193 protein-coding genes, 9 pseudogenes and 1 riboswitch (2 of these 203 only partly in view) are annotated in these 230686 nt (G+C 72.2%); of the genes and pseudogenes, 98 read left to right on the top strand and 104 right to left on the bottom strand.

Translation table 11 applies throughout. The features are described 5' to 3' along the window. From JEK78_RS02805 to JEK78_RS02815, 3 genes are all read right to left on the bottom strand, one after another. Positions 1-804: the 5' portion of a lycopene cyclase family protein gene (locus tag JEK78_RS02805; RefSeq protein WP_200262511.1), read on the bottom strand. The gene continues 438 nt to the left of window position 1, outside the view; the window shows 804 of its 1242 coding nt (coding positions 1-804); it begins with the start codon at positions 802-804; its stop codon lies off the left edge, out of view. Positions 805-1134: 330 nt separating this feature from the next. Then, complete coding sequence (locus JEK78_RS02810; RefSeq protein WP_200262512.1) at positions 1135-2376, bottom strand: NAD(P)/FAD-dependent oxidoreductase; 1242 nt, start codon at positions 2374-2376, stop codon at positions 1135-1137. A 249-nt stretch (positions 2377-2625) separates the two neighbouring features. After that, the gene (locus JEK78_RS02815) at positions 2626-3603 is read right to left on the bottom strand and encodes a MerR family transcriptional regulator (protein WP_200262513.1); all 978 of its coding nucleotides are present in this window, start codon (positions 3601-3603) and stop codon (positions 2626-2628) included. Positions 3604-3766: 163 nt separating this feature from the next. Between JEK78_RS02815 and JEK78_RS02820 the strand changes: the two genes are divergently transcribed. The 3 genes from JEK78_RS02820 to JEK78_RS02830 all read left to right on the top strand — a co-directional run bounded on the left by JEK78_RS02820 (position 3767) and on the right by JEK78_RS02830 (position 6087). Next, positions 3767-4441: a sigma-70 family RNA polymerase sigma factor gene (locus JEK78_RS02820; protein ID WP_200262514.1), complete on the top strand. Its 675-nt coding sequence runs from the start codon at positions 3767-3769 to the stop codon at positions 4439-4441. A 43-nt stretch (positions 4442-4484) separates the two neighbouring features. Further along, positions 4485-5324, top strand: a complete 840-nt coding sequence (locus JEK78_RS02825; protein ID WP_200262515.1) for a DUF4397 domain-containing protein — start codon at positions 4485-4487, stop codon at positions 5322-5324. Positions 5325-5631: 307 nt separating this feature from the next. Next, entirely contained in the window at positions 5632-6087 is a 456-nt protein-coding gene (locus tag JEK78_RS02830; RefSeq protein WP_200262516.1) for a hypothetical protein, read from the top strand. Here the strand turns inward: JEK78_RS02830 and JEK78_RS02835 are convergent. Further along, positions 6054-7583: an IucA/IucC family protein gene (locus JEK78_RS02835; protein WP_200262517.1), complete on the bottom strand. Its 1530-nt coding sequence runs from the start codon at positions 7581-7583 to the stop codon at positions 6054-6056. The genes JEK78_RS02830 and JEK78_RS02835 overlap by 34 nt on opposite strands. Before the next feature lie 85 nt (positions 7584-7668). Between JEK78_RS02835 and JEK78_RS02840 the strand changes: the two genes are divergently transcribed. The 3 genes from JEK78_RS02840 (at position 7669) to JEK78_RS02850 (ending at position 10698) form a co-directional block, all read left to right on the top strand. Then, positions 7669-9201, top strand: coding sequence for an IucA/IucC family protein (locus JEK78_RS02840; protein WP_200262518.1), 1533 nt, complete (start codon positions 7669-7671; stop codon positions 9199-9201). 152 nt (positions 9202-9353) lie between these two features. Beyond that, positions 9354-9953, top strand: coding sequence for a histidine phosphatase family protein (locus JEK78_RS02845; protein ID WP_200262519.1), 600 nt, complete (start codon positions 9354-9356; stop codon positions 9951-9953). Positions 9954-10008: 55 nt separating this feature from the next. Beyond that, positions 10009-10698 carry a hypothetical protein gene (locus JEK78_RS02850; RefSeq protein WP_200262520.1) on the top strand — a complete coding sequence of 230 codons (690 nt, stop codon included), beginning with the start codon at positions 10009-10011 and terminating at the stop codon, positions 10696-10698. A gap of 263 nt (positions 10699-10961) precedes the next feature. Here JEK78_RS02850 and JEK78_RS23160 read toward each other — a convergent pair whose 3' ends face one another. Then, positions 10962-11222 carry a hypothetical protein gene (locus tag JEK78_RS23160; RefSeq protein WP_242483242.1) on the bottom strand — a complete coding sequence of 87 codons (261 nt, stop codon included), beginning with the start codon at positions 11220-11222 and terminating at the stop codon, positions 10962-10964. 1049 nt (positions 11223-12271) lie between these two features. Here JEK78_RS23160 and JEK78_RS02860 point away from each other — a divergent pair. The 4 genes from JEK78_RS02860 to JEK78_RS02875 all read left to right on the top strand — a co-directional run bounded on the left by JEK78_RS02860 (position 12272) and on the right by JEK78_RS02875 (position 19028). After that, the gene (locus tag JEK78_RS02860; protein WP_200262522.1) at positions 12272-15076 is read left to right on the top strand and encodes an AAA family ATPase; all 2805 of its coding nucleotides are present in this window, start codon (positions 12272-12274) and stop codon (positions 15074-15076) included. Between the two features lie 390 nt (positions 15077-15466). Beyond that, the gene (locus tag JEK78_RS02865; protein ID WP_200262523.1) at positions 15467-15907 is read left to right on the top strand and encodes an SRPBCC family protein; all 441 of its coding nucleotides are present in this window, start codon (positions 15467-15469) and stop codon (positions 15905-15907) included. A gap of 393 nt (positions 15908-16300) precedes the next feature. After that, positions 16301-17965, top strand: a complete 1665-nt coding sequence (locus tag JEK78_RS02870; RefSeq protein ID WP_200262524.1) for a PucR family transcriptional regulator — start codon at positions 16301-16303, stop codon at positions 17963-17965. 280 nt (positions 17966-18245) lie between these two features. After that, entirely contained in the window at positions 18246-19028 is a 783-nt protein-coding gene (locus JEK78_RS02875; RefSeq protein WP_200262525.1) for a hypothetical protein, read from the top strand. Between the two features lie 60 nt (positions 19029-19088). Here JEK78_RS02875 and JEK78_RS02880 read toward each other — a convergent pair whose 3' ends face one another. Further along, positions 19089-19886: a GntR family transcriptional regulator gene (locus tag JEK78_RS02880; RefSeq protein WP_242483243.1), complete on the bottom strand. Its 798-nt coding sequence runs from the start codon at positions 19884-19886 to the stop codon at positions 19089-19091. A gap of 1058 nt (positions 19887-20944) precedes the next feature. On the opposite strand from JEK78_RS02880, the gene JEK78_RS02885 reads away from it, so the two are divergent. Continuing rightward, positions 20945-22003, top strand: coding sequence for a DUF2637 domain-containing protein (locus JEK78_RS02885; RefSeq protein WP_200262527.1), 1059 nt, complete (start codon positions 20945-20947; stop codon positions 22001-22003). A gap of 181 nt (positions 22004-22184) precedes the next feature. On the opposite strand, the gene JEK78_RS02890 is transcribed toward JEK78_RS02885, so the two are convergent. Then, positions 22185-22610 (bottom strand): ATP-binding protein, encoded by a 426-nt coding sequence (locus tag JEK78_RS02890; RefSeq protein WP_242483354.1) that lies wholly within the window; start codon positions 22608-22610, stop codon positions 22185-22187. Between the two features lie 371 nt (positions 22611-22981). Here JEK78_RS02890 and JEK78_RS02895 point away from each other — a divergent pair, with 371 nt between their 5' ends. Both JEK78_RS02895 and JEK78_RS02900 read left to right on the top strand, forming a co-directional pair. Next, complete coding sequence (locus JEK78_RS02895) at positions 22982-24052, top strand: helix-turn-helix domain-containing protein (RefSeq protein ID WP_200262529.1); 1071 nt, start codon at positions 22982-22984, stop codon at positions 24050-24052. Positions 24053-24079: 27 nt separating this feature from the next. Continuing rightward, the gene (locus JEK78_RS02900; RefSeq protein ID WP_200262530.1) at positions 24080-24562 is read left to right on the top strand and encodes a DUF456 domain-containing protein; all 483 of its coding nucleotides are present in this window, start codon (positions 24080-24082) and stop codon (positions 24560-24562) included. 105 nt (positions 24563-24667) lie between these two features. Here JEK78_RS02900 and rsgA read toward each other — a convergent pair whose 3' ends face one another. From rsgA to JEK78_RS02915, 3 genes and pseudogenes are all read right to left on the bottom strand, one after another. After that, positions 24668-25828: a ribosome small subunit-dependent GTPase A gene (rsgA, locus tag JEK78_RS02905; protein ID WP_242483244.1), complete on the bottom strand. Its 1161-nt coding sequence runs from the start codon at positions 25826-25828 to the stop codon at positions 24668-24670. A gap of 301 nt (positions 25829-26129) precedes the next feature. Continuing rightward, positions 26130-27449: a radical SAM protein gene (locus tag JEK78_RS02910; RefSeq protein ID WP_200262531.1), complete on the bottom strand. Its 1320-nt coding sequence runs from the start codon at positions 27447-27449 to the stop codon at positions 26130-26132. Between the two features lie 312 nt (positions 27450-27761). Next, a pseudogene (locus tag JEK78_RS02915) lies at positions 27762-28094 on the bottom strand (zinc ribbon domain-containing protein); the annotation flags it as partial. A 19-nt stretch (positions 28095-28113) separates the two neighbouring features. Here JEK78_RS02915 and mmuM point away from each other — a divergent pair. Next, positions 28114-29040 carry a homocysteine S-methyltransferase gene (gene mmuM / locus JEK78_RS02920; protein WP_200262532.1) on the top strand — a complete coding sequence of 309 codons (927 nt, stop codon included), beginning with the start codon at positions 28114-28116 and terminating at the stop codon, positions 29038-29040. Between the two features lie 146 nt (positions 29041-29186). Here the strand turns inward: mmuM and JEK78_RS02925 are convergent, their stop codons facing one another. Both JEK78_RS02925 and JEK78_RS02930 read right to left on the bottom strand, forming a co-directional pair. Further along, positions 29187-29801, bottom strand: a complete 615-nt coding sequence (locus JEK78_RS02925; RefSeq protein ID WP_200262533.1) for a DinB family protein — start codon at positions 29799-29801, stop codon at positions 29187-29189. 126 nt (positions 29802-29927) lie between these two features. After that, positions 29928-30602 (bottom strand): hypothetical protein, encoded by a 675-nt coding sequence (locus JEK78_RS02930; RefSeq protein ID WP_242483245.1) that lies wholly within the window; start codon positions 30600-30602, stop codon positions 29928-29930. 90 nt (positions 30603-30692) lie between these two features. On the opposite strand from JEK78_RS02930, the gene JEK78_RS02935 reads away from it, so the two are divergent. Then, a complete protein-coding gene (locus JEK78_RS02935) occupies positions 30693-31091 on the top strand; it encodes a VOC family protein (RefSeq protein WP_200262534.1) in 399 nt (132 codons plus the stop codon). 43 nt (positions 31092-31134) lie between these two features. Here the strand turns inward: JEK78_RS02935 and JEK78_RS02940 are convergent, their stop codons facing one another. Continuing rightward, the gene (locus JEK78_RS02940; RefSeq protein ID WP_242483246.1) at positions 31135-32307 is read right to left on the bottom strand and encodes a YihY/virulence factor BrkB family protein; all 1173 of its coding nucleotides are present in this window, start codon (positions 32305-32307) and stop codon (positions 31135-31137) included. 353 nt (positions 32308-32660) lie between these two features. Between JEK78_RS02940 and JEK78_RS02945 the strand changes: the two genes are divergently transcribed. From JEK78_RS02945 to JEK78_RS03025, 17 genes and pseudogenes are all read left to right on the top strand, one after another. Continuing rightward, complete coding sequence (locus tag JEK78_RS02945; protein WP_200262535.1) at positions 32661-33992, top strand: hypothetical protein; 1332 nt, start codon at positions 32661-32663, stop codon at positions 33990-33992. 360 nt (positions 33993-34352) lie between these two features. Further along, positions 34353-34928 carry a GNAT family N-acetyltransferase gene (locus JEK78_RS02950; protein WP_200262536.1) on the top strand — a complete coding sequence of 192 codons (576 nt, stop codon included), beginning with the start codon at positions 34353-34355 and terminating at the stop codon, positions 34926-34928. 422 nt (positions 34929-35350) lie between these two features. Continuing rightward, positions 35351-37042: a nitrite/sulfite reductase gene (locus JEK78_RS02955; RefSeq protein ID WP_200262537.1), complete on the top strand. Its 1692-nt coding sequence runs from the start codon at positions 35351-35353 to the stop codon at positions 37040-37042. Next, on the top strand, positions 37039-37218 hold the full coding sequence (locus tag JEK78_RS02960; protein WP_200262538.1) for a hypothetical protein: 180 nt from the start codon (positions 37039-37041) through the stop codon (positions 37216-37218). Before JEK78_RS02955 ends, JEK78_RS02960 begins: the two co-directional genes overlap by 4 nt. Continuing rightward, positions 37215-37925: a phosphoadenylyl-sulfate reductase gene (locus JEK78_RS02965; RefSeq protein WP_200262539.1), complete on the top strand. Its 711-nt coding sequence runs from the start codon at positions 37215-37217 to the stop codon at positions 37923-37925. Before JEK78_RS02960 ends, JEK78_RS02965 begins: the two co-directional genes overlap by 4 nt. Further along, positions 37922-38497 (top strand): adenylyl-sulfate kinase, encoded by a 576-nt coding sequence (gene cysC / locus JEK78_RS02970; RefSeq protein WP_200262540.1) that lies wholly within the window; start codon positions 37922-37924, stop codon positions 38495-38497. The genes JEK78_RS02965 and cysC overlap by 4 nt, the downstream gene beginning before the upstream one ends. Next, positions 38494-39429, top strand: a complete 936-nt coding sequence (cysD, locus tag JEK78_RS02975) for a sulfate adenylyltransferase subunit CysD (RefSeq protein WP_200262541.1) — start codon at positions 38494-38496, stop codon at positions 39427-39429. Before cysC ends, cysD begins: the two co-directional genes overlap by 4 nt. Before the next feature lies 1 nt (position 39430). Beyond that, a complete protein-coding gene (locus JEK78_RS02980) occupies positions 39431-40885 on the top strand; it encodes a GTP-binding protein (protein WP_200262542.1) in 1455 nt (484 codons plus the stop codon). A 130-nt stretch (positions 40886-41015) separates the two neighbouring features. Next, the gene (locus JEK78_RS02985; protein ID WP_200262543.1) at positions 41016-42119 is read left to right on the top strand and encodes an ABC transporter substrate-binding protein; all 1104 of its coding nucleotides are present in this window, start codon (positions 41016-41018) and stop codon (positions 42117-42119) included. A gap of 29 nt (positions 42120-42148) precedes the next feature. Next, positions 42149-42946: an ABC transporter ATP-binding protein gene (locus JEK78_RS02990; protein ID WP_200262544.1), complete on the top strand. Its 798-nt coding sequence runs from the start codon at positions 42149-42151 to the stop codon at positions 42944-42946. Then, entirely contained in the window at positions 42933-43823 is an 891-nt protein-coding gene (locus JEK78_RS02995) for an ABC transporter permease (protein WP_200262545.1), read from the top strand. The genes JEK78_RS02990 and JEK78_RS02995 overlap by 14 nt, the downstream gene beginning before the upstream one ends. Positions 43824-43827: 4 nt before the next feature. After that, positions 43828-44565, top strand: coding sequence for a sirohydrochlorin chelatase (locus JEK78_RS03000; RefSeq protein WP_200262546.1), 738 nt, complete (start codon positions 43828-43830; stop codon positions 44563-44565). A gap of 134 nt (positions 44566-44699) precedes the next feature. Further along, positions 44700-45484, top strand: a pseudogene (locus JEK78_RS03005) (transposase family protein). Between the two features lie 159 nt (positions 45485-45643). After that, positions 45644-46294: a CatB-related O-acetyltransferase gene (locus tag JEK78_RS03010; RefSeq protein ID WP_200262547.1), complete on the top strand. Its 651-nt coding sequence runs from the start codon at positions 45644-45646 to the stop codon at positions 46292-46294. Between the two features lie 270 nt (positions 46295-46564). Next, on the top strand, positions 46565-47749 hold the full coding sequence (locus tag JEK78_RS03015; RefSeq protein ID WP_200262548.1) for a macrolide family glycosyltransferase: 1185 nt from the start codon (positions 46565-46567) through the stop codon (positions 47747-47749). A gap of 422 nt (positions 47750-48171) precedes the next feature. Continuing rightward, on the top strand, positions 48172-48630 hold the full coding sequence (locus JEK78_RS03020; RefSeq protein WP_200263964.1) for an NUDIX domain-containing protein: 459 nt from the start codon (positions 48172-48174) through the stop codon (positions 48628-48630). 155 nt (positions 48631-48785) lie between these two features. Further along, positions 48786-49649 carry an aminoglycoside phosphotransferase family protein gene (locus JEK78_RS03025; RefSeq protein WP_200262549.1) on the top strand — a complete coding sequence of 288 codons (864 nt, stop codon included), beginning with the start codon at positions 48786-48788 and terminating at the stop codon, positions 49647-49649. 142 nt (positions 49650-49791) lie between these two features. Here JEK78_RS03025 and JEK78_RS03030 read toward each other — a convergent pair whose 3' ends face one another. Further along, positions 49792-50574, bottom strand: coding sequence for a 3'-5' exonuclease (locus tag JEK78_RS03030; RefSeq protein WP_200262550.1), 783 nt, complete (start codon positions 50572-50574; stop codon positions 49792-49794). Between the two features lie 117 nt (positions 50575-50691). Then, complete coding sequence (locus tag JEK78_RS03035) at positions 50692-51939, bottom strand: SAV2148 family HEPN domain-containing protein (protein ID WP_200263965.1); 1248 nt, start codon at positions 51937-51939, stop codon at positions 50692-50694. A gap of 338 nt (positions 51940-52277) precedes the next feature. Between JEK78_RS03035 and treY the strand changes: the two genes are divergently transcribed. Beyond that, positions 52278-54740, top strand: a complete 2463-nt coding sequence (gene treY, locus JEK78_RS03040) for a malto-oligosyltrehalose synthase (RefSeq protein ID WP_200262551.1) — start codon at positions 52278-52280, stop codon at positions 54738-54740. 156 nt (positions 54741-54896) lie between these two features. Next, on the top strand, positions 54897-56645 hold the full coding sequence (gene treZ, locus JEK78_RS03045) for a malto-oligosyltrehalose trehalohydrolase (RefSeq protein WP_242483247.1): 1749 nt from the start codon (positions 54897-54899) through the stop codon (positions 56643-56645). Positions 56646-56666: 21 nt separating this feature from the next. Here treZ and cyc2 read toward each other — a convergent pair whose 3' ends face one another. The 6 genes from cyc2 to JEK78_RS03075 all read right to left on the bottom strand — a co-directional run bounded on the left by cyc2 (position 56667) and on the right by JEK78_RS03075 (position 63258). Beyond that, a complete protein-coding gene (gene cyc2, locus JEK78_RS03050) occupies positions 56667-58850 on the bottom strand; it encodes a germacradienol/geosmin synthase Cyc2 (protein WP_200262552.1) in 2184 nt (727 codons plus the stop codon). A 129-nt stretch (positions 58851-58979) separates the two neighbouring features. Then, entirely contained in the window at positions 58980-59627 is a 648-nt protein-coding gene (locus JEK78_RS03055) for a ScbR family autoregulator-binding transcription factor (RefSeq protein ID WP_200262553.1), read from the bottom strand. Positions 59628-59729: 102 nt separating this feature from the next. Further along, positions 59730-60686 (bottom strand): ABC transporter substrate-binding protein, encoded by a 957-nt coding sequence (locus JEK78_RS03060; RefSeq protein WP_200262554.1) that lies wholly within the window; start codon positions 60684-60686, stop codon positions 59730-59732. A gap of 87 nt (positions 60687-60773) precedes the next feature. Next, the gene (locus JEK78_RS03065; protein WP_200262555.1) at positions 60774-61439 is read right to left on the bottom strand and encodes an ABC transporter permease; all 666 of its coding nucleotides are present in this window, start codon (positions 61437-61439) and stop codon (positions 60774-60776) included. Beyond that, positions 61436-62137 (bottom strand): ABC transporter permease subunit, encoded by a 702-nt coding sequence (locus JEK78_RS03070; protein ID WP_200262556.1) that lies wholly within the window; start codon positions 62135-62137, stop codon positions 61436-61438. Before JEK78_RS03070 ends, JEK78_RS03065 begins: the two co-directional genes overlap by 4 nt. Continuing rightward, a complete protein-coding gene (locus tag JEK78_RS03075; protein WP_200262557.1) occupies positions 62134-63258 on the bottom strand; it encodes an ABC transporter ATP-binding protein in 1125 nt (374 codons plus the stop codon). The genes JEK78_RS03070 and JEK78_RS03075 overlap by 4 nt, the downstream gene beginning before the upstream one ends. A gap of 304 nt (positions 63259-63562) precedes the next feature. Between JEK78_RS03075 and JEK78_RS03080 the strand changes: the two genes are divergently transcribed. Continuing rightward, the gene (locus tag JEK78_RS03080; RefSeq protein ID WP_200262558.1) at positions 63563-64549 is read left to right on the top strand and encodes an NAD-dependent epimerase/dehydratase family protein; all 987 of its coding nucleotides are present in this window, start codon (positions 63563-63565) and stop codon (positions 64547-64549) included. Positions 64550-64778: 229 nt separating this feature from the next. Then, positions 64779-66068, top strand: coding sequence for an IS4 family transposase (locus JEK78_RS03085; RefSeq protein WP_242483248.1), 1290 nt, complete (start codon positions 64779-64781; stop codon positions 66066-66068). A 15-nt stretch (positions 66069-66083) separates the two neighbouring features. On the opposite strand, the pseudogene JEK78_RS03090 reads toward JEK78_RS03085, so the two are convergent. Further along, positions 66084-67260, bottom strand: a pseudogene (locus JEK78_RS03090) (transposase). Positions 67261-67274: 14 nt separating this feature from the next. Here JEK78_RS03090 and JEK78_RS03095 point away from each other — a divergent pair. Next, on the top strand, positions 67275-67433 hold the full coding sequence (locus JEK78_RS03095) for an Arc family DNA-binding protein (protein WP_200262560.1): 159 nt from the start codon (positions 67275-67277) through the stop codon (positions 67431-67433). 131 nt (positions 67434-67564) lie between these two features. On the opposite strand, the gene JEK78_RS03100 is transcribed toward JEK78_RS03095, so the two are convergent. Together JEK78_RS03100 and JEK78_RS03105 are read right to left on the bottom strand one after the other, a co-directional pair. Then, on the bottom strand, positions 67565-68677 hold the full coding sequence (locus JEK78_RS03100; protein WP_200262561.1) for a HAMP domain-containing sensor histidine kinase: 1113 nt from the start codon (positions 68675-68677) through the stop codon (positions 67565-67567). Between the two features lie 3 nt (positions 68678-68680). Continuing rightward, on the bottom strand, positions 68681-69394 hold the full coding sequence (locus tag JEK78_RS03105; RefSeq protein ID WP_200262562.1) for a response regulator transcription factor: 714 nt from the start codon (positions 69392-69394) through the stop codon (positions 68681-68683). A gap of 272 nt (positions 69395-69666) precedes the next feature. Between JEK78_RS03105 and JEK78_RS03110 the strand changes: the two genes are divergently transcribed. The 3 genes from JEK78_RS03110 to JEK78_RS03115 are packed head-to-tail and all read left to right on the top strand — an operon-like array spanning position 69667 to position 71833. Then, a complete protein-coding gene (locus JEK78_RS03110; protein ID WP_200263967.1) occupies positions 69667-70344 on the top strand; it encodes a glycosyltransferase family 2 protein in 678 nt (225 codons plus the stop codon). Then, positions 70341-70967, top strand: coding sequence for a DUF2064 domain-containing protein (locus tag JEK78_RS23165; protein WP_242483249.1), 627 nt, complete (start codon positions 70341-70343; stop codon positions 70965-70967). The genes JEK78_RS03110 and JEK78_RS23165 overlap by 4 nt, the downstream gene beginning before the upstream one ends. A 29-nt stretch (positions 70968-70996) precedes the next feature. Beyond that, positions 70997-71833: a class I SAM-dependent methyltransferase gene (locus JEK78_RS03115; RefSeq protein ID WP_242483355.1), complete on the top strand. Its 837-nt coding sequence runs from the start codon at positions 70997-70999 to the stop codon at positions 71831-71833. 361 nt (positions 71834-72194) lie between these two features. Here the strand turns inward: JEK78_RS03115 and JEK78_RS03120 are convergent, their stop codons facing one another. Further along, the gene (locus JEK78_RS03120; RefSeq protein ID WP_200262563.1) at positions 72195-73436 is read right to left on the bottom strand and encodes a molybdopterin-dependent oxidoreductase; all 1242 of its coding nucleotides are present in this window, start codon (positions 73434-73436) and stop codon (positions 72195-72197) included. A gap of 112 nt (positions 73437-73548) precedes the next feature. On the opposite strand from JEK78_RS03120, the gene JEK78_RS03125 reads away from it, so the two are divergent. Further along, positions 73549-74922, top strand: coding sequence for a hypothetical protein (locus JEK78_RS03125; RefSeq protein WP_200262564.1), 1374 nt, complete (start codon positions 73549-73551; stop codon positions 74920-74922). Positions 74923-75057: 135 nt separating this feature from the next. Here the strand turns inward: JEK78_RS03125 and msrB are convergent, their stop codons facing one another. The 4 genes from msrB to JEK78_RS03145 form a co-directional block, all read right to left on the bottom strand. Then, positions 75058-75465, bottom strand: coding sequence for a peptide-methionine (R)-S-oxide reductase MsrB (msrB, locus tag JEK78_RS03130; protein WP_200262565.1), 408 nt, complete (start codon positions 75463-75465; stop codon positions 75058-75060). Positions 75466-75478: 13 nt separating this feature from the next. Further along, a complete protein-coding gene (gene murC / locus JEK78_RS03135; protein WP_200262566.1) occupies positions 75479-76870 on the bottom strand; it encodes a UDP-N-acetylmuramate--L-alanine ligase in 1392 nt (463 codons plus the stop codon). A gap of 57 nt (positions 76871-76927) precedes the next feature. Continuing rightward, complete coding sequence (locus tag JEK78_RS03140; protein ID WP_200262567.1) at positions 76928-77401, bottom strand: indole-3-glycerol phosphate synthase; 474 nt, start codon at positions 77399-77401, stop codon at positions 76928-76930. A 268-nt stretch (positions 77402-77669) separates the two neighbouring features. Next, entirely contained in the window at positions 77670-78455 is a 786-nt protein-coding gene (locus JEK78_RS03145; protein WP_200262568.1) for a pyrimidine reductase family protein, read from the bottom strand. A 189-nt stretch (positions 78456-78644) separates the two neighbouring features. On the opposite strand from JEK78_RS03145, the gene zapE reads away from it, so the two are divergent. After that, positions 78645-79724, top strand: a complete 1080-nt coding sequence (gene zapE / locus JEK78_RS03150) for a cell division protein ZapE (protein WP_242483356.1) — start codon at positions 78645-78647, stop codon at positions 79722-79724. Positions 79725-79835: 111 nt separating this feature from the next. Then, positions 79836-80696 (top strand): polysaccharide deacetylase family protein, encoded by an 861-nt coding sequence (locus tag JEK78_RS03155; protein WP_200262570.1) that lies wholly within the window; start codon positions 79836-79838, stop codon positions 80694-80696. A gap of 19 nt (positions 80697-80715) precedes the next feature. On the opposite strand, the gene hemQ is transcribed toward JEK78_RS03155, so the two are convergent. Both hemQ and hemG read right to left on the bottom strand, forming a co-directional pair. Beyond that, positions 80716-81447: a hydrogen peroxide-dependent heme synthase gene (gene hemQ / locus JEK78_RS03160; protein WP_200262571.1), complete on the bottom strand. Its 732-nt coding sequence runs from the start codon at positions 81445-81447 to the stop codon at positions 80716-80718. Positions 81448-81451: 4 nt separating this feature from the next. Beyond that, entirely contained in the window at positions 81452-82915 is a 1464-nt protein-coding gene (gene hemG, locus JEK78_RS03165) for a protoporphyrinogen oxidase (protein WP_200262572.1), read from the bottom strand. 265 nt (positions 82916-83180) lie between these two features. Between hemG and JEK78_RS03170 the strand changes: the two genes are divergently transcribed. Next, positions 83181-84512, top strand: a complete 1332-nt coding sequence (locus tag JEK78_RS03170) for an FAD-dependent oxidoreductase (RefSeq protein ID WP_277953071.1) — start codon at positions 83181-83183, stop codon at positions 84510-84512. Between the two features lie 62 nt (positions 84513-84574). Here the strand turns inward: JEK78_RS03170 and hemE are convergent, their stop codons facing one another. Further along, complete coding sequence (gene hemE / locus JEK78_RS03175) at positions 84575-85642, bottom strand: uroporphyrinogen decarboxylase (RefSeq protein ID WP_200262573.1); 1068 nt, start codon at positions 85640-85642, stop codon at positions 84575-84577. Between the two features lie 204 nt (positions 85643-85846). On the opposite strand from hemE, the gene JEK78_RS03180 reads away from it, so the two are divergent. The 7 genes and pseudogenes from JEK78_RS03180 (at position 85847) to JEK78_RS03210 (ending at position 93737) form a co-directional block, all read left to right on the top strand. Continuing rightward, the gene (locus JEK78_RS03180) at positions 85847-86539 is read left to right on the top strand and encodes a DUF3000 domain-containing protein (protein WP_200262574.1); all 693 of its coding nucleotides are present in this window, start codon (positions 85847-85849) and stop codon (positions 86537-86539) included. 486 nt (positions 86540-87025) lie between these two features. Further along, positions 87026-87688, top strand: coding sequence for a response regulator transcription factor (locus JEK78_RS03185; protein ID WP_200262575.1), 663 nt, complete (start codon positions 87026-87028; stop codon positions 87686-87688). Between the two features lie 190 nt (positions 87689-87878). Next, complete coding sequence (locus JEK78_RS03190) at positions 87879-89153, top strand: ribonuclease D (protein ID WP_200262576.1); 1275 nt, start codon at positions 87879-87881, stop codon at positions 89151-89153. 237 nt (positions 89154-89390) lie between these two features. Further along, a complete protein-coding gene (locus tag JEK78_RS03195) occupies positions 89391-90608 on the top strand; it encodes an acetyl-CoA C-acyltransferase (protein ID WP_200262577.1) in 1218 nt (405 codons plus the stop codon). After that, complete coding sequence (locus tag JEK78_RS03200; RefSeq protein ID WP_200262578.1) at positions 90605-92734, top strand: 3-hydroxyacyl-CoA dehydrogenase NAD-binding domain-containing protein; 2130 nt, start codon at positions 90605-90607, stop codon at positions 92732-92734. The genes JEK78_RS03195 and JEK78_RS03200 overlap by 4 nt, the downstream gene beginning before the upstream one ends. A gap of 170 nt (positions 92735-92904) precedes the next feature. Next, positions 92905-93210: pseudogene (locus tag JEK78_RS03205) on the top strand (LytR family transcriptional regulator); the annotation flags it as partial. Positions 93211-93362: 152 nt separating this feature from the next. Continuing rightward, on the top strand, positions 93363-93737 hold the full coding sequence (locus JEK78_RS03210; RefSeq protein ID WP_200262580.1) for an NTP pyrophosphohydrolase: 375 nt from the start codon (positions 93363-93365) through the stop codon (positions 93735-93737). 169 nt (positions 93738-93906) lie between these two features. On the opposite strand, the gene dxs is transcribed toward JEK78_RS03210, so the two are convergent. From dxs to JEK78_RS03235, 5 genes are all read right to left on the bottom strand, one after another. Continuing rightward, on the bottom strand, positions 93907-95871 hold the full coding sequence (dxs, locus tag JEK78_RS03215) for a 1-deoxy-D-xylulose-5-phosphate synthase (RefSeq protein ID WP_200262581.1): 1965 nt from the start codon (positions 95869-95871) through the stop codon (positions 93907-93909). A 277-nt stretch (positions 95872-96148) separates the two neighbouring features. Continuing rightward, positions 96149-97369 carry a sugar ABC transporter permease gene (locus tag JEK78_RS03220; protein ID WP_242483357.1) on the bottom strand — a complete coding sequence of 407 codons (1221 nt, stop codon included), beginning with the start codon at positions 97367-97369 and terminating at the stop codon, positions 96149-96151. Between the two features lie 83 nt (positions 97370-97452). Further along, positions 97453-98250 carry an ATP-binding cassette domain-containing protein gene (locus JEK78_RS03225; protein ID WP_200262583.1) on the bottom strand — a complete coding sequence of 266 codons (798 nt, stop codon included), beginning with the start codon at positions 98248-98250 and terminating at the stop codon, positions 97453-97455. Between the two features lie 89 nt (positions 98251-98339). Next, complete coding sequence (locus JEK78_RS03230) at positions 98340-99461, bottom strand: substrate-binding domain-containing protein (RefSeq protein ID WP_200262584.1); 1122 nt, start codon at positions 99459-99461, stop codon at positions 98340-98342. Positions 99462-99576: 115 nt separating this feature from the next. Beyond that, the gene (locus JEK78_RS03235; protein WP_200262585.1) at positions 99577-100785 is read right to left on the bottom strand and encodes an ROK family transcriptional regulator; all 1209 of its coding nucleotides are present in this window, start codon (positions 100783-100785) and stop codon (positions 99577-99579) included. A gap of 267 nt (positions 100786-101052) precedes the next feature. Between JEK78_RS03235 and JEK78_RS03240 the strand changes: the two genes are divergently transcribed. Continuing rightward, a complete protein-coding gene (locus JEK78_RS03240; RefSeq protein ID WP_200262586.1) occupies positions 101053-104856 on the top strand; it encodes a GH92 family glycosyl hydrolase in 3804 nt (1267 codons plus the stop codon). A 312-nt stretch (positions 104857-105168) separates the two neighbouring features. On the opposite strand, the gene JEK78_RS03245 is transcribed toward JEK78_RS03240, so the two are convergent. The 8 genes from JEK78_RS03245 to JEK78_RS03280 form a co-directional block, all read right to left on the bottom strand. Beyond that, positions 105169-105867, bottom strand: coding sequence for a hypothetical protein (locus tag JEK78_RS03245; protein WP_200262587.1), 699 nt, complete (start codon positions 105865-105867; stop codon positions 105169-105171). A 195-nt stretch (positions 105868-106062) separates the two neighbouring features. Continuing rightward, on the bottom strand, positions 106063-106776 hold the full coding sequence (locus tag JEK78_RS03250) for a hypothetical protein (RefSeq protein ID WP_200262588.1): 714 nt from the start codon (positions 106774-106776) through the stop codon (positions 106063-106065). Positions 106777-107772: 996 nt separating this feature from the next. Beyond that, complete coding sequence (gene acnA / locus JEK78_RS03255) at positions 107773-110490, bottom strand: aconitate hydratase AcnA (RefSeq protein ID WP_200262589.1); 2718 nt, start codon at positions 110488-110490, stop codon at positions 107773-107775. Between the two features lie 382 nt (positions 110491-110872). Continuing rightward, on the bottom strand, positions 110873-111334 hold the full coding sequence (locus JEK78_RS03260) for a DUF5946 family protein (protein WP_200262590.1): 462 nt from the start codon (positions 111332-111334) through the stop codon (positions 110873-110875). A 187-nt stretch (positions 111335-111521) separates the two neighbouring features. After that, positions 111522-112166 carry an SUMF1/EgtB/PvdO family nonheme iron enzyme gene (locus JEK78_RS03265; protein WP_200262591.1) on the bottom strand — a complete coding sequence of 215 codons (645 nt, stop codon included), beginning with the start codon at positions 112164-112166 and terminating at the stop codon, positions 111522-111524. An 11-nt stretch (positions 112167-112177) separates the two neighbouring features. Then, positions 112178-112699: an NUDIX domain-containing protein gene (locus tag JEK78_RS03270; RefSeq protein ID WP_200262592.1), complete on the bottom strand. Its 522-nt coding sequence runs from the start codon at positions 112697-112699 to the stop codon at positions 112178-112180. Beyond that, the gene (locus JEK78_RS03275; RefSeq protein ID WP_200262593.1) at positions 112696-113112 is read right to left on the bottom strand and encodes a hypothetical protein; all 417 of its coding nucleotides are present in this window, start codon (positions 113110-113112) and stop codon (positions 112696-112698) included. The genes JEK78_RS03270 and JEK78_RS03275 overlap by 4 nt, the downstream gene beginning before the upstream one ends. A 162-nt stretch (positions 113113-113274) precedes the next feature. Next, positions 113275-114222 (bottom strand): NAD-dependent epimerase/dehydratase family protein, encoded by a 948-nt coding sequence (locus JEK78_RS03280; protein ID WP_200262594.1) that lies wholly within the window; start codon positions 114220-114222, stop codon positions 113275-113277. Between the two features lie 325 nt (positions 114223-114547). Here JEK78_RS03280 and JEK78_RS03285 point away from each other — a divergent pair, with 325 nt between their 5' ends. Together JEK78_RS03285 and JEK78_RS03290 are read left to right on the top strand one after the other, a co-directional pair. Beyond that, the gene (locus JEK78_RS03285; RefSeq protein ID WP_200262595.1) at positions 114548-115123 is read left to right on the top strand and encodes a methyltransferase domain-containing protein; all 576 of its coding nucleotides are present in this window, start codon (positions 114548-114550) and stop codon (positions 115121-115123) included. A 190-nt stretch (positions 115124-115313) separates the two neighbouring features. Beyond that, positions 115314-116843 carry a UDP-N-acetylglucosamine 1-carboxyvinyltransferase gene (locus JEK78_RS03290; protein WP_200262596.1) on the top strand — a complete coding sequence of 510 codons (1530 nt, stop codon included), beginning with the start codon at positions 115314-115316 and terminating at the stop codon, positions 116841-116843. A 474-nt stretch (positions 116844-117317) separates the two neighbouring features. Here the strand turns inward: JEK78_RS03290 and JEK78_RS03295 are convergent, their stop codons facing one another. After that, the gene (locus tag JEK78_RS03295) at positions 117318-118298 is read right to left on the bottom strand and encodes a WYL domain-containing protein (protein ID WP_200262597.1); all 981 of its coding nucleotides are present in this window, start codon (positions 118296-118298) and stop codon (positions 117318-117320) included. 117 nt (positions 118299-118415) lie between these two features. Between JEK78_RS03295 and JEK78_RS03300 the strand changes: the two genes are divergently transcribed. Beyond that, the gene (locus JEK78_RS03300) at positions 118416-119360 is read left to right on the top strand and encodes an alpha/beta hydrolase (RefSeq protein ID WP_200262598.1); all 945 of its coding nucleotides are present in this window, start codon (positions 118416-118418) and stop codon (positions 119358-119360) included. A 463-nt stretch (positions 119361-119823) separates the two neighbouring features. On the opposite strand, the gene JEK78_RS03305 is transcribed toward JEK78_RS03300, so the two are convergent. From JEK78_RS03305 to JEK78_RS03325, 5 genes are all read right to left on the bottom strand, one after another. Next, positions 119824-120051 (bottom strand): phosphopantetheine-binding protein, encoded by a 228-nt coding sequence (locus JEK78_RS03305; protein WP_200262599.1) that lies wholly within the window; start codon positions 120049-120051, stop codon positions 119824-119826. Positions 120052-120056: 5 nt separating this feature from the next. Further along, entirely contained in the window at positions 120057-120689 is a 633-nt protein-coding gene (locus tag JEK78_RS03310; protein ID WP_200262600.1) for an isochorismatase family protein, read from the bottom strand. A 15-nt stretch (positions 120690-120704) separates the two neighbouring features. Continuing rightward, positions 120705-122360, bottom strand: coding sequence for a (2,3-dihydroxybenzoyl)adenylate synthase (locus JEK78_RS03315; RefSeq protein ID WP_200262601.1), 1656 nt, complete (start codon positions 122358-122360; stop codon positions 120705-120707). Next, on the bottom strand, positions 122357-123562 hold the full coding sequence (gene dhbC, locus JEK78_RS03320) for an isochorismate synthase DhbC (protein WP_200262602.1): 1206 nt from the start codon (positions 123560-123562) through the stop codon (positions 122357-122359). The genes JEK78_RS03315 and dhbC overlap by 4 nt, the downstream gene beginning before the upstream one ends. A gap of 87 nt (positions 123563-123649) precedes the next feature. After that, entirely contained in the window at positions 123650-124519 is an 870-nt protein-coding gene (locus JEK78_RS03325) for a 2,3-dihydro-2,3-dihydroxybenzoate dehydrogenase (RefSeq protein ID WP_200262603.1), read from the bottom strand. Between the two features lie 272 nt (positions 124520-124791). On the opposite strand from JEK78_RS03325, the gene fhuB reads away from it, so the two are divergent. Further along, the gene (gene fhuB, locus JEK78_RS03330) at positions 124792-126975 is read left to right on the top strand and encodes a Fe(3+)-hydroxamate ABC transporter permease FhuB (protein WP_242483358.1); all 2184 of its coding nucleotides are present in this window, start codon (positions 124792-124794) and stop codon (positions 126973-126975) included. A gap of 164 nt (positions 126976-127139) precedes the next feature. After that, positions 127140-128312 (top strand): enterochelin esterase, encoded by a 1173-nt coding sequence (gene fes / locus JEK78_RS03335; protein WP_242483359.1) that lies wholly within the window; start codon positions 127140-127142, stop codon positions 128310-128312. Between the two features lie 74 nt (positions 128313-128386). On the opposite strand, the gene JEK78_RS03340 is transcribed toward fes, so the two are convergent. From JEK78_RS03340 to JEK78_RS03350, 3 genes are read right to left on the bottom strand one after another with little or no spacing between them, the layout of a single operon-like run. Next, positions 128387-129934, bottom strand: a complete 1548-nt coding sequence (locus JEK78_RS03340) for a DHA2 family efflux MFS transporter permease subunit (protein WP_242483251.1) — start codon at positions 129932-129934, stop codon at positions 128387-128389. A gap of 32 nt (positions 129935-129966) precedes the next feature. Further along, positions 129967-130176, bottom strand: coding sequence for an MbtH family protein (locus JEK78_RS03345; protein WP_200262607.1), 210 nt, complete (start codon positions 130174-130176; stop codon positions 129967-129969). Between the two features lie 4 nt (positions 130177-130180). Further along, positions 130181-137368 (bottom strand): non-ribosomal peptide synthetase, encoded by a 7188-nt coding sequence (locus JEK78_RS03350; protein ID WP_200262608.1) that lies wholly within the window; start codon positions 137366-137368, stop codon positions 130181-130183. 153 nt (positions 137369-137521) lie between these two features. On the opposite strand from JEK78_RS03350, the gene JEK78_RS03355 reads away from it, so the two are divergent. Further along, positions 137522-138715 carry a M20 family metallopeptidase gene (locus tag JEK78_RS03355; RefSeq protein WP_200262609.1) on the top strand — a complete coding sequence of 398 codons (1194 nt, stop codon included), beginning with the start codon at positions 137522-137524 and terminating at the stop codon, positions 138713-138715. 70 nt (positions 138716-138785) lie between these two features. Here JEK78_RS03355 and JEK78_RS03360 read toward each other — a convergent pair whose 3' ends face one another. After that, positions 138786-139790, bottom strand: coding sequence for an ABC transporter substrate-binding protein (locus tag JEK78_RS03360; protein WP_200262610.1), 1005 nt, complete (start codon positions 139788-139790; stop codon positions 138786-138788). Positions 139791-139937: 147 nt separating this feature from the next. On the opposite strand from JEK78_RS03360, the gene JEK78_RS03365 reads away from it, so the two are divergent. After that, positions 139938-140762 (top strand): ABC transporter ATP-binding protein, encoded by an 825-nt coding sequence (locus JEK78_RS03365; protein ID WP_200263970.1) that lies wholly within the window; start codon positions 139938-139940, stop codon positions 140760-140762. 190 nt (positions 140763-140952) lie between these two features. Here the strand turns inward: JEK78_RS03365 and JEK78_RS03370 are convergent, their stop codons facing one another. Beyond that, on the bottom strand, positions 140953-141156 hold the full coding sequence (locus JEK78_RS03370) for a hypothetical protein (protein ID WP_200262611.1): 204 nt from the start codon (positions 141154-141156) through the stop codon (positions 140953-140955). A gap of 626 nt (positions 141157-141782) precedes the next feature. Between JEK78_RS03370 and JEK78_RS03375 the strand changes: the two genes are divergently transcribed. Next, on the top strand, positions 141783-141959 hold the full coding sequence (locus tag JEK78_RS03375) for a hypothetical protein (protein ID WP_200262612.1): 177 nt from the start codon (positions 141783-141785) through the stop codon (positions 141957-141959). Positions 141960-142452: 493 nt separating this feature from the next. After that, a complete protein-coding gene (locus JEK78_RS23170) occupies positions 142453-142569 on the top strand; it encodes a DUF397 domain-containing protein (protein WP_242483252.1) in 117 nt (38 codons plus the stop codon). 147 nt (positions 142570-142716) lie between these two features. On the opposite strand, the gene JEK78_RS03385 is transcribed toward JEK78_RS23170, so the two are convergent. Further along, a complete protein-coding gene (locus JEK78_RS03385; RefSeq protein ID WP_200262613.1) occupies positions 142717-143163 on the bottom strand; it encodes a VOC family protein in 447 nt (148 codons plus the stop codon). 235 nt (positions 143164-143398) lie between these two features. Here JEK78_RS03385 and JEK78_RS03390 point away from each other — a divergent pair, with 235 nt between their 5' ends. Beyond that, entirely contained in the window at positions 143399-144649 is a 1251-nt protein-coding gene (locus tag JEK78_RS03390) for a low temperature requirement protein A (protein WP_200262614.1), read from the top strand. A 166-nt stretch (positions 144650-144815) separates the two neighbouring features. On the opposite strand, the gene soxR is transcribed toward JEK78_RS03390, so the two are convergent. Further along, the gene (soxR, locus tag JEK78_RS03395) at positions 144816-145280 is read right to left on the bottom strand and encodes a redox-sensitive transcriptional activator SoxR (RefSeq protein ID WP_200262615.1); all 465 of its coding nucleotides are present in this window, start codon (positions 145278-145280) and stop codon (positions 144816-144818) included. 177 nt (positions 145281-145457) lie between these two features. Beyond that, positions 145458-146474 (bottom strand): polyphosphate kinase 2, encoded by a 1017-nt coding sequence (gene ppk2 / locus JEK78_RS03400; protein ID WP_200262616.1) that lies wholly within the window; start codon positions 146472-146474, stop codon positions 145458-145460. 638 nt (positions 146475-147112) lie between these two features. Between ppk2 and JEK78_RS03405 the strand changes: the two genes are divergently transcribed. The 3 genes from JEK78_RS03405 (at position 147113) to JEK78_RS03415 (ending at position 149967) form a co-directional block, all read left to right on the top strand. Then, positions 147113-148213 carry a PP2C family protein-serine/threonine phosphatase gene (locus JEK78_RS03405; RefSeq protein ID WP_200262617.1) on the top strand — a complete coding sequence of 367 codons (1101 nt, stop codon included), beginning with the start codon at positions 147113-147115 and terminating at the stop codon, positions 148211-148213. A gap of 231 nt (positions 148214-148444) precedes the next feature. Then, positions 148445-149338 (top strand): sulfotransferase, encoded by an 894-nt coding sequence (locus tag JEK78_RS03410; protein WP_200262618.1) that lies wholly within the window; start codon positions 148445-148447, stop codon positions 149336-149338. A 191-nt stretch (positions 149339-149529) separates the two neighbouring features. Next, entirely contained in the window at positions 149530-149967 is a 438-nt protein-coding gene (locus JEK78_RS03415) for an ATP-binding protein (RefSeq protein WP_200262619.1), read from the top strand. A 43-nt stretch (positions 149968-150010) separates the two neighbouring features. On the opposite strand, the gene argF is transcribed toward JEK78_RS03415, so the two are convergent. From argF to JEK78_RS03440, 5 genes are all read right to left on the bottom strand, one after another. Further along, positions 150011-151018, bottom strand: coding sequence for an ornithine carbamoyltransferase (gene argF / locus JEK78_RS03420; RefSeq protein WP_200262620.1), 1008 nt, complete (start codon positions 151016-151018; stop codon positions 150011-150013). Positions 151019-151101: 83 nt separating this feature from the next. Beyond that, positions 151102-152325 (bottom strand): arginine deiminase, encoded by a 1224-nt coding sequence (locus tag JEK78_RS03425; RefSeq protein WP_200262621.1) that lies wholly within the window; start codon positions 152323-152325, stop codon positions 151102-151104. 84 nt (positions 152326-152409) lie between these two features. After that, on the bottom strand, positions 152410-152880 hold the full coding sequence (locus tag JEK78_RS03430) for a DUF6099 family protein (protein WP_200262622.1): 471 nt from the start codon (positions 152878-152880) through the stop codon (positions 152410-152412). Between the two features lie 309 nt (positions 152881-153189). Continuing rightward, the gene (locus JEK78_RS03435) at positions 153190-153579 is read right to left on the bottom strand and encodes a cell division protein SepF (protein ID WP_200262623.1); all 390 of its coding nucleotides are present in this window, start codon (positions 153577-153579) and stop codon (positions 153190-153192) included. A gap of 128 nt (positions 153580-153707) precedes the next feature. Further along, on the bottom strand, positions 153708-154187 hold the full coding sequence (locus JEK78_RS03440; RefSeq protein WP_200262624.1) for a hypothetical protein: 480 nt from the start codon (positions 154185-154187) through the stop codon (positions 153708-153710). Between the two features lie 170 nt (positions 154188-154357). Here JEK78_RS03440 and JEK78_RS03445 point away from each other — a divergent pair, with 170 nt between their 5' ends. The 9 genes from JEK78_RS03445 to JEK78_RS03485 all read left to right on the top strand — a co-directional run bounded on the left by JEK78_RS03445 (position 154358) and on the right by JEK78_RS03485 (position 163074). Continuing rightward, positions 154358-155788 carry a chloride channel protein gene (locus JEK78_RS03445; RefSeq protein WP_200263972.1) on the top strand — a complete coding sequence of 477 codons (1431 nt, stop codon included), beginning with the start codon at positions 154358-154360 and terminating at the stop codon, positions 155786-155788. A gap of 83 nt (positions 155789-155871) precedes the next feature. Continuing rightward, on the top strand, positions 155872-156369 hold the full coding sequence (locus tag JEK78_RS03450; protein WP_242483360.1) for a potassium channel family protein: 498 nt from the start codon (positions 155872-155874) through the stop codon (positions 156367-156369). 68 nt (positions 156370-156437) lie between these two features. Beyond that, positions 156438-156620: riboswitch (cobalamin riboswitch) on the top strand. Between the two features lie 29 nt (positions 156621-156649). Beyond that, positions 156650-157348, top strand: coding sequence for an energy-coupling factor ABC transporter permease (locus tag JEK78_RS03455; protein WP_200263974.1), 699 nt, complete (start codon positions 156650-156652; stop codon positions 157346-157348). Then, positions 157345-157680, top strand: a complete 336-nt coding sequence (locus JEK78_RS03460; RefSeq protein WP_200262625.1) for an energy-coupling factor ABC transporter substrate-binding protein — start codon at positions 157345-157347, stop codon at positions 157678-157680. The genes JEK78_RS03455 and JEK78_RS03460 overlap by 4 nt, the downstream gene beginning before the upstream one ends. Further along, positions 157681-158430 (top strand): cobalt ECF transporter T component CbiQ, encoded by a 750-nt coding sequence (cbiQ, locus tag JEK78_RS03465; protein WP_200262626.1) that lies wholly within the window; start codon positions 157681-157683, stop codon positions 158428-158430. Beyond that, positions 158427-159287: an ATP-binding cassette domain-containing protein gene (locus JEK78_RS03470; protein ID WP_200262627.1), complete on the top strand. Its 861-nt coding sequence runs from the start codon at positions 158427-158429 to the stop codon at positions 159285-159287. The genes cbiQ and JEK78_RS03470 overlap by 4 nt, the downstream gene beginning before the upstream one ends. Before the next feature lie 169 nt (positions 159288-159456). Beyond that, the gene (locus JEK78_RS03475) at positions 159457-159843 is read left to right on the top strand and encodes a VOC family protein (RefSeq protein ID WP_200262628.1); all 387 of its coding nucleotides are present in this window, start codon (positions 159457-159459) and stop codon (positions 159841-159843) included. 419 nt (positions 159844-160262) lie between these two features. Beyond that, positions 160263-161798 (top strand): alanine/glycine:cation symporter family protein, encoded by a 1536-nt coding sequence (locus JEK78_RS03480; RefSeq protein WP_200262629.1) that lies wholly within the window; start codon positions 160263-160265, stop codon positions 161796-161798. Between the two features lie 220 nt (positions 161799-162018). Further along, positions 162019-163074 (top strand): helix-turn-helix domain-containing protein, encoded by a 1056-nt coding sequence (locus JEK78_RS03485; RefSeq protein ID WP_200262630.1) that lies wholly within the window; start codon positions 162019-162021, stop codon positions 163072-163074. Positions 163075-163086: 12 nt separating this feature from the next. Here the strand turns inward: JEK78_RS03485 and JEK78_RS03490 are convergent, their stop codons facing one another. Further along, positions 163087-163674 carry a DM13 domain-containing protein gene (locus JEK78_RS03490; protein ID WP_200263975.1) on the bottom strand — a complete coding sequence of 196 codons (588 nt, stop codon included), beginning with the start codon at positions 163672-163674 and terminating at the stop codon, positions 163087-163089. Positions 163675-163856: 182 nt separating this feature from the next. Here JEK78_RS03490 and JEK78_RS03495 point away from each other — a divergent pair, with 182 nt between their 5' ends. Further along, the gene (locus JEK78_RS03495) at positions 163857-165320 is read left to right on the top strand and encodes a catalase (protein ID WP_200262631.1); all 1464 of its coding nucleotides are present in this window, start codon (positions 163857-163859) and stop codon (positions 165318-165320) included. A 66-nt stretch (positions 165321-165386) separates the two neighbouring features. Here the strand turns inward: JEK78_RS03495 and JEK78_RS03500 are convergent, their stop codons facing one another. Further along, a complete protein-coding gene (locus tag JEK78_RS03500; RefSeq protein ID WP_200262632.1) occupies positions 165387-165779 on the bottom strand; it encodes a nuclear transport factor 2 family protein in 393 nt (130 codons plus the stop codon). 144 nt (positions 165780-165923) lie between these two features. Here JEK78_RS03500 and JEK78_RS03505 point away from each other — a divergent pair, with 144 nt between their 5' ends. Then, positions 165924-166484 carry a PadR family transcriptional regulator gene (locus tag JEK78_RS03505; protein WP_200262633.1) on the top strand — a complete coding sequence of 187 codons (561 nt, stop codon included), beginning with the start codon at positions 165924-165926 and terminating at the stop codon, positions 166482-166484. A gap of 87 nt (positions 166485-166571) precedes the next feature. Beyond that, positions 166572-167015, top strand: coding sequence for a GNAT family N-acetyltransferase (locus JEK78_RS03510; RefSeq protein WP_200262634.1), 444 nt, complete (start codon positions 166572-166574; stop codon positions 167013-167015). 88 nt (positions 167016-167103) lie between these two features. Here the strand turns inward: JEK78_RS03510 and JEK78_RS03515 are convergent, their stop codons facing one another. The 18 genes from JEK78_RS03515 to rpmB form a co-directional block, all read right to left on the bottom strand. Continuing rightward, entirely contained in the window at positions 167104-168300 is a 1197-nt protein-coding gene (locus tag JEK78_RS03515; protein ID WP_200262635.1) for a globin domain-containing protein, read from the bottom strand. Positions 168301-168377: 77 nt separating this feature from the next. Then, positions 168378-168821, bottom strand: a complete 444-nt coding sequence (locus tag JEK78_RS03520; RefSeq protein WP_200262636.1) for an Rrf2 family transcriptional regulator — start codon at positions 168819-168821, stop codon at positions 168378-168380. 169 nt (positions 168822-168990) lie between these two features. Continuing rightward, positions 168991-169431 (bottom strand): nitroreductase family deazaflavin-dependent oxidoreductase, encoded by a 441-nt coding sequence (locus tag JEK78_RS03525; RefSeq protein WP_200262637.1) that lies wholly within the window; start codon positions 169429-169431, stop codon positions 168991-168993. 124 nt (positions 169432-169555) lie between these two features. Beyond that, positions 169556-170404 (bottom strand): ABC transporter ATP-binding protein, encoded by an 849-nt coding sequence (locus JEK78_RS03530; protein ID WP_200262638.1) that lies wholly within the window; start codon positions 170402-170404, stop codon positions 169556-169558. A gap of 3 nt (positions 170405-170407) precedes the next feature. Next, entirely contained in the window at positions 170408-171373 is a 966-nt protein-coding gene (locus tag JEK78_RS03535; protein WP_200262639.1) for an iron ABC transporter permease, read from the bottom strand. Between the two features lie 56 nt (positions 171374-171429). Next, on the bottom strand, positions 171430-172476 hold the full coding sequence (locus JEK78_RS03540) for an ABC transporter substrate-binding protein (RefSeq protein WP_200262640.1): 1047 nt from the start codon (positions 172474-172476) through the stop codon (positions 171430-171432). A 102-nt stretch (positions 172477-172578) separates the two neighbouring features. After that, positions 172579-177003, bottom strand: coding sequence for a non-ribosomal peptide synthetase (locus tag JEK78_RS03545; RefSeq protein ID WP_200262641.1), 4425 nt, complete (start codon positions 177001-177003; stop codon positions 172579-172581). Further along, complete coding sequence (locus tag JEK78_RS03550) at positions 176990-177307, bottom strand: phosphopantetheine attachment domain protein (protein ID WP_242483253.1); 318 nt, start codon at positions 177305-177307, stop codon at positions 176990-176992. Before JEK78_RS03550 ends, JEK78_RS03545 begins: the two co-directional genes overlap by 14 nt. A gap of 53 nt (positions 177308-177360) precedes the next feature. After that, positions 177361-178944 carry a long-chain-fatty-acid--CoA ligase gene (locus JEK78_RS03555; RefSeq protein WP_200262642.1) on the bottom strand — a complete coding sequence of 528 codons (1584 nt, stop codon included), beginning with the start codon at positions 178942-178944 and terminating at the stop codon, positions 177361-177363. 41 nt (positions 178945-178985) lie between these two features. Next, positions 178986-179540, bottom strand: a complete 555-nt coding sequence (locus JEK78_RS03560; protein WP_200262643.1) for an FcoT family thioesterase — start codon at positions 179538-179540, stop codon at positions 178986-178988. Then, positions 179537-180427 (bottom strand): TauD/TfdA family dioxygenase, encoded by an 891-nt coding sequence (locus tag JEK78_RS03565; protein WP_200262644.1) that lies wholly within the window; start codon positions 180425-180427, stop codon positions 179537-179539. Before JEK78_RS03565 ends, JEK78_RS03560 begins: the two co-directional genes overlap by 4 nt. Positions 180428-180558: 131 nt before the next feature. Beyond that, positions 180559-181938, bottom strand: coding sequence for an MFS transporter (locus JEK78_RS03570; protein WP_200262645.1), 1380 nt, complete (start codon positions 181936-181938; stop codon positions 180559-180561). A gap of 217 nt (positions 181939-182155) precedes the next feature. Beyond that, a complete protein-coding gene (locus tag JEK78_RS03575) occupies positions 182156-182911 on the bottom strand; it encodes an aspartyl/asparaginyl beta-hydroxylase domain-containing protein (RefSeq protein ID WP_200262646.1) in 756 nt (251 codons plus the stop codon). 204 nt (positions 182912-183115) lie between these two features. Beyond that, entirely contained in the window at positions 183116-183658 is a 543-nt protein-coding gene (locus JEK78_RS03580; RefSeq protein WP_200262647.1) for a copper chaperone PCu(A)C, read from the bottom strand. Continuing rightward, the gene (locus tag JEK78_RS03585) at positions 183655-185955 is read right to left on the bottom strand and encodes a heavy metal translocating P-type ATPase (RefSeq protein WP_200262648.1); all 2301 of its coding nucleotides are present in this window, start codon (positions 185953-185955) and stop codon (positions 183655-183657) included. The genes JEK78_RS03580 and JEK78_RS03585 overlap by 4 nt, the downstream gene beginning before the upstream one ends. Beyond that, positions 185955-186188 carry a hypothetical protein gene (locus JEK78_RS03590; protein WP_200262649.1) on the bottom strand — a complete coding sequence of 78 codons (234 nt, stop codon included), beginning with the start codon at positions 186186-186188 and terminating at the stop codon, positions 185955-185957. The genes JEK78_RS03585 and JEK78_RS03590 overlap by 1 nt, the downstream gene beginning before the upstream one ends. A gap of 256 nt (positions 186189-186444) precedes the next feature. Beyond that, positions 186445-186750, bottom strand: coding sequence for a 30S ribosomal protein S14 (gene rpsN, locus JEK78_RS03595; protein WP_200262650.1), 306 nt, complete (start codon positions 186748-186750; stop codon positions 186445-186447). Continuing rightward, positions 186750-186986 carry a 50S ribosomal protein L28 gene (gene rpmB, locus JEK78_RS03600; protein ID WP_200262651.1) on the bottom strand — a complete coding sequence of 79 codons (237 nt, stop codon included), beginning with the start codon at positions 186984-186986 and terminating at the stop codon, positions 186750-186752. Before rpmB ends, rpsN begins: the two co-directional genes overlap by 1 nt. Positions 186987-187055: 69 nt before the next feature. On the opposite strand from rpmB, the gene rpmG reads away from it, so the two are divergent. The 5 genes and pseudogenes from rpmG to JEK78_RS23175 form a co-directional block, all read left to right on the top strand. Further along, the gene (rpmG, locus tag JEK78_RS03605) at positions 187056-187220 is read left to right on the top strand and encodes a 50S ribosomal protein L33 (protein WP_200262652.1); all 165 of its coding nucleotides are present in this window, start codon (positions 187056-187058) and stop codon (positions 187218-187220) included. Positions 187221-187274: 54 nt separating this feature from the next. After that, positions 187275-187532 (top strand): type B 50S ribosomal protein L31, encoded by a 258-nt coding sequence (locus JEK78_RS03610; protein WP_200262653.1) that lies wholly within the window; start codon positions 187275-187277, stop codon positions 187530-187532. Further along, entirely contained in the window at positions 187529-188683 is a 1155-nt protein-coding gene (locus JEK78_RS03615) for a GTP-binding protein (protein WP_200262654.1), read from the top strand. The genes JEK78_RS03610 and JEK78_RS03615 overlap by 4 nt, the downstream gene beginning before the upstream one ends. A 45-nt stretch (positions 188684-188728) precedes the next feature. Then, complete coding sequence (rpsR, locus tag JEK78_RS03620) at positions 188729-188968, top strand: 30S ribosomal protein S18 (protein ID WP_200262655.1); 240 nt, start codon at positions 188729-188731, stop codon at positions 188966-188968. Positions 188969-189174: 206 nt separating this feature from the next. Next, a pseudogene (locus JEK78_RS23175) lies at positions 189175-189546 on the top strand (protein kinase); the annotation flags it as partial. A gap of 63 nt (positions 189547-189609) precedes the next feature. Here JEK78_RS23175 and JEK78_RS23180 read toward each other — a convergent pair. From JEK78_RS23180 to JEK78_RS03660, 6 genes and pseudogenes are all read right to left on the bottom strand, one after another. Then, a pseudogene (locus tag JEK78_RS23180) lies at positions 189610-190072 on the bottom strand (DUF5753 domain-containing protein); the annotation flags it as partial. Between the two features lie 268 nt (positions 190073-190340). Beyond that, positions 190341-190778, bottom strand: coding sequence for a hypothetical protein (locus JEK78_RS03630; RefSeq protein ID WP_200262657.1), 438 nt, complete (start codon positions 190776-190778; stop codon positions 190341-190343). Between the two features lie 96 nt (positions 190779-190874). Then, entirely contained in the window at positions 190875-191774 is a 900-nt protein-coding gene (locus JEK78_RS03635; protein WP_200262658.1) for a GNAT family N-acetyltransferase, read from the bottom strand. A 1405-nt stretch (positions 191775-193179) separates the two neighbouring features. Next, the gene (locus JEK78_RS03650) at positions 193180-194592 is read right to left on the bottom strand and encodes a VanZ family protein (RefSeq protein ID WP_200262660.1); all 1413 of its coding nucleotides are present in this window, start codon (positions 194590-194592) and stop codon (positions 193180-193182) included. A gap of 244 nt (positions 194593-194836) precedes the next feature. Beyond that, a pseudogene (locus tag JEK78_RS23185) lies at positions 194837-195281 on the bottom strand (ISAzo13 family transposase); the annotation flags it as partial. Positions 195282-195359: 78 nt separating this feature from the next. Beyond that, entirely contained in the window at positions 195360-195626 is a 267-nt protein-coding gene (locus JEK78_RS03660) for a hypothetical protein (RefSeq protein WP_200262661.1), read from the bottom strand. A gap of 470 nt (positions 195627-196096) precedes the next feature. Between JEK78_RS03660 and JEK78_RS03665 the strand changes: the two genes are divergently transcribed. From JEK78_RS03665 to JEK78_RS03705, 9 genes and pseudogenes are all read left to right on the top strand, one after another. Continuing rightward, a complete protein-coding gene (locus tag JEK78_RS03665; RefSeq protein WP_200262662.1) occupies positions 196097-196555 on the top strand; it encodes a hypothetical protein in 459 nt (152 codons plus the stop codon). A gap of 671 nt (positions 196556-197226) precedes the next feature. Further along, positions 197227-198123, top strand: a complete 897-nt coding sequence (locus tag JEK78_RS03670) for an IS982 family transposase (protein WP_200262663.1) — start codon at positions 197227-197229, stop codon at positions 198121-198123. A 195-nt stretch (positions 198124-198318) separates the two neighbouring features. Beyond that, entirely contained in the window at positions 198319-198681 is a 363-nt protein-coding gene (locus JEK78_RS03675) for a hypothetical protein (protein ID WP_200262664.1), read from the top strand. Continuing rightward, positions 198656-198862, top strand: coding sequence for a hypothetical protein (locus tag JEK78_RS03680; protein WP_200262665.1), 207 nt, complete (start codon positions 198656-198658; stop codon positions 198860-198862). The genes JEK78_RS03675 and JEK78_RS03680 overlap by 26 nt, the downstream gene beginning before the upstream one ends. Before the next feature lie 217 nt (positions 198863-199079). Continuing rightward, positions 199080-199631 carry a hypothetical protein gene (locus JEK78_RS03685; RefSeq protein ID WP_200262666.1) on the top strand — a complete coding sequence of 184 codons (552 nt, stop codon included), beginning with the start codon at positions 199080-199082 and terminating at the stop codon, positions 199629-199631. Between the two features lie 124 nt (positions 199632-199755). Beyond that, positions 199756-201234: a HAMP domain-containing sensor histidine kinase gene (locus tag JEK78_RS03690; RefSeq protein WP_200262667.1), complete on the top strand. Its 1479-nt coding sequence runs from the start codon at positions 199756-199758 to the stop codon at positions 201232-201234. Beyond that, positions 201137-201793 (top strand): annotated as a pseudogene (locus tag JEK78_RS03695) (response regulator transcription factor); the annotation flags it as partial. The gene JEK78_RS03690 and the pseudogene JEK78_RS03695, both read left to right, overlap by 98 nt. 256 nt (positions 201794-202049) lie before the next feature. Continuing rightward, entirely contained in the window at positions 202050-202652 is a 603-nt protein-coding gene (locus JEK78_RS03700) for a carbonic anhydrase (RefSeq protein ID WP_200262668.1), read from the top strand. 146 nt (positions 202653-202798) lie between these two features. After that, complete coding sequence (locus tag JEK78_RS03705; protein WP_242483361.1) at positions 202799-204301, top strand: SulP family inorganic anion transporter; 1503 nt, start codon at positions 202799-202801, stop codon at positions 204299-204301. 992 nt (positions 204302-205293) lie between these two features. Here the strand turns inward: JEK78_RS03705 and JEK78_RS03710 are convergent. Together JEK78_RS03710 and JEK78_RS03715 are read right to left on the bottom strand one after the other, a co-directional pair. After that, positions 205294-205479, bottom strand: a complete 186-nt coding sequence (locus JEK78_RS03710) for a DUF397 domain-containing protein (RefSeq protein WP_200262669.1) — start codon at positions 205477-205479, stop codon at positions 205294-205296. Then, a complete protein-coding gene (locus tag JEK78_RS03715) occupies positions 205476-206336 on the bottom strand; it encodes a helix-turn-helix transcriptional regulator (RefSeq protein WP_242483254.1) in 861 nt (286 codons plus the stop codon). Before JEK78_RS03715 ends, JEK78_RS03710 begins: the two co-directional genes overlap by 4 nt. A gap of 163 nt (positions 206337-206499) precedes the next feature. Here JEK78_RS03715 and JEK78_RS03720 point away from each other — a divergent pair, with 163 nt between their 5' ends. The 4 genes and pseudogenes from JEK78_RS03720 to JEK78_RS03735 all read left to right on the top strand — a co-directional run. Beyond that, positions 206500-206973 carry an ATP-binding protein gene (locus JEK78_RS03720; protein ID WP_200262670.1) on the top strand — a complete coding sequence of 158 codons (474 nt, stop codon included), beginning with the start codon at positions 206500-206502 and terminating at the stop codon, positions 206971-206973. A 203-nt stretch (positions 206974-207176) separates the two neighbouring features. Then, entirely contained in the window at positions 207177-207338 is a 162-nt protein-coding gene (locus JEK78_RS03725; RefSeq protein ID WP_200262671.1) for a hypothetical protein, read from the top strand. Between the two features lie 104 nt (positions 207339-207442). Then, positions 207443-208069 (top strand): DsbA family oxidoreductase, encoded by a 627-nt coding sequence (locus tag JEK78_RS03730; RefSeq protein ID WP_200262672.1) that lies wholly within the window; start codon positions 207443-207445, stop codon positions 208067-208069. Positions 208070-208081: 12 nt separating this feature from the next. After that, positions 208082-208261 (top strand): annotated as a pseudogene (locus tag JEK78_RS03735) (2-oxoacid:ferredoxin oxidoreductase subunit beta); the annotation flags it as partial. Between the two features lie 318 nt (positions 208262-208579). Here the strand turns inward: JEK78_RS03735 and JEK78_RS03740 are convergent. From JEK78_RS03740 to JEK78_RS03780, 9 genes are all read right to left on the bottom strand, one after another. Beyond that, the gene (locus JEK78_RS03740; protein WP_200262673.1) at positions 208580-209023 is read right to left on the bottom strand and encodes a PIN domain-containing protein; all 444 of its coding nucleotides are present in this window, start codon (positions 209021-209023) and stop codon (positions 208580-208582) included. Further along, positions 209020-209280: a CopG family transcriptional regulator gene (locus JEK78_RS03745; protein ID WP_109296451.1), complete on the bottom strand. Its 261-nt coding sequence runs from the start codon at positions 209278-209280 to the stop codon at positions 209020-209022. The genes JEK78_RS03740 and JEK78_RS03745 overlap by 4 nt, the downstream gene beginning before the upstream one ends. Positions 209281-209526: 246 nt before the next feature. Then, positions 209527-210735 carry an RNA-guided endonuclease TnpB family protein gene (locus JEK78_RS03750; RefSeq protein WP_200262297.1) on the bottom strand — a complete coding sequence of 403 codons (1209 nt, stop codon included), beginning with the start codon at positions 210733-210735 and terminating at the stop codon, positions 209527-209529. Continuing rightward, a complete protein-coding gene (locus tag JEK78_RS03755) occupies positions 210732-212171 on the bottom strand; it encodes a TIGR02679 family protein (RefSeq protein ID WP_242483255.1) in 1440 nt (479 codons plus the stop codon). The genes JEK78_RS03750 and JEK78_RS03755 overlap by 4 nt, the downstream gene beginning before the upstream one ends. Next, positions 212168-216310 (bottom strand): TIGR02680 family protein, encoded by a 4143-nt coding sequence (locus tag JEK78_RS03760; RefSeq protein ID WP_200262674.1) that lies wholly within the window; start codon positions 216308-216310, stop codon positions 212168-212170. The genes JEK78_RS03755 and JEK78_RS03760 overlap by 4 nt, the downstream gene beginning before the upstream one ends. Continuing rightward, positions 216307-217653 carry a TIGR02678 family protein gene (locus tag JEK78_RS03765; protein WP_200262675.1) on the bottom strand — a complete coding sequence of 449 codons (1347 nt, stop codon included), beginning with the start codon at positions 217651-217653 and terminating at the stop codon, positions 216307-216309. Before JEK78_RS03765 ends, JEK78_RS03760 begins: the two co-directional genes overlap by 4 nt. Beyond that, on the bottom strand, positions 217650-219182 hold the full coding sequence (locus tag JEK78_RS03770) for a TIGR02677 family protein (protein ID WP_200263979.1): 1533 nt from the start codon (positions 219180-219182) through the stop codon (positions 217650-217652). The genes JEK78_RS03765 and JEK78_RS03770 overlap by 4 nt, the downstream gene beginning before the upstream one ends. Positions 219183-219549: 367 nt before the next feature. Then, a complete protein-coding gene (locus tag JEK78_RS03775; RefSeq protein WP_200263980.1) occupies positions 219550-219735 on the bottom strand; it encodes a DUF397 domain-containing protein in 186 nt (61 codons plus the stop codon). 14 nt (positions 219736-219749) lie between these two features. Then, positions 219750-220628: a helix-turn-helix transcriptional regulator gene (locus tag JEK78_RS03780; protein ID WP_200262676.1), complete on the bottom strand. Its 879-nt coding sequence runs from the start codon at positions 220626-220628 to the stop codon at positions 219750-219752. A 147-nt stretch (positions 220629-220775) separates the two neighbouring features. Between JEK78_RS03780 and JEK78_RS03785 the strand changes: the two genes are divergently transcribed. From JEK78_RS03785 to JEK78_RS03795, 3 genes are all read left to right on the top strand, one after another. Further along, the gene (locus tag JEK78_RS03785) at positions 220776-221246 is read left to right on the top strand and encodes an ATP-binding protein (RefSeq protein ID WP_200262677.1); all 471 of its coding nucleotides are present in this window, start codon (positions 220776-220778) and stop codon (positions 221244-221246) included. A gap of 144 nt (positions 221247-221390) precedes the next feature. Further along, positions 221391-221774, top strand: coding sequence for a hypothetical protein (locus JEK78_RS03790; protein WP_200262678.1), 384 nt, complete (start codon positions 221391-221393; stop codon positions 221772-221774). Between the two features lie 6 nt (positions 221775-221780). Then, entirely contained in the window at positions 221781-225683 is a 3903-nt protein-coding gene (locus JEK78_RS03795) for an AAA domain-containing protein (RefSeq protein WP_200262679.1), read from the top strand. Positions 225684-225732: 49 nt separating this feature from the next. Here the strand turns inward: JEK78_RS03795 and JEK78_RS03800 are convergent, their stop codons facing one another. The 3 genes from JEK78_RS03800 to JEK78_RS03810 all read right to left on the bottom strand — a co-directional run. Further along, entirely contained in the window at positions 225733-226788 is a 1056-nt protein-coding gene (locus JEK78_RS03800) for a beta family protein (protein ID WP_200262680.1), read from the bottom strand. Between the two features lie 601 nt (positions 226789-227389). Continuing rightward, positions 227390-228730: a class I SAM-dependent RNA methyltransferase gene (locus tag JEK78_RS03805; protein WP_200263981.1), complete on the bottom strand. Its 1341-nt coding sequence runs from the start codon at positions 228728-228730 to the stop codon at positions 227390-227392. 48 nt (positions 228731-228778) lie between these two features. Then, positions 228779-230686, bottom strand: partial view of an APC family permease gene (locus tag JEK78_RS03810; RefSeq protein ID WP_200262681.1) — the 3' portion only. Its footprint extends 141 nt past the window's final position; only the last 1908 of its 2049 coding nucleotides appear in the window; the start codon falls outside the window, past its right edge; its stop codon occupies positions 228779-228781.

Here is a 230686-nt window from a genome sequence, read left to right on the forward strand (position 1 = left end):
GCGCGCGTCGGTCATCGGGATGACGCCCTGCTCGACGGAGTCGACGGTGTAGGCGCCGAGGCCCAGGACCGCCTCGCAGTAGTGGCGCAGCTCCCGGTCGTAGGCCTCGGTGGTCAACGGGGCGCGGGAGAAGCGCGTGTACTCCACGAGAGCCCGGTCCGGCGCGAGCGGCAGAACGTACCCGAAGGCCAGCCCATGGCGGGGTTGGGGCACCCGGAAGTCCATGAGGTCGGCGACGGAGGGGTCGAAGCGGTCGGCGCCGGTGCGCAGGAACCACCCCCGGAAGTGCTGGAGCAGCACGGTCCGGGCCGGGGGGAGGGCCGGAAGCGGGCGCGAGTCGAAGACGTGGCGGGCGCGCAGGACGACCTCCCGGCCGTCACCGGTGACGCAGGGGACCTCGACGCCGCCGCGCCGGGTCGCGTGGACCGGACCGGCGACCGCCCGCATCAGGCCGGCTCCGGGCGATCGGTCCAGTCGGGAGTGCACCCAGCGTTCGAAGCGGTCGGAGCGGAGCATGTGGTAACGCGTCGGCGCCGGGTCGACGGTGATCTCGTCGCCGTCCGCGTCGTGGACGCGAAGGCGGGACCAGGACGCGGAGACCAGGTCCGCGAACTCCCCTCTCCCCCGCTCCCAGTAGCACCAGGTCCGCTCGGGCGGCCGTTCCGGGCCGTCCGGTCGCTCGACCACCCTCAGCGTGGGCGCTCCGGGTCGGGCCAGCCGGTGGGCGAGGCTGAGACCGGCGGCTCCGCCGCCCAGGATGAGGACGTCGGAGGTCGACTCGGCCACCCGGTCTCCGCTGATCATCCCCGGCTCCTGGCGTGGACGGCCCGACGGACCGAGGTGGCCGTCGGGGTCGCCGCCCGGGCGACGGGCGGACCCGCCGGGGGATCCGCTCGGGGTGTCCGTTCGGCGGCCCGCGGGGGCATTCCGGGGCTCCCGGTCGTCGGCGGTCGCATGGCGTCGCTTTCCCTCCTCGCTCTGGTCATCGATGTGGTCCGCGCGTCGGCCGCGCGCGCCGCCGGGGGTACCCGGCGAGCGCCGGAACGGACGCCGCCGGCCACCCGCTCCTGGTTCGGCCGTCCCGACCCGGTCGGATGCGGGCCGCGCCACCGGGAGGTGGGGGCGGGCCTCCCCTCACCGCACGACCTGGTCGGCGAGCACCTCCCGGGCGGCCCGCGCCCCGGAGGCCAGCGCGCCCTGCACCGACCCGGTGGCCCGGTGGTCGCCGCAGACATACCTGCCCGGCGCGAACCGGGTGGTCCTGCTCGGCGGCCACGGCGGGCGCATGACGGGCAGCGCGTTCTCGACGGTGTAGGAGGCGAGCTGCCGCCACCCGTCGGTGTCGGTGCCGTGGAGCTCGGCGAGGCGAGCGCGCACGATCCGGGCGAGCCCGGGTCGGTCGGGGCCCAGGACCGAGCTGGAGACCAAAGCGGTGCCGGGCGGCGCGTAGGTGGGGGCGACCTCGGACAGCACGCAGGTGTTGAGCAGGGGCCCGTCCGCGTCCACGAAGAGGGTGGGTTCGGGCGACGGCGTTCGCTCGGCGGCGTGGTAGTAGGTGGTCACGGTCCGGCCGTCGGGGATCGCAAGGCCCGGGAGCAGGCGGGCCGCCGTCACGGCGTCCGTGGCCACCACCACGCGAGGGGCGGGCAGTTCGCGTCCGTCGGTCAGGAGCACACCCACGTCGGTGATCTCGCGTACCGGGGCTCCCAGGAGCAACGTGCCCGGCGGGAGGCCGCGGGCCAGCCGTTCGGGGACGGCGCCGATGCCCTCGGCGGGCAGGCCGAGAGAGCCGCGCGCCATGCTCCGCCACACCAGGTGGAAGAAGCGCGCGGAGGTCTCCAGCCTGTCCTCCAGGAACACCCCGGAGAGGAAGGGCCGCAAGATCCGGTCGACCGTCGCGGCGGACAGTCCCGCGCGGGCCAGGGCCACGGCCGTGGTGGTGTCCGGACGGCGCTTGATCGCTCCCGGGGAGAGCAGGGCGTCGCGCGTGGTGATCCCGGCGAGCGCGGCGAGGTCGCGCAGCGGCGGTGTCCGGCCCCGGACCAGGGAGCCCATCCAACCGGGTCTGCGCAGCGGGTCGGCGATCCGGACCTCCCCCGTCCCCGCGCGGACGACGAACCCCGGGGTGAAGAGCCCCAGGCGCAGACGACGGACGTCCAGGCGCGCCGTGACCTGGGGGTAGCCGGTGTTGAACACCTGGAAGCCTCGGTCCAGCAGAAAGCCGTCCCGGCGGTCGGTGCGCATTCGACCGCCCACCCGGTCGGCGGCCTCCACCAGCAGCACGCGCCGCCCGGCCCGGCCGAGGTCGAGGGCACAGGCCAGGCCCGCCGGACCGGCACCCACCACGACCACGTCCGGCCGGTGATCTCCGGTCATCGCACTCCCTCGCTCCGTCACGGCCGACCCGTACGAGGACCACCTGTACACCGGCGGACCGCCTCGGGGGTCGTGGCTCGCCGGGCGCGGCATCGGCGCCTCCCCGACGTCTGCCCGTCGCCCCGCCCCGGGAGCCGGCGCCCACGAGAGCGCCCAAGAAGGCCCCGCCTGGGGGTGCGACGCCAGGGACGATAATGTCGGCTTCGCGACCGTCCGGGCGCGGGTACCCCCGCGACGCCGGCCCACGCGTCAGCACGCCACGATCGCCCGCACCTCGGCCACCGCCTCCGCGAGGCCCGGGGGGCGGAGCAGACCGGCCGACGTCCGCCCCGACCAGCCGGGCCCGAGGGTCATCACCATCGGCCTCCTCCGGGCACCGCGCACGCCCCACTCCATCGTCGCCACGTGATCCGCCAGGGGGCGACTCGCCGTGGCCCTCGACTGGGCCCACAGAGCGACCACGGCCGGCCCGGTCCGGCGCACCGCCGCCGTGAGCGACTCCACGGGCACGGCGGCACCGAACATCCGCACCGGGACGCCGTGCTCGGCCAGGGCCGCGGCCAAGGCCTCCAAGGGCAGGGTGTGGTTCTCCCCGGGGACGCAGGCCAGCAGGGCGGCGGCGCTCCGGTCGGCGACGGCGGCGGGCGTCCGGCGCCTCAGCGCCCCGGACACGTGCCAGGACAGGAAGTGCTCGACCTCCACGTACCGTTCGCCGGAACGCTCCCACTTGCGGCCGACGGCCCTCAGGGTGGGCGAGATCACCTCGCCCCACGCTTCCACCAGGCCGTGTCGGTCGATGGCGCTCTCCAGCAGCTCGTCCAGCGCGGCGGCGTCCAGGCGCAGCGCGGCGCGGGCCACCGCTCGGGAATCCCGGCGCGCCTCGGCGATCGGCGGGCCACCGGCCTGCGGCACCTCGCTCCTCGACCGGGACGGCGGCCGGCTCGTGCGGCGTGCGTCCCCCGCCACCGGCGCGGTAGTGACCCGCGCCAGGCGCGCGGCCTCGGCGGCGGGCACCCCGCGCCCCGTCAGCACGCACATGCGCTCCAGCCTGGCCACGTCCACCTCGGTCCAGCGGCGGTGCCGGCCCCCCGCGTGCGTGTCCGGTCCCAGACCGTAGCGGTGGTGCCACGACCGGATCGTGGTGGGCGCCACCCCCAGACGCCTGGCGACCTCGCCGGTCGTCAGGCCGGGAGCGCCGGTCCCGTCCGCCTCCTGGCTCACCTTCATGGGCGTCAAGTCTAGAAGCGGAAACGACGCACAAGCGACGCGTGTTGCGGCACGTCGTTCCTGCGTCGAACACTGGGTGGTGGGGATCCGCTCACCACGGCGGCGAGACGGTCGGACTCGCTCCCGGCCGTCGCCTCTCGTCGACCTCTGGAGGAATCACGGCATGACGATCACCACGCCGGCGCAGGTCACCGCCGCGTCTCCCGAGCGGGCACCCTCGGAGGTCCCGGTCGAGGACACCCTGGCGCGGGGGCTGCTCGCGTCGGACGAGGACGCCTTCGCCGCGATATTCCGACGCTGGGGGCCTCTGGTGCACACGTTGGCGGTGCGCTCCCTGGGAGACACCCACGAAGCCGAGGACGTGACGCAGCAGGTCTTCATCGGCGCGTGGCGGGGCCGGGCGGGGTTCCGCCCGGAGAGAGGGCCGCTCGGCGCCTGGCTCGTCGGGATCACCCGACGGAAGATCGTCGACGCCCTCGCGGCCCGAACCCGACGGTTGGACCTGCTGGAGTCGGCCTGCGTCACCCCGATCGCGCGCAGGCCGGGCACGGCCGCCGCCGACGAGGTGCTGGACCGGGTCCACCTGGTGGACGAACTGTCCCGACTGCCTCGGCAGCAACGGGTGGTGCTCTGCATGGCCTTCTACGAGGATCTCCCGCAGGCCCAGATCGCCGAGCGGACCGGCATGCCGCTGGGCACGGTCAAGAGCCACGCCAGGCGCGGTCTGCACCGGCTGCGCGGGGCCTTGGAGCAAGGTCGCGCGGAGGCCCGGATCGAGACTCGCCCGCTTCCGGGGCGACCGCATCCGTACGGGACCCCGAAACGGAAATACCCGTAGAAGCCAGGCATAGCGAGCACTCTCCTCCAAGGAGATGATCATCATGACCCGAAGGACCTCCGTAGCCGTCGCCGCGGCGGCGGGTGCCGGCGCGCTGGCACTGGGCGTCGCCGCGCCCGCCGCCGCGGCCCCCGCCGAGCAGGACGGTCAGGCGACGGTCTCCGTCTTCCACGGGGTACCCGGCCTCACCGCCGACGTCTACGCCAACGGCGAGGAGTTGGTCAGCGACCTCGAACCCGGTTCCGTCACCGATCCGCAGACCCTGGACGCCGGCACGTACGACATCAAGGTCGTCGCCGCCGGGGACGGGCCGGACGGCACGGCCGCGGTGGAGAAGGAGGTCAAGGTCTCGGAAGGCTCCAACGCCACGGTCGCCGCGCACCTCACCGAGGACGGCGACCCGGAGCTGACCGCCTACGCCAACGACGTCTCCCAGGTGGACGACGGCAAGTCCCGACTGACGGTCCGCCACGTCGCGGCGGCTCCCGCGGTCGACGTGCGGGCGGGCGGGGACTCGCTCTTCACCGACCTGCAGAACCCGGACGAGGACACCACGGTCGTGGACGCCGGCACCGTGTCCGCGGAGGTCGTGCTGGCGGGCACCGACACGGTCGCCATCGGCCCGGCCGATCTGGACCTCGAGGCGGGCACGACCAACATCGTCTACGCCTGGGGCAGCGCCGACGAGGACAACCTCGCCCTCGCGACGCAGACCCTCGACGACACCGGCTCGTCCTCGCACGGGTCCGTGCCCACCGACACCCGGCTTGCGTCGGTCGCCCCCAACTCCGCCGAGCAGTGGCTGGCCTGGACCGCGGCCGTCGGCGCGGTGTCGTTGACCGGCGTCCTGCTGTCGCGCCGCTTCGCGAACGGACGCGACTGACGACGCGACCGACCGATCGGGTCCTCGCTTCCCCGAGCAGCGCCCGCGGGCCGAGTCCAACGTGGCTCCGGCGGCGCGGGGGTCCGGCCCGCTTGACGAAGTCGCCGAGGAAGGGCCTGTCGGGCCATCGCCCGACGGGCCCCCGGGGCCCTCACGGGCTCCGCGACACCCACGGACGCTCGCCCGCCGGCCTCGCCTCCGCGGGTGAGGGCGGCACGCCCGCCCGCGTCCGGCGCGGCGGGACCTGCGCGGTGCCCAGGACGGCGTCCGCGCAGGCGCGGACGCGGACCCCAGACGGAGGAACCCGGTGCCCCACCTCGACCAGGCGCACCTGCTCGACCTGGCGCTCGGCAGGCCGCCGGACGGTTCGGAGGCGATGGGTGTCCTCGGCCACCTGTACGGCTGCGTTCGGTGTCGGGGGGAACTCGCCCGGGTGCGCGCCCTGGTGGCCACCGCGCGTGCCGCGCGGCCCTCCGTACCGGCCGTCGCCCCGCCCGCCCGGGTGTGGGACCGTATCGCCCGCGAGTTGTCGCCGCCCTCCGGGGCACCACGTCCCAGGCCCGGGAAGGCGGCGAGGGCCGCCGCCTCGGTGGCGCCGGCCCTCCTGTGCTGTGTCGCCCTGGCGTGGTGGGCCCGGGGGCGCGCCCGAAGGCCGCCGGCGCGGCGGACCGGCGCCGCGCGGCGCGCTCGCGGACCGGGCGTGTTCGGCCGGAGGCGGTTCGCCCGCGCTCAGCGGCACAGCGGGTTGGGAACCGGCCGGTAGCGCGCGTCGGCCCCGTCCGCCCTCGTCCAGCGCAGCAGGAGATTGGCCTTGCCCGGCAGGGTGGGGGCGCTGAGCAGGCCGGGGATCTCCGGCAGGTCGTGGCGGGCCAGGGCGCGTCGGGCGGCGGGCCAGGGATCGAGGCCGGGGTGATGTTCGACCAGGGCGGCGGCGATCTCGTGCAGGTGATTGACCAACAGGCAGTAGACGAGCCGTTCCCATCCGGCGGCGCGGTCCACCTCGGGCACGAGCTTGACGCCCTCGGCGTCCCGGAAGACGGCCCCCGTCGGCATGCCCCGGCGGTCCACCGCGATCAGGGTGTTCTGCGCGTGGGCCTCCACCACGACGCCGTGATCGGCGAAGACGGCCAGCACCGGGGGCACCACCGCGTCCAGGTAGGCCTCCCACCAGGCCGCCGGGTCGTCCGTGTCGGCCAGCGGACTGCCGGGGTAGCCCTCCGCCAGGGCGGCGGCGAGCAGGGGTGTGGAGCCGACCGGCACCCGGCCGCTTAGGCCGTCGCGGACCAGGACGGCCGATTCCTCGAAGGCGAAATCGGCGGTGCGGTAGCCGCGGTCGCCCAGCCACGCGGCGCCGGTCGCCTCCGGGAGCGCCGCGAAGGCGGCGGTCGCCGCCGTGTCCAACCGTCGCAGTCTTCGCAGGTCGTGGCGCCAGAGTCGCCGGATGTCGTTGGTGATCCGCACGTCCAGGCTGAATTTGAGGAACAGATCGGCGTGCGGGGCGTACACGGTGCGGACGGCCGCCGTCGGGCGGACCGCGAAGGGGGTGGTGCCCAAGCGCAGGAGCCGGCCGTCGGCCAGGGCGGGCGCGAGTGCCCGCCCTGTCAGGGCGAGTTGCCAGGGGTGAGCCGGCAGCAGTCGGTAGCCGCGCGGTGCGGGCGGGCCCAGCGTGTCCAGGATCGTGGTCTCCCCCTCCTCGACGAGGGAGTCCTCTCGAACCCCGAGCAGTTCCAGGGGGAAGGAGGCGTGCGCCTCGGGCGCGTAGGGCAGCCACCGGTGGTGAGGTCCGCCTCCCCGGGCCTTGGGGGCGGGATGGCTGGGGTGTCCGGTGATCAGTGCCTGCTCCGAGCGCAGGTAGGCGTCGTCCGGTGGTGTGGCGAGGGACCTCGCGGTGAGCAGGGTGGCGACGACGTCCCGACTGTCCAGCATCTCGGCCGGCAGCTCGCCGTTGCGCAGCCCGGTGTGCCGCCGGAGCGCGTCCGCCACGAGCCGGACGAGTCGATCGTGGTCGAGCGCCTGCCAGCCTCCGCCGACGTGAAGCGAGGGGGCGGCCGGTCGCCGCCCGGCCCGCACCCTGAGCAGCGCCCCTCCGGGCAGCCGGTGGGCGGGCCGACCGTCCGGTCCGTCGACGACCTCGGCCACTTCCCGCAACAGGCAGTTGAGCAGCGGCGCCATGGCGTGGGCGTCGGCCCTGGCCGCCACGTCGGGGGCGACGTCGAGGTCGCTGGGGGGCTGGCGGTCCACTCGGTCCCCTCGTTCCATACCGTCGTGCGAAGGCGGAGACGACCAGTATGCCGGGGGGGCTGGCCGTACCGTGCCCACCCGTGCCGACCCGAGGAGCCCGACCGTGCACCCTGCCGCCACACCCGACTCCGAGGTGGCCGCCGAGTTGGCCGCCCTTCGCCCGGGGCTCCTCTCCGGGTACGCGGCCGAACTGTCCGGCGCCCGAGCGGCCGTGCTGACCCGGCTGTGGCGGGCGCTCGTCCACGAGCCACTGCCCTGGGTGGAGCGCCGGGAGCACGGCAGGGGGGAGGCCGCTCTGCTGTTGCGGGACGGACGCCGGCTGACGGGCCCCGAACGCGACCCCTACCGCACCGACGACGCGGTCGCCTCGGTGGCACTGGACGGGTCGGAGCACACCGACCCGGCGCGGCTGCTCCGCGACCTCGCGGTACCCGGGTCGGCCGGTCTCGCCGACGAACTCGCCCACAGTGTGGCCTCCCTGGCACTGTCCCGGGCGGCGGGCCGGGCCCGTGCCGCGGCGACCCCCGACCTCCGGCGGCCGGACGCCTGGCCGAGCAGCGACTGGGAGTGGGAACGCCGAGTGGTGGACGGGCACCCGTTCCACCCCAACTGCCGTTTCCGTCCGGGCTTCTCGGTGGCCGAGGAACTCGCCTACGGGCCCGAGCACGGCCCGGTGGTACCGCTGGGGCTGGTCCCGGTCCCGGCCGACGACTGCCTGGTGGTCGGCGACTGGCCGGAGCGGCTGCGGGAGTCCGGCCGCCTGCTGCTGCCGGTGCACCCCTGGCAGGACGCGCACGTGCTGCCGAGGCCGGGCGTCGCGAAGGCCCTGCCAGGGCCGGCGGCCCACCCGCTGATGTCCCTGCGCACGTTGGCGGTGCCCGACGGACCGCATGTGAAGACGGCGCTCAGCACGCGACTGACCTCGGCCGTGCGGGACATCTCCGTGGAGTCCGTCGCCGCCTCGTCCGTTCTGTCGTCCTTCGGCGAGCGTCTGGCCGCACGCGCGGACGGCCTGTTGCACACCAGTCGCACGCTCGCCGCCGCCACCGCGCACTCCCCCGACCTCGCCGCGGTGCTGCGGGACTCCCCCCGATCGCACGCGGCGCCCGGGGAGCACGTCGTGCCGGTGGCGGTCCTGCGCGGCACCGGCCTGCCCGACTCGCCACAGTGGTTGGCGGAGTTCGTCCGTCTCGCCGTCACCGTCGGGCTGCGACTGCTGGAGACCGGAGTGGCCCTGGAGGCACACGGCCAGAACCTCCTCGTCGTCCTCTCCCCCGACGGCCGCCCGCGCCGCCTGGTCTACCGCGATCTCGCGGACATGAGGATCAGCCCGGAGCGGCTGGCCCGCCACGGGATCGCCGTCCCCGACCTGCCGGCCCGGATGCTCACGGACGACCCGGCGGTATTGCGCAGGAAGCTCTTCGGATCGCTGGTGGGAGGGGCGCTGGCGCAGACGGCGGGATCGGTCGAGGCGCTGCGGGCGGCTCTCGCACCGGCCGTGGGCGATCTGCCGAGGACGCCGGACCTCGCGGCCCTGTGCGGCGACCCCCTGCCGGTGAAGGCGCTCACCCTGATGCGGCTCTCCGGCCGCCCCGGCGACCGGTGGGCCCGACTGCCCAACCCCCTGCGGGCGTGACCGATCGAGCGGATCGCGCACGCCCGACCGGGCCTCGGGTTCCCTCCTCCGCGCGACCGGCGAGGGGAACGGCGGACCGGACGGGCCCAGTGGATCCGACCGGCCGACACCGAGCCGCGCACCGGCGGCCTTCGGCTCGTACTCTGGACGGCATGGGCGATCTCTTCCTGGTGCGGCACGGCGAGACCGACTGGTCCCGCTCGGGGCGGCACACCGGTCGGAGCGACATCCCGCTCACCGACCACGGTCGCGACGAGGCCCGCAGGCTGGAGCCGCTGATCCGCGCCCACCGCTTCGGGGCCGTGTTCGTCAGCCCTCTCCAGCGGGCCCGGGAGACGGCCGAGCTGATCGGACTGCGAGGGGCACGAGTCGACGCGGATTTGCGGGAGTGGGACTACGGCGGCTACGAGGGGATCACCACGGCCGAGATCCATCGCACCCGACCCGACTGGTTCCTCTTCCGTGACGGGGTCGCCCCCGGACCGCCGGACCACCCCGGGGAGAGCCCCGAACAGGTCGGTCGACGAGCCGATCGGGTCTTGGCCAGGGTGGACGTCGCAGGAGCCGAGGGCGACGGGCCTGTCGTCCTGGTGGCACACGGGCACTTCCTGCGGGTGCTGACGGCCCGTCGGCTCGGACTCCCGGCGTCCGACGGGGCGCTCTTCCGCCTCGCGACGGGCGCGCTGTGCCACCTGGGCAGCGAGCACGGCCGTCCGGTGATCGCGGCCTGGAACGTCGGACCCCCCGGGTAGGCTCCGAGGACGCTCGTGCGCGGGCCGGACCGAAGCGTCGACGGGGAGGAAGGCGATGACGCGACCGCTGTCGGCCGCGCAACTGAGGATCATCGAGTCCGCCGACCCCGTCACGGGCCGAATCCGCGGCACCCCCGCGCAACTGGCGGCGTTGGAGCGTCGGGGGCTCGCCTTCCGCCACCCCCGCCCCCCGCACGGCCACTACCTCACCCCGGCGGGGCGCGGCCCGCGAGAGTCCGGCGGGGCGGACGCGCACGGTCTCCTCCGCGAGTCGGAGGATGCCCCGGACCCGGAAGGACCTGCCCGGCGCGACCCGTCCCCCGCTCGGGTGGAGAGGGAGGTCTTCACCGTCCGCGCCGGCGGGGAGCCCGACCTCCCCGCCGAGGTGACGCCGTCCCGACTCGACGAGGTGCGCGACGCCTGGCGGGGGCTGTTGGAGATGCGCCGGTTGAGCCGTGCGGACGGCTCGTCGGCACTGCCGTGTCCATGGGAGCGCGCCCACCTGGTGGAGGCCGCCGCGCTGGCGCTGGAAGCGGCCGGGCACGCCCCGGCGCCCGCCGAGGAGGGTACGGGCTACCGGGTCCGGCGAACTCCGCAGCCGGAGGCAGTCGCCGTACACGTCGCACCGGTGACGGAGCTGAACCGCTGTGCGGTCACCCTGGAACGGGCCGGATGGCAGGTGGGCGAGCACGGCGACCCAAGAACGCGGCGGCGGTACCTGCTCGCCTCGCCTCGGCGCGCCTGAGAGCGGCGAGCCGGGGTCGGGCGACCGCCCGCGCCACGCCGGGCAGGGCACCCGCGACACGGGTGGACGCCTCTGTGGCGGGGTGGCGAGCGGGCCGACAGGACACCGTTCCACGAAGGAACCCGACCGTGATCACCGCGGCGGGCAGGCCGCCGTCGAGGGTCCGTGGCTCCTCCCGTGGCCCGGCCCGGACAGACGGGCTGTCCGGGCCGGGCCGGGGGTTCCGCTCGGAGGCCCACCCGGAGGCGGGCCTCATGTCACCGTCAGATCGTGCAGACCGCGTACGCCGTGATGGTGCCGGTCAGCAGTCCGGTGAGGCCGATGCCACTCACGTTCCACTGGCTGGGGTTCAGGTCGTCACGCTTGGACTCGATGATCTGGATGAGTCCGGGCAGGGGCTCACCCGAGGTGGTGTAGCCGCCGCTCAGCAGGGTTGTCCCGGCCGGACAGACCGCCGTCGCGTTCACGACACCGATGAGGGCGTCCACGAAGACCGGCTCTCCCGACACCTGCTGGTTCGACACCGGTCCGGGAGGTCCTTCCGGACCGGTCGGGCCGACCGGGCCCGCAGGGCCGGTGTCACCCGTCGGACCGGCCGGGCCCGTCGGACCCTCCGGACCCACGGGACCGGTGTCACCGGTCGGACCCGCAGGACCCTCGGGGCCCGCAGGACCCGTGTCACCCGTCGGACCGACCGGCCCCTCGGGGCCCACGGGACCCGTGTCACCCGTCGGACCCGCAGGACCCTCTGGACCCGCAGGACCCGTGTCACCCGTCGGACCCACAGGACCCTCCGGACCCGCAGGACCCGTCGCGCCCGTCGGACCCACAGGACCCTCCGGACCCACGGGACCCGTCGCCCCCGTCGGACCCACAGGACCCTCCGGACCCGCAGGACCCGTGTCACCCGTCGGACCCACAGGACCCTCCGGACCCGCAGGACCCGTCGCGCCCGTCGGACCCACAGGACCCTCCGGACCCGCAGGACCCGTGTCACCCGTCGGACCCACAGGGCCGGCAGGACCTTCCGGGCCCGTCGGACCCGTGGGGCCGGTCGGTCCGGTCGGGCCGGTCGGGCCCGGCTCCCCCTTGGATCCCTTCGAGTCCTTGGAACCCTTGGACCCCTTCGAGCCGTGTCCGTCGCCCCGGTCGCAGTCGGAGTGATGCCGACAGGTTTCCTGGGAGATCGGCTGTCGAGCCGGCGCGTTGGTGCCGGCCTGCGCGGTACCCACCGCGGCGGTGCCCAGCAGGACGGAGCAAGCCAGCGTCACGCCACCAGTCACGCCCCAGAGCCGCCGACGGCGGACCCGGGTGACTGAGGCGAGCATGGATCGGTCAGTCATGGATCTTCCTTGCTTGAGGGGAAAGCGCCTCGGTGGGGGCGCTCCTCCACCGTCACCGGGTGCACCCGGACGCGCACGCTGGGGTCACCCGGAAGGGTAGGCTCGCCGACCGGAGGCGGCACGGTCCCCTCATTTCCGATCGCCTCCTGTTATGTCCCTCACCCCACTGTCCGTCCGATATCCAGAGGCCGTTGCCTAACATGGCCAGGACACGACACGCGGAGGGAGCGGTGACCGTGCCACGGGACTTCGAGGAGCCTGCCCCGAGCCGCCCCGACCTGGTCGTCGGCAGGGAGGAGGAGCTGCGCGCGGCACGCGGACGGCTCGCCGGCGGTGGAAGCGTCCTGCTGCACGGCCCCGCCGGCATCGGCAAGTCGACCGTGCTGGGCGCCCTCGCCGCCGAGTTCGCGCCCACGGCCCGTACCGTGCTCCGCTGTTCGGCGACGGAGTCGGAGTCGCATGTGCCCTTCCTCGCCCTCGCCGACCTGTTGGGCCTGGTCCTGGAGGACGTGGTGACCGATCTGCCCGTCGCCCAGCGCACCGCCCTGGAATCGGCACTGACGGGGCGCGAGTCCACGCTTCGACGAGAGGGGCTCGCGCTCCGCCTGGCCGTCCTCTCCGCCTTCCGCGCACTCGCGGCGAACGGGCCCGTGTTGGTGGTCGCCGACGATCTGCAGTGGCTGGATCCGGCGAGCGCCGAGATCCTCGGTTTCGCGGCTCGCCGACTGGACGGCGCGCCGGTGCGGATGCTCTGCGCCCTGCGCACCGAGGGTCCCGAGTACGACCGGGCACTGAGGGCCGTGCCGTCGGAAAGCGAGGCCGTGAGGATCGGCCCGCTTACCCGTGTCCAGACGGCCACGATGCTCGACCGTCGCGGCCACGGCGACCTCTCGCGCGCCACGGTCCGCGAGATCCACCGGACCAGCGGCGGCAACCCGCTCTTCGCCCTGGAGCTCGGGCGCGCCCTCGCCGAGAGTCCGACGCCGCCCCGGCCGGGGGAACCCCTTCCCGTCCCCACATCGCTCCGCGACCTGGTCCTGAACCGGCTGGAAGTGCTGTCCGAGGAGGCGCGCCGGACCCTGCTGGTCGCCTGTGTCGGGGCCCGCCCGACGCAGGCGCTGCTCCGCGCGGCGGGCCGCGTCGACGCCGAGGCGGAGACGGCGCGCGCCGCCGAGCTGGGTCTGTTGACCGGCGACCCTCAGGCGTCCGCCGTGCGGTTCGCGCATCCGCTGGTCTCGGCGGCGCTGTACGCGGGGGCTTCGGCGAGCGAGCGACGGGCCGCCCACGAGGCGCTCTCCCGGGCCGCGTCGGATCCCATCGAGCGCGCCCGGCACCTGGCTCTGGCGACCACGGGCACCGATCCTCGCGTGGCACGGCGGTTGGCGGACGCGGCCTCCGTGGCCCGGGATCGCGGCGCGCCGTCGGTGGCCGCCTCGCTGGGGTTGCTCGCCGCCCGACACACCCCGGTGGACGGGGTGCCGGGGCCGGACGACAGCCGGCTTCGCGCGGCCGAGGACGCGATCACCGCGGGGGAGGCCGATCTCGCCCGCGACATCGCCCACGACGTTCTGGCGCGGGCCGTCCTGCCGGCGCATCGGGTGCGCGCCTGGATGGTGGTGATCGAAGCCGCCGGGCAGGCCATCGGCGAGGTGGATGCCGCCTTTCCTCAGGCTCTGGCCGACGCGGGGGAAGACCCCGGGTTGTTGGCGCTCGTCCACTACCAGTTGGCCTGGCGTGATCTCGTCGTGCAGGGCGACTTCGGCCGGGGGCGGGAGGAGGCCGCGCACGCCGCGACCCTCGCCGGTCGGGCCGGGGACCGCAGGACCGAGGTACTCGCCCTGGCCCTCCAGGCACAGGCCGAGACTCTGGCGGGACACCCGGACGCCCCGTCGACGATCAGGCGGGCCCTGCGTGAGCCGCAGGACCCCCGGGTGGCGTGCCATCACAACGGCGCCGGCGCGGTCCGTTTCCGGTGGTTGCTGATGAGCGACCGGCTGGCGGAGGCCCGGTCGGCGGTCACGACCCTGCTGCGGGAGGTGCGTCGTCGTGGCATGGCCGAGAGCGAGGTGCACTATCTGCGGTTTCTGGCCGAGACGGAGTTGCGGTCCGGCCACTGCGGACGTGCCCTCACGCTGGCCGGAGAGAGTCTGACGCTCGCCCGCGACGCGGGCATCGGGGAGGGGGCCGGCGCGATGCAGGCGTCCCTCGCGGAGGCGGCGGGCGGCGACGTGGAGCGGGCGCGGGAACTGGCCCGGGAGGCCGTGGACCGGGCGGAGGAGGACGGAGACGCCGTCTATCTGTCCCGTGCTCTGGCGGCTCTCGGTCACGCGGAGTTGATGGCGGGCGAGGCCCGGGCGGCGGCGGAGACCCTGCGCCGGGTGGGACGGCTGGAGGCGGGCGCAGGCATCACCGATCCGGCTCGCGGTCGGTGGCAGGGCGACCTGGCGGAGGCCTTGGTGCGGAGTGGGGAGCCGGAGGAGGCTCGGCGAGTGGTGGACTCCGCTCGCGCGAACGCGCTGCGTCTCGGGCGGGAGGGCGTGCTGGCCGATCTCGACCGGGCGGAGGCCCTGGTGTCGGCGGCCCGGGGGGACCACGACGGCGCGGTGGCCCTGCTGACGTCGGCGCGGGAGCGTCAGGCGCGGCTGGGCCACGCACTGGAGGAGGCCCGCACGGTCTTCGCGATGGCTTGTCTCGGCACCGCCCGGTCGGGCACGTCGTACGAGGAGGCTGCCCAGTTGTTCCGGCGTTGTCGGGCGACCGTCTGGCTGCGCCGGGTCGAGGAGGCGAGCAGGGCCTCGCGCGCCCCCGAGCCCGGCCCCGCGGTGCCGCCGGTGGCCTATCTGGAGGCCCTCGCCTCGATGGAACGTCAGGTCGCCGGGTTGGTGATGGAGGGGGCCACCAACAGGGAGATCGCCGGGAGGTTGTTCGTCAGCGTCAAGACCGTGGAGGCCACGCTCACCCGGGTCTATCGGAAGCTGGCGATCCGCTCGCGGGTGGACCTGGTGCGGTTGGCGGCGGGTCAGGGGCGGCGCTGAGGGCAGGGCGGCGGACAGGGGGATCCCCCTGGCGGCCCTTCGTAGGGAATACCCTCATTGGGTACGAGGCCGACCGACCCTAGCCTGGTGGGGTGCCGCTCACCGGGTGCGCGGGACCGTCCGACGGGCCCGTGCACACCCCCCACCCCCCGCACCCACCGGCGAGCGCCCCGAGGAGATGCGCCCGACCCGACAGCGTGAGACCGGGCACCACCGGCCCCGATCGCCCGCGCGGGCGGCCTGTGGGCCCGGTCCTCCTCGGGATCGAGCCGGGGGGCGTTGCGGGTCACCACGAGCGGCCCGCAGCGCCCCCTTTCCAAGTCGCCGAGTGGCGGCGCCCTCCCCCCGTGGCGCGTCGCCCGGGTGCCGTGCGCTGCCTACGATCGCTAGGTGGTCACTTTCTTCCTTGAGCGCACGGCACCGCTGCCTCCGCGCGAGGCTTGGCGCAGGATCACCCGATGGCATCACCACGGAGCGACGGTGCCCTTGACGCGGGTCACCGTGGTGACTCCCCCGCCGTCCGGCCCGGGCACCCGGATCGTGGCGCGCACGGGCCTGGGTCCGATCGGTTTCGACGATCCGATGGACGTCACGACGTGGCGACCCCCCGACGGCGACCGGCCCGGGCTCTGCCGACTGGAGAAGAGGGGGCGGCTCGTCACCGGCTGGGCGGAGCTGGAGGTCCGGCCCGCGCCCGGCGACCGGAGCCGGGTGGGGTGGCGCGAGGAGGTGGAGGTGCGAGGGTTTCCCTCGGCGCTCGACGGGCTTGTCGCGCGATCGGGACGCGCGCTCTTCGGCAGGGAGGTCGACCGTCTCCTCCGACTGCCGTGACGCGCGGGCGGCGGGGCCCGTGACGGAGGAGGGCCTCGATCGGACGAACACCGGAGGGATGGGGCGTCCGCCTCCTCTCGGGGGGCGGACGCGGAGGGACCGCGCAGTGGGTCGGGCCGAGCGGACGGCATGGCACCGGGAGCGCGTCCGAACGGCGGCGAGGGTCGGCGTTCGTGCGCGGAACCGCCGAAGCCGTTCGCCGGGAAGCATGGTCATCTTGTAGATTCGTATGAACGGACAGCCCCGGCCCACCACCCGCTTCCGGCGGCGCGGGACGGCCGTGCCGAGCGCCTCCGAGCGCGTGGGCCGCAGGGCACCGGAACCGGGTCGCGTTCCTCCGAGGGCTGCCCGCGACCATCGGACCGACCACGACAGAGAACGGCGGCGACGAGGATGCGGCTGCGCGCCCTGCTGGACACCGACGTGCTGGGCCTCAGGCTGATCGGCGGCGAGGACGAACTGGACCGGCCCGTCCGCGGCGTGATGACCACCGACCTGCGGGATCCGGGCCGCTATCTCTCCGGCGGGGAGCTGGTCCTCACCGGACTCGCCTGGCGCCGCGACGCCGAGGACTCCGAGTCCTTCGTCGGGGTCCTGACCCGGGCCGGCGTCGCCGCCCTCGCCGTCGGCGAGGCCGAACTCGGCAGTGTGCCGCAGGACTTGGTGGAGGCCTGCGCACGTCATCGCCTGCCGCTCCTCTCGGTGGACGTCTCGGTGGCGTTCGCCACGATCACCGAACACGTCGTGCGCAAGGTGTCAGGCGAGCGCGCCGGGGACCTCGCCGCCGTGGTGGAACGGCACCGGCGAATGTTGACTCCCGGCGGCGCCGGCGGCCCGGGCGGTGTCCTGGACCTCCTGGGCTCCGACCTGGACCTGCGGGCCTGGGTTCTGTCGCCGACCGGCCGGCCCCTGGCCCACTCCCACGCCTCGGGTCCGGGGCTCGCGGCGGACGTGCGCGCACGCTTGGCGGCCGAGCACCTCGGGGCCGGACGAGGGGAGCGGAGGAGGCCCCACCGGATCGCCCTGGGGCGGACGTGGTACAGCCTCTTCCCGGTGCGCGGCGCGGACGAGGCCCCCGGCTCTCCCGCGCGGGAGACACCCCTGTCCCAATGGCTGCTGGTCGTCGAGGGGGACGCGGGAGAGTGGGACGCCCGGCGCCTGGACCTGCTGGAGGGGGTCACGCAGCTGATCTCCGCGGAACGGGACCGCGGGGAGGCCTCCCGGAAGATGCGCAGGCGCCTGGCCCAGGAGATCCTCGACCTGCTGCTGGGCGGCGCACCGCCCGCCGAGGTCGCCGCCCGGCTCAGGGTCGCGGGCCCGGTGCTTCTCCCCGGTCTGGGGGCGGCCCCCCACTGGCGGGTCGTGGTGGCCCGGGCGGACTGGGACGACGGCGGGACCGACGGCGGCCGCGTGGCCCGGACCCTGCTGGAGGAGATCCTCGGCGGCCACGGCGAAGCCGGGCCGGAGGTCGTGGACCGCGTCGCCGTGGCCCACGACGGAGAGGAGGCCGTCGCCCTGGTGCCACTGCCCGCGTCGCCGGAGGAGCCGGAGGGCGCCGGGGCCGGTCTCCTCACGGAGACTCTGCCGGACTCCGTCCGGGAGGCGTTGGCCACCGGGCTGGACGGCGCGGGACGGATCACCCTGGGCGTGTCCGCCCCGGTCCCGTCGGCGGAGGGGCTGCGAGGGGCGCTGGAGGAGGCCCGCCACGCCCGACGGGTCGCCGGGGCCCGGCCGGGTCGGGTGGCGGCGGCCGGTCACCAGGAACTGGCCTCCCACGTACTGCTGCTGCCGTTCGTCCCCGACGACGTCCGTCGGGCCTTCACCGCCAGACTCCTGGACCCCCTGCGGGACTACGACAGCCGCCACCGCTCCGAACTCGTGCCGACGTTGGAGGCCTTCCTGGACGCCGACGGCTCCTGGACCCGGTGCGCCGCCCGCCTCCATCTGCACGTCAACACCTTGCGCTACCGGGTCGGCAGGATCGAGCAGTTGACCGGACGGGACCTCTCCCGGCTGGAGGACAAGCTCGACTTCTGCCTGGCGCTCCGGATGAGCTGAACCCGCCGCCGAGCGGCGGCGCGACCGGCGGCTTTGTGAAAAGTTTCACCCACCCTCTTGGCCCCACCGGTCGTTCCGTGCTGAGATGCCGCCAACACCCGACGGTACGGCGCCGCGACAGGGCCCGGCCGGCTCGGCGGCGGCTTCCTCGGCGCGCCGCGGCCGGGGCCGCGCGCGTGCGTCGGCGGGGCCCGGAGGCGACGCGGCCCCCGCCGCACGGCGCGCGCCAGGCCCCGCCACCCCGGGTTGACCGGCACGACTCGGCCTAGGGGAGGGCAACGTGGCGCATCCCGCCATGTCCGGTTCGGGCACGGGAACGACCCCGGTCGACGACCGGCTCCAGGCCGCGGTGTGGCGTCTGCGCTCACGCGGGTGCTGGTCCGAGGCGGCGGCGCTGCTGGAGCCGACCACGGCGACCGCGGCGCTGCGACGGGCCGGGCTCCTGGTGGAGCGGTGCCTCTACACCGAGTGGGGGTGGTCGGAGGCGGAGGAGGCGCTGCGCGCCGCCGAGGCACTGGCGGGGGACGACGAGGAACGGGGAGCCGCGGCCTGCGAGCGGGGCGGGCTCGCGTACGCGGCCACCTGGCACGGCGTACGCGACCGCGCGGACGAGGCACGGGCGGCTCTCGGGCGGGCCGCGGCGCTGATCCCGCCAGACTCGCCCGTACGGGCACGCCTCGACTTCGGGCGTGGGCTCCTGGCACAGAACCTGACCGCCTCGCCCCAGGCGGCCCGCGCGGCCTATCGCCGCGCGCACGCGTCCGCCATCGCCCACGGCGACCCGCTGCTCCTCTCCTCCACCTGGCGCCACCTGGCCCAGCTCGATCTGGCGGAGGGAAAGTTACCGGAGGCGCGGCACGGGTTCGCCGAGTCCCTGCGTCTGCGCGAGGACCAGGGCCACCTCGTCGGCGCGGTCGCCGCCCTGATGTCGCTGGCGGACACGGTGCCGGAACCGGACACGTCCCGGCTGCGCGAGGAGGCCCGGCGCCTGCACCGACTGCTGGGCGGTGTCCCCACCTGGCTGACCCGAGCGCCCGTCCCGCCGGGGCCGGAACCACGCTGAGGGGCCGTCGTCCCGTGAGGACATCGGCGAGGCGTGGCCCGGGACGTCGACGGACCCGGCTCAGTCCGACGCGGCGAAGTGCTCCGCGGCCAGGGCCGCCACGGCCTCCACGTCGCCCACCGCCAACGCGTCCAGCAGGACGGTGTGCTGCTGGGCGTCGACCACCAGGCCCGCTCCGCGGACGGGAGCGACGCCGACCCACGGCCCCTGGGCCCGCCGGTGCAGCTCGTCCGCGACGCGCAGCAGCTGCCGATTTCCCGAGAGCGCCAGGAGCGAACGGTGGAAGGCCCGGTCCGCCTCTCCGTAGGTGGCCGGACAACCGGTGGAGGCCGCACGGACCGCGGCGTCCGCCCGGGGACGCAGCTCCGCCCAGCGTTCGGCGGGAACGGTGCGGGCCAGTCTCAAGATCACCGGTATCTCCAGCAACGCCCGGACCTCCGCCAGCTCGGCCAGCTCGCGCGCGCCGCGCGCGACCACGCGGAACCCCCGGTTGGGCAGGACCTCCACGGCCCCCTCGACGGCGAGCTGCTGCATCGCCTCCCGGACGGGGGTGGCGGAGGCTCCGAAACGCTCCCCCAGGGCCGGGGCCGAATAGATCTCCCCCGGGGACAGCTCGCCGGTGGACAGCGCGGCGCGCAGGGCGGAGAGGATCTGTCCCCGCACCGAGACGCGCCGCATCGGAGGTCGGGAACGGGGGGCGGGAGGGGGCGTGAGGTCGCGCGTGTGCTCGCCGCGCACGGATCCCGCCCGGTCCGCCGACTCGACCACGCCCCGTCCCGGAGAGGGGTCCCACGGGGCCTGGGCGGCGCGGGGGCGGGTCGCCTCCACCTCGGCGAGGCGCTGAGCGGTCTGCTTCACGACTCCTCCAGAGGCGTGTAGGTGGGCGTTTCGGTGTGTTCGCTCCAGGGCGGCCGATACCGCCCGGAAAGCACGATAGGCGCCACGGCCGCCGGTGCACATCCCCCCGAGCCCATGCGCTCCTCGTCGACACCCGCGCAGCATCGATCAATATCTATCTCATTTCAGTCAGATGTGATCGCAACGCCCCAGCAGTTGATCGATTTTCGGCCAATCTACGAAGTCCGCCGTGGCTCGCGTGAAGCGCGGACTTCCCCGCCCGAGAGGAGGCGCCCCTTCCCGGCCGGCGAAACCCGCCGCCCACGCCCTCCCGCCGTCCCCTCGGAGGCCGGCGCCCTCCTCCGAGACGCCGCCCCGGCCTCCGGGCGATCGGGGGAGGAGTAGGCGAGGCCTCGGGCACGAGGGGAGGTCCGGATCGCCGTGTACCCCTCGTCTCGGACGACGCCGCACCGGACGCGCCCACCGCCGGGAGAACGCCCGGGCGCACGGAGGACGGGCGGGTTCCGACGTGATCGCCGAGGTCGGCCATCACCCATGCACGTGGCCTGCCTGCCCGACGCCACCCTTGCGCCCCACCGCCACGCCCCGGAAACCGGCTCCCTCGTCGCGTACGGCCCGGCCACCCCGACGTCGTCCCCGGGGCCGGCCGGTCACCCGCCCGACGACTCGGAACATGGCCCCGCGCGGGGAGGGGCCCGGTGGGGCGACCGACCTCGCGGACGCGGCGGCGCGCCCGGCGGGCGGGCCGGCCGATGCGTGTGCCGTCGGAAGCGGCCGGCCGAGGCTCATGTCACCCGTGCGGGCGCCGGCGACGCGGAGCGGATCGCCGGACTCCTCGGCGACGGGCCGACCTGCGGCCGGAGAGGCACGGGCCCCTCCGGGGAGTCGGCGTGTTCGAGCACGCTGCCGCACGTCGCGATCACGTTCGGGCGTGAAGTCGCCCCAGAGGGATCGCCCGTCACCAGTTGGCGGCCTGTTGCCCGAAAACCCCTGACGGTCACGGACGTTGGGCCACTATGGCGGGCGTTACGTCCTTCCCAAGCCACAGGGGACCCCATATGAGACTGACCGACATATCGCTGAGCTGGCTGCTCCCGGGCGCCGTACTGCTCCTGGGCATGTTGGCGGCGGTGGCGGTGCTGGCGCGCGGCAAGCGCGCGGCGGGGAAGGACGCGAGCGCCGACGACTCCTGGGAACGCTCCGAGGAACGCAGACGCCGCAAGGAAGCCCTGTACGCCACCGTCTCCTACGTCCTGCTGTTCTGCTGCGCCGCCGTCGCCGCCGCGCTCTCCTTCCACGGACTGGTCGGCTTCGGCGAGCAGAACCTCGGTCTGAGCGGGGGGTGGCAGTACCTCGTCCCGTTCGGCCTGGACGGCGCGGCGATGTTCTGCTCGGTGCTCGCGGTCCGTGAAGCCAGCCACGGCGACGCCGCGCTGGGCTCCCGGATCCTGGTGTGGACCTTCGCCTTCGCCGCCGCGTGGTTCAACTGGGTACACGCCCCGCGGGGCGCGGGACACGCGGGTGCCCCGCACTTCTTCGCGGGCATGTCCCTCTCGGCGGCGGTGCTCTTCGACCGGGCGCTCAAGCAGACCCGCAGAGCAGCGCTCCGGGAACAGGGGCTGGTACCGCGTCCGCTGCCCCAGATCCGGATCGTGCGCTGGCTTCGAGCACCCCGTGAGACCTATCGCGCCTGGTCGCTGATGCTGCTCGAAGGGGTGCGCAGCCTCGACGAAGCCGTCGAGGAGGTCCGCGAGGACCAGCGCCGCAAGGAGGAGGAGCGACTGCGCCGACGCGACCAGGAGCGTCTGGAACGCGCCCGGCTGAAGGCCATCAGCCGCGGACAACGAGGCCTGATCGGGCGCGGCGGGCGACAGGTGGACGTGGCGGTGCAGGCCGTGGAGCGAGGTACGGAACGGGCGGCGACGGAGCCGGCCATACCGCCTCAGCCCGCGCCCGAACAGCTCCCTGCCCCGCCCCGACGCCCCTCCCTCCAGCCGGTGCGCGACAAGGGTGACGCCGTCACGGTGGATCTGACCGCCGAGGACGACACGCAGGCTCTGCCCCGGTTGGACTCACTGGAGCGCAAACTGAAGGATCTGGAGCAACAGTTCGGCTGAGCCGGGCACCCCGTGCCCCGACCGACGGTGCCGACGGTCGGGGCACGGCCTCCGTCGCGCCCCTTCGAACACCCGGTGAGGGGGCGCGACACGGGGCCCGGCGAGGCACTCTCGCCCGGTGCGACGCGAGTGCCTCGCCGGGCCTCACGGTTCGACGCCCCCCCGCGAGGCGTCGATCGTCTCACGCGGCCTCCGCCGCCTCCGGTGAACCGGCCCGCGCCTCCAGCTCGAACCAGACGGCCTTGCCCACCCCGTGCGCCCGCACTCCCCAGGCGTCGGCGAGCGACCGCACCAACATCAGACCCCGGCCGTGTGTGTCGGCGTCCGGCGCGGGCCGGCACGCCCTGGGGAACAGCCCGACGAAGTCCCGGACCTCCACCCGCAGCACGCGCGGCCCCACCGTGGCCTTGAGTACCGCGTCCAGGTCCGTGTGGACCAAGGCGTTGGTGACCAGCTCCCCGGCGAGCAGCTCGGCGACGTCCGACTGCCCGGGCGTGCCCCAGTGCCGCAGCAGCGCGCGCAACGCCTGGCGGGTCGCGGGCACGGCCCGCAGGTCGGCCCGACCGAGACGGCGGCTGATCGACCACGGCTGCGGCCCTCGACCCAGGCCCGCCGCCGTCGCGCCCCCGGCCCCCGGGGAGACTCCGCGGCCCGCCGGTGTGGTCCCGATCGGCGTGAAACCGCCGACTGCCGTCCTTCTCACGCTGTCCCCCCTCCCGCCTCGGGCCGAGGCGTCCGCCCCCACCCGCTCGTACACGTTCCCATCAGATCCTTGCCCCCCTCGACGCGCGCCAGTCCTCCCCGAGGCGACGACCTGACGTCTGGACCGGCCGAGGGCGCGCGGGAAACCCAGGTGGAGGGCTTGGCAAGGAGACCGCGCCTGGCACGATGATGATCTGCGACAGGTTCACGTCGTGGCCGGTTTCCATCGGGCCCGCGGGTGACCGCGGGCCCGCGACTCGGGAGGGGTGGCGCCTGGTGTTGGGAGTGCTGGGTCTGGAAGAGCGGCAGGAGTCGGTCTACCGGGCGCTGGTGGCCATCGGCGCGGGCGACGTGCCGGATCTCGCGCGGGGCCTGGCCCTCGACGAGCGGGACACCGAGCGGGCGCTGCGTCGGTTGGAACAGCGCGGGCTGGCGACCCGGTCGTCGTCCGGGCCCGGCCGGTGGGTGGCGGCGCCGCCGGGTGTCGCACTAGGCGCGCTCCTGTCCCGCCGACGGCACGAGCTGGAGAAGGCCGAACTGGCCGCCGCCTTGCTGGCGGAGGAGCATCGTGTGGCGACGGCGGAGCCGGCCGTGCGGGACCTGGTGGAGGTGGTGATCGGCGCCACGGCGATGGCCCAGCGGGTGCTCCAGCTGCGCCTCGGCGCGACGGAGGAGGTCTGCGCGCTGGTCGTCGGGGGCCTTCCGACCGCCGACGGCCGACACCACGGAAGCGGGGCACGGAAGGGTGTCGGTGAGGTCCGACACCGGGTGGTGCTGGAGCGCTCGGTCCTGGATCGGGGGCAGAGCGTCGCCGAGCTGACCGCCGGGGTGGGGTGGGGCGAGGAGATCAGGATCGCGGACCGGCTACCGACCGGACTGATGATCGCCGACGGGTCGTGCGCGCTGGTGCCACTGGCGGCTCCCTCGGCGGAGCCCTCGGCGCTGATCGTGCGCGCCGGCGGCCTTCTGCGGCTGTTGTCGGCTCTGTTCGAATCGGTCTGGCGGGACGCGCTCCCCCTTCGGCTGGGCGCGTCCGAGGGGCTCGAAGGTTCCGAGGAGAGTCACCTCGGACCCGACCCCACCGACCTGGAGATCCTCTCCCTGCTGTTGGCGGGCCTGACCGACGCCAGCGTCGCCAAACACCTGGAGCTGGGGCTGCGCACCGTCCAACGTCGGGTGAGACGGCTCATGGAAATGGCGGGTGTGACGACTCGCCTCCAGTTGGGCTGGCACGCGTACGAGCGCGGGTGGGTGGCGCGCGAGCACCGGACCCGCTCGGCGCCGGGCCGGACCGCCCGCGACGCCCTCCGGGGCGCGGGTCCGACTGGTCCGCGTGGAACTGCGTGAACCCGCGCGCTCCGGCACTCTGGGCGGATGGGAGTGCTGGACCTCCTGCTGGTCGGCCTGGTCGTCCTGCTGGGGCTGTGCGGTGTACCGGTACCCGGCGTGCCCGGGTCCTTGCTCGTCTGGGCGGCCGTGCTCTGGTGGGCGCTCAAGGATCCTCAGCCGCTCTCGTGGGCCGTCCTGATGGGCTCCACGGCGGTCCTCCTCGTCTCCAGGGCGGTGCGCTGGGCACTGCCGCCACGACGGCTCGGGGCCAAGGGCGCCGACGGGCGACTCTTGGCCTACGGCTGCGCGGGCGCGTTCCTCGGCTTCGTGCTCGTGCCCGTCGTCGGCGCGGTGCCCGGCTTCATGGGCGGCGTCTACCTGGCCGAACGGACGCGTCTGGGCCGACACGCGGAGGCGATGGCCTCCCTGCGCACGACCATGCGCAGGGGCGGCTCCGGCGTGCTGACCGAACTGCTGGCCTGCCTCGTGATCACGGCCGCCTGGCTCGGCGCGGTCCTGGCCGGGTAGGTCCGTCTCTCCTCGGGCGCGTCGCCGGCGGTCCACGGTCCGCGGGACGGCCGGGTGTCTTCAGGGCGCGAAGACACCCGGCCGGAGCCGGAGGGCGGCCGCGGTTCAGCGACCCTGACGAGCGCGCTTGGCCGCCATGGCGGCCCTTCCCTCGGCGCCGCGCCTCTTGTGTTCCTTCCTCAGCTCCGCCCGGGCCCGGGCGTCGCTCTTCGCCACGATGTGCCGGTTCTCCCGCGACAACTTGCGGTAGCTCTCCAGCCTCCGCACCGGCAGATCACCGACCTCGACCGCCGCCAGCACGGCGCATCCGGGCTCGCTTGCGTGGGCGCAGTCGTCGAACCGACACCGTGCGGCGAGATCCTCGATGTCCGCGAAGGTCCGCGAGACACCCACGGAGGCGTCCCACAGGCCGACACCGCGCAACCCGGGAGTGTCGATCAACGCGCCCCCACCGGGCATGACGAACAGGTCGCGGGTGGTCGTGGTGTGCCTGCCCTTGCCATCGCCCTCCCGGACCGGCCCCGTCTCCACGCGATCCCGGCCCAGAATCGCGTTGACCAGTGTGGACTTTCCGGCCCCCGACTGTCCGAGCATCACGGTGGTGCCGCCTGCGACCGTCGCCGCGAGCACGTCCAGACCCTCTCCGGTCGGCGCGCTGACGGTCAGCACCGGGACTCCCGGCGCGCACGCCTCGACATCCCGCGCCAGGTACGCCCTGGTCCCCGGGTCGGGCACGAGGTCGGCCTTGGTCAGGACGACGATCGGACGCGCGCCGGTGGCGGGCGCCGCGGACGCCGGCGCCGCGCGCCCCGCGCTGGACAGGGCCAGCGCCAGGAACCTCTCGATGCGCGCCGGATCGAGATCGAGGGCGAGCGAGACACAGACGGCGACGTGATCGATGTTGGCGGCCAGCACCTGCCCCTCCGCGCGCTTGGAAGACGTCGAACGCACGAAGGCCGTCCGGCGAGGCAGGAGCGTCCGGACGTACCGGGGGTCGACGCCCGTCGGGTCGACGGCGACCCAGTCGCCGGTGCAGACGATCTCCATCGGGTCGCGCGGGACGACGAACCCGGTGTCGGCCCGGACCGTGCCGGCCGGCGTGACGACGTCGCACCGGCCGCGATCGACGCGCACCACCCGGCCGGGTACCAGGCCGCGCTCGGCGTACGGGGCGAAAGCCGCGGTCCAGCCATCGTCCCAGCCGTAGGCGGCCAGCGGCTGCCCGCCACCGGGGCCGTGGAAGGTGTCGAGGGAGGTATCGGACAAGGGAGAACCCTTCGAAGGGTGATCCCCGCGGCGCGCTCGACGGTGAAGAGCGCGCGAGACGTCAGTCGGGGACCACGAGAGCGGAAGAGGGGATGGACTCCGAAACGCGGGCAGCGCCCGCCGCGATGACCGTCGTCACTGTCCTCACCTCCTGCTACTCCGAGACGCCTTCGTCCTCTCCCCGAAACGCCGATACGCCGGTGCGCCACGCTGCGGCCCACCCGGGGACGAGAACGACCCTATCCCCCGCCCGGAGGCGGCCACCACCGCTTTTCCCCGGCCCGGCCGCCCCGGGGCGCCCTCACACCTCGACGGTGTCGTCCGCCGGCAGGCTGTCCATGAAAGAGCTGACCGAGAACACCGCCCGGCCGGCGCCCGGCGACCCGTATCCCGGAGGGGACGACAGCCCGAAGTCCTCCATCGTCTCGCGGTAGGCCTGGAGCAGCCGGATGTGATACTCCAGCGGCGCGCCCTGCGGATTGGCCTTGCCCAACGGCGTGGTGGGCTCGGGGCACCACGTGGTGAACCGGGGGGTGATGCCCCGCGACATGAAGAAGCGCAGGCCCTCGGTGGTGGAGGCGATGGCCTCGTCGACCGAGGTGAAGCCGAACGGCTCGGCCATCTCGATTCCCGCCACGAAGTTCGGGATGACGTTGCGCGCGCCGAACACCTCGGCGGAGTCCAGGACCCGCCGGTGCCACTCGTCGCGGCCCACGTACCGCTCCTTGCCAGGGCAGTACATCTTGAACAGGTACTCGTCCCACACCTCGTAGTTGGGGTGGTAGATCTGCACGCCGTAGTCCTTGAACCGCTGCACGTCGTCGCGCGGCAGCGCCTGTGCCACCACCTTGCCGATCCAGCGGCCGGGGAATCGCTCCTCGATGGCCTTGGCGTAGCGGCCGTAGAAATCGGCCTCGTCCCTCCCGCCGACCGTCTTGGTGATGGCTCCGCCCGTGAGCGTGTAGGCGGTGGAGGTCCCGGCCGTGTCGTACCGGTCGATGATCTCCAGTGCCTCCAGCACCTCCTCGACGTCCTTCACCCCGGTGTAGGGCCGGCCGGCCGCCTTGTGCTGACGCCAGTTGTGGTTGATGTCGCAGTACTGGCACTCCTCCTTGGCACCGAAGTACTGGCAGACCCGGAAGACGGTCAGGTAGATCAGATAGCCCCACTGGATGGTCGGGGCCACCTCCATCACCGACTTCCCGTTGGACAGGGTGTGCCGGTAGTACTCGGGCATCGGCGGGACCCCGACGTCGGCGATGCGCGCGCCGTCGAGATACAGGCCGAGCATGCCGCCGTCGTCGGCGGCCACGCGATACGGCGAGGACGGGTTCACCCGGACCGACACCACGGTGCGCCGCAGGTCGTAGGGGCCACCGGTGAGGATGATCTCCTCGGGGGGCCGGCGCAGAGCGGCCTCGCCCAGCTCCGGCAGGGTCCCGTGGTCGAAGGAGAAGATGAAGTACGACTTCGGCTTCACCTCGCCCCCCTCGTTGTCGCTGAGGGCGGAAGCGTCGAAGGCCACCCCGCCGCGGAGCAGATCCTCCTTGAAGACCGCTTCGCGCGGTACGTGCGGGAAGCGGTCCATCAGATCCTCGACCAGCGCGGTACGGCTGCCCATCCCGTGTCTCCTCCCGACCTCAGGCACTCGACCTCTCACCGTATGCCCCCGCCCCCGCCCCCGTCCCGGCGGGTCCCCCTCGGTCGGTGTCCGGGGACCGGCGGCGGCCGTCCCCCTCCGGGCCGGCGCGCCTCCGGTCGCCCCGGGGACCCACCCGCGGCCGCTCCGAGCCACCGACACCCGTCCGAGGAGGGAGCGCGCGGAGGCCATCGACTCCCGCACCCCCGGAAGGGGGACGTAACCTCGGGGCTTGGCTTCCTCCCCCTCCTGCCGGAGGGGGATTCCCAGGGCTCGCGCCGTGGGTTCACCGCTTCACCGCCGACCGCCCGGAGTGCTCCGTTGAGGTCTCACACCGGCTCCACAGACAGACGCCGTCGGCCCGACGGCCAGAATGTTCTTCGCCGCGTTCACGTCCCGGTCGTGGGTCGTCCCGCAGTCGCACGCTCGGGTGCGGACGTTCAACGGCATCTCGCCCCGCGAGGTGCCGCGGGTCGAGCACAGCCTGGAGGCGGGGAACCACCGGTCGACCGCGATCACCTCACGGCCGTACCACCGAGCCTTGTACTCCAGCGTGCTCCGGAACTCCGACGACGCCGCGTCACCGATGACGCGCGCCAGGCTCAGGTTCCTCACCATGTCGCGGACGGCACAAAGGGGAGTCCCGATGACCGGTGACCTCGTCGACGCGCTGCGCTCGGGCGGTCTCGTCCTGGACGGCGGCCTCTCCACTCAGCTGGAGGCGGCCGGTCACGACCTGACGGACGCGCTGTGGTCCGCCCGTCTGCTGACGGACCGCCCCGAGGCCGTCGCCGCGGCGCACCACGCCTACTACTGCGCCGGAGCGGACGTGGTGATCACGGCGAGCTACCAGGCGACGTTCGAGGGGTTCGCGGCCCGCGGCGTGGACCGGGACAGGGCGGCGGAGTCGCTCCGGCTCAGCGTGGACCTGGCGCGCCGCGCGGCCCGCCGGGCGGGCACCGACCGCCGGCGGTGGGTCGCGGCGTCGGCGGGCCCCTACGGCGCGATGCTCGCCGACGGCTCCGAGTACCGGGGGCGGTACGGGCTCACCGTCGGGGAGCTGGAGCGCTTCCACCGCCCGCGTCTGGAGGTGCTCGCCTCGGCTCGCCCGGACGCGCTGGCCCTGGAGACGGTGCCGGACACCGAGGAGGCCGAGGCCCTGGTGCGGGCGGTGCGCGGGCTGGACGTCCCGGTCTGGCTCAGCTACACGGCGGCCGGGGACCGCACGCGGGCCGGGCAGCCCCTCGAGGAGGCGTTCGCCTTGGCCGACGCCTGCGACGAGGTGGTCGCGATCGGTGTGAACTGCTGCGCCCCCGAGGACGTCGCGAGCGCTCTCGCCACCGCGTCCCGGGTGTCGGGGAAGCCGCTCGTCGCCTACCCCAACAGTGGCGAGACCTGGGACGCCCGGTCCGGCACCTGGCGCGGACGTCCCACCCTCGCCCCGGGCCTGGTCCGATCGTGGAGGGCGGCCGGTGCCCGACTGATCGGCGGGTGTTGCCGGGTGGGTCCCGAGACCGTACGGGACATCGCCCGGACCCTGGCCGAACCCGACCCCGGTGGACGCCTCCCCTGATCCTCGCGGGGCGGGCGGCCCGAGCTACGCGAAGGTGGGACCGGGACTCGTCCCGGCACCGCGAGGCGAAGCGGGAATCCATCCGAGACCGAGGCCTTCAACGGCGAGGTAGGCGGGAATCGCCGTGCTTCAGAGCGGCGAGGATGTCAACGACGCGCCTGCGACGCGCCGGCCCTGGCGGCCTCGGCCTCCCTCGCCGAGGCCTCCACACGGGCCCGATACTCCCGGTACCAGTCGGCGTCGCCGCCGTCCACGTTCGTCTTGCCCTCCCGCATGCCCACCCTGCCGTCGATCGACTCCCGGAGGATGTCGGCGTGGCCGGCGTGGCGGTGGGTCTCGGCGACCAGATGCAGCATCACGCGGCGGAGCGTGACGGTCTCGCCCTCGCCCCACCAGGCGACGTGGCCCACGGCGTCGAGGGGAAGCGCGGCGATCGTCTCGTCGGAGTGTGCCCAGGCGCGCCGGTAGAGGTCCAGGACCTCCTCCCGGGACTCCTCGGCCGTCGCCCACATGTCCGCGTTGGGCTCACAGTCCGCCTCGTGCCGGGGCAACGACTCGCCGTGCGGGCGGTCGAAGACAAGACCCAGGTAGCCGAACTCGACGGAGGCCAGATGCTTGACCAGACCCAGGAGGTTGGTGCCGGTCGGGGTCATGGGGCGTCGGGAGTCGTACTCGGACAACCCCTCCAACTTCCAGACGATCCCCTCGCGCGCGGCCTTCAGGTACCCGTGCAGGTCGTTCTTGTGTTCGTCTACCGTCATGGCCCGAGTATCGCCCCGACCACCGACGTCCCACTCGACGGGCATCGAGGTCCCGATCGGCGCGGGGTGGGGCGAGGACGGGAACACCGAGTCGTCGCCAGAGGTCGGCTCGCCGGACCGTCGGGGTCAACCGCCCTCGCCCACGCCGTTGTAGGGGGCCCCGTCTCCGTGCGGGGGCAGGTCGCCGCGTTCCGCCGGGGGGCGTGTGGCGGCGGGATCGGCGGGTGGCGGAACCGGCCCGGCCTCCGCGCGTCGGACGGCGTCGATCGCGGCGCGCAGGTGGTCGAGCGGGACCTCCTCCCGGTCCGCCGTGACGCCGACGACGTAGCCCGACTCGGGGCGGGCGTACCCGTGCGCCCGCCCGGTCTCCAGACGCCAGAGCCCGCCGTCCTGTTCGCAGGTGTTCCACCGCTCTTCGCAGGAATCGGCGTCGAGGTCGCCGCGTTCGACGCGGAGGGTGAACGAGCCAGGACCCTCGTGGGGGACGTAGACGGCGGAGAAGCCGTCGTCGCCGTGGACGCCGACGGATCGCTCGGCGAGACGATAGCCGGGTACCTCGGTGAGGTGCACGAGTTCCGGCGCCGCTCCGCCGGAGCCGGCGCGTCTCACGATCTCGGCGTCGGAGACGGTGGCGTCGGACGCCGCGGCCTCGCCGGCGCGTTCGGAGGGGGATGCCGCGTCCCGCTCGGCACCGCAGGCCGTCAGAACCAGGGTCAGCAGGAGCGGCGTCAGGGAACCGAAGCCGCGCGGGGTCCGGGCGTCGACCGCGGGACGGGCGAGGGGGCGCGAGAGACTGGGCACGGCCTCATCCTGTCAGGCACACGCCATACGCGTTCTCGAAACGTCGGAAGCCCCGGCGTGGCGCGCGCCGCCCGTCGCTAGGGTGGCGACATGAACACACGCTTCGACGCCATCGGCGTGATCGTCTCCGACATGACCGCGTCCGTCTCCTTCTACCGTCGTCTCGGTTTCGCCTTTCCCGAGGGGTCCGAACGGCAGCCGCACGCCGAGGCCGAACTCCCCGGTGGTCTGCGGCTGATGTTGGACACCGAGGAGACGGTGCGTTCCTTCAACCCGGACTGGCGTCCGCCGACCGGCTCCGGTCGGACGTCGTTGGCCCTGCGGTGCGACGGGCCCGGCGAGGTGGACGCGGTGTACCGCGAGTTGGTCGCGGCGGGTTGCCGCGGGGAGTCGGAGCCGTGGGACGCCTTCTGGGGGCAGCGGTACGCCATCGTCGCGGACCCGGACGGCAACGCCGTCGACCTCTTCGCTCCTCTTCCGGCGAGCTAGCCCGCCCGGCGAGGCCGGCCGCGGCGGGACCGCCGCTCGCCCGTCACTCCGGAGCCTCGCCCCTCCGAGGCTCCCCACCCTCCGACTCCCCCTCCTCCGACCTCCGCCGGTCGCGGGGAGTGTGCCGGGCGTGGGTGCGCAGTCGGGCCGTGAAGTCCTCGGGGGGCAGGAAGCGGGACCAGCGTTCCGGGAACTCCGCCGGCATGTCGGGATCTGCCTCGCCGCTCCCCGCCGCGCGCGACACGTACTCGGCGACCTGCGCCTGCCGCTGGCGCTCGTTGGCCTCGCGAGCGGCGGCGGTGGCCGCGGCGGGCCAGACCCGGTCGATGGCGGCGTTCACCGCCGCGCCGACCAACACGGCGAAGGCGGAGACCCCGATCCACAGCAGGACGGCGACCGGAGCCGCGAGGGAGCCGTAGATGGTCGGTCCCTCGACGGTGTTGGTGAGGTAGATCCGCAGCAGGAAGCTGCCCAACACCCACATCCCCAGGGCCACCAGCGCTCCCGGCACGTCCTCGATCCACGGCGAGCGGACGGGCACGGACACGTGGTAAAGGGTGGTCAGGAAGGCCACGGACAAGACGATGACCACAGGCCAATACAACACCTGAACGAGCGTCGTGGACCACGGCACGAGCCCCACCACGGCGTCCGGGCCCGCCACCATCAGCGGCAGCGCGACCGAACCGATCAACAGTGCGACGAGGAACAGCAGGAAGGCCAACAGCCGGGTCCGGACGATGCCGCGTACCCCGTCGAGCCCGTACATCACGGTGATGGTGTCGATGAAGACGTTCACCGCGCGGGAGCCCGACCAGAGGGCGAAGAGGAAGCCAAGGGAGATGACGTCGGGTCTGCCGCCCCGCATCACGTCGTCCAGGATGGGGCGCGCGATCTGCTCCACACCGCGTTCGGACAGCACCGTCCGGGAGGCGTCGAGGATGTTGGCGCGCACGCTCTCCGTGGTGTCGGCGCCGGTCCACAGGTCGACGTAGCCGAGCAGGCCGATCACGCTGAGCAGCAGCGGCGGGACCGAGAGCAGGGTGAAGAAGGCGGCCTCGGCCGCCAGACCGAGGATCCGGTACTCCATGCACGAGTTGACGGTGTCCTTCAGCAGCAGCCAGGCCATCCTGCGCTTGGAGACGTTCCGGTAGAGGACACGGGCCCGGTGAAGGCGGCCGGAGGGCCGCTCGGGAGACTCGCTTGCTGGCTGCACGCCCCCAAGGTATATCCGCGACGGACCGGGCCCCCCACCCCCGCGCACCCCTGGTGGGTCGACATCGCCGCAGGCAACGGCGGTGTCGGCGAGCCCCCACGGGCCGCGCCGCGAGCCTCGGCGACGGCGATGCCCGCGCGTGCGTGCGCACGATCCGACGCCGCGCCGGGGTGCCGGGGCGACGGGTCCCCCGGGCCGGGGAGAGAGACGACCGCGCGGCCGTATCGCCTCGGCGCGCTCTCCCGTCCACACCCCGGCGGCCGTTCACCTGTCGTACCATCACACCCCGGGACACCCCGCCCTCGGTCGACACGCGGACCGACGCGGTCGGCTCAGGTCCCCGTGGAGGTGGGATGGGACATCGCGGCAGACACCGCCGGCGCAGGCGAGGCAGAGCGCTCCGGGCGGGCCTGGCCGGCACCGGACTCGCCCTGACCGCCGCCGCCACGCTGATCAGCGCCTCGCAGGCCACGGTCACGGACGACCCCGGGCGACTGGAGTCCCTGGGCCGGGCCGAGCGGGCGTCGTTGCGTCTGGTCGAGGACCGGGTGCCGGAGCACCGGCTGGACCGCCTCGCCGCGACGTTGGGCGCGCCCGAGGACGTGGCCGCGGTCCTCGGTTCCGCCGACGGGACGCTGGCCACGGGCGACGACTGCGCCTCCACCGTCCGCCCGGACCTTCCGATCGCACCGAGGGCCGCACGGTCGTTCTGTTGGGACGAGCGGGAGACGCGCGGCTGGCTCCCCGGCGGGGTGGCCGCCTCGGGGGACACCGACGGCCCGTCCGGGCCGGACGGGGTCGTGGTGGCCGGGTGGTCCCGTGACACGGGCGCTTCCGCGGGGGGTGGGCTCGCCCGCGTCGACCTCGTCGCAGCGGACGACACGGTCCGGGGCGGAGGGACGTCGGACCGGGAGGGGCCGCGTCGGGCCTCCGCCCTGCTGGTCGTGCCGGTGGAGGGAGGCGACGACTACCGGGGGCTGGCCTCGCCGGTGGAGGGGATCGTGCGGCACCGGGACAAGCTGCTGGTGACCGCCGGTCCCGGCGACCGTAACGCGTTGTACGTGTTCGATCTCGACCGGTTCCACCGGGCGAACGTGGAGTCCGCCGCCGTCGGCCGGGTTCCCGGTGGCTGGGCGGCGCTCGGCCACCGCCACGTCCTGCCGGCCGTCGCCGCTTACCGGATGCCCGGTGGGCCGGGGGTGCCTCGGCCCTCCGTTCTCTCCCTGGATCGTGGCACCAGCCCGCCCGGACTGGTCGCCGGCGAGTGGGTGGACCCGGACACCGACGGCCCGACACGGCTGTGGCGCTACGCCTTCAGCTCGGAACCGGGGCGGGCGGGACTGCCCGCCGCGGACTCGGCCGGCCGGGTGGAGGCACGGGAGGCGTACCGGACGGGGGCGAACGGCGTGGCGGGGGTGTTGACCCACCGGCCGGCGGGCCGGGAGCGGGCCGGATGGTACCTGGGTCGTGTCGCCGGTGACGGGGACACCGGGCGGGCGTCGTTGGTACGCCAGGATTCCGAGGGAACCCGGGCGGTGGTGTGCGGAGCCGACCGTTCACAGCGCTGCTGGAGTCTCGACGCGGGCGCCCTGTCCTACCGCGCGGGGACGGACGAGGTCTGGTCGCGCTCCGGTCGCGTGCTCTTCGCGGTTCCGCTGGCCGCGATCGACGACGTCCTCGATTGAGGCCCGTTTCGAGGGTCGCGTCGTGGGCACCGCGCACCCCGGGGACCGGGCGCGTCCGTGGTGTCCGCCGCGTCCTCCCGGTCGGTCGGGTGCCGTTGGGCCGTCGTCGCGCACCGCCCGGCGACGGCGCCGGTCGACAGCGGGGCGGGGATGATTCTTGTGTGGCGAGGTTGAAAGCCCGCTTCACGTGGGTGGTCTTCACGGTTCACATACCATCCCATCAGCTTGTGACGGAGTGTGGGCGGTCGGGGGCGGACGCCGGTTCGCCCCGGCGGCGAACCGGCTTTCCCCGCCCCGTTCCGCGGGAGCTTCGTTTCCTCCCCCGGCCGAAGCCGGGGGAATCCACGAAGGAGAGCCCCGATGAACACCATCGCCGTGACCACCTGGTCCCTGGAGCAGACCGCGCCGACCGATCTTCGACCGGCGGCCCACCCAAAGGAGGACGTACGGGTGCTGCGGGCCGAGGTCCCCTCCCCCGAGTTCAGCCGGTTCCTCTACTGCTCGGTGGGCGGGGACGTCCGCTGGACGGACCGGCTCGGCTGGACGTACGCCCGGTGGCGGGAGTACCTCCGGCGTCCCGGGGTGGAGACCTGGGTGGCCTGGGAGCGGGGAACGCCGGCCGGCTACCTGGAGTTGTCCCCGGACAGGGACGCGGACGTGGAGATCGTCTATTTCGGCTTGATTCCGTCCTTCCGCGGCAGGGGGATCGGGGGGCACCTGCTCTCCGTCGGGGCGGCGCGTGCCTGGGATCTCGCCGACCGGCGGCCCGGCTTGCCGGCGACTCGGCGAGTGTGGCTGCACACCTGCAGCGAGGACGGCCCGTACGCGATGGAGAACTACCGGCGCCGCGGCTTCCGACTGTTCGACACCCGGGTCGAGCGGGTGCCGCCGGCTCCGATGCCGGGGCCGTGGCCCGGCGCCCTTCCCGCCGGCTGAGGCCAGGAGCGGACCGCTTGGGGGACGACTGGTCGGGCGTGTCGGCGGGGCGACGCCGGGAGGGACCGTCGGCCCGTGCGCGGGCGGCCCCCGGCCGAGACGACACCCCTTCCATCTCACCAAGCGAGACAATATCGTCCATATAACGGACGATGCTGGACGGTCTCCGGAGCGCCGTGCCACGCTTCCGCCATGCCTGGAACGGGAACCGCCTTGGTGAGTCGACGCCACGTCGACCTCGGCCGCATGTCCAGCGCCATGTGTCCGGTGCGCTGACCTTCCCCGGAAGCCCCGCCCCCTTCGTCGCCTCACGTCACCGCGCGCTCCTCGGCGCGCAGGTCAGGACGTGCCACGCGGCGATGCCTCCCGACGGCGCCCCGCGCCGACTCCCGTACCCCGCTGCCCCGAAGGACGTGTCACGCATGGCCGCCACCCCGAACGACGCCGCGACAACCCCCCGCAAGGCCGGTCGCCACCGCGGCGAGGGCCAGTGGGCGGCGGGGCACTTCACTCCGCTCAACGGCAACGAGCAGTTCAAGCGGGACGACGACGGTCTCAATGTGCGGACACGTATTGAGACGATCTACGCCAAGCGCGGTTTCGACTCGATCGACCCGCAGGACCTGCGCGGCCGGATGCGGTGGTGGGGCCTCTACACCCAGCGCAAGGCCGGGATCGACGGCGGCAGGACGGCGGTTCTGGAACCGGAGGAGCTGGAGGACCGTTATTTCATGCTCCGCGTCCGTGTCGACGGCGGGCGGCTGACCACCCGTCAACTGCGGGTCGTCGGCGAGATCTCCCAGGAGTTCGCGCGGGGCACGGCCGATCTCACCGACCGACAGAACGTGCAGTACCACTGGATCCGCATCGAGGACGTGCCCGAGATCTGGAACCGTCTGGAGGCCGTCGGCCTCTCCACGACGGAGGCGTGCGGTGACACCCCTCGGGTGATCCTCGGCTCGCCCGTCGCCGGCATCGCCGCCGACGAGATCATCGACGGCACCCCCGCCATCGAGGAGATCCAGCGCCGCGTGGTCGGGAACCCGGCGTTCTCCAACCTCCCGCGCAAGTTCAAGTCGGCGATCTCCGGATCGCCCTCGCTCGACGTGGCGCACGAGATCAACGACATCGCCTTCGTCGGCGTCGAGCACCCGGAGCACGGACCGGGCTTCGATCTGTGGGTGGGCGGAGGCCTCTCGACCAACCCGAAGATCGGCGTCCGCCTCGGCGCCTGGGTCCCCCTGGAGGAGGTGGCGGACGTCCACGAGGCCGTCGTCTCGGTCTTCCGGGACCACGGCTACCGGCGCCTTCGCACCAGGGCCCGACTGAAGTTCCTGGTCGCCGACTGGGGCGCGGAGAAGTTCCGTCGCGTGCTGGAGGAGGACTACCTGGGGCGGGCGCTGCGGGACGGTCCGGCGCCGGCCGAGCCCTCCGCGCGATGGCGCGACCACGTGGGCGTCCACCGGCAGCGGGACGGCCTCCACTACGTGGGGTTCGCCCCGCGCGTCGGCCGGGTGGACGGTGCCACCCTGACGAAGATCGCCGATCTGGCGGAGGCCCACGGGTCGGGCCGGGTGCGGACCACCGCCGAACAGAAGATGATCATCCTGGACGTCCCCCGAGACCGGGTCGACTCCTTGGTCGAGTCCCTCCAGGCGCTCGACCTCACCGCGTCGCCCTCTCCCTTCCGGCGAGGGACCATGGCGTGCACCGGCATCGAGTACTGCAAGCTGGCCATCGTCGAGACCAAGGCGCGGGGCGCCTCGCTGATCGACGAACTGGAGCGCCGCCTGCCGGACTTCGAGGAACCGATCACCATCAACCTCAACGGCTGCCCGAACGCCTGTGCGCGGATCCAGGTCGCGGACATCGGCCTGAAGGGACAGCTCGTCATGAACGACCGCGGCGAGCAGGTCGAGGGCTACCAGGTGCACCTCGGCGGCGCGCTGGGGCTCCAGCCGGGGTTCGGCCGCAAGGTGCGGGGGCTCAAGGTGACCTCCGAGGAGCTGCCCGACTACGTCGAACGGCTGCTGCGCCGCTTCCGGGAGGAACGCCTGCCCGACGAGCGGTTCGCGACCTGGGCCGCGCGTGCCGGCGAGGAGTCGCTGTCGTGAGCGAGCGCGCGGCCCCCTTCTACTGCCCCTATTGCGGCGACGAGGACCTGCGCCCCGGGGAACAGGGCCACGGCGCCTGGGAGTGCGCGGCGTGCAACCGGGGCTTCCGACTGGCGTTCCTCGGACTCCTCGCCCGGGGAACGAGGATCGCCCCGACGGGAGGGGACGACCGATGACCGCGGTCCCCCGGGAGCGCACGCCGGAGGAACTCCGGGCGCTCGCGAAACGCGCAGGACGGGAGTTGGAGGAGGCCACCGCGGACGAGATCCTCCGCTGGGCCGCCGACGCCTTCGGCCCCGGCCTCTGTGTGACCTCCTCGATGGAGGACGCGGTCGTCGCCCACCTCGCCTCGAAGGCACGACCCGGCGTCGCCGTGCTCTTCCTCGACACCGGCTACCACTTCCCCGAGACCCTGGGAACCCGTGACGCGGTCGCCGCCGTCATGGACGTCGACGTCCACACCCTCACCCCTGCCCGGACGGTCGCCGAGCAGGACGCCGCGTACGGCCCCCGGCTCCACGACCGTGACCCGGACCTGTGCTGCGCGTTGCGCAAGGTACGACCCCTCGACGAGGGGCTGCGGCACTACGTCGCCTGGGCGACCGGGCTGCGCCGCGACGAGTCCCCGACCCGGGCCGGTACGCCGGTCGTCGGATGGGACGACAAGCGACAGAAAGTGAAGATATCCCCGATCGCCCGATGGACAGAGGAAGACGTGGCAGTGTACGTCGCCGAACACGGCGTCCTCACCAATCCGTTGCTGGCGGACGGCTACGCCTCGGTCGGCTGCGCTCCGTGCACCCGACGAGTGGCCGAGGGCGAGGACGCCCGTGCGGGCCGCTGGTCGGGCCTGGCCAAGACCGAATGCGGACTGCACGGATGACGACGACCAACCGGAACCGGACACAGGAGAACCACGTGACGAGCGGAGCCACCGTGTGGCTGACCGGGCTGCCGAGCGCGGGGAAGACCACGATCGCCGGGGCGTTGGCCGAGCGACTGGGTGCGGAGGGACGACGTGTGGAGGTCCTCGACGGCGACGAGGTCCGCGCGTTCCTCTCCGCCGGCCTCGGGTTCACGCGCGAGGACCGCAGGACGCATGTGGAGCGCGTGGGGTTCGTGGCGGAGTTGCTCGCCCGCAACGGCGTCCTCGCGCTCGTCCCGGTGATCGCGCCGTACGCGGACAGCCGGGAGGCGGTGCGCGAGAGGCACCGGGCGAACGGCACCCCCTACCTGGAGGTGCACGTCGCGACGCCGTTGGAAGTGTGCTCGGACCGCGATGTCAAGGGCCTGTACGCCAGGCAGGCGGCCGGCGAGATGAGCGGTCTGACCGGTGTCGACGACCCGTACGAGGTGCCGGAGCGACCCGACGCGCGCATCGCGTCGCAGGACCAGACCGTCGAGGAGTCGGCCGCGGTGGTGCACGCGCTGCTGAGCGAGAGGAGCCTGGCGTGACGACGACCCTCGGCACCGACGGGCCACCGCACACCCCGCCCCCGCTCTCGCACCTGGACGCCCTGGAGTCGGAGGCGGTGCACGTCCTGCGCGAGGTGGCCGGGGAGTTCGAGCGCCCGGTGATCCTCTTCTCCGGCGGCAAGGACTCCATCGTCATGCTGCACCTCGCCCTCAAGGCCTTCGCCCCGGCGCCCGTCCCCTTCGCCCTGTTGCACGTGGACACCGGACACAACTTCCCGGAGGTCCTGGCCCACCGCGACCGGACCGTCGCCCGACACGACCTGCGCCTGCACGTGGCCTCCGTCCAGGACTACCTCGACCGAGGACTCCTCCACGAACGGCCCGACGGCACCCGCAACCCGCTCCAGACCCTCCCACTGACCGACGCGATCCGCGAGGGGCGCTTCGACGCGGTCTTCGGCGGCGGCCGGCGCGACGAGGAGAAGGCCCGTGCCAAGGAACGTGTGTTCTCGCTCCGCGACGAGTTCTCCCAGTGGGATCCGCGCCGCCAACGCCCGGAACTGTGGAACCTCTACAACGGCCGGCACCGCCCCGGTGAACACGTCCGCGTCTTCCCCCTGTCCAACTGGACCGAGTTGGACGTCTGGCAGTACATCGCCCGCGAGACGATCGAACTGCCCTCTCTCTACTACGCGCACGAGCGGGAGGTCTTCGTCCGGGACGGGATGTGGCTCACCGCCGGTGACTGGGGCGGCCCCGCCGAAGACGAGCCCGTCGTGAAACGGCGCGTGCGCTACCGCACCGTCGGCGACATGTCCTGCACCGGCGCCGTGGACTCGGACGCCGACACCATCGACAAGGTCATCGACGAGATCGCCGCCTCCTCCCTGACGGAGCGCGGCGCGACCCGGGCCGACGACCGTCTCTCCGAGGCCTCGATGGAAGACCGCAAGCGCGAGGGGTACTTCTGACATGAACCACACCACTCCGTCCACGCCCCGGTCCGCTCGAACGCCCGGCCTCTCGTCCGGCGCGACCGGCCCCGTGCCCACCCCCCGGACCTCCCCCGTCCCGGGAGCGTCGCCGAGGCCAGGCGACCCGCCGGAGCCGGAGGTCACGGCCGGGCCCTCACTGCTGCGGCTCGCCACCGCCGGGTCGGTGGACGACGGCAAGTCGACCTTGGTCGGACGGCTCCTCCACGACTCGCGCTCGGTCCTGACCGACCAACTCCAGGCCGTCGAACGCGCCTCCAGCGCGCGCGGTCGCAGCGCGCCCGACCTCGCCCTGCTCACCGACGGCCTGCGCGCCGAGCGGGAGCAGGGGATCACCATCGACGTCGCCTACCGCTACTTCGCCACCCCCCGGCGCCGGTTCATCCTCGCCGACACCCCCGGCCACGTGCAGTACACCCGCAACATGGTCACCGGCGCCTCCACCGCCGAGCTCGCGGTGATCCTGGTCGACGCCCGCCACGGCGTCGTCGAGCAGACCCGGCGCCACGCCGCCATCGCCGCGCTCCTCCGTGTCCCCCACGTCACCCTGGCCGTCAACAAGATGGATCTCGTCGGCTTCGACGAGGACACCTTCACCCGCGTCTCCCGGGAGTTCACCACCTACGCGCGCGACCTCGGCGTCCCCGAGGTCACCGCGGTTCCCATCTCGGCCCTGCACGGCGACAACGTCGTCGCCCCCTCCTCTCACACGCCCTGGTACACCGGGCCCACCGTCCTGCACCACCTGGAGACCGTCCCCTCCGCCCACGACGCCGCCCTGCACCACGCGCGGCTCCCCGTCCAGTACGTCATCCGCCCGCAGACCGCGGAACACCCCGACTACCGCGGATACGCGGGCCGGATCACCTCGGGAACGCTCCGTGTCGGCGAGGCCGTCACCATCCTGCCCTCGGGTCGGACCAGCACCATCGGCGCCATCGACCTCCTGGGGCGGTCCGTCCCCGCCGCCCGGGCCCCGCAGTCCGTCACCGTCCTCCTCGAAGACGACCTCGACGTCTCCCGAGGCGACCTGATCGCCCCTCGGGGTAGCGCCCCCACCCCCACCCAGGACATCGAGGCCACCGCCTGCCACCTGACCGACCGTCCCCTGACGGCCGGCCACCGCGTGCTCCTCAAGCACGGCACCCGCACCGTGAAGGCGATCGTCAAGGACATCTCCTCCCGTCTCACCCTCCACGACCTCTCCCTCCACCCCCGACCCGGACAGCTCACCACCAACGACATCGGCGACATCACCCTGCGCGCCGCGGAGCCCCTTCCCCTCGACCCCTACAGCCACTCCCGACACACCGGATCCTTCATCCTCATCGACCCACACGACGGCACCACGCTCACCGCCTGCATGGCCGGTCCGCCCTTCGCCCGGGGCGGGAGCGCCACCGACACCGCGGACGACGGTTCCTGGGACTTCTGACCCACGCCCCCCACGCCGCCCCGACCCACCCCCGCCCTCCTCGCCCGCTCCGCGCCCCCGGCCGAACACCACCCCCGCGCTCACCCCCGACCGAGCCTCCACCGCCGGGCCAACGAGAGGAACTCCTCCCGTGCCTGCCACCACCACCGCACTCCGCCGGGCCACCGCCCTGCTCACCGTCCTGCTGATGGCCCTGGCCGGTTGCGGATACGGCTCTCTCGCCCCGGACGACACCGGCCCCAGCGTGCCACCGGGCACGCCCAAGACCGACGGCCTCGACTCGGTCCGCATCGGCTACCTTCCCAACATCACCCACGCCACCGCCCTGGTCGGCCACGAACAGGGCCTCTTCCAGAAGGAGCTGGGCGGCACCCGTGCCGTCTACGCCGTCCTCAACGCCGGCCCTTCCGTCATCGAGGCGCTCAATTCCGGTTCCCTGGACATCGCCTGGATCGGACCCTCGCCCGCTGTCAACGGCTACCTCCGCTCCGAGGGGCACGCCCTTCGGATCGTGAGCGGCTCCGCCTCGGGCGGGGTCCGGTTCGTCGTCCGTCCCGACGCGATCACCACCGCCGCCGACGTGGCGGGCAAGCGCGTCGCCACCCCTCAACTCGGCAACACCCAGGACGTCGCCTTTCTCACCTGGGCCTCGGAACAGGGGTGGACCGTCGACCCCCTCACCGGCGAAGGCGACGTCACGGTGGTCCGCAGCGACAACAAGGTCATCCCCGACGCGTTCGCCAACGGGTCCCTCGACGGTGCCTGGGTCCCCGAGCCCACCGCCTCACGCCTGGTGGCCGAGGGAGGTCGGACGCTCCTCGACGAGACCTCGCTCTGGCCCGACGGCGGCTTCGTCACCACCAACGTGATCGTCCGCCAGGACTTCCTCCGCGACCACCCCGCCGCCGTGGAGGCAGTGCTCCGCGCCTCGGTCACCACCAACGCGTGGATCGACGCCCACCCGGACGAGGCCAAGGCCGCCGCCGACCGACAGATCGCCCACGACACGGGGCGCCCCCTCCCCACCCACATCCTCGACCCCGCCTGGGAGTCCGTCCGCGTCACCGACGACCCCCTGGCGACCACCCTGGCCACCCAGGCCGAACACGCCGCCGCCACGGGGCTGCTCCCCCGCGCGGACCTCCGGGGCGTCTACGACCTCACCCTGCTCAACCGGATCCGCGCCGACCAGGGCAAGCCGACCTTCGACGACGCCGGACTCGGTGTCTCGTGACCCCGCCACGCCGGCCCCAGGAGTTGACCATGGCCACGACCCTCGCCGAACCCACCACCGACGCCCCGGGGGCCTCCACGACACCACCGGCGGCCCGGATCGCCCGCGTCTCCAAGACCTTCGCCGGCCCCACGGGACCCCAAGCCGTGCTCGACGACATCGACCTGACCATCGAACGCGGCGAGTTCGTCACGATCCTCGGAGCCTCCGGCTGCGGCAAGTCCACCCTCCTCAACCTCGTCGCCGGACTCGACCAGCCCACCACCGGCACCGTCCACACCCCCCGGCGCCCCGCGCTCATGTTCCAGGAACACGCCCTCTTCCCCTGGCTCACCGCCGGAAAGAACATCGAACTCGCGCTGCGCCTCCGAGGAGTCCCCCGCGCCGAACGACGCCACCAGGCCGACGACCTCCTCCGACTGGTGCGCCTCGAAGGCGCCCACCGCAAGCGCCTCCACCAACTCAGCGGCGGCATGCGCCAACGCGTCGCCATGGCCCGCGCGCTGGCACAGCGCAGCGAGCTGCTCCTGATGGACGAGCCCTTCGCCGCGCTCGACGCCATCACCCGCGACATCCTCCACGACGAACTGACCCGCATCCACCAGAAGACCGGACTCACCACACTCTTCGTCACCCACAACGTACGCGAGGCCGTCCGCCTGTCCCACCGCGTCGTCCTGCTGTCCTCCCGCCCGGGACGCGTGATCCGGGAATGGCACATCGACATCCCGCACCCTCGGCGCATCGAGGACCCGGCCGTCGCGGAGCTCTCCCTCCACATCACCGAAGAACTACGCAAGGAAATCCGACGCCATGGCCGGTCCTGACACCACCGCCGACCGCACCGGCCACGCTCACGACCTCCACGCCGGACTCGACGCCCTCGACACCACGCCCACCCACCGCACCCCCCTGCGCACCACCCTCACGCGCAAGGTCCTCCCGCCCCTGGTCGCCCTCGTCCTCCTGCTCACGGCCTGGCAGGCCCTGGTCTCCCTGCGCGTCGTCGACGACCCGAGCCGACTGCCCGCCCCCTCCGCCGTCGCCGACGCGCTGACCCGGTCCTGGCTCGAAGGACGCCTCCTCGACTACATCTGGACCAGCCTGTCCCGCGGCCTCCTCGGTTTCGCCCTCGCCCTCCTGATCGCCACCCCCCTCGGCCTCCTCCTCGCCCACGTCCCCCTGCTCCGCTCCGCCCTCCAGCCCCTGCTCACCGGGCTCCAGTCCCTGCCCTCCGTCGCCTGGGTGCCACCCGCCGTCATCTGGCTCGGCCTGAACGACCGGATGATGTTCGCCGTCATCCTCCTCGGCGCCGTCCCCTCCATCGCCAACGGGCTCGTCTCCGGCATCGACCACGTCCCGCCCCAACTGCACCGCGCCGGACGCACCCTGGGCGCCGGACGCCTCCAGACCATCCGACACGTCACCCTCCCCGCCGCCCTCCCCGGCTACATCGCCGGACTCAAGCAGGGATGGGCCTTCTCCTGGCGTTCCCTCATGGCCGCCGAGATCATCGCGTCCTTCCCGGACCTGGGCACCGGTCTCGGCCAGCTCCTGGAGAACGGCCGCACCGCGGGCGACATGGCCATGGTCTTCGAGGCCATCCTCCTCATCCTGGCCGTGGGCATCACCATCGACCTGCTCGTCTTCGGCCCCCTGGAACGCCACGTCCTCCGCACCCGCGGCCTTCACACCGGGAACTGAGACCATGCCGAACCCCACACTGCTCGTCATAGCCCACGGAAGCCGCGACCCCCGGCACGCCGCCACCGTGCACGCCCTCGTGCGGGAGGTACGGCGGCGACGTCCGGACCTCCGGGTGGCGACCGGCTTCCTCGACTTCAACCTGCCCTCCGTGCCGGCGGTGTTGGAGTCCCTGGCCGCCGATGGAGTGCGCGACGTCGTGGCCCAGCCGCTGCTGCTGTCACGGGCCTTCCACGCCAAGGCGGACATCCCCGCGGTCCTGTCCCGGGCGCCCTCCCGACTCCGCGTCCGCCAGGCCGACGTGCTGGGCCCCTCCCCGCTGCTGTCCGCGGCGCTGCGACGACGCCTGTACGAGGCGGGTCTCACCCCCGCCGACAAGCCCACGACCGGGGTCGTCCTGGCCTCGGCGGGCTCCACCGACCCGGAGGCGATCGCGGTGATCGCAGACATCGCGCGGGAGTGGCGGCACACCGGTTGGTGCGCCGTGCGACCCGCGTTCGCCTCCGCCCGCACACCTCGCACGGAAGACGCGGTACGAGAACTGCGGGAACTGGGCTGCCGGCGGGTGGCCGTCGCCCGGTACGTCCTGGCCCCCGGCTTCCTGCCGGACCGCATCGCCCGGGGCTCGGCCGAGGCCGACGTCCTGGCGGACGTGCTGGGCCCCGCCCCCGAGGTGGCCCGACTCCTGTCGGAACGCTACGAGACGGCCCGACGACCGGTGAGCGCGGCGCTGGGGGCATGAGCCCGCCCGCGAGATGTGCCGGCGCGAAGGCGGTGACGCCGTGGAGACCGGCTGCCGACGTCCGGGACCTGTCACAGCCTCGGCACTGGTGAGCTCGCTTATTCGACTGTCGCCGGTTCCTCTGGGGGTTCGTCCTGCCGATCACGACCGTCGAGCACCTCGCCAAGCTGCTGCGTGGACACCGCGAGCACCTCGGGACCCGCAAGGGCACCCGCGCGCTGGGCGTCTTCCGGCAGGCAGTGCTCGTGCTGCGCTGGTTCGTCGACGGTACCCGGCTGGTCCGGCTCGCCCGGGACAACGGCATCTCGGTACCGACCGCCTATCTCTACCCGCACGAAGGACCGACGGTGCTCGCCGACCACGCGCCCGATCCGTCCACCGCGCTGTGGCGGCGGCCTGGTACACCCACCTCAACCCGGACGGCACGGTCATCCGCACCGACCGCGTGGCCGCCGCCGGCCCCAACGGCGCGGACCTGTGGTGGTTCGGCAATCACAAGCACCACGGTGGAAACGTACAGGTCATCGCCGCCCCGGACGGCCGGCCCCTGTGGGTTTCCCCGGTCCGCCCGGGCCGCGAGCACGACATCACCCGCGCACGGGCCCACGGCCTGGTCGATGCCCTGAACCGGCTCGCCGCCACCCTGGGCATCCCCACCCTGACCGACCTTGGCTACGAGAACGCCGGGCCCGGCTTCCGTCACCCGGTCAAGAAGCCCAAGGGCCGTGAACTCCGCGAGCCCGAGCAGGCGTTCAACTCCGTGATCCGGGACGTCCACGCCGTCGCCGAACGCGCCAACGCCCTGCTCAAGGTCACTTTCACAGCCCTGCGCAGGGTCAGCCTCGACCCCGCGGCCATCACCCGGATCGCCCGAGCCGCCCTCGTCCGGCTCCAGGTCGAGCGCGGCCGCACAGCCTGAACGACGATCACAAACCATCACGAGGCGTTACCGAGAAGAGTTCACTGCCGACGGGTCGTAGGTGCGCGTTGGTGCGGGTGGTAAATGGGTGTCCTGGGTCGGCGCGGTGCAACGATCATGGACCGGACACGGACCGCAACCGAGGAGGAACCGCCCCCCATGCCTGTGCCCGCCGACCCGACAATCCTCCATCCGATGCCCGAGCAGCCGAGGGTCGTGCTACTCAGACCGCTGCTGAAGTCCCCGCTGATCGAGGTCGGGGAGTACTCCTATTACGACGACCCGGACGACCCGACCGCGTTCGAGACACGCAACGTGCTGTACCACTACGGACCGGAGAAACTGATCATCGGTAAGTTCTGCGCGCTGGGTACGGGGACGCGGTTCATCATGAACGGTGCCAATCACCGTATGGACGGCCCCTCGACCTTCCCCTTCCCCACCATGGGCGGCTCGTGGTCGGAACACTTCGATCTGCTCACCGGCCTGCCCGGCCGAGGGGACACCGTCGTCGGCAACGACGTCTGGTTCGGCCACGGCACGATGGTGATGCCCGGTGTGCGGATCGGACACGGCGCGATTATCGGCACCGGCGCCGTGGTCACCACGGATGTACCCGACTACGGGATCGTCGGCGGTAACCCGGCACGGCTCATCCGTACCCGGTACAGCGAAGAGGACGTCGCTCGGCTGCTTGCCGTGGCCTGGTGGGACTGGCCCGCGGAGCACCTCACCGACCACGTGCGGACGATCATGTCGGGCAGCATCGCCGATCTGGAGGCCGCCGCCCCGGACACCCCGGATACGTGACGCTTCTGCGGGGGCTCCCCGCTGGCTCATCGACACCCGCCGGGAGCTTCCAGACGGCGGTCGACGGCAATTGAGGTGCCCTGAACCCAAGGGAGGGGTTAGGGTCGCGGGCATGTTCTTCCTCCTTCAGATCTACGGCTGACACGGGCGGGCAGCGCCCCGTCTCCCTCCGCATCCCCTATGCGTTCCTACTCCGAGGTCTCTCGGAGTAGACCGGCGCACGGGCTTGCCGTGTCCCTTTCGCCGTAGATCTGAAGTGAGTGATCATCCATGTCTTCCGTGTCCCGTCGCCGTGCCCACATCGCGATGGTCGGCATCCCCGCCGTCAGCCACGTCCTGCCCAGCCTTGAGATCATCCGCGAGCTGGTGGCCCGCGGCCACCACGTGACCTACGCCAACGACCCGGCGGTTGCCGACCTGATCACGGCCACCGGCGCCGAGCTGGTCACCTGCACCTCCGTACTACCGGTCGCCGACAACAACTGGCCCGACGACCCCATCGCCGCGATGGGCCTCTTCCTCGACAACGCCGTCCAGGCACTGCCCCAGTTGCGCGCCGCCTACCACCGCGACCCGGCGGACCTGTACCTGTACGACATCGGCGCGTACGCCGCGCGCACCCTCGCCGAGACGCAGGACCGGCCCCTCATGCAGCTGTCCCCGACTTTCGTGGCCTGGGACGGCTATGACCGGGACGTCGCGGCCCACCTGTGGCAACTGCCGGGTGCCGACTCCTACCGAGCGAAGTTCGCACGGTGGCTCGCCGACTGCGGGGCGTCCACCACCGACGTGGACGCCTTCTCCGGCCGACCATCGCGGGCCCTCGCCCTGATCACCCGGGCGATGCAGCCGCGGGCCGACCGGGTCGACACCGACACGGTCACCTTCGTCGGGCCTTGCTTCGACGCGACGGCGGGCGCTGACGGTTGGACCCGTCCGGCGGATGCGGAGAACGTGTTGCTGATCTCCCTGGGCTCGGCGTACACCCGTCAACCGGAGTTCTACCGCCAGTGCCTGGCGGCCTACGGCGATCTGCCCGGCTGGCACGTCGTCGTCCAGATCGGCCAGTACACCGACTCGCGAGAGCTCGGCGCCGTCCCGCCCAACGTCGAGGTGCACTCCTGGGTCCCGCAGCGGGCGATCCTGGAGCAGGCGGATGCCTTCGTCACCCACGCCGGTATGGGCAGCTGCGGAGAAGGACTGCTGGCCGGGGTCCCGATGATCGCCGTGCCGCAGGCCGCCGAACAGTTCATGAACGCCGACCGACTCGTGGAACTGGGCGTGGCCCGTCGCATCGACACCGCGGAAGCCACCGCCGAGACCCTGCGGTCGGCGCTGAACGACCTGGTCACCGACGTGGAGGTCGCCCGCCGCTCGGCACTCTTGCGCGCCGGGGCGCGGGCCGAGGGCGGTACCCCGCACGCCGTCGACCTCATCGAGAACATGCTGGCCTGACCCTTGCCCGTCACAGCCGGGGCTGGTCATCTGCGTGACCTGCTGACGGACAGCGGCGACCTGCCGCGCGTCGACCGCTCATGGGGTTCTCGTTGAGGACGTAGCGGACGTGCGGGCCACCGAAGTAGCCGCGGACGATGTGTGGCCGACGTTGCCGACGGCCGAAGAAGCGACGGGTTTCGGCAGCTAGTTCGTCCTGGTTCCGGGCTCGGTGCCGCCGGGGCAGGCCGTGTTTGAGATCGGCGTTGACCAGCTACCTCCGCGATCCGCCAACTTGTCCTCCAAGCCCCGGCCCCCGTCATCGCGAAGGCGCTCGGTTAGCACGACAAGACAGCCACACGGCTGGTCACCGAAGCAGGTGGAACCTGGAGCCGATACGCCCCTGGCGACCATGAAAGGCGCAGGTGACTGACGATGCCGGGATGACCCGACCCAGAATCCGTGTCGCCGCATACGTAGTCCGGAACCGCACCGTCCCCGAAGTTCTGGTGTTCGACCACATCGGGATGCCTGAGGCCGGCACCCAAGTCCCCGCGGGAGGAGCTAAACCAGGCGAACGACTGGAAGAAGCGGTCCTTCGAGAGGTCGCCGAGGAGACCGGTCTACTGACAGCTACGGTCGTCCGACAGATCGCCACAGAGAACAAGCCCCATCCCGACACCGGTCAGCCACGACGAACCAGCTTCTTCTTCCTCCAGGCATCAGCAGAAACCCCCGATGCGTGGGACCACCACGTCAACGGCGACGGAGACGACGCTGGCCTCACCTTCACCTGCCGATTCCTCCCCCTTCCCCTAGAGCAACCACTGGCCGACCAACAAGATGCATGGCTGGGCCGCATCGATCCGCGCTGGACCACCGTGACCAGCGACATTCAGTAATCGGAAACCGGCCCCATCCGCTGACTACGCGACACCTCAACATGCGGGCTTACCAGTCCCGAGGTCGTGTGACGCGCTCCCGCACCCGCCCGGCGGAGCCGTCCACCGGCCCGGGTGGGACGATGCGGCGACGGCACGAGACCCGGGAGGGGCCGATGGACGAGAGGGACGCGCGGGCCACGCTGGAGGCGGCCGGGGTGTTCGACCGAACGGCCGAGCCACCCAGGCTCCTCGCCCTCGGCGAGAACGCCGTCTTCGCCTCGGGCGGCCTGGTGGCCAAGGTCGCCCGCCACGCGGAACCGCGCGGTCGGGCGCGGCGGGAACTGGCCGTGGCCGAGTGGCTGGCCGAGGCCGGGTTCCCGGCGGTGCGCGCGGCACGATCGGAACCGCGGCTCGTCCACGGGCGCCCGGTCACCCTGTGGCACCGACTCCCCGATGCCGTCAGGCCCGCCGGCCCGGACGACCTCGCCGCACTCCTCCGGCGGGTCCACGCCCTTCCGCCACCGCCCTTCCCGTTGCCGCCCCGCGACCTTCTCGGCGGAGTGGACCGCCGGCTGCGTGCGGCGGGCGACGCGATCGACCCCGAGGACGCCGCCTGGCTGCTTCGGCGAAGGGACCGACTGCGCGACGCCGTCGACGCGCTGACGCCACACCTGCCCCGGGGACCGATCCACGGCGACGCGCTTCCCCGCAACGTGCACGTCGGGCCGGACGGTCCCGTCCTGGTGGACCTGGAGACCTTCTCCACCGATCTGAGGGAACACGATCTGGTGGTGATGGCGCTCGCCCGGGATCGCTACGGACTGCCGGACCGTGAGTACGCCGGCTTCGCCCGCGGCTACGGCTGGGACGTGACGGAGTGGGAGGGGTACGAGGTGATGCGGAGCGCCCGCGAGATCGCCGCCTGCGCCTGGAGCGCCCGACACGCCACCACCGACGCCGGCGCACGGGCGGAGTTCGAACACCGAGTGGCGTCGTTGCGCGACGGCGACCCCACCGCTCGCTGGCACGCCCGCTGACGGACGGAGAGACGGGTGCCGGCCCGCCGACGGCCCCTGAGCGCGGTCCCGCGACTCAGAGGGCCCCACCCCCGGCGACGCCGGCGCCCGCCGGGCCCCGGGACGTCCGGCGCGGGACGCGCCGTCCGCAGGGGCGGTCCCGTCAGGGCGTTACGGGTGCGACGGGCGTGGTGCCGCCCGTCGGACGGGAGGCCGGTGGGTCGGCCGGCGCGCCCGGGACACCGCCGCGCAGTGGCCAGGAGCCGTCGACCACGGCGCCCTCCCGGCCCTTGCGACGAAGGAAGGCCTGAAGGTCGGCGGCCTGGTCGGCGCTCCAGCGCACCTGACGGTCGTGCAGTTCGGCGGGGCCGAGCGCGGCGACCTTGGGGTGCCGCTCGGCTATCGCGCGAGCCAGTCGGGCGGCGGCGAGGGCGTCGGCGGACGCCTCGTGGGCCGTCTCCAGCGGGACACCGTACTCCGCGCAGACCGCTTCCAGGTTGCGTTTGCCGCGCCGGTACGGATCGACGAATCGGTCGATGACGTAGGGGTCGACGACCGGGGCGGGGGGTCCGCCGCCCAGGCGGTCGCGGAGCGAGTCGAGCCCGTGCCGGCTCAGCTCGGCGGAGAGCAGGGTGAGGTCGAAGGCCGCGTTGTACGCGACGACCGGGACTCCCGCCTGCCAGTACGCCACCAGTACCTCGGCTATGGCGTCGACCACCTCGTGGGCCGGGCGGCCCTCGGTGGTGGCGCGTTCGGTGGTGACGCCGTGGACGGCCGCGGCGTCCTCCGGGATGGGAACGCCGGGGTCGGCGAGCCAGGTGCGCCGGCCTGTCGGCTCGTCTCCCGCGAGCTCGATCACGGCTCCCGTGACGATCCGCGCCCGGAGCGGATCGGTGCCCGTGGTCTCCAGGTCGAATCCGATCAGCGATTCCCGGTGCCGGCCCATGAGCGGCCCCCCTTCTCGGTGGTGCTTTCCCCCGGTGGCCTCCACACTCGCACGCGGCACCGACAGCCGTCGATCGTGCCTCCGCCCGCGCGCGGGCGGAGGCACGGGGATCCCCGGTCAGGACACCGGGCGGGAGTCCGTCCACATCAGCTCGAACTCCTCGCGGTAGGTGGTGAAGAGTCCCGCCTCGTCGACGCCGCCGGCGGTGACGACCCGCTGTGAGTTCCGTCCGTTGCGCAGGACGAGGACCGGTGCCTCCATGCCCCGGGTCCGACGCAGGTAGGACTGCACCACGCCCACGCCTTCGGGGCCGTCGCCGTCGACCAGGTAGGCGGTGAAGCGGGGGGTCTCGTCGAAGACCTGGATCTCGAAGGCCCCGGGGTCCCGCAGCCGGGACCGCACCCGACGCATGTGCAGGATGTTCGTCTCCACCGCCCGACTCAGCTCACCGCGCCTGAGCCCCAGCTCCCGCTCCCGCCGCTTGGCCGCGCCGGACGCCGGGTTGAGGAAGAGCAGCCGCACCCGCGTGCCCGCGTCGGCCAGGCGGACCAGCCGTCGGCCGGAGAAGTTCTGCACCAGCAGGTTGAGTCCTATCCCGATGGCGTCGAGGCGGCGGGCGCCGCCGAAGATGTCCTCGGCCGGGAACTGCCTGAGGAGTCGCACCCGGTCGGGGTGGACCGCGACGACGTCCGCGTAGCGGTCGCCGACCAGGTCCTCGACCGCGTCGACGGGCATCCGGCCCGCGGCGGAGACCTCGCTCCCGGCGCCCAGGGCCGCGAGGAGTCGCGCCGAGGCGCGTTCGGCCTGGTTGAGGACGGCCGCGGACAGGGCGCGGTTGCGGGAGACGACGTTCCGGGTGACCTCCAGCTCGTCCAGCGCCAGCTCGACGTCCCGGCGTTCGTCGACCCACGGCTCGAAGCAGGGCCAGTGCTGCGCCATCAGCTCCCGGAGCTGAGGCAGGGTGAGGAAGCTCAGGACGTTGTCGTCGGCCGGGTCCAGCAGGTAGCCCTTGCGACGGCTCACCTCCCGCACGGCGACGGCGCGCTGCACCCACTCCTGTCCGGCGGGGCCCGCGGCGGCGACCACCCAGTCGTCGCCGTGCACCGGTTCGTACACCGGTCGCAGGACGGCGGCCACGACGGCGCGCAGCCGCTGCTCGACCAGGTTCAGCCAGACGTAGGCCCGGCCGGCGCGCTGGGCTCGGACGCGCACCTCGCCCCAGACGGCCGGGTCCCACGCCAGCTCCGGCCCTATCGTGCCCTCGTCGATTGGTCGCGCCAAGGAGACCGTACCGGGCCCGACGTCCACGGGGTCCCCCTCGTGACCGTCGTCACCAGGGGGCAGCTCCAGCCCACCCGAGCCCACCCGCGCACCGCCTTCCACTCGCCCGGGCACTTCCCGGCTCAACGATCAAGGAAGACTACTCCGGGGGAGGTCCACGACGCAGCCTGATGCCCAGGCTCGCGGAACGCGAGGTCGGCGCCGCGCGCTCGCTCGGCCCGCCTTCGACCGCGGGCGAGGGGGGCGGTCGGGCGCCCGCGGACCGGTCGCGGGCGAGGGTGAACGGTTCGTCGGCAGGATCGGACGGTGGATCGAGGCGGCCCGGCGAGAACGCGGCGGGGGCGCCACCGTCGACGGCTCTCACCCGAAAGAGTCGGCGTCGGTGTGGTCGCGGGCCGCGCCGACCGGTACACAGGGGCCTTATGACATCTGCGCGAGCGGCCTCGGAAGCTCACTCGGGGTTCCCGCCCACCGAGGGCCCCCGGGCGACCTACCGGCTTCAGCTGCGGCCCTCCTTCCCGTTCGGCGCGGCGGCGGCGGCCGTGCCGTACCTGGCATCCCTCGGCGTGTCGCATCTGCACCTCTCGCCGATCCTGGAGGCGGTGCCAGGTTCCCTCCACGGGTACGACGTCGTGGACCACACCCGGGTGCGCGCCGAACTCGGCGGCGAGGAAGGGCTGCGCTCACTGGCCGCCGCGGCCGGTCGGCGCGGGATGGGAATCGTCGTCGACATCGTGCCGAACCACATGGCCATGGCTCCCCGGCACAACGCCGCGTTGTGGGAGGTCCTGCGGGACGGGCCGGAGTCGCGGCGGGCGAGATGGTTCGACATCGACTGGGAGGCGCAGGGCGGGCGGGTGCTGCTGCCGGTGCTCGGGGGTCCGCTCGGCGAGGTGGCCGGGGACCTGCGGGTCGAGGGGGACGTACTGCGCTACCACGGGCATGCCTTCCCGCTGCGCGAGGGCACCGGCACGCTGCCCCTGCCCCGGTTGTTGGACGCCCAGTGGTATCGCCCGGTCTGGTGGCGGCTGGCCCGCACGGAGCTCAACTATCGTCGTTTCTTCAGTGTTTCGGAGTTGATCGGAGTCCGGGTGGAGGACCCCGAGGTGTTCGACGCCACGCACGCGACGATCTTGCGGCTGGTACGCGAGGAGGTCGTCGACGGACTGCGCGTGGACCACCCGGACGGTCTGGCCGACCCCGGGGCCTATCTCGCCCGGCTGAACGAGGCGACGGGCGGCCGGTGGACGGTGGTGGAGAAGATCCTGGCCGACGGCGAGCGCCTGCCCGCCACGTGGCCGGTCGCCGGGACCACCGGGTACGACGCCCTCCGTCACGTCGACGGGCTGTTCGTCGACCCGGTCGGACACACCAGACTTCTGTCCTCCTATCGGCGGTTCGCGAAGCCCCCAGACGACGAGGGCGGGGAGTGGGCGGGGACCGTGCGGCGGGCCGCTTATGGGGTGCTGGACCACGAGTTGGCCACCGAACACGCCCGGCTCACTCGGGCGGCGCACCGGCTGTGCGTGTCCTCCCCGGATCTCGCCCTGCGGGACCACGCCCCCTGGGCGTTGAGTTCTGCGTTGCGGGAGTTGCTGGTGAGGTTGGAGGTGTATCGCCCGTACCCGGAGGAGGACGCGGCGTCGGTGGTCACCGCCGGGGCCGCGGACGAGGCGCGGAGGGCGTTCGCGGTGCCGGCGGAGGCGGACGCGGTGGACGCGGTCCGCGGGTTGCTGCTGGGGGGCCGAACGGAGGAGGGGCCGGAGCACGCCGCCTTCCGGGCGCGGTTCGCCCAGACGTCGTCGGCGTTGCGTGCCAAGTCCGTCGAGGACACGGCCTTCTACCGGTTCGTGCCACTGGCGTCCGCCAACGAGGTCGGAGGGGACCCCGGCACCCCCGCGCTGTCACCCGAGCGCTTCCACGCCCACTGCGCGCGGACGCAGCGCGAGTGGCCGTCGTCCGGCACGGTGTTGTCGACCCACGACACCAAACGCAGCGCGGACGTCCGCGCGGCGGTCGCGGTCCTCAGCGAGTGCCCAGACCGTTGGGAGGGCACCCTGGCCGAGGTGGTCCGGGCGGGTGGAGGAGGGCCCGACGCCACGTTGACGTGGACGGCCTGGCAGACGGTGTTCGGCCTGGGCTCCGCCGACGGCGACCGTCTCCTGGCCGCCCTGACCAAACACGCCCGCGAGGCGGGGACCCACACGGGATGGACGGAGCCGGATCCGGTCTACGAGGCGGCCGTGGAGCGGTTCGTCGCGAACGGTCCGTGCGGGCCGGGCGGAGCGAGGGTGGCCGCCCTGCGCACGGCCCTGGAGCCGCACGTGCGCGCCAACGTCCTGGGCGCGGCGTTGCTGCACCTGACCATGCCGGGCGTCCCGGACCTGTACCAGGGCACGGAGCGCGAATACCGCGCGCTGGTGGACCCGGACAACCGTCGCCCGGTCGATCCGCCGTTCTCGCGGGGGGACGACGGGGCGGAGCCGGGCGCGTGGTCCGACGCCGATGTCAAGGCGGAGGTGACCCGCGCCGCGCTGGCCCTGAGGGCCCGTCGTCCGGAGCTCTTCGGTGGCGCCGCGACATACACGCCGACGCGCGCCGAGGGGCCCGCCTCGGCCCACTGTGTGGCCTTCACCCGGTCCGGCGGGGCGCTGACGGCGGTCACCCGGCTGTCGCTGCGCCTGGCGGAGGCCGGCGGATGGCGGGGGACCCTGCTGGCGTTGCCGCCGGGCTCGTGGACGGACACGCTCGCCCCCGGGCGGGTCCTCACCGGACGGGTCGGGGTGGCGGACCTCTTCACGCCGCTCCCCGTGGCACTGCTGGAGCGGACGGGGCCGGGCGCCGACGGTCAGGACCGGGACGACCGGGCACCGGACCGGGGGTGAGCGACGGTGCGTCGGGCACGGGGGTGTGCGGCCGACGGTGGGGTCCACGCCGCCGAGGGTGCGAAACCCGCCGGTTCGACCGCGATCGGCGACGAATCGGGCCGTCCTGCTGGAGCATGGTCTCCGTCACCGTGGGCCGAGGAAGGGGAATCGTCCGTGCGGTTCGATGTGTGGGCACCGGAGGCCGAGCGAGTGACGCTGCACTGCGACGGTTCGTCCGTCGCGATGCGACGCGACCCGGGGCGGGCGGGCTGGTGGTCGGGGACGGCCGAGGCCGCAGACGGTTCACGCTACGGGTTCGCGGTGGACGGGGGGCCGATCCGCCCGGATCCCCGGTCGCGCCGCCAGCCCGAAGGACCGGACGGGCCGAGCGCGGTGGTGGACCACGCCCGGTATGCCTGGCGCAGCCGGTGGGGCGGGCGCGGACTGCACGGCGCCGTGCTCTACGAGCTGCACGTGGGGACCTTCACCGCGGCGGGGACGCTGGACGCCGCGGCGGAGCGGCTGGCACACGTGGCCGGGCTGGGGGTGACCCACGTGGAGCTGATGCCGCTGTGTCCCTTCCCGGGCCGGCACGGCTGGGGGTACGACGGGGTGTCGCCCTGGGCGGTGCACGAGCCGTACGGCGGGCCCGAGGCGCTGAAGCGCTTCGTCGACCGGGCCCACGACCTCGGACTCGGCGTGGTCCTCGACGTGGTGCACAACCACCTCGGTCCCTCCGGCAACCATCTGCCCGCCTTCGGGCCGTACTTCACGGAGGCCCACCGCACCCCGTGGGGCCAGGCCGTCAACCTGGACGCGCCCGGCTCCGACGAGGTCCGCTCCTTCCTGATCGGCAGCGCCCTGGCCTGGTTGCGCGACTACCGGATCGACGGGCTGCGGTTGGACGCCGTGCACGCGCTGGTGGACACCCGGGCACGACACTTCCTGGAGGAGTTGTCGACGGCGGTCGACGCGTTGGCCGTCGAGACCGGCCGCCCCCTGTTCCTGATCGCCGAGTCCGACCTCAACGACCCTCGGCTCATCACCCCGCGCGGACAGGGTGGGCTGGGCGTCCACGCCCAGTGGAACGACGACTTCCACCACGCCCTGCACACCGCCCTGACCGGGGAGTCGACCGGCTACTACGCCGACTTCGCCCCCGACCCGCTGGGCGCCCTGGCCAAGACCCTGCGCCGCGGCTGGTTCCACGAGGGCGACCACTCGGTCTTCCGGGGGCGGGGCCACGGGCGCCCGCTGGACCGCGCCCGGCTGTCCGGCCACCGGTTGTTGGGCTACGCGCAGACGCACGATCAGGTCGGCAACCGGGCCCGGGGCGAGCGGCTCTCGGCACTGGTCTCCCCCGGGCTGTCGGCCTGCGCGGCGACGCTCGTGCTGACCGCGCCGTTCACTCCCATGCTGTTCATGGGCGAGGAGTGGGCGGCGGCCACGCCCTGGCAGTACTTCGCCGACCACACCGACCCCGAGCTGGCCGACGCGGTCCGGCACGGCAGACGGCGGGAGTTCGCCGCACACGGCTGGTGCGAGGACGAGGTGCCCGACCCGCAGGACCCGGCCACCAGGGAGCGTTCCTGCCTCGACTGGTCGGAATCCGAACGCCCGCCGCACTCCCGCGTGCTCGCCTGGTACCGCACCCTGATCGCCCTCCGGCACGCGTGGCCCGACCTCACCGACCCCGACCTCGGCGACACCAGGGTCGCCTGGGACCACGACGACCACCGCTGGGTTGCGTTCCGCCGCGGCTCGCTGAAGGTGGCCGTCAACCTCGGCCCGTCGCCCGCCGACATCCCGGTCGGGGCTCGCCCGGCCCGGGTCCTCGCCGCGTGGGAACCGGTCCGGGCACCCGGCGCGGACGGCGCGCTGCGAGTGCCCGGAGAGACCGGTGTGGTTCTCCTTCAGGACTGAGGGAGCCCGGAGGACGAGCGCTCAGCCGGGCAGGGAGAGCGCCGCCGACCGGGGAACGGGCACGGCGGGAGCACGGTCCGGGAGGAAGCCGTGCGTCCGCCTGGCCAGGTAGTCCGCCTTGTACCGGGGCACCTGGCGATGCCAGTTGAGGATGGCCGCCATCCAGTTCCGCAGATCCTCGACGTAGCCCCGCATGACGTCCCTCGCCTCGTCGGAGAGAGCGTAGTCGTCGTACAGGACCGGCAGTTCGTGGGCCACGACGTGCTGGAACTGACGCATCCGCTGTGTCATCAGGTCGTGCACGACGGTGAGGGCCCTCGGGTAGTCGACGCCGAAGAAGTTCTGCACGACCAGGACGGCGTTGTGGACCTCGCCCTCGTACTCGATCTCCTTCTGGTAGGAGAACACGTCGTTGAGCAGGCAGGCGTAGTCGATGGCGGCGTTCTCCAAGGAGCGCACGGGCCCGCTGCGATAGATGTCGGGCGGAACGGCCGGACCGTGTCCGGCACGGCAGAGCCCGAGGGTCAGATCGGACCCGAAGGTGGCACGCCGCATCTCCAGGTAGTCCACCGGGTCGGGGACACGGTTCTGGAGCTGGTTGGAGACCTCCCAGACCCAGGATTCGGTCATCACGTCGACGGCCGCCCGGAGCGGACGGCGCTGCTCGGGTGTCATGTGGGCGGTGGTGCGGGTCCACAGGTCGATCAGCGAGCGTTCCATGGCGTTGACGGGCGGTGGCACCGGCTCCCCGTCCAGGGGCATGCAGGCCGACAGGCGGGCCGTGGTCAGCCGGGCCGCGGCGAGGTCCCTGCGGTGGCCGAAGACGAGCGGGTAGTAGTCGTCGCCGTAGGTACCGAAGGCCAGCCAGTCCGATGCGAGGTCGAGTTGGCCCTGGGTGGCATCGGGGGCCAGGCCGGCCGCGCAGAGCGCGAGGTCGCAGCCGGCGAGCTTGTCCTCGTCCCAGACCCCCTCGCCGAGGATGCCCATGCGCTCCGCCCACTCGGCTAGGTGCCGGCGTGAGCCGTCGAGGGCCGGGCTGAGCCTCAGCGGGAAGGGCATGAGGATGTCCGGGATGATCGAGGGGCCGACCTTTTGGAAGGGGACGTTGGTGTAAGAGCGCAGTCGTTCCGCGCCGGCGGCGGCCAGCAGGGCGCGGACGTCGCCGGCTGAGCCGACGGAGATGGGCGCCCGCCACGGGGTGTCGGGGCCGGACGTGCCGGCGTTCATGTAGCGGCTGGAGCTGAGGTGCCAGGCGTGGCCTCCGGCCTGCCAGTCCTGGAGCCCCTTGGCGTAGGCGGCGACGGCGGCGACCTCCTCCGGGGTGAGCCCTCGCTCCACCGCCAGAGCGGGCACCTCGGTGCAGGCGGTGTGCTCGAACTGGTGCAGCCGGGAGGTGAGGACGTCGTTGACGGCGTCGGCGGCCTCCTGGGTGCCGCAGTCGAAGAAGGTCTCCAGGACCAGCACCCCGTTGCTCAGTTCCCCCTCGTCCTGTACCTCCCGCTGGTAGGAGAACAGGTCGTTGCGCAGGTGCACGCCGTCGGAGAAGGTCTCCATCAGCACCCGCAGGGGTCGGGAAGCCGCGACGGAGGCCGGCACCTCGGCCGTGGCGTATTCGACGAGCCCGGCCGACCAGGGGGCCCCTCCCACCTTGCGTCGCATCTCGATGTACTCGACGGGGTTGGCGACCCGCCCCTCGTTGATGTTGGACAGTTCCCACAGGGACTCGTTGAGCAGGTGCTCGGTGGACACGGCGAAACGGCGGCGCCAGTCCACCGACATGGCGGGCACCGTGCGGGCCCACAGGTCGGCCAGTCCCGCCTCCACCGGGTTCGCCGGCTCCGGGATCTCCTGTGCGAGGTCGAGCGGCATGAACGACGGCAGGCGGTCCAGGTGGGCCTTGCCGGCGGCGCGGTCCTGGGTGCGCTTGTACCTCTCCAGGAAGTGGTCGTCGAAGAAGAAGACCCACACGTACCAGTCCGTGATCAGCGACAGGGCCGGTCCGTCGCAGTCGGGGTGGGTGTGGGCGCAGAGCAGGCCGTAATCGTGGGCGTCCAGGTCGGCCTGCTCCCAGACCCCCGACCCCTCCAGCATCCCCATGTCGCGGGCCCAGGCCGCGGAGTGGGCACGGGCCTCGTCGAGGTGGGGGTTGAGCCGCGCGGGATACGGCATGTAGAAGTGCGGGAGTTCGAAGGGCTGCTGCGTCATGGCCCGGCACTACCCAGGCCCTTTCGACACCATCCACCGGGCGACACATGATCACACCATCGCGTGAATCCGGGTCGAACGCCGGAATCGCCCCACGCCGGCGTCACCCACCGCGCCCGGCACGGGGGTTCAGGATCGACCGACCTCGCGCTCCAAGCCCGCGGCGAGCGCGACGTAGCGGGCGCGTCGGGTGACCGGCACCAGGGACCGGATCATCAGTCGCCACATCTCGGCGACCCGGCGGGGCCGAAGGTCCAGGGCGTCCAGCGTGCGCCCCACGACATCGGTGCCGACGAAGGAGGCGACGAGGGCGTGACTGACCGCGTCGACGTCGACGTCGGGGTGCAGGTCCGCGGTGTCCAGCGCCCGGGAGAGCCGGGTGGAGGCCAGTTCCATCCACTCGGTGTAGGGATGCGTCAGGGGCGGCCGGACCTCGTGGCCTTCGTTGGCGAGCCGGAGTCCGGCCCGGAGTATCGGCCCCTCGACGGAGAGCCGGGCGATGCCGAACGTCAGTCGCATCAGGGACTCCAACGGGGAGTACCCCCTCGTGTCCAGATCCGCCGCGAGACGACGCGAGGTACGCGACTGCAACTCCATGATGGCGTGGGCCAGATCCTCCTTCGCGGCGAAGTGGAAGTAGAGGGCTCCCTTGGTGACGTGCGCGTGCGCCACGATGTCGCTGAGACTGGTGTTCTCATAGCCCTGCCGGTCGAACAGGTCGGCGGTGGCCGTGATGATCGTCGCGCGCGTCTGCTCGGCGCGTAGCTGTCTCGCCATCGGCGGAACACTCCTGCGCTGGAAGGGACGGGGCAGGCCCCCCGTGTCACCCCCCTGGCAACACCGGACACACGATAACTCACCAGGCCGAAGCGTCGCCCCTCAGCCCAGGCCCGCCGATCGGAGCCAGTCCTCGGCGACGTCCATCGGGTCCTCCTTGTCCAGTTGGACGCGGGCGTCCAGTTCCATCAGGGTCGCGGTGTCGAGGGCGGCGGACACCGCGTCGAGCGCCAGGACGGCCTCCGCCGGCATGTCGTCCTCCCGCACCAGTGGTTGCACGTTCTGGAAGCCGAAGAGATTCTCCGGATCGCGCAGCACGACGAAGCCCTCCCGGTCGATGGCCGGGTCGGTGGTGAACAGGTCGGCGGCCTGCACGGTGTCGTCCTTCAACGCCGTCCGGGTCAGCGGACCGCCTGCGTCGAGCGCCTTGAAGGACGCGAACTCCACCCCGTAGACCGATTCCAACCCGGCCAGGCCCTGGTGGCGGGTCTGGAACTCCGGCGATCCGCCGATCACCAGCTCGCCCGCGACGTCGGCCAGGTCGGCGATGGAGGACTCGGAGGTCAGCCCGTACTCGCGCGCGGTCTCGGCGTTGACGCTCACCGAGTCCTTGTTCTCCGCGCGCGACGGCCGGAGCAGGGCGAGTCCTTCGTCGAGGCGTTCCTCGATCGCGGCGGTGGTCTCCTCGACCGTCTCCGGCGCGGCCTCCGGGTCGAAGTAGGAGAGCAGGGCACCGTTGTACTCGGGAAGGACGGTGACGGAGCCGTTCCGCATGAGACCGTACGTCGTCTCCCGGCTGCCGATGTTGTGCTTGTACGCCACCCGGACGCCCTTGGCCCGCATGGCCTCGCCGTAGATGTCGGCCAACAGCGTGCTCTCCGCGAAGTTGTTCGAGCCGACGACGACCGTGCCCTCCTCCGCCCGCCCGCCCGAGAGCGGGTCGGTCCCGCCGCCGGAGGCGCACCCCACCAGCAGCGTCGCGGCGGCCAACACGGCCATGAACGCCCCGGCACCCGGGTGTCTCGTCCTGAACCTGCCGTAGCGTCTGGTGGAAGCCATTGGTCGATCCAATCCAGCGAGGTGGCGGCCCGTCAACAACGGGCCGGTCACGGTTTGCTCACCTCGGGACACCGGGTCTCGGCCCGATCACCCGCGGCGCGTTCCCGGGGACACCAGCAGCCTGCCGGCGGCCCAGAAGATCGCGAGCGTGACCAGGGCCAGTGCGGCGACGAGCGTCGCCCCTCCGACCACCTTGCCGTAGTCCCGCTGGTAGAGGCCGTCGACGATGTACCGGCCGACGCCCCCCAGTCCCACGTAGGCGGCGATCGTGGCGGTGGAGACGATCTGCACGGCCGCCGACCGCAGGCCGCTCAGGACGAGGGGCAGCGCGACGGGCAGTTCCACGTGGAACAGCACGCCCGACTCGGTCATGCCCGACCCGCGCGCGGCGTCCACCGCGGCGGGGTCGACGGAGCGCACCGCTTCGTAGGTGGTGACCAGGATCGGCGGCACCGCCAGGACCACGAGCGGGATCATCGCCGGCAGCAGTCCGATGCCGAGCAGTACCGCCATCAGGACGAGCAGGCCGAAGCTGGGCAGCGCGCGGGCGGCGGTGGCGACGAACGCCAGCGCGTCGCCACCTCGTCCGGTGTGTCCGGTGAGCAGGCCGGCGGGAAGTCCGATCAGCGCGGCGAGGGCCAGGGCGAGCAAGGAGTATCGGGCGTGCTCCAGCAGTCGGTGCGGGATCCCGTCGTACCCCTGCCACTGCGTCGCGTCGCCGAAGAACGCGACGGCGAAGTTCCACACGTTCACCGCGATCGCCCCTCCCCGGCGCTCGACGTGCGAGCACCGCTCCGGCCGCCTCGACGTTCGGGGCGCGGCATCCACGGTGTCATCAGGGCGCGGGCTCCGACCAACAGGGCGTCGCAGACCACCGCGAGCGCCGCGATGGTGAGCACCGCGGTCACCGCCAACTCCGGTCGGTCGTACTTCTGCGCGGCGGCGAGCAGGTTGCCGAGCGCGCCCTGATTGCCGATCAGGGCACCCACGCTGACCAGGGAGATCCCGGACACCGTCGCCACACGCAGGCCGGCGACGATGGCGGGGGCCGCGATCGGCAACTGCACCCGCGTGTAGCGGCGTACGGGGCCGAAGCCCATGGCGGTGGCCGCGGCCAGGGTCTCCTCGGGCACCGACCGGACGCCGTCGACGATGGCCGGCACCAGCACCACCAGGCTGTAGACGGCGAGAGGGATCATCACCGTCAGCTCGGTCTGTCCGGTGTAGTCGATCAGCACGACGAAGAAGGCCAGCGACGGGATGGCGTAGAGCACGGTCGTCGCCCCCAGCACCGGTGGGTAGATCCGGGGCACCCGCACGCACAGTTGGGCGATCGGCAGCGCCAGCAGCAGCCCCACGAGGACGGGGACAAGCGCCTCCCGCAGGTGCAGGCCGATCAGGCCGGCGTAGGTGTTCTGCAGGTCGCTCGGGATGTCGAGAAAGCCGTTCACCGCTCCGCCCCCGCTTCCTCGGTCTCCCGCGCGCGCGATTCGCGTATCGCCTCGCCGATGGCGGCCTGGGAGACCACGCCGACGACCCGGCCGTCGGCGTCGACGGCGACCGCCCACCCCGTCGGCGAGAGCACGGCGCGGTCCAACGCGACGCGGAGGGAGTCGACCCCGGGGGTGAAAGGGCGTCCGTACGGCACCAGTCGGCGACCGTCCGGATCACCGGCGGCCCGAGGACCCGGCTCCCCCCAGCCGAGTGGGCGTCCCTCGGCGTCGGTCATCAGCAGGCGGGGGACGCCCTCGGCGGCGGCCATCCGCTCGGCGGTCGCGTCGATCCGCACCACGGGAGTGGTCGTCAACCGCACGGCGGAGGACGGGAAGAAGGACAGGCGCCGGATGCCGCGGTCGGCGCCGAGGAAGTCCTCGACGAACTCGTCCGCGGGGTCGGCCAGCAGGTCGGCGGGCGGCGCGACCTGGGCGAGCCCGCCGCCCTTCCGCAGTACGGCGACCCGGGTGCCCAGTCTCACCGCCTCGTCGATGTCGTGCGTGACGAAGACGACGGTCTTGCCCAGGTCGTCCTGGAGACGCAGCAGTTCGCCCTGGAGGTCCTTGCGGACCACCGGGTCGACCGCGGAGAAGGGCTCGTCCATCAGCAGCACCGGGGGGTCGGCGGCGAGGGCCCGTGCGACGCCGACGCGCTGTCGCTGACCACCGGAGAGCTGGTACGGGTACCGGCGGCCGAGGGCAGCGTCGAGTCCGACCCGGTCCATGAGCTCGCCGGCGCGGACCCGGCACTCCCGTCTTCCGACGCCGAGCAGCCGGGGCACCGTCGCGATGTTGTCGAGGACCGTGCGGTGGGGGAACAGCCCGGCGTTCTGGATGACGTAGCCCATGGACCTGCGCAGAGCGGTGACGGGGCGTTCGCGGATGTCGACGCCATCGAGGAACACCGCGCCCTCGGTGGGCTCCACCATCCTGTTGATCATCCGCAGCGTCGTGGTCTTGCCGCAGCCTGAGGGGCCGACCAGGACGGTGATCGACCGCTCGGGTATCTCCAGGGAGAGTCGATCGACCGCCACGGTGCCGTCCGGGTACCGCTTGGTCACTGATTCCATCCGTATCAAGGCGCCGATCACCCTCCCGGTTGGCGGACGCTTGCCGGCGCGACGGCCGCTCCGGCCGGGACCGGCGGGCGGGCCCCCCGGGGACGGAGGGCGGCCGTGTCGCCGAGCGAGTCTAATCCGGCGTCAGGCAATCCTCGTCCGCGGGGGAGGCGGCGAGACGCGCGCTCGCCGCGGGTTTCCTCGCCGCCCACGTCCCCGGTGTCCCGACCGGCGGCGACGACCGCGATCCGGTCGACCTTACGAGGCGGTGACGCCCCGGGCGCGGCCCACGGCCGGCGGACCTCACCGGGCCTAGCGTGAGCGCATGCGTGTACTGGTCACCGGCGGTGCCGGTTTCATCGGGTCCCATGTCGTCGAAGCCCTGCGGGCGCGCGGCCACCACCCCGTGGTGTACGACGTCCGCGTCGATCCCGCGTCGGACGTGCGGGACCCGGAGGCGGTGCGTCGCGCGCTGTCCGGGGTGGACGCGGTGAGTCACCAGGCCGCGATGGTCGGACTCGGCACGGGCTTCGCGGACGCGGCGGACTACGTCTCCCACAACGACCTCGGCACGGCCGTGCTGCTGGCCGAGATGGCGCGGGCCGATGTGCGGCGCCTGGTGCTGGCGGGGTCCATGGTCGTGTACGGGGAGGGCCGCTACGTATGCGCCCGACACGGCGCGGTCCGCCCTGGTCCCCGCGCCGTGGTGGACCTGGCCGCGGGGAGGTTCGATCCGCCCTGTCCCGACTGCGGCGCGGAGTTGTCGCCCGAGCGGGTGGTCGAGAGCGCTCCGCCGGACCCACGGAACGTGTACGCGACGACCAAGCTCGCCCAGGAGCACCTGGCCGCCGCCTGGGCCCGCTCCACCGGCGGGGCGGCCGTCAGCCTGCGATACCACAACGTGTACGGCCCGCGCATGCCCCGGGACACCCCCTACGCGGGGGTCGCCTCCTTCTTCCGCTCCGCGCTGGCGCGGGGCGAGCCTCCGAGGGTCTTCGAGGACGGGCGCCAGCAACGGGACTTCGTCCACGTCCGGGACGTCGCCGCCGCCAACGTCGCCGCTCTGGAGGCGGGTTCCCCGGCGGGCACGCTGGAGGCCTACAACACGGGCAGCGGCGAGCCGCACACCGTCGGCGAGATGGCACGGGCGCTGGCCGCCGCCCACGGCGGGCCGGAGCCCGTGGTGACGGGCGACTACCGACTGGGGGACGTGCGGCACATCACCGCCGACTCCGCTCGGCTCCGGAAGGAGTTGGGCTGGCGGCCCGAGGTGGAGTTCACAAAGGGCGTGGCGGAGTTCGCCCTGTCTTGACATCCTCCCCGCCCTAAAGGACAAGGCCGTGAAGTTACGGTCCGGGCTGGGTTGTCGATAGGGCTGTGATCTGCGGGTTCGGGAGACGCAAGAAGCGGAGCCCCGGTAGAACTGGCAGTCGACCAAGACAACCGTTCACTCACCGGAGGCTCCGCTGTCCGGACAGTCTGCCATCACGCGTGTCGTCAAGGTGGCCGAAGGACTCTATGCCCCGGGTCACTTAGGTGAGTTGACCCGGATCGTTCCGTTCGAGCTGGTCGATGCCGTGCTTGTCGAGTGCGGAACGGTCCAGCAACGGCTGCGGAAACTGCCCGCGCGGGTCATTGTCTACCTGCTGCTGGCCGCAGCCCTGTTCGAGGACTGCGGCTATCGCGAGGTATGGCGCAAGCTCACCGGCGCCCTGGTGGGGCTGCCCCTGGTGAAAGTGACCGCGACCGCGCTGTGGCACGCCCGCTGCCGGCTCGGCGTGCGCCCGATGCGAGCCCTGTTCGACGTCCTGCGCGGACCCGTCTCCGCGATCCGTACGACCGGAGCACGCTGGAAGGGCCTGCTCGTCGTCGCGATCGACGGTACCCACCTGGACGTCGCCGACGACGAAGCGGTCCGCGCCAAGCTGGGCAAGGGGTCCAACCAGTACACCGCCGCCTCGGGATACCCGCAGGTCATGCTGGTGGCCCTGGTCGCCTGCGGCACCCGCGCGGTCATCGACGCGGTCTTCGGGCCCCGCAAGCCCGGCGAGTCCGTCCTGGGCCGCCGCCTGGCACGCTCCCTGACCAACGACATGATCGTCCTGCTGGACCGGGGATTCTCCTCCAATCCGTTCCTGACGACCGTCGCCGGCGCCGGAGCGGACTTCCTCGCCCGTCTCTCCTCGGGACGCAAGCCGCCCGTCCTGGCCGTCTTTGCGGACGGCTCGTTCCTGTCCAGGATCGGTGACATCGAGGTCCGCGTCATCATCTGCGAGATCACCATCGCCACCAGCGCGGGCCGCCGCACCGGCGCCTACCGGCTGGCCACCACGCTCCTTGACCATCGCACCCACCCGGCATTCGACCTGGTCAGGCTCTATCACGAGCGCTGGGAAGTGGAATCGGCCTACTTCGAGATCAAGAAATCGATGCTCGGCCGACGCGTCCTGCGCTCTCGGACCTGGCCCGGCATCGCCCAGGAGATCTACGCTCTCCTGACCGCCTACCAGGTGATCCGGATCGCCATAGCCGACGCTGCCCAGGCATCCGGCGCCGATCCCGACCGATGCAGCTTCTCCATCGCCCTGAACACCGCCCGTGACCAGATCGTCCAGGCTCAAGGCGTGATCGCCGACACCGTCATCGACCTCGTCGGCGCGATCGGGCACGCGGTCCTGGGCACTCTCATGCCCGCCCGGCGAATCCGCCTCGGCCCCCGCGCGGTCAAACGGCCCTTGTCCCGATACGCCTACAAGAGCATCAAAGTCGACCGCCACACGTACAAGGCCACCATCAGCATCGACATCTTGACGTCGGCTCCCGAACCCTAACTTCACGGCCTTGCCCTAAAGGACGGGGATTCCTGGCTCACGTTGGCTGGGGACCAGCGGTCCGCCGGCTCTTACACGATCGACACCAGCCGGGTTGAGACCAGCCCGGACCAGCATCACGCGGGCGGAGTTCTTGTCCCTGGGGGATACGACTGCGCACGCGGTGCAGGTGTAGGTACGTTCGGAAAGATGGATGTCCCGTGCGTGTTTGCGGCCCATCTCGATCAGGGCCGTCTTGGTGACGCCGATCGCCGCGTCGGCGGCTTTGCGGGCCATGGTGGTCTTGGCGAGGAACTTCGGGCGGAAGTCCTCGACGGCGATCGCGTCGTGGTCGCGGACCACGGACTTGGCCCACTTACGGGCGGTGTCCTGGCGTTGCCGGGCGACCTTCTTGTGCACCTTCACGGTCTGCCGCCGCGCCTGCCGGTAGCCGTTGGAGGCCGCCTGCCGGCGCGCGGGGCGGCGGCGGGCCGTCATCCGCTGGTAGTGGGCGAGGCGCTGCGCGGCTTTCTTGCCGTGCTTCGGCGTGGGGGAGGTCGTGGGCCTCGGACGTGGTGGTGGCGGTCTCCCTGACGCCCCAGTCCACGCCGAGCACCCGGCCCGTTGCCGGGAGCGGCCGCAGCTCGGTCGCGACGACGAACGACGCGTACCAGTGCCCCAAGGAGTCCTGGTAGACACGCACCGAGGTGGGTGCGGCCGGGAGATCGCGGGACCAGACGACCGTCAGGACAATGCCGCCCGCGACGTGCAGACGGCCGTCCCTCAGCCGGAAGCCCCGGGTGGTGTAGTTCAGCGTCGGCAGCGCGTCCCGCTTGCGCTTGATGCGGGGCATCCCGGCGCGCTGCTGGAGCGGCAGCTTCGCCTTGATGTCCTTGAGTGCCTTGGCGCGGGACTTGGCGAAGTCGCGGATGGTCTGCTGCCGCGGCACCGAGGCACCCTCACGCAGCCACGACATCGTGGTGCGGGCCTCGGTCAGCATCTTGTCCAGCTGGGCCGGACCGCACGTCGTCTTCTCGGCCGCGTCCCGGTTCGCGGCGTGGATCTTGCGGGACATGGCCACGCACTCGTTCCACACCCAGCGGCAGCGCGCCCACTCGGCCGTCAGGCCCGCGCGGGCGGTCGACGACACACGAAGCCGGAAGGTGTACCGAGCATGCCCAGCATCCCTCTGCCGCACCCCTGGCGTCGTCATGGCATCATCGTAGCATGGAACCTGAGAAGCGGATCTCTCTCCGCCTGCCCGCTGACCCGCATGAACGCCTCGTCGAGAAGGCCCGGACCGACCGACGGTCCCTCAACTCCGAGATCGTCCACCTACTTGAGGCCGCCCTCGGCCCGGTGGGTGGAGACAACCAATCGCCCTGACGGCGATTGCTCTATTCCGTGCCCCGCTACGCGGGAGCTTCGATTCCTCCCCGGCCTGAAGACCGGGGCATCCTCGAAGGAGAACTGGTGAAACGACCCGGGCGCGCTCGGGTGCCCGGGCGCGCCGCCGCTCAGCCCGGGGCCGTGGGCAGGGTGACCTCGAAGCGGCAGCCGCCGGAGACGTTGCGGACGGAGGCGCTGCCCCGGTGGGCCTCGACGATGCCCCGCACGATGGCCAGGCCGAGCCCGGCGCCGGCGGGCGGGGTCCTGGCGTGGGTGCCACGCCAGCCGGTGTCGAACACGCGGGGCAGGTCCTCCTCGGGGATGCCGCCGCAGCCGTCGGTGACGGAGACCACCACGCCCTCGCAGGACCGCTCGGCCGCGACGGCGACGGTGCCGTCCTCGGGAGTCCGACGTATGGCGTTCACCAGGAGGTTGCCCAGGACCCGACTCATCTCCACGCCGTCGACCTCGACCGGCACGGCCGCGACGCGGTCGCCGACCAGGCGCACGCCTTGTTCCCGGGCGAGGGGGTCGGCGCCGGCGAGGGCGTCACCGACCAGGTCGTAGAGCGACATGCGAGTCGGGGACAGGCTGAGGGCTCCGGCGTGGATGCGGGAGAGCTCGAACAGATCTCCCACCATGCCGTCGAGTCGCTCCACCTCCGCGCGGATCTGCCGCAGATAGCGGTCCGGGTCGGTCGCGACTCCGTCCTCCAGCGCCTCCGCCATGGCGCGCAGCCCGGCAAGCGGGGTCCGCAGGTCGTGCGAGATCCAGGCGACCAGTTCGCGCCGGGAGGCCTCCAGGGCTCTCTCCCGTTCCCGGGATTCGGCCAATCGGGCGCTGGTCGCTTCCAACTCCACGCTAAGCGCCGTGAGTTCTGCGGTGGCGGGCCCTTCGGGAGGGGCGAATGCCCCGGCGTCGCCGAAGGACCGCGCGGCCCGCGCCAGAGCGCGGCTGCGCGCCACCACCCAGCGCCCCAGCAGCAGCGCGGTGACCAGGGAGACGACCGCCGCCATGGCGACGACGGTGGTGACCACCGTCAGGTCGTGCGGCGAGAGGAACATGGCCCGCGCGACCGCGAGGGTGCCGGCCAGCATCGCGGTGACGGCGACGGCCGCCACGACGGCGAGGTGGGCGGTGAGCGAGCGCCGGCGGATCAGCAACAGCACCCCGGCGCCCACGAGGCCGGCGGCACCGGCGCCCAGGAAGGCGAAGAGAGCGATGAGCAGGACGTCGCGCACGGGTCACTCCCCGCCGTCGACGTCGAAACGGTATCCGACGCCCCACACGGTCTGGATCATCCGGGGCCGGGCCGGGTCGTCCTCGACCTTGCCGCGCAGTCTGCGGACGTGCACGGTCACGGTGGACAGGTCACCGAAGTCCCAGCCCCACACCTCGCGCATGAGTTCCTCCCGGGAGAACGCCCTGCCGGGGTGCCGCAGCAGGAAGGCGAGCAAGTCGAACTCTCGTACGGTGAGAGCGAGTTCGACTCCATCTCGGGTGGCCCGGCGGGCCGCCGGGTCCAGGCTGAGCCCGGCGGCCCGCAGCGTTGCGGCCTGCGGCGGCGGGCCGACCCGGCGCAGCACCGACTCGACCCGAAGAACCAGTTCGCGGGGGCTGAAGGGCTTGGTGACGTAGTCGTCGGCCCCCACCTCCAGACCGAGGACGCGGTCCTCCTCGTCCCCGCGAGCGGTCAACATGATCACCGGCACAGGCCCCCCGCCCCGCATCCTCCGACACACCTCCAGGCCGTCCATACCGGGCAGCATCAGGTCGAGGACGACGAGATCCGGACGGCGGGCGGCGGCGCGGGCGAGCGCGGCCGGTCCGTCCGGCGCCCGGTCCACGACGAATCCGGCCCGGGCCAGATAGCCGCTGACGACCTCCGCCACGGTGGGGTCGTCGTCGACGACCAGCACCCGGGCCCCGCCCCGCGACGGCGTGCGCTGCTGTTCCATGACGCAAGCCTCGCATCCGCGCGCGCGGTTCCCGCCACGCCGGATCGCGACGTCCGCGTTTCGTAAGGAGCCGATGCCCGAGATGTCCGCTTCATCTTCGTAGGGTGAGCCCCGTGAGCACCTCATCCACCGAATGGGACGGGCCCGGGCGGCCCGGCGCGGCCGACGGCCCGGCCGCCGTCCCGAGATCCACGGCCGCCGACCGCACTCAGCGGGCCGCCTGGACGGAGCACGCGCCGCCCGCGACCTCGGAATCCCCCCATTGGCCTTCCGTGGACGTAGTCCTGCCCTGTCTCGACGAAGTCGAGGCACTGCCCTGGGTCCTGGAGCGGATCCCGACCGGTTGGCGCGCGCTCGTGGTGGACAACGGCTCCACCGACGGATCGGGCGACCGCGCCCGCGCCCTCGGCGCCGCCGTGGTGCGCGAGGAGCGCCGCGGCTTCGGCGCGGCATGTCAGGCGGGGTTGGAGGCCGCCACCGCCGACGTGGTCTGCTTCTGCGACTGCGACGCCTCCCTGGACCCGGGCGGCCTGGTGCCGTTCGTCGACGAGGTCCGCTCCGGCCGGGCCGACCTGGTGTTGGGTCGGCGCAGGCCGAGCGCCCCGGGGGCCTGGCCCGGGCACGCGCGGGCGGCAAACCTGGTGCTGGCCCGGATGGTCAGGCACCGTACCGGGCTCGCGCTGCGGGACCTCGGACCGCTTCGCGCCGCCCGGCGTACGGCGCTGCTGTCGCTGCGGCTGACCGACCGACGCGGCGGTTACCCCCTGCAGATGGTGGTGCGCGCCGCGGACGCCGGGTGGCGTGTCGCCGAACACGACGTCCCGTACTTGCCCCGGACCGGGTCGTCCAAGGTGACCGGGACCTGGCGCGGCACCTGGCAGACCGTCCGGGACATGCGTCGGGTCCTGGCCGAACCACCGCTCGCCACGACGGAAGGGGCGCCTCGGTGAGCGTCAGCCCGGCGGAGCCCACGCTCCTCGTCATCGCGAAGGAACCGCGGCCCGGGCGGGTGAAGACCCGGCTCACCCCGACGTTCACCCCGAGGGAGGCGGCGGCCCTCGCCGAGGCGGCCCTCGCCGACACCCTGGACGTCGTGGCCCGCTCGCCCGCCCGACGCCGCGTGCTCGTGCTGGACGGCTCCCCCGGACCGTGGCTTCCCCCGGGCTTCGAGGTCGTCCCGCAGTGCGCGGGAGGTCTGGACCGCCGGCTGGCCGCCGCCTTCGCCGGGTGCGAGGGCCCCTCGCTGCTCGTCGGCATGGACACGCCGCAGGTCACGCCGGCGTTGCTGACGGTGGACTTCACCGAGCACGACGCGTGGCTCGGCGCGGCGCGCGACGGCGGGTTCTGGGCACTGGGCCTGGCCCGGCCGGACCCGTCCCGACTCCTCGGAGTGCCGATGTCCACACCGACCACCGGGGCGGCCCAGCGCTCCCGGCTCGCCGGACTGCGGATCGGCGACCTGCCCGTGCTCCGGGACGTGGACACGCCCGCCGACGCCCGAAGCGTCGCGGCCGAGGCGCCCGGCGGGCGCTTCGCGGCCCGGCTCGCCGACATCACCGCGGTGCGCCGGTGAGCGCCGCCCGGAAGGGGACGGCCGCGCCCATACGGCGCGAGTCCGCGAAGGCGGCACCCTCCCGACGGACGGCCGCTCCACTCGGACGGGCGCCCGAGCCCGGTCGGCCCTCCGACGCCGGGGAGTCCGCGGACCGCTGCTGGTCCGCCGGGCCCTACGACCGCGCCGTACGAGCCGGTCGGGGTCCGCTCTTCCTGCGGCCGTCGGACGGTCGACTGTTGCCCTTGGACGTCGAGCGCTGGTGCGCGGAGGCCGACCCGGCCGACCTGACGGTCCTGCGCCGCTGCGAGGGGGCCGTCCTGGATGTGGGATGCGGGCCGGGACGGCTGTTGGCGGCCCTCGACGCGCGGGGGCGGCGGGCCATGGGCATCGACGTCAGCCAGGCCGCCGTCGACCGGGCCGTCGGGCTCGGGGGACACGCCCTGCGCCGCTCGGTGTTCGACAGGCTTCCCGGGGAGGGCGGGTGGGGGACCGCCCTCCTGATGGACGGCAACATCGGGATCGGCGGCGACCCCCGAGCACTGTTCGCGCGGCTCGCCCGACTGCTGACCCCCGGAGGGCTGTTGATCGCGGAACCCGTTCCCCAACCCGAGGTCGACGAGCGGTTGCTGGCGCACCTCACCGACGCGCGCGGTGCCATCGACGGCCCCTTCCCATGGGCGCGGTTGGGGGCGCCGGCCCTGGTGCGGCACGCCATCGGGACGGGTTGGCGGCCGGAGGGTCAGTGGTCGGCGGGCGGGCGCTGTTTCGTCTCCCTGCGCAGCCGCGCGACCAGCAGCAGCGCGGAGCAACCGAACAGGGCGGCCGTCAGCAGCAGCCATCGACCCGCGAACCCGGTCGCGGGCAGTCCGGTGAACCGCTCGTAGCGCTCGGACACCCGCCCCCCGATCAACGGGAACCACACGAGGAGCAGCAGGCCGGAGAACACCGCCGGGGCCCGGACGTACACCACCAGGTCCCGGCGGCGGCCACAGCCGTGGACCACGGCCCGGTCCACCGCGCCGTACAGCGGCACCAACACGAGGTCGTGGACGAGGGCGGCACCGACGAACCACAGCAGCACGCCGAGCCAGTCGTCGGCGAGCAACCGGATCCCGGCGTACCCGGCGAGTGCGAACGAACACGCCAGCAGGACGAGATGCAGGGGCGAACCGAGCCTCGGCCTCGGTCGCGCCCACCGGCGGTCTCGGCTCGCCCGGCCCGGGCGACGGGGAGCGGGGCGCCTCATCACAGGTCTCCGAATTCCATCCGGGCCACCCACTTGGTGTTCAACACGCCGGGGGCGGCGGGCACGATGATCCTCGCGGGGTATCCGTGGTCCAGGGTCAGCTCCTCGCCGTTGACGGAGAGGGCCAGGAGCGAACGGGGGTCGGCGACCTGGTTGGCGCGCAGCGCGGCGCGGCGGAAGGAGCCCCGGCGTTGCAGCGATTCCACGAGGACGTCGGGAGGGTCGTCGTGACCCGCGAGGCGCGCCAGGTCGCGCAGCCGCACGCCGCGCCACCACTGGTCGGAGGTCGACCAGCCCTCCACGCACGCGATGGGCAACGCCGCGCTGTACAGGGGCATCTCGTACAGCCGTTCCCGGTCGACCCGGAGCGTCCCGGCGGGGCCGGTGAGCACCAACTCCCAGACGTCCGGCGCCGTCTCCTCGCGGTCGATCCCGGCGTAGGCCGCCGTCTTGTTGATCTGGAACCCGCCCGGGCCGTCGCCCGGGCCGGTCCAGCCGTGCGGAGCCAGGAGGGCGGTGCGACGTGGCAGGCCGTCGAAGCTGCGCCCCACCGTGGTGCCGAAGAGGATCAGGGACGCGCCCCCCACCAACCCGAAGGCCCCGCGGCGCGAGACGGTGGGGGCGTGGGGGGCCCGGGCTACGAGATCGTCGGCGGCGGGCCGCCCGGTCTCCTCTCCCGCTCTCATCCGGCGCAGGTTGCGCAGTGCCACCGGTGTCCTCAGCGCCGCGTGCAGCAGGAACGCCGCGAAGAACACCCAGGCGCCGTAGAAGTGCAGGGGGTAGAAGGATCCGGGGAAGACGTAGTCCAGCTGGATGTTGAGGATGCCGGTGAGGAACTGGAAGAGCGCGCCGCCGACGAGGAGGAGCAGTGACAGTCGCTCCAGGGCGTGGGCGAGGGAGCGGACCGGCGGCAGTGCGAAGAGCCGCGGTACCACCGACCACAGCTTGGCCAGGAGCACCGGGACGAGGGCGATGCCGAGTGTCACGTGGACGCCCTGGGTGAACCGGTACAACCAGTGGGGGTTCGTCGGCCAGGAGAACAGATAGAGGCCGAGCAGCCCCTTGTCCGGGGTCTTGTCGTTGACGCCCGCCAGATCCGGGTTGTAGGCCGCGTACGACAGCAGGCCCGTCACGAACAGCACCGGCATGCCGACGAGCAGCACCACACCGAGGGCGGCGGTGAGACGGGGGCCACGCAGGGGGCTGCGCCAGAAGCCCGGCGAGAAGGGAGACCGTGACATGCTCCGAAGGTAGGGGCCCCACGGCCCGGATCGGCGCAGCGAACGATGACGAATCGCTGACGTCCGTGCACGTCGGAGCCCGGGGCGTGGATTCGCGCCCTAGCGTGCCGATGTGAACCGCGCTCTCCTCCGTGATCTGTACGCCGTAGCCGGCGCCGCCCTGCTCGTGCTGGCCGCGGTGGTCGTCGGCATCGACATCCAACGCCGGGACGGAACGCTCCGGGTCGACGCGCCTCCCCTCGTGGGGCACTGGATCCCCCACGTCGGCCCCGGCACCCCGGCCGCGATCCTGGTCGCCGTCGCCGTGGTGGCCTACGGACCAATGGTCGCGGCGAGGATGCGCTGGCGACCCCTGCTGCTGACGAGTTGGGGGGTGGGGATGGCGTGGACCTGGTCGTTGGCGCTGGTCGACGGCTGGCAGCGCGGGGTGGCGGGGCGACTGACCACCCGGCACGAGTACCTCCAGGTGATCGACCGTTTCACGGACATCCCGGCCGCCCTCGCCGGGTTCACCGGACACATCCTGTTGGAGTCGCCCGACAACTGGCCGGCCCACGTGGCGGGTCACCCGCCCGCGGCGACGCTCACCTTCGTGCTTCTGGACCGGGTCGGTCTGGGCGGCGGCGGCTGGGCGGGGGCGTTCTGCGTCGTCGTCGGGACGACGACGGCCGCCGGGGTGCTGGTCGCCGTCCGCGCGCTCGCCGACGAGCGACTGGCCCGGAGGGCGGCCCCGTTCCTGGTCCTCGTCCCCGGAGCGGTGTGGGTGGGCGCCTCGGCGGACGGCTATTTCGCGGCGGTCACCGCCTGGGCCGTGGCCTTCCTGGCCCTGGCGGTGACGGGATGTCGGCCGCGCTCGACGGGACTGGCCTCGGGTCTGCTGTTCGGCCTCACGCTCTACCTGTCGTACGGGCTGACGTTGTTCGCGGTGATCGCGGCGACCGTGCTCTTCCTCGGACCTCGACGCCCCGGGGACTCGCCCCGGCTGCGCGCCCTGCCGTGGCTGGTCGCCGGCTTCGCGGTGGCGCCGGTGGTCTTCACCCTCCTCGGCTTCGACTGGTGGGAGGCGTACCGCACCCTGGTCACCCGCTACTACCAGGGCGCGGGCGGCTATCGCCCCTACGCGTACTGGGTGTGGGCCAACCTGGCCTGCACGGTGCTGATCGTGGGTCCGGCGACGGTGGCGGGGCTGCGTCGTTGTGTTCTCCGGCTGCGCGTGCTTGTGGGCCGGTCGGGCGGGGCCGGCCGGTGGATCGCTCCGCCCCGCGCGGCCGACGCCCGACTGGCGCTGCTGGTGGTCTCCGCGCTCGTCGCCTTGCTCGTCGCCGACCTGTCGGGGATGAGCAAGGCGGAGACGGAGCGGATCTGGCTGCCGTTCGCGCTCTGGTTGCCGGCGGCCTGTGCCTGGCTGCCCGCGGCGCGCGCCTGGCTGGGCGCGCAGGGCGCGCTCGCGCTGCTGGTCAACCATCTGGTGGTCACCGGCTGGTGACCCGACCCGAAGCCGAGCCGGCGTCGCACGTGCCCGGCCGCGGACAGGGCGGCGCGGCGGGTGCCGGGGGCCGCGCTCGCCCGCCCGGCCCCAACCCGCCTCCCTTCGCGTCGGCGACGGCTCACCCGACCGTCCCTACTCCTCCTCGGGGACCAGCCGCAGGGAGATGGAGTTGATGCAGTAGCGCTGGTTCGTCGGCGTCGGGTAGCCCTCGCCCTCGAAGACATGACCCAGGTGCGAACCGCACCTGGCGCACCGCACCTCCGTGCGCACCATGCCCAGCGAGCGGTCCTCGAACAGCTCCACGGCCTCGGAGTCACGCGGGTCGTAGAAGCTCGGCCAGCCGCAGTGCGACGCGAACTTCGTCTCCGACCTGAACAACTCGGCGTCGCAGGCGCGGCAGGAGTAGACGCCGCTGGTCGTGGTGTGGGTGTACTCGCCGGTGAAGGCCGGCTCGGTACCGGCCTCACGCAGGACGGCGTACTCGGCCGGTGTCAGCTCCGCGCGCCACTGCTCGTCCGGCTTCTCGACGTCGTACGGCATGGGACTCGACCCCTCACTTCGACAGACTCTCCAGGATGCGCGGTGCGAGGTCGGTGACGTCGCCCGCGCCCATGGTGAGAACGAGATCACCGGGCTTCGACATTCCCGCGACCGTCTCGGGCACGGCGTCGCGGTCGTGCAGCGGGGTGACGTCGGCGCCGGCCGCTCGGGCCGATGTCACGATCAGCTCGCTGGTGACGCCGGGAATGGGGTCCTCGCGGGCCGGGTAGATGTCGAGCACCGCGGCGGCGTCCGCGAGGGCGAGCGCCCGCCCCATCTCCGTGCCGAGTTCGAGGGTGCGGGAGAACAGGTGCGGCTGGAAGACGACGAGGACGCGGGCGTCGCCGGCGGCGGAGCGCATCGCCTCCAGGTCGGCCGCCATCTCGGTCGGGTGGTGGGCGTAGGAGTCGATCACCCGGACGCCGCCCGCCTCGCCGATGGCCTGGAGGCGTCGCTTGACGCCGGTGTAGGCCCCCAGGGCGTCGGCCAGGTCCCGGGCGGGCACTCCCAGGGCCGCGCCCGCCGCCAGCGCGGCCACGGCGTTGTGCGCGTAGTGGCGGCCGGGGACGGAGACGCCGAAGGTCAGGCGCTCGCCGTCCGGCAGGGCCACCGTGACCTGACTGCGCAGACCCCGGGGCAGCACGGAGAGGATCCGGACGTCGGCGTCCTCGGCCTCGCCGTAGGTCACGGTCCGCACCGTGCCTGCGATCCGGCGGGTCAACTCGCGCGCTCCGGGGTCGTCGGCGGACACGACCAGTGTGCCGCCGGGTCGGATCCGCGACACGAAGATCCGGAAAGACTCGTGGATCTCCTCGATGGAGGCGTAGTTGGCGTGGTGGTCCAGCTCGACGTTGAGGACGACGGCGACCTCGGGGGCGTACTTGTGGAAGCTGCGGTCGCTCTCGTCGGCCTCCGCGACGAAGATCTCCCCGGCGCCGTGGAGCGCGTTGGAACCGGGGGCGTCCAGGTCGCCGCCGATCGCGTAGGAGGGTTCCAGACCCAGCTCGGCCAGCGCCACGGCGAGCATGGAGGTCGTGGTGGTCTTGCCGTGGGTGCCTGCCACGGCGAGCGGCCGGAGCCCGGCCATGAGGGCGGCCAAGGCATCCGCGCGGTGGACGACGGGCACGCCGCGCTCGCCGGCGCGCACCAGTTCGGGGTTGTCGTCGCGGATCGCCGAGGAGACCACCACGCAGCTGGTGTCGGCCGCGAGGTGCTCGGCGTCGTGTCCGATGTGCACGGTCGCGCCCAGGGCGCGCAAGGCCGTGACGGTCGCGGAATCCCTGGCGTCGCTCCCGGCCACGGTGGCTCCGCGCCGCGCGAGGATCCCGGCGATGCCCGACATCCCGGCGCCGCCGATGCCGATGAAGTGCGGTCGGTCCATGCCGGGGGGAAGGCCGGATGTCATGCTGGTGTCTCCCTGGGGTGAAGGCCGCTCGACGCGGCGGTCGATCCGCCGGCCACCCTATGCCGTGCTGTGGGAGAACAGCTTCAGGACCGGGACGCCGACCTTGTTCCGGGCTCGGGAGGCCCAGTCCCGGTGGAAGAACTCCTCCACGTAGTGGGGGTCGGTCAGGACGATCACCTCGTCCGCGCGGTTCTCCTCGACCAGGGCCTGCAGCTCGTCCAGCGGCCGGTCCCGGACGAGCAGACCGGTGGCCTCGGCGCCGGCCGCGCGCAGGGCGGCGAGGGACACCTCCAGGGCCCGCTGCCCCACGTCCAGCGCCTCCTCGCCCTCGGGGGTCTCGCCCTCGCGGACCGCGTCGTCCAGTTCGCCAAGCGCCACGTCGTCGACGGCCCGCAGCAGGCGGTCCGCCTGGTCGCCGCGCGGTTGGAGGAGTACGCGGAAGGTGATCTCCTCCTCGCCGTGCAGGGTCGTCACGAACTCGACGTCGGCGGACGTCAGTGCCTTCTCGATCATCAAAACGCTTGTGAACACCAGGCGCCCCTTCTGCGTCGAGGGCCCCCCGTGGGCCCACCTGCCGCGGGCCGAAACCGTTCCGCGGAGCCATGCTGCCCCGTACCGGCACGGGCGGTGCGGGCACGGGTGCAGCCGACACCAGTGTGCCCCGCACGGGGAAATCGGAACGAAAGACTCCGCCGATCCCCTGATCAGCGTCCTGCTCGCACACCCGCCCGAGCCCTCGGACCCCGGCTCGGGGGCTCCCGGCCGACCCGGCACCGCGGTGGGCCGGGGCGCGGGCGCCTCAGCGGCGGCGATAGCGCCCGAAGAGGAAGCCGTCCTCCTCCAGCAAGGACACCAGGTCCAGTCGCCGGGGCGCGGCGATCGGCGGGCCCGAGGTGATCCGTCGGGCGTCACCCCCGGTCAGCGTCGGGGACATGGTCAGGCACAGCTCGTCCAGCACCCCGTCGGCGACGAACCGGCCGAGCAGCCGAGGGCCGCCCTCGGTCAGCAACCGCGTGTGGCCCAGTTCCACCAGCGCCGCGACGGCACGGGCCGGGTCCACGCCGGTCCCGTCGCCCGCGACCACCACCCGGGCCCCGGCCCGCTCCACGGCCGCGATCCGCTCGACCGGGGCGGCGGCGCCCGTCAGAACCAGTGTGGGCACCAGTGGGGAGCCGAACAACGGCGTCGCGAGGTCCAGCTCCAGCCCCGCGCTGACCACCGCGATCGCCGGGGCGGGGGCCTGCCCGGCCGCCCGTCGCGCCTCGGCGAACTCGGCTCGGGCGCGCGCGGGCCGGTATCCCTCGCGCCGGACGGTCTCCGCCCCCACCAGCACCACGTCCGCGAGGGCGCGCAGCGTGCCGAAGATCCGCATGTCGGCGGGGCAGGAGAGCGGCTGCGAGCGGCCCTCGTGCTCGGCGGCTCCGTCGAGGCTGGTCACCATGTTGGCGCGCAGCCACACCCCACCCGTGTCCCGCGGGTCGGGGTAGGCGTAGACGGCCGCGAGGTCGGCCAGCGTCCACTCCCCGCCGTCGGGGCCTCCGGTCCGCTCGTCCGGCGAGCCCGCCGCGGGAAAGAGTCGTCGCATGGCGGAAGTCTCGCATCCCCGCCGTCACCCGTCGCCTCCCGGCCCGTCCCCGACCTGGACGTTCGGGCGTGGGTCGCGGCGGGAGCGACGCCCCCGGAGGCGGCTTGTCGCGCACCCGGCCGGACCCGGCCCGGCGGGCGGCCCGTACCATGGGTAGGCGTGTCGTCCTCCCTCAGCTTCGGTCCCGACGTGTCCGACCCCGACGCGGCAGCAGCCGACGGGCCCCTTTCCCTGTGTGCCCGCGAGCCGCGCGTCGCCGCGGACCGGCTGGTGGCGGCGATGGTCCCACCACCCAGGTTCGACGCCGTCCGCTTCGCCACCTACGCCCCGGCGCCGGACCGGCCGAGCCAGAGCGAGGCCGTGCGCGTGTTGGAGGGCTTCGCCGCCGGGTTGACCGACCCCCCGGCGACGGGCGGGCGTCGCGGTCTCCTCGGGTGGCGGCGGCGCGCGACGAAGGCCCCGGCGACCGCGCGGGGCGTCTACCTGGACGGCGGGTACGGCGTCGGCAAGACGCATCTGCTGGCGTCCCTTTGGCACGCGACCCCCGCGGAGCCGGAACGCAAGGCGTTCGGCACCTTCGTGGAGCTGACCCACCTGGTGGGGGCGCTCGGCTTTCAGGAGACCGTGCGAACCCTCTCCGGTCACCGACTGCTGTGCATCGACGAGTTCGAGCTCGACGATCCCGGCGACACCGTCCTGGTGTCGACCCTCCTGGGGCGTCTGGTCGACTCGGGCGTGGCACTGGCCGCCACCTCGAACACCCTGCCCGGCCGGCTCGGCGAGGGGCGTTTCGCCGCGGCCGACTTCCTGCGGGAGATCCAGACGCTCTCCGCTCGCTTTCGCACCCTGCGCATCGACGGCGAGGACTACCGACACCGCGGTCTGCCCGCGGCACCGGTCCCGCACCCTGAGGAGCGCGTCACCCGCGCCGCGCACGCGCGGGCCGGCGCCTCCCTGGACGCCTTTCCGGATCTGCTGGACCACCTCGCCCGGGTCCACCCGAGTCGGTACGGCGCGCTCACCGACGGAGTGCGGGCGGTCTGCCTCACCGGGGTGCGGCCGGTCCGGGACCAGTCGACGGCCCTGCGCCTGGTCGTCCTGGCGGACCGGTTGTACGACCGCGAGGTCCCCGTCCTCGCGTCCGGGGTGCCGTTCGACCGGCTGTTCGGCGAGGAGATGTTGAAGGGCGGCTACCGCAAGAAGTACTTCCGGGCGATCTCCCGGCTGACCGCCCTGGCACGAGACGCGGGACGCCTCGTCGAGCCCTGAGGCGGATCGACGCGGGGGCTCGGCGGCGTGGGGGACGCCGGACGGGTGAGTGGCGAGGGGTGTCGGCCGTGCGTGCGGCCGGGGTACACCCCTCGCCCCTAATTTCGTCAGATGATCCCACTTATTTGGCGTTCACTCGTCGCGGCCTGCGTTCTGGCGGCCCTTCCCGCCTGTGGCACGGCCCGATCTCCCCAGGACGCCCCCGGCCCGGCCGGCCGGTCACCCACCTCCGCCTCCTCGCCGTCCACTTCCTCGCCACCGCCCACGCTGGCGCCGGGTCCGGCCGGGCTGACGCCCGTCTTCACGCACGGCGAGCGCGACGGCGAACCGACCGTCGCCCTCACCTTCGACGCCGACATGACCGCCGACCAGGGCCCCCGCGCGGCCCGGGGCGAACGCTTCGACCATCCGGAGCTGATCGCCGCGCTGCGCGAGCTGGAGGTGCCCTCGACGGTGTTCATGACGGGCCGGTGGGCCGAGGAGTACCCCGATCAGGCCCGCGCCCTCGGTCGGGACCCGCTCTTCGAGGTCGCCAACCACTCCTACAGTCACCACGCCTTCACCCCGGACTGCTACGGTCTGCCGACCCTGCCCCGCGAACGGATGCGAGGCGACGTCGAGCGCGCCTACGAGTCCTTCCGTCGGGCCGGCGTCCCCGATCCGATGCCGTACTTCCGCTTCCCCGGAGGTTGCCACGACCGTACGGCGCTGCGGGAGTTGTCGGCGACCGGCGTCACCGCCGTCCAGTGGGACGTGGTGAGCGGAGACGCCTTCGCGACGGACGCGGAGGCGGTGGCCCGGCAGGTCCTCGACGGCGTGCGCCCCGGATCCGTCGTGGTGCTGCACTGCACCCGCAGCGCCGCGCCCACGACGGAGGCGGCGATCCGCCGGATCGTCCCCGAGCTGCGACGCCGGGGCTACCGCATGGTCAAGGTGTCGCAGCTGATGGCGCCCGTCGGCGAACGCGCCTGACCCGTGCGGCCCGGACCACTCAGGCCAGGTCGGCGACCAGGTCGGCGACGCTCTTGCGACGCCCCGTGAAGAACGGGACCTCCTCGCGCACGTGCCGCCGTGCCTCGGAAGCCCGCAGGTGGCGCATGAGATCCACGATGCGGTGGAGTTCGTCGGCCTCGAAGGCGAGGAGCCACTCGTAGTCGCCGAGCGAGAAGGAGGCGACCGTGTTGGCGCGCACGTCCGGGTAGCCCCGGGCCATCCGACCGTGGTCCGCCAGCATGCGGCGCCGGTCCTCCTCCGGCAACAGGTACCAGTCGTAGGAACGGACGAACGGGTAGACGCTGACGTAGTCGCGCGGCGTCTCGTCGGCGAGGAACGCGGGAATGTGCGAGCGGTTGAACTCGGCGGGCCTGTGGAGCGCCATGTTGGACCACACGGGAACGAGGGAGCGGCCCAGCCTCGTGCGGCGGAAGAGGTTGTACGCGTTCTGGAGACGGTCGCTGGACTCCGCGTGCCACCAGATCATCAGGTCGGCGTCGGCGCGCAGGCCGGACAGGTCGTAGGTGCCGCGGACGACGACGTCCTCGGCGGCCAGCCGGTCGAACAGCTCCTGGACCTCCCGCGCGTGGCCCGCGCGGTCCTCCGGCAGCGCGTGTTCCAGACGGAAGACGGACCAGAGGGTGTAGCGGATGACCTCGTTGAGGTCCTTGGCCAGCTTGCCCTTGTTGGGGATCCGCTCGGCGGCGGGGGTGGTGGCGTCGTCACTCATGGCCCTATTCTCCCGCGCCGCCTCGCGCCCCCCGCACCGGGTGGGTTCCCGGCCCCGTGCCCACCCCCGGAGCCTCCCCCAGCGTCTCGACGGCCGCGTAGGCGCTCGCGATGGTGGCCGGGATGCCGACCCCGTCGAAGGCCGCACCGCACACCGCGAGCCCGGGCAGGCGCGCCACGTGGGCCCGGATCCGGGCCACCCGGGCGTGGTGACCGACGGGGTACTGGGGCAGTCCGTCGTCCCACCGGGTGACCCGGGTGGCGACGGGCGACGCCGCGAGGCCCGTGGCCTCGCGCAGGTCGTGACGGGAGACCTCGACGAGCGCGGCGTCGTCGCGACCGAGGATTTCCGTCTCGCCGTGACGTCCGACCGAGGTCCGCACCACGACCAGATCGGGATTCTCCTCGGCGATCCAACCCCACTTCTGTGAGGCGAACGTGGAGGCCTTGATGGTGCGTCCGTCGACCGGGGGGACCAGGAAGCCGCTGCCCTCGGGAAGGGCGGTGGCGTCCGTCCGGCGGTAGACGAGGGTGATCAACGCCATGGAGGCGTACTCGACGGCCGCCAGTTCGGCGGCGGCGCCCGGGGCCTCCTGCCGCAACAACGCGGCGGCGGCGGGCGCCGGGACGGCCAGGACGACGGAGTCGGCCCGCAGTTCCCCTCCCCCGGCGATCACACTCCAGCCACCACCCGCCCTCCGACGCAGCGCGGTGACCGCCGTGCCGGTGCGGACCCGTCCGCCACGGGCCCGGACGGCTTCGGCCACCGCCGCGGGAAGGGTTCCGACCCCGCCCGCGAGGCCCATGAACACCGGGCCCCCCGCGGGGCCGGCCGCCGCCCGCGTCCGGATCCGCGAAACGGCCTCGGTGAGGGAACCCCCCGCCCGCGCGGCCTCGTAGAGCGCGGGAATCGCCGAGCGGAGCGATAGACGGTAGGCGTCGCCCGCGTAGACACCCCCCAACAGCGGCTCGACAAGGCGGTCGACGACCTCGCGGCCCAGCCGGGCCGCGACGTACGTGCCGACCGCCACGTCCTCGCCCACCTCGGTGCCGGGCAGTTCCGGCTCGCGCCCGGCGCGGGCGACCCCTTCCGCCGACAGCACGCCGGCGAGAGCGGACCCCCTGCCGGGCACTCCCATGACGTGCCCCTGAGGCAGCGGACGCAGGGCGCCTCGGGTCCACAGGGCGGCCGTCGAGGCGGCGGGTGGCCCGAGGCGGTCGGCGAGGCCCGCCTCGCGCGCCAGGTCGACGGCCTCCGGCCGGCGGGCCAGCATGGACTCGGCGCCGAGGTCGACACGGGCCCCGGCCACCTCTCCCGGCCACAGCTTGCCCCCGACCCGGTCCGAGGCCTCCAGCACCGTCACCCCGAACCCCCGGCCCAGCAGCCGGTGCGCGGCGGCCAACCCGGCGATGCCGGCCCCGACGACGACGACCTGCCCCGCGCCCGCGCGGGCCTCGCTTGCACACATGCCCCAAGCCTCTCAGACGGTCCGACACCCGCCGGACGACCCCCGCCCCGAGGACCCGTCACCGCGACGAACCCCGCGCGCCCTCGCACCCGGGGCCGGAGGGCGAGGGACCGGGCCCGTAGCATGACCCACGCCGGGCCTCCCGCGCGGACGGGCGGGAGTCACCGCCCGGAGCGACCGACAGGAGAGGGGACCCTCGGTGGACGTGAACGGCGCGCGCGGCGGCCGACGACGACTGGTGGTGATCGGCGGCGACGCCGCGGGGATGTCCGCGGCGTCGCGAGCACGTCGCCTGCGGAGCGCCGAGGAACTGGAGATCGTGGCGTTCGAGCGGGGGCACTTCGCCTCGTACTCCGCCTGCGGCATCCCCTACTGGGTCGCCGGCGACGTGCCCGAGCGCGACCGGTTGATCGCCCGAACCCCCGAGGAGCACCGGGCACGGGACATCGACCTGCGGACGCGCACCGAGGTCGTCGAGATCGACGTGTCCGGCCGTCGGGTCCGCGCCCGCGAGGTCGACACCGGCACCGAGTACTGGACCGCCTACGACGGCCTGGTGGTGGCCACCGGCGCCCGCCCCGTCCGGCCCGACCTGCCGGGGATCGACGCCCCCGGCGTCCACGGGGTGCAGACGCTCGACGACGGTCAGGCCCTGCTGGACAGTCTGGCGCGATCCGAGGGGCGACGTGCCGTGGTCGTGGGCGCCGGGTACATCGGCGTGGAGATGGCCGAAGCCCTCCTCCGCCGCGGCCACCGGGTGACGGTCCTGGACCGGGGTGAGGAGCCGATGTCCACCCTCGACCCCGACATGGGTCGGCTGGTGGGCGAGGCGATGCGGGGGATGGGCATCACCGTCGTCGGCGGTGCCGAGGTCACCCGGGTCCTGACCGGCGAGGACGGCCGGGTCCGCGCAGTCGCCACACCCGACGCCGAGTATCCCGCGGACGTGGTGGTGTTGGGGATCGGGGTGCGTCCGGAGACCGAGCTGGCCGCCGCGGCGGGGTTGCCGCTCGGCGACCACGGCGGACTGCTCACCGACCGGGCCATGCGGGTCCGGGGACACGAGGACGTCTGGGCGGGCGGCGACTGCGTCGAGGTGCTCGACCTGGTCTCCGGTCAGTCGCGGCACGTGCCGCTCGGCACCCACGCGAACAAGCACGGACAGATCATCGGCACCAACGTCGGCGGCGGCTACGCCACCTTCCCCGGCGTGGTCGGCACGGCCGTCAGCAAGGTCTGCGACCTGGAGATCGCCCGCACCGGGCTTCGGGAGAAGGACGCCCACCGCGCCGGTCTCCGGTTCGTCGCCGTCACGGTCGCGTCGACCAGCCGCGCGGGGTACTACCCCGGCGCTTCCCCGATGACGGTGAAGATGCTCGCCGAGCACCGCACGGGCCGGCTGCTCGGGGTGCAGATCGTCGGCCGGGAAGGCGCCGCGAAGCGGGTCGACATCGCCGCGGTGGCGCTGACCGCGGGCCTGACGGTGGAGCGGATGACGGGACTGGACCTGGGCTACGCGCCGCCGTTCTCCCCCACGTGGGATCCGGTGTTGGTGGCCGCGCGAAAGGCGGCGGAGGCCGTCGAACGGGAACGCTGAGCCCGAACGGGCCGCCCGCCCCGGCCCGGGGGCGTCGACGGGCGGGGGCGCGGCGACGGCAGCTAGCGGGCGGTGCGCTCGTGCACGTCGGCGACGAGGCGGGTGAGCGCGTCCGGGTCGGTGTCGGGGAGTACGCCGTGGCCGAGGTTGAAGATGTGTCCCTCCAGCCCGGCCGCCGCGTCCAGGACCTCGCCGGTCTTGGCCCGGACCGCCTCCGGGGTCGAGAACAGCACGGCCGGGTCGAGGTTGCCCTGAAGGGCCTTGCCGGGGCCGACCCGACGGGCGGCCTCGTCCAGCGGAACCCTCCAGTCGACACCCACCACGTCGGCGCCGGCCTCGCCCAGCGCCCCGAGCAGCTCGCCCGTCCCGACACCGAAGTGGATACGGGGAACCCCGTATCCGGCGACGGCGCGGAAGACCTTGGCCGAGGCGGGCATCACCCGGCGCCGGTAGTCCGCCGGCGACAGCGCGCCGACCCAGGAGTCGAAGAGCTGGACCGCGGCGGCACCCGCCTCGATCTGCACCGAGAGGAAGGCCGCCGTGATCCGCGCCAACCGGTCGAGCAGGTCGGACCAGAGCCCCGGGTCGCCGTACATCATCGCCTTGGTGTGCTCGTGGTTGCGCGAGGGCCCTCCCTCCACGAGGTAGCTCGCCAGGGTGAACGGCGCGCCCGCGAAACCGATCAGCGGTGTGGCCCCCAGCTCCCGGGTGAGCATGCCGATCGCCTCGGAGACGTACGCGACGTCCTCGGGGGTCAGGTCGCGCAACCGCTCCAGGTCGGCCCGGCGGCGGAAGGGACGCTCGACGACGGGGCCCACCCCCGGCCGGATGTCGAGGTCGACTCCGATGGCCTTGAGGGGGACGACGATGTCGCTGAAGTAGATCGCGGCGTCGACGCCGTGCCGACGCACCGGTTGCAGGGTGATCTCGGTGACCAGGTCCGGACGCATGCAGGAATCGAGCATCGTGATCCCCTCGCGCACCTTGCGGTACTCGGGCAGGGAGCGCCCGGCCTGCCGCATGAACCACACCGGGGTGTGCGGCACCGGCTCCCGCCGGCACGCCCGGAGGAAGGCGGAGTCGTACGCTGCGGTCGGCTGCTTGCCCGCGGGGCTCTGGTTGGCGCTCACGCCGGCCAGTCTCGCATGTCCCCGCGACGCTCTCGGACGTCGGTCGGCGGCACCGGCTCGCCCGACGCGGCACCGTTCGACCCGGTGGCGGAGCCGACGCGCGGCCGTGACCTCGTGGTGGCGGGTTCGGGCCATCCGGGGATCGCCTCGGCAGCCGGGTGTCCCTCCCTGCGCGGAAGCCGGGTTCCGCCTAACCTTCCCCGCATGGCTGCGGCTCAGGGACGACTGTCGGACGGCACCGGGGAAATGGACGAAGCGAACGGCACGGGGAGTGCGGGGGGACGGGGCGACGCGGGAAGCCGGGAGGACGGAACGCCGGGGCCGTTCCGCGCGGCGGTGGAGGCTCTGCGGGGGGCGCGGATCCGACCGCAGATCGCGGTGGAGCGGACGCGGGCGCCGCAACGGCTGGCGCCGTACGCCCACGCACTGGAGGCGACGGTGACCGAGGGCGAGGAGGAACTCGCCGACGGGCGGTTGGTGTTGTTGCACGATCCGGCGGGGCACGAGGCGTGGCGGGGCACGTTTCGACTGGTGACCCTGGTGCGGGCGGACCTGGAGGCGGAGATGGCGGCGGATCCGTTGCTGCCGGAGGTGTGCTGGAGCTGGCTGACCGGAGCGTTGGAGGCCCGCGGGCTGTCGTACGGCGAGCCGGGAGGCACCGTGACGCGGGTGAGTTCGCAGTACTTCGGCGAGTTGGCGGCGCGCCCGGGGACGACGCAGATCGAGATCCGGGCCTCCTGGACCCCCCGGGAGCAGGCGGGCGGGGTGCCGGACACCGCCGCGCACCTGGCCGGCTGGTGCGACCTGCTGGCGCAGGTGGCGGGGCTGCCGCCCTCGGGGCAGGGGGACGCGTCGGTCGTGACGCTCCCCCAGCGCCGGGGTCCGCGACCGGCCTGACGGCCCCGAGGGGCGTGCCGTGCCCGCGGGCCGCGTCCCGCGGCCGGTGTCCGCCGGTCTCCGCCCGCTCCCGCCTGCCGGGGTGCGCGGGGCAGTGGGGCGTCCGTTCCCCGTCTCTCGCCTCCGGTGCCCCCCGCCGCTTCGCCTCGGGATCGAGCACGCCTTGCCAGCGCCTCTCCTCCTCCCCGCCGCGACTTCCGCGTGACCCGATCTCCTCGATCGACGCCCCGGGGCATCTTTCCGGTCACTTTGTCGATACGGCCACTTTCGGAATCTTTGCGACATCGCGCCGCCGCAGGTCGTAACCGTTCGAGCTTCGAATGATCGACAGCCTGTCCGAATTGTTCTGATTGTTACTCACCGGATAGTGATCACTCTCTAAAGGCCGACCGGCACGCTGCCGAAGACGACTGTGACCTTGCAAGCACGGTTCGTCCCGGCTTCTTCCCCACGAGCCGACCCCGTCCCCGCACTCCAGGAGGCCTGGTGTCCGTTCTTCTCGAGCAGCCCGCAAGCCTGGTCGCCTACCGCCCGAACAAGCCCACCGCCATGGTGGTCGTCGCCGACCCCCGCGTCCGCTCCACCGTCACCCGCCACTTGTGGGCGCTCGGCGTGCGCGACGTGATCGAGGCCTCGTCCATCGCGGAGGCTCGTCCCCGCGTCGGCAACCCCCGTGACATCTGTGTGGCCGACGTCCATCTCCCCGACGGTTCCGGCCTGACGCTCCTGTCGGAGACCCGAGCCGCGGGCTGGCCGAACGGTCTCGCCCTGTCCGCCGCGGACGACATCGGCGCCGTTCGCAACGCCCTGGCGGGCGGGGTGAAGGGCTACGTCGTCACCGGCACGCGGACCAACCTCGGCCTGCCCGGCCGCCCCGGCGCCGCCCCCATCGGCGCCGCCGCGGCCCGCCTTCACCGCCGCCCCCCGGGTGCCCCGAGCCACCCGGGTGGCTACCGCGAACTGTCCGGCCGTGAGGTGGAGGTGCTGCGACTGGTCGCCGAAGGCCAGTCGAACAAGGCGATCGGGGTCTCCATGGGACTGTCCGCGCTGACCGTCAAGAGCCACCTCGCCAGGATCGCCCGCAAGCTCGGCACCGGGGACCGCGCCGGAATGGTGGCCGTGGCCCTGCGGACCGGCATCATCCACTGAGCACGCCCCCGCGGGGCCTCGCGCCGTGCTCCCCCTCCCCGTCTCCCTCCCTCGCCCCGACCCGCCCTCCGGTCGGCTCCCGCCTCTCCCCCCCGGCAGCCGCCCGCCATGGCCGGTTCCCCTCCCTCCCGGGCCCGTCGACGGAACGTTCCGTCGACGGGCCCGGCCCGCGCACGGATACCCTTGACAGGTGACCGACGCCCACGAAACCGCAGCAGACCGTCCCCTGCGCACCACCGGAGGCGCCCCTCCGGACGAGCCCGGATCTCCTGCCCAGGCGCCGACCCCCTTGCTGGAACCCGGGGAGGGCGTCCCACCGGTCGTGGCCGACCCGGCCGCGCTGGCCGAGACGATCGAGGCGTTCGCGGCGGGCTCGGGCCCGGTCGCCGTGGACGCGGAGCGCGCCTCCGGCTACCGCTACGGCCAACGCGCCTACTTGGTCCAGATTCGCCGGCAGGGGGCCGGCACCGCCCTGATCGACCCCGTGGCCTGCCCCGACCTGACCGCGCTGGGCGGGGTCCTGGCGGACGCGGAGTGGGTGCTGCACGCCGCCACCCAGGACCTGCCGTGTCTGCGGGAGATAGGAATGGCACCCGCCACTCTGTTCGACACCGAGCTGGCCGGTCGACTGGCCGGCTTCCCCCGGGTCGGCCTCGGCGCCATGGTGGAGGGGGTTCTCGGCTACACGTTGGAAAAGGGCCACTCCGCCGTCGACTGGTCCACCCGCCCCTTGCCCGAGCCCTGGCTGCGCTACGCCGCCCTGGACGTGGAACTCCTGGTGGACCTGCGCGACGCGCTGGAGAAGGATCTGGAGCGGCAGGGCAAGCTGGAATGGGCCCGACAGGAGTTCCACGCCATCGCCTCCGCGCCACCACCCGAACCGCGGCGCGACCCCTGGCGCCGCACCTCGGGCATGCACAAGGTACGGCGACGCAGGCAGTTGGCGGTCGTCCGCGAGCTGTGGCAGGCGCGGGACCTCGTCGCCAGGCGCCGGGACGTGTCGCCCGGGAAGGTGCTGTCGGACGCGGCGATCGTGGAGGCCGCCCTCGCGCTGCCGACCGACGCCCGGACCCTCGCCGCGCTGAACGGCTTCGGCCGGGTCAACCGTCGCCAGTTGGAGCAGTGGCAGTCCGCCGTGGACCGGGCCAGGTCTCTGCCCGAGTCCCGTTTGCCGCACCCCGGACAGGCCGTGCCCGGACCTCCGCCGCCACGGGCCTGGGCCGACAAGGACCCGGTCGCCGCCGCCCGCCTGACCGCCGCGCGCGGTGCCGTGACGGCCCTGGCGGAGCGACTGGACCTGCCGCCGGAGAACCTCGTCACCCCCGACACGGTCCGCCGGGTGTGCTGGGAGCCACCGGCCGTCGTGTCCGCCGAGACCGTGGCCGACGCGCTGAGCGCGCACGGGGCCCGCCCATGGCAGGTCCGACTGGTGACACCCCTTCTCACGGCCGCGCTGGCGACCTGACCCGGCGTGGTCGTGCCCCGTCGGCGGGCACGACGCTCGGGGCCGCTCGCCGTCCGCCGCCTCGGCGGGCTTCGCCGGCCGCGACACCCGGGCCGGCCGGTTCGGCCGGCAGGGGTGTGACGTTCACCGCTCCAGGCGAGGGGGCTGTGCAGCTACGTTACCCATAAGTAGCATGTGCCTGAGCGGACGCTCAGCGTGCCGCGGCAGTGCCACCCAGCACCCTGGAGGAGAGCCATCGTGCCTCGTACCGTCAGGGACGTCGTCTTCGTCGACGGCGTCCGTACCCCGTTCGGCAAGGCGGGCCCGAAGGGCGTCTACCACGAGACCCGCGCCGACGACCTCGTCGTGAAGGCGATCCGGGAGCTGCTGCGACGCAACCCCGGTCTCGACCCCAAGAAGATCGACGAGGTCGCCATCGCCGCGACCACGCAGATCGGCGACCAGGGACTGACCATCGGCCGCACCGCCGGCATCCTCGCCGGCCTGCCCCAGTCCGTCCCCGGCTACTCCATCGACCGGATGTGCGCGGGCGCCATGACCGCGGTGACCACCACCGCCGGTTCCATCGCCTTCGGCGCCTACGACGCCGTCATCGCCGGTGGTGTCGAGCACATGGGCCGCCACCCGATGGGCGAGGGCGTGGACCCGAACCCGCGGTTCGTCAGCGAGAAGCTCGTGGACGAGTCCGCCATGTTCATGGGGATGACCGCGGAGAACCTCCACGACCGCTACCCCCACATCACCAAGCGCCGGGCCGACGAGTACGCCGTGCGCTCCCAGGAGAAGGCCGCCAAGGCGTACGCGGACGGCAAGATCCAGCAGGACCTGGTCCCGATCTCGGTGCGCCGCACCAACCCCGAGGGCGGCGAGACCGGCTGGGGCCTGGTCACGACCGACGAACCGATGCGTCCCGGGACCACGCTGGAGAACCTCGAAGGCCTCAAGACCCCCTTCCGCGTGCACGGTCGGGTCACCGCGGGCAACGCGGCCGGCCTGAACGACGGCGCCACCGCCTCGGTCATCGCCTCCGAGGACTTCGCGCGCGAACACGGCCTGCCGGTCAAGATGCGTCTGGTCTCCTACTCCTTCGCCGGCGTAGAGCCCGAGGTGATGGGCTACGGCCCGATCCCCGCCACGGAGAAGGCGCTGGCCCAGGCCGGACTGTCCATCTCCGACATCGGCCTGTTCGAGATCAACGAGGCCTTCGCCGTGCAGGTGCTGGCCTTCCTCGACCACTACGGCATCGCCGACGACGACCCGCGCGTCAACCAATACGGCGGCGCGATCGCCTTCGGCCACCCCCTGGCCTCCTCCGGCGTGCGGCTGATGACCCAGCTCGCCGCCCAGTTCGAGGAGCGGCCCGAGGTCCGCTACGGCCTCACCACCATGTGCGTCGGCTTCGGCATGGGCGCGACCGTCATCTGGGAGAACCCGCACTTCGAGGGGGACAAGTGAGCACCACCGCAGAGCTGCTGAAGGGTGCCGCCGAGTTGTTTCCCGGCGAGGTCGTCACCCAGGCGCACGTACGCCACCTCGACCTCCCCCTGGGGGCCGGGCGCTTCGCGCTGATCACGCTGGACAACGGCCACGACCACACCAAGCCGACGACGTTCGGCCCCCAGTCGCTGGGGAACCTGGACGCCGCGCTGGACCAGGTGGAGCGCGAGGCCGCCGCCGGCGAGATCGTCGGCGTGGGCGTCACCGGAAAGCCGTTCATCTTCGCCGTCGGCGCCGACCTCAAGGGCGTCGAACTTCTCAAGGAGCACCAGGACGCGCTCGCCATGGGCAAGGGCGGCCACGACGTCTTCAAACGCCTGGCCTCGCTCGGGGTGCCGACCTTCGCCTACTACAACGGCGCGGCCATGGGCGGGGGCGTCGAGGTGGGCCTGCACTGCACCTACCGGACGGTCTCCTCGGCGGTGCCCGCCTTCTCGCTGCCCGAGGTCTTCCTCGGCTTGGTCCCCGGCTGGGGTGGCTGCGTGCTGCTGCCGAACCTGATCGGCCCGGAGAAGGCCGTCTCGGTGATCATCGAGAACAGCCTGAACCAGAACAAGCAGCTCAAGGGCGCGCAGGTCCACGAGCTCGGGATCGCGGACGCCATCTTCGAGGGCGCCGACTTCCTGGAGCAGTCGCTGATCTGGACAGCGGCCGTCCTCAAGGGCGAGATCCGCGTCGAGCGCCCGGCGATCGACCGCGGCGAGGCCTGGGACCAGGCCGTGGCCCGCGGGCGGGCCATCGCCGACGCCAAGGTGCACGGCGCCGCACCGGCCGCCTACCGCGCCCTGGACATCATCGCCGCGGCCAAGGACGGCGACACGCAGCGAGGCTTCGACGCCGAGGACCAGGCGCTCGCCGACCTGATCATGGGCGGTGAGCTGCGGGCCGGCATCTACGCCTTCAACCTGGTGCAGAAGCGCGGCAAGCGGCCCGTCGGCGCGCCCGACAAGAGCCTGGCGCGCCCGGTCACCAAGGTGGGTGTCGTCGGGGCCGGGCTGATGGCCTCACAGCTGGCGCTGCTCTTCCTGCGCCGCCTGGAGGTGCCGGTCGTGCTGACCGACATCGACCAGGAGCGCGTCGACAAGGGCGTCGGCTACGTCCACGCCGAGATCGACAAGCTGCTCGGCAAGGGACGCATCGGCCAGGACAAGGCCAACCGGCTGAAGGCACTGGTCAGCGGGGTCCTGGACAAGGCCGAGGGCTTCGCGGACGCGGACTTCGTCATCGAGGCCGTCTTCGAGGAGATGGGCGTCAAGCAGCAGGTGTTCGCGGAGGTCGAGGCGGTCGCCCCGGCGCACGCCATCCTGGCCACCAACACCTCCTCCCTGTCGGTCTCCGAGATGGCCGCGAAACTGAAGCACCCCGAGCGGGTGGTCGGCTTCCACTTCTTCAACCCGGTCGCCGTGCTGCCGCTGCTGGAGATCGTCCGGGGCGACGAGACGGACGACGCCTCCCTGGCGACGGCCTTCTCCGTCGCCAAGAAGCTGAAGAAGACCGCCGTGCTGGTCAAGGACGCGCCGGCGTTCGTCGTCAACCGGATCCTGACCCGCTTCATGGGAGAGATCCAGAACGTCATCGACGAAGGCACACCGGTTCCCGTCGCCGAGCGGGCCGTCGAGCCGCTCGGCCTGCCGATGTCGCCGCTGGTCCTGCTGGAGTTGGTCGGCCCGGCAATCGGCCTGCACGTCTCGGAGACCCTCAACAGGGCCTTCCCGGACCGCTTCACCGTCTCGCCCAGCCTCAAGGCGGTCGTCGAGGCCGGCAAGCGGGGGTTCTACGTCCACGACAGCGGCAAGCCGGAGCTGGACCCGGAGGTGACGGCGCTGCTGAAGCAGGGCGACACCGTCCTGACCGAGGAGCAGGTGCGGACCCGTGTCCTGGACGCGGTCGCCCGCGAGATCGGCCTGATGCTGGAAGAGGGCGTCGTCGCCGAGGCGCAGGATGTCGACCTGTGCCTGATCACCGGCGCCGGTTGGCCCTTCCACCTGGGTGGCATCACGCCGTACCTGGACCGCGAGGGTGTCGGCGAGCGGGTGAACGGCAAGCGGTTCCTGCCCGTCGGAGTCGCCGACGTTCCCGCCTAGTAGGGCTCGGGTGGGCGGGGTGCCGAGGAGGAGACGTCGTCCCTCCCCGGCGCCCCTCCCCGTTCTCGGGTCCCCGGCGTCCCCTTCTCGGTGAGGCGGCCGGGAAGAGGCAACCCCCCAGGGGGGTGAGGGACCTGCCCGGGCCCACAGCGGTCGCGACGGGGAGCGTCTTCCTCGTCGCCATGCTGAGCGAGATCAAGCGTCAGGACCTGCTCGGCAGCCCCACCACGGCCTACCGGATCGCCGACACCCTCACCTCCGCGCTCACCACGGACTCCGACCTCGCCTCGCTCGGCGACCTCGCGGAACTCGCGAGCGGCATGGACGGGATCGACCCCGCGACGATGGAGACGATCACTCTGCCGGTCGCCTACGACGTGCGGGACCCCAATCGCGTGGTGCCCTCGGAGCCCGACGCCGGCCTCTTGTGGGCGGCGATCCGCGAGGGCGGGGAGATCCCGGACTCCGTGGGGTAGCCGGCGACGTGGGCGACCGCGATCATGGGGGAGAGCGGGCGCGATCCGGTGCCCACACACCCCGCGCCCGCGGAGTGACCGGTCCGGAGGGTCCCATGTCCGCTCGACGCGTGACGCGTCACGCGTCGAGCGGACATGGGACGCTGCCGACCATGACGGACAACACTCCGCTCCTGGTGGTCGTCGACGCGGCGAACGTGATCGGCTCGGTGCCCGACGGCTGGTGGCGGGATCGGCGGGGCGCGGCGGAACGCCTGCGGGATCGCCTGGCAACGGACGGGGTGCCCGGGCGGGCGATGGACGTGGAGATCGTCCTGGTCGTCGAGGGGGCGGCTCGCGGAGTCGGTTCGGTCGCCGGGGTCCGGGTGGAGTCGGCGTCCGACAGCGGCGACGATCACATCGTCGATCTCGTCGAGAACGCCGCGGACGGCCCGGTCCTGGTCGTCACGGCGGACCGGGAACTCCGACGGCGGGTCGGCGCCTTGGGCGCAGAGGTGGCGGGCCCCCGCGCGGTGCGCCCTCGTTGACGTCCGCTCGACCCGGACGACGGGGCGAGCGGGCGCCGCCCCTCGCGGTCCGCGACGGGTTCGCCAGGCCGCGCGCCGGTGCGGGCGCGGACCGCCCGCGATCGCCGGACGAGTGGAACGGCGCGGCTCGGGACCGGCCCCCGGGAAGACCCCGAGGGCCGGGTGCGGTTCAGTCGCCGACGGGCTCCACCGCGTCGACACTGGACACGGCGCGCTGGGAGCGCGGCCCGCCGTTCGTCCGGACGGCGCGGTGCGGAAGCCCGTCGAGCTTGGCGACCAGGCCGGTGACCTGACGCGCGATGTCCGGCGCGGTGAGACCGATCTCGGCGAGTACCTCGGCCCGCGAGGCGTGGTCGAGGAAACGGGGCGGAATGCCGAAGTCCCGCAACGGCACGTCGACCCCCGCGTCCCGCAGCGCCTGGGCGACGGCGGAACCGACCCCTCCGACGCGGGAGTTGTCCTCCACGGTGACCACGACCCGGTGACGCTCGGCGAGCGGGGCCATCGCCTCGTCGACGGGCTTGACCCAGCGCGGGTCGACGACGGTGGTCGAGATGCCCTGCTTGTCGAGCAGGTCGGCGACCTCCAGACACATCGGAGCCAGGGCGCCGACGGAGACGAGCAGCACGTCGGGCGTGTCGGTGCCCGGTCGGCGCAGCACGTCCATGCCGCCGACGCGACCGACGGCGGGAACAGCGGGGCCCACGGCACCCTTGGAGAAGCGCACGACCGTCGGGGCGTCGTCCACCCCGACGGCCTCGCGCAGCTGCGCCCTGACCTGGTCGGCGTCGCGAGGGGCGGCGAGTCGCAGACCGGGGACGACCTGGAGGATGGACATGTCCCACATGCCGTTGTGCGAAGCGCCGTCGGTGCCGGTGACGCCGGCCCGGTCCAGCACGAAGGTGACGCCGCAGCGGTGCAGGGCGACGTCCATCAACACCTGGTCGAAGGCCCGGTTGAGGAAGGTCGCGTAGACGGCGAAGACCGGGTGTACCCCTCCGTGGGCGAGGCCCGCCGCGGAGACGGCACCGTGCTGCTCGGCGATGCCGACGTCGTAGACGCGGTCGGGGAAGCGCTTGGCGAACCGGTCCAGTCCGACCGGCTGCAGCATCGCCGCCGTGATGGCGACGACGTCTTCGCGCTCCTCCCCGAGCTTGACCATCTCCTCCCCGAAGACGCTGGTCCAGTCGGCGCCCGAGGTGGCGATGGGTAGACCGGTGTCGGGGTGGATCTTGCCGACGGCGTGGAAGCGGTCCGCCTCGTCGGCGAGGGCCGGCTGGTATCCGCGCCCCTTCTCGGTGAGGCAGTGCACGATGACCGGCCCGCCGAAGCGCTTGGCGCGGGTGAGGGCGGACTCCAGCGCCTCGATGTCGTGACCGTCGATGGGTCCGACGTACTTCAGACCGAGGTCCTCGAACATGCCCTGCGGGGCGATGAAGTCCTTCAGCCCCTTCTTCGCGCCGTGCAGGGTGTCGTACAGCGGACGGCCCACGACCGGTGTGCGCTCCAGCACCTCCCGGGTCCGGGCCAGGAACCGCTCGTAGCCGTCGGTGGTGCGCAGCGTCGCGAGGTGGTTGGCGAGTCCGCCGATGGTGGGCGCGTAGGAACGCTCGTTGTCGTTGACGACGATGACCAGGGGCCGGTCCTTGGCGTCGGCGATGTTGTTGAGCGCCTCCCAGGCCATGCCGCCGGTGAGGGCGCCGTCGCCGATGACGGCCACCACGTGGTCGTCGCGGCGGCGGATCTCGTTGGCCTTGGCGATCCCGTCGGCCCACCCGAGGACGGCGGAGGCGTGGCTGTTCTCGATCACGTCGTGCTCGGACTCGGACCGCGCCGGGTAGCCGGAGAGCCCGCCCTTCATCTTCAGGCGGGAGAAGTCCTGTCGTCCGGTGAGCAGTTTGTGCACGTAGGACTGGTGTCCCGTGTCCCACAGCACCTTGTCCCTGGGCGACTCGAAGACCCGGTGCAGGGCGAGGGTGAGCTCCACCACTCCGAGGTTGGGGCCGAGGTGGCCGCCGGTCTTGGAGACCGCGTCGACCAGGAAGGTCCGGATCTCCTGGGCCAGCTCCCCAAGCTGCTCCAAGCTGAGCCGGTCCAGATCGCGCGGTCCCGTGATGCGGGTCAGCAGCGGCACCCGTGCCTCCTTGCAGTTGAGCTGTTCGAGCTGTTGCCGGGCTCGACGAGTCTAATGTTCCGGCGCGGCCGGGCGGCGCCGGGCGGTGCGTCGTACGTCACGCATTCGGCCGTACCCAACTCCGGCCGCTTCTACGACCGGGCCACGGGCACCGTACAGGTGTGCCCACCGGCGCCACGCGCCTTCCATGCCCGGCTCGGCGGGCGCGCCGGCCCCGACACGAGCGAACCGGCCCGGCCTTCGCGGCAGGCCCGCGGTGCGGACGGCGAGCCTCCGGTCAGCCTCGACCGGCGGTCCGCCGCGACCGTCGAGTCGCGGAGTCGAGGACCACGGTCGCCAGCAACACCCCGCCAGTGATCATGTATTGGACGGGCGCCCCGACCCCCTGGAGGGCCAGACCGTACTGGATGGAAGTGATCACCATCACGCCGAGCAGGGCGTTCCAGACTCGGCCACGCCCACCGAAGAGGCTGGTACCCCCGATGACGGCCGCCGCGATGACGTTCATCAGAAGATCCCCGGAGCCGGCGCTCTGGTTGGCGGCGGCGATCTTGGAGGCCCAGAACAGGCCGCCGACGGCCGCGAAGAACCCCGAGAGAGCGAAGACGGAGACGCGCACGGCGGCGACGTCGACTCCCGCGCGACGGGACGCCTCGACTCCACCGCCCAGCGCCGTCACCTTCCGCCCATAGGCGGTGCGACGCAGCAGGAAGTCCATCGTGACCAGGACGGCCAGGAAGAGCGCCGTCGCCAGCGGCAGGCCCTTGTACTGGTTGAGCACCGTCGCGGCGGCGTAGGCGACGCAGGCGAGCAGCCCGGTCCGCAGCGCGATCTCGCCCGGCGATCGGGCAGGGATCCCGGCCGCGATCCGGCGCCGGGTGTCGCGGAGGGCCGCCGCGCCGTACCCGACGACGGCCAGGGTGGCCAGGCCGTGGGCCGCGGCGACATCGGAGAAGTAGTGGGTGGTCAGAGCACCGACCACACCCTCGCTGTCGATGTTGATCGTGCCGTTGGAGCCCAGGAGGCGCAGCATGAGGCCGTTCCAGAAGAGCAGCCCGGCCAGGGTGACGGCGAAGGCCGGAGCGCCCAACCGGGCGAAGACCACGCCGTGCACGGCCCCGATGATCGCTCCGGTCGCGACCGCGCACACCAGGGCCACCCACTCGTCGACCCCGTGGGTCACGGCCAAGAGAGCGAAGAGCGCTCCGCCGACACCGCTGACCGAGCCGACCGAGAGGTCGATCTCGCCGAGCAACAGCACGAACGTGACGCCGACGGACATCATCCCGGTCGCCACCATGGCGACGGCGATGTTGCTGAGGTTCTGCGCGGACAGGAACGCCGGGTTCAGGGTCTGGAAGACACCCCAGATGGCCGCGAGGCCGACGACGACCGGCACGGCGCCCAGGTCGCCACCGCCAAGCCGGCGCCGGAACGCGTCGAGGTGACCGGCGGATCCGGGCCTTCGCACCAGGAGCCGGGGGTCGGCGGTCACCACGGGAGGGCGGGCACCCTCCGAAGGGCTCGCGCTCGCGTTCGGACGGTCCGGGTGGTCGTTGGGGGTGGTGGTCTCGTCGACGCTCACGCCCTCGTCCTCCTCTCGGTGTCGACTCGGGCGGCCCTGCGAGTCACCGCGTTGTCCGCGGCCCCGGTGATGGCCGAGACGATCTCCTCCTGCGACGTCGACCGGACGTCGAAGACGCCGTTGTCACGCCCCAGTCTGAGGACGACGACCCGGTCCGCCACCGCCTTCACGTCCGCCATGTTGTGGCTGACCAGGAGGACGGCGTGGCGGCGCTCGCGCAGCCGCTCGACCAGGTCCAGAACCTGAGCCGTCTGCTCGACGCCGAGGGCGGCGGTGGGTTCGTCGAGGACGACCAGCCGGGGCTCTCCGAGCAGGGACCGGGCGATCGCCACGCTCTGCCGCTGGCCCCCGGAGAGGGCCGCGACCGGCACACGGAGGCTGGGAACCCGGATCGATAGGGTGTCGAGCAACTCCCGGGCGCGCCGCTCCATCTCGACCTCGTCCAGGACGCCCCGGCGGCTCACCTCCCGACCCAGGAACAGGTTGCCGACGACGTCGATGTTGTCGCACAGGGCCAGGTCCTGGTAGACGGTCGCGATGCCCAGCGACCGGGCGTCCTGCGGCCGGCCGATGGACACGGCCCGCCCCTCCCATTCGACCAGGCCCTCGTCGACGGGATGGACCCCGGCGATCGTCTTGACCAGAGTGGACTTGCCGGCGCCGTTGTCGCCCACCAAGGCGACGACCTCTCCGGCGCACACCTCCAGGTCCACGCCGGCGAGCGCCTGAACGGCGCCGAAGCGTTTGGAGACCCCGCGCAGGGCCAACACGGGTGTGACGGGCACACCGATCAACTCCTTCGTCCCCCGAGCCGCGCCGGACCTCGGAGGCGGCGCGGGAGAGGGCGGCATCGTGGGTACGGACCCCGGGGGCCGGGCCGTTGTTACCGGAGCCCGAGCTCCTCACAGGCCGCCCGGTACCGTTCGGTGCAGATCTGGGCGACGGTGTAGACCCCGTCGGCGATCACGGTCTCCTGGATGTTGTCCCGGGTCAGCGGGACGACCGGGATCAGCACGGCGGGGATGTCCGGGGTGCCGGCGCTGTCCACCGTGTCCTCGGCGATGGTGTCGAGCGGCTCTCCCCGGGCCAGCGCGACGGCCATCGCGGCGGCGGCCTCGGCCTCGGGACCGTAGGGCTTGTAGACGCTCATGAACTGTTCGCCGGCGACGATGCGCTGGACGCCGGAGAGTTCGGCGTCCTGGCCGGTGACGGGCGGCAGGGTGGAGAAACCGCCGGCCTTCAGCGCGGTGATGACCCCGCCGGCCATGCTGTCGTTGGCGGAGTAGACACCGACGATCTCGTCCTTGCCGAGGGCGGAGATGGCGCCCTCCATGTTCTTGTTGGCGTGTTCCGCCTTCCACTCGGTGGTGTCGTACTCCTTGCCCACGGTCACCTTGCCGTCGAGGACCTGGTGGGCGCCTCGTTTGAACTGGGCCGCGTTCGGGTCGGTGAAGGAGCCGTTCATCATGACGATCTGACCTTTGTCGGCGTCGTCGCCGAGGGCCTCCAGGAGCGCCTGTGCCTGCACCCTGCCGATCTGCTCGTTGTCGAAGGAGGTGTAGGCGTCGACCGGCCCCTCGGCCAGCCGATCGAAGGCGACGACCGGAATCCCGGCCTCCTTGGCCTCGCGCACCGAACCGGCGACGGCCCGGGCGTCCACGGCGTCCAGGATCAGCACGTCGACCTTGTTCGTGATCATGGTGTCGATCTGCTGGCTCTGGAGGGTGGCGTCCTGCTTGGCGTTGGCGTAGACGACCTCACCGCGATTGTCGGTCAACTCCTTGACATGGCGCTCGATCAACGGGCGGTCGAACCGCTCGTAGCGGGCCGTCTGGTTCTCCGGGAGCAGCAGGCCGACACGGATGTCGTCGCCCTTCCCCGAGGGTGCGTTCGCCGACGCCTCGCCGTCCCCTTCGGCCTGCTCGGCGCTGCCGCACGCCGAGAGCGAGACGGCCAGAGCGACTGTGCACGCGGCAACGGCGGCACGACCCGTACGCGATGTCACTTCGGGCACCTCCCTGACGGGGTCGCGACATCGCGACCGACGTGACTCGCAGTCAAGTACCCCTCACCGTGCGCCGTCAAGAAGTAGATCTCCGGTGGGTCGGTTTCCGGAACGATCAGCCCTCGGAGCCGGCCGGCGCCACGGAACCGGCGGCCCCGCCGTCGAGCAGCGCGGAGTCCCCCGTCTCCCTCAGGGCGAGAGCCAGCGCGCCGAGCACCTCGGCACGCCCGCCGAGCGCGCCCGGCACGACGGCGAGCGTTTCCGTGACGCCCGGGAGGGCGTAGCGACCCAAGGACTCGCGCACCGGCCCCAGGAACAGCTCTCCCGCCTCCGCCAGGTCGCCGCCCACGATCACCCGGTCCGGGTCGAGCAGGTTGCACAGGCCCGCCACGCCACCGCCGACGTGTCGCCCGACGTCGGCGATCACCCGGCGACAGCCCGGGTCGCCCTCCCGGGCCCGGCGGACGAGCTCCGAAAGCGTGGGCTCGACACCGCGGCTGAGTCGCAGCAACGGAAGCACGTATCCGGCGGCGGCGAAGGTCTCCAGGCAGCCCCGGTTGCCGCACCGGCACACCGGTCCCGACTCGTCCAGGGTGATGTGCCCGATCTCGCCCGCCGTGCCACCCCGGCCCCGGTGAAGCCCACCGTCGATCACCACCCCGGCACCGACGCCGTGGGCGACCTTGACGTAGGCCAGGTTCCGCACGCCGCGCCCACTGCCCCAGACCAGCTCCCCCAGGGCGCCCAGATTGGCGTCGTTGTCCGCGTACACGGGGACGCCGAGCCGGCCGGCCAGCCCCTCCCCCGGCCGGACACCGACCCAACCGGGGAAGAGGGTCGTCGGACCCAGCTCTCCCGAGGTCGTGTCGACGGGGCCCGGGACGGCGACACCCACGCCGACGATCTTGGAACGGTCCACCCCGGCCGCCTCCATCAGCCGGGAGACCGACAGCGCGGCGTGGTCCAGTGCGAGAGCGGGGGCGGCGTCCGTGTCCCACGACTCGGACTCCTCGGCCAGCACCCGGTGGGCCAGGTTGCCGACCGCGACGCGCAGCCGGGCATGCCCGAAGTCGACACCGACGACGACACCGGCGTCGCCCCGCAGGGAGACGCTGCGTGCCCGCCGCCCGCCCACCGAGGTGGGGGTGACCTGGACGGTGCCGCCCTCGGTGAGCTCGCGAACGATGTTGGAGACGGTCGCCGCGGACAGGCCCGTACGCCTGGCGATCTCCGCCTGCGTCAGCGAGCCGGCCAGCCGCACGGCACGCACCACCCGCTCCAGGTTGGCTCGGTGCAGCGACGACTGCGATCCCGGAGTATCCACGACCGACCTCCCGCACGCGGGCCCGGGCCGGCCCCGCTCGTGCAACTAGTGAACCCCCAGCTGAGCGGGTGGGATCGAGGCGCGTCAAGAGGTCGAGCCGGACCGAGACCGACCCCACGCGACCCAGGCCGCCGGTCTCGCACGCGTTCCCCGCGACGAACCGGCCGGGTGGCCGTTTCGACTCCCTTGACACCACTGGCCGCTTCGACGACTACTGGTCTCCGCGAGACGCACTTGACAACGTTGTCTCACCAGGAGGCCGAACGGATGCGGGGCAGAACTCGGCACGGACGGGGTCCGGCGGTCTCGGTGGCCGTCCTGCTGGCGCTGGTGGTGGGCACTCCCGGCGCGGCGGTCGCCCTGCCGCGAGACCCCGACCCGCCTGAGCGGGCGTTCGCCTCCTCCTTCGAGCCGGACGACCCGGCTCCGGACTGGCAGGACACCGTCGACACCGACGCCGACGGCCGCCCCGCTTCGTCGGGGGTCGACGGCGGCTACCGTTCCGGCATCCCGGGCAGCGTCGCGGACCGGATCGTCGAGGTCCGGGCCGGCGGCGAGAACACCGGCGCCGGAGAGGTGAAGGAGAACCTCGTCGACGGTGACCCAGGCACCAAGTGGCTGACCCTCGAACCGACGGGATGGGTCGAGTTCGAGCTGGACGCGCCCCTCGAACTGACCCGCTACGCGCTGACATCGGCCAACGACCACGCCGAACGTGACCCCGCGGACTGGACGTTGAAGGGTTCCACCGACGGCGACACGTGGACCACGCTGGACGGTCGCTCCGACGAGACCTTCGCCACACGCTTCGACACCAACGTGTACGAGTTGGACAGGCCTGCCACGTACCGTCATCTCAGGTTGGAGATCACCGCCAACCGGGGAGGCGATTTCCTGCAACTCGCCGACGTGCAGCCCGCCACGGACGACACCCCGGGTCCCGTGCCCAGGGACATGCTCTCCCGCGTCGACGCCGGCCCGACCTCGTCCCCCACCGCCAAGGCCCGCGCCGGCTTCACCGGCCGGCACGCGCTGTCCTACGCGGGACGACACACCACCGAGGGGCCGGCCTGGTCGGCCAACAAGATCTTCGATGTCGACGTCAGGGTGGAACGGGACACCCTCCTCTCCTATCGAGTGTTCCCCTCGATGGCCAACGGCTCCCCGGACTACGACGCCACCCACGTCTCCGTCGACCTCGCCTTCACCGACGGCACCCGCCTCAGCACCCTCGGACCCACCGACCAGCACGGGTTCGCGCTGACCCCGCGCGGGCAGGGTGAGGCGAAGGTGCTGTACGTCGACCAGTGGAACCACGTGACGTCGCGGATCGGGGCCGTCGCCGCCGGACGGACCGTCGACCGGATCCTGGTGGCGTACGACTCGCCGACCGGGCCGACACAGTTCCGTGGCTGGCTGGACGACGTGTCACTGCGGCCGGCGCCGCCCGAGCCCCCCAAGGCCCATCTCTCCGACCATGTGCTCACCACGCGCGGCACCCACTCCGGCCCCGCCTACTCTCGCGGCAACACCTTCCCCGCGACGGCGGTGCCGCACGGATTCAACTTCTGGACACCGGTGACCGACGCCCGATCGCTGAGCTGGCTGTACCAGTACGCGCGCGACAACAACGCCGACAACCTCCCGACCCTCCAGGCGTTCCGCGCCGCCCACCAACCCAGCCCCTGGATGGGCGACAGGCAGACCTTCCAGGTGATGCCGTCGGCCGCCTCCGACACGCCCGACACCGCCCCCGAGGCCCGCGAGTTGGCCTTCCGACACGAGAACGAGACGGCGCGCCCGTACTACTACGGGGTGACCTTCGAGAACGGTATCCGGGCCGAGCTCGCCCCGACCGACCACGCGGCCATGTTCCGCTTCACCTATCCGGGCGACGACGCGAGCGTGATCTTCGACAACGTCACCGACGACGCCGGCCTCACCCTGGATCGTGAGCGGGGGATCGTCACCGGCTACTCGGACGTCGGGTCCGGCCTGTCCACCGGCGCCACCCGGCTCTTCGTCCACGGCGAGTTCGACCAGGAACCGACCGGCGGCGTCTCCGAGGGTGCCACCGGACACCTCCGCTTCGAGACCGGGCCGGACCGCGTGGTGACGCTCCGACTGGCGACCTCGCTCATCGGTGTCGATCAGGCCCGGGAGAACCTGCGTCGGGAGATCCCCCGAGGGACCACCCTCGCCGAGGTCTCGCGCGAGGCCCGAGGACAGTGGGAACGGATCCTGGGGAAGGTCCGGGTCGAGGGCGCCACACCGGAGCAGCTCACGACGCTCTACTCCGGCCTCTACCGCCTCTACCTCTACCCGAACTCGGGCTTCGAGCAGGTCGACGGGGAGAGCCGGTACGCCTCCCCCTTCTCCGAGCGGGAACGGCCCGACACGCCCACCCGCACCGGCGCGAAGATCGTCGACGGCGAGGTGTACGTCAACAACGGCTTCTGGGACACCTACCGGACGACATGGCCCGCCTACACGCTGCTCACCCCGTCGAAGGCCGGCGAGTTGGCGGACGGTTTCGTACAGCACTACCGGGACGGCGGCTGGACCTCCCGATGGTCCTCACCCGGTTACGCCGACCTGATGACCGGCACCTCCTCGGACGTGGCGTTCGCCGACGCGTACGTCAAGGGCGTCGACTTCGACGCCGAGAGCGCGTACGAGGCCGCCCTGAAGAACGCCACCGCGGTGCCCCCGTCCTCCGGAGTGGGCCGCAAGGGCATGGCCCGCTCGCCCTTCGTCGGCTACACCGACACCTCGACCCACGAAGGCCTGTCCTGGGCCATGGAGGGCTACCTGAACGACTACGGCATCGCCCGGATGGGCCAAGCCCTGTACGAACGGACCGGCGAGCGCCGATACAGGGAGGAGGCGGCGTACTTCCTCGACCGGGCCTTGGGCTACGTCCACCTCTTCGACAAGGAGGCGGGCTTCTTCCAGGGGCGGGACGCCGCCGGCCACCCGAGGGTGCCCTCCGACGAGTACGACCCGCGTGTCTGGGGCCACGACTACACCGAGACCAACGGCTGGGGCTACGCCTTCGCCGCCCCCCAGGACAGCCGGGGACTGGCCAACCTCTACGGCGGGCGCTCGGCGTTGGCCGAGAAGCTCGACGCCTACCTGGCCACACCGGAGACCGCCGACCCGGAGCTGGCCGGTTCCTACGGAGGCGTCATCCACGAGATGACCGAGGCCCGGGACGTCCGCATGGGCATGTACGGACACTCCAACCAGGTGGCCCACCACGCACTGTACATGTACGACGCCGCCGGGCAGCCCTGGAAGACCCAGGCGAGGGTGCGGGAGGTCCTGTCCCGCCTCTACACGGGGAGCGAGATCGGCCAGGGCTACCACGGGGACGAGGACAACGGGGAGCAGTCGGCCTGGTTCCTGTTCTCCGCGCTCGGCTTCTACCCCCTGGTGATGGGCAGCGGCGAGTACGCCATCGGCTCCCCCCTGTTCACCAAGGCGACCCTGACACTGGAGAACGGTCGGACCCTCGTGGTGAGGGCGCCCCGGAACAGCGCGCGGAACGTCTACGTACAGGGGGTGCGGATCGACGGGAAGCGGTGGGAGTCGACCTCGCTTCCCCACTCGCTGCTCGCTCGGGGCGGGGTGCTGGAGTTCGACATGGGACCCCGCCCCTCGCGGTGGGGCACCGGGGAGGACGCGGCGCCGGTGTCGATCACCACCGACGACCGGGTCCCGACGCCGACGCGGGACGCGGTGGAGGGGGATGGTCCCCTCTTCGACGACACCTCGGCGACCGACACGACGGTGACCACGGTGAACCTGCCGGTCACGAGGGAGGTGCGCGCCCTCCGGTACACGCTGACTTCGTCGGACCGGTCGCGGGCACCGACGGGGTGGCGGCTCCAGGGTTCCTCGGACGGCTCCACCTGGCGGACGCTGGACGCCCGCTCCGAGGAGTCCTTCTCGTGGGATCGGCAGACCAGGGTGTTCTCCGTGCGGGCGCCGGCCACCTACCCGAAATACCGCCTCGCCCTCGACTCCGAAAGTGCCTTGGCCGAGGTGGAGTTGGTGGCGTCGCCCTGACCGCCGGGCACCCGCGCCACACGCGCGGGCCACGCCCCGAAGGAGACCGGGAGCGCGGCTCCGCGTGACGGCCGTGCCGGCCTCGGCATGAGGAAACCGACGCCGACCCGGGCCGTCACGCGGGCAGACCGGCACGACTCCGCCGGAGCGGACGCCGCTCCCGGCTCACCGGTCGAGAAGCCCGTGGACGGCGAACTCGACGACGAGCAGTGGGCGTTCGGCTGGGCGTCCGAGGCGTCCATGCGGTTCCGCGCGGGCCAACGCCCTGGAATCGGATGTCACGAACCGTCACGAGACGCTACCGAGATGGTTTCAGTACCTCTGAATGTATCCTCTGTCGCCCGAGAACTCCACGGCGAACGACACGTCGTACTCACAGTAGTGAAGGAAGGTGTCGTCCCGAACGAGGAAGACAACGAAGCTCGATTTCAACGCGAGGTGCTGCGACTTGAAAGGCGCGAAGTACCATCCAGGCGAGTCCTGATTGTAGTTCTGCTTGTCCTTGAATTGATCATTGGGACCATCCCAGGACCAGTTCGCGGCTCCGTAGGCCTGCTCGGTCTTGTCCGTGACGTACTGCCTCAGACTGCCCGCCGCGGCAAGCTCCTGTCCGTCCACCTTCTCTTCGGCAGTGATGCTTCGCAGATAGCCACAAGAGGCGGATTGCTTGTACATCTGACTCTTGTAGTTGGTCACCTGCATTCGCGCCGATTTCACCAGCCTTATGATCTTGTAGTCAGCCGTGTCGGCCGCGGCTATCTGATTCCAAGATACACGGACTCGCTGATCGACCCTCTCGATGCTCTTGTCGCCGACGACGGGCAGGGGGTTGCCGGGATCGTACTGCACGTTCGGGGTGAAGTTGTTCTGCGTGTTGCCGCTCGCTATGTCCTGCTTCAACTCGTCTACCTGCCGAGCGGACCAGGTCAGATCCCTGAGATGAACCTGCGGCAGTGGATGGTTCTGGCGAATTTCCAGGAGCAGTTCTTTGAGCTCTCGAACGTTGTTCACTACCCTGACCATGAGCAGAATTCCTCCGATTTGAAAGTGACGACAATTATTTCGGTCACATGCCCCCGGTGGGGCATGCGCGCGGGCCACGACCAGCAGACCGCGAACGCGTGGGGGCGCCGCGACCCGCCCTCGACTCACCGCTTCCCGCCACTCCACGGCGAGAGCGGCAGGGCCTTCACGGCCGTGATGGGCCTACACGAGCTGCGCCCTCAGCTTCTCGTCATCCCTTTCCGCCAGGACGAACTTTCCGTCGGCGTCCTCGACCCATGGAACGACGCCGTGTGCGCGAGCCCATGCGGTCAGGTTTACGATCTTTTGAATGTCGGTGTCCGGCTTGTACCGCTGCCCTCGGTAGATGAAGGAATGCGCCTGCTTTCCGTGAGAGGATGCGACAGCTCCGAGCATCTTGAAGATGCCGATGGTTTGATCCTTCTTGTCGGCTTTGGTCGGCGGCCCGACCACTCCGATACCGTCGTCGGACAACACATCGGCCTTGACGGTGCTACTTTCGTCCTTCTTGCCGCTGCTGCTCTTCGCATAGATGTCGGGGTCCAGGTCCTCGAAGGTCTTGCTGAACTCCTTGGTCACCCAAGCAGGCAGGTTGTTGCTGCTCGCAACCACCCCGTTGATCGCGCCGGCTGCCTCCTGTTCCCGAGCCGCCCCCGAGGCCGCCGCCTTCGCACCATTGCCGAGTTCATCCAGGAGCCTCTCGGCGAACGCCTTCCACGTATCGAACGTCACATCCTCGTTCCTGTGCACTCCGAAGTACTTGCCCACCTTGGCTTTGGCGTTCTCGCTGTGCTCGACCGCCTCGTCCTTCTGCCACTTCTTTTCCGTCTCCATGCCGAGCACGGCTTGTTTTACGAGATCGGCCGCCTTCCCGACGTTGGAGCCCTGCAGTTCCATACCCTGGACTATGATCGGCATCCTTGCCTTCCTCCATTCGATCGCACACCCCTGCGGAGAAGCGAAGCCCATGCAAGAAACCCGAATCCCGGAGATGTTCGCATAGCTCGTACGCCCCTCCGTCCGTCGGGGAGAATTCAGGCGAGCATTCCGCACCTGCGCACAGCACATGCGAAGCGGGCCGGGAGCGCGTGATTCCGGGCAATGCCCTCGATCTCCGGAGCTTCTTCGCTTCCGTCACCAGAGACAACAGCATCCACATGCCCTTGGTCAAGCAGATCGCGAACCCCGGGGGCAGGCGTTCTTTCTTGGTAACACCTGGTGGCCGAAAAGCATCGGTCCCATACGGCCCGCCGCTCAAGGATGACGGGGCGGGCTGCCGATGGTCGTTCACAGCGAATTGCCAGGATGTGGGTTCGGCGACGAGGGCCGCACGACCGAAGCGAAAAGCTACCGCTTGGTAATCTCAGATGTCACTCAAGTTCACACCCGGAAGGACCCGATCGCGGCGGGTTGCTGTAGCTTTCCGAACACCTTCAACCGGCCTGCGGCAATACCGAGCATGTCGGGCAGGCCACTGCGGGAAGTCGACAGGTCCGGCGCTCCGCGGTTCTCGCGGCCGTATACGCGTTGAGCCGACGTCATGGAGAGGAACCATGCTCAGGTCTTCGAGAAGAGTCTGCTGCGCTTTCGTGGGGGAGTTTCCTTGACGCTGGCCGCCGAGTCCCCCGCGTCCGCGGCGACCCTTCCCAACCCGGACGCCGTATCGCCGGCCCGGTACAGGCACCTCGACAGGAGCGCCTACCGCCTCGTTCCCGCCGATGTCGGCGAGGGGGCACAGGTCACCGGGGGTCGGCGCGCCCGACGTCTCGGACGTCGGCCTGCTGTTCGTGGGCACGGCGTCGCTGGACAACCGCACATCCCTCCAACAGAGCGAGCGCCCCTCCCCTGCGGGTCGCAGGGGAGGGGCGCTCGCTCACGTCAGGTCAGGTCAGGTCAGGAAGCGACAAGCTGGCGCAGCACGTACTGCATGATGCCGCCGTTGCGGTAGTAGTCCGCCTCACCGGGGGTGTCAATGCGGACCACCGCGTCGAACTCCACCCCGGTGTCGGTGGCCACCTTCACCGTGCGCGGCGTGGTGCCGTCGTTCAGCTCGGTGACGCCGGTGACGGAGAACGTCTCCTCACCGGTCAGCCCCAGGGACTCGGCCGAGGCCCCCTCCGGGAACTGCAGCGGCAGGACGCCCATGCCGATGAGATTGGATCGGTGGATGCGCTCGTAGGACTCGGCGATCACCGCGCGGACGCCGAGGAGCGCGGTGCCCTTGGCCGCCCAGTCACGGGAGGAACCGGAACCGTACTCCTTGCCGGCCAGGACGACCAGCGGAACGCCGGCGGCCTGGTAGTTCCGGGAGGCGTCGTAGATGAAGGAGACCGGACCGTCCTCACGGGTGAAGTCGCGGGTGTAGCCGCCCTCGGTGCCCGGCGCGATCTGGTTGCGCAACCGGATGTTGGCGAAGGTGCCGCGGATCATGACCTCGTGGTTGCCGCGACGGGAGCCGTAGCTGTTGAAGTCGCGGCGCTCCACCCCGTGCTCGGTGAGGTACTGACCGGCCGGGGTGTCGGCCTTGATCGCACCGGCCGGCGAGATGTGGTCGGTGGTGACCGAGTCGCCCAGCTTGGCGAGCACGCGCGCGCCCGAGATGTCCTCCACCGGCTCCGGGTCCATGCGCATGCCCTCGAAGTACGGGGGCTTGCGGACGTAGGTCGACTCGGTGTCCCACTCGAAGGTGTTCCCGGTCGGCACCGGCAGCGCCTGCCACTGCGCGTCGCCCGCGAAGACGTCGCTGTAGGACTTGGAGAACATGTCCTCGCCGATGGCGTTGGCGACGACGTCGTTCACCTCGGCCTCGGTGGGCCAGATGTCCTTGAGGTAGACGGGGTTGCCCTCGGTGTCGGTCCCGAGAGCCTCGCGGGTGATGTCCGTCTTCATGGAGCCCGCGAGCGCGTAGGCGACGACGAGCGGCGGGGACGCCAGGTAGTTCATCTTGACGTCGGGGTTGATCCGGCCCTCGAAGTTCCGGTTGCCGGACAGCACCGAGGTGACGGCGAGGTCGTGCTCGTTGACGGCCCGGGACACCTCCTCCGGGAGCGGACCGGAGTTGCCGATGCAGGTGGTGCAACCGTAGCCGACCAGGTTGAAGCCGACCTTGTCGAGGTAGGGCGTCAGACCCGCCTTCTCGAAGTAGTCGGTGACGACCTTGGAGCCGGGGGCGAGAGTGGTCTTCACCCACGGCTTGCGGGTCAGGCCCTTCTCGACCGCCTTCTTGGCCACCAGGGCGGCGGCGACCATGACGTACGGGTTGGAGGTGTTGGTGCAGGAGGTGATGGCCGCGACGGTCACCGCGCCGTGGTCCAGCTCGTACTCGGTCCCGTCGGGGGCGGTCACGGTGACCCGGTTGGAGGGGGTGCCGTTCGGCGCGACGGCGGGCGCGTCGGACGCGGGGAAGGACTCCACACCGGCCTCGTCGACCGCGTCGACGTAGTTGCGGACGTCCAGCTTGAACTGCTCGGCCGCGTTGGCCAGAACGATGCGGTCCTGCGGGCGCTTGGGGCCGGCGATGGACGGCACGACGCTGGAGAGGTCCAGTTCGAGCTTCTCGGAGAAGTCCGGCTCGGCGGCCGGATCGAGCCAGAGCCCCTGCTCCTTGGCGTACGCCTCGACAAGCGCGAGCTGCTGCTCGTCGCGGCCGGTGAGTCGCATGTACTTGATGGTCTCGTCGTCGATCGGGAAGATCGCGGCGGTCGACCCGAACTCCGGGGACATGTTGCCGATGGTGGCGCGGTTGGCCAGGCTGGTCGCGGCCACGCCCTCGCCGTAGAACTCGACGAACTTGCCGACCACCCCGTGCTTGCGCAGCATCTCCGTGATCGTGAGGACCAGGTCGGTCGCCGTCGTGCCCGGCCGCAGCTCACCGGTGAGCTTGAAACCGACGACGCGCGGAATGAGCATCGAGACGGGCTGTCCGAGCATGGCGGCCTCGGCCTCGATGCCGCCTACGCCCCAGCCCAGCACACCGAGGCCGTTGACCATCGTGGTGTGGGAGTCGGTGCCGACCAGGGTGTCGGGGTAGGCCTTGCCCTCGCGGACCATGACCACGCGGGCCAGATGCTCGATGTTCACCTGGTGCACGATGCCGGTGCCGGGCGGGACGACCTTGAACTCGTCGAACGCGGTCTGACCCCAGCGCAGGAACTGGTAGCGCTCCTTGTTGCGCCCGTACTCCAGGTCCACGTTGACCTTGAAGGCGTCCTGGGTGCCGAACTTGTCGGCGATGACGGAGTGGTCGATCACCAGCTCGGCCGGCGCCAACGGGTTGATCTTCGCCGGGTCGCCGCCGAGTGCCTTGACGGCTTCGCGCATGGTCGCCAGGTCGACGACGCAGGGCACGCCCGTGAAGTCCTGCATGATCACACGGGCGGGGCTGAACTGGATCTCCTGCGACGGCTGGGCCTGCGAGTCCCAGGAACCGAGGGCGCGAATGTGGTCCGCGGTGATGTTCGCGCCGTCCTCGGTGCGGAGCAGGTTCTCCAGCAGCACCTTCAGGCTGTAGGGGAGGCGCTCGGAGCCCTCGACCTTGTCCAGCCGGAAGATCTCGTACGACTCGTCGCCCACCTGCAGCGTGCTACGGGCGTCGAAGCTGTTCGCCGACACGACAGTCTCCTTCATTTATGTGCGCGTACCACCGCATCCTGCCGCCACACCACCCCGACCCATCGACTAAGGTAAGGCTTAGTTAGGCAACCCTTACCTGGAACCGGTGCACGGTGGGCGACCGCGGTACGCCCTCGGCAGTTATCTCGATGTCGAGATAACTCTAGTACATGAGGGCGAACAGGTCATGCCCGGACTCGTGATCCCTCCCAGCGAAGGTTCAGGGTTCTGAGCGAAGGCTGGCGGCAGCTCGGCGTTCTCAGCGAGGGCTGAGTGGCCGTTGCGGTCGGCCGCCCGAGGAGACGGTGGGGAGGCGTTGCACGCGTACGGCGATTGAACCGCCTCGTGCCCAGGTGGAGACTCGATGGCAGCGGCCCGTCCGTCAACTGAGGGAGGCGTCGACCCATGCCCGCACCTGGGCGTGGTGCTCCCGCCAGGCGTCCCACACATCCCCAGCCCAGGCCCGCAGTCGCTTGCCGCACTCCGAGGCGTCCGCCGCGGCGACATCGGCGGCGGTGAGCCTGTTGTGCAGGTCCTGGGCCGAAGGGTGCGGATCGAGCCGGGTGAACCGCGCCCAGTGCACCATGCGACGGTGCAACCGCGGCCCGTGCCGAGGATCGGCGCCACGTTCCAGAAAGAGGTACAGGGTCATCAGGCAGATGGACAGCCGCTGCGTGGCGAAGGGGTCCGCCCCCGGGTGTTGCACGCTGTAGCTGTCCACCAGCAGCTGGTGATGCGGCTGCCGCTCAGGATCGTTGTACGACAGCGCGAGCAGCTCCAGGTAGGCGAGGCCGCAGCGGGCACAACCCCCGGTGACAGCATCAGCGTCGCTCTGGCCCGTCATCCACTTTCCTTGCCCACTTGTCCTCTCGTTCTTCGTGTGCGTCTGTTCGTCTGTTCGTCAGGCCAACGCCGGTCGGCGCTCAGCGTGCTCGGGGAGGAGTTCCCGCTCGCGCTTGCCCGCCTCCGCGTCGACGCGACCGACGGGGGAGCCGACGGCTGGGCCTCCCGCGTGCCTGAGGCGCGGTGGCTCAGGCTCCGGAGCGCGCGACACGGAACCCCACGTCATCCACCCGAAACGTGGGGTGGCTGCGCCGGCGCGCGGACGCTCGGCAGCTCCAATGCTCGTCGAACCACCCTCCACCGCGAAGTACCCGGTAGGTGCCGTAGACCTCCGGGTCGTAGACGTCCCAGCACCAGTCCCAGACGTTCCCGAGGGTGTCGTGCAGTCCCCACGCGTTCGGGGCCTTGCCGCCGACGACACGGACGCGCCCGTCCGAGTTGGCGCGGTACCAGGCGATGTCGTCGAGGGCCGCGTAGCGGGGTCCGCTCGTGCCCGCGCGGCAAGCGTGCTCCCATTCGGCCTCGGTCGGCAGACGAAACCCGTCGGCGGACTGGTCCCACTCCACGCGCTCGTCGGAGCGGAGTCGGTAGGCGGGCGTCAGGCCGCGGTCTCGGGACACGGCGTTGCAGAACCGCACGGCCTCCCACCACGAGACGGATTCGACAGGCAACCGCTTCCCCTCGGCCTCGCCGGGGTGCGCCCCCGTGACCTCCGAATACCACGCCCGGGTGACCGGGACGGCGGCGAGCCGGTAGGGCGCCAGGTCGACCGCCCAACTGTGCCGCGTCCGCCGGTCCGACAGCGTCACCCGCCCCGACGGGATCGTGATCATCTCGTCCCCCCTCAAGTGATCTGCCCTCTCTCTCGGTTCGCGGCGGCCAGGTAACGCCGCAGCACTTCCGGGGAGTCGGGGGTGAAGAGCCCCGCCCCCAGGAAGCACAGGAGTTCGTCCTTCGTCGACCAGCCGTGCCAGGCTACTTCCTCTCCTGAGGGGCGGGGTCTCTCCGACAGGACCGCCTCGTGCACGGCCAGCCAGTGCGGGCTGAGCCCGGTCCGATTCAGGAACGTGACGACGGGACGAACCACCGGCCGAACGCCCAACTCCTCGACGAGTTCACGTGCGGCGGCCTCGCGATAGGTCTCTCCCGCAGCGACGGCACCACCGAAGCCCACCTCATGGTGCCCCGGGTAGCGGGCCGCCCGCTCCGAGCGCCGATGCACCAGGAACCGTCCCTCCCGATCCCGGCAGACCGTGACGGACACCCGGTGCAGCCACCCCTCGCGCACCGCCTCCCCTCGGCCGACCACGGCGAGAAACCGGTCCCGCGCGTCCACACGGTCGACCGGCTCGTCCGCTTCCGTCATCTCCGGAGCCCACGAGTGTCGCCGGAAGCTCGCCTCCCGGAGTCGGCCATGACCCGGTCGCGCAGCAACTCGTCCTCCTCCCCCAACCGCCCATTCGTCCACGGGGGACGAGGTACCACCACGCCGCCCGCGACGACCTCCCGCGGTTCGAACTGCCCTCGTTTCAGGTCGATCTCCACGCCCATTCCCAGCCGGTTCCACCAAGGGAAGTCGACCCGTACCCCGTCGACGCGCACCTCCCCGCGTATCGGCTCCTCTCCCAGCGGGTCGTTCAGAACCATCGCGGTCACCCCGCACTGATCTTGAGACGGGTTGTCCCGAGCCCGGACCGCGCGGAACTCGGACGTGCGCGTCTCGGGGCCACGACTCGCGAGGACGGCCCTTTCGACGTCGGACGACATCGGAACAGTCATGGGACCGGATCGTGCCGGCGAGCACCGACAACGGTGGCCCGACGGCATGCCCGCCGCGAGGTCGGGGCGCCTGCCCGGTCCGCCTCGGGGCCCACCCGCGACCGGGAGGTTCCGTGTGTCCAGTTCTTCGCTTCGGTCCTGGGTTCACGACATTCGGCGGCGTCAGCGCACTACGGGCGATCTCTGCCCGGCGAACCAGTCCACGGTGCGCGCCAGCCCTTCCTCCGCGCCGATCGCCGGGGACCAACCGAGGAGGGCGCGGGCAGCCGTGATGTCCGGACTCCTTCGCACGGGGTCGTCGACCGGCAGGGGGAGGTGTTCGACGGGTGAGGCCGAACCGGTGATCCGCAGGATCGTCCGGGCGAGTTCGTCTATGGTCGTTTCCTCCGGGTTTCCGAGGTTGACGGGCCCCCGCTCCGCGCTCCGAAGCATCAGGCGCACGCCTCGGACGAGGTCGTCGACGAAGCAGAAGCTGCGCGTGTGGTCGCCCCGCCCGTAGACCGTCAGGGGTGCGCCGGACAGGGCCTGGCCGACGAGGTTGGGAATGACCCGCCCGTCGTCTCGACGCATGCGGGGTCCGTAGGTGTTGAAGATGCGGACGATTCCGGTGTTCACGCCGAGTTCACGCGCGTAGCTGGCGGTGAGCGCCTCGGAGAATCGCTTCGCCTCGTCGTAGACGCTGCGCGGGCCGACCGGGTTGACGTTTCCCCAGTAGTCCTCGCTCTGCGGGTGCGTCGTCGGGTCGCCGTACACCTCGCTGGTGGAGCCCAGGAGGAACCGCGCGCCGTGACGGAGGGCCAGTCGAAGGCCGTTCTCGGTCCCCCGGCTGCCGGCGGCGAGGGTCTTGAGGGGGAACCTCAGGTAGTCAGGCGGAGAGGCCGGGCTGGCGAGATGGACCACGGCGTCGACGGGGCCCGGAAGTTCGGGCAGTTCCGCACTGACGTCGGCTTGGACGAAGGTGAACCCGGGGTGATCGGCCAGGCGGCGGACATTGTCCTCGCGACCCGTCGTCAGGTCGTCCAGGCAGACGATCCGGTCCCCCTGCCCGAGCAGCAGGGCGCACAGGTGTGACCCGAGGAAGCCGGCGCCTCCGAACACCACCACGCGCATGGTCTCTCACCTCCGATGGGAGGCCGCCGACCGAGGGAGCGCCGCGTCGGGCGGACCACCGGGCGCGGCCCTGGGGCGGCCATCCCAGTATCGGACCGGGCGTCCGCTTCCGCACGCGGGTCGGCTCGGGGCTCGTGGCCGGGCACCGGACTCCGGCCCCATCGGGCGAGGGTCCCCTACGAGGGGCCGGGGCGACGTCCTGAGTCGGGGGCGGCACCGGGTGGCGACGACGGGACCGGCGGCGCACCCTGGCGGGGTGACGCCAGAACCCTTCGCGCACGCGAACACGTCTCCTTCGCGCTCCGTACCGGCCGAGCGGCACAGGATGGCCTCGCGACAGGAGATCGACAGGATCGAGCAGGACGTCCTGTACCGACGCAGTGTCGAGCGCTACCTGCTGGCCCGCCAGTACGCGCACGGTACGGTCCTGGACTGTGCGTGCGGGTCGGGGTACGGCTCGTACCTGATGGCGAAGAACCCCGACGTCGGCCACGTGCACGGCTACGACCGGGATCCTGACGTCATCGAGCCGGCCCGCCTCCATCTGGGCAGCGAGCGGGTCTCCTTCTGGCAGGCGGACTTGGAGGAGGTGGACCGCCCGGCGGACCTCCTCGTGTGCCTGGAGACCATCGAGCACCTGGACGACCCGATGGCGGTGTCCCGACTCGCGGACCGATGCGGAGTCCACGAGATCGTGGTGTCCTTCCCGACCAAGAAGACGACCCACTACAACCCCCACCACCGCTGGGATCTCGTCGAGCAGGACGTCCGGGACATCCTCTCCGGCTTCCACGTCCACCACTCGCACCACCTCTTCCAGGACACCCGGATGATGTGGCTCGCGCGGGGACGGGGCCGCGCCGAGTCGCCTCCCACGCGCTGGGGCCCTCCCTTCTCCTGAACCCGCCGGCCCGATGCCGCGGCATGCGGGTGGCGACCGCCGGCACGTCGCCACCGCCCGACGGCGCGCCACCGGGAGCGACCGCCACCGGCCGACGAGCCCACCACCACCCCTTCCCGAACGAACGCCGGCGTCACTCGATCGGACCACCCGGAAGGCGGCATCTCACACCTGAGATAGCCTCAGCCCCATGGCAGACGACTACCTCGTACGCATCGGCAAGCTCATGCGTGACGCCCGGCAGCACCGTGGCTGGTCACAGGCGCAGCTCGCCGAGGCACTCCATACCAGCCAGAGCGCCGTCCACCGCATCGAGCGTGGCAACCAGAACATCAGTCTTGAGATGATCGCCCGCATCGGCGAGGCACTCGACAGCGAGATCGTCTCCCTCGGCTACCCGGGACCGATGCATCTGCGCGTCGTCGGCGGCCGACGCCTCTCCGGCGCCATCGACGTCAAGACCAGCAAGAACGCCTGCGTCGCCCTGCTGTGCGCCTCGCTGCTCAACAGGGGGCGGACGGTACTACGGAAGGTGGCCCGCATCGAGGAGGTCTACCGCCTGCTCGAAGTGCTGAACTCCGTCGGCGTGCGCACCCGTTGGATCGGCGAGGGGAACGACCTGGAGATCGTGCCGCCCGACACGTTCGACATGGACGCCATCGACGCCGAGGCCGCGGTGCGGACCCGCTCGATCATCATGTTCCTCGGCCCGCTCCTCCACCTCATGGATCACTTCAAGATCCCCTACGCGGGCGGGTGCGACCTGGGAACGCGCTCCATCGAGCCACACATGATCGCGCTACGCCGGTTCGGCCTGGACGTCGCCGCCACCGAGGGCCAGTACCACGCCGTCGTCGACCGCTCGATCCGGCCCACCCGCCCCATCGTGCTGACCGAGCGAGGCGACACCGTCACCGAGAACGCCCTCCTCGCCGCCGCGCGCCACGACGGGGTCACCGTCATCCGGAACGCCTCGTCCAACTACATGGTTCAAGACCTGTGCTTCTTCCTGGAAGCGCTCGGCGTGCGGGTGGCCGGTATCGGCACCACCACCCTCACCGTCCACGGCGTCGCGGACATCGACAGGGATGTGGACTACTCCCCCTCGGAGGACCCGGTGGAGGCCATGAGTCTCCTGACCGCCGCGGTGGTGACCGAGTCCGAACTCACGGTCCGGCGCGTCCCGATCGAGTTCCTGGAGATCGAACTGGCGGTCCTGGAGGAGATGGGGCTCGATCACGACCGCTCCCCCGAGTACGACGCGGACAACGGTCGGACCCGGTTGGTGGACCTGACCGTCCGGCCGTCCAAGCTGGAGGCGCCCATCGACAAGATCCACCCCATGCCCTTCCCGGGGCTCAACATCGACAACGTGCCGTTCTTCGCGGCCATCGCGGCCTCGGCGCAGGGTCAGACCCTGATCCACGACTGGGTCTACGACAATCGCGCCATCTACCTGACCGACCTCAACCGCCTGGGCGGGCGCCTGCAACTGCTGGACCCCCACCGCGTCCTGGTGGAGGGCCCGACCCGCTGGCGCGCCGCCGAGACGATGTGCCCGCCGGCGCTCCGTCCCGCCGTCGTCGTCCTGTTGGCGATGCTCGCGGCGGAGGGCACGTCCGTCCTCCGCAACGTCTACGTCATCAACCGCGGCTACGAGGAACTGGCCGAACGCCTGAACACGGTCGGGGCTCAGATCGAGATCTTCCGGGACATTTGATACGCGGATGCCGCCGCACCCCGTCTGACCTGCTCTTTAGCGGGTCAGGGAGGGGCACGGCGGCATCCGTGGGACTTCTCTGGGACTTTGGGCCCCGCAGCGACCCTGTTGCCCATTGTCAAAAGGGTTGGTCAGAGCTTGATCCACTAGCCTCAACGGTCGCATGTAATGCGACTTCGATCACCTATCGACCTAAAATCAATCCTAAACGTTCGATACATGGCACTTGTACGGAACCACTTCTCACAAGGCCGACGCGACGTGAACCCGGGTCGGAGTGCCGCGGCCGGCGTGCCGGGGAGACGACCGATTGCCTTGACCCTGTCGGCGATCTCGAAGTTCGCGGTACGGCAGCACGCCCGGCCTGCACGCCAAGATCGTCGAGTGCGTGTCCAGCGCGGACGGAGCCACCTCCGCAGCCCGCGCCCTGGATGCCATGGAGCGGGACCGTTCTCAAACCCTGCCTCGTCCGCTTCAGGACGGGTGAAGGTCCCCGCTGGTGCCCGGCCGGCCGTAGCGTTCGACGAGGGCGTCGCCGATCGAGGCCAGGTGTTCTCGGACCCCCTCAGGGCCGGTCACCTCGACCCATTCGACCAGCCCGGAGAGCTCGCCGGCGAGGATGTACTCGTCGGGGCCGCGGATCACGACCTCGACGCGGCCGTCGGCCGTGGAACCTCCCACGTCGAGCCGGTCCCCAAGCGCCATCCGGAGTATGCCCGTCCCTTCGGGTGTACACACCGCGTGAACCTCCAGCGGCGTTCGTTTGCGATCAATCTCTTCGGCGATCTCGTCCCAGCTCTCGGCAAGGTCGAAGTCCTCGGGGCGGTGCGCAGGGTCGCCGGTCGGGTCGGCGGCCGACACACGGTCGATCCGGAAGACCCGTCGGCCGGTCTCGGTGTCGGAGACGAGATACCACACAGGACCTTTGACGACGATGCCCAGCGGATGGACGGTTCTCCGGGTTTCGACGCCTTTGCCGTCGACGTAGCCGAGCGACACCTGGACGCCGCGGATCGCCGCGTCCTGGAGTTCGTCGACGAAACGAGGCGGCCGGTGCTCTTTCCGACTCGCCCCCCATCGCTGCGGGTCTACGACCAACGACGACGCCGCTGCCTCGGCCTGTACCCGAAAGGGCTCCGGCAGAGCATGGACGAGCTTGCGCAGAGCTGCTCTCATCGCCGGCGTCGCGTCCGAGGCCGGGCCGACAGCCAGGAACAGGGCGCGTGCCTCACCGGCGGTCAACCCGGACAGGTCGGTACGAGCGCCGCCCACCAGGCGCCAGCCACCGCCTCGGCCCCGCACTGAGTACACGGGCACCCCGGCCATGGCCAGGGCGTCGAGGTCACGGCGGGCGGTGCGCTCGGAGACGTCCAGTTCTCGGGAGACCTCCGCGGCTGTCACCAGCTCGCGCCGTTGGAGCAAGAGCAGGGTGGCCACCAGCCGATCGGATCGCATACTGCCAAAACTCTCACAAAAACCGGTCATGAGGTGGCCGGTTTGGGTGGCAGGGTCGCAGCATGACCTCATCGAGGAGGTCGACCACCGGCGAACACTCCCAGAGAGGAAAATACGGTGTTCAACCAAGCAGAATTTCCCGAGCCCACCCTCATCCAGGTCAACGGTGTGGAGCTCGAAGTCTTCGAGGCAGGCCGGGAAAACAGGAGCAAGCCCATCGTGCTCTGCCACGGCTGGCCGGAGCACGCCTTCTCCTGGCGTCACCAGATGCCCGTCCTCGCAGCGGCCGGCTACCACGTCATCGCACCGAATCAGCGAGGCTATGGCAACTCATCCCGCCCGACCGAGGTGACGGACTACGACATCGAGCACCTGACGGGTGACCTCGTCGCGCTCCTGGACCACTATGGCTACGAAGACGCCACCTTCGTCGGCCACGACTGGGGTGCGTTCGTCGTCTGGGGACTGACCCTGTTGCACCCCGACCGGGTGAACAAGCTGATCAACCTGAGCCTGCCTTACCAGGAGCGCGGAGAGACGCCATGGATCGAGTTCATGGAAACCCTCTTCGGTGGCGATTTCTACTTCGTCCACTTCAACCGGCAGCCGGGCGTCGCCGACGCCGTATTCGATGCCAACACCTCCCGGTTCCTCCGCAACCTCTACCGGAAGAACATGCCCCCGGCACCCCCTGAGCCGGGCATGGCTTTCATCAACCTCGCCGAGGCCGAAACACCACTCGGTGAGCCCGTCATGAGCGACGGCGACCTGGCCGTCTACGTCTCCGCGTTCGAGACGTCGGGATTCACGGGCGGCATCAACTGGTACAGGAACCTCGACCGCGACTGGCACCAGCTGGCGGACGCGGACCCGATCATCCGGCAGCCCGCCCTCATGATCTACGGCGACCGGGATTTCGCGATCCCGAGGTTCGAAAGACTGGCAGAGTTCGTGCCCAACGTGGAAGTGGTCGGCCTGGACTGCGGTCACTGGGTCCAGGCGGAGATGCCAGAGGAAACGAACCAGGTGATGTCGGAATGGCTGGAACGGCAGAGCCGTTGACCCGTGACTTCTTGTGTTGTCATCGGGCGGGCGAGACCTACGACGTGGCCTGTCGCAGGACGAACTTCCCGGAGTCACGCGCTGGTTCCCGCTGCACGAGAGGTGACACGCGTGCGACGACCTGGTGCCGGCGTCCGCGCCGCTCGGTGGAGCGGACGGAGTCGACCGGGGCCGGAGGTGACGCCGGCGAACTTCCAGACCGAGCACGAGACCGTCTCCCCTTCCCCAGGGCCTCGCGGCGATTTCGCGGGGCGCCCGAGGGACGGTAGTGACAGGAGGCGGCGTGGGGAAGGCGCCATGGAGCCAAGCCGGCCCGACCGGGGCGGGAGATTCACTTCCGGCCGTCGACCGCCGACGGTCGGTGGCCGGGGCGGCGGCCCGGCCACCGCGACGACGGCACGTCCTCTCGGCCGCCCGACCCAGAGCGGTCGTGATCGGGCCTGGAAGCCGCCGCGCGCGACGCTCAGGGGGTGGTCAGCAGTTTCTCCCATTCCTCGATCGCGGGCCGTTCGGCGAGGTCCGCGACGGAGACGTCGATTCCGTGCGCGTCGCGCCAGCGCCCGACCAGGGCCATCAGGCGGACGGAGTCGAGTCCGTAGTCGACGAGGTTCTCGTCGTCGGGAAGGTCGTCGACGGACTCGCCGAGCACTTCGGCTATGTCCTCGCGCATCTGCTGCACGGTGAGCGCCATGGTCGTCAGTTCCCCTCGAAGACGGATTCGGCCGTGGTCACCACGGCGCACCGGCCCGCCGCCCAACGCAGCGCCATGGCGTGCTCCTCGGCGGAGAAGTCGGCCACGGCGTCGGCGACGACGAAGGCCGGGATGTCCCGCATCCAGGCGTCGCAGGCGGTCATCAGCACCCCGATGTGGGCGTAGACGCCGGTGACGACGAGCTGGTCGCGCCCGAGAGCGGACAGCCGGTCGGCGAGGTCGGTGCGGGCGAAGCCACTGTACTTCCACTTGGTGAGGACGGTGTCGTCGGGTCCGGGTGCGACGGCGTCCGCGATGGCCTGTGCCTCGGGGTCCGCCGGCAGTCCCGGGCCCCAGAAGTCCTGTTGCAGTCCCCGCTGCTGCGGGGTCTGGCCACCGGGCTGGGCGGTGTAGAGGACGGGGACGCCGAGTGCGGCGGCGCGGGCCTTCAACGCGGCCACGTTGCGCAGCAGCTCCGGGATCGGGGACCGGTCCCGGTCGTAGGCGGAGAGGAAGTAGTTCTGGAGGTCGTGCACCAGCAGGACGGCGCGGTCCGGGTCGACGCTCCAGTCGACCCGGTTGGGGGGCAGTTCGCCGGTCGTCGGCATCGGGTACGGGGTGATCTTGGGGAGTGCCATGTCGGTGGTTCTCGCTCAGTTCTGTGCGGTGGCTCGCGGGGTGCCGTCGGCGGCGCCCCGCAGGGCCTTCTTGGAGATCTTGCCGACCCCGGTCTGCGGGAACTCGGCGACGAACTCGACGCGGTCGGGCACCTTGTAGGCGGCCAGGCCGCGTTCGCGCACGAAGCGCTTGACGGCGATCGGTCTCGGCGGTTCGGCGTCCGGCCGGAGGATGACGTAGGCGCAGGTGCGTTCGCCGAGGTAGGGGTCCGGTTCGGCCACGACGTTGGCGTCGTGGATCGCTGGGTGCGCCAGGAGGTGGTTCTCGATCTCCTCGGCGGCGATCTTCTCGCCGCCGCGGTTGATCTGGTCCTTGGCCCGTCCTTCGACGACCAGGTGGCCGGTCTCGGTCAGACGCACGATGTCGCCGGTGCGATAGAAGCCGTCCGAGGTGAAGGCGCGGGCGTTGTGGTCCGGCGCGTTCCAGTAGCCGCGGATGGTGTAGGGGCCTCGGGTGAGGAGGTGTCCGGGGCTCCCGGCGGGCACGTCCTGGTCGGCGTCGTCGACGACCCGGATCTCGTCGTCCGGGGAGATCGGCCGGCCCTGGGTGGTGACGACGGTCTCCTGCGGGTCGTCGAGGCGGGTGTAGCAGACCAGCCCCTCCGCCATCCCGAAGACCTGCTGGAGGGCGCAGCCGATGGCGGGGCGCACCCGCCGGGCGGCCTGCTCGCTGAACTTGGCCCCGCCCACCTGGAGGAGTCGGAGGCCGCTCAGATCGTGCTCGGTCCTCGCGGCGGCCTCGGTCCACACCAGGGCGAGGGGCGGCACGAGACCGGTGAGGGTCACCCCCTCACGCGCGATGAGCGGGAAGGCGACGTCGGGATCGGGTCGCGGGCACAGCACCACCCGGGCGCCGGCGTGGAGGGCGCCGAGGGTACCGGGCGAGGAGAGCGGGAAGTTGTGCGCCGCGGGCAGGACGCACAGGTAGACGCTGTCCTCGTCGACGCCGCAGATCTCGTTGGAGCCGCGCAGGGAGTAGAGGTAGTCGTCGTGGGTCCGGGGGATGAGCTTGGGTGTGCCGGTGCTGCCACCGGAGAGTTGCAGGAAGGCCAGGTCGTCGGCTCGGGGTCCGTCGATCGGCACAGGTTCGGCGGCGACGGCGGCGAGGGCCTCGAAGTCGCCCGAGTCGGGGCCGACGACGAAGACGTGCCGCAGGGTTGGGACGTCGGCGCGGACGGCGGCGGCGAGCTCGCGGTAGTCGTAGCCGCCGTGTTCCCCCGCGATGACGTAGGCGACGGCCTCGGTGAAGGCGCAGAAGTAGCGGATCTCGGTCTCGCGGTGTGCGGGGAGGGCGAATACCGGCAGGGCGCCGATCCGGAAGAGGGCGAAGACGACCTCGAAGAACTCGGCGATGTTGGGGAGTTGGACGACGACACGATCTCCGGCGCCGATGCCGCGGGCACGCAGCCCGGCGGCGAGGCGGTCGGCGCGCGTGTCCAGCTCGGCGTAGGTCCAACGGCGCTCGGGGGTGTCGCCGCCGGGGTCGACGATGGCGACCCGGTCGGGGTGGGCGGCGGCGCGGTCGCGCAGCATGGTGCCGAAGGTCTCGCCGCGCCAGTGGCCGGCGGCACGGTAGCGTTCGGCGAACTCGGCGGGCCAGGTCGGCGGCGTCGTCGTCGAGGGGCCGCTCACAGTTCGGCTCCCACGGCGGAGAGGAAGGTGCGGAACTTGGCGGCGGTCTCGGCGGTCTCGGCCTGCGGGTCGGAGGCGGAGACGACACCGGCGCCGGCATAGAGGCGCAAGGAGTTCGCCTCGGCCTCGGCGCAGCGGAGGGTGACGACCCATTCGCCGTCGCCGTCGGCGTCGGACCAGCCCACCATGCCGGTGAAGAAGCCCCGGTCGAAGGGCTCGCTCTCGCGGATGACCCGACGGGCGACGTCGGTGGGGGTGCCGCAGACGGCGGGGGTGGGGTGCAGCGCGGAGGCGATGTCGAGAGAGCTCGTGTCCGGGGAGCGCAGGGTGCCGGTGACGGTGGAGGACAGATGCCACATGGTGGCGGTGCGGACCAGGGTCGGGCGGACGGGGACGGTCAGGTCGGCGCAGAACCCGGCCAGGGCCTCCTCGACGGCGTTCACCACGACCGCGTGTTCGTGCAGGTCCTTGGCGGAGTCCAGGAGGGCCGCCGCCCGTCTGACGTCCTCGGCGAGGTCGTCGCTGCGGGGGACGGAGCCGGCGAGGGGATTGGAGATCACCCGGGAGCCGCGCCGGGAGACCAGGAGTTCCGGACTGGCGCCGAGCAGCGTGCGGCCGTTGCCCGTGGGGAGGGCGAAGGTGTATCCGGAGGGGTCGCGGCGGGCCAGGCGCTGGAGCATCGCGGGGAGGTCGAGGGGGTCCTGGGACTCCACGCGGAGGGTGCGGGCCAGGACGACCTTGCTCAGTTCGCCGCGCCACATCCCGTCCACGGCCCCGGCGACGGCCGCCGCGTACTCCTCGGGGGCCGGTTCCTGGTGGACGGTCAGGCCGGTGCGGGCCGGGGCGTCGGCGGGCAGGGCGACGAGCGGGTCGGCGGTGAGCGGCGGCGCGGTGTGCAACGTGGCGGGCATCGCGAGGGAGGCCGGGGCGGTCTGGTCGAAGGGGATGGCGCCCATCACCACCGGGGCGGGCCCCCCGGCGGAGCGTGCCGCGGCGAGGGCGTCGGCCACACGCCGGGCGGGGGGGCGCTCGTCGTGGGGGATCTCGGCGCGCACTCCCTCGCCGAGGAGGGTACGGGTGGGCGTGCCGAAGAACCGCGCGCCCGGGACGTAGGAGTTGAGCAGTCCGGTCGCCACCCCGACGGCGGGGTGGGTGGGCTGGGCGAGCGTGCTGGCTGCGGCGACCTGGGGTGCCGTCGACACGGTGGCTCCGTTTCTCGCGCGCCCGCCGGGGCGGGGCGCGGATGTGGGGATGTGCGAGGAGGGGCGCGTGGTGCGCGAGGGCGACGGTCAGCGAAGAGCGGCGCCGCCGTCGACGTAGAGCTCCTGGAGGGTGACGTGGCGGGCCAGGTCCGACACGAGGAAGACGACCGTGTCGGCTATGTCGGCGGGGTCGGCGATGCGACCCAGCGGTATGCCGGTGCGGTAGGCGGCGAGGTCGCCCTCGACGACCCGGCGGGACGCGTCGGGGTCGCGCCACAGCGACCGCTGCATCGCGGTGTCGGTGGATCCGGGGGCGACGACGTTGCAGCGGACGCCGCTGGGCGCCAGTTCCAGACCGAGGCACTTGGTGTACATCGCCGCCGCCGCCTTGGAGGCGGCGTAGGCCCCCATGTGGACGCGGGGGACGCCCGCGGCGTTGGAGCCGACGGTGACGATGCTGCCGCCGCCGCGCGCCGCCATCGCGGGGGCGACGGCGCGGGTGGTGTGGAAGACGCCGGTGGTGTTGACCGCGAAGGTGTCCGCCCAGTCCCGGTCGGACAGTTCCACGGCGGGCCCCGGGCGCAGTATGCCTGCGACGTTGACCAGGATGTCGAGCGGGCCGTGCCGGGTGACGACCTCGTCCACGACGGCACGGACGGCTTCGGCGTCGGTGACGTCCATGGCATAGGGGGTCAGGGAGCCGTGGCGTTTGGCTCCGTGCTCGGCGTCGACCAGGCCCGTCTCCTCGGCGAGCGCCTCGACGCCCGCGAGGTCCCGGTCGGTCGCGGCGACGTGGGCGCCTTGGGTGGCCAACGCGCGGGCGACGGCCGCGCCGATACCCTGACCGGCGCCGGTGACCAGGGCACGGCGCTCCGCCAGGAGTCCGGCGCTCGCTTCGGGGGCGCGGCCGTGGACTCGTCGAGCGGGCACGGGCGCGCCGGTGTTCTCTGCGGACATGATTGACCCCCACTCCATAAGGCAAGCCTAACCTTACCCGCCCCTCCTCGGAAGTCCCCGCCCGGCACCCTCCGGACGGCGCCCCTCTCCCGCCCTCGTGGTTAGGCTAGCCTCACTTCATGCAGACGCGGCAACCCGATGCCCCGATACCCGATGGTCAAACGGGTCGGACCACGGCGACGTTGACGACCGACCCTCCCGGCCGGGACGTCGACCGATCGCCGAACGAGGGATCGGCGCGACCCCTCCCCGGGTCCCGCCGGCGACGAACCCTGCCGCTGATCGTCGGTTGCGCGGTCCTCGTCGTCCTCCTCGCCGCGGTCTCGCTGTCCGTGGGGGCCGGCGAGGTCGGGCCCGGCGGCGCGCTCGACTACCTACTGAACCGCCAGGGGGCCCGCGCCGACAGCCGGCTCGCCCTGGTCGTCGGCGACCTGCGACTGCCGCGCACCCTGACCGCCCTCCTGGTCGGCGCGGCCCTCGGGGTCGCCGGCTGTCTCCTCCAGGCGGTCACCCGCAACCCGCTGGCCGAGACCGGCCTGTTGGGTGTGAACGCCGGGGCCTCGCTGGGCGTGGTTGCCGGCATCGCCCTGCTGGGCCTCGACTCCGGCTACGCGTACCTGGTCTGCGCCTTCGTCGGAGCAGTGATCGCCAGTGGCCTGGTCCTGATGATCGCGGGACGGGGCGGCTCGCCCATGCGGCTCGTGCTCGCCGGCTCCGCGCTGGGCGCCACCTTCGGTGGGCTCACCAGCGTCATCGTCGTCAATTCCGCCGAGACCTACGACCGTTTCCGCTTCTGGGTGCTCGGCTCCCTCGCGGGGGTCGAGGGGTACGGGGAGTTGGGCCCCCTGCTCCCGGTGCTCGCCACCGGCTTCGTGGTGGCACTGGCCGTGACCCGCCCGCTCTCGGCGCTGGCACTCGGCGACGACGCCGCCCGAAGCCTCGGGCACCGGCCCGGCGTGGTCCGCACCGCGGTGGCCGTGGCCGTGACCTTGCTCACCGCCGCGGCCGTGGCGCTCGCCGGCCCCATCTCGTTCCTCGGACTGGTCGCCGGCTTCCTCGCCAACGCCATGGCCGGCACCCGACTGCCCGCGCGGATCACGCTGGCCGGGCTGGTCGGCGCCGGCGTGCTCACCGCGGCCGACGTGGCCGCCCGCGTGGTCTCCCGCCCGTTCGAGGCCCCCGTGTCCGTCATCGTGGCCCTGATCGGCGCGCCGGTGCTGATCGCGATCGTACGCTCGCGCCGGCTCTCGGCGATGGGCCTGGCCGAACCCGCCGCCGAAGGAGGCGAATCCGGGTCCGGTCGCGCTCCCGGGCCCCTGGTCCGGCCGTTCCGGGCGATCGGCACCGCCGCCCGGAACGCCGTCCGGACCGCCGTCCGGGTCGTCCCCGGCGGACGGGCGACGCGGCCCCCCGAGGCACCCGGGGGTGGGACGACCGTGGTGCGCCGCGGCCCTGTCTCCTTCCTCGTGCACCGGCGACCGGCCCTGGCCGCGCTGCTTCTGACGGCGCTGCTCGTGGCCGCGGTGACGCTCTCGGCCTATGCGGGACAAGGCGATCTGGGTGTCGGGCGCACCTTCCGGGCCGTGTTCGGCCAGGGAGACCACTTCGACGTGCTCCTGGTGCGGGAGTTCCGGCTCGGTCGGATCGTGGCGGGGCTGACGGCGGGCGCCGCCCTGGGCCTGGCCGGCTGTCTGACGCAGACCCTGGCCCGCAACCGGCTCGCCACCCCCGAACTCCTCGGGGTCAACGACGGTGCCACGGCCGCGGTGCTGCTGTCCGTCAGCCTGAGCGCGACCGGCACCTTCGGCGCCTGGTGGGCGGGGCCGCTCGGCGCGCTGGCGGCGGTCGTCGTGGTCACCACCGTCTCCGGTGGTCTCGGGCAACGCGGATACCGTGTGCTCGTGGTGGGACTCGCGATGTCGGCGCTGGCGTCCGCGGTGACCCAGGTCGTCCTCTCCCGCAGATCGCTGAGTTCGGCCGGTTCCCTCTTCGTGTGGACGTCCGGGAGCCTCAACGGACGTGGCTACTCGGTGGCGGTGCCGGTCCTGATCGGCCTGTGCCTGCTGGTCCCGGCCGCGCTCTTCCTGGCCCGACACCTCGGGGTGCTCCGCTTCGACGATGCCACCGCCGCGTCGGTGGGGGTCGCTCCCGGCCGGGTGCGCGTGCTGTGCGTGCTGCTCGCCGTGGCCCTCGCCGGCCTCGCCGTCGGCATCTGCGGTCCGGTGGCCTTCGTGGCGCTGGCCTCGCCGGTGATGGCGAGCAGGCTGGCGGGGCCCGCCCGGGTGCCGCTGGTGGGGTCCATGCTCACCGGAGCCGTCCTCGTCGTCGTCGCCGACACCGTGGGTCGGATCGTCTTCCCCGGTTCGGAGCTTCCGGTGGGCGTGGTGACCACCGTTCTGGGCGGGCCGTTCCTGCTGTGGGTGCTGCTCGGCCGCTCGGCCGCCACGCGGGTGTAGACCCTCCCGGCGCGTGGGGGCCGCCGCCCACGCGAGCGCCCTCCCCGCTCCCCTACCGAGTTCCCCCGGCCCAGTGACGAAAGGCGACCCCCGTGACGACCTCACCGACCCCACCCCAGCCCGGCCCGGCCCTGCGCGCCCTGCGCGACGCGGTCCGCTCCGGGGTGGCCGGAGCCGAGGCGGAGTTCTGGCTGCGCGCCGAGCGGGAGGGCACCCCTCTGGTGGAGCCCGACGAGGAAGGCGACCCGGCCTACCGCCTGGTCACCTTCGTGTGGCGGGACGTGCCCGAGCGGCCGGTCGGTGACGTCCTGCTTCTGGTGCACACGGTCACCGACCGCGATCGGCACGCCGGCGACCTGACCCCGCACCTGATGCGAAGGGTCGAGGGGACGGACGTGTGGGCACTCTCCCACCGTCTCCGTGCCGACCATCGGGCCTCGTACCAGTTCCTCCCCGGCCGCGGCGGCCGTGCCGAGCTTCTGCGCACGGACCGGGCGTCCTGGCGCGCCGCCCTGGACCGGGCGGTGCCCGATCCGCTGAGCCGGACACCGGCCCTGCCCTCGTCGGGGGCGCGCCGACCGGCGTCGGTGCTGTCGTTGCCTTCGGCGCCCCCGCAGCCGTACGTCGACGGCCCCCGCGAGGCGCGCGGCGGCTCCGTGGAGCGGCACTTGTCGGGCAGGCGGGTCGTGGCGCACCTCCCGGCGGGGCGACCGCCCACCGCCGTCGCGGTGCTGCTCGACGGGGAGATGTGGGGGCCCGTCCTCGACGTGGGGTCGACGCTGGACCGGATGCACGAGGCGGGCGCGCTGCCCTCCACGGCGGCTCTGTTGGTGGACACCATGGAGCGTCGGATGGCGGACCTCTCCTGTAGCGAGGCGTTCGTCGACTGGCTCGCCGACGACCTGCTGCCCTGGGCGGCGGCGGAGTTCGGCACGCCGCTGCGGGCGGCGCGGACCGTCGTCGCCGGGCAGAGCGCCGGAGGACTGACGGCCGCCTTCGCGGCCTACCGTCGTCCCGATCGGTTCGGGCTGGCGGCGTCGCAGTCCGGGTCCTTCTGGTGGCCCGAGGACGACCCGGAGCGCGGGGCGGAATGGCTCACCCGGCAGTATGCCCGGGGCGAGCGGCGGCAGGTGCGGCTGTGGATGGAGGTCGGTCTCCAGGAGTGGCTGCTTCTCGCCGAGAACCGTCGTCTGCGGAACGTGCTGCGGGCCCGCGGATACGAGGTGGAGTACCGGGAGTTCAACGGGGGTCACGACTACGCGTGCTGGCGGGGCGGTCTGGCGGACGCCCTGGCGTCCCTCCTGGGCGGACCGCCCGCCGGGGCCTCCGGGGCGTGATCCCGCGAGGGCGCGCGCCGGCGTCCCCGGGGTGGTGGACGCCGGCGCGTGGGCGGCCCCGTGGGACCACCGTGTCAGGGAGCGAGGGGGCGTTTCGCCGGTCGCTCGTCCGCCCTCCCCACTTCCCCGTCCGGGCCGGGGTCACGCTCGGCGTCCTCACCCGGCGGCCCCTCCGGGACTCGGTCCGGGCCCGCGGAGGGACGGGTGTCCTTCGGGCTCTCCTGGTCCTGGGGGTCCTCGTCGGCGTCCGGGGGCGGGCCCGGGGCGGTGGAGGGCAGCCGTAGCGCGAGCGACGCCGACAGGGCGACGAGCGCCGCGGTGGCCCAGACGGCGGCGCGGAACGGCCCGGCGTCCGACGTCGTCCCGGCGGCGTGGCCGCCGCCGACCAGGGCGGCGCACCCGGCGATGCCGAGCGCCCCGCCGAGGGTGCGGACGATTTGGAAGAGGCCCATGGCCCGGCCCATGTCGCGGGGGGCGATGGTCTCGAAGCCGGCCAGTTGGACGGTGAGCACGGCCGTGCCGAGCACCAGGCCGATCAGGAACATCAGTGCGCGCACGGCCCAGGTGTTCTCGGCGACGCCCGGCACCGCGAGCGCGGCGAAGACCCCCGCTGCCGGCAGCAGCGCGGCCACGGCAAGGCGGCGGGGGCCGAGCCGTGGCAGCAAGCGGTCGACCACCTGGGACGCCAGCATCAGGCCGATCGCCTCGGGGAAGACGACCAGTCCGGCGTCCAGGGCGGAGGCGCCGAGCGCGGCCTGGAACAGCAGGGGGACGACGAAGAGCACGCCCATCAGGCCGGCGGCGGTGAGGGCGGCCAACGCGGCGGCGGGCCCGTAGTACCGGTCGCCGAAGAGGCGGATGCCGAGCAGTGGGTCGGCCGAGCGCAGTTGGTGGGCGACGGTGGCCGCAAGGAGGGCGGCGCCGAGGACGAAGCCGGTCGCCACGGTCGGGTCGGACCAACCGCGCGAGGGTCCGAAGCCCAGCGCGTAGGTGAGCAGGCCGAGCGCGGGGGTGGCCAGCCAGAAGCCGACCCGGTCGAAGGGCCCCTCGACGCCCTCGACGTGTTCGCGCAGCCCGATGACGCCCAGCAGGATCGCCACGACGCCGACCGGCACGTTGACGAAGAACAACCAGTGCCAGGAGAGGTGTTCGGTGAGCAGGCCGCCCAGGGGCGGGCCTAGGGCCGGCATCAGTGCCGTCGGGACGATCAGGACCTTGGCGAGCCGGGATCGCTCGCGGGGCTCGAACGCCCGGAACAGCAGCGTCATGCCGACCGGTGTGAGCAGTCCGCCGGCGAGCCCCTGCACCGCCCTGGCCACCACGAGCACCGGCAGGTCCCAGGCCAGACCGCAGAGGGCGGACGCGGCGGTGAAGACGGCGAGCGAGCCGAGGAAGACCCGCTTGGTGCCGAAGCGGTCGCCCAGCCACCCCGCCACCGGCAGGGCGAGCGCCAGCGCGACGAGGAAGGCGGTCTCCACGGTGTTGGCGGCCGAGACCGGCCGGCCGAAGTCCCCCGCGATGGTGTAGAGCGCGGGGTTGACGATGGTGGAGTCCAGGCCGTTCATGCACATCGCGGCCACGTAGACCAGGACGACCGCGACGCGGGGTCGGAGCCGCGGCACCGGGAACCAGCCGGTGGGAGAGGGGGCGGCCCTCACCGGTCCGCCGGACCGGTCTCGTGCGCCGAGACCCAGTCGAGCGCCTCTCGGCGCGGGCTCGGGCCGTGCGCCGTCGACCAGCCCTCGGGTATCGCGGCGAAGGACGGCCACAGCGAGTGCTGTCGTCGTTCGTTCACCAGGACAAGGAACTGTCCGTCGGCGTCGAAGGGGTTGACGGGGGTGTCGGTGTCGGTGTCGGCGGCCACGGTGTCATTTCTCCAGGTCGGTCAGGCGGGCGGCGACCACGCCGGCGATGTGCGCGATCGGTTCGGGCAGGGTCATGTCCTTGTGGGAGCAGGCCACGTCGGTGTTGTCGACACGCCCGCCGACGTACGGGGCCCAGGTGTCGGGCGTGAGGTCGTCGTCGATGGTGTCGACGGTGGCACGGAAGAACAGCACGTCTCCGTCGAAGCGCCGGTGGTCGTAGCGGCGCACCAGGTGGTTGGTGTTCAGGTAGATGTCCGCCAGCGCCTCCAGGGTGTCCGCGCCGAGCGCGGCCAGCGGGCTGCCCTCGCGCTGGAGCACCTCGACGACGCCCTCGGTGGTGAGTTGGCCGTCGCCCAGGACGTCCGGTCCGTACCCGCCCATGGCGAGCAGGGACTCCATCGCCTCGGCGTGGTCGGGCACGGGGAGTTCCCGGAACCCCTCGGCCGGGTAGGCGTCGAGGACGGCGAGAAGCTCGACCCGCTCGCCCGCCTCCTGGAGGTGGGTGGCCATGGCGTGGGCGATGATCCCGCCGGTCGACCAGCCCAGGAGGCGGTAGGGGCCGGCGGGCTGGATCTCGCGCATCCGTGACACGTAGTGCGCGGCCAGATCCTCCAGGGTGGCCGGCAGCGGGTCGCCGCTCGTGGCGGGGCCGACGCCTTGCGCCTGAAGGCCGTAGAGCGGCACGTTCGGCGGCAGCTGCCTGATGAGCCCGGCGTAGCACCAGCTCAGACCGCCGGCCGGGTGCACGCAGTACAGGGGTGCCCGGTCGCCCGGCCGCGCGGGTCGCAGCGGCAGCAGGACGTCGAGCGGGTCGGCGCCGCGCGCGCCGTCTCCGGCGGCGTCCAACGCGGCTTCCAGGGCCTCGACGGTCGGGGCCTGGAACACCGTGCCGATGGAGACCTCGGTGCCCAGGGCGGCCTTGACCCGGGCGGCGAGGCGGACGGCGAGCAGGGAGTGTCCGCCGAGGTCGAAGAAGTTGTCGTCGATCGTGACACGGTCGACGCCCAACACCTCGGCGAAGATCGCGCACAGCTGTTGCTGTCGGGGTCCGCGCGGGGCCCGACCGCGCGCGGCCACCGGCCGGCCGGGGGCGGGCAGCGCGCGCCGGTCGAGCTTGCCGTTGCCGGTCAGCGGCAGCCGCTCGACCTCGACGACGGCGGACGGCACCATGTGGACGGGCAGCGCCAGGGCGGCGTGCTCGCGGAGTTCCCGGGAGAGGTCCGGCACTTCCCGGCCGGGCACGGCGTAGGCGACGAGGCGCAGGTCCCCGGGCGTGTCCTCGCGGACGACCACGGCCACGTCGGCGACGGCGTCGTGGGAGGCGAGGACGGCCTCGATCTCCCCCGGCTCGATACGGAACCCCCGGATCTTGACCTGCTGGTCGGCGCGGCCGAAGTACTCCAGCGTGCCGTCCGCCCGGCGTCGCGCGAGGTCGCCCGAGCGGTACATCCGAACGCCGCTCTCGCCGAAGAGGTGCGCGTGGGGGTCGGCGACGAACCGTGTCGCCGTCAGGTCGGGGCGGCCCAGGTAGCCGGCGGCCACGCCGCGCCCGGCCACGTACATCTCCCCCGTCACTCCGGGCGGCACCGGCTGGAGCCGCTCGTCGAGCACGTAGACCCGCAGGTCGGGGATGTTGACGCCGATGGTGGAGGACGTGGCGGCGGCGGCCGTGGCACGGTCCAGCGGGAAGTGGGTGACGTGCACGGTGGTCTCGGTGATGCCGTACATGTTCACCAGAACCGGGGCGTCGTCGGCGTGCCGGTCGTACCAGTCGTCCAGACGGCCCAGTTCGAGCGCCTCCCCGCCGAAGACGACGTAGCGGAGCGCCAGTTCGCCGGGCGGGTGCTCGCGGTCGGCCGCCGCGAGCTGGTAGAAGGCCGAGGGGGTCTGGTTGAGGACCGTGACGCCCTCCTCGGCCAGCAGCCGCCGGAAGGCGTGGGGGTCTCGGCTGGTGAGGTGGGGGACGACGACGAGCCTGCCGCCGTGGAGCAGCGCTCCCCACAGCTCCCACACGGAGAAGTCGAAGGCGTAGGAGTGGAACAGGGTCCACACGTCGTCCGGGCCGAAACCGAACCAGTGGTCGGTGGCGGCGAACAGCCGGGTGACGTTCTCGTGAGTGACGACGACGCCCTTGGGCCGGCCGGTGGAGCCGGAGGTGTAGATGACGTACGCGGCGTCGTCGGGGCTGAGCGGCCTGGTCCGTTCCTCCTGGCGGAGCGGACCGGCGGACAGATCCGCCGCGGTGGCGGCGTCGATGGTGATGCGGGGCAGGTCGTGCTCGGGCAGTCGGGCCGCGGTGGCGGCGTCGGTGAGGACGGCCGCGGGGCGGGCGTCGGCCATCATGTAGGCCAGCCGGTCGGCCGGGTAGTCCGGGTCGAGAGGCAGGTAGGCGGCGCCCGCGAGGGAGACCGCGAGGAGCCCGGTGACCAGTTCGGGCGAGCGGGGCAGGGCCAGGGCGACGATGGAGCCGGGGCCGATGCCGCGGGCGGCGAGGAGGCGGGCCAGGCGTCGGGCGCGCGCCGAGAGGTCGGCGTAGGCGAGGCCGGTGCCGTCGTGGGCGACGGCGGTCCGGTCCGGGTGCCTCAGGGCGGCCGTCTCGTAGCGCTCGGCGAGGGTGGTCGGCGCGGGGAGCGGGGCGGGTGGACGGACGTTGCCGTCGACCAGGGCGCGCCACCGCTCGTCCGCGCCGAGCAGCGGGAGCGCGGCCAACGGGGTGTCGGGGGCTTCGGCGGCGGCGGTCAGCAGCCGGGTCAGGCGGTCGGCGAGGGCCTGACCCGTGGCCCGGTCGAACAGGTCGGTGCGGAATTCCAGGAAACCGCCGATGCCGCCGCCCGCTTGTTCGCCCGCGTTGAGGGTGAGGTCGAACTTGGCGGTGCCGGAGGTGGTCGTGGACAGTCGGGCGGTGGTCCCGGGGGCCAGGGCGAAGGTGTCGTCGGGTACCGACTGCCAGGCCAGCATCGTCTGGAAGAGCGGGTGCCGGGACAGGGAGCGCGGTGGGTTGAGCGCCTCCACGAGGTGGTCGAAGGGCAGCGCGTCGTGCTCGAAGGCGGCGAGCGCGCCGGTGCGGACCCGCTTCAGCAGTTCCCGGAAGGTGGGGTCGCCCGAGGTGTCGGTACGCAGCACGAGGGTGTTGGTGAAGAAGCCGACGAGGGCGGCCGTGGTGTCGTCGTCGCGACCGGCCACGGGGGTGCCCAGCGGGATGTCGGTGCCGCACCCGTGCCGGGTGAGCAGTGCGGCCAGGCCCGCCTGGACGGTCATGAAGACGCTGGCGCCGGTCGCGCGGGCCAGCCGGACCAGACCGGCGTGGGCGTCGGCGTCGAGGGCGAAGGGGACGGTGTCGCCTCGGCTGGAGGCGACCGCAGGCCGGGGCCGGTCCGTGGGCAGGTCCAATTGGTCGGGGAGGCCGGCCAACGCCTCCTTCCAGTACGCGAGGAGGTCGAGGGCCCGGGGGGTGGGGGCGGCCGGGGTGCCCAGTGTGGCCCGCTGCCAGGCGGCGTGGTCGGCGTACTGGACGGTAGGCGGGGGCAGGTCAGGCGCGTGCCCGGCGAGCCTGGCCCGGTAGGCGGTCGCCAGGTCGTGGGCGAGGGGGGTGGTGGAGGCGCCGTCGCCCGCGATGTGGTGCAGGACGAGCAACAGGGTGTGGCGGGTGGGCGAGTCGGTGAGGAGCGTGGCGCGCAGCGGGATCTCGGTGGCCAGGTCGAAGGTCCGTCGGGCCAGGTCCGTGAGGTCCTCGCCGGCGGCCGCGCGGTGCAGCGGCGGCGCGGCGGCGGGGTCGGTCGGTGCCAGGACGACCTGTCGGGGCAGGCTGTCGTCGCTGTCGGCGGGCAGCGGGTACACCGTGCGCAGGGTCTCGTGGCGGGCCGTCAGGTCGGCGAGGGCGGCGGCGAGGGCGTCCTCGTCCAGTTCCCCATCGATGGTGAGGACGAGGGGGATGTTGTAGGTCGGGCTGGGGCCCTCCAGCCGGTGCAGGAACCACAGCCGCTGCTGAGCGGACGACAGCGGCAGGTCGCCGTCCCGGGGGACCGGTGTGAGCGGGGGGCCGTCCGGAGCAAGGCCGTGGCGCCTGCGGACGAGGGAGGCCAGGGCCGCGGGGCATGCCTCGCGGAAGACGTCCGCCGGCGAGACCGGCACGTCGAAGACGTCGCGGAGCCGGGCGGCGAGGCGGGCCGCGAGCAGCGAGTGGCCCCCGAGGTCGAAGAAGGAGACGTCGGGCGCGGGCGCGGTGTCCAGACCGAGGAGGTCGGCGAAGAGACCGACGACGATCTCCGTGTGGGCGTCCGTCGGGGCGGCGGAGGCGGAGGCCCCGGCGGGAGAGGCCGGCTCCGGCAGGGCACGCTGGTCCAGCTTGTCGTTGGCGGTGCGCGGAAGCGACTCCAGCGGGACGACCGCGTCGGGAACCATGGGGGCGGGCAGCACGTCCGCGAGGTGGCCGCGCAGGGCGTCCGGGTCCACCGGGACCCCCGTTCGGGGGACCACGTAGGCCAGCAGGCGCTTGCCGGCCGCCCCGTCGCGTGCGATGACCGCCGCCTGGGCGACGGCGGGATGGGCGGCCAGGACCGCCCGCGTCTCGCCGAGTTCGACGCGGAAGCCGCGGATCTTGACCTGGTCGTCGGTGCGGCCGATGAACTCCAGACCGCCGTCCTCGGTGCGGCGCACCAGATCGCCGGTCCGGTACATGCGGCCCCCGGGGTCGCCGTTCGCCGCGCCGAACGGGTCGGCGACGAACCGCTCCGCCGTGAGGTCCGGGCGGCCGAGGTAGCCGCGGGCCAGGGCCGCGCCCGCCACGTACAGCTCGCCCGGGAAGCCGTCGGGGGTCGGCCTGAGGGCACTGTCCAGGACGTAGAGGCGGGTGCCTCGGACCGGGCTGCCGGCGGCGCGCGGCCCGGTCCAGTGGTAGGCGTCCACGGTGGTCTCGGTGGGGCCGTAGAGGTTGACGGGGTGGACGCCCTCGGTCTCGGACAGGCGTCGCCAGAGCTGCGCGGGGACCGCCTCTCCGCCGACGACGAGCACGGCCGGCCGGTGGTGGCCGTCGCCGAGCAGGCCCTCGGCGAGGAGGGCCTCCGCGTAGGAGGGGGTGACGTCGAGGTAGTCGACCCGGTGCCGGTCGACGTAGGCGGTGAGGGCCGCCGGGTCGCGGTAGGTGGCGTCGTCGAGCAGGTGGAGTTCGTGGCCGTGCGCCATCCACAGCACCGGGTCCCAGGAGGCGTCGAAGGCGAAGGAGGCACTGTGGGCGATCTTCAGGCGGGTGCGTCCGGTGCGCGCGACGGCCGGCGCGATGTGGTCGGTTCCGTGGCCGGCGTGGAGGTTGGCGAGGGAGGCGTGCGTGACGACGACGCCCTTGGGGCGACCGGTGGAGCCGGAGGTGTGGATGACGTACGCGGCGTCGTCGGGTGTCGGCTCGGCGGCGGGCCGGTCGGCGGGCGAGCGGCGAAGCGCCTCGGTGGTCTCCGGGGCGTCGAGGGCGACGGTGGGGCGTCCGTGCTCCGGGAGCCGGGCGAGCGTGTCGGTCGTGCCCAGCACGACACCCGGGCGGGCGTCCCGCAGGACGTCGAGGGTGCGGGCGTGAGGATGGTGAAGGTCCAGGGGCTGGCAGACGCCGCCCGCCTTCATCACCGCGAGCAGCGCCGTGACCATGGCCGGAGAGCGGGGCAGGGCGAGCGCGACGGGGATCTCGGGGCCGATGCCCCGCGCGGCGAGGTGGTGGGCCAGCCGGTTCGCCGCGGCGTCGAGTTCACCGAAGGTGAGGGTCTCGGCACCGGAGCGGACGGCGGTCTCGTCGGGGGTGCGGGCGGCCCGCGCGGCGAAGGCGGCGGGGAGGGTGGTGGCGGCGGCCGGCTCGCTCCGGCCGGCCGTGGCCCGGCGTATCCCGTCCGGCGAGATCAGGTCCACGCCGGCCGTCGAGCGGTGCGGGTCGTCGAGCAGCAGCGCGGTCAGGCTGTCGAGGCAGCGCCGGAAGGCGGCGCGGTGCCGTTCGAGTTCGGCGGGTGTGTGGCGGTCGGGGTCGGCCTCCAACACCAGGGCGAGGGAGTCGTCGGGGCCGGGCCAGGCGCCGAAGGCGAGGTCCTCCACCGGTCCGGCGGCCAGGTTGCGGACGGTGCCCGTCGGGCCGCCGAAGTCCAGGGAGCCCCCGTCGTGGGGCTTGATGTTGACCATCGGGCCGGTGAGCGGGGCGGTCGGGTCGGTGAGACCCAGATCACGGCGGAGGTCGGCCTGCGGGTAGCGCTGACGCCGCCGCACCTGACGGATCTCCAGCACCACGCGGCGCAGCAGCTCGGCGGCGGTGTCCTCGGGCCGCAGGGCGATCCTCAGCGGCAGGACGTTGACGCACATCGCGGGGGTGCGCAGGGCGGCGGGGCCGCGGCGGTTGGTGACGGGCAGGCCCAGCACGACGTCCCGACTCCCGGTGAGCCGGTGCGTGTACACGACGGTGGCGGCGACGACGAGTTCGGCCCACGTGGCCTTGGCGGCCTGGGCTGCCAGACCGAGACGGGTGAGGGAGCCCGGCGGCAGATCCGCCACGGCCCGCAGCGGCGGCGCGCCGGAGGGCGGGCCGGAGGACGTCGACAGGGCCGTGGGGGCGGCGCCCGCCATCCGGTCCGCCCAGAACTCGCGGTCCGCGGCGTAGGCCTCACCCTCCAGGTAGGCCCGCTCCTCGGCGACCAGATCGGCGAGCGGGGCGAAGCGGGCCCCGGGCACGTCCGCGTCACCGGCGGCGTACACCTCGGCGACGCGCCGGGATATCAGGGTCAGCGCGTAGGCGTCGACGGCGATGTGGTGCACCCTCTGGTACCACAACCAGCGGGTGTCGCCGATCCGCAGGAGTGCCTGCGTCATCAGAGCGTCCGGGGCGGCGAGGTCGGCGGGACGGGAGAGGTCGGCGCGGATCCAGCGCTCGGCGGCCTCGGCGGGGGACGGGGCGTCCCGGAGGTCGAGTCGGCTCAGGCGCACCCCGCCCTCGGGGTCCGGGTACTGCGCGGGTGTGCCGTCGACGTCGGCGAACCGCAGCCGCAGGGTGTCCGCCTCGGCGACGGTCCGCCGCAGTGCGCGCTCGAACAGGGCCCCGTCGAGGTCCCCGTCGATCTCCACGACGTCGGCCGTGTGGTACTCGGTCCCGCCCGGGGTGAGCCGGTGGGCGTAGAGGATGCCACTCTGTGCGGTGAGCAGGGGGAACGAATCCGGACGCTCGTTCATCTGGGGGTACAACTCCTCGGTTGTGAGAGCCTTGCCGCGCCCACTGGCCGCCAATTTCTTAGGTAAGCCTAAGCTAATGGTTCATGGCCCGCGTAACCCCACCGGCGTCCGCGGGAGAGGGAAGCACGCCATCGTCCACCGGAAGAGGAACAGATGACCCACCCACACGACGGCGCGGCGGGCGCGCCCACCGGCCCCGACGACCCGACGGACGTCAAGTCCCGGATACGGAGGGCGGTCGAGGAGCACCGCGCGACACTGCTCGACCTCAGTCGCCGCCTCCACGACCACCCCGAGACGGCCTTCGTCGAGCACCGCGCCGCCGCGTGGTGCTCCGAGGTGCTGGGCGACGGGGGCTTCACCGTGACCGCCCCGGCGTACGGCCTGGAGACCGCCTTCGAGGCCACGCTCGGCGAGGGCCCGTTGACCGTGGCCTTGGTCTGCGAGTACGACGCCCTGCCGGACCTGGGGCACGCCTGCGGACACAACCTGATCGCCGCGGCGGGTATCGGCGCCGCACTGGCCCTGGCGTCCGTCGCGGACGAACTCGGCCTCCGGGTGCGCGTACTGGGCACGCCGGCCGAGGAACGAGGGGCGGGCAAGGCGCTCATGCTGGACGCCGGCGCCTTCGAGGGCGTGGACGCCGCGATGATGGTGCATCCCTGCCCCTTCGACATGTCCGACTTCCGATCCTTCGCGCTGGGCACCCTCTCCGTGACCTACACCGGCCGCGCCGCGCACCCGAGCCTCAACCCCCACGAGGGCCGCAACGCCGCCGACGCCCTGACCGTCGCCCAGGTCGCCATCGGGTTGCTGCGACAGCACCTGCCGCCCCAGTGGCGGGTGCACGGGGTGACCACGGAGGCGGGCAGTGCCCCGAACGCGATTCCCCATCGGGCCCGCGCCGAGTACGAGTTGCGGGCGCTCGCCGCCGAGGACCTCGCCGAGCTTCGGGAGCGGGTGGAGGCGTGCTTCCGCGCCGGTGCCCTGGCCACCGGGTGCGAGGTCCGGCTGGAACGTCCGGAGCCGGACTACCTCGACTTCCGCGGCGACCGGGAACTCATCCGACTGTGGGAGGCCAACGCGCGTGCGCTGGGCCGGCCGGAGCCCGTCGAGCGCCCGCCGTTCGCCTGCACCGACATGGGCAACGTCTCGCACGTGGTGCCCTCCATCCACCCGGTACTCGACATCAGCGGCGGCACCTGCGGTCCGCACGAGGCCGCGTTCGCCGAGGCCGCCGCGTCCCCGACGGGCGAACGGGCGATGCTGGACGGCGCGACGGCGATGGCCTGGACCGCCGCCGACCTCGCCGGGGAGCGACTCACCGCGCGAAGCGGCGCGGTGTGACGGCCGAGCCGCGGCCCGGTGCCGGGCGGCGTGCCGCCCGGCACCGGGCCGGTCCCGGGCTGGTGCCGGGTCAGGAACCCAGCGCCTCGGTGACGTCATCCAGGACCACACCGGCCGCGATCGGCCCGCCGCGAGTGGACCACACGGAACCGTCGACCGTGACGACGTGGTCGTTCTTGACCGCGTTCAGTTCCTTGTACGCGGCCTTGGACTGCACTTCCTCCAAGGCCTTCTCGCCGTCGGAGGTGAGGGTCGACAGGAACAGCCAGTCGCCGTCGATCTCGTCGATCTTCTCCAGGCTCAGCGACGGCGTGTGCGCGTTGCCCTCCTTGTCCTGCGCCGCCGGACGCTTCAGGCCCATCTCCAGCACCACACCGCTGGCGAACTGCTGACTTTCCATCCAGCTCGGACCGTCCGGGTTCCACCGCACGATGGAGACCTCGGCGCCCTTGTCGTCGCCCAGCTTCTCGCCCGCCGCCTTGGCCGCCGCCTCCTGCTCGGAGATGACCTCGTTGGCCTCGTCGAGCTTGTTCAGCGCGTTGCCCACCCCGCGGAAGGACAGTTTCCAGTCGTCGGTGGGCGCCATGGTGACGAGCGTGGCCGGCGTGATCTCGCGCAGCTGGTTCAGCACCTGCTCGTCCTGCATGTCACCGGCGAGGATGAGGTCCGGCTTGGCCTCGACCACCTTGTCCATCACCGGCTGGAGGAGGTTGCCGACGACCTCGATGCCCTCGACCCGGTCGGCGAGGTAGGCCGGGGGCTCGTCCAGGCCCTGACCGTTGGTGATGCCGACGGGCTCCAGACCGAGCGCGAGGACCATGTCGAGGTCTTCCTGGGTCAGCGTCACGATCCGCTGCGGCTCGGCCGGCACCTCCACCGCGGTCCCGGTGGCGTCCTTCACCGTCCTGGTCGCCGCGTCTCCGGAACCCGAGGACGAGGCGGAGGCATCCTTGGAGTCCGTCCCCCCGGAGCCCGAACCACAGGCCGTCAGAAGCAGCGCCGAGGCCCCGAGCACGGTGACCGCCCGCGCCGCGCGGAAGGGAAGGGACGGGGAAGGACGTCTGGGCAGCGTCATGGGAACTCCATGCTTCATGGGATGGTACGTACCGGCGGGGCGGGCCGAACCTCACGGCCGACACCCTCCCCCTCCGCCGATGGATAAGGTTAGCCTTACCTCATGCCGGATGTGCAAGGGGGTCGTCATTTCGAAGGGGCAGGCCAGGTGGAACTGCGCACCGAGCAGCTGATCGCCGGATACGCCGACCGGACGGTGGTCGACCGGGTCGACGTGACCGTCGCGCCCGGCGAGGTGGTCGCCGTCGTCGGACCGAACGGATGCGGCAAGTCGACACTGCTGCGATCGATGGCCCGACTGCACGAGCCCCGAGGCGGCCGTGTCCTGGTGGGCGACGAGGACGTCTGGCGCATGCGACAACGCAGGGCCGCGCACCACATCGCCCTGCTGCCCCAGTCCCCCCAGGCCCCAGAGGCGGTCACCGTCGCCGGTCTGGTGCGATACGGCCGCCACCCGCACCAGGGGCTGTTCCGCCAGTGGTCCCGCGAGGACGAGCGGGCCGTCGAACACGCCTTGGAGGCGACCGGGACCACCGAACTGGCCGACCGACGACTCGACGAACTCTCCGGCGGCCAACGGCAGCGCTGCTGGCTGGCGATGGCCCTCGCCCAGGAGACACCCGTCCTCCTCCTCGACGAACCGACCAGCGCGCTGGACATCGGCCACGCGGTGGAGGTCCTCGACCTGGTGCGCCGGATCGCGGCGGACGGCCGGAGCGTCGCCATGGTCCTCCACGACCTGGCCGCCGCCGCTCGCTACGCCGACGTCGTCGTCGCCATGCGGGACGGCCGGGTCGTCGCCCGGGGCGCCCCCCGCGAGACCATCGACGCCGCCCTGGTACGCGAGCTGTACGGCGTGGAGGCCGAGATCCTGACCGCGCCCTCCGACGGTTCACCGGTGGTCGTGCCGGTGTCCGGCGGGCCGACCTCCGCTCCGGCACGACGTGGAGGAGACGAGCCGGCCCGCCGGTGAGACACCGACCACACGCCGACCCAGGACGTGTCGATGCGGTCGGTGGGGCTTCCGGAGGCCCCGGAGCAGACCGTGATGGTGGCCCGGGCTGCGTTCCCGAAGGGGAGCCCGGCGATACGGGTGTTCGCCGATGAAACCCGGCCGGGCCGTCGCGTCTCGCTCCACCACGCGCTGATCACCTCACATCCCATCAGCCTTCGGCCACGACCATGGAGAAGGCCACGGTGAGCGTCACGACGGCGATCCCTCCGGTGACCGTCGCGCCCAAGAGGGCGACAAAGGGTTCGTCGGCCGCTCGCCCCTCGCATTCTTCACGCAACTCGCCGAGGTATTCGGTGAGGTCTCCGACCTTCTCTTCGATCCTCTCCATTTCCGCACCCATCTCCGTTCTCACGCCGTCCACTCTTCCTCGGCGAGAGTGCGATCACGCCTCCCTACGGTCATCCGTCTCAGGTGATCGTGTGCGTGACGACGCTTCCCGTGTCACCGCGACAAACCCGACAACGTACCCGGGAGCGGCCGCGACGACGCGTCGAGTCGGCGACATCTCACCCTTGTCGTTCTCGTCCAGTTCGGCGAACCTCGGATTTTCCAGATCGATTTGCGCGACGTCCGTCGTCGCCTCTGGTCATGATCTCGCCGTCGATTTCGAGGCTAGACACTCGTCGAGCGGGTGCCGATCCCCCGAGTGTGCGTCCGAGAGGGGGACACCGCGTGGCCCCCTGAGAGGAGGGCAGCCTCACCCAACTGGCCGACAGGCCGCGGGCGAGACACCGAGGGCGGAAAGCGGAGGCGGCGAGCACGGGGCGGGCGAGGCCCACGACGACATCGCGAACGAGGGGAGCAGGGGCCTCTCTTGGGTCTCCGCCGCGCCCGTCCACGCGAGCGGCCCCCTTCGGGGGAAGGATGCTCACCCCTCGCGAGGACCGTTCGGTGGACCCCGAAAACCTGCGACGCGGAGGAAGAATGCGCCGGACGAGGCCCATCGAGGCGCGAGAGCCAGGAAGGACCACCGAGACCATGGACGTCACGACCACTGCCGAGGCCTGGGCGGCCGGGACCGACCAGGAACGACTGGACGAGGCCGCGACCGGCTTCGCCGGATCTCCCGTTCCGCCGGTCACCATCACACCCACCGTCGTGGGGCTGTGCACGATCGGAATCACCGTCGGGGTGACGCTGCTGGTCGCCGGCTGACCACCGAGCCTGCCCTCACGCCCCCGCGCGCCGACCCTCAGCACACCATGCGCGTGAACGGGCCGGCCCGGGTCGCGTCATGGGCCGCGGATCCGTGCCGAGCGGGCGCGAACACGCTGTCGGCGACCGATGCCCTCGTCCCGGCACCGACACGGACGGGTCTGTCATGCGGCGAGGGCGGGGCGTGCCGGGCACCCACGCCACGACCGATCCGCGTACGCTCCGTCGACGTACGCGCACGTTCAGTGGACAACTCATGTCACCGTCCGTGACGATGAAGGAGTTCGGAAGCGGTACGACGGGCGGTTGCCGCACAGGAGGATTCCGACGGTGGCCTAGGGAAAGCCGGACGACGGCACTGGCCGCGAGCGGCGGAGGGGAGCCGGGGACGTCCGACAGTGTGCGCACCTTCGGCGCGGTCGTGCTCGCGTCGGATAGTCCAAGCACACGGTGGCTTCCGTGGGGCAGGGCAGAAGGATGGCGCTGTGTCGAGGTGACGGTGGAGGCGCGGGCCGTCCACGTCCGGGACTCCAAGGACCGCCCCGGTCCCGAACCGGCCCTCTCCCCCACCGTCTGGACCGACTTCGTCGGCCACACCGCGCGGCACTGATCGACTCGCCCCGTGCCGGACCGTCGGCGTGGGGCGCCCCGCACATCCCGAGATCACCTCGCCCGACCCGGTAACCGAACCCTCGGGGAGGCGGTACCGCTCCGCCGTCGGCGGATCGGCTCGCCGAGGTCCACCTAACGGTCGTGGTCAGCCCTCCGCGTTCAGGCCCTCGACAGCCGCCAGGGTCACGGTGCCGTCGTCCGCGACCGACCAGCCGGGGTTGTGGCACACCTCCCAGCGGTGGCCGTCGGGGTCGGCGAAGTAGCCGTGATAGCCACCGAACGCCGCGCGTCGCGGGTCCTTGAGGACGGCCGCGCCCGCCACGCGGGCCCGACGCATGGCCTCGTCCACTTCGGCGGGCGAGCCGAGGTTCTGCGCGAGGGTGAACGGCGTCCCGGCCGTCGCCGGGTGTCCGATGTCGACGCCCAACTCGGACAGGGGGAACAACCCCAGGGCCAGGCCCTTGCCGACCTGGTAGAAGACGACCTCGTCCAGATCGAGGAGTGGCGTCCAGCCCAGGCCGAGGCTGTAGAACCGGCGACTGACCTCCAAGTCCTCGACGCCCAGTGTGACCAGGTTCAATTGCTCGTTCACCCATCGCCCCGCACGCCGTAGGAGATCACCGTCCGACGGCAACGCTACCCGCGCGGCGGGTGGAACGCGGCCTCACGCGGCACCGGTGACCGGTCTCGGCCGTCGAGCGTCTCGCGAGCGGCGTCCAGGTGGCTCGCCCTGGCCCGCGGTTGGCCGCGAGGGAGTTGGCGAACACGTCGGCGCGTGTGTACGGTGCCCGGCTGGTCGAGGAACAGTACGACATAGGAGCATATTCATGACACACGTGGAAGAGCCGGGCGCGGCGGGAGGGGGCCGTGGGCATCGGATTCCCGTCGGCGTCGGCGTACGGCGGTGGTTCCTGCGCCCGCCCCGGCGCCATGGCGAGATCGAGGTCGATCGCCGAGTCAGCTTCCTGGAGCTGTTCTACGACCTGGTCTACGTCGTACTGATCGGCCAGGCGGCACACTCGCTGGCCGGGGACGTTTCCTGGCGCGGCGGCGCCACCTTCGTCGTGGTCTTCGGAATGATCTGGATCGCCTGGCTCAACGGCACTCTCTTCTACGAGTTGCACGGCCGGGAGGACGGCCGGACCCGGTCTCTGGTATTCCTCCAGATGTTGGTCCTGTCGCTGATGGCGGTGTACGTGGGGCACGCCGACGGCGACGACGGACGGGCTCTGGCCTCGCTGTACGCCGTACTCCTCCTGATCCTGAGCTGGCAGTGGTACTCCGTGTACCGCCACGATCCCCCCGAGCACCGCAGGACCCCCCGGCGGTATCTCCTGGCGATGCTGGGCGGCGTCGTCGTGATCGCCGCCTCCGTTCCGCTGTCGCAGGACGGCAGGTTGGCGGTCTGGGCGGCCTACGTGGCGGCCTGGTGCGCCGTGCAGTTCGTCGTCGTGGCGGCCTGGCGGGCCAGACCGTCGTACGACGTGGTGACCGACTCGATGGTCGAGCGGTTCGGTCTGTTCATCATCATCGTGCTCGGCGAGGTCGTCGTCGGCGTCGTCGACGGCCTGTCCGAGGCCGAACGCAACCCCCTCGTCGTGACCACCGGGCTGATCTCGCTGTGCATCGGGTTCGGGTTCTGGTGGACATACGCCGACCTCGTCGCGCGCCGGCTCCCCGGCAACGCGCGCTCCAGTCTGGCCGTCTGGATCTTCGCGCACCTGCCGATGACGATGGCGGTCGCCGCCGCCGGCGCGGGCATGGTCGGGCTGATCGAGCACGCCGAGGACAGCCGTACCCCCTCGGGCGTGAGTTGGCTTCTGAGCACCTCCGTCAGCGTCATCCTCCTGACGATCGGCACCGTCCTCACCACGCTGGACGAGGACCGTCCTCGGCATCCGGTGCATTTCCCGGTGAGGGTGGCTCTGGCGGGCGCGGCGATGGTCTCGCTGCTCCTCGGATGGGCGCGGCCGGCACCATGGTCGCTCGCCCTGACCCTGTTGGCACTGTTCGCCCTCACCTGGGGCTACGCCTTCACCCGGCGGCTGCGAACGGGACTGCTCGTCAACGAGCGCTGACCGAACGGCGGGCACGGGCGCGGCGGACCGGAGCGGTCGTGCGCGGGTGGGGTGGGCACGCGGCCGGGTCGAGGCGGGCCGCCGCGCGAGGGAACGCCTCCGGGCCGCTTCTCCGGGCCCTGCCGCGAGCCACTTCCGCCTCCGTGGGCCCGCCGGCGGTCGACCGTCAGACCGCCCGGTGCCGGCCCAGCCGTCGCGCCCCCGGGCCACGCGCCCCGAGCGCGTCGTCGGGGTTGACCAGCCCGCATCTCTCCAAGGACATGCAGCCGCAGCCGATGCAGTCCGTCAGTCGGTCACGCAGGTCCTCCAGCCGCCGGATACGCGTGTCGAGGTCCTGGTTCCAGCACTGGGAGATCCGGGCCCAGTCCTCCCGGGTGGGGGTGCGGTCGTCGGGCAGGAGACCCAAGACGTCCCGGACGGTGGCGAGCGGGATCCCGACCGTCTGCGAGAGGCGGATGAAGGCGACGCGGCGCAGGGTGTCTCGGCTGTACCGGCGTTGGTTGCCGGATGTGCGCGTACTGCTGATCAGCCCTTCGCGCTCGTAGTAGTGCAAGGCGGAGGCGGCCACCCCGCTGCGGGCCGACAATTCCCCGACGGCGAGTTCCCTGGGGCTCGTTGGTGTCTCTGACATGTCCGGAGGCTACCGGGCCGCGCTTGGTGGGCGGAGGCGGCGCCGAGGCGCGGGCGACCGCCGACGACCGTCCGGAACCGGGGCGCCATGCCGGAAGGGAGGTCCGACCTCGTCGCCCCCTCCGCTCGTGCCCTCGTCCGCTCGGAGCGGGACGCTCGATCGATCCTCGCCGTCACCTCACCGCTCCATCCCGGAGCCCGACCGCTCCGGGTGGGAGCCCGGGCCGTCGTGATGGCCGATCAGCGGGGTGGGTGAGAGGTCGGTGGGCTCCTCGCCGGGCTCCAGCAAGGTGTCGGCGGCGCCCACGATCAGTGGGTCGGGTTTCCCGGCGGCGGCGTGGTCCTTGGCCGGGTAGTCGCACCGGTCGAGCAGGCTGCGCATCGCCTCCAGCCGTCCGCGTCGCTTGTCGTTGTTCTTCACGACGGTCCACGGCGCGTGCGTGGTGTCGGTGGCCCGGAACATCTCGACCTTGGCCGTCGTGTAGGCGTCCCAGCGGTCCAGCGAGGCGAGGTCGGTGGGCGACAGCTTCCAGCGGCGCACCGGATCGACCTGGCGAATCGCGAAGCGGGTGCGTTGCTCCGCGCGGGAGACGGAGAACCAGAACTTCACCAGGAGGATGCCGTCCTCGGTGAGCAGGCGCTCGAACAGGGGTGCCTGGTCGAGGAACTCGCGGTACTCGTCGTCCGTGCAGAAGCCCATCACGCGTTCCACCCCGGCGCGGTTGTACCAGGAGCGGTCGAAGAAGACGATCTCCCCCCGGGCCGGCAGGTGGGCGACGTACCGCTGGAAGTACCACTGGCCCGCCTCGCGTTCGGTCGGCTTCTCCAGGGCCACCACGCGGGCGCCGCGCGGGTTGAGGCGCTCGGTGAAGCGCTGGATGGTGCCGCCCTTGCCGGCGGCGTCCCGCCCTTCGCAGAGCACGACGACGCGCTGGCCGGTGTCCTTCACCCAACGCTGCATCTTGAGCAGCTCGATCTGGAGCACGCGCTTCCGACGTTCGTAGTCGGCCCGGCGGACCTTGCGGTCGTAGGGGTGGTTCTCGCGCCAGGTCTCGATGGCGTTCCCCTCGGCGTCGAGCAGGACCGGCTTCTCCGGGCGGGTCCGGTCCACGCGGAGTCCGTCGAGGAGTTCCCTCTCGTCCGGTTCCGGGTCGGCGCCCCTCGCCGACGACGCCTCGTCTCTCGCGTACGCCATGCCGCCTCCCGTTCGTACCCGGTCGCGACCCGTGCGTCGCGACGCAGGACCCCTTCCCCCGGTCGGGCCCGCCACACTCGGTGTCCGAGCGGCGGTGCCGCCTCTCGGGGCGAGCGTCGGGCCGGTGGGCGTCCGAGGCGCGCCGCCGATGCGGGGACCCGCTGGGTCTTTCCCCCGGGTGCCGCCCGCGTGGTCCACGAGGGACCAAAGCCTCTATCGAACGATATGCCCCTTTTTGTAGAGTCCCTTCCCACAGCATGCCTCGCAGCGGCGGTCGGAGCCGGCGCCGGAGAGTGTCCGCCTCGTACGGAGAACCGATCGATCATGCGTCGCGACCGAACCGTCCACCGACCCTCCCGACCCTACGGGGGCGGTGTGCCGTACCCCTGCCGAGGACGCCGTTCCGGGGTTCGGGGGCGCCCGGGAGCGCCGGGGGGTGGTGCCCCGGGAGCGCCGCCGCGTCCGCCCCTGACCTGCCACGCGGGGCGCTCGGCGTCCTTCGCGTCGACATGTGCGCGGCGTGCGCGCTTCGTAGGCTGGTGGTGGCGACGCGGCGAAACGGTCGGACCGCGGGGATCCGCTCTCCGGGGACGCGGGTCGGGCGCGGATGTCCGTACCGGGACCAGGAAGGCGGCCCGATGGGCCTGAGGGCACTGCGCAGACCCGGACGTCCGGGGTTGGTGAGCGCGCTTCCGGTGGCGGTGATGGCCGTCGTGGCGGTCGTGGACACCGTCGTCGGCCCGGGTCTCGGTCTGCTGCCGGTGTACGCGGTGGGTCCTGCCCTCGCCGCCGCGCACGGCACCGTGCGGCAGGTCGTCGCCACGGGCGCGGTCGCCGCCGTGCTCTCCCTGGCGACGTCCGTGCCGGCGGGGCTCTTCGGCGAGACGCGGATGTACGTGGCGCTCGCCGCCATCGCCTACGTGACGCTGGCCGCGGGGTACGCGGCGGCCATGCGGACGCGCGCGGAGCAGCGACTGGTGGACGTCCGCACGGTCGCCGAGACCCTGGAGGACGCGCTGTTCGCCCCGGTGCCGCCGGTGATCGGCGCCGCGCGGATCGCGGCCTCGTACACCTCCACCAGCAGGGACTCCCGGATCGGTGGCGATCTCTACGAGGCGGTGCCGTCCCCGTACGGCGTCAGGATGATCATCGCGGACGTTCAGGGCAAGGGCCTGAGCACCGTGCAGGGAGCGGCGGCGGTGCTGGCGGCCTTCCGTGAGGCCGCCGCGGAGCGGGAGCGACTGGAGGACGTGTGCGAACGGGTCGACAACGCGCTGACCCGCCGGACCGCCGACGACCGTTTCGTCACCGGGGTGCTGGCCCAGTTGTACCGCTCGGGGGACGTCCTGCTGATGAACTACGGACACCCGGCGCCGGTGCTGCGTCGAGCCGACGGAACGCTGGAGGTCGTCGAGCCCGGATCCCCCGCTCCGCCGCTGGGCCTGCGCGAATTCACCGACGCCCGGCCCACGGGGAGGACCGTCCGGATGCGCGAGGGCGACCGGTTGTTCTTCTACACCGACGGGCTGAGCGAGGCCAGGGACGCCGAGGGGCACTTCTACCCCGTGGCCGATCGGGTGGCGGACGCGCTCGCCGCGCCGGGCCTGGACGCCGCGTTGCGCCTGGTGCGGGCCGATGTCCTCGCCTTCAGTCGGCGGGCGGGCGCGGACGACTCCGCTCTGTTGCTGGTCGAGTTCGCGCCAGAGGTCGAGGCGAGGCGCCCGGAGGGCATGCCCTGACACGGGCGGGTTCCCGACAGCCGCCCCGGCGGGGGCGCCTCACGGGCGGATGTGCGCACCTCGCGGGAGGGGCGCGGAAGGCCCTCGGCGGATCGTGGACGGCGGGGTCACGGAGCGACGTCACCCGACCGGAACGCCACGGGGTGACGTTGCTCACATTCTCCACGGGAGGGGCAACCCGGCGGGCTCTTCCGACCTCTGCCCGGAAGGCATCCCCTACGGTCGTGACGCATGAGTCTCCTGCGTAGCTTGAACCGGGCGCTGACCGCCACCACCGGATTCCAGGTGCGAAGAGCTCCCCTCCCGGCGCCGCGCGGGTCCTCTGCGCCGAGCACGCCGGAGCCGCCCGACTACCGGTGCCCGACCCCCGAGAGACTGCCCGTCGACCGGTTGTCACGGCGCCCCGTGTTCGTCATCTCCTCGGTGCGCTCGGGATCCACCCTGCTGCGCATGATGCTGGGCGCCCATTCCCGATTGCACGCGCCGCACGAGTTGCACCTGTCGAAGGTGACCGTGACGTGCGGCGGCGGCGTGCCCGAGGCCGCGATGTCCGCGCTGGGGCACGGGAAGGGCGATCTGGAGCACCTGCTGTGGGACCGGATCATGCATCGCGAGCTGGTCGCCTCGGGCAAGGAGTTCATCGTCGAGAAGACTCCGGGCAACGCCTTCGTCTTCGGCCGGCTGCGCGATGCCTGGCCGGACGCCCGCTTCGTCTTCCTGCTCCGCCATCCCGAGTCGTGCGCGCGGTCCTGGCACGAGAGCGACCCGGTCAAACGGCCCTACGACAAGGCGGTCGCCGAGGTCCTGCCCTACCTGCGCGCGGTGGAGGAGGCTCGGGGCGCCGGCGCCGAGGGGTGCACGGTCCGCTACGAGGACATCACCGAGGACCCGGCGCGCGAGATGCGCCGGGTCTGCGCCTTCCTCGGCGTCGACTACGAACCGGGGATGCTGGAGTACGGCGCCCGCCGGCGCAGCGATCTGGTCCGGGGGCTCGGGGATTGGCGCGAGAACATCAGAACCGGCACCGTGCAGCCGGGGCGCGCGCTGCCCGCGGCCGACCGGATCGCCCCCGACCTGCTTCCGATCTGCCGTTCCTGGGGCTATTTGACATCCTCCCCCTCTTGAGAGAGGGGGATTCCATCCCATTCGGGCCGAGGTTCACGGACGCTCGACCCGCGGAACGACTCGGAGCCGGACGCGAGCCCACGGCCGGGCGGCTCGGGGCCGCCCGCCGAGCGGACCCGCCGGCGAGCACGTACGATGCGTGAGGTTGTCGACGGGACCGGTGTGTCCCCGCGCCACGAACGGACAGACCCGTGCACGATCACATCTCCGCATCCGCATCCTGGTGCCTGGCACTGCCGCACTCCGTCGCGGCCGTGCCGGTCGCCCGTGCGCTGGTGCGCACGGCGCTGGCCCAGCTGGAGCACCCGGCGGACCACGACACGGCGGAACTGCTCACGGCGGAACTGGTCGCCAACGCGGTGGAGCACACCCCGGGCCACGGGCCGATCGAGCTGGTGGTGGAACTGCTGCCGAACGGCTGCCGCGTCGAGGTGCACGACCCCGATCCGGAGCCGCCCCACGACCTGACCCGCCCGGTCGACACCCCACCGGACCCCTGGCAGGAGCACGGGCGCGGACTGCTGCTGATCCGGACGCTCAGTTCGTCCTGTGGCCATCGGGCGACCGAACGAGGCAAGGCGGTCTGGTTCAGGCTTCCCGTCGTGCCCTCGCCGCGTCGGCCGGGGTGACGCGAGAGGCCCGCCGCTCGGTTCGAGGGTCCCGGACGCGGGCTCAGGCCAGCGTGGCGACCAGGACGGCCTTGATGGTGTGCAGCCGGTTCTCCGCCTCGTCGAAGACCACCGAGTGTTCCGACTCGAACACCTCGTCCGTCACCTCCAGGGACTCCAAGCCGTGCGACGCGTGGATCTCGCGACCGATCCCGGTGCCCAGGTCGTGGAAGGCCGGGAGGCAGTGCAGGAACCGCACGTCGGGGTTGCCCGTGGCACGCAGCACGTCCATGGTGACCGCGTAGGGGGCGAGGGCGGTGACGCGCTCGGCCCAGACCTCGCGGGACTCCCCCATGGACACCCACACGTCGGTGGCGACGAAGTCGACCCCGCGCACTCCCTCCTCGACGTCCTCGGTGAGGGTGATCCGGGCGCCGCGGGCCGCCGCCAGGGCGCGTGCGCGGTCCACGACCTCGCGGGCGGGCCAGTAGGAGCGGGGCGCGACGATCCGCACGTCCATGCCCAGCAGCGCGCCGGTGACGAGGTAGGAGTTGCCCATGTTCATCCGGGCGTCTCCGAGGTAGGCGAAGGAGGTGCGCTCCAGTGGGCGGGAGCCGTACTCGGTCATGGTGAGCAGATCGGCCAGCATCTGCGTGGGGTGCCACTCGTCACTGAGCCCGTTGTAGACCGGCACTCCGGCGTGGGCGGCGAGTTCCTCCACGACGGCCTGTCCGTGGCCGCGGTACTCGATCGCGTCGTACATGCGCCCGAGGACCCGCGCGGTGTCCTTGACCGACTCCTTGTGCCCGATCTGCGAGCCCGCGGGCTCCAGGTAGGTGGTACGGGCCCCCTGGTCGGCGGCGGCGACCTCGAAGGCGCAGCGGGTGCGAGTCGAGGTCTTCTCGAAGATCAACGCGATGTTCCGACCCCGCAGGTACGGCGTCTCCGTACCGGCCCGCTTGGCCGCCTTCAACTCGGCCGCCAGGTCGACCAGGGCGAGGAACTCCTCGGCCGCGAAATCCAGCTCCTTGAGGAAGTGACGGCCGGCGAGGGGGGTCGGGACAGTCGCCATGGCGGGTGCTCCAGGGGTTCGGGGCGGCGGGAGGGCGGGACGAGTCGTGGCCTGAGCGGAATACTATACAGCCCCCGACATCTTTATGCGCTCATCCGTTCGACCGGACAACTCATGCAGCGCGGCCCGCCCCGCCCCCGCCCCAGCTCGCTCCCCGGGATCTCGATGACTTCGATGCCCTGCCTGCGCAGATGCGTGTTGGTGGTGGCGTTGCGCTCGTAGGCGACGACCACCCCCGGCTCCACCGCGAGGACGTTGCACCCGTCGTCCCACTGCTCCCGCTCGGCCGCGTGCACGTCCTGCGTGGCGGTCAGCACCCGGATCTCGCTCAGGCCCAGCGCGGCCGCGACGGCCCGGTGCATGTGCTCCGGCGGGTGGTCGGTGACCTTGAGATCACGATCCCCCACTCCCGGTTCGATCGTGTAGGAACGGAGCATCCCCAGACCGGCGTACTGGGTGAAGGTGTCGGCGTCGACCATCGTCATCACCGTGTCCAGATGCATGAAGGCGCGCCGCTTGGGCATGTCCAGGGCGACGATGGCGCGCGCCGACCCCGCCGCGAACAACTTGTGCGCCAGCATCTCGACCGCCTGCGGCGTGGTGCGCTCGCTCATCCCGATGAGCACCGCGCCGTTGCCGATGACCAGCACGTCGCCGCCCTCGATGGTCGAGGGGTAGTCAGCCTGCCCCTCGGACCACAGCGGGAAGGACTCCTCCGCGAAGAGCGGGTGATGGCGGTAGATCGCCTCGAAGTGGACGGTCTCGCGCCGACGGGCGGGCCATCGCATCGCGTTGATGGCGACTCCGTCGTAGATCCAGGCCGAGGTGTCGCGGGTGAAGAGGTGGTTGGGCAGCGGATCGAGCAGGAAGTCGTCCAACTCCATCGCGTGGAAGCGCACGGACGTCGGTTCGGCGTGCGACTCCAGGAACTCCCTCTTGGTCATGCCACCGACCAGCACCTCCGACAAACCACGACCCGGCAGGGCGTCGAAGGCGGCCCGCAGGTGATCGGTGGCGAGTACCCCGTACTCCTTCTCGTCGAAGACACGGTCCAGGACCAGCTCTCGTGCCGCCGGCAGGGCCAGCGTCTCGGCCAGCAGGTCGCCGAAGAGGTGGACGGCGACGCCTCGGTCACGGAGCACGTCCGCGAAGCCGTCGTGCTCGGCACGGGCCCGACGCACCCACAGCACGTCGTCGAAGAGGAGCGCGTCCTTGTTGCTCGGGGTGAGCCGCTTCAGCTCCAGGTCCGGGCGGTGCAGGATGACACGGCCGAGCCGCCCGACCTCGGAGTCGACATGGAATCCCATGGGTCCATCCTCACCCGCCGGGAGGGTCTTCATCCCCTCCGCGCGAAACGGACCGCCGCCACCGGAACCTCCCGGGGGCCCGTGTCAGCCGGCCTCGCGCTCCGCGAGCGCCGCGTCGCGTTCGTCGAGCCTGCGCAGCATCCCCCGGACCCGGTCCCGACATTCGTCGGCGGCGTCGATGGCCTCCACGCACTGCCAGTACGTGGCCTCGTCGTCCGCCGAGCAGGCGATCCCGACGAGAGCGATGCCGATCTCGCCGAGCAGGGCACCCAGGCGCATCAACGCCTGGCGGGCATCGCCCATGTCGGTGAGCTGGGCGGCCCGCAGCTCGCCCGGCCCCAACGTCGGCGCGCGCAGCACCCCGCACCCACGACCGGCCAACTCCGTGAGCCCCAGCGCCTCACCTCGCAACTCCGGCGGCCCGGACACCGCCAGTCGACTGCCGATGGCCTGCGCCAAGGCCTGCGCCTGCCAGACCTCGGCCAGGATCTCCGGTGCGTCACCGCCGACGGTCAGGGCACGCCTGCTCGTCAGGATGAGCCGCACAGCGTCCATGCGATGCCCCCGTCCGTCCTCGGCCGTCCTTCGACACGCGACTCCACGCATCCACCCGAACCCCGTTCTCACTACCCAGAGTGAGGGTGAAGGGGGCCAAAAGCCAGAGCAAGACGGAAATCTATGGACAACAAATCGGTTTCAAGCAGATTGACAGCTACCAAGAGTAATCGGCAGGTTCTCCGAGGCGCGGCCGGCACGCCCCCACCCCGTCCGGTCGGGCCCCGAACGTCCCGCTCCGGGCGAGCACTCCCTCGGCCCGGGGAGCGCCGACGCGCGAGACTCGACCACCCGGCGCCCGGGGCGCCCTCACACCCCGGGCACTCCGGCCTGGCCCATCAGCCCGGTCACCTCGGTCCCGGCGGGCGTCAGCAAGAACACGCTGCGGTCGACCCGGTGCATGGCACTCGCCAGGCCGAACACGACACCGGTGCTGAAGTCGAGAACGCGCTTGGCGACGTCCGACTCCGCGCCGGTCAGGTCCAGGAGAACCGGAACACCGGCCATCAGGGTCTCCGCGACCTCACGGGCGTCGGCGAAGACGTTGACCCGGAGGACCACCAACCGCCGCCGCTCCTCCGTCTCGGAGTCGGGCAGGGAACGGTGCCCCGCCGACGACGGCCACGAATCCCGCCCGCGCAACGGAACGACCTGGGCGAGCCCCTCCCACTGCCGATCGGTGACGTCATGGATGTTCACCGGACTCCCCCACTCCGACTCAACTTCACTTCACGCACCGGGCAATTCTTACGCCAAGTCACCTGTTCGGCCCAACAGCGACACGGCGACGGCCCGATCGGGGGCGCGTGTTCCGATGGACGCGCCGGTCAGGTCGCCCGGTCGTCCAGGCTCTGGCGGCCGGCCAGGGCCCAGATCACGAACACGTCGATCGCCATCACGACAACCGCCCAGACCGGCGCGTACGGCAGGAAGAGGAACTGTGAGACGAGGCTCAAGGACGCCAGGACGATACCCGCGAAGCGCGCCCACTCCATGTCCTTCAACAGACCGTACCCGGTGGCCAGGAGCAGGGCGCCCAAGACCACGTGCACGATGCCCCAGCCGGTCAGGTTCATCTCGTACACGTAGGTGCCGACCCTCGCGTAGACGTCGTCCTCGGCGATGGCCGCGATGCCCTGGAGCACCGCGAAGGCGCCGTTGCACAGCAACAGCACCCCCGCGAAGACGACGCCCCCGGTGATCCATCCGTTGTCGCCGTTCCGCCGGCGTGGCGGCGCGCCTCCCGCGGAGGGGGCGGCGCCGGCCGACGAACCGGGACCGGGAGGGGGTGCGTCGTGCTGGCTCATGAGCTGCGTCCTTTCACGCGAGTCCCTCGATCCTGCGAGCGTGGTTCTCGCGCGGCCAGACGAAGCGGTCCGAACGGGCGAGCGCCGTCGGCCTCGGACGTGCGGCGCCACACGGTGTCGCGTTGACTGACCGCACCGGCCGCCGGGGCCGGGCGAACGCGGAGGTCACCATGAGCACGCCGGCCAACGCTGCCGTGCCGCGGGCCGAGCGGTCCTTGCGCGAGATGCTGCTCAGCCGCGGCTACCCGGCGCTGCTGCTGCTGTCCGTTCTGCTGGGCGTGCCGGTCGCCGCGGCGTGCTTCTTCTTCGTGGGCTTCCAACACCAACTCCAGCACTGGGTCTGGGTGTCGGCTCCCGGCGCGCTCGGCCACGACCGACCGCCCTGGTGGTGGGCGCTGCCCACGCTCACCCTGGCCGGTCTCGTCCTCGCCCCGCTCGTCACCCGCGTGCCGGGTTCCGGGGGCCACCTGCCGGTCGACGGCCTGGGCGGGGCGCCGGTCGGTCCCCGGGAACTGCCCGGAACCATGCTCGCCGCGCTGGCTACGCTGCCGCTGGGCGTGGTCCTGGGCCCCGAGGCACCGCTGATGGCCATCGGAAGCGGACTGGCCCTGCTGGCGATGCGCCGATTCCGGGACGCCGATCGGCGGGCTCGGGCCATGGTCGCGACGGCGGGTTCGACCGCGGCCATCTCCACCATCCTCGGCGGCCCGATCGCGGCGGCGGTCCTGCTCATCGAGGGGGCGGCGCTCGGCGGTGCCCGGATGACGGCCCTGCTGCTGCCGTGCCTCCTGGCCAGCGCGACCGGCGCGCTGGTCTTCACCTGGCTCGGCGACTGGACCGGCCTCAGCAGCGGCGCCCTGGCCCTTGACGGCGTGCCGCCTCCGGCGGGCCCCGACGTCGGCGACTTCCTGTGGGGCGTGCCGGTGGCGGCGGTCATCGCGGTGTCGGTCACCCTGGGGCGGGAACTGGGTCGGTCGACCGCCCTCTGGACGCGCCGGGGCGGCACGGCTCGCCGCACCGTGGCCTGCGCCGTCGCGGTCGGCGTGAGCGTCACGGCCTACGCGCTGATCACCGGCCGTTCTCCGGCGGAGGCCGCCCTGTCCGGCCAGGCCACGCTCGCCGAGCTCGCCGCCGACCCGCACGCCTGGTCGGTCGGGGCGCTCCTCGTCCTCGTCGCCTGCAAGGGACTGGCCTGGGCGGTCGCCCTGGGCAGCCTGCGCGGGGGGCCGATCTTTCCCGCCGTCCTGCTCGGCACGGCCACGGCCATGGCGTGCTCCGGACTGCCGGGGTTCGGCACGACACCCGCGCTCGGCCTGGGCATCGCCGCCGCGGCATCGGCGATCACCGGTCTACCGCTGGCCAGCGCGGTGCTCGCGGCGCTGCTGATGGGCAAGGACGCCATGGAGCAGATGCCGCTGATCGTCGTCGCTTCGGTGGTCGCCTTCGTCGTCGGCCAACTGGTGCGCCGTGACGGGTCCGACGGGGCGCCGGCCGGTGGTGTCGCCGGCGGCCGGGAACCGTCCGGGGCACCGGAGGGCGCCCGGACGACCGGGTCGGCGGAGGGGGCCGCGAGCACCGGGGCGACGGGGGCGGGCCGGTGAGGCCGCCGCCTCCGAGCGGGCCGCGCCGGCGGGCGGCCCGGCGCGCGCGATGGACGGCGGACTGCCGGGCCGCCCGCCCGTGGCTGCTGCGGGCCCTCGTCGCGGCGGCCGTGGTGGTGGCCTACTTCCTGTTGCCCCTGGACCTCCTCGGGCCGCAACGGCCCGCGCTGAGCTGGTCCGTGTTCTGCCTGGTGCTCGCGGTCGTCGCGGTGTCCCTGCTCCGACAGGTCCGCCACGTGTTGACCGACCGGGCCGGCACGCGCCCCGGCATGACCATCGCCCTGCTGACCGTGCTGGTGATGCACGTCTTCGCCGCCGCCGACTACTCCCTGGCCAAGCAGCCCGGCGAGTTCACCGGCCTGGAAACCCGGTTGGACGCCCTCTACTTCACGGTGGTGACCCTGGCCACCGTCGGCTACGGGGACATCACCCCCTCCGGGCAGACGGCGCGCGTGGTGGTGATCGTCCAGATCCTCTACACGCTGGTCTTCCTCACCGCCGGCGCCACCGCCCTGGGGCAGCGGCTGCGCGCGATCGCCGTCCGCCGCGCGGGGCCCCGCGAGGGCGAGAGGGCCGACTGACCGCCTGCGGGCACCGCCCGCCCCCGTCCGTGCCCCGGCGCGCCCTTGTCACCGGGGTGTGGCCGCGACTAGTGTCACCTCGCTTCGGTGAACGGGAAATCGGTGCGATACCGGTGCGGCCCTCGCCACTGTGATCGGGAAGTCCGGCTCCTGCCCTCCGGGGCGGCCACTGGGTCCGCGGACCCGGGAAGGCGGAGTCAGGGCGGTGTCACCCGTCAGCCAGGAGACCGGCCGGGGCGTGTCAACCATCCACGAGGTGCTGGAGAGGGTCCGCCAAGCCATGCACATTGCCGAGGGCTTCCTGCCCCCGGCGCACGCGATCGCCTGGGGCGTCGCGTCCGCGCCGTTCGTCGTCCACGGAGTCAGGACACTCACCCGCGAGGTCAGGGAGCATCCGGAGAGCACACTGCTCCTCGGCGCCTCCGGGGCCTTCACGTTCGTCCTGTCCGCTCTGAAGCTCCCCTCGGTGACGGGGAGTTGTTCGCACCCGACCGGCACCGGTCTGGGTGCGATCCTGTTCCGGCCGCCGATCATGGCGGTCCTGGGCACCATCACCCTGCTGTTCCAGGCGCTTCTCCTGGCCCACGGCGGGTTGACCACGCTCGGTGCCAACGTCTTCTCCCTCGCGATCGTCGGTCCCTGGGCCGGCTACGCCGTCTATCGAGCGTTGCGCCGCCTCGACGTGCCGCTCATGGTGACCGTGTTCTGCGGCGCCTTCGTCGCCGACCTGTCGACGTACTGCGTCACCTCGGCGCAACTGGCCCTCGCCTTCCCCGACCCGGGCAGCGGCTTCCTCGGCGCGCTCGGCAAGTTCGGGTCGATCTTCGCCGTCACCCAGCTCCCGCTGGCGGTCAGCGAGGGGCTCCTCACCGTGTTGGTCGTGCGCCTGCTCGTCCGCTCCAGCGCGGGAGAGCTGACGCGACTCGGCGTCCTGGTGAGCCGCGCGAACGGACGCGAGCGGGAGGCGGTTGCCCGATGAGGCGTGACACGAGGATCAACGCCCTGCTGCTGCTCGCGGTCGCCGCGCTCGCGGTGATCCCCTTGGTGTTCGGGCTCGGCGACCACAAGGAGGAGCCGTTCGCCGGCGCCGACGGCGAGGCGGAGACGGCGATCACCGAGATCGACCCGGGCTATGAGCCCTGGTTCTCCCCGCTGTACGAACCGCCCTCGGGCGAGATCGAGTCCGCGCTGTTCGCCCTGCAGGCGGCGCTGGGCGCGGGTGTCCTGGCCTACTACTTCGGGCTGCGCCGAGGAAGGCGGCAGGGGGCGGAGAGCGCGCTCCCGGGTCGGGGCTCGGCCGCGGGGGACTGAGTGCTGCCGATCGACGCGGCGGCGCACGCCAGTCGCTGGCGTCACCGCCACCCCCTCGACAAGGCGATCCTGGGGCTGGGTCTGACCGCGTTGGCGATCTCGCTGCCGCCCTGGCCCGGTGCGGCCCTGGTGCTGGTGACGGCCGTGGTCGTGTTGCTCGGCCCGGCGGGCGTGCCGGCCCGGGCGCTGTGGCGGGCCTGGCGGGTGCCGCTGGGCTTCTGCCTGACCGGCGCGCTGCCGCTGCTGGTCCGGGTGGGCGGGGCGGACGGGTTCGTCTCCTGGGCCGACGGCGGACCGGCGCGCGCCGGGGGCCTGCTGCTGCGCTCGTCGGCGGCGTCCCTCGGGGTGTTGCTGGTGGCGTTCACCACGCCGATGTCGGATCTGCTGCCGCGGCTGGTGCGGGCGGGGGTGCCGGCCCCCGTGGTGGATGTGGCCTTGGTGACGTATCGGATGAGCTTCCTGCTGTGGGACGCGGTACGCCGGGTGCGGCAGGCCCAGGCCGCTCGGCTGGGTCACACCTCGCGGGCGGCGGTCTGGCGTTCGTTGGGCGGGCTGGGGGCCACGGCGTTCGTGCGGTCGTTCGACCGGGCGGCGCGGCTCCAGGCCGGTCTCGCCGGGCGGGGGTACGACGGCACGCTGCGTGTGCTGGTTCCGCGGGCCCGCGTGTCCGTCCGGTTCGCCGCCGCCAGCGGTCTGCTGCTCGCCGGGCTCACCGTGCTCACCCTGGTACTGGAAGGAAGTTCTTCTTGAACGGCTCCGCCCTGATCGCCCTTCGGGGCGTCTCCTTCGCCTACGAGGACGGGCCGAAGGTCCTGAGCGACCTGGACTTCGAGGTGGTCCAGGGGCGGGCCCTGGCTCTGCTGGGCCGCAACGGCAGCGGCAAGACCACCCTGATGCGGCTGCTCAGCGGCGGTCTGCGACCTCGCTCCGGTCGGCTGAGCGTGGCCGGCGAGACCGTGCGGTACGACCGAGCCGGGTTGACCCGGTTGCGCACGGCCGTGCAGCTGGTCGTCCAGGATCCGGACGACCAGCTGTTCGCCGCCTCCGTGGCGCAGGACGTGTCGTTCGGCCCGCTCAACCTCGGCCTGCCGGACGCCGAGGTGCGGTCGCGGGTGTCCGACGCTCTGGCGGCTCTGGACATCGCGACGCTGGCGGACCGGCCCACGCACCTGCTCTCCTACGGGCAGCGCAAGCGGGCCGCCATCGCCGGCGCCGTCGCGATGCGCCCCCGGGTGCTCATCCTGGACGAGCCCACCGCCGGGCTCGACCCGGACGGCCAGGAGCGGTTGCTGGCGACCCTGGACGCGCTGCGCGCCGGCGGCGCCACCGTCGTGCTGGCCACCCACGATGTCGATCTCGCCCTGCGTTGGGCCGAGGAAGCCGCCGTGCTCACCCCGTCCGGCGTCCGCTCCGGCCCGACCGACGCCCTCCTGGGCGACCCCGACCTGTTGCGTCGGGCCGGACTGCGTCTGCCCTGGGGGGTCGCGGTGGCCCGGCTGCTCCGAGCGCGGGCCGCGCCGGGCGACCCACCGTCGGCGCCGCGCACGGCGGAGGAACTGGCCGACTTCGTCGACGGGCACCGCCGGGCGGAAGGCCGCCCGGCCTGATCCGCCCGCCGGGTCCCGTCGGGCGCGCGGCGGACCCGGCGCCGGAGCGACGAGTCCCACGACCGGGAAGGCCACGTCGGGTCCCGTCGGGGGAGAACTCCGCATGAGGCCCCGCGCGGTGGCGCGATCCGGACACCAGGTGTCCTCTTTCCCGCCTAGCGTCCGTCACATGAACAACGACGCGTCATCCCGCCCCTCCCTCCGCTACGCGGCCGTCACGTTCGACTGCCCGGACCCCGTCGAGCTGTCCCGCTTCTACGCCGAGGTCCTCAAACTGCCCGTTCTGTACTCCACCGACGACTTCGTCCTGCTGGGCGAAGAGGGTTCGGCCGGTCTCGGCTTCAACCGGCTGGCCGACTACCGGCGCCCGACCTGGCCCGACCCGTCCCAGGAGAAGCAGGCCCATCTCGAACTGGGGGTCGACGACCTGGACGAGGCCCAGACCTGGCTGCTGGATCGCGGGGCGGTGGCGCCCGCGACCCAGCCCGAACCCGACCGGTGGCGGGTGCTGCTGGACCCCGCCGGCCACCCCTTCTGCGTCACCACGCTGGCCTGAGCACGACCGAGCGACACCGGTCCACCCGGCCACCTCACCGGGACGGCCGCGTGGACCGGCGGCAATTGAGGTTGAATCTGCAACAAATGTCCGATGAACGGACCCCCCACCCCGGATAACGGTCCGATTGCGATCCCGGGTGTTCTCGCAGTTCACGGACCGTGATGTGATCCGCATCACTAAAACATTCGTGAACCCCGTGGTAGAACTGCGCAACTCCGCAGGTGGCACACCCCTCGCCACTTCGCGGAGTGTCGGCACACCAGTCGACTGCACGACCAGGGTGATCACGGTCCGAGTCCGCGGACCAGACCGCCCGGGGTCGCCGAACGGACGACGGCGTTCGCTCTCAGACCGCATACACCGCCGACGCAGACGCCCCCCCCCCGGCGTCGGTCCCGCGCATCGAGGTTGCCACTGTGTCACTCGACTCCTTCACCAACTCCGTGGACGAAGCCGTCAGCGGATTCTTCGAGCCCATCGCCACCTGGCTCGTCGAAAAGGTCTTCTACGCCGTGCCCGTCGGAGGCACGGAGTTTCCGCTCATCGTCGGCTGGCTGGTGATCGCGGGGCTCGTCTTCACCGGCTGGTTCGGCTTCCTCCAGTTGCGCAAGTTCCGGCTCGCCGTCGACGTGGTGCGCGGCAAGTACGACGAGAAGGGCGCGTCCGGGGAGGTCAACCACTTCCAGGCGCTCACGGCGGCCGTCTCCGGCACGGTCGGGCTCGGCAACATCGCCGGTGTCGCCGTCGCCGTCTCGATCGGTGGCGCGGGCGCCACGTTCTGGATGATCCTCTGCGGCCTGCTCGGCATGGCCACCAAGTTCGTCGAGGTGACCCTCGGTGTGAAGTACCGCGAGGTCCACGCCGACGGCACCGTCTCCGGCGGCCCCATGCACTACCTGCCCAAGGGCCTGACGGAACGCTTCGGCAAGAACGGCAAGACCCTGGGCAAGATCCTCGCCGTGCTCGCGGCGGCGATGGTCCTCTTCTTCGGTCTCTTCGGCGGCAACCTCTTCCAGGTCAACCAGTCCTACGCCCAGCTGGTCTCCGTCACCGGCGGCACGGACGGGGCCTTGGGCTCCTCGGCGGGCGCGCTCTTCTTCGGCATCCTCGTCGCCGCCCTGGTCGGCATCGTGCTCCTCGGCGGAATCCGCTCGATCGCCACCGTCACCAGCAGGCTGATTCCGAGCATGGCCGCGATCTACATCGCCGCCTGCCTGGTCGTGATCCTGGTCAACGTCACCGCGGTCCCCAGCGCCATCTCCACGATCATCGAGGGGGCCTTCAACCCGCAGGGCGTCGCCGGCGGTGTGCTCGGCGCCCTGATCATCGGTTTCAAGCGGGCCGCCTTCTCCAACGAGGCGGGGCTCGGCTCCGCGCCGATCGCTCACTCCGCGGTCAAGACCAAGCACCCCGCCAGCGAGGGTCTCGTGGCCCTGCTGGAGCCGTTCATCGACACGGTCGTCATCTGCACCATGACGGCGCTGACCATCGTCATCGCCAACCCGGCGAGCTGGGGCGAGGCGCGTGCCGGCGAGGCCATCGGCGGTGTCACGATCACCTCCGACGCCTTCGCGACGGTCATGCCGTGGTTCCCGTACATCCTCACCCTCGCGGTGCTGCTCTTCGCCATCTCCACCGTGCTGACCTGGGGCTACTACGGGCTGAAGGCCTGGACGTACCTGTTCGGCCGCAGCAAGGCCAGCGAGATCACCTACAAGGTCGTGTACACCCTGTTCGCGGTCGCCGGCTCCCTGCTCACCCTCCAGACGCTGATCGACCTCGCCGACGCGGTGCTGTTCATGCTCGCGGTCATCAACATCATCGGCCTCTACCTGCTGGCGCCGGTGGTCAAGCGCGAGCTGAACACGTTCCTTGAGTACATCCGCACCCGCCAGGCCGGCGGAAGCGGCGACCAGGGAGAGGAAGAGGAACCCACCAAGACCACGGTCTGACCGGCCCCCCTCCCCCCACGGCCTCGACGGCCCGCTCCCCCGAACCGGGTGCGAGCGGGCCGTCGGCGTTCCGGAGACCGCCCGTGACCCGGGGCGCCGGGGACACCGGGCGGCGGTGACCTCGATTGCCGGAGTCCGGCAGTGTTGACTAAGGTCTGCGTGCCGGTCGACTCGACGCACCGGCGGTGGTCGAGCGGCGGACACCGGGAGGGACGAACCCATGGGGCGGGAAGTGCCCGAACGCTACCTGGCCGGCTACGCCCACATCCTCGCCGAAGTCGCGGACACCGGCCGCCGATTGACTCGGGACGAGATCGCCTCCCGGCGGGTACTCGGCGAGCAGGCGGCCGAGGCGGGATACGGCCTGCGGAGCCTGGTGAGCGCCCATCTGACCGCCACCCGTCACGCCTGGCCGGGCACGCCGGGATCGGCCGATCGCGCCCTGGCCGCCGTCCAACAGGCCGTGGACGCCTTCGCCGAGGGCTACGAGCGCGCCCAGCTGATCGCGGTGCGTCAGGAGGAGGCGGCGCGCCGCGAGTTCATCGACGACCTGCTCTACGGCCGCTCCGACCTCGGGCGGTTGGCCGAGCGCGCGGAACGCTTCGGGCTTCGGCTCTCACAGGAGCACGCGGTCGCCGTCGCCCAGGGACCCGCCGCCTACGACGAGGGACACGCCGTGCCACGCCGGGTGGAGCAGGCGCTGATCGCCCGCTTCGGCAACCGCAGCATCCTGCTCACCACCAAGGACGGCCGGCTGCTGTGCGTCGCCCCCGGACATCAGGACGAGATCCTCGCCCACTTCGCCAAGCAGGCACACGCGGCCACCGACGGCGGTCGGGTGGCCATCGGCCGCCCCCAGTCCGGCCCCGGCGGCGTGGTGCACAGCTACGAGGAGGCACTCAACGCGCTGGAACTGGCCGAGCGCCTGGAACTGGACGACCCGGTCCTGCGCGCCGCCGACCTCCTGGTGTATCCGGTGCTGACGCGTGATCGGCAGGCCATGTCGGATCTCGTCGTGAACACCCTCGGTCCCCTGACCGGGGCCCGCGGTGGCGCCCGGCCGCTGTTGCAGACGCTCACCGCGTACTTCGGGTCGGGCTGCGTTGCCGCCGAGGCGGCCCGTCGGATGTCGCTGAGCGTCCGCGCGCTGACCTACCGGCTGGAGCGCATACACCGGTTGACGGGTGCGAACCCGGCGGACCCGGCGCACCGCTACAAGCTCCAGACGGCGGTCATCGGCGCAAGGCTGCTGGACTGGCCCGCCCAGGAGCTCTGACCCCGCTCGGCGTCAGACGGGGCGCAACTCGGCGGCGCCGAAGGAGACGTCGAAGCGGTCGCACCAGATGCTCACGCTCGTGTAGGCGGACGGGTCGACGCCCTCCGGGACCGGGTAGTTCTGGCTGCCCTTGTTGCCCTTGAGACCGCCCAGGTCGACGTGGGCGCCGTCGTCGAAGACGTGCCATCCGTCCCGTCCCTCAAGGACCGGGGCGTCGGTCAGCCAGACACGCAGGTCGGGGCCGTTGCTGGTGTCCAGGCCCTCCAGGCGCACCACATGACCGCCGTCCGCGAGCCGGACCAGCGTGACGGCTCCGGTGGTGGGGTGCTCGTGGTCGACGAGCTCGCCGCCGGCCAGCGTCCGAGGTCCGGCGGGCGTCTCGGCGCCCTCGGCCTCCGACCGCCCGTCGTCCGCCCCCGATTCCCCCGGGGCGGCGTCGGCGGACGGGCTCGTGGTGACCACCACACCCGGCAGCGCCTCGTCGACGGTCTCGTCCTGCCACAGCTTCCAGGGCTGGAACCAGTACAGCCCCACCCCGGCCGCGACCACCGCCGCCACGAGAAACCCGGTGATCCACGGCCTGCCCCGGATCGCGCCCATGTCTGTCATCCCGCCTCGTCTCCCAGGAACCCGTCGCCACCCCATTCAACGCCATGGGCGAGCGCCGCGGACCCCGAAAGAGATGACGGAACCCTTACGCGGCCGAGGACGCCCGTGAATCATTCCGCGCTCGGCGGGTACGCGGGCGGAGCCCCGACACCGCTACGGGACGGAGGTCCCCCATGACCGCACGACCAGACGGCGCTCCGTACACCACGAACAACGCGGGCGTCCCGGTGGAGTCCGACGAGCACTCGCTCACCGTCGGGCCGGACGGCCCGATCCTGCTGCAGGACCACTACCTGATCGAGAAGATGGCCCAGTTCAACCGGGAGCGGGTTCCGGAGCGGGTGGTGCACGCCAAGGGAAGCGGCGCCTACGGGTTCTTCGAGGTCACGGCCGACGTGAGCCAGTACACCAAGGCCGATCTCTTCCAGCCGGGCAGGCGGACCCCGATGCTGGCCCGGTTCTCGACGGTGGCCGGTGAGCAGGGCTCTCCCGACACCTGGCGGGACCCTCGCGGTTTCGCCATGAAGTTCTACACCGAGCACGGCAACTACGACCTGGTCGGGAACAACACACCGATCTTCTTCGTGCGGGACACGATGAAGTTCCAGGACTTCATCCGCTCGCAGAAGCGCCACCCGGTGACCGGCCTGCGCAGCCACGACATGCAGTGGGACTTCTGGACGCTCTCCCCCGAGTCCGCGCACCAGGTCACCTGGCTGATGGGAGATCGCGGCATCCCCCGGTCCTACCGCCACATGAACGGCTACGGGTCGCACACCTACCTGTGGATCAACGGCGGGGGCGAGCGCTTCTGGGTCAAGTACCACTTCAAGACCGACCAGGGCATCGAGTTCCTCACCCAGGGGGAGGCCGACGAACTGGCCGGATCGGACCCGGACGCGCACCGACGCGACCTGTTCGAGGCCATCGCCTCGGGGAACGCCCCGAGCTGGACGCTGAAGGTCCAGATCATGCCGTTCGCGGAGGCCGCGGACTACCGCTTCAACCCGTTCGACCTGACCAAGGTGTGGCCGCACGGTGACTATCCGCTGATCGAGGTGGGACGGATGGTCCTCGACCGCAATCCCGAGGACTACTTCACGCACATCGAGCAGTCCGCCTTCGAGCCGTCCAACATGGTGCCCGGCATCGGTCCCTCGCCGGACAAGATGCTGCTGGGGCGGCTGTTCTCCTACCCGGACACGCACCGGTACCGGATCGGCCCGAACTACGCCCAGCTCCCGCCGAACCGCCCGCACGCGCCGGTGGACTCCTACGCCAAGGACGGCCCGATGCGGTACGAGCCCTCCCGGGCGGCCATGCCCTACGCCCCGAACTCCTACGGCGGCCCCGCCGCCGACTTCGACCGCTTCGGCACCCCGGTGAGCTGGCACACCGCCGGCGAGATGGTCCGCGAGGCGTACCGGAAGCACGCCGAGGACGACGACTTCGGTCAGGCGGGCACCATGGTGCGCGAGGTCATGGACGACGCCGCCCGGGACCGCCTGGTGGCCAACGCGAGCGGACACCTCCTCAAGGGCGTCTCGCGGCCGGTGCTGGACCGGGCCCTGGAGTACTGGCGCGCCGTCGACCGGACGGTCGGCGACCGGATCGCCGCCGAGGTCGAGGGCGGCTGACCCGCCGCTGTTCCGGGGGCGGCGGCGCGCCCGGCGACGACGCGGCGCCGCCCGTCTCGCGTCCGGCTAGGCCCCCGACGCCTCCGCCCTGACGCGGTCGAACTGTGCGCCCATGGCCTCCGCGAGTGCCTGGGCCGCCGAGAGCGGGCGGACCATGACCGTGAAGTCGTCGATCTTCCCGTCCTCGTCGAAGTGAAGGAAGTCGCATCCTTGGATCCGCTTGTCGCCGACCCTGGCGGTGAAGACCAGGGCGTGATCGCGACCGGCGGGGTCGGCGATCTCGCGGACGTAGGTGAAGTCCTCGAAGACCCTCCACACGCCCCGCAGGATGGCGGCGGTGATCGCCTTGCCCGGGTAGGGCCGGAACCCCACCGGGCTGGTGAAGACGACGTTCTCGGACAGCATCGCCTCGACGGCGGCGGCGTCGCCCTTCTCGACCGCGGTGCGGAACGGATGCATCGGATCACCCTCCTCGATTACTCAACAAAGTGAATAGGTGCCGTGGAGCGTACGCCGCGCGGGGGGTTCCCACCAGGGGTCCGGCCGGACACGCGCCGGGCGTCCGGCTTGTCCGCCGGTCGGTGGAGGTGTCAGGGTGATCGAATGCCCCTGCGACACGCCGTGATGGCCGCTCTCCTGGAAGGCGAGGCCTCCGGCTACGACCTCGCCAAGGGCTTCGACGCCACCGTTTCCAACTTCTGGACGGCCACGCCCCAGCAGCTCTACCGGGAGCTCGACCGCATGGAGCGCGAGGGGCTGGTGCGCGCCCGCGTCGTGCGCCAGCTGCGGCGCCCGGACAAGCGGCTGTTCTCCCTGACCGAATCCGGTCGTCGGGCGGTGCGCGAGCACCTCGCGGAGCCTCTGGACCGCCCCGGCGCCATCCGGGACGGCCTGCTGGTGAAGGTGCAGAGCTGTGACGCCGGCGACCTCGACGCGGTGCGGGCGGACATCGAGGCGCGCATGCGGTGGTCGCGCGCCAAACTCGACCACTACGCCCGACTGCGCGAGGGGCTCCTGGAGGGGCGCGACGAGGCGGAGCACCTGGCCCACGCCGAACGGGTCGGACCCTACCTGACCCTGCTCAGAGGCATCGCCTTCGAGGAGGGGAACCTCGACTGGGGAGCGATGGCGCTGCGGGTCCTGGAGGCCCGCGCGAGCCGTTGAGCCGCTCGGGCGCCCCCGCAGCGCGCGCGAGCGGGCGGCCCCAAAACCGCTTGCCCGCACAGACGGGACGCCCCTAGCGTTCGCGGCATGGAGACGAAGCCCGCCATTCGGCGGTACGAGACGTCCGACGAGGCGGCGGTGGTGGACCTGTGGTCGCGCGCCGCGAAGCTGGCGCACCCGTTCCTCGTGGGCGAGGGCGAGGGCGAGCGCGCGCGCAAGTTGCGGGAGGTCTACCTCCCGATGGCCGAGAACTGGGTGGCGGACGACGCGGGGACCGTGGTCGGTCTCCTCGGTCTGCTGGGCGACGAGGTCGGGGGGCTGTTCGTCGACCCGGTGTACCAGGGGCGGGGCGTGGGCCGCATGTTGATCGAACACGCCGCGACGCTGCGTGGCGGGTTGCGGCTGGAGGTCTTCGAGGCCAACGAACGGGCCCGGGGCTTCTACCGACTCATGGGCTTCGAGGACCACGAGACCCGGGTGGACGAGGAGAGCGGCCACCCGTTGGTCACCATGGTCCGTCCGGCTCCCTGACGGAGCCGCCCCGGTCGGCGCGCACCGAGCGCCGGCGGGCGCGGGGTGCGCCGGGGGGGTACCCCGGCGCGGGCGCGCTCGCCTCCGGTCAGTCCCGACCGAGCCAGAGGTCGGAGCCGAACACCTCGTAGTGGATCTCGCGTGCCGGCAGGCCGAGACCGAGCAGGTCTCCGCGCACCGCTCGCATGAAGGGCAGCGGCCCGCAGAGGTAGGCGGTCGTGCGGGGCGGCAGGTTCACCTTGGTGATGTCCGCCCTGCCTCGGGCGGCCCCCGGGACGCTCGGGTCGGGCTCCTCGTACCACAGGTGCAGGGAGGCGGCGGGGAGGGTGTCCACGAGGCGACGCAGTTCGTCGAGGTGCACGTGGTCCGCCGGGGCCCGGTCGGCGTGCACCACGACCACCGGACGCTCCGGCTGTTCAGCGGCGAGGTGGTGGAGCATGGACAGCATCGGGGTGTTGCCGATCCCGGCCGAGGCCAGCAGCAGCGGGCCGTCGCCCTCGGGCAACACCAGGTCGCCGAAGGGCAGGGAGACGTCGAGTACGTCACCGGGGCGGACGTGGGCGTGCAGCCGGCTGGAGACCTCGCCCTCCGGCCCGTCACCGCCGCGCACCCGCTTGACGCTGATGCGCATCCGGCGCTCGTCCGGGCCCCCGGAGATGCTGTACTGGCGTATCTGGCGCGCGCCGTCGGGCAGTTCGGTCCGCACGCTGACGTATTGTCCGGGCCTGAAGACCACCCTGCCCTCGGGGTCGGCGGGGCGCAGGACGAGCGAGACGACGTCCGGTGTCTCCTCGGTCCGCGCGTCGACCGTCATCCGTCGCCAGATCTCGCCGTCCAGGACCCCCGCCCCCTGGTAGAGCCTGCTCTCGACGGCGATGAGGGCGCCCGCCATGAGCCAGTAGACCTCGTCCCAGGCCGCCGCCACCTCGGGTGTGACGGCGTCGCCGAGCACCTCGCCGATGGCGCCCAGCAGGTGCCGCTGCACGAGCGGGTACTGGTCGGAGGTGACGCCCAGCGAGGCGTGCCGGTGGGCGATGCGCCGGAGCATCGCGTCGGGGCGCGCGTCGGGGCGCTCCACGAGCAGCCGGGCGAAGGAGATGACGGAGCCGGCCAGAGCCCGCCGCTGTTCCCCGTTGGCCTGACTGGCGCGGTTGAACAGGTCGCGGAGCAGTTCGGGGTGATCCTCGAAGAGCCTGGTGTAGAACAGTTCCGCGATGTCGCCGATGACGGGCTCGACCGCCGGCAGCGTGGCGCGGATGACCGGAGTGGACCGCTCTGAGAGCACGACAGCTCCTAAATCGGTAGATGATCTTCGTGTTTTTTCGTGCGGAGACCCATACCCGACCTTCATGCCCGGGCGACTCAGACGGGAGGTCTCGGGCTCAGCCCGACGAGCACGGGGCCCGTCGGCGGACCGACCAGGTCCGCGACGGTGAGCGGATCGAGGGTGGCGTAGAAGGCTTCCTGCGCCTGGCGCAGCGCACCGCGCAGCCGACAGGCCCCCCGCAGCGGACAGGGCGGCTCACCCTCGCAGGCCACCACCTCGCCCTCCCCTTCCAACTCCCTGACCAGCCAGCCGACCGAAGCCCTCCGCCCAAGCCCGGTGAGCACCAACCCTCCGCCCCGCCCGCGCCGCGCCTCCAGCACCCCGAGGTGCTGAAGGCGGGTGACGGCCTTGGCCATGTGCGTGGCGGGCACACCCACGGCCTCCGCCACCTCCTGGGTGGTCGAGGGACCTTCCTGCTCGGAGACCGCCAGGCGCATCACGGCACGGAGCGCCAGGTCGGTGAACTTCGTCAACCGCACACCGGCAACCTAGCAAATACGCATCATGGATACCTATTAGTGGCCCCGGAGCGCCCTGTGTCCTCGGTCACGGCGAACCGTCTCCCCCCGGGCCGGCGGATCCCGGCCGCGAACACGCGCCCGCCCGCGCGCCCGTGAGGCCGGCCGACCCGGACCGGCCTCACCCGGGTCAGGCGCGGCGCAGCCGCACCACGGGGATGTCCCGTTCCGTGGTGCGCTGATACTCCGCGTAGTCCGGATAGACCTCCAGCAGGTGCGGCCAGACCCGGGCCTTCTCCTCGGGCGACAGGGTCTCGGCGCGGGCCTCGAACCTCTCCGTCCCCACCCTCACGTGGACGTCGGGATGCTCCATCATGCTGAGGTACCAGGCGGGATGGTGGGTGTGTCCGCCCTTCGAGGCGACGATCAGGTAGTCCTCGCCGTCCCGTCCGTAGATGAGGACGGTGCGGTGCCACGCCCCGCTCTTGCGCCCCTCGTAGTCCAGCAGCAGACAGGGAGCCCCTCGCGCCTCGGTGGCCTCGGTGCCTCCCGACTCCTCGTAGCGCCGGGCCTGTTGCGCGACCCAGTCCAAGGCACTCATGCGCACGTCGTTCGGATCATAGGAAACCATGATCTACATGGTATGGCCCTCGGAGAGGGACCGCTCCGTCCCACGCCGCCCGGGCCGATACGGGTGGGGCGCGGTGGCCGGAATCATGCGGTGTGGTCGAGGTCGAGCGCCGGACGGCCGAGGCTCACGGATCGGCCCTCTCCACCGGACGGCCGCCACCGGCCGCCGCTCGCTCGGCGACGTCCGTCACGACCGACCCGTCCGCCAGGGGACGGGCCGCGTAGGTGATGCGCACGACACCGTCGTCGTGGCGCGCGGTCGAGGCGCGAACGCCGAAGACATCGGCGAGCAGTCCGGGGGTCAGGACGTCGAGAACGGGTCCGGCCGCCGCCACGGCCCCCTCCCGAAGGACGACCAACTGATCGCAGAGGCGGGCGGCCAGATCCAGGTCGTGCAGCACGGCGAGCGTGGTCACGCCGGTGGCCCGGACCAGGTCGAGCAACTCGAAGCGTGCCCGAATGTCCAGATGATTGGTCAGCTCGTCCAACACCAGAACCCGGGGCCGCTGCGCCAGAGCACGGGCCAACAGGACCCGCTGCCGTTCCCCGCCGGAGAGCGAGGCGTAGGGCCTCCCGGCGAACGGCCCGACGCCACATCGGTCGATGGCCCCCCGGACGACCTCCCGGTCCTCCGGGCCGTCGCGGCCGAGCAACCCGTGGTGGGGCGTCCGGCCGAGGGCCACGATCTCCGCCGCGGTCAGCCCCGCGGTGTTCCCCCCGGCATCCTGGAGGACGGCCGCCGTGCGGCGGGCCGCGCCCCGCGGGGACAGGTCCCACACGTCGTCGCCGCCGACCCGCACCGCCCCGCACCGGGGCCGCAGGGAGCGGTACACCGTGCGCAACAGGGTCGATTTCCCGGAGCCGTTGGGGCCGACGAGGCCGACGATGTCCCCCTCCTCGGCCCGCAGACTCACCTCGCGCAGGATCGGATGGTCGTCCAGGGTGACGTGGATCCGGTCGACGATCAGTCTCATGGTTCAGTCCAGGCCCTTGTTGCGGCGGAGCAGCCAGAGGAAGAAGGGGGCGCCGAGCAGGGCCGTGAGGACACCCAGCGGCAGTTCGTTCGGACGGTTCAGAGTGCGGGACAGCAGGTCGACCAGGACCAGGTAGAGCGCTCCGAGCAGGGCCGTCAGAGGCAGCAGCCGGCGATGGTCGGCGCCCATGGTCAGCCGCACCAGGTGAGGGATCATCAGCCCGACGAAGCCGATCCCGCCCGCGACGGCGACGCAGGCACCGGTCAGCAGCGCGCTGAGGACCAGCAGCGCCGCGCGCAGGCGGTTCACGTCGACGCCCAGCGCCGTCGCGGACTCGTCGCCGGCGAGCAGGACGTTCAGACGACGCCCGAACAGGGCGAGCAGCGTGGTGGTCAGCAGGACCACCGCCGCCACCGTGGGGATACGAGCCCAGTCGGCGCCGGCCACGCTGCCCAGCATCCAGAACATGATCGTGCGCAACTCGGTCGGCGTCGCCAGAAGCTGGACGTAGCTGGTCGCCGAGAGGAAGACATAGCCGACCGCCACGCCCGCCAGGACCAGCCGGACCGGCGCCATCCGCCCCCCACGCCGTCCCAGGGCGAAGACGAGCGCGCCGGCGAGGACGGCACCCAGGAAGGCCGCGGCCGACACCCCGACCCCGGCGAGTACGGCGCCGCCGCCCAGGGTGATGACCAGAGCCGCGCCGAGTGTCGCCCCGTAGGAGAAGCCCAAGACGGTCGGGTCGGCCAGCGGATTGGACACGACCGTCTGGAGGACGGCCCCGGCCACCGCCAGACCGGCGCCCACGAGCGCCGCCAACACCACGCGCGGGGTCCGGAACTCCCAGACGATCTGGTCCAGCGCCGGGTCGGTGGGCAGCGCTCCCCCACCGGTGACGTGGTGCCGGACGACCGCCCACACGTCGCCGACGGGTATGTCCACCGCGCCGATGCCGATCGCCGCGATCATCGTGACGACCAGGGACGCGGGCAGCAGGGTGAACGCCAGCGGGACGGCGATCCGCCTCAGAACGCGTCCGGGTGAAGCGTCTTCGCGATCTCCTCGACCGCCAGGGCGTTGCTCGGGCCGAGGTAGATCGAGTCGGACAGGGTCAGGTAGGCGTCGTTCTCGGCTGCCGGCCACTGGGGGAACTCCTTGAGCAGCTTCTCGGCGTAGCCCGCCGGATCGGGGTCGTTGTAGCCGATCACCACGAGGGCGTCGACGTCGGTCGCGGCGACCTTCTCCTTGCTCAGGTCGGCGAAGGCGGTCTCGGAGGCGTCCTCGAAGGCGTTGACGGCGCCCGCCTTGTCGAGGATGTCGTTGTAGATGCCCTTGGCGGCGATCGAACTGAAGTCGTTCGTGCCCATCGACATGTTGGAGATCACCACCATGACCTTGGGACGCTCCTCGCCCGCCACCTTCTCCGCGACCGCGGCGATCTCGCGTTTCGAATCGGCGATCAACTCCTCGGCCTTGTCGCCGACGTCGAAGACCCGGCCCAGGTCACGGAGCAGCCGGTAGCTGTCCTCGATGGTCATCGCGGTGGTGTCCTGATCGCAACCCCGCGGGGAGACGTACGTCGCGGCCCCGGCCTCCCGAAGCTGGTCGCGCGTGGCGAAGCCGTTCCGCCCGTCGAACCCGTACGCCGTGGTCGAGAGCACCAGATCGGGGCGCAGGGAGATCATCGCCTCGCGAGGGATGTCGAAGGCGTCGTTGAGCTCGATTCCCCCGTCCGGCAGTTCGTCGATGGCCTTCGCGCGGCCCGGCACCTCGGACATGCCGTAGGTCTGCTGATTGGCGACGATCCGGTCGCCCAGACCCAGGGCGAGAAGGGTCGACACCTCCGCGACCGTGGCCCCGTTCATGACCACGACGCGTTCCGGCGCCTGATCGAAGGTCAATTCCTGGCCGCAGTTCTCCAGGGTGACCGGATACCCGGCCCCGGCGGATCCGGACGCGCCGGGGGCCGCCTCGGCGTCGTCCGAGTCCGGCGAGGCTCCTCCGCCGCAGGCGGCGGTCAGGAAGCAGAGTGCTGCGGCCGAGGCGGCCAGGAACGGCCGATGCGTCGACATGCGGGCTCCTTGGGTGAGGTGGGCCGGTGGCCCGAGGTGTACTGATGCAAGTGGTCGTGGCGCGTGCGCCACGAGTTCCCGCCCCCCGGCGGATTCCCGGCGTCATCGAGAGGCCGGACGCCGGGCGGCGGGCGGATCGATCGGGACGGGCAACAGCCCCCGGGTCACGCAGTGATCCAGGCAGCGGAAGAACGAGGCCCGGTCCAGGGGCGGACAGACGACGCCGGAGCCCCGCAGACCTTCGCGGACGTTGTCGGCGCGCACCTCGCCGAGACCCGGATCGGCCGGCGCGCCGAAGTCGTCGGACTCCAGGAAGGCGAGCGTGGTGGCCGCCACGTCGGCCGTGCGGGGCAGTTCCTCGCGCCAACGCGCCGGAGGCAGCCGCCGCACGCGGTAGCCGTACTCCCCCACCCATCCGTAGACGTCGGCGAGTCGCACGCGGGGCGGGGTGGCGTGGTGGAAGACGGGCCCCGCGACCTCGGCCGCCGGGTCCAGGCACAGCCGGGTCAGGGCCCGCGCGACGAAGTCCACCGGGGTCCACACCTCGTCCTCGAACAGGTCGGGGACGATCCCCGCCGGGATGCCCGCCCGCAGGACGCTCCACAGGAAGTCGTGCTCGTTCACGTATCCGGTGTCCACCGGTCCGACGACCCGGCCCAGACGGTGCACGGTGACCGGAAGGCCCCGTTCGGCGGCCTGCTCCAGCAGCCGCTCCGAGGCCCACTTCGAGCGCTGGTAGCCGAGGCGAAGCCCGTCGTGCTCGGGCAGGAACGCCTCCGGCACCTCGCCCGCCGCGTGACGCGGCGGCGCCACGGACAGCGTCGAGACGTAGTGCAGCGGCGTCGCGCGCGGCGCGGTCAGGCGCAGCAACTGCCGGGTGGACTCGGTGTTCACGGCGCGCAGGGTGGCGTAGTCGCGCATCACGCTGACGGTCGCGCCGTTGTGGAAGACCGCGTCGCAGGTCGCGGCGAGATCGGAGAGCGTCTCGGCGGGAAGCCCGAACCCCGAGCGCCCCAGGTCGGCGGGGAGCGCCCGGATACGGGCCGCCGTGCGCCGGTCGGGGGTGAGGCCGTGTCGGGCGAGCGCCGTACGCAGACGGGCCCGCGCCTCGGTCGCTCCCGGCGCGCGCACCGCGCAGACGACCTCGGCGCGGGTGTCGGCCAGCAGGCGGGCCAACAGGTGCGCGCCGACGAAGCCGGTCGCGCCGGTGAGGAGGATCCGTCGGGGTTCGGCCCGGTGGGGACGCGTACGGGGGTCGGTCCGGGCGCCCGGGCGGATGTCCGGCTCCAGGACCGTGTCGGCCGACAGCGGTGCGGGCCGTGCGACCGCGCGCGGTCCGGCCAACGCCCCGCGGGTGGTGCCCCGGCCGGGTCCCCCCGCCTCTCCCGGCGCGCCCTCCGGCCGCTGCCCGGAGGCGGACCCGCCGTCCGTGGCGGTCTCCGATGCGGTGTCGCTCAGGAAGGCCGCCAGAGAGGCGGCTGTGGGGTACCGGAAGAGCCAGGCGACCTTGACGTCCCGGCCCAGTTCCCCGCCGAGTCGGTTGGCCGCCTGGATGGCCTGAAGGGACTGGGCCCCGAGGTCGAACACGTCGGCGTCGAGGGCCGGCTCGCCGCGCCCGAGGACGCGCCCCCACACTCGGGTGATCGTCCGCTCCAGGTGGGTGCCGGCGCCGACGTCGTGGGCTGCGGGCTCGGCGACGGGCTCGGACAGGGCGGTCCGGTCGATCTTGCCGCCGGGGGTGCGCGGAAGCCGGTCCACCGATACGACGGTCGAGGGCACCAGAGCGGCGGGCAGTCGCGCCCGCAGGTGTGCCCGGATGTCCGTCGGCGGCGGTCCGGCAGGCTCGACCACGACGTGGGCGACCAGTCGGCGGGAGCCGTCCGGCAGGATCCGCCCCACGACGCCGGCCTCCCGAATCCGGGGATGGGCGACCAGCGCGGACTCCACCTCGGCCGGCTGCACGCGATGCCCGCTGATCTTGAACTCGGTGTCGGCGCGCCCCAGGTGGCGCAGCTGCCCGTCGGTGCCGATCCGGGCCAGGTCACCGGTGCGGTAGGCGCGGGGGGCGCCGGGCAGGGCGGTGAGCGGCGCGAATCTCGCCCCGTCGGGCACGGACGGACGGTAGCCGTCGGCGAGGGTCGGGCCCATCAGGTACAGCTCGCCGTCGATCACGGCGGCCCGGACGCCTGGCAGCGGGCGACCGATCGGGACGTCTCCGGGGGCGAGTTCGGGGTCGTGCAGGTCGGCGACGGTCGCGACCACGGTCGCCTCGGTCGGCCCGTAGGTGTTCAGCAGCCCGACCTCGGTGCCGACCGCCTCTCGCCAGCGCTCGACGCGTTCGGGCAGGGCGGCCTCGCCGCCGACGACGACGGTCCGCACACCGGCGGGCAGCCTCGCGACGCCGGTCGAGACGGCGTAGGCGACCTCGTGCCAGTAGGCGGTGGGCAGATCCAGCACGCTGATCCGCAGGCGGTCGCAGGCGGCGAGGAAGCCCGGCACGGATTCCGTCATGTCGTCGTCGCGGAGCACCAGCGTGGCGCCGGCGCAGAGGGTCGGGAAGATCTCCTCGACACTGGCGTCGAAGTGGAGGGGGGCGAACTGCAGGACACGGTCCTCGGACCGCAGCCCGTAGCGGTGGGTCGCCGCGGCGACGAAGTGCGCGAGCGCGTCGTGCCCGACGGCGACCCCCTTGGGCCGGCCGGTGGAGCCCGAGGTGTGCAGCAGGTAGGCGAGGCCGCCGGGCGAGGCGGGTGCCCGGGGCGGGCGGGCCGTGTCCAACGCGGCCTCGGGCACGAGCCGCCGGCCGGTGTACCGGTGCGTCAGGAGCACCGCGTGGTCGCCGAAGTCCGTGGCGTGGGCGTCGGTGGTCAGCACGAGCGCCGGGGCGACGTCGGTCAGCAGGCGGGCCGTGCGCTCGGCGGGCGCAGCCGGGTCGATCGGGCAGTAGGCGGCGCCGGCCAGCAGGACGCCGAGGAGGCAGACGACGGCCTCGGGGCCGCGTGGCAGGGCGATCGCCACCACGTCGCCCGGGGCGACACCGCACCCGGTCAGGCGCCCGGCGGTGTCCCGGGCGGCTTCGAAGAGCGCGGCGTAGGTGAGAGTTCCGCCCGCGTGCTCCAGCGCGACCGCGTCCCCTCGGCGCTCGGCCTGTTCGGCGACGAGGCCCGGCACCGGCCGGGCGGGGGTGGGGAGCGGACCGCCGTCCAGGACGGGCCCCACGTCGTGTTCCGGCCCTCCGCCGAGCGGGCGGTCCGGGTCGGTCAAGGCCTCCTCCACCAGGGCGAGCAGCCCTGCCAGGAAGGCGGCGGTCTCGTCGCCGGAGTACAGCTCAGGATGGGTGTCGACGGCGATCCGAAGGCCGGTGCCGTCGCCGCGGTCGTAGACGTTGACGGACAGGTCGTCCACGGGGCCGGCGGAGACGTTGTGCACGGTCCCGGGCAGTCCGGCGAAGCTCAGGTCGTAGGGGAAGGGCATGATGTTCACCCCGGGCCCGGAGAGCCTGCGCGACCCCCCCACCGACCGCAGGTCCCGACGGAGTCGTTCGTACCGGTAGCGCTGGTGCGGGAGGGCGCCCCGCAGTTCGCGCGCGACCCGGTCCGTCAGCGGTCGCAGGCCGTCCCCGGGGCCTACCGGCACCCTGAGCGGCAGGATGTTGCGAACCATGGCGGGCACCCGCAGGGAGGCGGACCCCAGACGTCCCGACACCGGGAGGCTCAGGACGATCTCCGGGGCGCCGGTGAGACGGTGCAGCCGTGCGACGGTCACCGCGATCAGCACCTCGGACCAGGTCGCCGACAGTTCGCGGGCGACCCGGCGCAGGCGAGCGACGCCGGGCGGGTCGAGATCGGCCACCCGGCGGTGGAAGGTGCGGGCGGGCAGGGCCGTGCGGCCCGCCGGGGACGCCACGGCGGGGCGGTCGGCGTAGCGCGTCGCCCAGTAGGCCCGGTCCCGGGCCTGGCGGGCGGAGCCGAGGTAGTCGCGTTCCTCGGCGAGCACGGACTCGACCGTGCCGAAGCCGCTCTTCGGCGGTGCGTCCCCCGCCACGAGAGCGGTGTACACCTCGGCGACGCGCCGGGCCACGAGGGAGAGGCCGAAGCCGTCCAGGGCGATGTGGTGGACGCGGTGATACCAGAGGAACTCCTCGGGCCCGGTGCGCAGCAGGGCGTGGCCGAACAGCGGGCCGCGGGAGAGGTCGACGGGGCGGGCGAGGTCTCGTTCCATCCAGGCCAGCGCCGCGGCTCGGGGGTCGGGCTCCCCGGTCAGGTCCGCCCTGTGGGTGCGCCAGTCGCCGGTCGGGGTGGGTATCCGCCAAGGGCGCCCGGCGTCGTCGGTCGCGAAGGTCACGTGCAGGGCCTCGACCTCGGCGACGGTCAAGTGGAGCGCCCGGTCGAGGGCGTCCGCGTCGAGCGGGCCGGCGACGCGGACGTACTCGGCGGTGTTGTAGGCGGGGCTCCCGGGGTCGAGGTGATGGCCGGCCCACACACCCTCCTGGGCGGCCAGCAGGGGACGGCGCTCAGGACTCGGCACGGCCCGCTCCCCCGCCTTCCTCGCACAGCAACCGCCACCAGTCGCCGAAGGTGGCGCACTCGGCGAGTTGGAGATAGGTCACCCGCGCGCCGCCGTTCCGCCAGCGTTCCAGCAGCGTCGCGATCCGCAGGGAGTCCAGTCCCGCGTCCAACGGGCTCTGCGAGAGGTCGACCTCGTCGGGCTCCAGGAACAGGCACTCCGCCAGGTCCGCGCGGAAGGCCTCCGGAGTGAGCGGTGGGTGCCCGGGTCCCTCTGGCGTCGAGGGCCCGGAAGGGGGCGTTTCGGGCAGGGGTGGTTCAGGCATGGGGGCTCTCTCTCGGATGGCAGTGGCGGACGGGCGGCGCGTGGCGCGGCCGGTCAGTTGACCTTGCGCTCGGTGTCGGTCCAGAAGCGGTCGCGCAGCTCGCGGCGGAGGATCTTGCCGCTGGGGTTGCGGGGTACGGCGTCGACGAAGTCGTACCGGGAGGGCCGCTTGAAGCTCGCCAGCCGCGGCACGAGGAAGGTGTGGAGTTCCCGGGCGGTTGGCGGTCGCTGCGGGTCGGGGACGACGAAGGCGTGCGCGTACTCCCCCCAGCGCTCGTCCGGGGCGCCGACCACGACCGCCTCGACGACGCCCGGGTGGGTTTCCAGGACGTTCTCGATCTCGGCGGGGTAGACGTTCTCGCCGGCGACGATGACGGTGTCCTTGACGCGGTCCAGGATGAACACGTGGCCGTCCTCGTCGAGACGGCCGGCGTCGCCGGTGTGGATCCAGCCGTCGACTAGGGTCTCGGCGGTCTTGTCGGGCAGCCCCCAGTACTCCACCATCCGGGCGGGCGTGTGCAGGCAGACCTCGCCGACCGCGCCCGTGGGGAGCCGGTGCCCTCGCTCGTCGACGACCTTGACCCGTACCCCCGGGTAGGGGCGGCCGGCGGCCCGCATGAGCCGGCCACCCGGGACGTGGGCGGCGGGCGGCAGGCAGACGGCGGTGTTGCCGGTCTCGGTCAGACCGTAGATCTGGGCGAACTCGCAGTCGAAGACGGCGAGGCTCTCCTCCAACAGCGCCTCGGAGATCGGCGAGCCCCCGTAGACGACCTTGCGCAGGCCGACGAAGTCCGCCTGGGTGACACCGGGTTCCGCGAGCATCATGCGGAGCATGGCGGGAACCACGCAGGCGGTGGTGACTCCCAGGTCGCGGACGAGGTCGACGGCGCCGGCGGCCGTGAAGGAGGGCATGGCGACGACGGTCGTGCCGGCGGCGAGGTTCTGGGTGGCCCACCACAAACCCCCGACGTGGAAGCCGGGGATGCCGACGAGGGCGACGTCTCCCGGCCGCCAGTCGATCCAGTCCAGCCCCTCGCTCGCCAGGGCGTCCCGGATCGCGAAGAAGCTGCGGTGGGCGAGGACGACGCCCTTGGGCAGACCGGTGGTCCCGCTGGTGTAGAGCTGGGCCACGGGGGTGTCGGGCCCGGGCTCGAAGCCCGGGTCGTCCTCGCCGTGCCCGTCGCGCCAGGCCGGGATGTCGCCGACCCGCACGACGGTCGCGGCGAAGCCCGCGGCCGCGTCCTCGACGAGCGGGGCGCGCTCGTCGTCCAGGAACAGCAACCGGGTCCCGGAGTCGCGGAGGATGTGCCCGACCTCGGGCGCGGTCAGCCGCCAGTTGACGGGCACCAGCACGGCCCCGGTCTTGGCGCAGGCCAGGAGGGCCTCGTAGTAGTACTCGGACTCCTTGGCCAGGTAGGCCACGCGGTCACCTTCCGCGATCCCCTCGGCCCGAAGGGCGTGGGCCAGGCGGTTGCCTCGCCGATGCAGTTCGGCGTGGGTGACGGTGCGTCCCTCGCAGATCACGGCGGCGACGTCCGCGGCGTGCCGGGCGTGGAGGCGGGCGGTGTGGACGAGTGTCCGCGGACCGGTGTGCTGGGACCCGGGGGCGCGGGTCGACGGCCTTCCTTCCGACTCCACGGGCGATCTCCCTTCGGGGTTGGGGGCGTTGGGGTCTCGGGTCAGGCGATGTTGACGAAGGCGAGGGTGGCCTCGCCGTCGCTCCGGCCGCCGTGCGCGTCCCGGTAGCGAAAGGCGGTCCGGGCGTGGAGGAAGGGGCCGCCGGTCCCTGAAGCGCGCCGGGTGACGGAGCGGAACTCCATCTCGCCGGTGAAGGACCGCGGATCGATGGGCCGGCGGAAGCCGGCCGTGAAGCGGGCGATGAGGATGTCCGGGAGCTGGTGGCGCCAGAAGTCGTCGAGGGTCCACTCCTCGAAGCCGGTCAGGAGTCGCTCCTTCACGGACTTGGCCACCAGGTAGTACATCATCTGGTTGTAGGCGATGTTGATCTCGACCGAGTTCAGGTGGCCGGTGTCGTCGATGTAGCAGGACTCGCCGATCGCGAAGGCGCAGCGGGCCGAGGACAGTCCGTCGGCGGCGGTGACCTCGGCGGACTTGAGGTACTCGCAGTGCGGCTTGTAGGGCGCCAGAACCCGGGCCAGCAGCTCCTCGTCGGTGGGATGGACGCGCCCGGGCGAGCCGTCCGCGCGGTCGGCGGTGGCGGACGGCGGGTTCACGCGGCGTCCATCCCCTCGTACAGCGGGTGTTCGTCGTGGACGGTGACCCGGTGGGAGACGGTCGGCTCGGGCGCGGTGGTGTGGCGGGCCCGGTGCACGAGACTGCGGTTGTCCCAGACGAGGAGGTCGCCGCGCTCGAAGCCCTGGAGGTGGATCGCCTCGTGCCCGAAGGTGTGGTCGAGTTGCCCGGTGGCCTCGAAGAGGCGCCGGAGCAGGGCTTCGTCCAACGGCTCCCCCCGCGCGTCCTCGATGCCGACGGTGAAGCCCTCGCTCACGTACAGGACGGTCTCGCCGGTCATCGGGTGCGTGAAGGTGGTGGGTCGCACGACCGGCGGGGTCCGCTCCTCGATCTCGTCGATGATCTCGGAGATCGGTCGGTAGACGTCGTGCGGACGGATCTTGAAGTACTTGCGCACCGAGTGCCGGCAACGGGTCCCGGCGATCTCCCGCTTGAGCCCCTCCGGCAGCCGCTCGTAGGCCCTGCCCATGTCGATGAAGTACGTGCCGCGGTCCTTCTCCGGAACGACCTGCGGATGGATCAGGGTGATGCCGAAGGGGTCGGGCATGAACTGGTAGTCGGCGTGCCAGAACTTGCCGGTCTTCGGGACGCCCACCTGCCTGCCGTTCTCGGGGACGTTGGAGGAGACGAAGACCTCCGGGACCTCGGGGTGCCGGTACATCGGTTCGTAGTAGGTCTCCGGGCGGCCCAGGCGCCGGCCCAGTTCGAGGAACTCGCGGGGGGAGAGGCGCTGCCCCCTCACTATGGCGATCTTCTTGGTGTAGACCGCTCGCTTCAGCTCGCGGATGTCGGCGTCGGTGGCCGTGGCGGCGTCGAGGCCCTCCACGATCGCGCCGAGCGCGGCGTCGGGTTGGTCCTTGATGTGCATGACTTCCGGTCCTTCGAGAGATCGTGGAGGGTCGGACGAGGGTGCGGTGCCGGGCGAGCCGGGTGGCGCGGCGGGGCCGCAGTGGACGGACGGGGCGGGGGTGGGCGGAGGGGCGCGCCGGGCGACGGCGGTCACGACGTCGCGACCCGGGTGGCGGCGCGCCTCGGTGCGAGAGCGAGGAGCACCCCGCCGCACAGGACCGCCGCCGCGGCGAAGACGGCGGCGCGTATCCCGTCCAGTCGGGCGGAGTCCGGCGGCCCGTGGTCGAAGCCGCCGGCCAGGGCGACGAGGAGGGCGAGTCCGACAGCCCCGCCGACTTGGAGGGTGGTCGACGCCATGCCGGAGGCGACCCCCTGGTCCGCCGCCGGCACCCCGGAGGCGGCGACGATCCACATGCCGGTCCAGACGGCTCCCTGGCCCAGTCCCAGCAGGACGATCCCGGGGAGCAGCCGGGTGTACGGGCCGTCGGCGGTCAGAGCCGACGCGAGGGCCGCCGCACCGACTGCGCCGGCGAGCATGCCGCCGGCGAGTACGCGCCGGACGCCGATCCGGGCGACGGCCCGTTCGCCGGCGTGGGTGCCGAGGGCGGTCACCAGGGCAGGGACGAGGAAGGCCAGTCCCGTCGCGAACGCGCTGTACTCACGGACGTCACGGAAGTACAGCGTCATGAAGTAGGGAAGCGTGCTGAAGCCGGCGCTGTAGAGCGCGGTGAGCGCCATCGCGGCGATCAGACGACGGTGGGCGAGGAGTCGGCCGGGCACCAGCGGGTCCCGGGAGCGGATCTCGACCACGGCGAAGGCGGTCAGCAGGACGATCGACAGCGCCCCGCAGACCAGCGCGGACGGACTGCCCCACCCGGCCTGGGGGGCGTGCGCCAGCCAGAACACCAGGAGCGAGACCCCACCGGTGGCGGCGAGCGCGCCGGCGAGGTCGAACCGGCGGGTCTTCGCGCGGGGGCCGTCGGGCGGGAAGAGCCGGGAGCCCGCCCAGGCCAGGGCCACCCCCATGGGCACGTTGACGAAGAACACCGACGGCCACCCGAAGGACTGGACCAGGACGCCGCCGAGGAGCGATCCGAAGCAGAGGCCGCCGGCCCCGGCGGCGCCCCACACCGCCAGGGCGCGGTTCCGCGCGGGCCCCTCCTCGTAGATCGTGTTGATCAGGGCGAGGGTCGCGGGGAACAGCAGTGATCCGCCGACCCCCTGGACGGCCCGCACGGCGACCAGTACACCGGCCGATTCGGTGAGTCCGCCGACCAGGGAGGACCCCGCGTACACGAGCGCGGCGGCGACGAAGGTCCGACGGCGGCCCAACAGGTCGGCGGCCCGGCCGCCCAGCAGCAGGAACCCACCCGTCGTCACCACGTAGGCGCTGACCACCCACTGGAGGTGGTGGGGCGCGAACCCGAGGTCGGAGCCGATGTCCGGCAGGGCGACGTACACGATGTTGTAGTCGAGGGCGATGACCAACTGCGCCAGCGCCAGAACGAGGAGCGGAAGTCGCGCTCGCACCGGTCGGCATCCTCCTTCACAGCACGCACGAAACAGGGCAGAACAATTCGAGGCGACCGTGCGAGGGTCGGCGAATTTCGGTCACGATAACACCCCCGAGTGGCCTTGAAAAGAAGGCCGAATCGTCTCGCGGAAGCATCGGGGTATTTCTGGGCAGCGCGAAATTCCGGCAGTCTCGCGCCTGCCGGCGACAGCCCTCGCGTACGGCTCCCGAGAGTCACCCGTCACGCATGAGACGCCTGATCTCCGTTACCAGTACGGTCAGTGCGGCCCGTTCGGGCACCGTCGTCCCCGGATGCCAGAGATCGACGAGAAGACACGTGCGCGGCCGAATTCCCTCGTTGCGCGCCTCGTGTTCGAAGGAATAGTCGAAGAGGAGGCATTTCCCTTCCACCCATGATCTGGTTTCACCGGCGACCGTGATACTGCAACCGTCCGGAATGTCGACGGCGAGGTGCAGATTGATGCTGAAGTTCCACAGGTCGCAATGCGGCGCGATGGTCGCGCCGGGGAGCAGGGTCGAGAAGTGGCATTCCAGAAGCGGACACAGCGTGCCCGTCCTGACGGCGTACTCCTCCAGCACCCGGTAGGCCGTCGGCGCGACCTCCGCGGCCTCCTCGACCAGCCGCCCGTTCCGGTGCAGGTACAGGGCCCGCCAGTCCGCCTGACGGGTCAGATAGTGCTCGTACTCCGCGAAGACCTCCGGTCTGTCGGCCCAGGCCCCGTTCAGCTCCTCCTTGATGGCGGGATGGGCCTCCTCGAACGCCGCCACGACCGGGGCGATCTCCGGGTGCCCGCGGGGGTCGTGCCAGGGGGTCTCGGCGAGCCCCGGAAGAATCCACTTCGCGCCCCGCCGCAGCGGGTGGCGCGGCGACCCTCCCCCGGGTTCCAGCATCGACTCCACCCGCCGCAGGGACTCCCGGCCGTACTCCTCCCTGATCGCGGCGAAGGCGTCTTCCAACTCGGGTGTCACGCGGGCCCCTCCCTCCCTCGCACCGTCCGGGCCGGCCGGTGTCGTCAGGAGTAGTCGGGCGAGGTCGACGGTCGGTTCCCGGCAAGGCGCCGCTCGCCGCGTTCCGGGGAAGGTCCCGCACGCCGGTGCGCGATGCTCACGGACGGGACGGAGGGCGGCCTCGCGACGGGCGGGCCCGTCGACCGGCGCGCCCGCACCGACCGCCTAGGGCACCGGAGTCGTACCGGGTCGGACCACGGTGGCGACCGCCTCCACCCGGCCGCTTCGACTGAACTCCAGGGTGAACGGCACGCGATCACCGGGCCGCCACTCACCCGGCGGCACCGGCACCGTCAGATCGACGCCGCTCGGAGACATCACCAGGGTCTCGCCGCCCGACACGGAGACGGAGTCGATCGGCGACCGATAGGCGGCGTTCCCCGGCGTCATGCGGTGCTGATGGAGTCTCACGGCGCCCGGCGCCTCCGCCGCCGTGACACCGACCAGCGTGTCGGCCGACCCACCCTCGTTGACGATCCGGAAGAACGCGGCGGTCTCCGGTACGCCGCCCGACGGCATCAGGACCTTCCCGGCGTCGACGGAGACGCTCGCCGGCGTGCCCGCCAGGCCCGCCGTCACCCAGGCCGTCAGGCCCGCCAACCCCACCGCGCAGGCGGCGACCGGCACCAGGGCGGCCGACACCACCTCGCGCGGCCTTCTCCCCCCGGAACCGGCCCGCTCGGACCCCGTCGTCTCCGCGTCGTTCACCGGACACCCGCCCTTCCCCGGTCGGCGGCGCCCCGCGCCCGACCTCGTGCCACCGACGGCTGCCAACTCCGCAGCCGCAGACTGTTCGCGACCACCAGCACCGAACTCGCCGACATCGCGGCGGCGGCCACCATCGGATTGAGCAGACCGACCATGGCGAGCGGCAACGTCACGACGTTGTACCCGAACGCCCAGGCCAGATTGGCGCGAATGGTGCTCAGCGCCCGCCGGGACAGACGCACCGCGTCGACCAGGGCCTCGATGTCCCCGCGGGAGAGCGTGAGATCCGCGGCGCCGATCGCCACGTCGGTGCCGCCGCCCATGGCGATGCCGAGATCGGCCGCGGCGAGCGCGGCGGCGTCGTTCACGCCGTCGCCGACCACCGCGACACGGGCTCCCTCCCGCCGGAGTTCGCGGACGAGGGTCGCTTTGTCCTCGGGTGAGCACCGGGCGCGCACCTCGTCGATGCCCAGGGCGTCGGCGACGGCCCGCGCCGGCGCCTCGTGATCGCCGGTGGCGAGGATGGGCCGGATGCCGAGCCGTCGCAGCCGGTCAACGGCACGCCAGCCGCCGGGCCGCACCAGGTCCCCCACGGCGATCAGACCCACGACCACGCCGTCGACCCGGACCAGGACCGGCGTGTGGGCCGCCGCCTCCGCCGCCGCCGACGCCTCGGTCAACGCCGGGGGCAGATCGGCATCCGGCGCGCCGGCCTCCACGACGCGCCCCTCGACGACCCCTCGCACCCCGCGCCCGGGGGTCGCGACGAATTCCGTGACCTCGGGGAGCGGTTCCCCCGTCGGGGCGCGACGGGCCCAGGCGGCGATCGCCTTTCCGACGGGGTGCTCGGACCCCTGCTCAAGCGCCCCGGCGAGGCGCGCCACCTCGTCCCGCTCCAGCGTGCCCGGCACGGCGGTGGCCTCGGCCACGGTCATCCGGCCGGTGGTGAGGGTGCCGGTCTTGTCCAGGACGACGGTGTCCACATGCCGGAGCGCCTCCAGGGTGCGCGGGCCGCGCACCAGCACACCCAGTTGGGCGCCGCGCCCCGTGGCGGCCATGACGGCGGTCGGCGTGGCCAGACCCAGCGCGCACGGGCAGGCGACGACGAGGACGGCGACGCCGGCGGTGAGGGCGGCCTGCGCGTCGGCGCCCGCTCCCAGCCAGAAGCCGAGCACGGTCACGGCCAGGGTGAGCACCGCGGGGACGAACACACCGGCGACCCTGTCGGCCAGCCGCTGGGCTCGCGCCTTGCCCGCCTGGGCCTCGGTGACGAGGTGGGCGATCCGCGCGAGGCGGGTGTCCGAGCCGACCGCCGTGGCCCGCACCAGCAGCATCCCACCGGAGTTGACGGCGCCGCCGACCAAGGCGGAACGGGGTCCCACCTCGACCGGTTCGCTCTCGCCGGTGACCAGGGAGAGATCGACCGCGGAACTCCCCTCCACCACCACCCCGTCCGTGGCGACGCGCTCGCCTGGGCGTACCACGAAGACCTGCCCCGTCCGCAAGTCCTCGATGGGCACCGACCGTTCCGTCCGCCCCTCCTTGACGGAGACCTCCTTGACCCCCAGCTCGGCCAACGAGCGCAGCGCCGCCCCGGCACCTCGGCGGGCCCGTGCCTCCAGGTACCGGCCGGTCAGCACGAACAGGGGGACGCTCACGGCGGCTTCGAGGTAGAGGTGTGCCACGCCTTCGGAGGCGGCGGGCAGGAGGCTGAAGGACATCCGCATGCCGGGGGCGCCCGCACCGCCGAGGAACAGGGCGTACACCGACCAGGAGAACGACGCCACGACCCCGAGGGAGACCAGGGTGTCCATGGTCGCGGTGGAGTGCCGCAGCCCGCGGAGCGCCCGGACGTGGAAGGGCCAGGCGCTCCAGCCGACGACAGGAGCGGACAACACGAGGCAGAGCCACTGCCAGTCGCGGAACTGGAGGGCGGGGACCATGGAGAGCACGAGGACAGGTACGGCCAACAGCGCGGTGATCACCAGGCGCTGTCGCTCCGCGCGCCCCTCGGCGGACGCGGCCTCCGCCTCCCCGGGGGCGGGGCGTTGGGCGTCCGTCTCGACGGGGGGCGACTCGGCTCGGTAGCCGGCCTGTTCGATCGCCGCCAGCAGTCGATCCGGCGTGATCGCGGCGGGATGGCTGATCCGGGCGCGCCCGGTGGCCAGGTTGACCTGGGCGGAGACGCCCTCCAGTCGACCGAGCCGCTTCTCGACCCGTCGAACGCAGGCGGCGCAGGTCATGCCGCTCACGGTGACGTCCGTGACCACGAGCGTGGCCGTCGCCTCGGCCGCCATCAGCCGCCGCCCCCGTGGTGGGTGTGCCCGGTGTTCCCGCCCGTGTCGCCGCTGCCGCCGGGCGTCGAGGATCCGTGCAGGCCGGGGGCGACCGGTCCGACCGTCGAGCCGACGGCGTAGGAGACGGCGAACAGCGCCACGAGCAGCAGCAGGAACCCCCACAGGGCGGGCGCGGGGAGCGGGACGCGGAGTGTCACGCCCGCGACGCGGGGTGACTGAGGGACATCGAGCATGCCCGACCTTTCCTGGTCGCGTCGGATCGTGCGAAGCGCGGCCTCCTCGGCCGTGCCGCCGAAGCGGTCGTGCCGCGAGGGTCCCGGGTTCCGCGACTTCGGCGTGATCCGCGTCACGTCACCCGCGCGGCCTCCACGCCCGTCCCGGGCAGCGGCCGGAGCAGGGCGGTCCGCGAACGCCCTGAAAGGACCGGTCGGGTTCGCCAGGCCTGCGCCCGGGGCGTAGCCGGCGAACCCGACCTCGGTCACGGTGTCGTCACCAGGAGGACTTGGTCACTCCGGGGAGGAAACCGGCGTGGGCCTGCTCGCGGGCGCGCACCCGGGACAGGCCGAACTTGCGCAGGTGGCCCCGGGGTCGGCCGTCCACGCTGTCCCGGTTGCGCACGCGCGTGGCGCTCGCGTCGCGGGGCTGGCGTCGCAACTCGGCGAGTGCGGCCCGGCGCTCGTCGTCGGTGGAGGACGGTCGACGGATGATCGTCTTCAGCTCCGCACGCCGGGCGGCGTACCGCTCGACGGTCGCCTTGCGCTTCTCGTTCTGGGCGATCTTGCTCTTCTTGGCCATCAGACCTTCTCCCCTCGGGCACGGATGCGGGCGACGGCGGCCTCGATGCCGATGGCATCGATCGTCTTGATCGCCTTCGCGCTGAGCGTGAGCCGGATATGCCGGCCCTCGGCGGCCAACCAGTAGCGCTTGCGCTGGATGTTCGGGTCGAACCGCCGCGAGGTGCGCCGGTGCGAGTGGGAGATGGTGTTGCCGAAGCCCGGCTTGGCGCCGGTCAGCTGGCAGTGTGCGGACACGGTCGTCTGCTTCCTCTCGTCTGACTGCTACTTTTCGGTAATGGAAACCATTCCCATATAGTACGCGTCATGGCACGCAACGATGTACGTCCGATCATCAAGCTCCGCTCCACCGCCGGAACCGGCTACACCTACGTCACCCGAAAGAACCGGCGCAACGACCCCGACCGCCTGGTCCTGCGCAAGTACGACCCCGTGGCCAGGCGCCACGTCGACTTCCGCGAGGAACGCTGACCCACCCACGCCCGCCCCCACCGCCGCCGTCCCCCGATCCGAAGGACAACCCCGATGAAGCCCGGCATCCACCCCGCCTACGGTCCCGTCGTCTTCCGCGACCGCGCCGCGAACTACGCCTTCCTCACCCGCTCCACCATGACCAGCGACAAGACCGTCGACTGGGAGGACGGCAACACCTACCCCGTCGTCGACGTCGAGGTCTCCCACGTCAGCCACCCCTTCTACACCGGAACCGCCCGCGTCCTGGACACCGCCGGACGGGTCGAGCGGTTCGAGCGCCGCTACGGTCGGCGGGGAGCCGACCGATGACGAACGCGACCCGCATGCCCGTGGTCCTCGTCGCCGGCCTTCACTCCGAGGCCCGCCGACAGGTGGTCGACCACCTGCTTCGCGCCGTCCCCGGCAGCGTCGCGCTCCACCACGCCCTGTCCACCGCTACCGACGGCACCGTCCTGCGTCAGGTGCGCGACGCCTCCGGCGAGCTGTCACGAGGCGAGGCCCCCCTCGTCAACGACTGCGCGTGCTGCGCCCTGCGCGAGGATCTGGTTCCCGAACTGGAACGACTCGCCGCCGGCGGCCTGACCCGGCTCGCCGTCGTCGAACTGTGGGACTCGGTGGAACCCAAGGCGATGGCCGAGGTCATCGCCGCCCACGGTGCCGACGCGTTCCGTCTCGCCAACGTCGTCACGGCAGTCGATCCCGCACTCGTCCTGCCCTGTCTGGCCAACGGCGACGACCTAGCCGAGGTCGGACTGGCCGCCGCGACGAGCGACCAGCGCACCGTGGGCGACACCTGGGCACGGCAGTTGGAGTACTCCCCCGTCGTCGCCGTCGTGGAGAACGACGAGGCGGACGAGGAGGATCGCGCGCTCCTCACCCAACTCCACCCCACCGCCCGCCAGGTGAGGGCCGACTCCCCGGAACTCGCCGAACTGGCCTTCGCCGCCTTCGACGTGGAGGCCGCCGCGGCGGCCCAGCACCCCGCCTGCGCGCTGCTCCCCCAGGAGACCGACGACGCCGGGGTCACCACCCTCGTCTGGCGCCGCCACCGCCCCTTCCACCCCGAGCGCCTGTACGACGCGCTGGAGGACCTCTGTTGTGCCGCCGCCCGCAGCCGCGGCCGGTTCTGGCTCGCCGACCGCCCCGACACCCTTCTGGCCTGGGACGCCGCCGGCGGAGCCCTCTGTGTGGAGAGCGCCGGTCCCTGGCTTGCCGCCCTGCCCGACGCCGCCTGGGACCTGGTCCCGCCCGTACGCCGGGCCGCCGCCGCGCTCGACTGGCACCCCGAGCACGGCGACCGCTGCCAACACCTCGTCTTCACCTCTCCCGGACTGGACGGGGACGGACTCACCCGAGTCCTCGAATCCTGCCTGCTCACCGACGCCGAGTACGCGGCCGGACCCGAGACCTGGAGGCGCCTCCCGGCCGCCTTCGACGCCCTCCTCGACCCCGTCGCGTGACCCCACCCGACCCACCCACCGCAACCCACCCGAGAAGGAGCCCCCATGGCACCCCGTCAAGCGGCGCGCAAGCCGCAGAAGCCCCGCCCCAACCCCCTCGACGCGGCCCGCGTCACCTACATCGACTACAAGGACGTCGACCTGCTGCGCAAGTTCGTCTCCGACCGGGGCAAGATCCGCAGCCGCCGCGTCACCCGCGTCAGCGCCCAGCAGCAGCGGCAACTCGCCGCCGCCATCAAGAACGCCCGCGAGATGGCGCTCCTGCCCTACGCCGCCAGCCGATAGGGAGCGCCACGCCCGACCCGCCACGCCTCGGGCGGCCTCCACCACGGCATCCCGGCACCGCCCCGCCCCGCGTCGACCTCCCCGGGGCGGGGCGGTGCCGCCGACACCCCCGAGCGCCCTGCCGTGTCGCGACGGATGGCGTGCCGGGGCTCTGCCGGGCACGGGCGGTGGTCTGGCGTGACCTTGGTCACCGGCCCCGCCCGAATGTGAGGTCCTTCGCGCACATCGCGCCCCTCGGCCCCGACGACCCCGCGGAGCTGGGCGGATACGAACTGCTGGGCCGGATCGGGCAAGGTGGGACGGGCCAGGAGTACCCGGGGGAGTCGCCCGCCGGGGAACCGGCAGCCGTGAAGGTGATCAAACAGTCGCTGGTCGACTCCGAGACTCGGACCCGGTTCACGCAGGAGGTGGAGATCCTCAAGACGATCGGGGGGACCCGGATCGCCGCTCTCATGGGCGCCGCCCCGGACGCCGAACGCCCCTGGCCGGCCACCGAGTACGTCGAGGGGCTCGACCTGAGCCGGCACCTCGCCGCCCACGGTCCGCTCCCCGCCCCGCCCGCGGCGGCGCTGGGCACCACCCCGGCCGAGGCCCTGGCCACCGTGCACGGGCAGGGGCTGCCGCACCGCGACCTACCAGGCAAGGCCCTTCACGAGCCGTCGATCCGTGTGTACCTGGCTGACGTTCTGGACCTCAAGGTAAGCGATCCTGCGCCCTTCGGCCGTCTCGATCAAGGTGAACGGCCAGCGAGCCCAGCGTGCTCCTCGCTACCCAGCGGCATCACCTGAATCTCAACCGTACGCTTCTGCCCCACCGACAGGATTTGCTCCAACTGCGCGCGGCACGCCGCGCCCGCCGATCGGCCTCCGCGACACAGACTCGTCGATGACGAAGCTCAGTAGCGGATTTGGGCGCTTCGCGAAGATCTCCTGCCGCGCGATGCGAGCCGCAACCCGGCCCTCGACAGAGCCCACGTCCAGCGGCGGACGCATCGTCCCGAACACCGCCCGCGCGTACTCCTCCGTCTGCAACAGCCCCGGCACCGCACTGGTTCGCGTAAACATACGACTCGACGGCCTCCCCCTCCGGCCTGGCCGCGTCCCGGCTCCCCTCCGGACCCGGCGACCGGCCACTACCACCCCAACTCTCAGCTCAAGGTGAGGCATCGGCGTCCTCGGAGAAGGCCCCGACACCGCACGAGGCCACATCCCGCCGGCGAGATGGCCGCACGACACACGTCCCCCACGACGGGCCCACCGATCGAGTCCAACCACCCCGCCGCCCCACACGACAACGGCAGGGGGCTGGAAAGGGAGTCCTCACGGCCACCGCTCCAGTCCCCGACCCTGATCAAGGGAGCACTCACGTCAGCTCACTCGGTCATCCAGTCCGGGGTAGGGACGCCGGTGAACTCGTTCCAGGCGCGGCAGTACTCCCGGGTGCGCGGGCCCGCGAGGCGCCACACTGCCCGAAGGTCGTGGCCCAGATCCCAGGCGTTGAGTAGCGCTTCAACGAAACCCGTCGCGACCGCGTTCCGGTCGGTTTCGCTGCCGGACGTCAGGACGTCCTCCAGGATCCGCAGCACTCGGCCCGACTGCTCGGGGGTCAGCTCGGCCGACCTCTGCGCGAAAGCCGTACCGAGGGACCCCAGCCGCACGGTGATGGGCGGTACGTCGTACTCGTGGGCGGGAGCCGTCCCGTCAAGGTCGGCACCGGCCGCGCCATGCCAGTAGGCGAGCTCGGCCCGGTCCGTTTCGGCCAGGGCATCGCCAACCGCGACGAGCGCCCGATACCAGTCAGGTGTTGCCATCACAGTCCATTCGGTGCGTTCTGCATGTCGCGGCGGCTCTGGCAAGCGGTCCGGACCTGCCCTCGGACCGGACCGCTCACCGCGTGCTACGCCTCACTAGGCCGCTTGGCCCGCGGGGTGGAAGTTGACGCGTTCACCGATGACGGGGAAGCCGGCCTTGGCGAAATTCGCGGCCATGGGGAAGTTGGCCTGGTCCGTCGCTCCCCTGATGAACTCCGCGCCCTGCTCGACGAGGAGGTGGGTGCACTCCGCGAGGAGGTCGTAGGCGTAGCCGCGACCGCGCTGTTCCGGGACGACTCCGATGAAGCCGATGATCGGGCCGGAGGGGTTGTGGGCTGGGATGTGGATACCGACCAGGTCGCCCTCGGGCGTGTGCGCGATCTGCCACCACTCCCGTGGGGAGGGGCACCAGTGGAAGAAGTCGAGTTCCTCCTGGGCGGCTTGGTCGAGGCCGCCCTCCTGGATGGCTCTGAGCGCGTGGGCGTCCAGGGTGACGGAGTGGATGCGGCGCAACGCGTCGAAGAACACGGTGTCGTCGGGTTCGGCGCTGAAGCGTATGCGTCCGGGCCGATCGGGCAGACCTCGGTCCGGGGTCCAGCGGTAGAGGAAGCGTTCCACCAGGAGTTCGTACCCTGCGGCTCGTGCGGCTGCGAAGCGCGCCTCGGCGCCGGCGCGCAGATCGGTCTTCTCCCGCCAGCCGCCGGGCAGGTTGATTTCGAGTTCGACCTGCCAGGGAGCGGAGCGCAGGAGTTCGGCCCCGGCCTCCTCCTCGCCCTCGGCCACGTCGAGCCAGTTGATGTTGACGGGCTCCGAGTCGTCGGGGCCGCCCCACCACGCTCCGCGTGCGACGACCTCGCCGTCGCGCAGGGCGACGCGCTTCCAGTCGGGGCGGAACCGGGTACGCCGGTGGCCTTCACGGGCGCCCAGGGGGTCGGGGAGGGCGTCGAAGAGATGAGCATCGCTCGCGGAGAGCGTGCGGATGACCGGATCGGTCACGGATTCCTCCGGGATACAGGCTGCTTGGAGCGCTCCCGGTCAGAATTCACGAACCACGCCGGGAGAGTGGAAGAGGGAGCGCTGGAAAGGTGTGGACCGCACGGCACTCGCCTCCTTCCGTTCCTCTCAGGGCGTGAGGCCACACAGTACGTGATCTTCCGCCAGTCCGTCCATGGATTTCCGTGCCCCCTGAGGGAAGGTCTCACGGGACGACGCGGCGCGCCCTCGAAGACCCCGGGGGCGCTGAGCGGGCTGCGGTGCTCCAGCTGTGTGGATCGTGATCTCGCTGGTGGGACGGGGCGGGCGCAGGTGCGGCCGCCTTTGATCATCGGTGGTGTGCGGGAGGTGGTCGGCTGGGCGATGGCCGACCACCACCACGCCGAACTGCCGGTCGCTGCCCTGCGGATGGCGGCCGGGCGCGGCGGCCTGGAGCACGGTTGCATCATGCATACGGATCGCGGCAGCGAGTACATGAGTGACGACTTCCGTACAGAAATAAGCAAGTTGCACATGAGGCAGTCGATGGGGCGCGTCGGCTCTTGTTACGACAATGCCACTGCGGAAAGCTGGTTCGCCATCCTGAGAGCGGAGATGGGGACGACCATGTGGGAGACCCTTGAGGCCCCGGGCCGACGTTTTCCGCTACGTCGAGGTCGAGTACGACGGCAGCCGGCTCCGCCGGCACCCCGACTACGGGTCCGTCACCCCACTCGAAACGAGACCCTTGCTCAGGCAGACCCTCGCCCCGGCAGCTCAACCCGGATCCACCGGCTGACCTCTGTGGGCAACTTCTCCGGGAACGAGGAAGAGCCTTGTGACCTGCGATGATGGGAGTTCTTGAGGCTTCCAGCACGCACGATGACAAGGCTCTTCCGAGATGCAATCTTCCCATACCGCCGTCCATGTCTCCGCACTCTTCGACGAGCCGAATCTGATCGCGGATGCGGGACTGCTTCCGCTGGTCGCGCTCGCCGAACGGGTCGGCCTGCCCGCTCTGGCCGCCCAGGTCCGCATCGAGGCGGCCGACAACAGCGGCGGCGCGCATCCGGCGGCCAAGGTGATGTCGCTGCTGGGCGCGATGTGCTCGGGGGCCGATTCCATCGATGACGCCGACCGGCTGCGGCACGGCGCGATGGACCGGGCTTTCGCCGGGATACGTGCCCCGTCCACACTGGGCACCTTCCTACGCTCCTTCACCCACGGCCACAACCGGCAACTCCACCGGGTTCACCGCGACTTCCTGGCCCGCCTCGCGGCCCACACCCCGCTGCTGCCCGGCGCCGCGCAGTTGATGTTCATCGATATCGACCCCACCCACCGCCGGGTCTACGGACGGGCCAAGCAAGGCGCCGAGCACGGGCGCCTGAACCCGGATCCACCGGCTGACCAGTTCGAGGGGGGAACTTCAATCGGCGCTCACAGGGGCGTTGGTTCCGTCGTACACCTGGCCACCAGCGGCATCCACCTTCCACATGTCCGGCTCCGAGTCGGCATTCTGGCTCTCGTCACGCAACGCCACGTTGACGAGCCACTCACTCCGCCAACTCCCATCGCGCTGGGCCGCCTTGAGCGTGAGTCCCTCGATCTGGTAGAGCATCACCATCTGGGCCCTGCTCGCATCGCCCCCCTGGTTGGCACGATTCTGGGCAATCAGGGCCTCAAGTACGGCAGCCTCAGCCTGCGTGGCGTCAAGCTTCACAGCAGGAAGATGGACCTCGGTGGGGCCAAGAGTCACGTCGACTTGAGATATCTCCCCGTCCCTGCTGACTTGAATATCCAACATGCGAGGCATCAGCACATCATCGTGAACCCATCGGTAGCTGGTCATCCAGCCGAGTTCAGCCTTCTCACCCACCGGATAGGTCTTGTGATTGAACGCACCCTTGGCCCACGAGTAGTGACCTTGCATGTACTCTTTGGCGATCTCGTACGCTTCACCCGCTGTGGCCGGTTTTCCCGCCCCGGGCACGGGAAAACCCATGACGCTCGGTTGGGCACTGTCGACGAGCAGCACATTGAAATGCTCCTTGTTCGGCCATGACAAGCTGCCGCTACTGAAAGCTTCGGGATGACCTTCGTCTCGACTGAGCAAATTGAATACCACGGTCTTGCAAGACGACCCAACGCAAGGCTGCTCATACACATCACCCAGCTCGTAGTGGTCTCCGAACGCCTCCTCGACCTTTGCCGAAACAGCCCGCCGCTGTTCTGATCCAGCTGCAGTCAGTCCCGTCCCGTCTATGTGAGTCAGAGCGACCATGGGGTGTGCGGCACCAACACCGAGCAGGACGATCGCTACCGATGTGATCGCAGTTGCCTTGGCTCCAGCCTTCCAGTTGAGCGCGTCACGTCGAGCCAGCACCGCCGTCGCGATAGCCAGACCCACGAGGCCACCGATAACATTCATCTCGACATCCGCGCTGTCACAAACGCGCCCAAGACCGTCAGCGGTCGCCTGGGTGAACTCGATAGCCCAAGGAAGCAGTACAATCCCGGCCAGCACAGGAAGCAGCCTTCGTACTGCAAAGAGTGCGAAGAATCCAAGAGGGACAGTCATGGCGAGGTTCCACAGCCCCTGTGTGGCATGGAAAGGTTCGGCGAGGTTGTGGTTGACGACGCATTGACGGCTGGCTGGGCCACTTCCCATGAACGCGACACCTAGCACGCCGGTAAGGGTGGCGGCAAGTAGACCCCACCACAGGCCGAACGGTTTCCCGAGGCGGCGAGTGAAAACCCGTGCTGCACCCCCGAGAGCGAGAGCCGCGAGCGCGCATGCGCTTAGATACCCGTAATCATTCTGGAACGTTGCGGTAAACACTGCGGTCCATTCCTGCCTCGATGACGACCGGCGGGTGGTCGGCGCGGTAGCGGGTGTAGTGTTCGAATAGATCGGTCCAGGCGGCCGGCTCCAGACCGGTCAGGCTTGGATGGGCGAGCCAGACGGAAGCCTCGTCACCATCAGAAGAGCGTCCGAACTCCGTTGCGGGTGCTGGGTGTTCAGGCCGGAGCGGCTCAGGACTCAGGGTGTAGTTCCAGGTGCCGTGCCAATCGTGCCGGTTGAGGGGGAGGCGGGCCACCCCGGTGGTGCGCGAAGTGCCCGCCAGGGAGATTGCCTCGGCCTTCAGCAGCGCGGCCACCGTGTCATGGCCGACCCGGAGCCCTTGGTGGGACAGCTCTGCGGCCACAGCGCGGGGGGACTTCCCCGTCCACCACAGCGGAGACTCCGGACCCCCGCTGGTCCGGCTCGACCAGCGCCAACAACGCCGGGATCAGCGTCCCGCAGCCGCTTGCGGCCAGCGCCCGCCCTCCGAACCCGGCCATCCGGCTCCTCACCGCGTTCCAACTGCCACAACCTGCGCGACACCGTCGATTCCGCCACCCCCGCAGCACCCGTCATCCAGCGAGTCCCGCCATGCCCCCGCACACGGCAGCCCCCAACTCCGGTCGTCGCCGCTCGTCCAGATGCGGCAGCAACAGCCCTAACGACTTCGACAACCCCGCCTCGATCCCCTTCGACAAACCCGCATCCTACGGGCCAAAAGAACTCAGAATGCGCAGAGTTATTAATCGACAGCTCCCTGGAGCTCAGCCGATCCCGGTGGCGAAGGCCAGGCTGATCGCTCCGAGGGCGAAGGCCTGCACCACGGTCGCCTTCCTGAAACCAAGAGCGTGCAAGTACCACGTGGTGCCGACGGTGAGCACGCCGCACACACAGGTGGCTACGGTGTACTCATCACTCAGATCCGGTTGACCCTCGGTCGAGTACGCCTCAGCCCAACCGGACAAGCCGACGAATCCGAACCAGAGGACGAGAGCGAACAGCACGTCCAGCGTCACTACAACGGCACTCATGAGGACTTCGCTGCGTGAAGATACCCCGGGTGGCCTGATCAAGTCGGACCTCCTTGGGCGTCGTGGGCTTGACCCGGCGCACGTTCAACCACACCCCCTCGGCGCGGCCCGTCAGGCCACGCGGGCCGGTCAGCTCGGCAGCCTGGGAAGGAGAGCATGCCATACGCCCACCGCCGCATCGCTCCCACCCAACCAGCGAAACGCGCACCAGGCTCGTTCAGGCCTTCGTACAGTGGAGAACGCGGCCAATGATCCGGCCGCGGTGCGCACGCCTCGGCCCCGGCTTCGAAGGCCGTCGTAGCCTGGGCAACACAGCGCTCGATGAGTATCCCCCAAGAGTGAACCTCCGGCGGTTCGCTCTCTCGGGGCCACCGGAGCTCCCTGGGGAGCGCCTATAAGTTTCGAGACCTTGAAAGACCGAGCCGTCGCCCTTCGAACGGCGGTGGCCCCATGCACAAGGGAACCGCCCCATGGCCCGCCTTCCTTCCCGTCGCCGTATCGCGGCGCTCGCCTGCGCCTTCGCCGCAGCCGTCCTCCTGCCCATGGCCTCCGCCGCTCCTGCGAACGCCGGGCCGCTGCCCGCGTCAGTCTCCTACTACCAACAGGACAGCTTCGGCAACACGCAGTACGACGTCCGCTTTCAGGGCACGGTCAGCCCCGCCGGGCCTCACCACTACACGATCGAAGGAGACCTGCACGCCTACTGCTCGTCGGGCACCGCCACCCGTCAGTCCGTCACCTTCGGCTACAGGAACTGGAACGGGACCTGGCAGTACAGGGGTGCCTACTGCGACCAGACGCCGATGCGCGTCTCCGTACTCGGCACCCGGCACGAGGGCGGCTCGGTGGAGATGGTCGTCGGTGCGACCAGCGGCGTGTTCAACACCTACGACTACGGAAACGTGGAGTTCTACCAGATCGGCCACTGAGGTGACCTCAACGGTGATCACTCCCAGGTCCCGTCGGGGACGGGCCGAGGGTGGCGTGCCGGAGAGCCGGCGGACCCGCCTGCCCGCCTCTGCGAGTGAGTCATTCGCGGTCCCGGTCGGTCAGGCGGCGCCGCGGAGTTTGGCCGGGGCCATGCCGATCGTCGCGGTACCGGCGCCCCTTCTCGGCCGCGGTGCCACGCGAGCCGCAGCGGGCGGGAGGGGGAGGCGGGGGCCGGCCCTCTCCTGAGAAGCGGGCGACCCGACGCCCGGCTCAACCGCCGGGCAGGGTCCGCCGCGATGTACGTCAGGTGTTGGAGGTTGCCCGCGCGCAGCCACTGCGTGGGCCCGCCCACGCCCTCGGCGTCCGAGAGCGGGCCGTTCAGCAGTCGCCAAGCCACACCTCGCCCTCCCCGGCCCGTGCCCCTCGGAACTCGGGCAGTCCGGTGATCCGACGGGCGGCAGCACGGTTGACGGCGATCCGATCGGGCCCCCGAGTCGCCGCCCCGACGGCGACATACGAACCACCGGTGGTGTCGCGGAGTAGACCCCAGGGTGGCCCGCCGCTCCTCACGGGCGCCGGGGCGAGTGCGAGAGCTCGCAGGCCGCACCCCTAGACGAGCAAGTCCGAAGTCTCGTCGAGCAGAAAGGGTGAGGGTCCCGTTGGTCGATGTGTGACGAACGACCTCGAGACCCTCATCACCGCACTGTACGTGAAGATCGACGACGAGTTGGGAGGACCGCGATGGCTGGGCAGGCCGCCGTTGCCGACCGACTCCGAACTGGTGTGCGCCGCGGTCGCCCAGGCGATGCTCGGCTTCACCTCCGAAGCCCACTGGCTGCGCTACGCCCGCAAGCACCTGTCCGGGATGTTTCCGTACCTGCCCCGGCAGTCCGGCTACAACAAACGCCTGCGTGCGGCGCTCGGCCTGGTCAAGCGGGTCATCCGCTTGCTCGCGAAGTCGTCCGACTTCTGGCTGGACGACTGCTGGATCGTGGACTCCACCCCGGTGCCGTGTGGCATGTCGCGGCCCACCGTGAAACGCTCCGACCTGGCCGGATGGGCCGGATACGGCTACTGCGCCAGCCACTCGCGGTTCTTCTGGGGGCTGCGGCTGTACCTCGTGTGCACCCCGGCCGGGATGCCGATCCTGTGGGCCCTGGCGGACCCGAAGATCGGCGAACGCGAGGTGCTGGCCGCGATGCTGGAGGTCGAAGCAGCCGTCGTCGCCGCGCACGACGACGGCATTCTGCTCATCTCCGACAAGGGCTTCGCCGGCCGAGACTTCGAACAGCTGCTGGCCGACCAGGGCATCACCTTGCTGCGGCCCTCCCGCAAGCGCGAGAAGGCCCGCTACGGCGAACCGATGCTGAAGAAGGTCCGCCAGTTGATCGAGTCGGTCAACGACACCCTCAAAGGCCAGCTCGACCCGGAAGGCCACGGCGGGCGATGTTGCGCGGGCGTCGCGGTCCGCGTCGCCCAGCGCATCCTGGCCATGGCCGCCGCGATCTGGCTGAACAGCCTGACCGGCGCACCGATCACTCGATCGTTGATCGCCTACGACCACTGAAGACATACGACTTGCTCGTCTAGTCGCCGTATCCGAGCGACGGAGCATAGGACCTGCCCCTGGCACGGACCTCGTGCCACTTCCGCCACTCCGCCCGGGCGGCCCCTCCCACACCCCACCCTCCATCATGTCGGCGCCGATTCGGGGAAAGCCTCCCGCGAGCAGAGTGACACACCGCCAGACGGCCACCGGCATGTGCGCGTCGAGAGCGCGCAGCGCCTCTTCCGGTCCGTACTCAGCGGCGGCTCCCCGACCGGGCACGCCTTTCCGGATTGGGAGGCGGCGCGGGAGGGCCTGGCCACGCTGATCACGCGGTGGGACGAGGATCCGGAGACGGCCGTACCCCACGAGCGGATCGCGGTGTGCGTCCCGACGAACCGGATGGCGACCGAACTAACCTGCATGCTGAAGCCGCGCGGCATCGACGCGGTGGAAATCCGCTCCGACGGACCCGACGGCTCCACCGGCGTGCACATCGGCACGATGTTCCGGTTCAAGGGGCTGGCGTACCTGCGGATGATCATCGCGGGGGGTGACCGACGGGCTCGTTCCGCGTGAGGACGTGATCGGACTGCGTGAGCGCGAACCGGCCCGCCACCGCGACGACATGCGGCGCGCCAGGTCCCCGCCGTTCGTGGCCGCGACCCGGGCACGCGACAGCGTGGACGTCTTCTGGCACGGCAGGCCCAGTCCGTTCCTCGACGCGTCCTGGGCACGGACCGACCCCGGCGAGGGCTGACACCCTGCCGGGGGCGGACCTCCGAGCCGGCCGGAGCCGTGGGGTCGCCGACGACGCCGCCGGCATGCCTCGACCCGACCCGCCTCGACGGAGAGGGCACCGACGACGCCTCCGACCAAGACCCCGGCTTCGGCCTCCCGGCCGGCTCTCCGGTCGGCCGGATGAGAGTCTTCTCCTCTTCGGTCGGACCCCAGGAGCAGGCCCCCAGACTGGCCGGATGGGTCTACGAAGAATCGTCGCGCTGAACGTCGTCATGTGCTTCTGCGTAGGTGCCGGTATGACGATCGGTCGGGTGTGGACGGAGATGGAGGAGTCTCCGACCCTGGGACCGGAGGTGGTCGTCCCTGCCCACGGTGCCGACGGCGCCGTCGGCGGCTCGTCCTCGGTCCGGCCGTCTCCCTCGCGGATCCCGTCGGATTCCGCGCCCCGGCACTCGCCCTCGCCGCGCCGTTCCGGCCCGTGCGACCGGACCCCGGGCGGACGAGCCGTGCCACCACCGATTCCTCCCCGCAGCGACGACTCGGACATCCCGCGAGAAGGGCCGGACGGCGAAGACCGGGACGACCAAGAGGACGAGGAGGAGAACGACAGCGACAACGGCGAGGACGAGGAGGGCGGGACGGGCGGGAACGGAGAGGAGGAAGGGAACGACAGGCTTGACGAAGACGGTGAGAACGGCGGGGTCGGCGCGGACGGTCCGGGCGACGGAGACAGCGACAGCGACAGCGACAGCGACAGCGACAGCGACAGCGACAGACACGATAGATGAGACGGGGGCAAGGGGGTCTCCGGGCCCAGCGTCGACAGGCGGGACCGCGCGAGCGGTGACGGCGGGGAGGATCCGGGAGTGGTTTCGCTACGCGCCCAGTGCGCGGTCGCGCATCGTCGGCTGGATGATGCTCCTCGTGGCGACCGCCCTGGCCGTGCCGGTCGTCGGCATCACCGCCGTCTGGCAGCGGCAGTTGGACGCGCAGGTGGACGAGCAGTTACGGCAGGAGGCCGACAATCTGCGGAGGTTCGCCGGGACCGCTCGGGATCCGGACACAGGTCGGCCGTTCTCGGACGGCGCCGTGTTGCTGACCGCGTACATGTCCGTCAGCCTGCCGCGCCGTGACGCCACGCTGTTCAGCATCGTCGACGGCCGAGCCGACCGGCGCAGTCCGGCCGAGCCGCCGACCAGACTCGACAGGGACCCCGCCTTGGTGGCCCGGCTCGCCGCGGTCCGCGGGACCGCGCTCGGCTGGGTCGACTCCCCGGCCGGACGGGTACGGTACGGGGTGATCCCCGTGCGGGTGACGGGTGACCTCCGTGATGTGCGGCTGGTGGTGCTGGAGTTCAGGGATCGCCAGCAGCACCAGGAGCACCGCGTGGCCCGGATGCTGCTCGGCGCGGGGGCCGCGGCCCTGGTGCTGGCGGGTCTGGCCAGTTGGCTCGTCGCCGGCCGGATCCTGGCCCCGATCCGGCTGGTGCGGAGGACCGCCGAACGCATCGGTGAGGACGATCTGCGACGGCGACTGGAAGTGCCGGGCTCCGACGACGTGGCCGCGCTCGCGCACACGTTCAACCACATGCTGGACCGGCTGGAGAACGCCTTCACCACCCAGCGCCGCTTCCTCGACGAGGTCGCACACGAACTCCGCACACCGATCACCGTGATCCGCGGCCACTTGGAGCTGATGGACGGCGGAACAGCCGAGCAGGGCGCCACCCGCGCCCTGGTGGTGGACGAACTCGACCGCATGGGCCGCATCGTGCAGGACCTGCTGTTGTTGGCCAAGGCGGAGAGGCCCGACTTCCTCACCGTGGGGAGCACCCATCTCACCGACCTCGTGGTGGACGCCGTGGCGAAGGCCCGCGCCCTCGGGAACCGGAACTGGATGGTCTCCCATGTGTCCGAGGCGACGGTGCTGCTCGACGGCCAGCGAGTGACCCAGGCGCTGATGCAGCTCGCGTCCAACGCGGTACGTCATACCGAGGACGGCGACACGATCGAGACGGGCTCCCTCGTGCGCGGTGACCGGGTACTGCTGTGGGTACGCGACACCGGCCCCGGCGTGGGGCCCCACGATCGGGAACGGATCTTCGACCGTTTCGCCCAGGCGGTCCGCTCGGGTGGCCGTGACGCCGCCCGGGCCGGTATCGGCCTCGGACTGGCGATCGTGCTCGAGATCGCCCAGGCGCACGGAGGCACGGCGAGGGTCGAGGACGTGCGGACCGGGGGCGCGCGCTTCGTCATGGACCTGCCCCTGCGGACCCCGCATACGGAAGGTGACCATGAACCGGATACTCATCGCGGAGGACGAGCCGAGGATCGCCGCCTTCGTCGAAAAAGGTCTGCGACGCAACGGCTTCGTGACCACGGTCGTCGCTGACGGCCTCGACGCCTACGAACACGCGCGTTCGGGCGCCTGCGATCTGGCGATCCTGGACCTGGGCCTGCCGGCCTGCGACGGCTTCACCGTGCTGCGCAAGCTCCGGGAGAGCAGGGTGGCGATCCCGGTGATCATCCTGACCGCCCGCGACAGCGCGTCGGACGTGGTCGCGGGTCTGGAGGGCGGCGCCGACGACTACATGTCCAAGCCCTTCGCGTTCGACGAACTCCTGGCGCGGGTGCGGTTGAGGCTGCGCAGGGAGAGCGCCCCCGAGGCGTCCCTGCTGAAGGCCGGGGACCTCGCCCTCGATCTGCGCACCCGCCGGGCCCATGTGGACGGCCGTACCGTGGAGCTGTCCTCCCGGGAGTTCGGCCTGGCCGAGGTGTTCCTGCGCAACCCCGACCATGTGCTGACGCGCGAGCAACTGCTGTCCCGGGTGTGGGGGTTCGACTACGACCCGGGCTCGAACATCGTCGATGTGTATGTGCGCTACCTGCGCCGCAAGCTGGGCGCCGACCGGCTGGAGACCGTCCGCGGCGTGGGCTACCGGCTGCGTGCGGTCGTGCCCCGCGAAGTGGTCCGGTCCGCGTCGGGCGACGTCACGCCCCGGCACGACGCGCGGCGCGGCCGGCCGGGCCGCCGGCAGCCGGCGCCGGGGTCCGGCCCGGCGGCACCCGCCGGGGCTCCGCCGGGACGGCTCCCGCACCGTCGGTGAGACCTCTCTCATCACCGGCTCACACCCGGCTCATACCGCCCTCGCAGGATTCTCGCCAACGGCGCCCGCCCGGGGCGCCCGTCGCACAGGAGAACCACCAGTGAACGACCTGCTCGAACGCGCCCGGTCCTTCCGCCGGCAAATCGTCGGCGAACGTGACCACTACCGCGGTCTCGCCGCCGGCCAGGCCCCCGCCGCGCTGTTCATCACCTGCTCCGACTCCCGCGTGGTGCCGTGCCTCATCACCGACGCACGGCCGGGCGAACTCTTCGAGCTGCGCACCGCCGGCCACGTCGTCCCCTCCTACACGGCCGAGGCGAGGTGCGCGGAGGCCGCCACCATCGAGTACGCGGTCGACGTGTTGCGGGTGCGCGACGTCATCGTCTGCGGCCACTCGCACTGCGGCGCGGTGGCCGCCCTGGCCCGGGGCGAGGACCTGAGCGCACTGCCCAGCGTCGCCACCTGGCTCGCGTCCTCCCGCCCCGCGCTCTCCTCCCTGCGCGGCGCCGATCCCGACGACGCCGCGCTGGAGGCCCACGTGCAGTGCCATGTCGCTGCCCAGGTCGAGGCGCTGCGTGGCTACCCGCAGATCGAGCGGGCGGTCGCAGCGGGCCGCCTCGGACTGCACGCCTGGTACTACCGGGTCGACACCGGCGAGGTGCAGGAGATCACCGCGCTGTCCGGCGGCCCCCGCCGCCGCTGAAACCGCGCCCCCCACGCCCTTCCCGGCGCGCACCGACCGGCGGTGCGCGCGAAAGGACCATCGTGTCAACGCTCTCCCTCTCACGAAAACAGCCGCCGCGCCACGCGTACCGGGCACCGCGGCCCTCCGCACCGGCCGGCGGCGGCATGTCCTCGCTCGGCACCGACCTCCTCGCCTCGCTCGTGGTCTTCCTGGTCGCCGTGCCCCTGTGCATCGGGATCGCGGTGGCCTCAGGGGTGCCGGTGGCCCTGGGCATCGTCTCCGGGATCGTCGGCGGACTGGTCGTCGGACTCCTGCCCGGCAGCAGCATCCAGGTCAGCGGTCCGGCGGCCGGACTCGCGGCCCTCGTACTGGAGTTCGTCGGCGAGCACGGAATCGCCCTGCTGGGGCCGGTCGTCCTGGCCGCGGGCCTGCTCCAGGTGCTGCTCGGGGCACTGCGGATGGGACGTGCCTTCCAGTCCATCTCGCTCGCCGTCGTCCAGGGCATGCTCGCCGGAATCGGCCTCCCGCTGATACTCAGTCAGACCTACGCCCTGGCGGACTCCGCGCCGGCCGGATCGGCCCTGGGGAACCTCGCGGGCCTGCCCGACCTCCTCGGACGCACGCTCGCCGAGCCGCACCGCAGCGCCGCGCTCCTGCTCGGGGTCCTGTCGGTCGCCCTGTGCTTCGCGTGGCGCAAGGTCCCCGGCCCGATCGGCAAGGTGCCCGCGCCGCTGGCCGTGGTGGTGATCGGCACGGTCGTGGCGGCCTTCCCGGGCTTCGACGTCCAACGCGTCTCCTTCGGCGATCTGCGCGAGGCGATCACGGTCCCGGGTCCGGGGGACTTCGCCGGGCTCCTCGACATCGGGGTGCTCACCACCGTCGTCACCTTCACCGTCATCGCCTCGGCGGAGACGCTGTTCAGCGCGGCGGCCGTCGACCGGATGCACAGCGGTCCCCGTACCCGGTACAACGCCGAACTGGTCTCGCAGGGCATCGGAAACTCCCTGTGCGGGCTGTTGGGCTCGCTGCCCATCACCGCCGTGATCGCCCGGAGTTCGGCCAATGTGCAGGCCGGCGCGAGGACCAAGATCTCGCGGGTGGTGCACGGCGGCTGGCTGCTGGCGTTCGCGCTGCTGCTCCCCGGGTTGCTGGGCCTCATCCCCGTGGCGGTTCTCGCCGGGGTGCTCGTCCACGCCGGCTGGAAGCTCTTCGACCCCGGGGCCTTCCCCAAGATGTGGCGGACCGACCGCGGCGAGGGAGTCGTCATGGTGATCACCACGGTGGCGATCGTCGTCTCCAACCTGCTGGAGGGTGTGCTCGCGGGCCTGGCCGTCGCCGTCGTCCTGGCGGCCGTACGGATGTCCCGGATGACGATCCGGATCTCCTCCGCGGACGGCGTCACACGCCTGACGCTGAGCGGCAACGCGACCTTCCTGCGACTGCCCCGCCTGATCGACGCCCTGGAGTCGGTGAGCGCCAAGCCCTGTGTCCACGTGGACCTCAGCGGTGCGTCCCACCTCGACCTCGCCTGCCTCAGCCAGGTGGAGGAATGGGCCCGGCAGCGCCGCAGGACCGGAGCCGGGCGGGTGGAGGTGAGCCTGCCGGAACACGGGCGGGTGGAGATGGACCCGCCGGAACACCGGCCGATGGAGGCGAACCCGGCGTAGTACGGGGACTGGAGGCGGACCCGGTTCCTTGAAGGAGCGAGAATGACGACGGCACTGCCGGCGCGTTCTCCGCGCCCTGGGCGTCCAGCCGACCTCGCGGGTGCACGTCCTCCATCGACTGCTGGGGGACACCGTGGCCGCCCCATTCGTCCGATGCCCTGCTCGCTGCCGATCCCCGACCCGTTCGGCCTATGGATCGCCACGGAGAACGCCGACTACACCTGCTTCCGAAGCGAGACGAGCGAAGCCCGCCAAGACCATGTCCCGCACGAAGTGGGCCACATCCTGGCCGACCATCAAAGTGGCGCGTCGGACCAGGATGTCCGGCGGAGCATGCCGTCCGACCCTTCCGGAAGGCCGTCGTCAGCGCGCCGCAGCGCACGTCGTACGACGAGTAACGTGAGCGCGAGGTCGAGCTCGTCGCCACCATCATCCTGGAGTGGGCGTCCGTGCTCGACCTCGTCAGCCCGCGGATCCCATGTCGGATCTCGTGCGGGCGGCACTGGTGGAACAACCCGCTCATGGACGGCGAGAACCACAGCTCGACCCTGACCCCGCCCCGGGCCACGGCCCGCGCCACCCCGACCGCGACTCCTGATCCACCGCCCCCCACACAACGCACGGTCTGCCGACACTCGCCCGTCGGCAGACCGCCACGGAAGGATCCTCCACGGACCCTCGCGGCTCCGCATCGTCGTCTCGCCCCAGCCGGACTTCATCACCACCAGCGCACTCACAGAGCGTCAGCTCTACACCTGGCTCACGAAGAAGAGGTACGACACCTCGACGAAGGCCGCAACGACATCTCACCGAACGTCACTCTGGACCAGGACCCCGCCTCGGGTCCCCGAGGCGCCGACACGCGCCAGCGACTGCGGGGAACCCCACCTCGACCGGCGACACCTTGCAGTCCACCCTGGTCGTCCGCTCTACATCCGCTACCTCGGCCCGCAGATGCGCAACACCCTCACCTGAGGACCTCGGCCACACGATCAGTGATCGACCGCATACCGCACGAACCGCACCCACCCTTCGCGGCCGACCGCGAAGGCTGAGCGGGTCAGATCCTTGGAGTCCCTCACGTGGACGACCTCTTCGGTAGTCGCCACCTCCACACAGCTGTCACCCTGGGTGCCGCTGTAGCTGGACTTGAACCACACGAGTTCCGTCGCGCTCATAGCTCTCCTCGCAGTCTCTCCAGCAAGCCCCGCGTTTCCATTGGGTTCAGGGCCTGCGAGCGCAGTGTGTCATAGCGCTGGTGAAGGAGGCTCACCTCTTGTGTACTGCTGATCAGCCGCCCGTTCTGCTGCCCCTCGGAATAGGCGAGTCGCTTCCCCTCCAGCGTTTCCAGCAGTTGCAGCGGTCCATCCAAGCACGAGTGCGACTCCGCATCCAGCGGCACCACCTGAAGCGTCACGTTCCGCGGTGCAGTGTGCTCCAGCGCGTGATCGAGCAGGGTCCGCATGACCTCGCGCCCGCCCAGCCTCCGCCGAAACACCGACTCCTCCACGATGAAACTGAACGGAACGTGCGGCCGCTCGCGCAGCATCCGCTGCCGGTCCAGCCGGGCCGCAACCTGCACTTCCACCTGCTCGTCCGTCAGCAGCGGGATGCTGTTGTCGAACACGGCCCGCACATACGCCTCCGACTGCAACAGCCCCGGCACCAGCCTGCACTCGTACGTGCACAGGCTCACCGCCCTCTTCTCCAGCCGCGCCCACCGCCGGAACCACGCCGCCAAGCCCGGCTCGCCCCGCGACAGGTGCCGGGCCGCCTTCCGCAGGGCGCCCGTGTTGCCCAGGGCGTCCTCCGCCCGTTCCACGAACGCCTCGTCCGGCATCCGCCGGCCCAGCTCCACCGACTCCACCGTGTGCTTGGAGAACCGGACCCGGGTCCCGAACTCGACCCGGCTGAGCCCCGCGTGTTCCCGCAGGGCCTGGACCACCGCCCCGAACGTCCGCAGACTGTCCGACGGGTCCGGCTCCCGCTCCCCGTCCCCGCACACCTCGCCCACGTCGCTCTCGACCACCGTCACCCGCGGCCACCTCCCCGTACGTACCCGCGGGACCCACCCGCACCCGACTCACCCAGCGTGACAGCCAGTTCACCGTACCTCCCACCCTGTGTGCCCGTACGCTGACCGCGCGTACGGGGTGCGCCTCTCGCGGCACGGCGTGCGCCACCGCCACCGTGGCCCCATGAACCGCACCACCCTCCACACGGCGGGCCGCACCGGCACCTTCTCCCAGCCGCTCTCCTCCACCCCGCGCGGCGCCCGCCTCGCCCGGCTGCTCGCGATGACGGAACTCCGCACCTGGCACCTCCCCGGCGAAGTCACCGAACGCGCCGAACTGCTGGTGGCCGAACTGGCCGCGAACGCCGTGCGCCACGGCCGGGTTCAGGGCCGCGACTTCCGGCTCCGGCTGCGCATCACGCCCGCCACCCCCGCGCCCCTCCTGACCGCCGCCGCCCCGGCACTGCGCATCGAGGTCACCGACGCGCGCGGCGAGCGGCTACCGACCCCCTCCCGCCCCCTCAACGACCGTCCGGACGGAGGCGGCCACGGCCTGGCCCTCGTCGCCGCGTACGCGGACCGCTGGGGCTGGGAGCCCCATCCCCCGGGAGGGAAGACCGTGTGGGCCGAGGTCGACCTACCGCCCGGGCGCCACTGACCGCGCCCGGCCACGTGGCCGGAGGACGCCTTCGGTCAGGGAAGGCACGCCGCCTCAGGCTCGCGCCGGCGGACGGCACCCGGCTCCTCCACCGCTCCGGACCGGTGCGGCCGGCAGCGAAGACACGATGTCCCAGGAAGCCCACCGAGGCTGGTTCGGGGGCTCCCTCGGACAGGGACCGACGGGACCAGCCGGCCACGCACGTGCACCAGGGCGGCGATCCCTCCCGCACCTTCGACGTGGGCGGCTACTACGAGGGCCGGGCGGTGCGCACCGCCACCGGCCGGCGGTTCGACCGGCTGAGTTTCCACGTCGTGTGGAGTACCGGGGAACGGCCGGCGGAGATGACCGGGGCCGAGTTCTGAGCGGCGCCCCACCGATGGACGTACCGGCCGAACAGTGGCCGGAACACGACAGGCGCAGGCCGTCCACTTGACCTCAACCATGCTTGAAGTCGGAGAGTCGACCCATGACCACGAACACGCTTCCCACCCGCCGCGTCGAGCTCGTGCTCGACCTCATCTGCATCCACTCCTACCTGGGCTTCGTCCGCCTGTCGCGGGCCGTCGAGCGCTACCGCGACCAGGGCGGCGAGGTCCGGATCGTCTTCCGGCCCTTCCAGGTCGCACCCGACGCCCCCGCCGAGGGCAAACCACTGTTCGACGTGCACAGGGAGGCGTTCGGAGAGGAGCAGGCCCGGGCCATCGCCGAGGACACCTCCTTCGGCGCCGAGGACGGCATCGAGGCCCACTTCGAGAAGGCCGTGCACGTCAATACGTTCGAGGCGCACCGGCTGCTCGCCGCGGCGGCCGAACAGGGCCGAGGCGAGCAGATGGCGGAGCGGCTCTTCCGCGCCTATCTGACCGACGGGCTGAACATCGGCGACGCGGACACGCTGCGCCGCCTGGCCACCGAGGCCGGGGCCGAGCCCGCCGAGGGCGGCGCCGAGGAGCTGCGGGCCGGCCTCGCCGAGATCCGGCGGGCCGGCGTCACGGCCGTACCGCTGTTTCTCTTCGACACCGGCCGGACGATCAGTGGGGCCCAGTCGGAGGAGACCTTCTCGAAGGCTCTGCGGGCCCCTGCCGGCAAGGACTGAGAACAGCCCCTCCGCTCGACCTGCCGCGCACACCTCACCAACGGGCTCCGGCAGGCGGCCACCCACCCCGGCACCGCACTGGTGGAGATCCACCAGAAGCGCGGCATCTTCAACGACGGCGCCTTCGAAGCCCTCAAGGACACACAGCCGGCCGAGGAAGCCGTGATCCGCCTCGAACACGGCAAGCCCGTCGTCCTCGGCCCCCAGGAGCACAAAGCCGTATCCGCTACCACCGGACCGGGGACCTGAGAGGCGTCCCCCCTCACCGAGACCGATTTCGCACGTCGCGCACATGACGCACGCTCGATGAGACCGCAGTTCAAGAGCCCTTCGCGGCCGGTTCGAGGATGGCGACGCACTCCACGTGATGCGTCATCGAAAAGACGTCAACCGGAATCACATCCGGGAAACCGCAGGTCAGATAGGTTTTCCCGCCTCATCGGAGAGTCCACGCGCGCCGCGAGCGTCACGACCGACAGAATCTGACCACACGGCCGGACACATCCGACATCAGATCGGAAGGTCGTCGGGCAGCACCCGGAACGCCTTGTGCCGGCCCAACGGGCGCACAGCCCGGAAATCGCGACGGTCGAGCGTGAGTATCGCGTCGGTGTCGTACTCAGCGGCAAGGGCCACGTTCACCGCGTCCGCGAGGTCCAGGTCCAAGTCGCGATAGCGGGCGCGCACCGACTGGGTGACGCCCAGGTGATCTTCCGTGATCTCGGGCAGAACGACACGGCCTCGGCACACCCAGTGGCGGATGTCGTCGATCGCACTGAGGGCCGCTTCACGACCGAGCTCGCGCGTGGCGACGTGGTCGATCTCCGCGAGCAGCAGCGGGGACATCACCAGGAGCCCGGCAACCATGATTGCTTCGTTCGACGCCTGGTGCTCGGGGTGGCCGGAGTCGAGCGCCGCAAGCAGCCCGGAGGTGTCCGCGATGACGACGATCACGCAGCGGTCCCGGTCCCGGTCTCGCGGCGCACCGCGTCGGCGACGGCGTCACGCACGTCAGGCTTACCGGGAGTGCGTCCCGCTCCCCGGAAAGTGCGGGAGAAGAGAGGCTCGTCCCATACACGGTTGGCCATGGCCGCGAGATGGATGCCCTGGCGAATGATCTCGGCCTCGCTGATACCGCGCCGCTTCGCAGCCTCTTTGATGATCGCGAGGTCTTCCGGATCGGCGTAGACGTTGGTGCGCTTCATCGACATGTACCAAGACTAGCGTATGTACCACAATGGTGTATGTCCATTGTGTCCGAGCGGCAAACTAGCAGGTCAGCGGCCCTCTTTAGCAGGCTCAAGAATCGCCTCGCACTCCACGTGCGACGTCATCGAAATGACGTCACATGAAAAAAGATATACGAATAATCGCAGGTCAGCGTGTGTCTGTGGTCGGTCCGAACGGCCACTCGGCCACCTGGAGCGCCAAAGGGGCGTCTTGACTTCCTCCCCCGCCTAGAGGCGGGGGATTCCAGCGGTCGCCCGCTGGGGTTCCTGCTTCATCGACGACCGCCCCGTACGGGAGGACTCCCGTTGAGGTCTTACACCGTCTCCACAGGCAGACGCCGCCAGCCCGGCGGCCAGGATGTTGCGTGCCGCGTTCACATCGCGGTCATGCACCGTGCCGCAGTCGCACGTCCACTCGCGGACGTTCAGCGGCATTTTCGCCGCGACCGTGCCGCAGGCCCCGCACAGCTTGGAGCTGGGGAACCAGCGGTCGATCACGACGAGTTCGCGCCCGTACCAGGCGCATTTGTACTCCAGCATCGACCGGAGTTCCGTCCACGACGCGTCGGAGATGGCGCGCGCGAGCTTGCCGTTCTTCAGCAGGTTGCGGACGGTGAGGTCCTCGATCACGACCGTTTGGTTCTCACGGACGAGCCGAGTCGACAGCTTGTGCAGGAAGTCCCGGCGCCGGTCGGCGATCCGCGCGTGGACCTTGGCGACCCGCTTCCGGGCTTTCTCCCGGTTCGCGGAGCCCTTCGCCTTCCGCGACAGCTCACGCTGCGCCTTGGCGAGACGGGTACGGTCACGGCGTTCGTGCCGAGGGTTGGCGATCTTCTCCCCGGTGGACAGGGTCACGAGGGAGGTGATCCCGGCGTCGATGCCGACCGCGTTCGTTGTGGCCGGGGCCGAAGTGATGCGGTCGTCACACAGCAGGGACACGAACCAGCGCCCGGCGCTGTCGCGGGACACGGTCGCCGTCGTCGGTACCGTGCCCTCCGGCAGGGGGCGCGACCAGCGGATATCCAACGGCTCGGCCATCTTGGCCAGGGTCAGTTGCCCTTCGCGCCACTTGAAAGCGGAGCGGGTGTACTCAGCCGAGGCGCGGGACTTCTTCCGGCTCTTGTACCGGGGGTACTTGGCGCGCTTGGCGAAGAAGTTCCCGAACGCCGTCTGAAGGTGGCGCAGGGCCTGTTGGAGCGGGACGGAGGACACCTCTGCCAGGAAGGCGAGTTCCTCGGTCTTCTTCCACTGAGTCAGCGCGGCCGACGACTGCACGTAGGAGACACGGCGCTGCTCGCCGTACCAAGCCCGAGTTCGTTCCTCCAGCGCCTTGTTGTACACGAGGCGGACGCAGCCGAACGTGCGCGACAGCTCAGCCGCCTGCTCTCCCGTGGGGTAAAAGCGGTACTTGAAAGCCCGCTTGACCTGCTGCGTCATGCCTCACATTGCATCAGATTCGGTGTGAGAGACGGCGGTTGGCCGGTGGTCGGTGGACGCCGGTCCGCCCTGGCGGCGAACCGGCTTTCCCTGCCCTGCTCCGCAGGAGCTTCGTTTCCTCCCCTGGCTGAAGCCGGGGTATCCACGAAGGAGAACCCCGATGACCAGCCAGGGCGACGCCTCTTCCGAGCCGTACCAGCGAGATCTTGCAACAACACTTCCGCCACCAGTTCCTCGACCACGGCGATGCCGTGCTCCGCCATGGCCTCGGCCAGGTTCAGATCCCAGGGCGCTTCGGTGATGCGTCCCGGCTGAGGACCGCGTGGGCTGAGGGCGACCGCGGCACGATAGTCCGCTGCCGTCATGCGCCAGGGACGCGCCGGCGTCTTGTCCAGGACGTAGGCGGCGATGCGGACGCCTTCTCCGTCGAAGTCGCCGTGGTAGCGAAGAGCCGCGCCCTGGTCCGCGAGCATGCGCAGGAGCTGGATGGCGGCGCTGTTGGGCCAGCCGGACGTACAGACGAGCGGCGGGCAGCGGGGACCGAAGCGGCGCAGGGCCAGTGCCAGGACGCTGGGGTTCTCCACGATGTGGACGACGGGTGCCGGGGCTTCGGGAAGGATGAACTCGCCCGGATACCGGACGTGGGCGAGGGTCAGACTGGTGGCCTGCCCGGCCTCCGCGCACGCCGTGGCCAGCCGGGCGAGCAGGCCGTCACCGGCCGGGCACAGACCGCCGACGAGAACGGTGGAGGACAGCTCGTCGTCGGCCACTCCCGCGCGGGTCCACAGGGCACGTCGTTCCGCGGCGGACTGCGGAGGGGCGGTGTCGTACAGGTTCGCCAGGGCGCGCAGGACGAGCGAGGACAGGGGTGTGCCGTCGTCGAGTGCGTGCGCCCGGCCGTTCAGGACCCGGGCGGCGAAGACGGGCAGGGGTTCCGCCCGGCCGGGCAGTTCGGCGAGCACCGTGAGCGCGTCCGTGAGCAGCGTACGGGTGTGTTCCGCCGAGCCGGCGACCACGCCCGCTGCCCGGCAGGAGGCTGCCCAGTCGGACAGCGCCGGCTGGGCCCTCACCGCCTCGTGCTCGGCCAGCCAGGTCCACAGCTCGGTCCGTTCGTCCTGTCGGCGGCGCCTCTCGCCGACCCTGTCGCCGAGAGGACCGACGAGCTCGGTGACGACGTCTCGTACAGTGCGGCCGGTGAGTTCGGTGACGGCCTCTTCCAGGCGGGCCAGGCGGACGGAGGGGCGTGCGTCCGGGAGACGGTCCAGGCCGAGGAGGTCGGCGAGCGCCTCGCGCTCGGCGTCGTCGAGGGGGCCGAGGCGTACCCGGGTGACGGGGCGGCCGGAGGACAGGCGGCTGTGGAGGGTGTCCCAGAGGGAGCGCAGTTCGGGGCGGCGCAAGGTGGCTTCGCCCGGGATCGACGCCTCGGTGCTGGTCATCCCGCCTCCAGATCGCTGCCGTTCCAGACGAAGCGGGCGCTGGTGACCGCGTCGTCGTCCCCGCCGGTGAGGAGTTGGTGGACGGCGATCCCGGGCAGCTCGCCATAGGTGCACCATTCGTGGTCGGAGGTGACCATGAGGTCCAGGTCGAGGGCGGTGAGCAGCGCGAAGACCTGTCCGCGGTTGACCGTGTCGACACCGACGAAGACCTCGTCCAACAGGATCGGCCGGGGTGCCAGGGGAACGGCTTCGTAGTGGGCGGCGACAGCGGAGAAGAGCGGGAGGTGCAGGGCGATGGCCTTCTCCCCGCCGGAGAGCGCGCCGTGCAGTTTCTTGGTCAGCGGCTGCCAGCCGTTCCCGTTCCCCCGGTCGAGGCGGACGGTGAAGCGGTGCCAGGCGGTGTAGTCGAGCACCTCACCGAGCTGTTCCTCCCAGCTCGCGGCCGTCTCGCTGCCCTTGGCCTCCTCGATGCGGGCGCGGAAGAAGACGTGCAGGGCCTCCCGGTCGCTCTCGGTGACCCGGCCGGGGTCCTTGAGCAGCAGTTGTCGGGCGGTGCGGGTGCTGTCCGGAAGGTCCGGGCGGACGTCCCAGACGAGTTGGACGGCGACGTTGGACGCGGTGCGGACCCGCTCCAGGTGCCGGTTCATGCGATCGACGAGTTCACCGGCCTGGCGGATGCGGGCCGCGAGGTGGCGGCGGATGTCGCCGGTGAGGATCTGGTCGAACAGGCGCCGCTCGGCCACCGTGATGTCGTCCCGACTGCGGTCGCGTTCCTGGGTGAGCGTGCTGAGCAGGCCCGTCGCCCCCACGCGTACACCGTCCAGGGTGGCGGTGAAGAGCTGGATGTCGTCGTCCGGTTCCAGGTCCATGTCGGCGCGGGTGCCGAGGTGTCGGCGGGCCTCGTGGACCGCTTCGGACAGGCGGGTCCCGGCGTCGCCCAGGTTGCGTGGGGCGTGCGGGATGTCCGGCCACGTCGCCGCCGCGGCGCGGGCGGCCTCCAGGGTGGCCTTGGTGCCGCCCCCGGCGTCGAGTGCCGGTGTGATGCCGGCGTCCTCGGCCAGCCCGGCCAGGCACAGGTGCCGGAAGCGGTGCGCTGCCGCGTCCCGGGTCACGGCCGCCTGTTCCCGCCGATCGGCGTCCTGGCCGCTGGTGGCCCGCAGTTCTCCGACCTGTCCCTCCAGGCGCAGCAGGACTTCGGCGGCCCGGCCGGCCTCCTCACGGCAGCGACGCAACTCGGCGCGCGCCTCGGCGACGCGTGTGACGACCTGCCGGTAGTCCGCGCCGACGGTGGCTTCCACGGCCTCCAGGCGCGCCCTCAGTCCCGCTGCCTCCGCTTCGGCGGCGGCCGCGTCCTCGGCGCGGTCCTCGGCGGTCCTGCGCGACCGGTCTGCCTGCGCGGCGCGCTGGCGGGCCCGGTCGGCGGCGGCGGTCGCGGCGAGCCGGGCGTCCACCCAGCTGTCGGCAGTGCCCCGGAACCCGTCGATGGCCTCGGAGAGCGTACGCAACCGGCCGCGGTCGGTGGGCAGTCCGTGTTCGGCGGCCCGGCGGTCGAGCACGCGCAGCGCCCCCGTCACTTCCCTTTCGCACCGCGCCAGACGTCCGGCGACATCACGCACGGCGTCGTCCCGGGCCGCCACGGTGTCCTCCGCGCGGTCCCGGGCGCGCCGCCGGGTGTCGAGTTCCCGCTGGTCGGGGCGGGCGGCACGGTCGGCGTCCAGCCGCGCGCGGCGGGCGGATAGGCCGCGCAGCCGGTCGTCGAGTGCGGCGAGGGAGGCGTTGGTCTCGCCGATGCGGTCGGTCAGTTCGCCGATCAGGCGTTGCCGGGCACGCTGACGTGCCAGGGCGCCGATGTGGGCCGGTTCCGGTTTGCTCCAGGTCCCGGTGGCGAACGCGAGACGCCATGCGCCGTCGGCGGAGACGGCCGCGGGGTGCCCGCCCGGCAGAGTGGGGCCGTAGGCGATGCCTGCCAGGAGGCGGGTCACGGTGCCGGCCGGGACGGGGATGTCCTCCTCGGGCCTCAGCACCTCCAGCAGACTGGGCCCCGGGGCGGGCACGGCCAAGGCAGCCTCGGCGCGGGTGTCGTGACCCGGCGGCCTGAGTCCGTCGTGGGAACTGATCCAGGCGTCCAGGAGGCCCGATGCCTCCAGTGCGGCCTCCACGGCGGACTGGACGGGGAGCGGGACGCCTTCGCGGAAGGCGACCACGCGCCACAGGGGTGCTCCCGCCGTCGCTTTACGGACGGTGGTGCGGGTGGGCGGGGGCGCCGGCGGCAGGTCGGTATCACCGCTCAGCTGTCGTAGCCTTTCCTCCAGTCGGTTCCGCCCGTCCCGCAGGTCCTGGCGTCGCGCTCGGGTGGTGGCCTCCGCCGCGGCGATCTCCTGTTCCAGCGGGCGCGCGACGGCTTCGGTCAGGGCCGTCACCTCGGCCTCCGCCCCTGCTGCGGCAGCGAGTGCGTCGAGATCGGTGATGCGCAGTTCCGCGCAGTCCTCGGCCCACGCGAGCAGACGTTCCACCTGTGCGGCGAAGGCGTCGTCCCAGGCGGCGGACGCCTCGTCCCGCCGGGCGATCGCCTCCGCGAGACGGGTACGGGCCTGGTCCAGCAGTTCCTCGGCGGCGCCCCGGTCGCGTACGGCGCGATCATGTTCGTCGATCGCCTCGGTGACGAGGGTGACCTGCTGCCGTCGGGCGGTGTCCGCGCCGCGCAGCAGTCGACGGGCTTGTCGCGCGCCGTCCTCGGCCGTCACGCGCGGGACGGCGCCCTGGTCGCGTACCGTGGTGTGAGGAAAGGCCGCCACGGGGTCGGCCGCGTCGAGGACCGTCCTCACCTCGTGGTGGACGGACTCCAGCCCTGCCGCCCGAGCCGCCCGGTGTGCTTCCCCGGCGGCTTCGCGCGCGTGCTCCCCGAGTGTGCGGGCGTGGTCCGCCGCCTCGTCGGCGCGCCGTTGGTCCTCCTCCGACCGGGCCTGGGCGGTCTGGGCAGCGGCTCGCTGCCGCTCGGCGGCGGCTGCCACGTCCTCGGTGCGGCGGCGGAGCCGGTCGAGTTCCTCGCCCTGCCGGTACGCGTCGCTGTCGCGCAGGCCCTCGACGGTCTCGTCCAGCGTATGCGCGCGCAGCTGGAGTTCCTCGCGCCGGGACTGGGCCGACCGACGTTCCGCCAGGGCCTGTTCGAGTTCCTCGGCGCTCTGGCGGGCGACGCGGGTGAGGTTGTCCATCTCGGTCGTGGCCGAGATGAGTGCGGCGGAACTCGCGCGCAGGACCCGCTGCGCGTAGGCACGCTGCCGGAAGGCGATGGTGCCGACGGCCGTCACCTCGTCGTCGAGCCGCGTGAGGTGTTCTCGCTGCCGGTCGAGCCGCTCGAAGCCCTCGGCGAGTTCGGCGATCTCCCCCTCGCCCAGCGGGGGCAGGGCACGGGACAGCAGGGTGGAGAGCAGGGACGGGTCGAGCCGCTCCGACAGTTTGGGCTGACGCAGTTGGAGCAGCGCCGACAGCAGCGACTCGTAGCGTTGCTCCCCCATCCCCGCGAAGAGTTCACGCCGTACGGCCGTGCGGTAGTCGGTGGCCGAAGCGTGGACCTCGCCGCGGTCGCGCAGAACTTCGCCGAGGGCGGCCCGGGTCAAGGGCTGTCCCGCCTCGTTGACGAGGAACACACCGCCGGAATGGGCGATTCTGGACCCGGTGGTGAAGTAGTCGGCGTGGACCGTGCTGGTGTGCACGCTCGCCTGCAGGCGCGCCCCGCAGCCGAACCACCGCTCGGTGCCGTCGTCGCCGACGCGGCGGAACTCCATCCACACGTATCCGACACGGGTCTTGCCGGAGGCGCCCTCGCCCAGCAGGTTCCAGTGCATGGTGCGTTCGGAACCGCCGAATGTGGACAGGCGGTTGGGGCGGAGGCTGGCGTCGAAGAGGAACGGCAGCAGCAGTTCCAGGGCCTTGGACTTGCCCGATCCGTTCTGGCCGCGCAGCAGCAGGCGGCCCTGGTGGAAGACGAACGTCTCGTCGTAGTAGCGCCAGACGTTGAGGATGCCGGCGCGGTGGGGCTGCCAGCGGCTGCCGGTGGCGTCCGCCGCTGGGGCGGCCCCTGCCTCGAGCGGTGCGGTGGGCTCCGGCCGCCGGGGGAAGGGAAGCTCTGTCACGCTCACTGCTCGTCTCCTTCTGCCGCGTCGCCCTCGGCAGCCGTGCCGCCTGCGGTCGGAGGGGCGGCGGCGTCCCCTTCCGGTCCGGGCTTGTCGTCCCGGTCCGGGCCAGTCGTCTCCGTCAGGCGGTAGCGGTACGCGGCGGGGCACGCGACGACGCGGCCCCCGGCCGGGCGGGCCAGTCCGACGTCACGCAGTACGCGTACGGCGTCGTCGGACAGCCGGGCCGCGCCGTCCTCGGACTGGTAAGCCCTCGCCCACCGCGGGAAGCGGCGCAGCAGATCCGCTCCGGCCTCGGCGAGCTGCTCGGGCAGCAGTCCGGCGGGCGCGGCGCACAGCGGCTCCAGGAGGAGCAGCGCGGCGACCCTGGCGGTGGACGTGTCGTCGGGGAAGCGGACGTCGGTGGCCAGCCCGTCCGCGTCCACGAGGAGGAAGCCCTCGGCTCGTTCCTCCAGGAGGAAACCGGCCTGCTCGACCGAGCGGCGCAGGATCCGGCGTCCGGTCAGGGAGGTGATGTACGCAAGCTCGTCGTCGGTGAGGTCCGTCCGGTACAGCACGGGGTCGTCGAAGAGGCGGCGCAGCACCGAGTGGCGCAACCTCAGGTTGCGTTGGGCATCCGTGGCGGCTCTCTCGCCGTCCCCCTCGTCCGTCGTGCCGTCGGCGACCGCGCCGCCGTACCGGCGCTCGCGCACCAGACCGGTGAGGAGTTCCCCGAACCGCGCGGGCACCTCGTCCGGGGGGACCGCGAGCCGGGAGGCGCCGACGGGTGCGGCGGGCAGCCGCATCAGCAGGGTGGTGTCCACCCGGTAGAGGACCTTCGCCTCGGCTGACGCGAGATACGCCTCGGTGGTCCCGTCGACCGCGCGGAGCACGTCGTACGACTCCAACAGTTTCAGGACGTCGACGAACGCCATCCGCTCCGGCTTGTGCACCGGGTCGAACGCGGTCAGTGCCAGGTCGGCCGACGTGGCCCGCACCACACGGTCGGCGAGCATGCCGATGGTGGTCATCGGCAGCGACAGCAGCTCGGCGGCGGTCACGCACAGCAGGACGTATCGCCGGCGGTCGAACGGGGCCCGTCCGGAACGCGCCCTGCGGGCCGGGCGGGAGCCGTCCGGGTCGGCGCGGACCTTGGTGAGGCGGGCGTAGCCGCGGCGCGGTTCCACCACCAGGCTCCAGCCGCAGGTGTAGTCGAACCACTGGGCCAGCGGCTCGCGACGGCGGCGTACCAGTTCGAAGCCGGCCGGGTCGGTGGCCTCGGTCAGCAGAGGCCGGGCCAGCAGGAGACGGATGGCCCGGGCGACCTGCTCCCTTTCCGCGGCGGCGAGTTGGTTGGCGAGGGTGCTCATCCGGCTGCCTCCCGCCGCGCGGCGCCGGACCGCGGGAGGGGGCTCGCCGCGCCGGCCGCCGTGATGAGCACGACGTAGTCCGGTGCGGCGAGGGTGCCCTTGGCCGTGCGCAGTACAGCGGTGCGCTCGTCGGGAGGCGGGGACAGCGCGATCTCCACCCGGCCGTCCCCCGTCGTGGCGCGGCGTGAGCCGGTCGTGTCGGGCAGGGCGGCCAGGGCACGGCCCACCAGGTCGAGCAGCCGCTCGAAGACGGCGGAATCGAGTGTGCCGAAGGAGGACAGGCGCACCGGGCCGTCCGTCTCCAGCGCCTGCCAGGCACGCGCGAGTTCCGCCCGCTCCGCGCGAGCCCGCTCCGCGCGCTCGGCCCTGACCGCCCTGACGTCCCGCACCCTGGCCGTGCGGGTGAAGCGCTCCGTCCGTCCGCTGGTCCGCAGCAGCGCCGACACCGCCACGGGCGGGGCCTCGGACCAGGCACGGGACGACGGGACCAACTCGGGGTCTGGGTGGGCGAGGTGGGCGTGGCGCGCCGGGCCGAGTCCGAAGGCCGCCGACCACAGCCGGTGCAGATCCTCCTCCGCGGGGGCCGCGGCGAACCAGCGCGCCAGCTCCCGGAAGTCCTGTACGGCGCTGGAGGAGCGGCGCCGTGACTCGTTGATCCGCTCCAGGACCTGCAGCAGCGAGACGATGGCGCGCCGGGCGATGTCGTGCAGCTGCTCGATCCGCGGCCGTGCCCCGTCGTCCGGCAGGAACCACGCCCGCAGGCCCGCCCAGCGCGCCCGCCTGCTCTCCAGCCAGTCGACCGCGTGGTCCTCACCGACCACCGGGGGAAGTTCGGCCCCGCGCAGGGCGCGCTCGCGCAGCAGGGCCGTCCCCCGCTCCTCCACCCGGGCCACGGCGGCGGTGACCGCCTGTCCGCGCAGGTCGAGGTTGACCAGGAACTCCTGGAGGTAGGCGACGGTGGCGGCCTTGACCTCGCGGAACACCTCCGGATCCGCGCCCTCGGCGCGCAGGAGACGCTGCAGTTCGCCGTTGAACGCCTTGGTGTTCTCCACCAAGGCTTCCAGATGCGCCTCCAGCTCGCGCAACGTGCTGTGGATCCGCCGGTCGGCGGAGGCGGGTTCGCCCGAGAGCAGACACAGGTCGTCCAGGCGGTCGGCGATGGCCTCCAGCACGGCCGTCTGCAGCGCCCCCGTGGAGGCCAGCACCTCGAGCGCCTGCCGCACTCCGGCGAGGGCCGCCTCACCCCGGCGGGTCAGCGAGTACTGGAGGTTGCGCCGCTCGTACTCCTCGGCCGTGCGGTAGTTCTCCGCGTGGTTGTGCACGACGTCGAGGAGTTCCCACTTCACGAGCCGGTCGAGCGCGTCGTGGAGTTCGCCGTCGTCGACGTCCGCCACCCAGCCCACGAGGCACAGCCGCTCGCGTACCGCGTCGGGCCCCAGGGTGGTTTCGAGATGCTCGCCGGCCACGCCGAAGGCGTCCAGCACCGCCCCGTACAGATCGGCCTTCTCCCCCGTCGTGAACCGGAACATCTCCGGTGGCACCCTGCGCACGCCTGTCGTCCCTCCCCACCGCACCGACGGCATCGATGATCTCCACGGTAGAGGGCGGCACCGACATCACGGGCCATGTCCCGGAAGAGGGGTGTACGCCCCGGTGAAGCTTCCCGCCGAGTAGCCGAGGGGAGTCTCACCCCTCCCCCAGAGGGGTACCAGGCACAAAGCCGACCGCGAGGCCGAGATGCGGGCGGCGCACGCGCACTTCCCAACGCGGCCGGACGCCGAGATCGCCGCCGGGCGCTGGACTCCGCCTGCCCGCGAGAAGACGAACGCGTAGTCGACCGACCAGACCGGACATAGGTCTGCCCCCCCGGACCTGGGTCGGGGGCAGACCTATCGCTCACTGAGCGGCGAAACCGACAAACGCTGTCCAAGCCTCAGCGTCTACCGCAAGGCCGCGACGAGCTACGTCCTTGGAGTCGCGCACTCGAACGACACGAGGGCTGACGGCGACCTCGATGCACTCTCCCCCAGCCCCACCACTGTAGCTGCTCTTACGCCAGCGCAGTTCGCCCACCGCACTCAGGGTCTCGTTCACCTTCACACCTCTCCAAGCAGCTTCTCAACGAAGGCCATTGACTCGCGCGGAGTGAGAGCCTGCGCACGGATGATGCCGTACCGCGAAGCGATCCCCTGGACCTCCCGCTGGTCGCTGACCATTGTGCTGCGTCCCTGCGCTTCCAGGTAAGCCACTTGATCGCCACCAGCGCGGTACAACAAGGTGAACGGCCCGTCCACGCCTGCGTTGTCCTCGCGGTTGAGCGGCATGATCTGGATCTCGACGTTCCGGTACGCGCCGACCAACATCAGCTGCTCCAGCTGACCACGCATGACCGACCAGCCGCCCAACGGCCGTCGCACAACAGCCTCGTCGATGACGAAGCTCAGCAGAGGGGTCGGCTTGCGCTCGAAGACACTCTGGCGCGCGAGACGGGCCACGACCCGCTGCTCCAAGGTCTCCTCGTCAAGCAACGGACGCCACATGCCGAACACCGCCCGCATGTACTCCTCCGTCTGAAGCAGCCCGGGCACAGCCTGTGTCGCGTACACCCACAGCTCAACCGCCTCCCCCTCCAGCCTCGCCGCGTCCCGGAAGAACGCCGGATACTGCGCCCGAGCCACCTCCTCCTTCATCTCCTGGAGGACCCCGCCCGCGTCCAGCACCTCGTCCGCCTGGTCGATGAACCTCGGCGGCGGCACCCGGCGTCCCTGCTCGTACGCGGCGATGGTCGACACCGAGTACCCCGTCAGCGAGCCGAACTCGGGCCGATCCATGCCCGCCCGCAACCGGAACCGCTTCAACTGCCGCCCGAAGACCCGCAGGACCCCGGAGCCGGAGCCGGCCTCCGACTCCGACATCCGCTCCTCACCCTCGCCGACCCCGGACACCCCGTCCACCAGCCGCGCCGGTTCACTCATCCCCGTACCACCTCCCTCGACCAACGCGCCCCCGCGCCGACCGTCACGCTCCGTCCCGCCTACACCCACACACCGGCCACTTACAGCGACTCTCCGTGTGCGTGCCGTATCTGGCCACGCTAGGACCGCACCGGCAGCGTGGGCCACATGAACAGCCGAATCTCCACCCCCCGGGTGCACACCCCCGGCGCCGAGGCCGAAACGGCCCACCCCCCGCACGAGTTCGCGATGGCGTTCACCTCCTCCCCGCGCGGCGCCCGCCTGGCCCGCGGACTGGTCTCGCACCAGCTCGACACCTGGGGGCACCCGTACGGGGGCCGGGTCAACGAAACCCTCACGTTGATCTCCGCCGAGCTGGCCGCCAACGCCGTACGGCACGGGCACGTCGCCGGACGGGACTTCCACGTCCGGCTCGTCCACCGCACCGACACCGTGCGCGTCGAGGTCACCGACACCCGGACCGAACGCGTCCCTCCGCTCTCCGACACGGAACCGCCGGGCGACGCGGAGACCGGGCGGGGTCTGCTGATCGTCGCCGGACTGGCGACCCGCTGGGCCGTCGCGCCGCGTGACGGCGCGCCGGGCAAGACGGTCTGGGCGGAACTGCGCCTGCCGTAGGACGCACCGACCCGGCCATCGGCCACCGGGTTCACGCCAACGCCGCGGCAAGCAGGACGCATGGGGCCGTCGGTGTCAGTGGCGGACGCTAGTGTCGTTCGCCCGGCAAGGAGCCGGTGGACTCACGGGGAGCACGAGAACACCATGCACGACAACCACAGCGGATACCGGATCTCCGTCGTCGACGAGGACCCGCTGCGCGCCCGCAAGGACGCACGCGAACTGCTGGCCGCGCTCGCCGAGGAGGACTCCACGGCCAGGCTGGACCTGCCCGAACCGGGCAGCCCGGCGGGGGTCGGTGACAAGGGCGGGCCGTCCGCCGAGACCGTCGGGCTGCTGCTGAGCGCCGGGTCGTTCGTCGCCGCGCTGGTGCAGGTGTGGCTGGCGCGGATCCCTCAGCGCACCCTCGTCGTCAGGCGACCCGACGGGGCGGTGCTGCACATCACCGGCAAGGAGGCCCGCGAGGACGGCACCCTCGTCGAGCGATTCCTCGCGGACGGCGGCGACGACGGTACGACGGCGGGCTGAGCGGCGATGACCGACAACGACCGCCACGCGTTACTCGTCGGTGTCTCCACGTACGACAGCGAGGCGTACCGGAACCTCTCGGCGGTGCGGGCCGACCTGCACTACATGCGGGCCGTGCTGGAGAACACCGAGATCGGCATGTACAACGAGTGCGCGGTGGCCGCCGAGCCGACGCGCGCGGAGATGCTGCACGCCGTCGAGACGTTCCTGGAAGCCCGGCAGGCCAGTGAGACCGCGCTGCTCTACTTCAGCGGGCACGGGGAGTACTGCGAGCAGGACGGCCAGCTGTACTTCCTGACCCGCGACACCGACCCCGCCGACCTGCCGGGTACGGCGGTGCCGGCGGAGTTCCTGGAGCGGATGCTCCAGTCCTGCCGGGCCGCCTCCGAACTGGTGCTGCTGGACTGCTGCTCCAGCGGTTCCGTCGTCCAGGGCTGGACCGCCAAGGGCCCGGCGGGGGGACCGGACCGGCCCACGCCGAGCACCCTGCTGAAGCCGACCGGCGTGTACTTCATCACCGCGTCGGACGCCCTCCAGGCGGCCTCCGCGATGGCGCCGCCCGGGTCGGGCCTCGGCACCTCCCGGTTCACCGGGGAGATCGTCGAAGGGCTGCGCAACGGCCGGATCAAGGACGGCGGCTGGATCACCCCGGACGACCTCTTCGACTACCTGACCGCCCAGATGACCCGCGACGGCGTTCCGGAGGAGCAGCGGCCCACCAAGTCCACGATCAGGGCCACCCGGAGCCTCCCCTTCGCCCGGTCGGTGGCCCGGCCCGTACGCCTGCCCGCGCTCTCCCACGACGCCACCGACGCCGCCCGGCGCTCCCCCGCGCTGCTGAAGGCCCGGGAACTGGCCGAGGCGGACGAACGGGACGGCGTCGACCCGCAGCGGCTGCTGCGGTACTACGCGGACTGCCTCACCGCGCAGGCGGCGGCCGGAATGCGGCCCGACCGGGACGCCGGCCGTGACAAGAAGTACTTCCTGCTGGCCCAGGGCGAGGAGACCGTCCAGTCGGGCCGCGGACCGCACATCGTCGCACCCGGATCCCTGCCCCGGCCCCAGAACGGGCGGGGCGAGGCGGACGGCGGGGCGGGGACACGACAGGAGTACTGGTACGGGTATCCGGCTATCACGCTCCCCTCGCGTGACGGGGGCCGGGGGCGGCGCGCGACGGTCGAACTGGCGCCGCTGCTCATCCAGCAGATGGAACTGGCGCCGGACGAGAACGGCCGGGACGTGCTGCGGCCCAGCGGCGTGCCGTCCCCGCACACCGGGGTCGTCTCGGAACTCCTGGACGCGGGCGACGCCGCCGACCTGGTCGCCCGCTGGCAGCCGGCCTGGCAGGAGGGCAACGACGCCCAGATGCTGCGCGCCGTCCGGGAGTTGCTGGAGGAGCTGGGGCTGCCGGAACTCGAACCGCTGGACCCGTCCGCGCTCAGCGACCGCACGGTCATGCGGGCGCTGCGGCCCGGCGCGCACAACGCGGCCGTGCTGCTGGTGCCGTCCGGTGCGGAGGCCATGGCCACCCAGGCGCTCGTGGACAACCTGCTGGCGATCTCCACCCGGACCACGCAGATCACCGGCACCGCCCTGGACGCGCTGCTGGACGGCGGGGCCCGGCAGGCGCCGGCCACGACGGCCGCCTCGGCGAACCCGGTGACCCCCGTCGCTCCGGGGCCGTGCAACGAGAGCCAGGAACAGGTGATCGCCTCGGCGATGAGCCGGCCGCTGACGGTGGCGACGGGGCCGCCCGGCACCGGCAAGAGCGAGGTCGTCACGGCGGTCGTCACCACCTGCGTCGCCGCGGGACAGTCGGTGCTGGTCGCCTCCACCAACAACGAGGCCGTGAACGTCGTCGCCGAGCGCTGCGACGACATCGCGCCCGGCCTGCTGATGCGGACGGGCAACGCGGAGGCGCTGGAGCGGGAGGCCGCCAAGCTGGAGCGGCTGCTCGCCGAACCGGTTCCGGCACCGCGCCGCGGATCGGCCACCGTCGGCGGTGAACTGCGCAACACCCGGGACACGGCCGACCGGCTGAGGGCGGAAGCGGCACACCGCGTCGGTGAGGAGACGCGGCTGCTGGAACTGCTCGGCGACCGGGAGGAACGGGCGGCCGAACTGGAGCTGCCCCTGCCCCTCCTCGAAGGGGCCTGGGCTGCGGACACGGACGGCCCGGCAGCCCTGGGCCGGTGGGCGGACCGGGCCCGGAAGACGTGCGGCGCCCGCTGGTGGCAGCTGGGCACATGGCGGCGCCGCCGTGCGCTCGCCGCGCTGGTCTCGGCGGGCACGGAGCACCCCGAGGGGGCCGCGCCCGCGTGGCCGGAGTGGGCGGCGGCACGACCCGTGCCGCCCGGGTTGCTGGAGTCCCTGGCCGACATCGTGGCCGTGGAGCGGGAGGTGCGCGAACTCGTCCGCGGGCAGAGGGAATGGGACGAGGACGGACTCAAGCTGTCCCGGCCGGCGACGGCGGAGGCGCTGTCCGGCCTGGCGGCGGAACTGTCCCGCGCGCTGTCCGCAGAGGCCCTCGACCGGGCCGCCGGTCTCATGAACCAGCGGCTCCAGGCGCTCCGCCGCCGCTCCGGCTACCAGCGCAGCCAGAAGAACCTGATGACGCGCATCCGGGGATGGGCCGTCAGCACCCACTCGGTGCGGCAGATGGAACTCACCCCGAAGCTGTTCGATCTCGTCGTCATCGACGAGGCCAGCCAGTGCTCGATCCCGTCGGTGCTGCCGCTGTTGTTCCGGGCGCGGCGGGCACTGATCATCGGCGACCCCATGCAGCTCGGACACATCCCCGGAGTGTCACCGCAGCAGGAACGGCAGGCGCGGACGCGGGCGGGGCTGAGCGCCGCGCAACTGGAACACCACCGCCTCACCTACCACGTGTACTCCTCGTACCACGCGGCCGAACAGCACGGCGAGGGCGCGCTGCTCCTCGACGAGCACTACCGCTGCCACCCGCGGATCGCGGACGTCGTCAACAGCCACTGCTACGGCGGCCGGTTGCGGGTGCTGACCGACGTGCGGCGGCAGGTGCCGGGACACGATCCGGTGGGAGCGGCCGACCCGGCACCGGTGCTCGGCTGGGTCGACGTACCGTCCGGGGCGTCGGCGCGCGGCGGCGACGGGCGGTCCTGGCGGAACGCGGCGGAGGCGGAGGCCGTGCGGCGCGTGGTCGACGGTCTGCTGGCGGGACTTCCGGCGGACGCGACGGTGGGGGTGGTCACGCCGTTCCGGGCGCAGAAGGAGAAACTGGCCCGGATCTGGCGGGACGACGACCGGGTCCGGGTCGGCACCGTCCACACCTTCCAGGGCGGACAGCGTGACGTGATGGTGCTCAGCCCGGTGGCCGCGCACAACACACCACCCCGGACCACACACTGGGTCGCGAGCCAGGTCAACCTGTGGAACGTGGCGATCACCCGGGCCAAATCGCAGCTGGTCACCGTGGGCTGCCACGCCTTCTGGCAGGAGCAGAGCGGGCTGCCGGCCCTCCTCGCCGCACGCTCGGCACCACTCGGAGCGGGCGACGGCGGCACCGCGGCCGAGGCCGGCCCGCCCGGCCCGGTGGGCGAGGCGCGCGAGGACCTCACCGACCGCCTCCAGCGGTATCTGACCGGACGGGGCGTCACCGATCTGGAGCGGGCCGTGCCGGTGGGCGGACACCCGGTGGACCTGCTGTTCACCGACGCCGGCCGGAACACGGCGGTGCTGATCGACCCCGGTCCGAGGCCCGGCGAGGATCCCGCACGACACCTCCGGCTCACCCATGCGCGAGGCGACCTGCTCACCGGACTGCCCTCCGGGGGCCACGGTGCCAAGCCCGGCCCGGTGACCCGGACGGTGCGGGTGCCCGCCTGGCGGATCATGGCGGGCGAGACCGCGCTGGCGCCGCTGTTCGACTGAACCCCCGGGCAGCGCGGCCGGGTTCGGGCACCCGGACCCGGCGGCCCGCTCAGCCGCCGGGCAGGCTCCGCACGACGTACGTCATGTGCTGGAGGTTGCCGGCCCGCAGCCACTCCGTGGGCCCGCCCACCCCCTCGCTGACCGAGAGCGGGCCGTTCGCGCAGTCGCTGAGCCATTCCTCGCCCTGTCCGGCCCGCGCTCCCCGGAACTCGGGCAGCTCAGTGATCCGGAGGGCAGCGGCTCGGTTGACGGCGATCCGGTCGGGCCCCCGGGTCAACGTCCTGACGACGACGTACGAACCGTCGGTGGTGTAGCGGAGCACACCCCAGGGCGGGCCGCCCTGCCTTCCGGGGGCCGGGGCCTGCGCGAGGGCACTCGGCGGCTGCACCCCGTAGTCGCCGTAACCGAGCAGCGGGGCATAGGCCCTGCCCGCGGCGCGCACCTCGTGCCACATGCGCCACTCCGCCCGCGACTCGTCGTGTGGCCCTTCGTCCAGCATGTCGGCGCTGACTCGGGGAAAGCCTCCCCCGAGCAGAGTGGCGCTCCGCCAGACCGCCAACGGCATCAGCGTGTCGAGGGCGCGCAGCGCCTCCTTGCCCGCGTCGGGCCGGTCGTCGAGGACCGCGCCCATGTCGAGCAGCAGATCCACGGCCACCTCGGAACCGGTCCCGTCGAGCAGCCCCCGGACCGCCTCCCCGAGGTGACCGTTCCACTCCCCCGTGACCCGCACCCGGACACCCAGTCCGCGCAGGGAGCGCCGGGCCGCCTCCACGGCCGCCGCCTGCTGTGCCCGGGGCCTTTCGGGCCCGGTGACCGGCCGCAGCCGCCCCCACTCGCTGTACACGGACAGGGCTTCGGCGAGGGCGGCCGTCTGGGAGTCCTCGCCGAAGGGCGCGTCGACCCACCCTCCGTGACGGCTCACGGCACTCGCCGGATCGACGTACGTGCCGACCACAGTCGCCACCGTCTCCGGAGCCACCCCGGGCAACGGCGGGAGGTTCCACAGCGGCCTGATCGCGGCCCGGACCTCCGGCCACAGGCCCCGGACGGCGCCGGCCGCGTGCGGCTTCGTCGGCAGAACGGGAACATAGAGCGGTCCGGACATCGCGGCTCCCCCTCGGCACCGTCCGTGCGCATCCCTTCCCTTCAGGGTGCTTTCAGCCGACGGCAGCTGGAAAGAGAGCGATTCCGGCCCGCATGGCCGATGTGTTCAACCACGTGGTGGTGGTGTGACGCACGTTGTACGCTTCGTGACACCCGTTGGCAGGACACGCCAAGTGGACGATGCACAAGGGGAACTGAGGGGCACTCGTCGGCGCCACTCGCCGCCACTCGTCGGCAAACGCCGGGTCATCGGGATGATGACCATGCCGGAGATAGAACCGGCCGCCTCGGTGACCTCCACACGCACAGCCCTGTCACTCTTGCCCACCATCAGAAGCCCACGGTCACGCAGGGCGTACGCCGAGCGCCAATCCCCCGACGCCCGGGCTACAGGTCCTTCACCGGCCGCGAGCCGTTCGAGAAGCGCGCGCTGTCCTTCGTTCAGAGCGGACCACCGACGCACGAGCATCAGCCCACACCGCGGCCCCGCATTCTGCGCCCCAAAGTCACCTGACACCCCATCAGAACGAGCGTCATCTCAGTGTCGAGATATCGCCCGTAACACCCACACCGCACATCTTGCGCACACACGAGACGCCAGGTCAGGAGCCCTTCGCGGCCGGTTCAAGGATCGCGACGCACTCCACATGGTGCGTCATCGGGAAGAGGTCGAACACCCGCAGCGTCCGGACTCGGTACCCCCCGCTCCGGAAGTATCCGAGGTCCCTGGCCAACGCGGCGGGGTCGCAGGCGACGTAGGCGACGCGCCTCGCGCCCAGCGAGACCAGATGTTCCACCGTCTTCCGCCCGGCTCCCGCCCTCGGCGGGTCGAGAACGACGAGGTCGACGGCGGTGATGCCGGTGCGCGGCAGGACCGATTCCACCTTGCCCTGCTCGACCCGGACACGCGTGTAGTCGGCCAGGTTGTGCCGGGCGTCCTCCACCGCGCGCTTACCGGACTCGACGCCCAGCACCGCACCCTGGTCCCCCACCCGGTCGGCCAGCGCTCCGGCGAAGAGACCCACCCCGCAGTACAGGTCCAGGCACATGTCGCCCTTGCGGGGCAGGAGCCCCTGCATGACGGCGGTGACCAGTGTCTCGGCGGCCCGGGGATGGACCTGCCAGAATCCGCCGGCACCCACCCGGTAGGTCCGGCCGTCCGCGCGTTCCCTGACGAAGGGACGACCGTGCACGCGATGGATCGCACCGTCCTTCTCCCCCACACGCAGGACCGAGACCGGCCGGTCCAGCTCGACGAGGGGCAGTCTGGCGCCGGGCCGGGGGGTGAGGATGACCTGACGGTCGCGGGAGCCCTCGGCCGCGATCGCCTCGACCGATGCCGTCCCCGGCCATTGGTGTCGCTCCACGCCGAGTTCGGCGATCCCGTCGGCGGCGATCAAGCACCGGTCGATCGGCTCGACCTCGTGGGAACGGTGCCGCCGCAGGCCGGCCCTGCCGTCGGCGTCGACCGCGTACTGCACGCGCGTCCGCCACCTCGGCACCTCGCCGGTCGGGAGCTTGTCCCCCTCGGCCGGCATCACCGTGCCATCCCACCCGACGTCCTCCGGGGTGAGGCGCGCCAAGCGGAGCAGCTGCTCGGCGACGACCTCGCCCTTCAGCCGGCGCTGGGCACCGGGCTTGACGTGCTGCCAGTCGCACCCTCCGCAGCGCCCCGGCCCGGAGTAGGGGCACGGCGGCGCGACCCGATCCTTGGCCGGTCGAAGGATCTCCACGGCGTCCGCCCGCAGAAAGCGGGCGCCTTCCCCGCCCTCGGTGACGCGGGCGACGACACGCTCTCCGGGGAGCGTGTGCCGCACGAACAGCACCCGACCGCTCTCCGTACGCGCGACACAGTGCCCACCGTGCGCGACGGAGCCGACCTCGACCTCGTATTCATCGCCCACCAGGGACGCCGCAGGCTCGTTGTTCTCGTCTGGGTGCATGGCGGGGTCTCCGATGAAGCGCGGGCGGTCGGACAACAGCCGCCGAGTCTACGTCGACCGCGGCGTCTCCTTCGCGGCCTCCTCCGCGGGACCACGCCGCACGGCGCCCGGGGGGTTCCAGTCCTGGCGCTTGCGCGCTCGGCGCCTGGCCACCTCCGAGGACCGCAACTGGTAGGGCACGGACGTGACCATCACCCCCGGGGTGAACAGCAACCGGCCCTTGAGCCGGAGGGCGCTCTGGTTGTGCAGCAACTGCTCGTACCAGTGGCCCACCACGTACTCCGGGATGATCACGGACACGGCGTCGCGTGGTGACTCCTTGCGGAGGTTCTTGACGTACTCGATCACCGGGCGCGTGACCTCGCGGTACGGGGAGTCCAGCACCTTGAGCGGGATGTCGAATCCGCGTCGCTCCCATTCCCGGCGCAGTGCCCGGGTCTCCTCCGGGTCGACGTTGACGCTGAGCGCCTCCAAGGTGTCCGAGCGCATCAGCCGGGCGTAGGCGAGGGCCCGCAGGGTGGGTCGGTGGATCTTGGAGATCAGCACCACGGAGTGGACACGGGAGGGGCGGACGACGTCGTCCTCGGGAGTCTCCGGGGCCACCAGCTCGTCGGACACCCGATCATAGTGCCGACGGATCGCGGACATCACGGCGAAGAAGATCCCCATGCCCAGCAGGGCGACCCAGGCTCCGTGGGAGAACTTGGTGACGAGCACGACGACCAGCACGACTCCGGTGAAGAAGGCACCGAAGGCGTTGATGGCCCGCGAGCGGAGCATGTGACTTCGCCTGGTCCGGTCCCGCTCGGTGCGCAGGTGACGGTTCCAGTGCCGGACCATGCCGGTCTGGCTGAGGGTGAAGGAGACGAAGACGCCGACGATGTACAGCTGGATGAGCCGGGTCGAGTCGGCGCCGTAGATCCACACCAGCAGGGCGGCGGCACCGGCGAGGAGGACGATGCCGTTGGAGAAGGCCAGGCGGTCCCCGCGAGTGTGCAGCTGCCGCGGCAGGTAGCGGTCCTGGGCGAGGATGGATCCGAGCAGCGGGAACCCGTTGTAGGCGGTGTTGGCGGCCAGGAAGAGGACCAGTGCCGTCGCGGCCGCCAGCAGATAGAACAGCGCGCTGCCGGAGCCGAAGACCGCTTCGGCGACCTGGGAGATCACCGGGTGCTGGACGTAGTCCGGGCCGACGGGAACGCCGTCCCTGACCAGGTCGACGGCGGGGTTCTCGGCCATCCGGACGTCGGTGGCCATGGCCAGGCCGATGATGCCGCAGAACATGGTGACGGCGAGCAGGCCCATCAGCGCCAGGGTGGTGGCGGCGTTCCGCGACTTGGGCTTGCGAAAGGCCGGGACCCCGTTGGAGATCGCCTCGACGCCGGTGAGGGCCGCGCAACCGGAGGAGAAGGCACGAAGCAACAGGAAGAGCAGGGCGAACCCGGCGAGCCCCTGGTGTTCGGGCTTGATCTCCAGATCGGCGGTGGGAGCGAGCATTCGCTCGCCCAGCACCAGACCCCGGAACGCCCCCCAGGAGATCATCAGGAGCACACCGGTGACGAAGACGTAGGTGGGGATGGCGAAGAAGGTGCCCGACTCCTTCACCCCTCTCAGGTTCATCAGCGTCAGCAGCACGATGACGGCGATGGCGGAGAACGTCTTGTGCTCGACGACGAACGGGATCGCCGATCCGAGGTTCTCCACCCCGGCGGAGATGGAGACGGCGACGGTGAGCACGTAGTCGACCAGCAGCGCGCTCGCCACCGTCAATCCGGCACGCCGCCCCAGGTTGGTGTTGGCCACCTCGTAGTCGCCGCCCCCGCTGGGGTAGGCGCGGACGTTCTGCCGGTAGGACGCCACCACCGTGAACATCAGTACGACGACGGCCGCCGCGATCCAGGGACTGAAGTGATAGGCCGACAGTCCGGCGATCGAGAGGATCAGCAGGACCTCTCCCGG

The organism is Streptomyces sp. HSG2 (genome assembly GCF_016598575.1).
Lineage (GTDB): Bacteria > Actinomycetota > Actinomycetes > Streptomycetales > Streptomycetaceae > Streptomyces.

Excerpts from the sequence above, each read along its gene's own strand:
- JEK78_RS02810 (WP_200262512.1), bottom strand. The coding sequence starts at position 2,376 with ATGACCGGAGATCACCGGCCGGACGTGGTCGTGGTGGGTGCCGGTCCG.
- JEK78_RS02815 (WP_200262513.1), bottom strand. The coding sequence starts at position 3,603 with ATGAAGGTGAGCCAGGAGGCGGACGGGACCGGCGCTCCCGGCCTGACG.
- JEK78_RS02820 (WP_200262514.1), top strand. The coding sequence starts at position 3,767 with ATGACGATCACCACGCCGGCGCAGGTCACCGCCGCGTCTCCCGAGCGG.
- JEK78_RS02825 (WP_200262515.1), top strand. The coding sequence starts at position 4,485 with ATGACCCGAAGGACCTCCGTAGCCGTCGCCGCGGCGGCGGGTGCCGGC.
- JEK78_RS02835 (WP_200262517.1), bottom strand. The coding sequence starts at position 7,583 with ATGGAACGAGGGGACCGAGTGGACCGCCAGCCCCCCAGCGACCTCGAC.
- JEK78_RS02845 (WP_200262519.1), top strand. The coding sequence starts at position 9,354 with ATGGGCGATCTCTTCCTGGTGCGGCACGGCGAGACCGACTGGTCCCGC.
- JEK78_RS02850 (WP_200262520.1), top strand. The coding sequence starts at position 10,009 with ATGACGCGACCGCTGTCGGCCGCGCAACTGAGGATCATCGAGTCCGCC.
- JEK78_RS02870 (WP_200262524.1), top strand. The coding sequence starts at position 16,301 with ATGCGGCTGCGCGCCCTGCTGGACACCGACGTGCTGGGCCTCAGGCTG.
- JEK78_RS02885 (WP_200262527.1), top strand. The coding sequence starts at position 20,945 with ATGAGACTGACCGACATATCGCTGAGCTGGCTGCTCCCGGGCGCCGTA.
- JEK78_RS02900 (WP_200262530.1), top strand. The coding sequence starts at position 24,080 with ATGGGAGTGCTGGACCTCCTGCTGGTCGGCCTGGTCGTCCTGCTGGGG.
- JEK78_RS02910 (WP_200262531.1), bottom strand. The coding sequence starts at position 27,449 with ATGGGCAGCCGTACCGCGCTGGTCGAGGATCTGATGGACCGCTTCCCG.
- mmuM (WP_200262532.1), top strand. The coding sequence starts at position 28,114 with ATGACCGGTGACCTCGTCGACGCGCTGCGCTCGGGCGGTCTCGTCCTG.
- JEK78_RS02925 (WP_200262533.1), bottom strand. The coding sequence starts at position 29,801 with ATGACGGTAGACGAACACAAGAACGACCTGCACGGGTACCTGAAGGCC.
- JEK78_RS02935 (WP_200262534.1), top strand. The coding sequence starts at position 30,693 with ATGAACACACGCTTCGACGCCATCGGCGTGATCGTCTCCGACATGACC.
- JEK78_RS02945 (WP_200262535.1), top strand. The coding sequence starts at position 32,661 with ATGGGACATCGCGGCAGACACCGCCGGCGCAGGCGAGGCAGAGCGCTC.
- JEK78_RS02950 (WP_200262536.1), top strand. The coding sequence starts at position 34,353 with ATGAACACCATCGCCGTGACCACCTGGTCCCTGGAGCAGACCGCGCCG.
- JEK78_RS02955 (WP_200262537.1), top strand. The coding sequence starts at position 35,351 with ATGGCCGCCACCCCGAACGACGCCGCGACAACCCCCCGCAAGGCCGGT.
- JEK78_RS02965 (WP_200262539.1), top strand. The coding sequence starts at position 37,215 with ATGACCGCGGTCCCCCGGGAGCGCACGCCGGAGGAACTCCGGGCGCTC.
- cysC (WP_200262540.1), top strand. The coding sequence starts at position 37,922 with ATGACGACGACCAACCGGAACCGGACACAGGAGAACCACGTGACGAGC.
- JEK78_RS02980 (WP_200262542.1), top strand. The coding sequence starts at position 39,431 with ATGAACCACACCACTCCGTCCACGCCCCGGTCCGCTCGAACGCCCGGC.
- JEK78_RS02990 (WP_200262544.1), top strand. The coding sequence starts at position 42,149 with ATGGCCACGACCCTCGCCGAACCCACCACCGACGCCCCGGGGGCCTCC.
- JEK78_RS02995 (WP_200262545.1), top strand. The coding sequence starts at position 42,933 with ATGGCCGGTCCTGACACCACCGCCGACCGCACCGGCCACGCTCACGAC.
- JEK78_RS03000 (WP_200262546.1), top strand. The coding sequence starts at position 43,828 with ATGCCGAACCCCACACTGCTCGTCATAGCCCACGGAAGCCGCGACCCC.
- JEK78_RS03010 (WP_200262547.1), top strand. The coding sequence starts at position 45,644 with ATGCCTGTGCCCGCCGACCCGACAATCCTCCATCCGATGCCCGAGCAG.
- JEK78_RS03015 (WP_200262548.1), top strand. The coding sequence starts at position 46,565 with ATGTCTTCCGTGTCCCGTCGCCGTGCCCACATCGCGATGGTCGGCATC.
- JEK78_RS03020 (WP_200263964.1), top strand. The coding sequence starts at position 48,172 with ATGACCCGACCCAGAATCCGTGTCGCCGCATACGTAGTCCGGAACCGC.
- JEK78_RS03025 (WP_200262549.1), top strand. The coding sequence starts at position 48,786 with ATGGACGAGAGGGACGCGCGGGCCACGCTGGAGGCGGCCGGGGTGTTC.
- JEK78_RS03030 (WP_200262550.1), bottom strand. The coding sequence starts at position 50,574 with ATGGGCCGGCACCGGGAATCGCTGATCGGATTCGACCTGGAGACCACG.
- treY (WP_200262551.1), top strand. The coding sequence starts at position 52,278 with ATGACATCTGCGCGAGCGGCCTCGGAAGCTCACTCGGGGTTCCCGCCC.
- cyc2 (WP_200262552.1), bottom strand. The coding sequence starts at position 58,850 with ATGACGCAGCAGCCCTTCGAACTCCCGCACTTCTACATGCCGTATCCC.
- JEK78_RS03055 (WP_200262553.1), bottom strand. The coding sequence starts at position 59,627 with ATGGCGAGACAGCTACGCGCCGAGCAGACGCGCGCGACGATCATCACG.
- JEK78_RS03060 (WP_200262554.1), bottom strand. The coding sequence starts at position 60,686 with ATGGCTTCCACCAGACGCTACGGCAGGTTCAGGACGAGACACCCGGGT.
- JEK78_RS03080 (WP_200262558.1), top strand. The coding sequence starts at position 63,563 with ATGCGTGTACTGGTCACCGGCGGTGCCGGTTTCATCGGGTCCCATGTC.
- JEK78_RS03095 (WP_200262560.1), top strand. The coding sequence starts at position 67,275 with ATGGAACCTGAGAAGCGGATCTCTCTCCGCCTGCCCGCTGACCCGCAT.
- JEK78_RS03105 (WP_200262562.1), bottom strand. The coding sequence starts at position 69,394 with ATGGAACAGCAGCGCACGCCGTCGCGGGGCGGGGCCCGGGTGCTGGTC.
- JEK78_RS03120 (WP_200262563.1), bottom strand. The coding sequence starts at position 73,436 with ATGTCACGGTCTCCCTTCTCGCCGGGCTTCTGGCGCAGCCCCCTGCGT.
- msrB (WP_200262565.1), bottom strand. The coding sequence starts at position 75,465 with ATGCCGTACGACGTCGAGAAGCCGGACGAGCAGTGGCGCGCGGAGCTG.
- murC (WP_200262566.1), bottom strand. The coding sequence starts at position 76,870 with ATGACATCCGGCCTTCCCCCCGGCATGGACCGACCGCACTTCATCGGC.
- JEK78_RS03145 (WP_200262568.1), bottom strand. The coding sequence starts at position 78,455 with ATGCGACGACTCTTTCCCGCGGCGGGCTCGCCGGACGAGCGGACCGGA.
- JEK78_RS03155 (WP_200262570.1), top strand. The coding sequence starts at position 79,836 with ATGATCCCACTTATTTGGCGTTCACTCGTCGCGGCCTGCGTTCTGGCG.
- hemQ (WP_200262571.1), bottom strand. The coding sequence starts at position 81,447 with ATGAGTGACGACGCCACCACCCCCGCCGCCGAGCGGATCCCCAACAAG.
- hemG (WP_200262572.1), bottom strand. The coding sequence starts at position 82,915 with ATGTGTGCAAGCGAGGCCCGCGCGGGCGCGGGGCAGGTCGTCGTCGTC.
- JEK78_RS03170 (WP_277953071.1), top strand. The coding sequence starts at position 83,181 with ATGTCCGCGGCGTCGCGAGCACGTCGCCTGCGGAGCGCCGAGGAACTG.
- JEK78_RS03180 (WP_200262574.1), top strand. The coding sequence starts at position 85,847 with ATGGCTGCGGCTCAGGGACGACTGTCGGACGGCACCGGGGAAATGGAC.
- JEK78_RS03210 (WP_200262580.1), top strand. The coding sequence starts at position 93,363 with ATGACGGACAACACTCCGCTCCTGGTGGTCGTCGACGCGGCGAACGTG.
- JEK78_RS03240 (WP_200262586.1), top strand. The coding sequence starts at position 101,053 with ATGCGGGGCAGAACTCGGCACGGACGGGGTCCGGCGGTCTCGGTGGCC.
- JEK78_RS03250 (WP_200262588.1), bottom strand. The coding sequence starts at position 106,776 with ATGGAACTGCAGGGCTCCAACGTCGGGAAGGCGGCCGATCTCGTAAAA.
- JEK78_RS03260 (WP_200262590.1), bottom strand. The coding sequence starts at position 111,334 with ATGACGGGCCAGAGCGACGCTGATGCTGTCACCGGGGGTTGTGCCCGC.
- JEK78_RS03265 (WP_200262591.1), bottom strand. The coding sequence starts at position 112,166 with ATGATCACGATCCCGTCGGGGCGGGTGACGCTGTCGGACCGGCGGACG.
- JEK78_RS03270 (WP_200262592.1), bottom strand. The coding sequence starts at position 112,699 with ATGACGGAAGCGGACGAGCCGGTCGACCGTGTGGACGCGCGGGACCGG.
- JEK78_RS03275 (WP_200262593.1), bottom strand. The coding sequence starts at position 113,112 with ATGACTGTTCCGATGTCGTCCGACGTCGAAAGGGCCGTCCTCGCGAGT.
- JEK78_RS03280 (WP_200262594.1), bottom strand. The coding sequence starts at position 114,222 with ATGCGCGTGGTGGTGTTCGGAGGCGCCGGCTTCCTCGGGTCACACCTG.
- JEK78_RS03285 (WP_200262595.1), top strand. The coding sequence starts at position 114,548 with ATGGCCTCGCGACAGGAGATCGACAGGATCGAGCAGGACGTCCTGTAC.
- JEK78_RS03290 (WP_200262596.1), top strand. The coding sequence starts at position 115,314 with ATGGCAGACGACTACCTCGTACGCATCGGCAAGCTCATGCGTGACGCC.
- JEK78_RS03295 (WP_200262597.1), bottom strand. The coding sequence starts at position 118,298 with ATGCGATCCGATCGGCTGGTGGCCACCCTGCTCTTGCTCCAACGGCGC.
- JEK78_RS03305 (WP_200262599.1), bottom strand. The coding sequence starts at position 120,051 with ATGGCGCTCACCGTGCAGCAGATGCGCGAGGACATAGCCGAAGTGCTC.
- JEK78_RS03310 (WP_200262600.1), bottom strand. The coding sequence starts at position 120,689 with ATGGCACTCCCCAAGATCACCCCGTACCCGATGCCGACGACCGGCGAA.
- JEK78_RS03325 (WP_200262603.1), bottom strand. The coding sequence starts at position 124,519 with ATGTCCGCAGAGAACACCGGCGCGCCCGTGCCCGCTCGACGAGTCCAC.
- JEK78_RS03350 (WP_200262608.1), bottom strand. The coding sequence starts at position 137,368 with ATGAACGAGCGTCCGGATTCGTTCCCCCTGCTCACCGCACAGAGTGGC.
- JEK78_RS03355 (WP_200262609.1), top strand. The coding sequence starts at position 137,522 with ATGACCCACCCACACGACGGCGCGGCGGGCGCGCCCACCGGCCCCGAC.
- JEK78_RS03360 (WP_200262610.1), bottom strand. The coding sequence starts at position 139,790 with ATGACGCTGCCCAGACGTCCTTCCCCGTCCCTTCCCTTCCGCGCGGCG.
- JEK78_RS03375 (WP_200262612.1), top strand. The coding sequence starts at position 141,783 with ATGGACGTCACGACCACTGCCGAGGCCTGGGCGGCCGGGACCGACCAG.
- JEK78_RS03390 (WP_200262614.1), top strand. The coding sequence starts at position 143,399 with ATGACACACGTGGAAGAGCCGGGCGCGGCGGGAGGGGGCCGTGGGCAT.
- soxR (WP_200262615.1), bottom strand. The coding sequence starts at position 145,280 with ATGTCAGAGACACCAACGAGCCCCAGGGAACTCGCCGTCGGGGAATTG.
- ppk2 (WP_200262616.1), bottom strand. The coding sequence starts at position 146,474 with ATGGCGTACGCGAGAGACGAGGCGTCGTCGGCGAGGGGCGCCGACCCG.
- JEK78_RS03405 (WP_200262617.1), top strand. The coding sequence starts at position 147,113 with ATGGGCCTGAGGGCACTGCGCAGACCCGGACGTCCGGGGTTGGTGAGC.
- JEK78_RS03410 (WP_200262618.1), top strand. The coding sequence starts at position 148,445 with ATGAGTCTCCTGCGTAGCTTGAACCGGGCGCTGACCGCCACCACCGGA.
- argF (WP_200262620.1), bottom strand. The coding sequence starts at position 151,018 with ATGGCGACTGTCCCGACCCCCCTCGCCGGCCGTCACTTCCTCAAGGAG.
- JEK78_RS03425 (WP_200262621.1), bottom strand. The coding sequence starts at position 152,325 with ATGGGATTCCATGTCGACTCCGAGGTCGGGCGGCTCGGCCGTGTCATC.
- JEK78_RS03430 (WP_200262622.1), bottom strand. The coding sequence starts at position 152,880 with ATGGACGCTGTGCGGCTCATCCTGACGAGCAGGCGTGCCCTGACCGTC.
- JEK78_RS03440 (WP_200262624.1), bottom strand. The coding sequence starts at position 154,187 with ATGAGCCAGCACGACGCACCCCCTCCCGGTCCCGGTTCGTCGGCCGGC.
- JEK78_RS03445 (WP_200263972.1), top strand. The coding sequence starts at position 154,358 with ATGAGCACGCCGGCCAACGCTGCCGTGCCGCGGGCCGAGCGGTCCTTG.
- JEK78_RS03455 (WP_200263974.1), top strand. The coding sequence starts at position 156,650 with ATGCACATTGCCGAGGGCTTCCTGCCCCCGGCGCACGCGATCGCCTGG.
- JEK78_RS03460 (WP_200262625.1), top strand. The coding sequence starts at position 157,345 with ATGAGGCGTGACACGAGGATCAACGCCCTGCTGCTGCTCGCGGTCGCC.
- JEK78_RS03475 (WP_200262628.1), top strand. The coding sequence starts at position 159,457 with ATGAACAACGACGCGTCATCCCGCCCCTCCCTCCGCTACGCGGCCGTC.
- JEK78_RS03485 (WP_200262630.1), top strand. The coding sequence starts at position 162,019 with ATGGGGCGGGAAGTGCCCGAACGCTACCTGGCCGGCTACGCCCACATC.
- JEK78_RS03490 (WP_200263975.1), bottom strand. The coding sequence starts at position 163,674 with ATGGGCGCGATCCGGGGCAGGCCGTGGATCACCGGGTTTCTCGTGGCG.
- JEK78_RS03495 (WP_200262631.1), top strand. The coding sequence starts at position 163,857 with ATGACCGCACGACCAGACGGCGCTCCGTACACCACGAACAACGCGGGC.
- JEK78_RS03500 (WP_200262632.1), bottom strand. The coding sequence starts at position 165,779 with ATGCATCCGTTCCGCACCGCGGTCGAGAAGGGCGACGCCGCCGCCGTC.
- JEK78_RS03505 (WP_200262633.1), top strand. The coding sequence starts at position 165,924 with ATGCCCCTGCGACACGCCGTGATGGCCGCTCTCCTGGAAGGCGAGGCC.
- JEK78_RS03510 (WP_200262634.1), top strand. The coding sequence starts at position 166,572 with ATGGAGACGAAGCCCGCCATTCGGCGGTACGAGACGTCCGACGAGGCG.
- JEK78_RS03525 (WP_200262637.1), bottom strand. The coding sequence starts at position 169,431 with ATGGTTTCCTATGATCCGAACGACGTGCGCATGAGTGCCTTGGACTGG.
- JEK78_RS03530 (WP_200262638.1), bottom strand. The coding sequence starts at position 170,404 with ATGAGACTGATCGTCGACCGGATCCACGTCACCCTGGACGACCATCCG.
- JEK78_RS03535 (WP_200262639.1), bottom strand. The coding sequence starts at position 171,373 with ATGATCGCGGCGATCGGCATCGGCGCGGTGGACATACCCGTCGGCGAC.
- JEK78_RS03540 (WP_200262640.1), bottom strand. The coding sequence starts at position 172,476 with ATGTCGACGCATCGGCCGTTCCTGGCCGCCTCGGCCGCAGCACTCTGC.
- JEK78_RS03550 (WP_242483253.1), bottom strand. The coding sequence starts at position 177,307 with ATGCCTGAACCACCCCTGCCCGAAACGCCCCCTTCCGGGCCCTCGACG.
- JEK78_RS03565 (WP_200262644.1), bottom strand. The coding sequence starts at position 180,427 with ATGCACATCAAGGACCAACCCGACGCCGCGCTCGGCGCGATCGTGGAG.
- JEK78_RS03585 (WP_200262648.1), bottom strand. The coding sequence starts at position 185,955 with ATGGCGGCCGAGGCGACGGCCACGCTCGTGGTCACGGACGTCACCGTG.
- JEK78_RS03590 (WP_200262649.1), bottom strand. The coding sequence starts at position 186,188 with ATGCTCGATGTCCCTCAGTCACCCCGCGTCGCGGGCGTGACACTCCGC.
- rpsN (WP_200262650.1), bottom strand. The coding sequence starts at position 186,750 with ATGGCCAAGAAGAGCAAGATCGCCCAGAACGAGAAGCGCAAGGCGACC.
- rpmG (WP_200262652.1), top strand. The coding sequence starts at position 187,056 with ATGGCACGCAACGATGTACGTCCGATCATCAAGCTCCGCTCCACCGCC.
- JEK78_RS03610 (WP_200262653.1), top strand. The coding sequence starts at position 187,275 with ATGAAGCCCGGCATCCACCCCGCCTACGGTCCCGTCGTCTTCCGCGAC.
- JEK78_RS03615 (WP_200262654.1), top strand. The coding sequence starts at position 187,529 with ATGACGAACGCGACCCGCATGCCCGTGGTCCTCGTCGCCGGCCTTCAC.
- rpsR (WP_200262655.1), top strand. The coding sequence starts at position 188,729 with ATGGCACCCCGTCAAGCGGCGCGCAAGCCGCAGAAGCCCCGCCCCAAC.
- JEK78_RS03630 (WP_200262657.1), bottom strand. The coding sequence starts at position 190,778 with ATGGCAACACCTGACTGGTATCGGGCGCTCGTCGCGGTTGGCGATGCC.
- JEK78_RS03660 (WP_200262661.1), bottom strand. The coding sequence starts at position 195,626 with ATGAGTGCCGTTGTAGTGACGCTGGACGTGCTGTTCGCTCTCGTCCTC.
- JEK78_RS03665 (WP_200262662.1), top strand. The coding sequence starts at position 196,097 with ATGGCCCGCCTTCCTTCCCGTCGCCGTATCGCGGCGCTCGCCTGCGCC.
- JEK78_RS03685 (WP_200262666.1), top strand. The coding sequence starts at position 199,080 with ATGGGTCTACGAAGAATCGTCGCGCTGAACGTCGTCATGTGCTTCTGC.
- JEK78_RS03690 (WP_200262667.1), top strand. The coding sequence starts at position 199,756 with ATGATGCTCCTCGTGGCGACCGCCCTGGCCGTGCCGGTCGTCGGCATC.
- JEK78_RS03705 (WP_242483361.1), top strand. The coding sequence starts at position 202,799 with ATGTCCTCGCTCGGCACCGACCTCCTCGCCTCGCTCGTGGTCTTCCTG.
- JEK78_RS03710 (WP_200262669.1), bottom strand. The coding sequence starts at position 205,479 with ATGAGCGCGACGGAACTCGTGTGGTTCAAGTCCAGCTACAGCGGCACC.
- JEK78_RS03720 (WP_200262670.1), top strand. The coding sequence starts at position 206,500 with ATGAACCGCACCACCCTCCACACGGCGGGCCGCACCGGCACCTTCTCC.
- JEK78_RS03730 (WP_200262672.1), top strand. The coding sequence starts at position 207,443 with ATGACCACGAACACGCTTCCCACCCGCCGCGTCGAGCTCGTGCTCGAC.
- JEK78_RS03745 (WP_109296451.1), bottom strand. The coding sequence starts at position 209,280 with ATGTCGATGAAGCGCACCAACGTCTACGCCGATCCGGAAGACCTCGCG.
- JEK78_RS03750 (WP_200262297.1), bottom strand. The coding sequence starts at position 210,735 with ATGACGCAGCAGGTCAAGCGGGCTTTCAAGTACCGCTTTTACCCCACG.
- JEK78_RS03755 (WP_242483255.1), bottom strand. The coding sequence starts at position 212,171 with ATGACCAGCACCGAGGCGTCGATCCCGGGCGAAGCCACCTTGCGCCGC.
- JEK78_RS03765 (WP_200262675.1), bottom strand. The coding sequence starts at position 217,653 with ATGAGCACCCTCGCCAACCAACTCGCCGCCGCGGAAAGGGAGCAGGTC.
- JEK78_RS03770 (WP_200263979.1), bottom strand. The coding sequence starts at position 219,182 with ATGTTCCGGTTCACGACGGGGGAGAAGGCCGATCTGTACGGGGCGGTG.
- JEK78_RS03780 (WP_200262676.1), bottom strand. The coding sequence starts at position 220,628 with ATGAGTGAACCGGCGCGGCTGGTGGACGGGGTGTCCGGGGTCGGCGAG.
- JEK78_RS03785 (WP_200262677.1), top strand. The coding sequence starts at position 220,776 with ATGAACAGCCGAATCTCCACCCCCCGGGTGCACACCCCCGGCGCCGAG.
- JEK78_RS03790 (WP_200262678.1), top strand. The coding sequence starts at position 221,391 with ATGCACGACAACCACAGCGGATACCGGATCTCCGTCGTCGACGAGGAC.
- JEK78_RS03795 (WP_200262679.1), top strand. The coding sequence starts at position 221,781 with ATGACCGACAACGACCGCCACGCGTTACTCGTCGGTGTCTCCACGTAC.
- JEK78_RS03800 (WP_200262680.1), bottom strand. The coding sequence starts at position 226,788 with ATGTCCGGACCGCTCTATGTTCCCGTTCTGCCGACGAAGCCGCACGCG.
- JEK78_RS03805 (WP_200263981.1), bottom strand. The coding sequence starts at position 228,730 with ATGCACCCAGACGAGAACAACGAGCCTGCGGCGTCCCTGGTGGGCGAT.